Annotated in this window: 192 protein-coding genes, 2 pseudogenes and 1 riboswitch (2 of these 195 cut by a window edge); of the genes and pseudogenes, 99 read left to right on the forward strand and 95 right to left on the reverse strand. The window is 70.3% G+C overall.

Annotated features, from left to right (window positions below; genetic code table 11):
* The 5 genes from IB242_RS01015 to rph form a co-directional block, all read right to left on the reverse strand.
* A protein-coding gene (locus IB242_RS01015; RefSeq protein WP_192275336.1) for a DUF1631 domain-containing protein crosses the window boundary here: on the reverse strand, positions 1–645 show its 5' end (the start). It extends 1686 nt beyond the left edge of the window; 645 of the gene's 2331 nt are visible here — the first part of the coding sequence; the start codon lies at positions 643–645; its stop codon lies off the left edge, out of view.
* A gap of 92 nt (positions 646–737) precedes the next feature.
* Complete coding sequence (hemW, locus tag IB242_RS01020) at positions 738–1895, reverse strand: radical SAM family heme chaperone HemW (RefSeq protein ID WP_192275337.1); 1158 nt, start codon at positions 1893–1895, stop codon at positions 738–740.
* Positions 1896–1964: 69 nt separating this feature from the next.
* Complete coding sequence (rdgB, locus tag IB242_RS01025; RefSeq protein ID WP_192275338.1) at positions 1965–2576, reverse strand: RdgB/HAM1 family non-canonical purine NTP pyrophosphatase; 612 nt, start codon at positions 2574–2576, stop codon at positions 1965–1967.
* Positions 2576–2965, reverse strand: coding sequence for a VOC family protein (locus tag IB242_RS01030; protein ID WP_192275339.1), 390 nt, complete (start codon positions 2963–2965; stop codon positions 2576–2578). The genes rdgB and IB242_RS01030 overlap by 1 nt, the downstream gene beginning before the upstream one ends.
* Positions 2962–3690 (reverse strand): ribonuclease PH, encoded by a 729-nt coding sequence (gene rph, locus IB242_RS01035; RefSeq protein ID WP_192275340.1) that lies wholly within the window; start codon positions 3688–3690, stop codon positions 2962–2964. Before rph ends, IB242_RS01030 begins: the two co-directional genes overlap by 4 nt.
* Before the next feature lie 143 nt (positions 3691–3833).
* Between rph and IB242_RS01040 the strand changes: the two genes are divergently transcribed.
* The 4 genes from IB242_RS01040 to IB242_RS20725 all read left to right on the forward strand — a co-directional run bounded on the left by IB242_RS01040 (position 3834) and on the right by IB242_RS20725 (position 7406).
* Positions 3834–4694 (forward strand): YicC/YloC family endoribonuclease, encoded by an 861-nt coding sequence (locus tag IB242_RS01040; RefSeq protein ID WP_192275341.1) that lies wholly within the window; start codon positions 3834–3836, stop codon positions 4692–4694.
* Positions 4695–4696: 2 nt separating this feature from the next.
* On the forward strand, positions 4697–5311 hold the full coding sequence (gmk, locus tag IB242_RS01045; RefSeq protein ID WP_192275342.1) for a guanylate kinase: 615 nt from the start codon (positions 4697–4699) through the stop codon (positions 5309–5311).
* Positions 5312–5447: 136 nt separating this feature from the next.
* Positions 5448–5747, forward strand: a complete 300-nt coding sequence (rpoZ, locus tag IB242_RS01050) for a DNA-directed RNA polymerase subunit omega (protein ID WP_192275343.1) — start codon at positions 5448–5450, stop codon at positions 5745–5747.
* 141 nt (positions 5748–5888) lie between these two features.
* The gene (locus IB242_RS20725; protein ID WP_192275344.1) at positions 5889–7406 is read left to right on the forward strand and encodes a tetratricopeptide repeat protein; all 1518 of its coding nucleotides are present in this window, start codon (positions 5889–5891) and stop codon (positions 7404–7406) included.
* Positions 7407–7433: 27 nt separating this feature from the next.
* Here IB242_RS20725 and IB242_RS01060 read toward each other — a convergent pair whose 3' ends face one another.
* Complete coding sequence (locus tag IB242_RS01060; protein ID WP_192275345.1) at positions 7434–9545, reverse strand: glycosyltransferase; 2112 nt, start codon at positions 9543–9545, stop codon at positions 7434–7436.
* A gap of 96 nt (positions 9546–9641) precedes the next feature.
* On the opposite strand from IB242_RS01060, the gene mrcB reads away from it, so the two are divergent.
* The 6 genes from mrcB to IB242_RS01090 all read left to right on the forward strand — a co-directional run bounded on the left by mrcB (position 9642) and on the right by IB242_RS01090 (position 16895).
* On the forward strand, positions 9642–12053 hold the full coding sequence (gene mrcB, locus IB242_RS01065; protein ID WP_192275346.1) for a penicillin-binding protein 1B: 2412 nt from the start codon (positions 9642–9644) through the stop codon (positions 12051–12053).
* 7 nt (positions 12054–12060) lie between these two features.
* Entirely contained in the window at positions 12061–12585 is a 525-nt protein-coding gene (locus IB242_RS01070; RefSeq protein ID WP_192275347.1) for a hypothetical protein, read from the forward strand.
* 55 nt (positions 12586–12640) lie between these two features.
* The gene (locus tag IB242_RS01075; RefSeq protein WP_192275348.1) at positions 12641–14722 is read left to right on the forward strand and encodes an ATP-dependent DNA helicase; all 2082 of its coding nucleotides are present in this window, start codon (positions 12641–12643) and stop codon (positions 14720–14722) included.
* On the forward strand, positions 14719–15429 hold the full coding sequence (gene tsaB / locus IB242_RS01080) for a tRNA (adenosine(37)-N6)-threonylcarbamoyltransferase complex dimerization subunit type 1 TsaB (RefSeq protein ID WP_192275349.1): 711 nt from the start codon (positions 14719–14721) through the stop codon (positions 15427–15429). Before IB242_RS01075 ends, tsaB begins: the two co-directional genes overlap by 4 nt.
* A gap of 397 nt (positions 15430–15826) precedes the next feature.
* Positions 15827–16444 (forward strand): sigma factor, encoded by a 618-nt coding sequence (locus tag IB242_RS01085; RefSeq protein WP_192275350.1) that lies wholly within the window; start codon positions 15827–15829, stop codon positions 16442–16444.
* Positions 16445–16517: 73 nt separating this feature from the next.
* Positions 16518–16895, forward strand: a complete 378-nt coding sequence (locus IB242_RS01090; protein ID WP_192275351.1) for a VOC family protein — start codon at positions 16518–16520, stop codon at positions 16893–16895.
* 72 nt (positions 16896–16967) lie between these two features.
* Here the strand turns inward: IB242_RS01090 and IB242_RS01095 are convergent, their stop codons facing one another.
* Positions 16968–17690: an SGNH/GDSL hydrolase family protein gene (locus IB242_RS01095; RefSeq protein ID WP_192275352.1), complete on the reverse strand. Its 723-nt coding sequence runs from the start codon at positions 17688–17690 to the stop codon at positions 16968–16970.
* A gap of 228 nt (positions 17691–17918) precedes the next feature.
* Here IB242_RS01095 and IB242_RS01100 point away from each other — a divergent pair, with 228 nt between their 5' ends.
* The 6 genes from IB242_RS01100 to IB242_RS01125 all read left to right on the forward strand — a co-directional run bounded on the left by IB242_RS01100 (position 17919) and on the right by IB242_RS01125 (position 21949).
* The gene (locus IB242_RS01100; RefSeq protein ID WP_192275353.1) at positions 17919–18299 is read left to right on the forward strand and encodes a diacylglycerol kinase; all 381 of its coding nucleotides are present in this window, start codon (positions 17919–17921) and stop codon (positions 18297–18299) included.
* A gap of 25 nt (positions 18300–18324) precedes the next feature.
* Positions 18325–19074, forward strand: a complete 750-nt coding sequence (locus IB242_RS01105; protein ID WP_192275354.1) for a TerC family protein — start codon at positions 18325–18327, stop codon at positions 19072–19074.
* A 127-nt stretch (positions 19075–19201) separates the two neighbouring features.
* Positions 19202–20083, forward strand: a complete 882-nt coding sequence (gene lgt, locus IB242_RS01110) for a prolipoprotein diacylglyceryl transferase (protein WP_192275355.1) — start codon at positions 19202–19204, stop codon at positions 20081–20083.
* Entirely contained in the window at positions 20080–20874 is a 795-nt protein-coding gene (locus IB242_RS01115; protein ID WP_192275356.1) for a thymidylate synthase, read from the forward strand. The genes lgt and IB242_RS01115 overlap by 4 nt, the downstream gene beginning before the upstream one ends.
* Positions 20874–21449, forward strand: a complete 576-nt coding sequence (locus tag IB242_RS01120; protein ID WP_192275357.1) for a hypothetical protein — start codon at positions 20874–20876, stop codon at positions 21447–21449. The genes IB242_RS01115 and IB242_RS01120 overlap by 1 nt, the downstream gene beginning before the upstream one ends.
* The gene (locus IB242_RS01125; RefSeq protein ID WP_192275358.1) at positions 21446–21949 is read left to right on the forward strand and encodes a dihydrofolate reductase; all 504 of its coding nucleotides are present in this window, start codon (positions 21446–21448) and stop codon (positions 21947–21949) included. The genes IB242_RS01120 and IB242_RS01125 overlap by 4 nt, the downstream gene beginning before the upstream one ends.
* A gap of 67 nt (positions 21950–22016) precedes the next feature.
* On the opposite strand, the gene IB242_RS01130 is transcribed toward IB242_RS01125, so the two are convergent.
* From IB242_RS01130 to IB242_RS01155, 6 genes are all read right to left on the reverse strand, one after another.
* Positions 22017–22577 carry a DUF1287 domain-containing protein gene (locus tag IB242_RS01130; protein ID WP_225539938.1) on the reverse strand — a complete coding sequence of 187 codons (561 nt, stop codon included), beginning with the start codon at positions 22575–22577 and terminating at the stop codon, positions 22017–22019.
* Positions 22578–22612: 35 nt separating this feature from the next.
* Positions 22613–23464, reverse strand: coding sequence for a symmetrical bis(5'-nucleosyl)-tetraphosphatase (locus IB242_RS01135; RefSeq protein WP_192275359.1), 852 nt, complete (start codon positions 23462–23464; stop codon positions 22613–22615).
* A gap of 10 nt (positions 23465–23474) precedes the next feature.
* Positions 23475–23861 (reverse strand): Co2+/Mg2+ efflux protein ApaG, encoded by a 387-nt coding sequence (gene apaG, locus IB242_RS01140; RefSeq protein ID WP_192275360.1) that lies wholly within the window; start codon positions 23859–23861, stop codon positions 23475–23477.
* A gap of 99 nt (positions 23862–23960) precedes the next feature.
* Positions 23961–24743, reverse strand: a complete 783-nt coding sequence (gene rsmA / locus IB242_RS01145; RefSeq protein ID WP_192275361.1) for a 16S rRNA (adenine(1518)-N(6)/adenine(1519)-N(6))-dimethyltransferase RsmA — start codon at positions 24741–24743, stop codon at positions 23961–23963.
* Between the two features lie 85 nt (positions 24744–24828).
* Positions 24829–26241 (reverse strand): sigma-54 dependent transcriptional regulator, encoded by a 1413-nt coding sequence (locus IB242_RS01150; RefSeq protein WP_192275362.1) that lies wholly within the window; start codon positions 26239–26241, stop codon positions 24829–24831.
* A 58-nt stretch (positions 26242–26299) separates the two neighbouring features.
* On the reverse strand, positions 26300–27898 hold the full coding sequence (locus IB242_RS01155) for an ATP-binding protein (protein WP_192275363.1): 1599 nt from the start codon (positions 27896–27898) through the stop codon (positions 26300–26302).
* A 186-nt stretch (positions 27899–28084) separates the two neighbouring features.
* Between IB242_RS01155 and sucC the strand changes: the two genes are divergently transcribed.
* From sucC to IB242_RS01180, 5 genes are all read left to right on the forward strand, one after another.
* Positions 28085–29254: an ADP-forming succinate--CoA ligase subunit beta gene (gene sucC, locus IB242_RS01160; RefSeq protein WP_192275364.1), complete on the forward strand. Its 1170-nt coding sequence runs from the start codon at positions 28085–28087 to the stop codon at positions 29252–29254.
* Between the two features lie 177 nt (positions 29255–29431).
* Positions 29432–30307, forward strand: a complete 876-nt coding sequence (gene sucD / locus IB242_RS01165) for a succinate--CoA ligase subunit alpha (RefSeq protein ID WP_192275365.1) — start codon at positions 29432–29434, stop codon at positions 30305–30307.
* A gap of 268 nt (positions 30308–30575) precedes the next feature.
* Positions 30576–32213: an NAD+ synthase gene (locus IB242_RS01170; RefSeq protein ID WP_192275366.1), complete on the forward strand. Its 1638-nt coding sequence runs from the start codon at positions 30576–30578 to the stop codon at positions 32211–32213.
* A gap of 205 nt (positions 32214–32418) precedes the next feature.
* Positions 32419–33126 (forward strand): hypothetical protein, encoded by a 708-nt coding sequence (locus tag IB242_RS01175; protein ID WP_192275367.1) that lies wholly within the window; start codon positions 32419–32421, stop codon positions 33124–33126.
* A 116-nt stretch (positions 33127–33242) separates the two neighbouring features.
* Positions 33243–34265 (forward strand): hypothetical protein, encoded by a 1023-nt coding sequence (locus tag IB242_RS01180; RefSeq protein WP_192275368.1) that lies wholly within the window; start codon positions 33243–33245, stop codon positions 34263–34265.
* Between the two features lie 231 nt (positions 34266–34496).
* Here the strand turns inward: IB242_RS01180 and IB242_RS01185 are convergent, their stop codons facing one another.
* On the reverse strand, positions 34497–35375 hold the full coding sequence (locus IB242_RS01185) for an outer membrane protein assembly factor BamD (protein WP_192275369.1): 879 nt from the start codon (positions 35373–35375) through the stop codon (positions 34497–34499).
* 114 nt (positions 35376–35489) lie between these two features.
* On the opposite strand from IB242_RS01185, the gene rluD reads away from it, so the two are divergent.
* Positions 35490–36464: a 23S rRNA pseudouridine(1911/1915/1917) synthase RluD gene (rluD, locus tag IB242_RS01190; RefSeq protein ID WP_192275370.1), complete on the forward strand. Its 975-nt coding sequence runs from the start codon at positions 35490–35492 to the stop codon at positions 36462–36464.
* A gap of 60 nt (positions 36465–36524) precedes the next feature.
* Positions 36525–37331 (forward strand): peptidoglycan editing factor PgeF, encoded by an 807-nt coding sequence (gene pgeF / locus IB242_RS01195; RefSeq protein WP_192275371.1) that lies wholly within the window; start codon positions 36525–36527, stop codon positions 37329–37331.
* Here pgeF and IB242_RS01200 read toward each other — a convergent pair whose 3' ends face one another.
* Positions 37332–39380: a hypothetical protein gene (locus IB242_RS01200; protein WP_192275372.1), complete on the reverse strand. Its 2049-nt coding sequence runs from the start codon at positions 39378–39380 to the stop codon at positions 37332–37334.
* 141 nt (positions 39381–39521) lie between these two features.
* Between IB242_RS01200 and IB242_RS01205 the strand changes: the two genes are divergently transcribed.
* Complete coding sequence (locus tag IB242_RS01205) at positions 39522–40853, forward strand: DUF1343 domain-containing protein (protein WP_192275373.1); 1332 nt, start codon at positions 39522–39524, stop codon at positions 40851–40853.
* Between the two features lie 24 nt (positions 40854–40877).
* Here IB242_RS01205 and otsA read toward each other — a convergent pair whose 3' ends face one another.
* The 4 genes from otsA to IB242_RS01225 form a co-directional block, all read right to left on the reverse strand.
* Positions 40878–42245, reverse strand: a complete 1368-nt coding sequence (gene otsA, locus IB242_RS01210; RefSeq protein ID WP_192275374.1) for an alpha,alpha-trehalose-phosphate synthase (UDP-forming) — start codon at positions 42243–42245, stop codon at positions 40878–40880.
* Positions 42242–44029, reverse strand: a complete 1788-nt coding sequence (locus IB242_RS01215) for a glycoside hydrolase family 15 protein (protein WP_192275375.1) — start codon at positions 44027–44029, stop codon at positions 42242–42244. The genes otsA and IB242_RS01215 overlap by 4 nt, the downstream gene beginning before the upstream one ends.
* 39 nt (positions 44030–44068) lie before the next feature.
* Complete coding sequence (gene otsB / locus IB242_RS01220; RefSeq protein ID WP_192275376.1) at positions 44069–44842, reverse strand: trehalose-phosphatase; 774 nt, start codon at positions 44840–44842, stop codon at positions 44069–44071.
* A gap of 338 nt (positions 44843–45180) precedes the next feature.
* Positions 45181–47598, reverse strand: coding sequence for a TonB-dependent receptor (locus tag IB242_RS01225; RefSeq protein WP_192275377.1), 2418 nt, complete (start codon positions 47596–47598; stop codon positions 45181–45183).
* A 191-nt stretch (positions 47599–47789) separates the two neighbouring features.
* Here IB242_RS01225 and IB242_RS01230 point away from each other — a divergent pair, with 191 nt between their 5' ends.
* The 4 genes from IB242_RS01230 (at position 47790) to IB242_RS01245 (ending at position 54136) form a co-directional block, all read left to right on the forward strand.
* The gene (locus IB242_RS01230) at positions 47790–48275 is read left to right on the forward strand and encodes a DUF3574 domain-containing protein (RefSeq protein WP_192275378.1); all 486 of its coding nucleotides are present in this window, start codon (positions 47790–47792) and stop codon (positions 48273–48275) included.
* A gap of 84 nt (positions 48276–48359) precedes the next feature.
* A complete protein-coding gene (locus tag IB242_RS01235) occupies positions 48360–50612 on the forward strand; it encodes a TonB-dependent receptor (RefSeq protein WP_192275379.1) in 2253 nt (750 codons plus the stop codon).
* A gap of 240 nt (positions 50613–50852) precedes the next feature.
* Positions 50853–52457, forward strand: coding sequence for a hypothetical protein (locus IB242_RS01240; protein ID WP_192275380.1), 1605 nt, complete (start codon positions 50853–50855; stop codon positions 52455–52457).
* Positions 52458–53302: 845 nt separating this feature from the next.
* A complete protein-coding gene (locus tag IB242_RS01245) occupies positions 53303–54136 on the forward strand; it encodes a DUF3014 domain-containing protein (RefSeq protein WP_192275381.1) in 834 nt (277 codons plus the stop codon).
* 34 nt (positions 54137–54170) lie between these two features.
* Here IB242_RS01245 and IB242_RS01250 read toward each other — a convergent pair whose 3' ends face one another.
* Together IB242_RS01250 and IB242_RS01255 are read right to left on the reverse strand one after the other, a co-directional pair.
* On the reverse strand, positions 54171–54635 hold the full coding sequence (locus IB242_RS01250) for a hypothetical protein (protein ID WP_192275382.1): 465 nt from the start codon (positions 54633–54635) through the stop codon (positions 54171–54173).
* Between the two features lie 117 nt (positions 54636–54752).
* Entirely contained in the window at positions 54753–55037 is a 285-nt protein-coding gene (locus IB242_RS01255) for a GIY-YIG nuclease family protein (RefSeq protein ID WP_192275383.1), read from the reverse strand.
* Between the two features lie 95 nt (positions 55038–55132).
* Here IB242_RS01255 and IB242_RS01260 point away from each other — a divergent pair, with 95 nt between their 5' ends.
* From IB242_RS01260 to IB242_RS01290, 7 genes are all read left to right on the forward strand, one after another.
* Positions 55133–56407: a VCBS repeat-containing protein gene (locus IB242_RS01260; RefSeq protein ID WP_192275384.1), complete on the forward strand. Its 1275-nt coding sequence runs from the start codon at positions 55133–55135 to the stop codon at positions 56405–56407.
* Positions 56408–56509: 102 nt separating this feature from the next.
* Complete coding sequence (locus tag IB242_RS01265) at positions 56510–57055, forward strand: DUF4166 domain-containing protein (protein ID WP_192275385.1); 546 nt, start codon at positions 56510–56512, stop codon at positions 57053–57055.
* Positions 57042–57467: a DCC1-like thiol-disulfide oxidoreductase family protein gene (locus IB242_RS01270; RefSeq protein ID WP_192275386.1), complete on the forward strand. Its 426-nt coding sequence runs from the start codon at positions 57042–57044 to the stop codon at positions 57465–57467. The genes IB242_RS01265 and IB242_RS01270 overlap by 14 nt, the downstream gene beginning before the upstream one ends.
* Before the next feature lie 114 nt (positions 57468–57581).
* Positions 57582–58082, forward strand: a complete 501-nt coding sequence (locus tag IB242_RS01275; protein WP_192275387.1) for a sigma-70 family RNA polymerase sigma factor — start codon at positions 57582–57584, stop codon at positions 58080–58082.
* An 87-nt stretch (positions 58083–58169) separates the two neighbouring features.
* Positions 58170–59105, forward strand: coding sequence for a FecR domain-containing protein (locus IB242_RS01280; RefSeq protein WP_192275388.1), 936 nt, complete (start codon positions 58170–58172; stop codon positions 59103–59105).
* A gap of 126 nt (positions 59106–59231) precedes the next feature.
* Positions 59232–62159 carry a TonB-dependent receptor gene (locus IB242_RS01285; protein WP_192275389.1) on the forward strand — a complete coding sequence of 976 codons (2928 nt, stop codon included), beginning with the start codon at positions 59232–59234 and terminating at the stop codon, positions 62157–62159.
* Positions 62160–62492: 333 nt separating this feature from the next.
* Positions 62493–64664, forward strand: a complete 2172-nt coding sequence (locus IB242_RS01290; protein ID WP_192275390.1) for a TonB-dependent siderophore receptor — start codon at positions 62493–62495, stop codon at positions 64662–64664.
* Positions 64665–65017: 353 nt separating this feature from the next.
* Here IB242_RS01290 and IB242_RS01295 read toward each other — a convergent pair whose 3' ends face one another.
* The 4 genes from IB242_RS01295 to IB242_RS01310 form a co-directional block, all read right to left on the reverse strand.
* On the reverse strand, positions 65018–66196 hold the full coding sequence (locus IB242_RS01295; protein WP_192275391.1) for a cytochrome c peroxidase: 1179 nt from the start codon (positions 66194–66196) through the stop codon (positions 65018–65020).
* A gap of 109 nt (positions 66197–66305) precedes the next feature.
* Positions 66306–69098: a TonB-dependent receptor gene (locus tag IB242_RS01300; protein ID WP_192275392.1), complete on the reverse strand. Its 2793-nt coding sequence runs from the start codon at positions 69096–69098 to the stop codon at positions 66306–66308.
* A 140-nt stretch (positions 69099–69238) separates the two neighbouring features.
* Positions 69239–70231: a FecR domain-containing protein gene (locus IB242_RS01305; RefSeq protein ID WP_192275393.1), complete on the reverse strand. Its 993-nt coding sequence runs from the start codon at positions 70229–70231 to the stop codon at positions 69239–69241.
* Entirely contained in the window at positions 70221–70712 is a 492-nt protein-coding gene (locus tag IB242_RS01310; RefSeq protein WP_192275394.1) for a sigma-70 family RNA polymerase sigma factor, read from the reverse strand. Before IB242_RS01310 ends, IB242_RS01305 begins: the two co-directional genes overlap by 11 nt.
* Positions 70713–71011: 299 nt before the next feature.
* Between IB242_RS01310 and clpB the strand changes: the two genes are divergently transcribed.
* Positions 71012–73597: an ATP-dependent chaperone ClpB gene (clpB, locus tag IB242_RS01315; RefSeq protein ID WP_192275395.1), complete on the forward strand. Its 2586-nt coding sequence runs from the start codon at positions 71012–71014 to the stop codon at positions 73595–73597.
* A gap of 471 nt (positions 73598–74068) precedes the next feature.
* On the opposite strand, the gene IB242_RS01320 is transcribed toward clpB, so the two are convergent.
* The gene (locus tag IB242_RS01320) at positions 74069–75217 is read right to left on the reverse strand and encodes a YncE family protein (protein ID WP_192275396.1); all 1149 of its coding nucleotides are present in this window, start codon (positions 75215–75217) and stop codon (positions 74069–74071) included.
* Between the two features lie 345 nt (positions 75218–75562).
* Here IB242_RS01320 and IB242_RS01325 point away from each other — a divergent pair, with 345 nt between their 5' ends.
* Genes IB242_RS01325 through IB242_RS01340 form a run of 4 tightly spaced genes read left to right on the forward strand, consistent with a single transcriptional unit; the run spans position 75563 to position 78536 of the window.
* On the forward strand, positions 75563–75979 hold the full coding sequence (locus tag IB242_RS01325; RefSeq protein ID WP_192275397.1) for a DUF4189 domain-containing protein: 417 nt from the start codon (positions 75563–75565) through the stop codon (positions 75977–75979).
* The gene (locus IB242_RS01330; RefSeq protein ID WP_192275398.1) at positions 75963–77003 is read left to right on the forward strand and encodes a DUF4189 domain-containing protein; all 1041 of its coding nucleotides are present in this window, start codon (positions 75963–75965) and stop codon (positions 77001–77003) included. The genes IB242_RS01325 and IB242_RS01330 overlap by 17 nt, the downstream gene beginning before the upstream one ends.
* 44 nt (positions 77004–77047) lie before the next feature.
* On the forward strand, positions 77048–77515 hold the full coding sequence (locus IB242_RS01335) for a DUF4189 domain-containing protein (RefSeq protein ID WP_192275399.1): 468 nt from the start codon (positions 77048–77050) through the stop codon (positions 77513–77515).
* On the forward strand, positions 77499–78536 hold the full coding sequence (locus IB242_RS01340; RefSeq protein WP_192275400.1) for a DUF4189 domain-containing protein: 1038 nt from the start codon (positions 77499–77501) through the stop codon (positions 78534–78536). Before IB242_RS01335 ends, IB242_RS01340 begins: the two co-directional genes overlap by 17 nt.
* A gap of 297 nt (positions 78537–78833) precedes the next feature.
* Here the strand turns inward: IB242_RS01340 and IB242_RS01345 are convergent, their stop codons facing one another.
* The 3 genes from IB242_RS01345 to IB242_RS01355 form a co-directional block, all read right to left on the reverse strand.
* Entirely contained in the window at positions 78834–80270 is a 1437-nt protein-coding gene (locus IB242_RS01345) for an ATP-binding protein (protein ID WP_192275401.1), read from the reverse strand.
* Positions 80257–80991 (reverse strand): response regulator, encoded by a 735-nt coding sequence (locus IB242_RS01350; RefSeq protein ID WP_192275402.1) that lies wholly within the window; start codon positions 80989–80991, stop codon positions 80257–80259. Before IB242_RS01350 ends, IB242_RS01345 begins: the two co-directional genes overlap by 14 nt.
* Positions 80992–81214: 223 nt before the next feature.
* Positions 81215–83509 (reverse strand): TonB-dependent siderophore receptor, encoded by a 2295-nt coding sequence (locus IB242_RS01355; RefSeq protein ID WP_192275403.1) that lies wholly within the window; start codon positions 83507–83509, stop codon positions 81215–81217.
* Between the two features lie 207 nt (positions 83510–83716).
* On the opposite strand from IB242_RS01355, the gene IB242_RS01360 reads away from it, so the two are divergent.
* The gene (locus IB242_RS01360; RefSeq protein WP_192275404.1) at positions 83717–85003 is read left to right on the forward strand and encodes an aminotransferase class I/II-fold pyridoxal phosphate-dependent enzyme; all 1287 of its coding nucleotides are present in this window, start codon (positions 83717–83719) and stop codon (positions 85001–85003) included.
* Positions 85004–85254: 251 nt separating this feature from the next.
* Here IB242_RS01360 and IB242_RS01365 read toward each other — a convergent pair whose 3' ends face one another.
* The 3 genes from IB242_RS01365 to IB242_RS01375 all read right to left on the reverse strand — a co-directional run bounded on the left by IB242_RS01365 (position 85255) and on the right by IB242_RS01375 (position 90826).
* Positions 85255–86469, reverse strand: a complete 1215-nt coding sequence (locus IB242_RS01365; RefSeq protein WP_192275405.1) for an FAD-dependent oxidoreductase — start codon at positions 86467–86469, stop codon at positions 85255–85257.
* A 57-nt stretch (positions 86470–86526) separates the two neighbouring features.
* Entirely contained in the window at positions 86527–88239 is a 1713-nt protein-coding gene (gene ybaL, locus IB242_RS01370; RefSeq protein ID WP_192275406.1) for a YbaL family putative K(+) efflux transporter, read from the reverse strand.
* 211 nt (positions 88240–88450) lie between these two features.
* Positions 88451–90826, reverse strand: coding sequence for a TonB-dependent receptor (locus IB242_RS01375; RefSeq protein ID WP_192275407.1), 2376 nt, complete (start codon positions 90824–90826; stop codon positions 88451–88453).
* Positions 90827–91016: 190 nt separating this feature from the next.
* Between IB242_RS01375 and IB242_RS01380 the strand changes: the two genes are divergently transcribed.
* On the forward strand, positions 91017–92879 hold the full coding sequence (locus IB242_RS01380) for an ATP-binding cassette domain-containing protein (RefSeq protein ID WP_192275408.1): 1863 nt from the start codon (positions 91017–91019) through the stop codon (positions 92877–92879).
* Between the two features lie 45 nt (positions 92880–92924).
* Here the strand turns inward: IB242_RS01380 and IB242_RS01385 are convergent, their stop codons facing one another.
* Entirely contained in the window at positions 92925–93797 is an 873-nt protein-coding gene (locus tag IB242_RS01385) for a LysR substrate-binding domain-containing protein (RefSeq protein WP_192275409.1), read from the reverse strand.
* Positions 93798–93936: 139 nt separating this feature from the next.
* Between IB242_RS01385 and bla (IB242_RS01390) the strand changes: the two genes are divergently transcribed.
* Together bla (IB242_RS01390) and bla (IB242_RS01395) are read left to right on the forward strand one after the other, a co-directional pair.
* Complete coding sequence (gene bla / locus IB242_RS01390; RefSeq protein ID WP_225539940.1) at positions 93937–94794, forward strand: subclass B3 metallo-beta-lactamase; 858 nt, start codon at positions 93937–93939, stop codon at positions 94792–94794.
* A 77-nt stretch (positions 94795–94871) separates the two neighbouring features.
* Complete coding sequence (gene bla, locus IB242_RS01395; RefSeq protein ID WP_192277610.1) at positions 94872–95750, forward strand: class A beta-lactamase; 879 nt, start codon at positions 94872–94874, stop codon at positions 95748–95750.
* A 107-nt stretch (positions 95751–95857) separates the two neighbouring features.
* On the opposite strand, the gene betT is transcribed toward bla (IB242_RS01395), so the two are convergent.
* Positions 95858–97834 carry a choline BCCT transporter BetT gene (gene betT / locus IB242_RS01400; protein WP_192275411.1) on the reverse strand — a complete coding sequence of 659 codons (1977 nt, stop codon included), beginning with the start codon at positions 97832–97834 and terminating at the stop codon, positions 95858–95860.
* A 103-nt stretch (positions 97835–97937) separates the two neighbouring features.
* Entirely contained in the window at positions 97938–99032 is a 1095-nt protein-coding gene (locus IB242_RS01405; RefSeq protein WP_343237062.1) for a hypothetical protein, read from the reverse strand.
* Between the two features lie 366 nt (positions 99033–99398).
* Here IB242_RS01405 and IB242_RS01410 point away from each other — a divergent pair, with 366 nt between their 5' ends.
* Entirely contained in the window at positions 99399–99713 is a 315-nt protein-coding gene (locus IB242_RS01410) for a zinc ribbon domain-containing protein (protein ID WP_192275412.1), read from the forward strand.
* Between the two features lie 149 nt (positions 99714–99862).
* Positions 99863–100519: a hypothetical protein gene (locus IB242_RS01415; RefSeq protein WP_192275413.1), complete on the forward strand. Its 657-nt coding sequence runs from the start codon at positions 99863–99865 to the stop codon at positions 100517–100519.
* Positions 100520–100571: 52 nt separating this feature from the next.
* Here the strand turns inward: IB242_RS01415 and IB242_RS01420 are convergent, their stop codons facing one another.
* Positions 100572–101519 (reverse strand): DUF3011 domain-containing protein, encoded by a 948-nt coding sequence (locus IB242_RS01420; protein ID WP_192275414.1) that lies wholly within the window; start codon positions 101517–101519, stop codon positions 100572–100574.
* A gap of 164 nt (positions 101520–101683) precedes the next feature.
* Here IB242_RS01420 and aspS point away from each other — a divergent pair, with 164 nt between their 5' ends.
* The 3 genes from aspS (at position 101684) to IB242_RS01435 (ending at position 104475) form a co-directional block, all read left to right on the forward strand.
* Positions 101684–103441 (forward strand): aspartate--tRNA ligase, encoded by a 1758-nt coding sequence (gene aspS / locus IB242_RS01425; RefSeq protein ID WP_192275415.1) that lies wholly within the window; start codon positions 101684–101686, stop codon positions 103439–103441.
* Positions 103442–103621: 180 nt separating this feature from the next.
* On the forward strand, positions 103622–103939 hold the full coding sequence (locus IB242_RS01430; protein WP_192275416.1) for a DNA primase: 318 nt from the start codon (positions 103622–103624) through the stop codon (positions 103937–103939).
* A 2-nt stretch (positions 103940–103941) separates the two neighbouring features.
* Positions 103942–104475, forward strand: a complete 534-nt coding sequence (locus tag IB242_RS01435) for a GNAT family N-acetyltransferase (RefSeq protein ID WP_192275417.1) — start codon at positions 103942–103944, stop codon at positions 104473–104475.
* 284 nt (positions 104476–104759) lie between these two features.
* Here IB242_RS01435 and IB242_RS01440 read toward each other — a convergent pair.
* The 3 genes and pseudogenes from IB242_RS01440 to IB242_RS01450 form a co-directional block, all read right to left on the reverse strand.
* Positions 104760–104861, reverse strand: a pseudogene (locus IB242_RS01440) (recombination regulator RecX); the annotation flags it as partial.
* Between the two features lie 18 nt (positions 104862–104879).
* A complete protein-coding gene (locus IB242_RS01445) occupies positions 104880–106016 on the reverse strand; it encodes a metallophosphoesterase (protein ID WP_192275418.1) in 1137 nt (378 codons plus the stop codon).
* A gap of 337 nt (positions 106017–106353) precedes the next feature.
* Positions 106354–106782: an organic hydroperoxide resistance protein gene (locus IB242_RS01450; protein ID WP_192275419.1), complete on the reverse strand. Its 429-nt coding sequence runs from the start codon at positions 106780–106782 to the stop codon at positions 106354–106356.
* A 118-nt stretch (positions 106783–106900) separates the two neighbouring features.
* On the opposite strand from IB242_RS01450, the gene IB242_RS01455 reads away from it, so the two are divergent.
* The 9 genes from IB242_RS01455 to ruvB all read left to right on the forward strand — a co-directional run bounded on the left by IB242_RS01455 (position 106901) and on the right by ruvB (position 116578).
* The gene (locus IB242_RS01455) at positions 106901–107728 is read left to right on the forward strand and encodes an AraC family transcriptional regulator (protein WP_192275420.1); all 828 of its coding nucleotides are present in this window, start codon (positions 106901–106903) and stop codon (positions 107726–107728) included.
* Positions 107729–108030: 302 nt separating this feature from the next.
* The gene (locus IB242_RS01460) at positions 108031–108657 is read left to right on the forward strand and encodes an alpha/beta hydrolase (protein ID WP_192275421.1); all 627 of its coding nucleotides are present in this window, start codon (positions 108031–108033) and stop codon (positions 108655–108657) included.
* Between the two features lie 77 nt (positions 108658–108734).
* On the forward strand, positions 108735–109457 hold the full coding sequence (locus IB242_RS01465; RefSeq protein ID WP_192275422.1) for a YebC/PmpR family DNA-binding transcriptional regulator: 723 nt from the start codon (positions 108735–108737) through the stop codon (positions 109455–109457).
* A gap of 57 nt (positions 109458–109514) precedes the next feature.
* Entirely contained in the window at positions 109515–110075 is a 561-nt protein-coding gene (gene ruvC / locus IB242_RS01470; RefSeq protein WP_192275423.1) for a crossover junction endodeoxyribonuclease RuvC, read from the forward strand.
* 106 nt (positions 110076–110181) lie between these two features.
* Positions 110182–110769, forward strand: coding sequence for a Holliday junction branch migration protein RuvA (gene ruvA / locus IB242_RS01475; protein ID WP_192275424.1), 588 nt, complete (start codon positions 110182–110184; stop codon positions 110767–110769).
* 36 nt (positions 110770–110805) lie between these two features.
* Positions 110806–112731, forward strand: a complete 1926-nt coding sequence (locus IB242_RS01480; RefSeq protein ID WP_192275425.1) for a potassium transporter Kup — start codon at positions 110806–110808, stop codon at positions 112729–112731.
* 17 nt (positions 112732–112748) lie between these two features.
* On the forward strand, positions 112749–113879 hold the full coding sequence (locus IB242_RS20785) for a DUF418 domain-containing protein (RefSeq protein WP_343237063.1): 1131 nt from the start codon (positions 112749–112751) through the stop codon (positions 113877–113879).
* Positions 113880–114142: 263 nt separating this feature from the next.
* The gene (locus IB242_RS01490) at positions 114143–115267 is read left to right on the forward strand and encodes an SMI1/KNR4 family protein (RefSeq protein WP_192275426.1); all 1125 of its coding nucleotides are present in this window, start codon (positions 114143–114145) and stop codon (positions 115265–115267) included.
* A 288-nt stretch (positions 115268–115555) separates the two neighbouring features.
* A complete protein-coding gene (gene ruvB, locus IB242_RS01495; protein WP_192275427.1) occupies positions 115556–116578 on the forward strand; it encodes a Holliday junction branch migration DNA helicase RuvB in 1023 nt (340 codons plus the stop codon).
* Between the two features lie 340 nt (positions 116579–116918).
* Here the strand turns inward: ruvB and pdxA are convergent, their stop codons facing one another.
* From pdxA to IB242_RS01540, 9 genes are all read right to left on the reverse strand, one after another.
* Positions 116919–117896 carry a 4-hydroxythreonine-4-phosphate dehydrogenase PdxA gene (pdxA, locus tag IB242_RS01500; protein ID WP_192275428.1) on the reverse strand — a complete coding sequence of 326 codons (978 nt, stop codon included), beginning with the start codon at positions 117894–117896 and terminating at the stop codon, positions 116919–116921.
* A 1-nt stretch (position 117897) separates the two neighbouring features.
* The gene (locus tag IB242_RS01505) at positions 117898–119256 is read right to left on the reverse strand and encodes a peptidylprolyl isomerase (RefSeq protein ID WP_192275429.1); all 1359 of its coding nucleotides are present in this window, start codon (positions 119254–119256) and stop codon (positions 117898–117900) included.
* Entirely contained in the window at positions 119253–121565 is a 2313-nt protein-coding gene (lptD, locus tag IB242_RS01510) for an LPS assembly protein LptD (RefSeq protein WP_192275430.1), read from the reverse strand. Before lptD ends, IB242_RS01505 begins: the two co-directional genes overlap by 4 nt.
* A 114-nt stretch (positions 121566–121679) precedes the next feature.
* On the reverse strand, positions 121680–122591 hold the full coding sequence (locus IB242_RS01515) for a histone deacetylase family protein (protein WP_192275431.1): 912 nt from the start codon (positions 122589–122591) through the stop codon (positions 121680–121682).
* A 170-nt stretch (positions 122592–122761) separates the two neighbouring features.
* Complete coding sequence (locus tag IB242_RS01520) at positions 122762–124117, reverse strand: DUF2235 domain-containing protein (RefSeq protein ID WP_192275432.1); 1356 nt, start codon at positions 124115–124117, stop codon at positions 122762–122764.
* 23 nt (positions 124118–124140) lie between these two features.
* Positions 124141–124713: a hypothetical protein gene (locus tag IB242_RS01525; RefSeq protein ID WP_192275433.1), complete on the reverse strand. Its 573-nt coding sequence runs from the start codon at positions 124711–124713 to the stop codon at positions 124141–124143.
* A gap of 84 nt (positions 124714–124797) precedes the next feature.
* Positions 124798–125481, reverse strand: a complete 684-nt coding sequence (locus tag IB242_RS01530) for a hypothetical protein (RefSeq protein WP_192275434.1) — start codon at positions 125479–125481, stop codon at positions 124798–124800.
* Between the two features lie 204 nt (positions 125482–125685).
* Positions 125686–126243: a cob(I)yrinic acid a,c-diamide adenosyltransferase gene (locus IB242_RS01535; protein ID WP_192275435.1), complete on the reverse strand. Its 558-nt coding sequence runs from the start codon at positions 126241–126243 to the stop codon at positions 125686–125688.
* A 22-nt stretch (positions 126244–126265) separates the two neighbouring features.
* Positions 126266–126856, reverse strand: coding sequence for a hypothetical protein (locus IB242_RS01540; protein WP_192275436.1), 591 nt, complete (start codon positions 126854–126856; stop codon positions 126266–126268).
* A 212-nt stretch (positions 126857–127068) separates the two neighbouring features.
* On the opposite strand from IB242_RS01540, the gene ubiH reads away from it, so the two are divergent.
* Together ubiH and IB242_RS01550 are read left to right on the forward strand one after the other, a co-directional pair.
* Positions 127069–128268 carry a 2-octaprenyl-6-methoxyphenyl hydroxylase gene (gene ubiH / locus IB242_RS01545; protein WP_192275437.1) on the forward strand — a complete coding sequence of 400 codons (1200 nt, stop codon included), beginning with the start codon at positions 127069–127071 and terminating at the stop codon, positions 128266–128268.
* Positions 128265–129449 (forward strand): FAD-dependent oxidoreductase, encoded by a 1185-nt coding sequence (locus IB242_RS01550; protein WP_192275438.1) that lies wholly within the window; start codon positions 128265–128267, stop codon positions 129447–129449. The genes ubiH and IB242_RS01550 overlap by 4 nt, the downstream gene beginning before the upstream one ends.
* Before the next feature lie 225 nt (positions 129450–129674).
* On the opposite strand, the gene IB242_RS01555 is transcribed toward IB242_RS01550, so the two are convergent.
* The 3 genes from IB242_RS01555 to IB242_RS01565 form a co-directional block, all read right to left on the reverse strand.
* The gene (locus IB242_RS01555; protein WP_192275439.1) at positions 129675–130055 is read right to left on the reverse strand and encodes an EF-hand domain-containing protein; all 381 of its coding nucleotides are present in this window, start codon (positions 130053–130055) and stop codon (positions 129675–129677) included.
* A gap of 602 nt (positions 130056–130657) precedes the next feature.
* Positions 130658–131377 carry a hypothetical protein gene (locus IB242_RS01560; RefSeq protein WP_192275440.1) on the reverse strand — a complete coding sequence of 240 codons (720 nt, stop codon included), beginning with the start codon at positions 131375–131377 and terminating at the stop codon, positions 130658–130660.
* 67 nt (positions 131378–131444) lie between these two features.
* Entirely contained in the window at positions 131445–132332 is an 888-nt protein-coding gene (locus tag IB242_RS01565) for an SMP-30/gluconolactonase/LRE family protein (RefSeq protein ID WP_192275441.1), read from the reverse strand.
* Between the two features lie 201 nt (positions 132333–132533).
* Here IB242_RS01565 and IB242_RS01570 point away from each other — a divergent pair, with 201 nt between their 5' ends.
* On the forward strand, positions 132534–133649 hold the full coding sequence (locus IB242_RS01570; protein WP_192275442.1) for a Gfo/Idh/MocA family oxidoreductase: 1116 nt from the start codon (positions 132534–132536) through the stop codon (positions 133647–133649).
* 435 nt (positions 133650–134084) lie between these two features.
* On the opposite strand, the gene rlmM is transcribed toward IB242_RS01570, so the two are convergent.
* From rlmM to IB242_RS01590, 4 genes are all read right to left on the reverse strand, one after another.
* Entirely contained in the window at positions 134085–135143 is a 1059-nt protein-coding gene (rlmM, locus tag IB242_RS01575; protein WP_192275443.1) for a 23S rRNA (cytidine(2498)-2'-O)-methyltransferase RlmM, read from the reverse strand.
* A 37-nt stretch (positions 135144–135180) separates the two neighbouring features.
* Positions 135181–135741: a nucleoside deaminase gene (locus IB242_RS01580; protein ID WP_192275444.1), complete on the reverse strand. Its 561-nt coding sequence runs from the start codon at positions 135739–135741 to the stop codon at positions 135181–135183.
* A gap of 209 nt (positions 135742–135950) precedes the next feature.
* A complete protein-coding gene (locus IB242_RS01585) occupies positions 135951–136727 on the reverse strand; it encodes a DUF6624 domain-containing protein (RefSeq protein ID WP_192275445.1) in 777 nt (258 codons plus the stop codon).
* A 430-nt stretch (positions 136728–137157) separates the two neighbouring features.
* On the reverse strand, positions 137158–138915 hold the full coding sequence (locus tag IB242_RS01590; protein ID WP_192275446.1) for a glutamine--tRNA ligase/YqeY domain fusion protein: 1758 nt from the start codon (positions 138913–138915) through the stop codon (positions 137158–137160).
* Between the two features lie 127 nt (positions 138916–139042).
* Here IB242_RS01590 and IB242_RS01595 point away from each other — a divergent pair, with 127 nt between their 5' ends.
* Complete coding sequence (locus IB242_RS01595) at positions 139043–139303, forward strand: DUF2007 domain-containing protein (RefSeq protein ID WP_192275447.1); 261 nt, start codon at positions 139043–139045, stop codon at positions 139301–139303.
* 10 nt (positions 139304–139313) lie between these two features.
* Positions 139314–139976, forward strand: a complete 663-nt coding sequence (gene msrA / locus IB242_RS01600; protein ID WP_192275448.1) for a peptide-methionine (S)-S-oxide reductase MsrA — start codon at positions 139314–139316, stop codon at positions 139974–139976.
* A gap of 191 nt (positions 139977–140167) precedes the next feature.
* Here the strand turns inward: msrA and IB242_RS01605 are convergent, their stop codons facing one another.
* From IB242_RS01605 to IB242_RS01625, 5 genes are all read right to left on the reverse strand, one after another.
* A complete protein-coding gene (locus tag IB242_RS01605) occupies positions 140168–141337 on the reverse strand; it encodes a hypothetical protein (protein WP_192275449.1) in 1170 nt (389 codons plus the stop codon).
* Between the two features lie 228 nt (positions 141338–141565).
* Positions 141566–142033, reverse strand: a complete 468-nt coding sequence (locus IB242_RS01610) for a hypothetical protein (RefSeq protein ID WP_192275450.1) — start codon at positions 142031–142033, stop codon at positions 141566–141568.
* Complete coding sequence (locus tag IB242_RS01615; RefSeq protein WP_192275451.1) at positions 142030–142521, reverse strand: hypothetical protein; 492 nt, start codon at positions 142519–142521, stop codon at positions 142030–142032. The genes IB242_RS01610 and IB242_RS01615 overlap by 4 nt, the downstream gene beginning before the upstream one ends.
* A gap of 47 nt (positions 142522–142568) precedes the next feature.
* The gene (locus tag IB242_RS01620; protein WP_192275452.1) at positions 142569–143219 is read right to left on the reverse strand and encodes a hypothetical protein; all 651 of its coding nucleotides are present in this window, start codon (positions 143217–143219) and stop codon (positions 142569–142571) included.
* Positions 143216–144184: a transaldolase gene (locus IB242_RS01625; RefSeq protein ID WP_192275453.1), complete on the reverse strand. Its 969-nt coding sequence runs from the start codon at positions 144182–144184 to the stop codon at positions 143216–143218. Before IB242_RS01625 ends, IB242_RS01620 begins: the two co-directional genes overlap by 4 nt.
* Positions 144185–144410: 226 nt before the next feature.
* On the opposite strand from IB242_RS01625, the gene pyk reads away from it, so the two are divergent.
* The 4 genes from pyk to IB242_RS01645 all read left to right on the forward strand — a co-directional run bounded on the left by pyk (position 144411) and on the right by IB242_RS01645 (position 150899).
* Entirely contained in the window at positions 144411–145877 is a 1467-nt protein-coding gene (gene pyk, locus IB242_RS01630; RefSeq protein ID WP_192275454.1) for a pyruvate kinase, read from the forward strand.
* A 60-nt stretch (positions 145878–145937) separates the two neighbouring features.
* Positions 145938–147245: an HD domain-containing phosphohydrolase gene (locus tag IB242_RS01635; protein WP_192275455.1), complete on the forward strand. Its 1308-nt coding sequence runs from the start codon at positions 145938–145940 to the stop codon at positions 147243–147245.
* 157 nt (positions 147246–147402) lie between these two features.
* Positions 147403–148407, forward strand: coding sequence for a class I fructose-bisphosphate aldolase (locus IB242_RS01640; protein WP_192275456.1), 1005 nt, complete (start codon positions 147403–147405; stop codon positions 148405–148407).
* Positions 148408–148583: 176 nt separating this feature from the next.
* On the forward strand, positions 148584–150899 hold the full coding sequence (locus IB242_RS01645) for a hypothetical protein (protein WP_192275457.1): 2316 nt from the start codon (positions 148584–148586) through the stop codon (positions 150897–150899).
* 52 nt (positions 150900–150951) lie between these two features.
* Here the strand turns inward: IB242_RS01645 and IB242_RS01650 are convergent, their stop codons facing one another.
* Both IB242_RS01650 and gshB read right to left on the reverse strand, forming a co-directional pair.
* The gene (locus IB242_RS01650) at positions 150952–151830 is read right to left on the reverse strand and encodes an energy transducer TonB (RefSeq protein ID WP_192275458.1); all 879 of its coding nucleotides are present in this window, start codon (positions 151828–151830) and stop codon (positions 150952–150954) included.
* Entirely contained in the window at positions 151830–152777 is a 948-nt protein-coding gene (gene gshB, locus IB242_RS01655) for a glutathione synthase (RefSeq protein ID WP_192275459.1), read from the reverse strand. The genes IB242_RS01650 and gshB overlap by 1 nt, the downstream gene beginning before the upstream one ends.
* 223 nt (positions 152778–153000) lie before the next feature.
* Here gshB and pilG point away from each other — a divergent pair, with 223 nt between their 5' ends.
* The 7 genes from pilG (at position 153001) to IB242_RS01690 (ending at position 165642) form a co-directional block, all read left to right on the forward strand.
* A complete protein-coding gene (pilG, locus tag IB242_RS01660; RefSeq protein ID WP_192275460.1) occupies positions 153001–153402 on the forward strand; it encodes a twitching motility response regulator PilG in 402 nt (133 codons plus the stop codon).
* 19 nt (positions 153403–153421) lie between these two features.
* Positions 153422–153787, forward strand: coding sequence for a response regulator (locus tag IB242_RS01665; protein WP_192275461.1), 366 nt, complete (start codon positions 153422–153424; stop codon positions 153785–153787).
* The gene (locus IB242_RS01670; protein ID WP_192275462.1) at positions 153787–154317 is read left to right on the forward strand and encodes a chemotaxis protein CheW; all 531 of its coding nucleotides are present in this window, start codon (positions 153787–153789) and stop codon (positions 154315–154317) included. The genes IB242_RS01665 and IB242_RS01670 overlap by 1 nt, the downstream gene beginning before the upstream one ends.
* Positions 154318–154349: 32 nt before the next feature.
* Complete coding sequence (locus IB242_RS01675) at positions 154350–156386, forward strand: methyl-accepting chemotaxis protein (protein ID WP_192275463.1); 2037 nt, start codon at positions 154350–154352, stop codon at positions 156384–156386.
* Positions 156387–156471: 85 nt separating this feature from the next.
* On the forward strand, positions 156472–163974 hold the full coding sequence (locus IB242_RS01680; protein WP_192275464.1) for an Hpt domain-containing protein: 7503 nt from the start codon (positions 156472–156474) through the stop codon (positions 163972–163974).
* Positions 163961–165145: a chemotaxis protein CheB gene (locus IB242_RS01685; RefSeq protein ID WP_343237064.1), complete on the forward strand. Its 1185-nt coding sequence runs from the start codon at positions 163961–163963 to the stop codon at positions 165143–165145. The genes IB242_RS01680 and IB242_RS01685 overlap by 14 nt, the downstream gene beginning before the upstream one ends.
* 26 nt (positions 165146–165171) lie before the next feature.
* Positions 165172–165642 carry a chemotaxis protein CheW gene (locus tag IB242_RS01690; protein ID WP_192275465.1) on the forward strand — a complete coding sequence of 157 codons (471 nt, stop codon included), beginning with the start codon at positions 165172–165174 and terminating at the stop codon, positions 165640–165642.
* 92 nt (positions 165643–165734) lie between these two features.
* Here IB242_RS01690 and IB242_RS01695 read toward each other — a convergent pair whose 3' ends face one another.
* Together IB242_RS01695 and IB242_RS01700 are read right to left on the reverse strand one after the other, a co-directional pair.
* Positions 165735–165923 carry a hypothetical protein gene (locus tag IB242_RS01695; protein WP_192275466.1) on the reverse strand — a complete coding sequence of 63 codons (189 nt, stop codon included), beginning with the start codon at positions 165921–165923 and terminating at the stop codon, positions 165735–165737.
* Between the two features lie 100 nt (positions 165924–166023).
* Positions 166024–166752 (reverse strand): 16S rRNA (uracil(1498)-N(3))-methyltransferase, encoded by a 729-nt coding sequence (locus IB242_RS01700; RefSeq protein WP_192275467.1) that lies wholly within the window; start codon positions 166750–166752, stop codon positions 166024–166026.
* A 193-nt stretch (positions 166753–166945) separates the two neighbouring features.
* Here IB242_RS01700 and nudE point away from each other — a divergent pair, with 193 nt between their 5' ends.
* The 5 genes from nudE (at position 166946) to IB242_RS01725 (ending at position 169942) form a co-directional block, all read left to right on the forward strand.
* The gene (nudE, locus tag IB242_RS01705) at positions 166946–167491 is read left to right on the forward strand and encodes an ADP compounds hydrolase NudE (protein WP_192275468.1); all 546 of its coding nucleotides are present in this window, start codon (positions 166946–166948) and stop codon (positions 167489–167491) included.
* Entirely contained in the window at positions 167488–168309 is an 822-nt protein-coding gene (gene cysQ / locus IB242_RS01710) for a 3'(2'),5'-bisphosphate nucleotidase CysQ (protein WP_192275469.1), read from the forward strand. The genes nudE and cysQ overlap by 4 nt, the downstream gene beginning before the upstream one ends.
* A 32-nt stretch (positions 168310–168341) precedes the next feature.
* Positions 168342–169163 carry a nucleoside triphosphate pyrophosphohydrolase gene (gene mazG, locus IB242_RS01715; RefSeq protein WP_192275470.1) on the forward strand — a complete coding sequence of 274 codons (822 nt, stop codon included), beginning with the start codon at positions 168342–168344 and terminating at the stop codon, positions 169161–169163.
* On the forward strand, positions 169160–169483 hold the full coding sequence (locus IB242_RS01720) for a YnfA family protein (RefSeq protein WP_192275471.1): 324 nt from the start codon (positions 169160–169162) through the stop codon (positions 169481–169483). Before mazG ends, IB242_RS01720 begins: the two co-directional genes overlap by 4 nt.
* 156 nt (positions 169484–169639) lie before the next feature.
* The gene (locus tag IB242_RS01725; RefSeq protein ID WP_192275472.1) at positions 169640–169942 is read left to right on the forward strand and encodes a DUF962 domain-containing protein; all 303 of its coding nucleotides are present in this window, start codon (positions 169640–169642) and stop codon (positions 169940–169942) included.
* A gap of 15 nt (positions 169943–169957) precedes the next feature.
* Here IB242_RS01725 and IB242_RS01730 read toward each other — a convergent pair whose 3' ends face one another.
* From IB242_RS01730 to IB242_RS01740, 3 genes are all read right to left on the reverse strand, one after another.
* The gene (locus IB242_RS01730; RefSeq protein ID WP_192275473.1) at positions 169958–170323 is read right to left on the reverse strand and encodes a DMT family protein; all 366 of its coding nucleotides are present in this window, start codon (positions 170321–170323) and stop codon (positions 169958–169960) included.
* Between the two features lie 334 nt (positions 170324–170657).
* Complete coding sequence (locus IB242_RS01735; RefSeq protein WP_192275474.1) at positions 170658–173141, reverse strand: FtsX-like permease family protein; 2484 nt, start codon at positions 173139–173141, stop codon at positions 170658–170660.
* Positions 173138–173791 (reverse strand): ATP-binding cassette domain-containing protein, encoded by a 654-nt coding sequence (locus IB242_RS01740; protein WP_192277617.1) that lies wholly within the window; start codon positions 173789–173791, stop codon positions 173138–173140. The genes IB242_RS01735 and IB242_RS01740 overlap by 4 nt, the downstream gene beginning before the upstream one ends.
* 72 nt (positions 173792–173863) lie before the next feature.
* Between IB242_RS01740 and IB242_RS01745 the strand changes: the two genes are divergently transcribed.
* From IB242_RS01745 to IB242_RS01755, 3 genes are all read left to right on the forward strand, one after another.
* Positions 173864–174490: an arylesterase gene (locus tag IB242_RS01745; protein WP_192275475.1), complete on the forward strand. Its 627-nt coding sequence runs from the start codon at positions 173864–173866 to the stop codon at positions 174488–174490.
* A 120-nt stretch (positions 174491–174610) separates the two neighbouring features.
* Positions 174611–175327: a response regulator transcription factor gene (locus tag IB242_RS01750; RefSeq protein WP_192275476.1), complete on the forward strand. Its 717-nt coding sequence runs from the start codon at positions 174611–174613 to the stop codon at positions 175325–175327.
* A gap of 130 nt (positions 175328–175457) precedes the next feature.
* The gene (locus IB242_RS01755) at positions 175458–176774 is read left to right on the forward strand and encodes a HAMP domain-containing sensor histidine kinase (protein WP_192275477.1); all 1317 of its coding nucleotides are present in this window, start codon (positions 175458–175460) and stop codon (positions 176772–176774) included.
* Here IB242_RS01755 and IB242_RS01760 read toward each other — a convergent pair.
* Positions 176771–177719 (reverse strand): annotated as a pseudogene (locus tag IB242_RS01760) (IS481 family transposase). The gene IB242_RS01755 and the pseudogene IB242_RS01760 overlap by 4 nt on opposite strands.
* 170 nt (positions 177720–177889) lie before the next feature.
* Between IB242_RS01760 and IB242_RS01765 the strand changes: the two are divergent.
* Genes IB242_RS01765 through IB242_RS01775 form a run of 3 tightly spaced genes read left to right on the forward strand, consistent with a single transcriptional unit; the run spans position 177890 to position 181388 of the window.
* Entirely contained in the window at positions 177890–179437 is a 1548-nt protein-coding gene (locus IB242_RS01765; protein ID WP_192275478.1) for an efflux RND transporter periplasmic adaptor subunit, read from the forward strand.
* Positions 179438–179466: 29 nt separating this feature from the next.
* On the forward strand, positions 179467–180156 hold the full coding sequence (locus tag IB242_RS01770; protein ID WP_343237065.1) for an ABC transporter ATP-binding protein: 690 nt from the start codon (positions 179467–179469) through the stop codon (positions 180154–180156).
* On the forward strand, positions 180153–181388 hold the full coding sequence (locus IB242_RS01775) for an ABC transporter permease (RefSeq protein ID WP_192275480.1): 1236 nt from the start codon (positions 180153–180155) through the stop codon (positions 181386–181388). The genes IB242_RS01770 and IB242_RS01775 overlap by 4 nt, the downstream gene beginning before the upstream one ends.
* On the opposite strand, the gene IB242_RS01780 is transcribed toward IB242_RS01775, so the two are convergent.
* From IB242_RS01780 to IB242_RS01810, 7 genes are all read right to left on the reverse strand, one after another.
* Complete coding sequence (locus IB242_RS01780; RefSeq protein WP_192275481.1) at positions 181389–182777, reverse strand: putative 2OG-Fe(II) oxygenase; 1389 nt, start codon at positions 182775–182777, stop codon at positions 181389–181391.
* An 8-nt stretch (positions 182778–182785) separates the two neighbouring features.
* Positions 182786–184795: a tetratricopeptide repeat protein gene (locus IB242_RS01785; RefSeq protein ID WP_343237066.1), complete on the reverse strand. Its 2010-nt coding sequence runs from the start codon at positions 184793–184795 to the stop codon at positions 182786–182788.
* Positions 184686–185660, reverse strand: coding sequence for a class I SAM-dependent methyltransferase (locus IB242_RS01790; RefSeq protein ID WP_192275483.1), 975 nt, complete (start codon positions 185658–185660; stop codon positions 184686–184688). Before IB242_RS01790 ends, IB242_RS01785 begins: the two co-directional genes overlap by 110 nt.
* Positions 185661–185664: 4 nt before the next feature.
* Entirely contained in the window at positions 185665–186381 is a 717-nt protein-coding gene (locus IB242_RS01795) for a putative 2OG-Fe(II) oxygenase (RefSeq protein ID WP_192275484.1), read from the reverse strand.
* A 144-nt stretch (positions 186382–186525) separates the two neighbouring features.
* On the reverse strand, positions 186526–189171 hold the full coding sequence (locus IB242_RS01800; protein WP_192275485.1) for a TonB-dependent receptor: 2646 nt from the start codon (positions 189169–189171) through the stop codon (positions 186526–186528).
* Between the two features lie 237 nt (positions 189172–189408).
* Positions 189409–190299 carry a hypothetical protein gene (locus IB242_RS01805; protein WP_192275486.1) on the reverse strand — a complete coding sequence of 297 codons (891 nt, stop codon included), beginning with the start codon at positions 190297–190299 and terminating at the stop codon, positions 189409–189411.
* Between the two features lie 111 nt (positions 190300–190410).
* The gene (locus IB242_RS01810; RefSeq protein WP_343237067.1) at positions 190411–191304 is read right to left on the reverse strand and encodes an Hsp33 family molecular chaperone HslO; all 894 of its coding nucleotides are present in this window, start codon (positions 191302–191304) and stop codon (positions 190411–190413) included.
* 106 nt (positions 191305–191410) lie between these two features.
* On the opposite strand from IB242_RS01810, the gene mtgA reads away from it, so the two are divergent.
* The 3 genes from mtgA to IB242_RS01825 all read left to right on the forward strand — a co-directional run bounded on the left by mtgA (position 191411) and on the right by IB242_RS01825 (position 193623).
* A complete protein-coding gene (gene mtgA / locus IB242_RS01815) occupies positions 191411–192136 on the forward strand; it encodes a monofunctional biosynthetic peptidoglycan transglycosylase (protein WP_192275488.1) in 726 nt (241 codons plus the stop codon).
* A 76-nt stretch (positions 192137–192212) separates the two neighbouring features.
* Positions 192213–193235 carry a glycosyltransferase family 2 protein gene (locus tag IB242_RS01820; protein WP_192275489.1) on the forward strand — a complete coding sequence of 341 codons (1023 nt, stop codon included), beginning with the start codon at positions 192213–192215 and terminating at the stop codon, positions 193233–193235.
* Positions 193195–193623: a CBS domain-containing protein gene (locus IB242_RS01825; RefSeq protein ID WP_192275490.1), complete on the forward strand. Its 429-nt coding sequence runs from the start codon at positions 193195–193197 to the stop codon at positions 193621–193623. The genes IB242_RS01820 and IB242_RS01825 overlap by 41 nt, the downstream gene beginning before the upstream one ends.
* A gap of 161 nt (positions 193624–193784) precedes the next feature.
* Here the strand turns inward: IB242_RS01825 and IB242_RS01830 are convergent, their stop codons facing one another.
* The 8 genes from IB242_RS01830 to IB242_RS01865 all read right to left on the reverse strand — a co-directional run bounded on the left by IB242_RS01830 (position 193785) and on the right by IB242_RS01865 (position 203411).
* Positions 193785–195761 carry an AsmA family protein gene (locus tag IB242_RS01830; protein WP_192275491.1) on the reverse strand — a complete coding sequence of 659 codons (1977 nt, stop codon included), beginning with the start codon at positions 195759–195761 and terminating at the stop codon, positions 193785–193787.
* Between the two features lie 65 nt (positions 195762–195826).
* Positions 195827–196501: a hemolysin III family protein gene (locus IB242_RS01835; protein WP_192275492.1), complete on the reverse strand. Its 675-nt coding sequence runs from the start codon at positions 196499–196501 to the stop codon at positions 195827–195829.
* A 93-nt stretch (positions 196502–196594) separates the two neighbouring features.
* Positions 196595–198199: a peptide chain release factor 3 gene (locus IB242_RS01840; protein ID WP_192275493.1), complete on the reverse strand. Its 1605-nt coding sequence runs from the start codon at positions 198197–198199 to the stop codon at positions 196595–196597.
* A gap of 91 nt (positions 198200–198290) precedes the next feature.
* Positions 198291–199673 carry a hypothetical protein gene (locus IB242_RS01845; protein WP_192275494.1) on the reverse strand — a complete coding sequence of 461 codons (1383 nt, stop codon included), beginning with the start codon at positions 199671–199673 and terminating at the stop codon, positions 198291–198293.
* The gene (locus IB242_RS01850) at positions 199670–200578 is read right to left on the reverse strand and encodes an ABC transporter ATP-binding protein (RefSeq protein ID WP_192275495.1); all 909 of its coding nucleotides are present in this window, start codon (positions 200576–200578) and stop codon (positions 199670–199672) included. Before IB242_RS01850 ends, IB242_RS01845 begins: the two co-directional genes overlap by 4 nt.
* Positions 200575–200967, reverse strand: coding sequence for a GntR family transcriptional regulator (locus IB242_RS01855; protein ID WP_192275496.1), 393 nt, complete (start codon positions 200965–200967; stop codon positions 200575–200577). Before IB242_RS01855 ends, IB242_RS01850 begins: the two co-directional genes overlap by 4 nt.
* A gap of 411 nt (positions 200968–201378) precedes the next feature.
* Positions 201379–202326: a M23 family metallopeptidase gene (locus tag IB242_RS01860; protein ID WP_192275497.1), complete on the reverse strand. Its 948-nt coding sequence runs from the start codon at positions 202324–202326 to the stop codon at positions 201379–201381.
* The gene (locus IB242_RS01865; protein ID WP_192275498.1) at positions 202323–203411 is read right to left on the reverse strand and encodes a phytase; all 1089 of its coding nucleotides are present in this window, start codon (positions 203409–203411) and stop codon (positions 202323–202325) included. Before IB242_RS01865 ends, IB242_RS01860 begins: the two co-directional genes overlap by 4 nt.
* 109 nt (positions 203412–203520) lie before the next feature.
* Positions 203521–203639: riboswitch (SAM riboswitch) on the forward strand.
* Between the two features lie 74 nt (positions 203640–203713).
* Between IB242_RS01865 and IB242_RS01870 the strand changes: the two genes are divergently transcribed.
* The 3 genes from IB242_RS01870 (at position 203714) to IB242_RS01880 (ending at position 207065) form a co-directional block, all read left to right on the forward strand.
* The gene (locus tag IB242_RS01870; RefSeq protein WP_192275499.1) at positions 203714–204748 is read left to right on the forward strand and encodes a homoserine O-succinyltransferase; all 1035 of its coding nucleotides are present in this window, start codon (positions 203714–203716) and stop codon (positions 204746–204748) included.
* Positions 204745–205968, forward strand: coding sequence for an O-succinylhomoserine (thiol)-lyase (locus IB242_RS01875; protein ID WP_192275500.1), 1224 nt, complete (start codon positions 204745–204747; stop codon positions 205966–205968). The genes IB242_RS01870 and IB242_RS01875 overlap by 4 nt, the downstream gene beginning before the upstream one ends.
* Positions 205969–206042: 74 nt before the next feature.
* Positions 206043–207065 (forward strand): homoserine dehydrogenase, encoded by a 1023-nt coding sequence (locus IB242_RS01880; protein ID WP_192277619.1) that lies wholly within the window; start codon positions 206043–206045, stop codon positions 207063–207065.
* Positions 207066–207112: 47 nt separating this feature from the next.
* On the opposite strand, the gene IB242_RS01885 is transcribed toward IB242_RS01880, so the two are convergent.
* The 3 genes from IB242_RS01885 to IB242_RS01900 all read right to left on the reverse strand — a co-directional run bounded on the left by IB242_RS01885 (position 207113) and on the right by IB242_RS01900 (position 213283).
* Positions 207113–208111 carry an alpha/beta hydrolase gene (locus IB242_RS01885; protein WP_192275501.1) on the reverse strand — a complete coding sequence of 333 codons (999 nt, stop codon included), beginning with the start codon at positions 208109–208111 and terminating at the stop codon, positions 207113–207115.
* A gap of 37 nt (positions 208112–208148) precedes the next feature.
* Positions 208149–211229 carry a ligand-binding sensor domain-containing diguanylate cyclase gene (locus IB242_RS01890; RefSeq protein WP_192275502.1) on the reverse strand — a complete coding sequence of 1027 codons (3081 nt, stop codon included), beginning with the start codon at positions 211227–211229 and terminating at the stop codon, positions 208149–208151.
* A 671-nt stretch (positions 211230–211900) separates the two neighbouring features.
* Entirely contained in the window at positions 211901–213283 is a 1383-nt protein-coding gene (locus IB242_RS01900; protein WP_192275503.1) for an L-serine ammonia-lyase, read from the reverse strand.
* A gap of 126 nt (positions 213284–213409) precedes the next feature.
* On the opposite strand from IB242_RS01900, the gene IB242_RS01905 reads away from it, so the two are divergent.
* Positions 213410–213637, forward strand: a complete 228-nt coding sequence (locus IB242_RS01905; protein WP_192275504.1) for a glutaredoxin family protein — start codon at positions 213410–213412, stop codon at positions 213635–213637.
* Entirely contained in the window at positions 213634–214068 is a 435-nt protein-coding gene (locus IB242_RS01910) for a hypothetical protein (RefSeq protein ID WP_192275505.1), read from the forward strand. Before IB242_RS01905 ends, IB242_RS01910 begins: the two co-directional genes overlap by 4 nt.
* A gap of 130 nt (positions 214069–214198) precedes the next feature.
* Here IB242_RS01910 and IB242_RS01915 read toward each other — a convergent pair whose 3' ends face one another.
* From IB242_RS01915 to IB242_RS01925, 3 genes are read right to left on the reverse strand one after another with little or no spacing between them, the layout of a single operon-like run.
* Positions 214199–214765, reverse strand: a complete 567-nt coding sequence (locus IB242_RS01915) for a YceI family protein (RefSeq protein WP_192275506.1) — start codon at positions 214763–214765, stop codon at positions 214199–214201.
* Between the two features lie 5 nt (positions 214766–214770).
* Positions 214771–215346 carry a cytochrome b gene (locus tag IB242_RS01920; protein ID WP_192275507.1) on the reverse strand — a complete coding sequence of 192 codons (576 nt, stop codon included), beginning with the start codon at positions 215344–215346 and terminating at the stop codon, positions 214771–214773.
* Entirely contained in the window at positions 215343–215996 is a 654-nt protein-coding gene (locus IB242_RS01925; protein WP_225539944.1) for a YceI family protein, read from the reverse strand. Before IB242_RS01925 ends, IB242_RS01920 begins: the two co-directional genes overlap by 4 nt.
* A 148-nt stretch (positions 215997–216144) precedes the next feature.
* Here IB242_RS01925 and IB242_RS01930 point away from each other — a divergent pair, with 148 nt between their 5' ends.
* On the forward strand, positions 216145–219702 hold the full coding sequence (locus IB242_RS01930) for an ATP-binding protein (protein WP_225539946.1): 3558 nt from the start codon (positions 216145–216147) through the stop codon (positions 219700–219702).
* Entirely contained in the window at positions 219699–220652 is a 954-nt protein-coding gene (locus tag IB242_RS01935) for a hypothetical protein (RefSeq protein ID WP_192275509.1), read from the forward strand. Before IB242_RS01930 ends, IB242_RS01935 begins: the two co-directional genes overlap by 4 nt.
* Before the next feature lie 25 nt (positions 220653–220677).
* On the opposite strand, the gene hemE is transcribed toward IB242_RS01935, so the two are convergent.
* The 5 genes from hemE to IB242_RS01960 all read right to left on the reverse strand — a co-directional run bounded on the left by hemE (position 220678) and on the right by IB242_RS01960 (position 224957).
* Positions 220678–221763 (reverse strand): uroporphyrinogen decarboxylase, encoded by a 1086-nt coding sequence (gene hemE / locus IB242_RS01940; RefSeq protein WP_192275510.1) that lies wholly within the window; start codon positions 221761–221763, stop codon positions 220678–220680.
* A gap of 44 nt (positions 221764–221807) precedes the next feature.
* Positions 221808–222062, reverse strand: coding sequence for a WGR domain-containing protein (locus IB242_RS01945; protein WP_192275511.1), 255 nt, complete (start codon positions 222060–222062; stop codon positions 221808–221810).
* A 106-nt stretch (positions 222063–222168) separates the two neighbouring features.
* Entirely contained in the window at positions 222169–223272 is a 1104-nt protein-coding gene (aroB, locus tag IB242_RS01950; RefSeq protein WP_192275512.1) for a 3-dehydroquinate synthase, read from the reverse strand.
* A complete protein-coding gene (locus tag IB242_RS01955; protein ID WP_192275513.1) occupies positions 223269–223811 on the reverse strand; it encodes a shikimate kinase in 543 nt (180 codons plus the stop codon). Before IB242_RS01955 ends, aroB begins: the two co-directional genes overlap by 4 nt.
* Before the next feature lie 312 nt (positions 223812–224123).
* On the reverse strand, positions 224124–224957 hold the full coding sequence (locus IB242_RS01960; RefSeq protein ID WP_225540126.1) for a kinase: 834 nt from the start codon (positions 224955–224957) through the stop codon (positions 224124–224126).
* 103 nt (positions 224958–225060) lie between these two features.
* On the opposite strand from IB242_RS01960, the gene pdxH reads away from it, so the two are divergent.
* Genes pdxH through IB242_RS01975 form a run of 3 tightly spaced genes read left to right on the forward strand, consistent with a single transcriptional unit; the run spans position 225061 to position 226912 of the window.
* Complete coding sequence (pdxH, locus tag IB242_RS01965; protein WP_192275514.1) at positions 225061–225660, forward strand: pyridoxamine 5'-phosphate oxidase; 600 nt, start codon at positions 225061–225063, stop codon at positions 225658–225660.
* Positions 225657–226112, forward strand: a complete 456-nt coding sequence (gene aac(6'), locus IB242_RS01970; protein WP_343237068.1) for an aminoglycoside 6'-N-acetyltransferase — start codon at positions 225657–225659, stop codon at positions 226110–226112. The genes pdxH and aac(6') overlap by 4 nt, the downstream gene beginning before the upstream one ends.
* 2 nt (positions 226113–226114) lie before the next feature.
* A complete protein-coding gene (locus IB242_RS01975; RefSeq protein WP_192275515.1) occupies positions 226115–226912 on the forward strand; it encodes an ABC transporter substrate-binding protein in 798 nt (265 codons plus the stop codon).
* A 913-nt stretch (positions 226913–227825) separates the two neighbouring features.
* Here IB242_RS01975 and IB242_RS01980 read toward each other — a convergent pair.
* On the reverse strand, positions 227826–228446 hold the full coding sequence (locus IB242_RS01980) for a class I SAM-dependent methyltransferase (RefSeq protein ID WP_225539948.1): 621 nt from the start codon (positions 228444–228446) through the stop codon (positions 227826–227828).
* 98 nt (positions 228447–228544) lie between these two features.
* Here IB242_RS01980 and IB242_RS01985 point away from each other — a divergent pair, with 98 nt between their 5' ends.
* On the forward strand, positions 228545–228898 hold the 5' portion of the coding sequence (locus tag IB242_RS01985) for a CopD family protein (protein WP_192275516.1). It continues 69 nt past the right edge of the window; 354 of the gene's 423 nt are visible here — the first part of the coding sequence; the start codon lies at positions 228545–228547; the stop codon falls past the right edge of the window.

Genomic DNA, 228898 nt, shown 5'->3' on the forward strand with positions numbered 1-228898 from the left:
GCCGTAGCGCTCCATCACCTGCAGCTCGAAGGCGCGATAGAGCTGCAACTGCGCGTCCAGGTTCAGCTGCAGCGTCTCGCCGGCATCGCGCATGATCCTGCACAGGGTGTAGGGGCCGAGCGGGAGCGTGGCCGCGTCGAAGGCGGGTCGCGCGGCGAGCACGCCGAAACGCTGGCCGAGCAGCAGCAGCGAGGTGCCGCCGCGCTGGGTCTCGCGCCGCGCGATCTCGCGCAGCACGATGTCGCGGTCCAGGTCGGTGTCCTCGACCAGGGTCAGGCGCTGGTACTCGAGCGGGCCGAGTGGCGGGGCGGGATCGTCGACCTCGACCGGCGGCGGTTCGCGCAGGCCTGCAAGCGCTGCTTCGACGCCGGCCATGAAGCGCGGCGCCAGCGCCGGTCCGTGCTGTTCCAGCAGCCTGAGCTGGGCGAACCAGTCGGCCTGCTGCTGGTTGTTGCGGGACTGTTCGGCCAGTTTGAACAGCTGCCGCTCGAAGCTGTTCAACGTCAGGGTCAGTGCGGTCCCCAGGCTGGATCCGACCAGCGCATTGAGTCCCTGCAGGATCTGCCGCACGCGGGCGGGCAGGACCGCCAACGCAAGCGTCGGCAGCGCGGCACCCGTGGCGGTGGGCGGGCTGGTGGCGGACATCCAGTGTCTTGCATCCGGTTTTTGTGACGTATTTAGCACGTTTGGCCAGGCCGGCCAAACGGCCCGGAGGCGGACGCGGGAGCGCCGGGCGGTCAGTCCAGGAACAGCTCGATCACGTCGTTGGCGAAGCGCCGGCCGAGCTCGGCCGGCATCACGTGCGTGGCCGAAACGGCCAGCCATCCACGTTCCGCGGCCATCGCCAGTCCGTCGGCGATGGTGGCGCGCGGCAGACCGGTGCGGACCTCGAAATCGGCCAAGGCGAAGCCCTCGTGCAGGCGCAATGCATTGAGCATGTACTCGAACGGCCGCCGGCCGGCGTCGATGCGGTCGTCGCCGCCGATCGAGGCGGGCGTGCCGGCGCTGTCCATCCAGGTCGTCGGGTGCTTGTGCTTCCAGCGGCGCAGGATCTCCTGGCTGGCGCCCAGGGTGATCTTGCCGTGCGCGCCGGCGCCGATGCCCAGGTAGTCGCCGTAGCGCCAGTAGTTGAGGTTGTGCGCGCACTGGCGGCCCGGGCGGGCGTAGGCGCTGGTCTCATAATGCGCGTAGCCGGCCTGTGCGAGCAGCGCCTGGCAGCGTTCCTGGATGTCCCAGGCGCGGTCGTCGTCGGGCAGGTCGCGCGGCGGACGCGCGTGGAAGACGGTGTTCGGCTCCAGCGTCAGCTGGTAATGGCTGATGTGCGCCGGCTGCAGCGCGAACGCGCGCTCCAGGTCGGCCTCGGCCATCGCCAGGTCCTGGCCGGGCAGGGCGTACATCAGGTCCAGGTTGAGGTTGTCGTAGCCGGCGTCCTGGGCCAGCTTGACCGCACGTTCGGCCTCGCCGCTGTCGTGGATCCGGCCCAGCCGCTGCAGGCAGCCGTCATCGAAGCTCTGGATGCCGAAGCTGATCCGGTTCACGCCGGCGGCACGGTAGCCGTCGAAACGGCCGTGCTCGGCGGTGCCGGGGTTCGCTTCCAGCGTGATCTCCGCATCGGGCGCGAAGCGCAGCCGTGCGCTCGCGGCCTGCAGGATCCGGTCGATCGCCTCGGGCGGGAACAGGCTGGGCGTGCCGCCGCCGAAGAACACGCTGTGCACGGTGCGGCCCCAGACCAGCGGCAGGTCGTGCTCCAGGTCGCGCACCAGCGCGTCGACATACGCCTCGAACGGCAGCGCGCCCCTGGCTCCGTGCGAATTGAAATCGCAGTACGGGCATTTGCGCACGCACCAGGGCAGGTGCACGTACAGCGACAGTGGTGGCGGGATCAGGCTGGGCATCGCGATGACGGGGTCGGTGGGCAGGCCGGACCGGGGCGCCCGTGCGTGGCCGTGGCGGGTGTCGGTGGCTCAGGCCAGCGTGTGCAGGCGCTGCGCCAGCTGCTCCAGCGCACGGGCACGGTGGCTGAGCCGGTTCTTGGTGGCAGCGTCCATCTCGGCCGCGGTCAGGCCGTACGCGGGATCGAGGAACACCGGGTTGTAGCCGAAGCCGCCGGTGCCGCGTGGTGCGAAGGTGATTTCGCCTTCCCAGCGGCCTTCCGCGATCAGCGGCTGCGGATCCTCCGGGTGGCGCAGCAGCACGATCACCGCGTAGAAGCGGGCGCCGCGCTGGCCGGCGGGGATGTCGCGCATCGCTTCGAGCAGCTTGGCGTTGTTGGCCGCGGCATCGGTCGGCGTGCCGGCATAGCGCGCGCTGTACAGGCCGGGCGCGCCGCCGAGCGCGTCGACGATCAGGCCGGAGTCGTCTGCCAGTGCCGGCAGGCCGGTGACGGCGCTGGCGTGGCGGGCCTTGATCAATGCGTTCTCGACGAAGGTCAGGCCGGTCTCGGGCACGTCCTGCACACCGAGCTCGCTCTGGGCGACGATCCTCAGCGGCAGCTGCGCAAGCATCGCGCGCAGTTCATCGAGCTTGCCGGCATTGCCGCTGGCCAGGACCAGGGTGCGCGTGGTGGCGTTGGACATCACTTCAGCTCCAGCAGATCCCACAGGTTGCCGTACAGGTCGCGGAACACCGCGACGATGGCGTAGGGCTCGTCGCGCGGCGCTTCGAGGAATTCCACGCCGTTGGCGAGCATCGCCGTGTGATCGCGATGGAAATCGCCGGTATGCAGGAAGAAGCCGACCCGGCCGCCGGTCTGGTTGCCGATGCTGGCGCGCTGCGCGTCGTTGGCCGCCTTGGCCAGCAGCAGCGCGGGCGCGCCGTCGGCGGCCGGCGCGACCACGACCCAGCGCTTGCCGTTGCCGCGGTCAGTGTCCTCGATCAGGACGAAGCCCAGCGCCTGCGTGTACCAGGCGATGGCTTCGTCGTAATCGGCCACGACCAGCGTGACCAGGGCGATCTGCCGGCTCACGGCTGCGCCAGTGCCGCCTGCTGCGCGTCGAACAGCGTGCGGATGCCGCTTTCGGCCAGTGCCAGCAGCGCGTCGAGTTCATCGCGGCGGAAGGCGTGGCCCTCGGCGGTGCCCTGCAGCTCGATGAAGCCGCCGCCGTCGTTCATCACCACGTTCATGTCGGTGTCGCAGTCGCTGTCCTCGGCATAGTCCAGGTCCAGCACCGGCACGCCCTTGTAGATGCCGACAGAGACCGCGGCGACAGCGCCGAACACCGGATTGCGCTTGATCTCGCCGCGCTTGAGCAGCCAGTTCGCCGCATCGACCAGGGCCACGTAGGCGCCGGTGATCGCGGCGGTGCGGGTGCCGCCGTCGGCCTGCAGCACGTCGCAGTCCAGGGTGATGGTGCGTTCGCCGAGCGCGCCACGGTCGACGCACGCACGCAGGGTGCGGCCGATCAGGCGCTGGATCTCCAGCGTGCGGCCGCCCTGCTTGCCGCGTGACGCTTCGCGGTCGGAACGGGTGTGGGTGGAGCGCGGCAGCATGCCGTACTCGGCGGTGACCCAGCCTTCGCCCTTGCCGCGCAGGAAACCCGGCACGCGGTTTTCGACGCTGGCGGTGCACAGCACACGGGTCTCGCCGAAGCTGACCAGCACCGAGCCTTCGGCGTGGCGGGTGAAGGCGCGTTCGATGCGCACGGCGCGCAGCTGATCGGGGGTGCGGCCGCTGGGACGGGTGATGCTCATGGGTGCTGTACCGGAAAGGCGGGGGAGGGTGCCGGAATGGCAGGCACGTGCGCTGGCCGCGGCAGGCGGCGAGGGGCGTGCGGGGTGCCCTCGAAAGGCCGGCTAGATTACCATTCGCGCCTTACTCCCGACCGGATGTCGGCATGATCCGTAGCATGACCGCCTTCGCCAGCGGCGAACGCGTCACTCCCTGGGGCACGCTCGGCTGCGAGCTGCGTTCGGTCAACCACCGCTTCCTCGAGCTGGGCCTGCGCCTGGCAGACGACCTGCGCGCGCTCGAACCGCTGCTGCGCGAGCGCGTCTCTGCGCGCATCCAGCGTGGCAAGCTCGATCTGGTGCTGCGCCTGCGTGCGCCGGACAGCGCGGCCGGCGTCACCGTCAACCAGGCGCTGCTCGATGAGCTGAGCGAGCTTGCGCTGAAGCTGGATCCGCGCTTCCCGCGGCTGCAGGTCGAGTTCACCCAGCTGCTGCAGGTGCCGGGCGTGCTGCAGGCGCCGGTCGCCGATGCCGAGGCGCTGCAGGCCCAGGCGCTGGCGCTGCTGGACGAGGTGCTCGACGAGTTCGTCGCCGCGCGCGGTCGCGAAGGTGGCAAGCTGGCCGCCGCGATCGCCGAGCGCGTCGATGGCGTCGAGCGCATCGCCGGCGAGGTCCGTACCCTGATCCCGGCGATCCGCGACGGTCAGCGCGCCAAGCTGGCCGCGCGTCTGGCCGACCTGCCGCATCCGGTCGATCCGGGCCGCGCCGAGCAGGAGCTGGTGCTGTGGCTGCAGAAGCTGGACGTGGACGAGGAGCTGGACCGGCTGTCCAGCCACATCGTCGAGATCCGCCGCATCCTCGGCCAGGCCCAGCCGGCCGGGCGGCGCCTGGATTTCCTGCTGCAGGAATTCAACCGCGAGGCCAACACGCTGGGCTCGAAGTCGGTCGACGCGCGCACCTCCAATGCCGCGGTCGAGCTGAAGGTGTTGATCGACCAGATCCGCGAACAGGTGCAGAACATCGAATGAACATGCGCGGCACGCTTTTCATCGTCGCGGCGCCGTCGGGCGCCGGCAAGAGCAGCATCGTCAACGCGGTGCTCAAGCGCGACCCGCAGGTGGCGCTGTCGATCTCGTTCACCTCGCGCGCGCCGCGCCCGGGCGAGCGCCATGCCGAGCATTACCACTTCGTCAGCGAGGCCGAGTTCCTGCGCATGATCGATGCAGGCGACTTCTTCGAGTACGCCCGCGTGCACGGCGACTGGAAGGGCACCGCGCGGCAGTCGGTGGAGCCGCAGCTGGCCGCCGGCCGCGATGTGCTGCTGGAGATCGACTGGCAGGGCGCCGCCCAGGTCCGGGCCAAGGTGCCGGACGCGGTCAGCATCTTCATCCTGCCACCGTCGCGCGAGGCGCTGGAGCAGCGCATGCAGGCGCGCGGGCAGGACAGCGCCGAGGTCATCGCCAGGCGTCTGGCCGCCGCGCGCGAGGAGATGTCCAACTACCCGGCGTTCGACTACGTGATCGTCAACGAGGTGTTCGACACCGCGGTCGACGAGATGTGCGCGATCTTCGTCGCCAGCCGCCTGCGCCGCGGCCAGCAGGAACAGCGCCACGCCGGCCTGGTGAAGGCGCTGCTTGCCGGCTGAGTGCGGCCGCCGGCAGCTAAGCGATTGATCCCAAAGGGCTGTTCAGCCGGGTTGCTTGCTGCTGCGGCACGGGGCAGGTACACTCCGCGCCCATTCCCCTCCGAACGCGTGGCGACCTGGTCGCCCTGGAATCCATATGGCCCGTATTACCGTTGAAGATTGCCTGGAAGTGGTCAACAACCGCTTCGAACTGGTCATGATGGCGTCCAAGCGCGCCCGCCAGCTCGCCAATGGCGTGAACGCCACGCTGGACAACAGCGAGAGCGAGGACAAGCCGACCGTCCTGGCCCTGCGCGAGATCGCCGCCCGCACCATCGACAATGCCCTGATCGACGAAGTCGAGAAGGCCGAGCGCGAGCGCGCCGAGCGCGAGGCGCTGGAATGGGCGGCCGCCGAGGTCGTCGCCGACGACGACCTGTCCAAGGGCGACGACTGATCGCCAGCCCGGTTCCGGCCGGCACTGCAGCATCCGACGGCCCGCCCAGTGCGGGCCGTTCGCGTTTGAGCGGGCACGCGACGTGCACGGTGGTTGCACGGCCGCGGGCTATGCTGCGCCGATGCTGACGGCTGGCCTGCAGTGAACATCCAGGAGCGCGTGCGACGGCTGCGGGCCCACGTGGTCGCGCTGCCCTGGCCGCAGTGGCTGCGCACGCGTGGCATCTGGCTGCTGTGCGGGGTATTGGTGACGCTGCTGGTGCTGTTGGCAGTCCGTCGCCCGCTGGCCGAACTGGTCTGGCCGGACAGCCGCATCCAGCTGCTGCTGGACGAGGGCGAGCGGGCGCTTGCTGCCGGCCGCCTGGACGTGGCCGACGGCAATGGCGCCAGGCAGAAGTTCGAGGCCGCCCAGGCGCTCGACAACGATCGCAGCGAAGCCCGCGACGGATTGTCGCGGGTGGCCGCCGCCGCGCTGGCCGGGGCCGAGCGTGGGCTGGAGGCCGGCCGTCTGGACGAGGCGCGCCGACAACTGCGGCTGGCCCGCGAGCTCGAGCTGCCACGCGACCGGATCGAGCCGGTCGAGCGTCGTCTGCACCGGCTGGCGCGTGCGCGGATCGATCCGGCAGACGCGATGCGGCGCGCCGACGCTGCGCTCGCCGCAGGCGACCCGGATACGGCATTGCCGCTGTATGCCGAGGTGCTCGAGGTCGAACCGCACGCGATCGCAGCGCTCGAGGGCAGGGAGGATGCGCTGAGCCTGCAGCTGGAGCGGGTCGATGCCGCGTTGCGGGTCGGCCAGCTGGACGATGCGGTGCGCTGGCTGCAGGCCGTGCGCCGGCAGGACCCCGGCCATGTCGGCCTGCCGGACGCGCAGGCCCGGTTCGCCCAGGCGCTCGAGCAGGCATTGCGCGCGGCCGGCGACGCGCTGCGGCAGGGACACGCCGAGGTCGCCGCCCGCCAGTACTTGGCGCTGCAGGTGGTGGCGCCCGACGAGGCCGGCGTGCGACAGGGCGCGCAGCGGACCGCGGTCGTGCTGGTTGCCGACGCGCTGGGGCAGGTGCAGGCCTCGCGCTTCGAGCAGGCCGAGCAGACGCTGCAGCTGGCAAACGCGCTGGCGCCGGGCACCGAGGGCGTCGCGCGGGTCGGACATGCGCTCGAGGAGGCGCGCAGGCTGCAGGGCGCCGCTGCGCCGACGGCGCTGGACGGGCCGGCGCGTGCGCGGTTGCGCGGCGCGCTGGACGCATTCGCCCGGGCAATGGCGCGCGACGCGCTGGTGACGCCTCCGGGAGACAGCGGCTACGACCACCTGAAGACGGCACAGGCGCTGGCGCCGGCCGACGCGGAGGTGCGCGCGGCGGCGCTGGCGCTGAAGGCCGCGGCGCGCGGCTGCGTGGAGACGGCGCTGCGCGACAACCGGCTGCGGCATGCGCAGGCGTGCCTGGATGCGTGGCGGCTGGCGGCCCCCACCGATCCGGCGCTGCTGCAGGCACGCTCGCGCATCGCCCAGCGCTGGCTGGCGATCGGCGAGGAGCGGCTGCGTGCCGGCGAGATCGAGGTGGCCCGGCAGACCCTGGACGCGGCCCGGGCGATGGACCCGCACGCGCAGGGCCTGGAGCCGTTCGCCGAACGCATCGCGCGGGCGCACAGCGGCGTGCGCTGATCGGGCGGCGTCAGCCGCGACGCCGCTTCATTCCAGGAACACGCGCTGGACGACCGCACGGGCCGCATCGAGCGAGAAATGGCGCGCCACGTTGTCCAGACCCGCCCGGGCCTGCCGCTCCCACCGTCCACGGTCGCCGTACAGCGCGACGACCGCGGCCGCGAATCCCTCGGCGCTGTCGGCCACCACCACGTCCACGCCATCGCGCAGGTGCATGCCCTCCACCGCGCAGGTGGTGGCAACCACCGGCTGGCCGTGCGCCATGCTCAGGTTGACCTTGCCCTTGACCCCGGCACCGAAGCGCAGCGGGGCGACGGCGATCCGGGCGCCGTCCATGTAGGGCGTCAGGTCCGGGACGTGGCCATGCACGACGATGCCGGGCTCGGCGGAGAGGGCGCGGACCGCCTCCGGTGGTTCGGCGCCGATGCAGTGGAAGCGCACGCCGGGCAACTGCGCGTGGACGTGCGGGAAAACCTCGCGTGCGAACCACAGCACCGCATCGACGTTGGGCGGATGCCGGAATCCACCCACGAACACCAGGTCGTGACGCGCCTCGAACGCACCGCCGCTGCCCGCGATCTCGTGCAGGTTCGACAGCACCTCCACCCTGAGTGCGGGCGCATCCATGCCCAGCTGCGTACGCTCGTCGTCGCTGACCACCAGGGTCAGGTCGGCCGCGGCCATCGCCGCCAGTTCGCGCTCGCGGGTTGCATCGGCCGCGCGCAGGGCCGCCGCGTCGCCCGCGAGGCGGGCGCCACGCTGTTCGCGCAGGTAGTGCAGGTCCACACTGTCGAGCACCAGGCGCGCCTGCGGGGCGAGGCGGCGCAGCAACGGCTGATAGACACCGGCGACATGGTGGCGGCTGAGCACGATCACATCGAAACGCGCCGCATGCCGCTTGAGCCAGTCGGCCGCGCTGGTGGCGAACGGCGCGTACCAGGTCTCCACGCCGAGCGCCTGCAGCGCACGCGTGGCATCGCCGGCATGGGCGAGGTCGGTCGGCAGGAAGGCGACCTGCGCGCCGGCACCGGTGAGCATCCGCAGCAGGTTGACCTGGCGCAGCGAGGCCGAGTCGCGGTCCGGGCGCGGGATGGATTCGTCGATCAGCAGGATCCGGCGCCGCCCCGCGCCGAGCGAGGCCGGGTCGGGAATCGTGGCCGGCGACGGGTGGCGCCGCAGCGCTTCTGCCCGGTGCGCTGCGAACACGCCGCGGTTGCGTACCTGGTAGGCCTTGATGCCGCTGCCCGGGTCGGTGCCGGCGGTCGTGCCTTCGTCATGGACCACGCGGCTGCCGGGTTGGTACAGCACGCGGTGCCCGGCCGCCCGGACCGCGAATGCCAGGTCGGTGTCCTCGTAATACGCAGGGGCGTAGCGCGCGTCGAAACCGCCGACCCGCGCGAACAGTGCGCGCGGGATCGCCAGCGCGGCACCCGAGCAGTAATCGGCGTCGCGCAGGAACGCGTAGCGCGGATCGTCGGGCGACTCGAAGCGGCCGTAGCTCCAGGCGCTGCCGTCGTTGAAGACCACGCCGCCGGCTTCCTGAAGGCGGCCATCGGGATACAGCAGCTGGGCGCCGACCAGGCCGGCACCGGGAACGGTGTCGAAGGTGTCGAGCAGCGCATCGAGCCAGCCGGGCTGGGGGAGCGTGTCGTTGTTGAGGAACACCAGGATGTCGCCGCGCGCCAGCGACGCGCCATCGTTGCAGGCGGCGATGAAGCCGCCGTTGGCGGAGCGGCGGTGGTAGCGCAGACCGCCGATCGCCGTCATCCAGTCGGCGGTCGCGTCGCTGCCGCCGTCGTCGACGACGATCACCTCGCACCGCGCTGCAGGCGCATGGGCGGCCAGTACGCGCAGGCAGGCCAGGGTCGCCTCGCAGTGGTTGTAGACCGGGATCACGATGCTTGCCCGTGCTGCGTCATCGCTCAGCTGGGCTGGCAGTGCGAACGCGGCGAACGGCGTCGCCCGGGGCAGGAACAGCGCGCTGCGCGGCAGGGTCGGCGGCGGTCGCAGCTGCAGCAGGGCCCGCTGCCAGGTCGCGCGCCAGCCCCGCGCGCGCAGGCTGGACAGGCCGCGACGGAGGAGGCTGCGGATGCGCGCCAGCCAGAAACGGGCGTCGGCCAGCGGTGATGGGGCATGCATCCGGGGTCACAACTCCGACTGAAGGGGAAACCGGCCGCGACGCTGGCAGCGACAGGGCTGCGCTAGACTCGGCCGACCGCCCATTCTTGCATTGCCGTGCCACGACGTTACGAACCGGAACACAACGACGACCTCGACGACGAGGTCGCAACCCCCGGCTGGCGACGCTGGCTGTGGACGGGCGCGCTGGCGGTGGGCGGCATGGCGGCGGGATTCCTGATCCCGTACATGCTCTACCTCAACCATGAGGTCAGCGAGCGCTTCGGCGCGCTGCAGTGGCAGATCCCGACCCGTGTCTACGCGCGCCCGCTGCAGCTGGCGCCGGGTGTGGCGATGGATGCCCGCACGTTGAAGACCGAGCTGGACGCGGCGGGCTATCTGGAGGACGAGGCCGGGCAGCGCCAGGGCAGCTATCACGCCGATGGTGGCCGCTTCACGATTTCCAGCCGCGGCTACGTGGACGTGGATGGCCAGGTGCCGGCGCGGCGGATCGAGGTGAGCCTCTCCGGCGGCCGGGTCGCGGGCCTGCGCGACGCGGAGAGCCGCAAGGCAATCAAGGCGGCACGGCTGGATCCGGCCCGCATCGCCACCCTCTACGGCCAGCGCCAGGAAGAGCGCCGGCTGGTGCGCGTCGAGGAAGTGCCGGAGCTTCTTGTCACCGGCCTGCAGGCGGTGGAGGACGGCGATTTCGCCCACCACCACGGCATCGACATCCAGGGCATCGCGCGCGCGATGTGGGTCAACCTGCGCGCCGGCGAGGCGCGCCAGGGCGCCAGCACGCTGACCCAGCAGCTGGCCCGCAGCGGCCTGCTCGGCATCGGCAAGGAACAGACCTTCAGCCGCAAGTTCAACGAGGTGCTGTACGCGCTGATCCTGGAGATCCGCTACGACAAGCCGACGATCCTGGAGACCTACCTCAACCAGGTCTACCTGGGGCAGCGCGGCGGCCAGGCGATCCACGGCGTGGCTTCCGGTGCGGAGTTCTGGTTCGGGCGCGACCTGGACACGTTGAGCACCGAGCAGGTCGCGCTGCTGATCGGCCTGGTCAAGGGGCCGTCCTACTACGATCCGCGCCGGCATCCGGAGCGGGCGCTGGAGCGCCGCAACATCGCGCTGATGGTGCTGCACGGCAATGGCCTGATCGACGCGGCCGAGTACGAGCGCGCGCGCAACGCGCCGCTGGGCGTGACCAGGCAGCCGGGCGTGGCCGCGGCCAACCGCTTCCCGGCCTACATCGACCTGGTCCGCCGGCAGCTGGCCAACGACTACCCGGAAAGTGCGCTGCAGGGCGCCGGCCTGAGCGTGCTGACCGGCATGTCGCCTTCCGCCCAGGCCTATGCCGAGGGCGCGGTGGTGCGCACCATCGAAACCCTGCAGACCGGCAAGCGGCCGCCGCTGCAGGCCGGCGTGGTGGTCACCGATACCCATGCCGGCGACGTGGTGGCCGTGGTCGGCGGGCGCGATGTGACCGTGCACGGCTTCAACCGCGCGGTCGAGGCCGAGCGCCCGGTCGGCTCGCTGCTCAAGCCGTTCGTCTACCTGCTGGCGCTGGCCCAGCCGCAGCGCTGGTCGCTGGCGAGCTTCGTCGAGGACACCCCGGTCACGGTGCAGCTCAGCCGCGGCAAGACCTGGTCGCCCGGCAATGCCGACAACCGCAGCCACGGCACGGTGCGGATGGTCGATGCCCTGGCCCATTCCTACAACCAGGCCACGGTGCGGATCGGCATGCAGGTCGGGCCGGAGCGCCTGGCGCAGCTGGTGCGGGTGCTGGCCGGCCTGCAGGCCGAGCCGAATCCGGCGCTGATCCTGGGCTCGACCGACCAGAGCCCGTATGCGATGGCGCAGCTGTACCAGTACCTTGCGTCCGGCGGCGAGATCCAGCCGCTGCGCAGCGTGCGTGGCGTGCTCGATCCCGAAGGCCGCCTGCTCAAGCGCTACGACACCACCCCGCCACCCGCGCAGGAGGGCGACATGATCGCCGCCAACCTGATCAGCGTGGCCCTGCAGCAGACCGTCACCAGCGGCACCGCCGCCCAGCTGCAGCGCGACGGCCTGGGTCGGCTGTCGGCCGCCGGCAAGACCGGCACCAGCAACGACAGCCGCGACAGCTGGTATGCCGGCTACACCGGCGACCATCTGGCGGTGATCTGGATGGGCAACGACCAGAACGAGCAGACCGGCCTGTATGGCGGCACCGGTGCGATGCGGGTCTGGTCCGGCCTGTTCTCGCGCTTGCCGAGCGCGCCGCTGCGGGTGCCGGAGAAGGGGCTGGACTGGCAGTGGGTGGAAGCGCAGGGCACCTATCTCACCGATGCCGACTGCCCGGGCGCGCGCCGCTTCGCATTCGTCGCCGGCAACGCACCGCCCTACGCGCCCTGCACGCCGCCGGCACCGCCCGAAGGCGAGGATGCCGGGCAGGGCGAGGGTTTCTGGCAGCGGCTGTTCGGACGCGGACGCGATGCTGCGCAGGATGCTCCGCCGCCGGCTCCGCAACCGACTGGTCCATAATGCCGCCATGACGCCGTTCTCCCGTTCCCTTTCCCTCGTCCTCATCGTGGCGTGCCTGGGGCTGGCCGCCTGCCAGACCCCCGTGCCGCCGGCCCCGACCAAGCCGCACGTCAGCCCGCAGCAGCGGCTGGCCGCGGTCGCCGCCGCCGCCGGCGTGGACGACACCGAGCTCGATGTGCAGCCGCTGCGCGACCCGCAGGTCGAGGATCTGCGCGCGCGTGCGCAGCAGGCCCAGGCCGCCGGCGATTACGCCAGGGCCGCGGCCGATCTCGACCTGGCCATCGGCCATGTCGCCGACGACCCGGCCGTGCTGCAGGAGCGGGCCGAGGTGGCGCTGGCCCTGGGCGACTACGCCAAGGCCGAGACGCTGGCGCGGAAGGCGTTCGACCTGGGCTCCAGGGTCGGCCCGTTGTGCCGCCGCCACTGGGCGACGATCGAGCAGTCGCGGCTGGCCCGCGAGCAGCCCGAGAACGCCGCCTCGGCGCAGGCGCAGATCGCCTCCTGCACCGTGCCCGGCCTGATCCGCATGTAAGTGCCCGCGGCGGGCGTCGCTCCCGGGCGATGCAGCCGCAGGCGCGTGCCGTGTCATGTCCCGCCTCGCCCAAGCCAGCCGCGATGCCCTCAGCGAGGGCGGGATGCTCGCGTCCCGGCTCGACGGCTTCGTCCCGCGGCCGGCGCAGCAGCGGCTGACCGCGGCGATCGCCGAGGCGGTCGAGCACGCCGACGTGCTGCTGGCCGAAGCCGGCACCGGTACCGGCAAGACCTACGCCTACCTGGTGCCGGCCCTGCTGTCGGGCCAGAAGACGATCATCTCCACCGGCACCCGCGCGCTGCAGGACCAGCTGTACCACCGCGACCTGCCGCGGGTGCGCGAGGCGCTGGGCGTGGGGTTGCGCAGCGCGCTGCTGAAAGGCCGTGCGAACTATCTGTGCCACTACCGGCTGGAACAGGCGAAGGGGGTCGAGGCGACGCTGCCGTCGCAGCGCGGCGAGGCGCGTTTTTCCAGCACCGAGCAGGCCAGCCAGTTCCAGCGCATCATCGCCTGGAGCGGGCGCACCCGCTTCGGCGACATGGCCGAGCTGGACGGCATTCCCGACGATTCGCCGCTGCTGCCGCTGGTCACCTCCACCGTCGACAACTGCCTGGGCGGCGAGTGCCCGTTCTTCGGCGAGTGCTTCGTCGTGCAGGCCCGCCAGCGCGCACAGGGCGCCGACCTGGTGGTGGTCAACCACCACCTGCTGCTGGCCGACCTGGCGCTGAAACAGGAAGGCTTCGGCGAGATCCTGCCCGGCGCGCAGGCCTTCATCATCGACGAGGCCCACCAGCTGCCCGAGCTGGCCGCGACCTTCTTCGGCGAAGCCTTCGGCATGCGCCAGCTGCAGGAACTGGGTCGCGACTGCCTGTCCGAATGCCGGCAGACCACCGGCGCGCTGGCGCTGCTGCAGCCGCCGGTGCGCGCGCTGGATCAGGTGCTGCGCGAGCTGCGCGAGGCGATGGAGGCGCTGCCGCCGCGTGGGACCCGCTACCGCGCGCTGACCCTGCCGGCGGTGCACGACGGCTTCGAGGCGCTGGCCGCGGCGCTGGCGACGCTGCAGGACGCGCTGCAGCCACTGGTCGAGGCGTCGCCCGGCTTCGAGGTCTGCATGGTGCGCGCCCGCGACCTGCGCGAGCGGCTGGAGCGCTGGCTGGATGGCGAGGTCGCCAGCACCCTGTTCGACGATGTGCTGCCGGACGATGCTGGGCTGTTCGCTGCGCCTGCCGGCGATGCCGCGGCGCCGACCGATGCCGCAGCGCCGGTGCGCGAGGGCGAAGTGCTCTGGTACGAACTCAGCCCGCGTGGTTTCCGCTGCCAGCGCACGCCGCTGGATGTGTCGGCGCCGCTGCGCGCGCACCGCGAGGCCTCGCGCGCGGCCTGGGTGTTCACCTCGGCCACGCTGGCGATCAAGGGCGGTTTCAGCCATGTCGCGCAGCGGCTGGGCCTTGTCGATCCGGACACCCTGCTCGAGCCCAGCCCGTTCGACTGGCCGCAGCAGGCGCTGTGCTATCTGCCACCGCGGCTGCCCGATCCGAACAGCCGCGAGTTCAGCACGGCGATGCTGGACGCGGTGCGGCCGGTGCTGGAGGCCTCCAACGGCCGCGCCTTCCTGCTGTTCGCCTCGCACCGTGCACTGCGCGAGGCGGCTGCGGCGCTGCGCGGTGGTCCGTGGCCGCTGTTCGTGCAGGGCGAGGCGCCGCGTGCGACCCTGCTGCAGCGCTTCCGCGCGTCCGGCAACGGCGTGCTGCTCGGCGCGGCCAGTTTCCGCGAAGGCGTGGACGTGGCCGGCGATGCGCTCAGCGTGGTGGTGATCGACAAGCTGCCGTTCGCCGCGCCGGACGATCCGGTGTTCGAGGCGCGGCTGGAGGCGATCCGCCGCCAGGGCGGCAATCCGTTCCGCGACGAGCAGTTGCCGCAGGCGGTGATCGCACTGAAGCAGGCGGTTGGCCGGCTGATCCGCAGCGAACGCGACCGCGGCGTGCTGGTGCTGTGCGACCCGCGCCTGACCGGCAAGCCCTACGGCCGCACCTTCATGGACTCGCTGCCGCCGTTCGCCCGCACCCGCGAGCTGGCGGACGTGCAGGCCTTCTTTGCGGGACAATCCGCCATCGTTGAAGAGGATGTCCCCGGATGAAGCTGCTCGCCTTCGAAACCGCCACCGAGGCCTGTTCGGTCGCGCTGTACCTGGATGGCGAGGTCCACGAGCGCTTCGAGCTGGCGCCGCGCCGCCATGCCGAGCTGTCGCTGCCCTGGGCCGAGGCGCTGCTGGCCGAGGTCGGGATCGCGCGGACGCAACTGGATGCGATCGCGGTCGGGCGTGGCCCCGGCGCATTCACCGGCGTGCGTCTGGCGATCGCGCTGGCGCAGGGCATCGCACTGGCGCTGGACCGGCCGGTGGTGCCGGTGTCGACGCTGGCGGTGCTGGCGGCCGCTGCGGCGCAGGACGGCCCGGCGCGGATCCTCGGCGCGATCGATGCGCGGATGGGCGAGGTCTATGTCGGCGCGTTCCTGCGCGATGGCGATGCGTTGACCGCGCTCGGCGCCGAACGCGTGCTGGCCCCCGATGCGGTCGAGCCGCTGGAGGCCGTGCAGGGCGGCTGGCAGGGCGTGGGCACCGGTTTCGGCGCCGCCGACGGCCTGCTGCTGCAGCGCCTGCAACCGGCGCTGGTGCGGGCCGATGCGACCGCGTTGCCGCGCGCCGGCGTGCTCGCCCGGCTGGCGGCAGCGGCCTTCGCCCGTGGCGAGGCGGTCGCTCCCGAACGGGCCGAACCGGCGTACCTGCGCGACAACGTCGCCCTGACCCTGGTCGAACAGCAGGCGCTGCGCGATTCGAAGCGCTGAGTGCCAGGGCGCCATCCGCCATGGCGCCGTCGCGGCACCGCATCCGCTCCGGTGCGGGCACGTTCGGCGATCGGTTCGGCTGCCGCGGTCGGCGTGAGCGGTTGATCGCCGCGCCTCTGGATCGCCACGGGCCCACCCGGAAGGCACGGCCTGCCCGGGAACTCCCGCGCTTACTCCCGCTGGGGGAACGTCCTCGCACCGGTGACCTTGCCTGCGCAGGCATGAACGGCGAACCCGCACACCGCACCACGGACCGGCGATGGCAGCGAGTGCCTCGCCCGCGTCCCATCGTCGACATCGCCGCACCGCGGACGCCGCCGATGCCGGGGACGTCTCCGGTCGGGGCGTTCGTCGCATCCGCTTGCCGCCGCCGGCGCCGCGCCGCAGGATCGGCGGCATGGACCGACACGGTTACCAGGCATTGCTGGCGCAGGCGCGGCGCGTGAGCCGCAACGTCGACGATGCACACGATCTCGTCCAGGACACGCTGCTGGTGGCGCTCGACCAGGGGCGCGAGGATCCGGCGTGGCTGGCCGGCGTGCTGCGGCGGCAGGCGGCGCTGCGGATCCGCGGCGAGGTCAGGCGCCGGCGTCGCGAACACGCCGTTGCCGTGGCCGATTCCGTGCCGCCCGCGGCGGACGACAACGAGGCATCCGGGCCGCCCAGCGAGCTGATCCAGCGTCTGCCACCGGCGGCGCGGCGGGTGGCGGTGCTGGCCCTGCATGGGCTGGGTGCCGAGGAGATCCGCTGGATCCTGCGGATCTCGCCGACCGCGTTCCGGCAGCGGCTGACCGGCATCCGACGCGCGCTGGGGGCACTGCCGCCGGCGCAGCGCGCACACGCGGTGGCCCTGGCCCGGCTGCGCGACCCGCAGCGCAGCGTCGATCTGCAGTTCGGCCTGGTCCGGCGCGCGCTGAAGGCGGCGTTGCGCGGGCAGGCGATGGGCACGCACGATCCCGATGGCCATCTGCTGGTCGTGCGCGGTGCTCACACTGCGTCGGCCGGCGGCAACTAGAAGGACGTGCCGGCCCGTCCGCCGGCGCCCGGGCCGATGGCCCGGCCATCCGTTCCACCCGAGGAGTCCGTCCATGCTGACAGGTTGCAAACTCGAGACCGTCGTCTTCTTCGTCGCCAGCCTTGCCCGCAGTGTCCCCTTCTACCGCGACACCCTCGGCCTGGAGGTGCAGGCCGTGGATGGCCACGACGGCCCGTTCGCCACGGCCCAGGCCGGGCCGGTGGCGCTGGTGTTCATCGAACGGGCCGCGCGGGCCGGCGAGAGCCCGGTCGTGGTGTTCAGTCTGGAGGGCGGCATCGACGACTGCGCCGACGCGCTTGCCGCCAAGGGCGTCGAGATCGTCGTCCCGGTCAGCGAGGCGCCCGACGGTGGCCTGACCCTGGATTTCCTCGACCCGGACGGCGCCGTGCTGAGCCTGTACCAGCCGGCGGACGCCCCGCGCCGACGCTGAGCCGGCATGATCGGCCGCCCCGGCCGCGTGCCGCGGGCGGCCGGAACCGCCGCATGGATCGCCGGCCGATGCCTACCTGGCCAGATACGGCGCGACGATGCCGCGCCACAGGGCGTAGCCGTCGGCGTTGAGGTGCAGCTGGTCCTCCAGGAACAGCTCGGCGCGCGGCTGGCCGTTGCCGTCGAGCATCGGCGTGTAGATGTCGATGAAGTCGACCCCGTGCCAGCGTGCGGCCTCGGCACGGATCTGCGCATTGGCCGCGTGCGCCGCCGGCATCAGCCCGGCCCGCGCCGGGCTCGGCTTGATCGCGATGTAGGCGATCCGCACGCCGGGCAGGCCGCGGCGCACCCGTTCGACGAAGGCGGCGAAGTCGGCGCGCAGCTGCTGCGGGGTCCGGCCGCTGTTGAGGTCGTTGTCACCGGCATAGAGCACGATCAGGCGTGGTGCGTACGGGATCACGATGCGGTCGGCATACCAGGTGCTGTCACGGATCTCCGAACCGCCGAAGCCGCGGTTGATCACCGCGGTGTCCGGGAAGTCGGCGGCCAGCGTGTCCCACATCCGGATCGACGAGCTGCCGACGAACAGCACCGCGCCGCGCGGCGGCGGTTGGGCGGCGTCTTCGGCAGCGAAGCGGCGCATGTCCTGTTCCCAGTCGGGCGAGGACACCACGCCGGCGGGCGGGACCGGCGGCGCCGGCGCATCGGGCGGGGGCGTCGCGGCGAGCGGGGCGGCGACGCAGGCCAGCAGGCCAAGCAGCCCGCAGCGGAGGCGGAAAGAACGGAGACCGGGCATGACGCCCCTTCTGTTGCGGAACGGCAGGGCAGGGTGGCCCAGCCGGACGTGAAGGCGCAATCGCGTCATCGGATGCGGCAGGGGCGGGGTTCAGCGGGCGGGTGTGGCAAAATTGTCGCTTCGTACCCGGTTCCAGACCCCGCCATGTCCCCGTGCCCAGCCCGGCCCTGCGTCGCAGCGGTCCCGTTCCGCCATTCCGCCTGCGCGGCGGGGATCTGATCGATCTCCATGGCCGACGAAACCGGACACCTGCCACGCCGTCCCGGACGGATCCTCAAGGCGACGCAGTGGTCGCTGCAGGGGCTGCACGCGGCCTGGCTGCATGAATCCTCGTTCCGCCTCGAGGTGTACCTGTTCGTGGTGCTGGCCCCGCTGGGGCTGTGGCTCGGGCAGGGCGGCGTCGAGCGCGCGCTGCTGGTCGGCTCGCTGCTGCTGGTGCTGGCGGTGGAACTGCTGAATTCGGCGATCGAGGCGGTGATCGAGCGCTATGGCCCCGAACACCACGAGCTGGCCGGGCGTGCCAAGGACATGGGCTCGGCCGCGGTGTTCGTGATGATGGTCAACGTGGTGATGTGCTGGGGCCTGATTCTCGGCCCGCGGCTGCTCTGACTCTTGTTTGTGAAGGATTGAAGCGATGAATCTGGAATTCCTGGCCGACCCGAACGTCTGGCTGACCCTGGTCACACTGAGCGCGCTCGAGATCGTGCTGGGCATCGACAACCTGGTGTTCATCTCGATCGCGGTCGGCCGCCTGCCCGAGCACCAGCGTGCGTTCGCCCGCAAGTTCGGCATCGCGGTGGCCTGCATCACCCGCATCGCGCTGCTGGTGTCGCTGGCGTTCCTGGCGCGGATGGAACGCGACCTGTTCCACCTGTTCGGGATGGGCATCTCGATCCGCGACCTGATCCTGATCATGGGCGGCGCATTCCTGCTGATCAAGGGCGCGATGGAGATCCGCGAGCTGATCACCGGCGGCCACGATGACGACCCGCGCACCACCAAGAGCTCGCAGGTGTTCTGGGTGGTGATCGCGCAGATCGCGGTGATCGACATCGTGTTCTCGCTGGACTCGGTGATCACCGCGGTCGGCATGGCCGACCACATCCCGGTGATGGTCGCGGCGATCCTGCTGGCGGTGGCGGTGATGCTGCTGGCGGCCAACCCGCTGGGCCGCTTCATCGACAACAACCCGACCATCAAGATGCTGGCTCTGGCCTTCATCCTGCTGATCGGCACCGTGCTGATCCTGGACGGCTTCGACGTGCATGTGCCCAAGCCGTACATCTATTTCGCGATGGCGTTCTCGGTCATGGTCGAGGTGTTCAACCTGCTGATGCGCCGCGCCGCCGCGCGCAAGCACGTGGAAGGCGCGGGCGAGTGGTGAACCCGGCCGCGGACGCCGCCTTCATCGCGTCCGCACCGGCATGGGGCCGGGTCCCGGAGGACGGGGCCCGGTGCGATCGCAACCAGGCCGGCGCGCGCGCCGGCCGTTTCGTGGGAAGCGCTGCACGATGATCCTGCACCAGATCGATCCGATCGCACTGTCGCTGGGGCCGGTGCAGGTGCACTGGTACGGCCTGATGTATCTGCTGGCCTTCCTGGCCGCCTGGTGGCTGGGCCAGCGCCGGATCCGCCAGGGCCGGCTGCCGGGGGTGAACGCCGAGGCGTTCTCCGACCTGCTGTTCTACGGGATGATCGGCGTGGTGGTCGGCGGCCGCCTGGGCTCGATCCTGTTCTACGACCTGGACACCTACCTGCGGCATCCGCTGCAGGTGTTCATGGTCTGGAAGGGCGGCATGAGCTTCCACGGCGGCCTGCTCGGCGTGCTCGCCGCAGCCTGGTGGTGGTCGCGCAAGCATGGGCACCATTTCTTCGACACGATGGATTTCGTGGCACCGCTGGTGCCGCCGGGACTGGGCTTCGGCCGCCTGGGCAACTACATCGGCGGCGAATTGTGGGGCAAGTACACGCAGGCCGGCTGGGGCGTGGTGTTCCCGACCGGCGTGCCCGAGCCGTTCGCCAGCATGGACCCGGCGACGCTGAAGGCGCAATTCGACGCCGGCGCGCTGGACACATTCGCCCGCCATCCGTCGCAGCTCTACCAGGCCGCGCTGGAAGGCCTGGCGATGTTCGTGGTGCTGTGGCTGTTCTCGCGCACGCCGCGTGCCCGCTACGCGGTGTCTGGCATGTTCGCGCTGCTGTACGGCGTGTTCCGCTTCATCGTCGAGTTCGTACGCGTGCCCGATGCGCAGCTGGGCTATCTGGCGTTCGGCTGGCTGACCATGGGCCAGGTGCTGAGCCTGCCGCTGATCGCACTCGGCCTGTTCCTGCTGTGGCGCTCGCGCAGCGCTCCGGTGCTGCAGCCGCAGCCGCTGGCGGAGGGCAGGGCATGAAGCAGTACCTGGACCTGCTGCGGCACGTGCTCGAGCATGGCGCCGAGAAATCCGACCGCACCGGCACCGGCACGCGCAGCGTGTTCGGCTGGCAGATGCGCTTCGACCTCAATGCCGGCTTCCCGCTGGTCACGACGAAGAAGCTGCACCTGCGCTCGATCATCCACGAGCTGCTGTGGTTCCTGCAGGGCGATACCAACATCGGCTACCTGAAGGACAACAAGGTCGGCATCTGGGACGAATGGGCCGATGCCAACGGCGACCTCGGCCCGGTCTACGGCAAGCAGTGGCGCAGCTGGGAAGGCGCCGACGGCCAGACCATCGACCAGATGCAGTGGCTGGTGGACGAGATCAGGCGCAATCCCGATTCGCGCCGGCTGGTGATCAGCGCCTGGAACGTGGCGCAGCTGCCGCAGATGGCGCTGATGCCCTGCCACAGCCTGTTCCAGTTCTACGTGGTCGATGGAAAGCTCAGCTGCCAGCTGTACCAGCGCAGCGGCGACATCTTCCTCGGCGTGCCGTTCAACATCGCCAGCTATGCGCTGCTGACCCACATGGTCGCGCAGGCGACGGGGCTGGGCGTGGGCGACTTCGTGCACACGCTGGGCGATGCGCACCTGTATTCGAACCACTACGAACAGGCGCGCGAGCAGCTCGCGCGCGAGCCGAGGCCGCTGCCGCGGCTGGCGCTGAATCCCGAAGTGACCGACCTGTTCGGCTTCCGCTTCGAGGACATCGTGATCGAGGGGTACGACCCGCACCCGGCGATCAAGGCGCCGGTGGCGGTGTGATGATCCGCCGCGCGCTGGTGGCTGCCGCGTTGATGATGCCGGGCGCGGTGGCCGCCATGGCGCCGGACAGGGACGCCGGTGCGCTCGCTGCGGAGCTGTACGACCAGGCCTTCGCCCGGGCGCTGCACCGGCAGTTCGTCGTCGACGTCGCCGATCAGCTGGAGGCGCAGACGCGGCATCAGGTCGAGGTGGCGCTGGGAAGCCAGGCGCGGATCCAGGCCTGCGAGGGACTGGAACAGGCCCTCGAAGCGCTGGTGCAGGACGGGATCCGGCCTGCGCTGGAGCAGGCGCATGCGCACCCGGCGACGCGCGACGCGATGATCGCGTTCCTGGCCGGGAGCGTGCCGGTTGCGCGGCTCCGTGCGCTGCTCGTACAGGCGCGCGTCGGCACCGGGCAGGATCTGCTGTGGCTGCAGGTGTTCCAGGACGAGGCGACGCGGCAGCGCTTCGATGAGACCATCGCTGCCTCGCCCCTGAACATGCGGACCAACGAGGAAGCGCATGCGCGTCTCCTGACGGCCTCGGTTCCGCTGGCGCCTACCGTCCAGCGATGCGTCGACGCGGGGGCGCAATGAGGTCGCCGCGTCTGGTGCTGGTTGCCGCGCTCGACCGCAACCGCGGGATCGGGCGCGGCAATGCGATGCCCTGGCACCTGCCCGACGATTTCCGGCATTTCAAAGCGCTGACCCTCGGCCACCCGATCCTGATGGGCCGGCGCACCGCCGAGTCGCTGGGCCGCGCGCTGCCGGGCCGCCTGAATCTGGTGCTGACCCGCAGCGGCCAGGTGCCGTTCGATGGCATGCAGGCGGTGGCCTCGCTGGAGGCCGCGATCGCTGCCGCCACGGCGCAGGGCGGCGAGACGTTGTGCGTGATCGGTGGCGGCGAGGTCTACGCGCTGACGCTGCCGCTGGCCGACGTGCTGCAGCTGACCCACGTCGACACCGTGGTCGAGCGCGCCGACGCGTTCTTCCCGGAATGGGATCCGGCGCAGTGGCGTGCCGTGTCGCGCGAGACGCACCCGGCCGATGCGCGGCATGCGCATGCGTTCGAGTTCGTCGAGTACCGGCGGGTCTGATCGATCCTGCCGCGACGCGACGCGACGCGACGCGACGCGACGGACCACGCTGCGCGGCCGGCGTCGCTCAGTGCTGGACGGGGCGGAGCTGCGGCCGGTAGTGGCCGATGATCGTGTGATCGAACAGCAGATCTTCTTCGCGGGTGCCGCGGGCGATGTTGTGCAGGATCAGCGGTGTACCGGCCGCGCTGCGCCGGTCGGAGACGATGCCGATGTGCAGCGGGCCGCTGCGCAGGCGCCAGGCGACGATGTCGCCCGGTTTGAAATCGGCGGCGACCGTGCCGCTGCGCAGCTTCCAGCCCTGGCGTTCGAACCAGCGCATCTGGTTGGGCACGCGCCGGTGGTCGATGTTGCGGTCCGGCGCGCTGGCGCCCCAGTCGCGTGGATACGCGCTGAAATGCGCGCGCATGTCCTCGTGGATCGTGCGCTGCAGGTCCACGCCCTGCACGCGCAGGGCGCGTACGACCACGTCGGTGCAGACGCCGCGGTCATCGGGCACATCGCCGTCCGGATACGCCAGGCGGACATAGGCCGGGTCGTAGCGCACCGTGACGCCCACCTGGCTGCGCGCGGCCTCGACCAGCGCCGGCGCCGCGGATGCCGACAGCGCCGCCGCGGCCAGCAGCAATGCCAGGAGCGGACGCAGCCGCCGCGCCGCGCGCTTCAATCGTGCCCCGGGCGTGCCGGCAGGCCGGACACGTCGCGGCCCGGCGACTGCACCAGCTGCAGGTCCTCGCTGTCCAGCCGCAGCGCGGTGAGCTTGCCGCCCCAGACCGCGCCTGTATCGATCGCGTGCACGCCCTGGGTGATGGTCAGGCCGAGCGTGGACCAGTGGCCGCAGACGATCTTCAGGTCGCGTTCGACCCGTCCGGGCGCCTCGAACCACGGGTACAGGCCGGGCGCCTGGGTGCCGGGCGTGCCCTTCTCTTCGATCGCGATGCGTCCGCGCGGCGTGCAGTAGCGCGCGCGGGTGAACCAGTTGATCGTCGCGCGCCAGCGGTCATGGCCGCGCAGGCCCGGCGACCAGTTGGGCTTGTCGCCGTACATCGAGCGCAGCAGGCCGCGATAGCCGTCGCCGCGCAGCTGCTGCTCGACCTCGCCGGCGTACTTCTCCGCCTGCTGGGTGGTCCACTGCGGGGCGAGACCGGCGTGGATCATCATCCAGCCCAGATCGCGGTCGACATGCGCCAGCTTCTGCCGGCGCAGCCAGCCCAGCAGCTCGTCGCGGTCGTCGGCGAACACCACCCGCTGCAGGTCCGGGTTGACCTTGCGGCGCTCGGCCGGCGCGCGCTCGCCGATCGCTAGCAGCGACAGGTCGTGGTTGCCCAGCACCACCACGCTGCAGTCGCGCAGCGAGTGGACCAGGCGCAGCGTCTCCAGCGACTGGCCGCCACGGTTGACCAGGTCGCCGCAGAACCACAGCCGGTCCTGCGCAGGATCGAAGCGGATCTTCTCGAGCAGGCGCTGGGTCGCGTCGTAGCATCCCTGCAAGTCGCCGATGGCCCATGTACTCATCCGGCGGCCCTCAATGCAGCGTCCGCGGGACGGTCAGCAGGAACGGCGCGACCTGCGCGTCGAACCGCGTGCCGTCGGCGGCGAGCATGTGGTAACGGCCGTGCATCGCGCCGTCGCCGGTCTCCAGCACCACGCCGGAGGTGTATTCGTAGTCCTCGCCCGGATCCAGCCACGGCTGTTCGCCGACCACGCCATCGCCGTGCACTTCCTCGGTGCGGCCATTGCCGTCGGTGATGATCCAGTGCCGTGCCAGCAGCTGCGCGGCGACGCGTCCGCGGTTGTGGATGCGGATCGTATAGGCGAACACGAAGCGGTCCTGCTCCGGTTCGGACTGGTTTTCCAGAAAGCGCGGCGTGACGTGCACGTCGATCGCGTAAGGGGCGGGGGCCTCGTCCATGGCGACAGTGTAAGCAAAAGGTGGGAAAGACTGGTGTGCGCGCGCTTCACGTTGCTGCGCGGATGTCGCCGCCGTCGCAGGAGCGGCGGCCGCGCCGCGTCACGCCTGCGGCGCGTTGGCCAGGGCGACGAAGCCGGCGACCTCGATCTGTTCGGCGCGCGCATCCGGGCTGACCCCGGCGGCCTCGAACTGGGCCGGGCCGCACACGCCGTTCAACGCATTGCGCAGCGTCTTGCGGCGCTGGCCGAACGCGGCGCGCACCACATCGGCGAAGCGGCGGCGATCGACGATGCCGACCGTGGCCGGATCGCCCGGGATCAGCCGCACCACGGCCGAATCCACCTTCGGTGCAGGCCGGAACGCGCCCGGCGGCACCACGAACAGCGGCTGCACCTGGCAGTAGGCCTGCAGCATCACGCTCAGGCGGCCATAGACCTTGCTGCCCGGGCCGGCGCCCATCCGGTCGACCACTTCCTTCTGCAGCATGAAGACCATGTCGCGGATCGCCGCGGCGTGCTCCAGCGCATGGAACAGGATCGGCGAGGAGATGTTGTAGGGCAGGTTGCCGGCCAGCTTGATCGGCGTGCCGGCGGCGAGTCCGGAGAAGTCGACCTGCAGGACGTCGCGGTGGATGATGGTCAGCTCGCCGACGCCCTCGGCCATCCGGGTCAGCGGCGCGATCAGGTCGCGGTCGAACTCGATCACGGTCAGGGCGCCGTGCCTGCGCAGCAGCGGCAGGCTGATCGCGCCCTGGCCGGGGCCGATCTCGACCAGCCGGTCGCCGGGTTTCGGGTCCACCGCCTGGACGATGCGCTCGATGTAGACGCGTTCGTGCAGGAAGTTCTGGCCCAGGGATTTCTTGGCCTGATGATGCGTGCTCATGCGCCATTATCGCCGGATCGGGCACGCCGTGCCGACCGCGCGGCCTGCCCGTGGGGCTGCATCGAACGGCCCGCCGGCGACGGGATCAGTCCATCCCCAGCTTCTTGAGCTTGTAGCGCAGCGCCCGGAAGGTGATGCCGAGCTGGGCCGCGGTCCGGGTCTTGTTCCAGCGGTTCTCCTCCAGCGCCTTCTGGATCGCGGCCCGCTCGAGCTGCTCGATGTAGGACGGCAGCGCGCCGCCGGCCGGGTCGATGTCGATCACCGCCTCGCCGCCGGCGGTGTGCAGCACCGGCGCGCCGGCATGCGTGACCGGCGGGGCGGCCGGGCTGCGCACCAGCGTCTGCGGCAGGTGCAGGTCGGAGGCGTCGATGCGCTCGTCCTCGGACAGCGCCAGCGCACGTTCGAGGATGTTCTCCAGCTCGCGCACGTTGCCCGGAAAGGCATAGTCGGCCAGGGTGGCGAGCGCCGATGCGGTCAGTTCCGGCGCGGGGCGGCCCTGCGCCTGGGACAGCCGCGCCAGGATGGCGCCGGCCAGCTGCGGCAGGTCGCCGGTGCGCTCGCGCAGCGGCGGCACGCGCAGCTCGATCACGTTGATGCGGTAGTACAGGTCGTGGCGGAAGCGGCCGTCGGCGACCAGCTGGCCCAGGTCCTTGTGGGTGGCCGACAGGATCCGCACGTCCACCGCCACCTCGCCGGGCGCGCCGACCGGCCGGACCGATTTCTCCTGGATCGCACGCAGCAGCTTGACCTGCATCGGCAGCGGCAGTTCGGCGACCTCGTCCAGGAACAGGGTGCCGCCGCTGGCGGCCTGGAACAGGCCGGGCTTGTCGGCATGGGCGCCGGTGAAGCTGCCCTTGCGGTGGCCGAAGAACTCGCTCTCCATCAGCTCGGCGGGGATCGCGCCGCAGTTGACCGGCACGAACGGCCCGGACGCGCGCGCGCCCTGCTCGTGGATGGTGCGCGCGACCAGCTCCTTGCCCACGCCGGACTCGCCCAGGATGTAGACCGGGGCCTGGCTGCGCGCGACCTTGCCGATCGTGGCGCGCAGGGTCGCCATCGCCGGCGAATCGCCGAGCAGCCGGCTGGCCTGTTCCGGCGGCGGGCCGGCCGGTTTCGGGCGCTCGCTGTTGTTGAGCTCCAGCGCGTGCTTGACCAGGCCGCGCAGCACGCTCAGGTCGACCGGCTTGCTGACGAAGTCGAAGGCGCCGGCCTTCAGTGCCTCCACCGCCAGGTCCATGCTGCCGAAGGCGGTGATCATCGCCACCGGCGTGCGCGGGTACTGGCGCGCGATCTCGCCGACCAGCTCGATGCCGTTGCCGTCGGGCAGGCGCATGTCGGTGAAGCACAGGTCGTACGGCGTGCGCGCCAGCTGCTCGCGCGCCTCGGCGAGGTTGGCCGCGGTATCCACGCGCAGCCCCATCCGGCCGAGGGTCAGCACGAGCAGCTCGCGGATGTCGCGCTCGTCGTCGACGATCAGTGCACTACGGTTCGCATTCATGAAACGAACGATAAACGGTGTCGATGAAAGGGCCAAGTCGGTGGCCCGCCGGTTCCGCTCAGACCGGCAGCATCCCGTGAGGCCCCGGCATCGACACGCGGAAGCAGGCGCCACCGCCGGGGACCGGCACGTACTCGAGCCGGGCCTGGTTGGCCCGGCACAGCTCGCGGGCGATGTACAGGCCCAGGCCGGTGCCGTGCTCGGAGGTGGTGAAGAACGGCCGGAACAGCTGCGCCACCACCGCGTCGGGAATGCCCGGGCCACGGTCGAGGACGTCGACCATCGCGTTGCGCTCGGTCTGGAACACCCGCAGCCGGACCCGGGCCGGCTCGTCGAGGATGCGTCCGTACTTCAGCGCGTTGTGGACCAGCGCGGTCAGGATCTGCTGCAGGTGGCGCGGGTCGACCAGGGCCTGGATCGGCTGCCCAGGCACCGCCGCCTCCAGGCTGTCGGTCTCGATCGACAGGGTCAGCCGGTAATCGTCGACGAAGCGCCGCACGAAGGCGCACAGGTCGGTGTTCTCGGGGTTGGCCCGCTCGCGCCGGGCCAGGCCGAGCACGCTCTCGACGATGCCGTTGGTGCGCTGGCACTGCTGGTGGATGATCTGCAGCAGGCGCCGGTCGGCGTCGTCCAGCCCGCGCGATTCCTCCAGCAGCTGCACCGCATAGTTGATCGCCGCCAGCGGGTTGCGGATCTCGTGGGCCAGGCTGGCCGAGAACCGGCCGAGCGCGGCCAGGGTCAGCGACTCGGCGCGGCGCGAGACCACGGTGGCGTCGTCCAGGAACACCAGGGTCAGGTCGCTGTCGGCCAGCAGCCGGGCGAAGCGGGGCTGCACCTCGGGCTGGTCGGGCAGCAGCTGCAGCGGGCTGTCGTCGATCTCCCAGCCGTTGCGCCAGCGCGCCAGTCGCCGCCCCAGCTCGGGCGCCACGCCGTGCAGCGGCACGCTGCCGGCCGCGCCATCGCCCAGCAGCAGCGAGGCGGCCTCGTTGGCCAGGGTGATGCGGCCCTCCACGTCGACCACCAGTACCCCGGTGCGCATGCGTCGGATGATCAGCTCGTTGATCTCGACCAGGTTGGCGACCTCGGCGCTGCGCCGGTCGGCCAGCCGCTGGCTGCTGCGCGCCCGCAGTCCGATCTGGTGCGCCAGCCAGGCCAGGGCCAGGTAGCTGATGACGAACATGCACAGCTCGGCCAGCGAGCGCGGCTGCTGGCCGAATTCCAGCACGGACCACACGTACTCCAGGCCCATCGACACGCTCGCCAGGCCGGCCACCACCAGCGCGTAACGCAGCGGCAGCAGCATCGCGGCGGCGGCGACGTTGAACAGCAGCATCATCGCGATGCCGGACGCCACGCCGGGCAGGGCATGGGTGGCCAGGGTGGCGGCGATGATGTCGATGCAGGTGCCGCCGAACACGATCGGCACCAGCCAGCGCTCGCTGCGGCCGAGCACCAGCAGGCCCAGCGCGGCGACCAGGTAGGCCACCGCGACGGTGCCGCCGAGCACGGGGCTGCGGGCCTCGGCGACCAGGTCCGTCAGCGGGCTGTAGACCAGCGCGGCGACCAGCCCGGCCTCCAGCACCCGGTACAGGGCGAAGAAGTAGAGCTCGCGCTTGGGGATGGATTCGATGCGGTCGATCAGCGAAGCGTGGCGCACGTCCGGCTTCCGGTCGCAGGGCCGGCCAAGTATAGGCGCGGCCGGTCGCCAGGCCCCCGTCCGGTGGGCGTTTTGCACCGCCCCCCGCTTGTCGGCGAGAATATCGGCCCCGCCCCGCCTGCCCGCGGCCGTCCCAGGACGGATCCACGGCCTGCCCGGCGGCCGTTCCCCACATACTGGTGAAGCATGAATTTCCACGAATACCAGGCAAAACAGCTGCTTGCCGAGTACGGCATTCCCGTTCCGGCCGGCAAGGTCGCCGCCACCCCGGACGAGGCGGTCGCTGTCGCCCAGTCGCTGGGCCAGGGCCCCTGGATGGTCAAGGCGCAGATCCACGCGGGCGGCCGCGGCAAGGCCGGCGGCGTCAAGTTCTGCAAGACCGTCGACGACGTGAAGGCCGCTGCGGCCAAGATGCTCGGCACCAAGATGGCCACCTACCAGACCGCCGGCGTCGAGCTGCCGATCAACCTGGTGCTGGTGACCACCGCCGGCGAGATCGTCAAGGAACTGTACCTGTCGGTCCTGGTCGACCGTGGCACCCGTACCATCAGCTTCATCGCCTCGTCCGAAGGCGGCATGGAGATCGAGCAGGTCGCCGCCGAAACCCCGGACAAGATCCACACCCTGAACGTGGACTTCGTCGAGGGCGTGCAGGGTTACCACGGCCGCGACATCGGCTTCAAGATGGGCCTGACCGCCAAGCAGGCCGGCCAGTTCGCCAGCATCATGGTGAACCTGTACCGGATCTTCAACGAGAAGGATCTGGCGCTGGTCGAGATCAACCCGCTGGCGATCCTGGACGACGGCAACCTGTACGCGCTGGACGGCAAGTTCAACAGCGACGACAACGCGAGCTTCCGCCACAAGGCGCTGGTCGCGATGCGCGACAAGTCGCAGGAAGACGAGACCGAAGTGACCGCTTCGGAGCTGGACATCAACTACGTGACCATGGACGGCAACATCGGCTGCATGGTCAACGGCGCCGGTCTGGCCATGGCCACAATGGACGTGATCAAGCTCAACGGCGGCGAGCCGGCGAACTTCCTGGACGTCGGCGGCGGTGCGAACAAGCAGCGCGTCATCGAGGCGTTCAAGCTGATCCTGTCCTCGGACAAGGTCGAAGGCATCTTCGTCAACATCTTCGGCGGCATCGTCCGCTGCGACATGATCGCCGAGGGCATCATCGCCGCGGTCAAGGAAGTGGGCGTCAAGGTGCCGGTCGTGGTGCGCCTGGAAGGCACCAACGTGGAAGAAGGCAAGCAGCTGCTGCGCGACAGCGGCATGGCCATCATCCCGGCCGACAACATCAACGACGGCGCCAAGAAGGTCGTTGAAGCCGTCAAGGCCGCCGCCTGATTCCTTCGGGTTTCGGGGCAGCCAGCGCTCTTTCCAGCCCCCTTGAGTCAAGGGGGCGACGCGGCCGCAAAGCGGCGGCGTGGGGGTTCTGGAGGCAGCGTCCGGGCATGTCCGCGCAGCGGGCATGCCGATGTCCCCGAAGCCTGAAAACCACCAGTATTCCGAGGAATTGAACGCATGAGCGTTTTGATCAACAAGAACACGAAGGTGATCGTGCAGGGCTTCACCGGCCAGCAGGGCACCTTCCACGCCACCCAGATGATCGAGTACGGCACCCAGGTCGTCGGCGGCGTCACCCCGGGCAAGGGCGGCACCACCCACATCGACCTGCCGGTGTTCAACACCGTGGCCGATGCCGTGCAGAGCACCGGCGCCGACGCGTCGGTCATCTACGTGCCGCCGCCGTTCGCGGCCGACGCGATCCTGGAAGCCGCTGCAGCCGGCATCAAGGTCATCGTCTGCATCACCGAAGGCATCCCGGTGCTGGACATGCTGCGCGTGGACAACGTGCTGAAGAAGTCGCACCCGGACACCGTGCTGGTCGGCCCGAACTGCCCCGGCGTGATCACCCCAGGCGAGTGCAAGATCGGCATCATGCCGGGCCACATCCACAAGCCGGGCAAGATCGGCATCGTGTCGCGTTCGGGCACGCTGACCTATGAAGCGGTCAAGCAGACCACCGAAGTCGGCCTGGGCCAGTCCACCTGCATCGGCATCGGTGGTGACCCGATCAACGGCCTGAACTTCGTCGACTGCCTCAAGCTGTTCAACGAAGACCCGCAGACCGAAGGCATCATCATGGTCGGCGAGATCGGCGGCGACGCCGAGGAAGCCGGCGCCGAGTACATCAAGAACCACGTGAAGAAGCCGGTCGTCGGTTTCATCGCCGGTGCGTCGGCTCCGGCCGGCAAGCGCATGGGCCACGCCGGTGCGATCGCCTCGGGCGGCAAGGGCACTGCCGAAGGCAAGTTCGCCGCGATGGAAGCGGCCGGTGTCGTCACCGTCCGCTCGCCGGGCGACCTGGGCGCCGCCATCGCCAAGCTGGTGAAGTAAACCAACCGCGACGACCTCCGGGTCGCGTGGTCCGGGAAAGGCCGCCTTCGGGCGGCCTTTTTCGTTGAGGCCGGTGGGCATCGCGACGCCAGCCCCGCACGACACGCCGTCGACCAGCGCAGGGACACGCGCGGACGTCGCCGTCATGCGCATCTGGAATAATGCGCAGCTGTGGGACCGACGAGGTCCGTGATGCGGTCGCCTGCGATCGCGGCGCATCCCATAGTCCGTCAGGCCGCGCAGCGGCATCAGTGAAAGGTCGACCGTCATGTCCAAGCAGCTCCGCATCGCCCTGGCCCAGTTCGACTTCCCGGTGGGCGCGGTGGCGCGCAACGCCGAGCGCATCGCGGCGCTGATCGCCGAGGCGCGCGACGAGTTCGAGGCCGACGTGGTGGTGTTCCCGGAACTGGCGATCAGCGGCTATCCGCCGGAAGACCTGCTGATGCGGCCCTCGTTCCTGGCCGAGTGCGACGCGGCCCTGAAGCGGGTGGCCGAGGCCGCGACGGGCATCGTCGCCGTGGTCGGCTGGCCGGAGTCGGCCGGTGCGGTGCTGTACAACGCGGCCAGCGTGCTGCGCGACGGCCGCATCGAGGCCACCTACCGCAAGCGCGAGCTGCCCAACTACGCGGTGTTCGACGAGCGCCGCTACTTCGTGGTCGATCCCGACGGCGGCCCGTGCGTGTTCGAGGTCGAGGGCGTCCAGGTCGGCGTGGTGATCTGCGAGGACCTGTGGTTCTCCGAACCGCTGGCCGGCACCGTCGCCGCCGGCGCGCAGCTGGTGGTGGTGCCCAATGCCTCGCCGTACGAGCGTGGGAAGCACGCGCAGCGCGACGCGCTGCTGGCCGAGCGCACCCGTGAATCGGGCGTCGCGCTGGCCTATCTCAACGTCGTCGGCGGACAGGATGCGCTGGTGTTCGACGGCGCCTCGGTCGTGGCCGACGCCGACGGTACCGTGCACCCGGCCGCGGCCGCGTTCACCGAGCAGTGGCTGGTGGTCGACCACGACGTGGACGCGCGCCGCTTCACCCCGGTGCAGTGGATGGACGACGGCGACGAGAGCATGGATGCGCTGGCCTGGCGCTCGGTCACCCGCGGCATCCAGGATTACTGCGCGAAGAACGGCTTCCGCAAGGTCTGGGTCGGCCTGTCCGGCGGCATCGACTCGGCCCTGGTGCTGGCGCTGGCGGTCGACGCGCTGGGCGCGGACAACGTCACCGCGGTGCGGTTGCCGTCGCGCTACACCGCCGATCTTTCCAACGACCTGGCCGCCGAGCAGTGCGCGGTGCTGGGCGTGCGCATGGAGACGGTGCCGATCGAGCCGGCGTTCAAGGGCTTTCTCGAAGGCCTGGCGCCGCTGTTCGAAGGGCAGGCGCCGGACGTCACCGAAGAGAACCTGCAGTCGCGCTGCCGCGGCGCGATCCTGATGGCGCTGGCCAACAGGTTCGGCGGGCTGCTGCTGACCACCGGCAACAAGAGCGAGTACGCGGTCGGCTACGCGACCATCTACGGCGACATGTGCGGCGGCTACGCGCCGCTGAAGGACCTGTACAAAACGGAGGTGTTCGGGCTGTCCAAGTGGCGCAACACGGTCGGCGGCGCGCCGGTGATCCCGCCGGCGGTGATCGCCCGCCCGCCGTCGGCCGAACTGCGCGACAACCAGCTCGACCAGGATTCGCTGCCGCCCTACGACGTGCTCGACGGCATCCTCTACCGGTTCGTCGACAACGAGCAGTCGCGCGACGAGATCGTCGCCGCCGGCTATGCGGCCGAGGTGGTCGACCGGGTGCTGCGCCTGGTCTGGACCAGCGAGTGGAAGCGCCACCAGGCCGCGCCGGGGCCGAAGGTGTCGCGGCGCGCATTCGGGCGCGAGCGGCGCTATCCGATCAGCAACGGCTTTCGCGGCTGAGCCAAGGGCGCCGCGTACAGTCCGACGCCTGCGCGGTGCTTCACGGGCGCGATGGCATGATCCGGACTGGAGTTCCATCCATCCGGGTGGGCCCGCCAGCATCGGCAGCCCTGTGCCAGGGAGGCTGACGACGATGTGCGGAATGCCCGCGTGCCCACCTGCTGCATCGCGGCAGCAGCGTGCGTCGTCCACGGCTTGCCGCCGGATGCTTGCGGTTCTGCTGCCTGCGCTGCCGCTGCTGGCGTCCTGCCAGACGGCCGAGCCGCTGGGGCGTGTGGTCACCCCTGCCCAGGTGCTTCCGACCGATCCGCCGTTGAATCCCGATCCGAAGCACGTCATCCGCCTGTACGGGCGCGCACCGGCGTCGCTGGATTTCCGCTTCCGTGTGGTGTTCACCACGACCAACCAGGAAGGCGACTGCTGGAATCACGCCGGCTTCTGGGACGGTGGGGGGGCGCTGGGATGGGCATACGAGTTCCATCCCGTGCGCAACGGTGATGCGTGGGAAGCCGATTTTGTCGTGGATCGCTACCTGCCGGGGGAGTGCGGATGGGATATCAGTGCCTCGGCCCACATCATTGTGCAGCCCAAAGAGGCCGGCGACGCTTCAGCCTTTGTGCGTGAGATGGATGCTGTTGTCGCCGATGGGCGTGACTTCGATGAGCGTGCGCCTCGTTGTCGATCAGAGTATCCGCGTTGTTCCGAGTCCAGAATGCGGATTCTTTCGAACGCTGATCCTGACGTTCCTGTGCAGGTGCGTTGCAGGCGTCTTTCCCTTGGTCAGCGCATAGGGAACTCAAGCTTCAGGTGCAATCATATGCCGCAGCACAAAACGATGCATTGGATTATCTCGGGCACAGAGAGTGTTCGAATCGATATCTATGATATTGAAATCGAAGAGCCGATGAGTTGATGGATTTTATTTTCTTGGGGAAAACTCATGGGAGGAGGTGGGCTGCCCTCTGCTCCTCAAGAGTGGATGCGAGATGTTGACTGCTGGCAGGAGCTTGACGCAGCGCGCTTCTCGCGGTGTGGCTATTTGAACGCGTCCAGCAGGCGCTGTTGCCCGGCGATGCCTGGCATCCGCAGTTTGGGCATGCGCTGGACTTCGCGCGTGAGGTCCGCGACACCTATGCGACACAGGGGTATCGCATCGAGGTGGTCGGACACGGTACCGGTGGCGCGCACGCGCAGGTGATCGCGCAGACCTTCGGCTGGGGCGGGCGCTCGTTCGATGCGCCAGGTGCGGCCAACATCATCGACTCCAACGGTTATCGCGGCTGGCTGGCGGAGAACGGGGTGACGCCGGCCGGCATGGCCGGGTTCCGGCCGGACCCGCTGGACAGCGGATTCCTGAACTACAAGGTCAACAACAGCGCGATCTCGCAGAAGAGTGGTCCGCATCTGGGCGATGCCCAGTCGATTTCCAGCCTGGAAGGGCGGACCACACCTGAGTCGCGTGCGCGTTATGTGGCCGGGCTGGCAGGTGGCGCCGTCGACGGCACGCCGCTGCTCGGTGAGACGCTGCGGGCAGCAAAGGCGGGAAGGGTGCTCCAGGCCGTCGAGGGTCCGGCACCGCTGGTCCATCACGGACTGGACGCTGCTGACCGGCACGACAAGGACCGGATCGTGTCGGTGTTCGAGGAGGCGGTGCGGCGGCAGGAGCGTGACGATGCGCGGCCGCTGCCGATGTTCGGCGAGCATGGTCGGCGCGAGGCACCTCCTCCGCTGGCGCAGCAGCCACCGGAGGCCGGCCGGGCACCGGATGCCGATGCATCGCAGTGCGAGCGCGACGCCGTGCGTTCCCTGCTGGAGGGCGGGCCGGAGAGTGGTGTGCAGCGCCTGCTGGATGCGGCCCGGCAGGGTGATGCCGGTGCCGTCGACCGGGCGCTGCGTGAGATGACTGGCGGCGCGGCCGGGCAGGCCTGGCTGCAGTCAGGCCTAGACAGGTTGCCGGATGAGCCGCAGCGCGAGGGGCCGGCCAGCGGACAGGAGCGGCAGGCGCAGCAGCATGCCGTGCTGGAACGTGCCGATCCGGCGCAGCTGCGCTAGGTGCCGCAGCGCTGCTGCAACGGTCCGGCCGCGTGCCTGGCCGTCTGCGGGAATCCGCGCACGGTGTGTGCGGCCGCGTCTCCAGCCGCTGGCGCTTGAAGGATGCGTTTCAGCCGTTGTGCCGCAGGGGGCAGTCATGGCGCCGTTGTGTCATGAACGAAAAACCCCGCAACACGGCGTGATGCGGGGTCTTTGCGGTGACGCTGTGCGGCGCCGAGGCGCCAATGCAACTCAGCGGCTGATCGTGGCGTTGCGCTCGCCGGTCGGGGACTTCTCGCCCGCGAACGGGTTCAGGCGACGGATCGCCCAGGGATACTTCGGCCAGTCGCCCGACAGATAGGGGTGCTGCGGGTCGTTGAGCTTGAGCACGCGCTCTGCATCGGCGGCCAGGGTCTCGTTGCCGATCTGCTTGTAGGACTCGGCCAGCGCGGCCACCGCATCGCTCTGGTACAGGCTCTGCGGATAGGTTTCCAGCACGTACTGGGCGCGGCCGACGGCCGACAGCCAGGCGCCGCGGCGCATGTAGTACAGCGCGTTGTCCATCTCGTGGCGGGCGAAGATGTTGCGCAGGGCCAGCATGCGCTCGCGTGCGTCGACCGCGTAACGGCTGTTCGGGTAGCGCTGCACCACGCGGGTGAAATCGTCGTAGGCCTGCTGCGGCGAGGACAGGTCGCGGCGGCTGGGGTCCAGCGACCAGACCCGCTTCATGAAGACCGCATCGCGGTTGGAATTGGACAGGCCGCGCAGGTAGTAGAAGTAGGCGATGTTGCGATGGGTCGGGTAGGTGCGGATGAAGCGGTCGATGGTCGACACCGCCTCGTCGTGCTTGCCCGACTTGTACTGGGCGTAGGCGGTTTCCATCAGCGCCTGCTCGGTATGCGGGCCGAACGGATACTGCGCCACCAGGCGCCGGAAGGTCAGTTCGGCCCCGCTCCAGTTGCCGCGGGTCATCTGCTCGTGGCCCTTGTCGTACAGCTGCTGGACCGGCATGCCTTCCTCGGCATCCTTCTTGCTGTTGCGTCCGCAGCCCGTGGCGAGGACCACGACGGCAAGCAGCAGGGCGGCCAGGCGCAGGGGCGAGGAGAGGGCGGAGCGGGAGCGGTGGGCCATCTTGGTGACTGCGGCGGCGGAAACGGAATGGCCGATGATAGCCTAGTGTCCTGTCCGGCGACTGACTGTTGCCGCCGGAATCCCCGCCGTCGCGCGTTTCCCCGAATCTCCCAGATGCCGCAGACCCCCTCCCGAGAAGCCCTCGTCCCCGACGAGGCCGCCGGCCGCCGTTTCGACGCGGTGCTGGCCGAGCTGTTCCCCGAATACTCCCGCTCCCGCCTGGCGGCCTGGATCAAGTCGGGCGACGTCCTGCTCGACGGCCAGACCGTCCGCCCGCGCGACCCGCTCAGGGGCGGCGAGCGGGTGACCCTGGCGGCGGTCCAGGAGATCCAGACCGAAGCAGCGCCGGAGGACATCCCGCTGGACATCCTGTACGAGGACGACGATGTCTTCGTGCTGGACAAGCCGGCCGGCCTGGTGGTCCATCCCGGCGCCGGCAACCACACCGGCACGCTGGTCAACGCGCTGCTGTTCCGCGACCCGGAGCTGGCCGCGCTGCCGCGCGCCGGCATCGTCCACCGCCTGGACAAGGACACCAGCGGCGTGATGGTCGTGGCCCGCACCCTGCCGGCGCATACCGGCCTGGTGGCGCAGCTGTCGGCGCGCGAGGTCCATCGCCAGTACCTGGCCGTCGTGGTCGGCGCGCTGGTGTCCGGCGGCACCGCCAATGCGCCGATCGACCGGCATCCGCGCGACCGCCTGCGCATGGCGGTGCGCGACGATGGCAAGGATGCCGTGACCCACTACCGGCTGCGCGAGCGCTTCCGTGCGCACACCGCACTCGAATGCAGGCTGGAAACCGGCCGCACCCACCAGATCCGCGTGCACATGCAGCACCAGCGGCACCCGATCGTCGGCGACCCGCTGTACGGTGGCCCGCTGAAGCTGCCCAAGGGCGCAAGCGAGACGCTGACCACCACCCTGCGCGGGTTCGGCCGGCAGGCGCTGCACGCCGAGACGCTGGAGTTCGCGCACCCGGTCGGCGGTCAGCCGGTGCGGGCCTCGGCGCCGGTGCCGGCCGACATGATCGACCTGCTGCGCGCGCTGCGCGAGGACACCCGCGACTGGGAAGAGAACCAGCGGCGCTGAGTGGCCGTTGCTTCTCCGCGTCCGCGGCCCCATCCCGCCGCCTGCCTTCGAGCGTCCGCCATGTCCGCCTCCCGCATCGCCTGCCTGCCCGCCGCCTGGCCTGCGCCGCCAGGCGTGGTCGCATTCACCACCCTGCGCCATGGCGCGGGCGTGTCGCAGCCGCCGCGGGACAGCTTCAATCTGGGCGGACGCTGCGGCGACGCGCCGGACGCGGTGCGCGCCAACCGCCAGGCGCTGCAGCGCGACCTCGGCCTGCCGTCCGCGCCGCACTGGCTGCGCCAGGTGCACGGCACCGGGGTGCTGCGGGTCGATGGCCCTCCTGCCGGCGACGACGAGGAGCCCGAAGCGGACGCGGCGGTGACCTCCACGGCCGGGACGGTGCTGGCGATCCTCACGGCCGACTGCCTGCCCGTGGTGTTGGCCGCGGCCGACGGCAGCGAGGTCGGCGCGGCCCATGCCGGCTGGCGTGGGCTGGCGGCCGGCATGCTGGAGGCCACGGTCGCGGCGATGCGCACACCGCCAGTACAGCTGCTGGCCTGGCTGGGCCCCGCTGCAGGTCCGCAGGCCTACGAAATCGGCGAGGAGGTGCATGCGGCCTTCGTCGACCGCGATCCCGATGCGGCAGCGGCGTTCGTCGCCACCCGGCCCGGGCACTGGCGGGTGGATCTGTATGCGCTGGCGCGCCGGCGCCTGGTCGCGGCCGGGCTGGTGCCGTCGGCGATCCACGGCGGCGACCTATGCACGATCAGCGACCCGTCGCGTTTCTTCTCGCATCGCCGCGATCAGGTCACCGGTCGCATCGCGACACTGGCCTGGATCGAGCCCGCACCATCGGCTCGCCAGCGCGCGACCCGTCATCCGTCGTGATCAGGAAGCCGTAGTCGCCTCGCCAGGATACGTCGCCAGGTAGCGGTTCAGGCCCTGCGACCGCAGCAGCCGGGCGGCGGCGCGCCAGTCGACGGGGCGGCCCGACTTCAGCGCTTCCAGGATCGCCACCACCGACAGCTCGACCTCGGGCAGGCCTGCGGCGTCGGCCAGCGTGCGCCGCTGCTCGATCGCCTCGAACAGCACCGCGTTGGCCTCGGCATAGCCGAGCGGCGCGGTGTCGCCATGCGCCTGCTTCCACGCGGGGCTGGCGAGCACCGCTTCCACGTGCGACTGGATCAGCCAGGTCGCGCGCCCGACCAGTTTCAGGTTGCCCGGCTGCACGCTGGTCATCGTGTTGCCGACCACGCGTCCCAGCCCGGCCATCACGCCGGTGGAGTGCGCGTTGAGCAGCATCTTCAATGCGATGGTCTGGTTCAGTGCGAACGCATCGCGCTGCGGGATCGTCAGTGCGACCACCGGCACCGGCCGCGGCAGCGCGGCCAGCGCCTGCAGCAGCGCCGGCTGCACCGGGCGCGCCGACACCGACACCAGCACCAGCGAGGTGTCGGCGGCGGCGAAGGTCTGCAGCCACTCCAGGTGGCGGGCGTCGGGCGTTTCGTCGCCGAGCACGATCAGCGCGCCATGGTCGCCGGCCTGGGGGCCGGAGCGCGCGAGGTTCGGTGCGGAGAACGACAGGTCGTAACGCGCCTGCTGCTCGCTGCCGGCGTCGCGCAGGCTGCGCAGCGCAGCCTCGCGCAGGTAGGGGTCGGTGACTTCCTGCTCGAACGGGGCCAGATAGCGTTCGCGCGACAGCCCATGAAAGGGCCGCTGCAGCAGGGCCTGCCAGGCCTGCTGCGGCGACCCGGCCGGCGTCCAGACCTGGATCCAGGAGCGGCGTTCGGGGGCGTCGACCGGGTCCAGCGGCGCCAGACGGAAGGTCGGCGCGCGCTCGGTGACGTCGACGAACACCGGCATCAGCGCGCGCGTAGCCAGATAGGTGGCGTGGCGGCCGTTCCCGTACGCTGCGGTTTCGCGGTCGGTCCAGGCGGCCAGCCGCGGCGCGGTCGCCGCGACGCTGCGCTGGATGTCGGCGAAGCCGCGCAGGCGCTCGCCGATGCCGGCATCGGCGAAGCCCAGCGCGGCCAGCTCGTCGGCCGGCAGCAGCTCCTGCAGCAGGCGCCGGGCGGCGTCCTCCAGCACCACGCCGAGCACGTACAGGCTGGTGGTGGTGGCCTGCATCCGGGTCGAGCCGGTGATCGCCTGCGGGCCGGTCGGCAGCGCGATCTTGGCGATGCGCGCATCGTCCAGCACCCGGCGGCTGCGCTCGAACGGGCGCAGCACGTCGTCGGGGTTGTTGTAGACGAACCAGGTGCGGCCGGCGCCGCCCTGGTCGGCCGCGGCCAGCGCGGTGCCGATCACCGCCGAGGTCTCGCCGCCTTCGGTGACCGCGAACACCAGGTCCTGCGGACCGATGCCGTTGTCCTCCAGCTGCAGCCTGCCGATCGAAGGCAGGTCCTCGAAGCCTTCCAGCGAGCTGATCAGGGCGCGGTCGCCGCCGGTGATCTCGCCGCGCACGCGTTCGCCCAGGTCCGGGTGGCGCGCGGCGATCGCCGGCCATGACGGGGACTGCGCCGCGCGCTGCCAGAACGGGCGCCACAGGCCGCTTTCGATGGTCTCGGCCAGGCGCCCTGTCGAGCCGGTGCCGTAGAAGTACAGCCGGTGGCCGTCGCGCAGCGCGCCGGTCATCGCCTGCGACGCCTGTTCCAGCGCGGCCAGCCGCTGCGGGTCGTCGGCGACCTGCTGCAGGGCCAGGGCGATGTCCTCGTCCACCGACAGCAGCGCGGCCAGACCGGCGGCGGTGTCGCCGGCGATGCGCTGGCTCAGGTCGAAGGTGCGCGGGTGGCGCTGCTCGGTCAGCAGCGTATGCAGCTGGAACTGCTGCTTGCCTCCCACGAAATCCTGCGACTGGGCCGAGGGGGTGACGCCGAGGCGACCGGCGTCGGCGGACGCTGCGGGGGCCAGGACACCGGCCATGACAAGGAAGGACATGCTGCGCATCAATCGGCTCGCCGTTCTGGGCATCGGGGGTACCTGGCCAGGAAGGAAAACGCGCGGAATGCCGTCTCCACCCGGCATGCCGCCAGCCTGCTATCGTCGATGACAACGATAGCAAAGCCCGTCGGAGCGACCATGCCCGAACTTCATCGTCCGGTCCATTGCCATCCGTGCGGCGCGGCACCGGTCGCGAGCCCGGTGGTCCTGGCCTCGCTGTCGCTGCTGCTGGCGCTCGGTCTGTCGCTGCCGGTGGCCGCGAAGACGCCGCCCGCCCCGCCGCTGTCCACCGAGGCCCTGTCCGCGCCACGGCTGGGGATCGAGATCCTGCTGACCGAGCGCATCGACCTGCTGCGCGGCAGGCGCGTCGGCCTGGTCACCAATGCCACCGGCGTCGACCGTCAGCTGCGCAGCACGGTCGACCTGCTGGCCGCGCACCCGCAGGTGGAACTGGTCGCCCTGTTCGGGCCGGAGCACGGCGTACGCGGCGACGTGCAAGCGGGCGACCACGTCGCCGACATCCGCGATGCGGCCACCGGCCTGCCGGTGCACAGCCTGTACGGCGAGCATCGCGCGCCGACGCCGGCGATGCTGGCCGGCATCGAGGTACTCGTATTCGACATCCAGGACGTCGGCACGCGCTTCTACACCTACCCGTACACGCTGGCCGGGGTGATGCGCGCGGCCGCGGCCGCGGGGATTCCGGTCGTGGTGCCGGACCGTCCGGATCCCATCGGCGGCGTGCTGGTCGAAGGGCCGGTGCTGGACCCGGCGCTCGCATCCTTCGTCGGGATGTTCCCGATCCCGCTGCGGCATGGCATGACCATCGGCGAGCTGGCACGGCTGTTCAACGCCGAGTACGGCATCGGCGCGGAGCTGCACGTGGTGCCCATGCAGGGCTGGGCGCGTGGCGACGAGCCGCTGCGAACCGCGCTGCCCTGGGTGCCGCCGTCACCGAACATGCCCACGCCGGACACCGCCCTTGTCTACCCCGGCACCGGCCTGCTCGAAGGCACGAATGTGTCGGAAGGGCGCGGCACCACGCGTCCGTTCGAGATCGTCGGTGCGCCGTTCGTCGATGCGCCGGCGCTGGCCGCGCGCCTGAACGCGCAGGCCCTGCCGGGCGTGCTGTTCCGCCCGGTCTGGTTCACCCCCAGCTTCTCCAAGCATGCCGGCCAGCCCAGCGCCGGGGTGCAGCTGCATGTGACCGACCGCACCGCGTTCCGGCCCGTGCGCACCGGCATCGCCGTGCTCAAGGCGCTGCATGACCAGCATCCGGAGGCCTTCGCCTTCCTGCCGGGCGATCCTCCGTTCTTCGACCGGCTCGCCGGCATCGGCTGGCTGCGCGATGCGATCGACCGCGGGATGCCGCTGGACGCGATCGAGGCGCGCTGGCAGCCCGGACTCGAAGCGTTCGCGCCGGTACGGCGCCGTTACCTGCTGTACCCGGAGCCCGTGCCGCCGCGGTGAGCGCCCTGCGGCGCGCGACCGGCGTCAGACCGCTTCCAGCGCGTCCAGGTAATCGCGGCGCCAGGCATGGATGTCGTGGCGCTGCAGGTACTCCATCATCGTGTGCCAGCGCTCGCGGCGGCGTGCCAGCGGCATCGTCGCCGCAGTGGCGATCGCATCTGCCACGCCGTCCAGGTCGTGCGGGTTGACCTGCAGCGCCTCCTTCAGCTCGTGGGCCGCGCCGGCCAGCAGCGACAGCACCAGCACGCCGGGGTTCTCCGGATCCTGCGAGGCCACGTACTCCTTGGCGACGAGGTTCATGCCGTCGCGCAGCGGGGTGACCAGGCCGACCCGCGCGCAGCGGTAGAAGCCGGTCAGGGTGGCGTGCGGGAAGTTGCGGTTGACGTAGCGCAGCGGCGTCCATTCCGGCTCGGCGTGCGCGCCGTTGATGTGGCCGGCGATCTGTTCCAGTTCGCCGCGCAGGCGCTGGTACTCGTTGACGTCGCCGCGCGACACCGGCGCGATCTGCAGATAGGTCAGGCTGCCCTTCTGGTCCGGATGCCGTTCCAGGTAACGCTCGAAACCGTGGAAGCGCTCGGGCAGTCCCTTGGAGTAGTCGAGCCGGTCCACGCCGATCGCCAGCTGGCGCCGCTCCAGGCTGGCGCGCAGGTCGCGCAGCGCCGGCTTGTTGACCGCGGCGGCGGCCTGGCGGGCGATGTGCGCGGTGTCGATGCTGATCGGGAACGTGCCGGTGCGGAATGCGCGTCCACCCGGCGCTTCGAGCAGGTTGGGCGCGAGGATGCGGCCGCCGCCGTACAGGCGCACGTAGGACTGGAAGCGGTCGTTGTCGCGCTGGGTCTGGAAGCCGATCAGGTCGTAGGCGTACAGCGTGGAGAACAGCCGCTGGTGGTCGGGCATCGCCATCAGCAGATCGGCCGACGGCACCGGCACGTGCAGGAAGAAGCCGATCTTGCAGCCGACGCCGCGCTCGCGCAGCAGCGCCGCCAGCGGGATCAGGTGGTAATCGTGGATCCAGACGGTGTCGTCGTCGCGCAGCATCGGCGCGAGCCGGTCGGCGAACAGCGCGTTGACCCGGCGGTAGCCTTCGCGGGTGGCGCGGTCGTAGTCGACCAGGTCCAGCCGGAAGTGCAGCAGCGGCCACAGCGCGCGGTTGGAGAAACCGTTGTAGTAGGCGTCGATGTCGGCCTTGTTGAGGTCGACCGTGGCGTAGCGGATGTCGCCATCCTGCTGCTCGTGCAGTTCGCCGCTGTTGCCGCGCACGGTCTTGCCGCTCCAGCCGAACCACAATCCGCCGCGCTCGCGCAGCGCGCCCTGCAGGGCGACCGCAAGACCGCCGGCGCGGTTCTCACCGGGCAGGGCGACGCGGTTGGAGACGACGACCAGGCGGCTCATGACGCCTCCTGCCAGGACCGCGACAGCCGCATCGCGGCGATGATCAGGCCCACGTGCGAGTAGGTCTGCGGGAAGTTGCCCCAGCCTTCGCCATCCTCGAACGCCATGTCCTCCGACAGCAGGCCCAGGTGGTTGCGGTGCGAGAGCACGCGCTCGAACAGTTCGCGCGCCTCGTCGATCCGGCCGATCGCGGCCAGCGCGTCGATGTACCAGAATGTGCAGATGGTGAAGCTGGTTTCCGGCGCGCCGAAGTCGTCCGGCGCGATGTAGCGGTAGATTCCGTCGCCATGGCGCAGGTCGCGGCCGATCGCCTCGACCGTGGCCACGTAGCGCGGATCGTCGGCGGCAACGAAGCCGATGTCGACCAGCAGCAGCAGCGAGGCATCCAGGTAGTCGCTCTGGAACGACGCGCTGAAATGGCCGGCTTCCTCGCGCCAGGCGCGCTCCAGCGTGGTCGCGCGGATGGTGTCGGCGCGGCCGCGCCAGTACTCGGCGCGTTCGTGCAGCTGCAGGCGCTGGGCGATCTTGGCCAGGCGGTCGCAGGCGGCCCAGCACATCGCCGCGGTGTAGGTGTGGACCTCGGCGCGGCCGCGGAACTCCCACAGGCCGGCGTCGGGCACGTCGTGCAGGGCGAAGGCGCGCTCGCCCAGCGGCTCGAGCCGGGCGAAGGTACCCGCATCGCCGGGATCGACCAGGCGCTGGTCGAAGAACAGCTGGGTCGAGGCCAGCACGACCGAGCCGTAGACGTCGTGCTGCTTCTGGATCCAGGCCAGGTTGCCGCGCCGCACCGGGCCCATGCCGCGGTAGCCGGCCAGCGAATCGACCTCGTGCTCGTCCAGCCTGTCCTCGAAGCCGATGCCGTACAGCGGCTGCAGGCTGCCATCGCTGGTGGCGATGTTGAAGATGTAGCGCAGGAACTCCTCCATGCTGCGGGTCGCGCCCAGGCGGTTGAGCGCGCGCACCACGAAGGCCGCATCGCGCAGCCAGCAGTAGCGGTAGTCCCAGTTGCGGATCGAGCCGGGGGCCTCGGGAATCGAGGAGGTCATCGCGGCGATGATCGCGCCGCTGTCCTCGTACTGGCACAGCTTGAGCGTGATCGCGCTGCGGATCACCGCTTCCTGCCACTCCAGCGGCACCGACAGGTAGCGGACCCATTCGCGCCAGTAGTCGGTGGTCCGGTTCAGCGCTTCTTCGACATACCCGGAGATCGAGCGCTGCAGCGATTCGTCCGGACCCAGGATCAGGTGCAGCGGATGGCTGAGCACGAACGGCAGGCCGTCGCGGATGAAGCGGACCGGTACGTCGGTGGTCAGGCGCAGGGTGAAGTCGGGCAGCAGCCAGCGCATGTGGTTGCTGCCCCAGGTGTGCTCGGGCACGCGTGCGCCCCAGTCGGCCAGCGGCCGCGCCAGCACGCGGATGCGCGGATTGCCCGACAGCGGCGTGATCCGGCGGATGATCGAGACCGGCCGGTAGAAGCGGCCGTTGTTGCGCCAGCGCGGGGCGAAATCCAGGATTTCCACCGAGGCGCCATGCGCATCGTGCAGCACGGTACGCAGCACGGCGGTGTTGGGGATGTAGGCCTGCTCGCTGCGGGCGAAGTCTTCCAGCTCGATCGCGAAATCGCCACCTTCATGCTCGCGCGGCGAGAGCAGGGCGCAGAACGCGGGGTCGCCGTCGAAGGCCGGCAGGCAGCCCCAGACCACGCGACCGTGTTCGTTCACCAGCGCGCCGAAACTGCCGTTGCCGATCACGCCAAGCTGCAGGTTGGCTTCGTGTACTTGCATTCCAGTCCCCATCGGATCGGGGCGGCGGCGCGGGATGCGCTACCGCGTGGTGGTCTCCAGTGCCGCGGCGTTCGTCGCCAGCCAGGCGTGCACGGCGGCGGTGCCCGGCAGTCCGTAGGTCGCCGCGCTTCCGGCGCGGTCGCCGACCAGCACCGCCCAGCCGCCGAGGCGCTGGGCGGCGGCGAAGCCGAACTCGTCGGTCAGGTCGTCGCCGATGAACACCGGCGTGCGTCCGGCAAAGGCCGGCTGCCGCATCATCCGGGCGACCGCGCCGCCCTTGTCGGTGCCTTCAGGCACGAATTCGACGACATGGTTGCCCGGCTGAAGGCGATAGCCCGGCAGCGCCGGCAGCCAGGCGAGCGCGAAGGCCTGCACGGTTTCGCCGGCCTCCGGTGCCGCGCGCCAGTGCAGGGCGATGCTCACGCCCTTGTCCTCGACCAGCACGCCGGGATGGGCTGCCGCCATCCTGGCGGCGTCGTGATGCAGCGCGTGCAGGAACGCCGAGGTGTCATCGGGCAGCGCGTCGCGGGCGTCGGCGCTGCTGCGGAACTCGTGCCCGTGCAGGCCGGCGGATGGCAGGCGCAGCGGAGCGAACAGCGTGTCCAGCTGCGCCAGCGGGCGGCCGCTGACCAGGGCCACCGCGCCATGCAGGCGGTCGCTGATGCGGCCGATCGCGTCCAGCACGCCGGGCAGGACGTGGACGCTGGACGGATCGTCGCTGAAGTCGATCAGGGTGCCGTCGACATCGAGGAACAACGCGCAGGCGTCGTCCAGCAACGGCGGCGATGGTCGTGGGGGGGGTGCATCGGCCATGCCGCCCATTGTGCCGGGACGGATGTGATGTTCAGGTTATGCGGCTGGCCAGGATCGTCGCCGAACGACGGCAATCGGAGTGCAACGACGCGATTCGTGCGTACCTGCGCAGGTCGGCGTCGGCTGTCGGTGAATGATCGGCCGCCATGCTGTGCCAGCGGCCGTGTCGGGCAGGTGAGGTCCGGGACCGGCGCTCGCGGATGGGCAGCTGGCCTGCGCGTCGGCCTGATCGCGGTCGGGGCCGGTGCCCCATCCCGACCAGCGGCTCATGGCGGATCGGGTGGGGACATGCCAACGGCATCATGACCCCGCCGCCATCGGCGGCGGGGCCGGCGTGCTCAGAAGCTGTAGCGGACGCGGCTGTAGTAGTACGCGCCGTTGCTGCCGATCGGCGACAGCACGTCGTAGGGCAGGTTGCCGAAGTAGTGGATGTCCTCGTTGGAGAGGTCGGCGTACTCGTCGGTCAGGTTCTGCCCGCCCAGGGCCACGCTCCAGCGCTCGTTGAAGCGGTACTCGACCTCTGCGTCGAGCTGCCACTTGGCGCTGTAGACCTGTTCGGGCTCGAAGCCGCCGCCGAAGTTGAAGATGCGCCTGGCGCTGCCATGCCGCTGCACGCGGGTCAGCAGGTTCCAGTGGTCGTTGCTCCAGGTGGCGCTGAACTGGGCGCGGGTGCGCGGTGCGGCGTCGGTCAGGGTGTTGCTCTCCTCGACGCCGAACAGCAAGTAGGACGGATCCAGCGCGGTCAGCTGCGCCGGCGTGGCGACGATGTTCTCCAGCTCGGTCTTGGCGTAGCTCCAGGTGCCGGTCAGCAGCAGACGGCCGCCGGCCAGTTCATCGCGCCAGTTGGCCACCAGCTCGGCGCCGCGGGTGCGGGTGTCGGCGGCGTTGACGAAGAACTGCGCGCTCTCGATGGTGGCTACGTCGAAATTGGCGTCGACGAAACCGGTCAGCGCGTCGCCGGTGATCGCCTCGGACAGCGCGACGCGGTCGTCGATCTCGATCTGGAACAGGTCGAACGACAGGTCGAAGTGCTCGCCGATGCGGCTGGTGAAGCCCAGGCTGAGGTTGAGCGACGTCTCCGGCTTCAGCTCGGTCGCGCCGAGCGCACGCGCGATCGGGTTGTTCACCGACAGCAGGCGGCCCTGCACGATCTGGCCGGCGGCGTTGTAGCCGGTGCTGGTGGATTCGTAGCCGATCTGGGCCAGCGAGGGCGCACGGAAGTTGTTGGACACCGCGCCGCGCAGCGCGAACGCCGGGGCGAACTCGTAGCGGGCGGCCAGCTTGCCGGTGAACTCGCCACCGAAATCCTCGTCATGCTCATAGCGTGCGCTGAGGTCGGTGCTGAACTTCTCGCCGAAACGGCTGGACAGGCCGGCGTAGAGGCTGGCGACATCGCGATCGAGGTCGGCCTCGTCCTGCGGGGTCAGGCCGCCACCGGCCTGCGAGCCGGCCGGGCGGTCGGTGAAGGGGCCGACCGCGTAGCTGGCCGGGTCGCCGGCACCGGTTTCGTAGTGTTCGGTGCGGAACTCGGCACCGACCGCGACGGTATGGAAGTTGGCGCCGGCGTCGAACCCGCGGCTCAGGTCGATGTTGGCCAAGGTCTGGTCGAAGGCGTAGTCGCCGGTACGGAAGCGGGTCGGGCTGGACGGGCCGAGCGAGGCGTTGATCGAGTCGACCAGGCGATAGGTGAATTCATTGCGCCCGTGGTTGAGGCTGGCGTCGTAGTCCCACTCGCCCAGGCGGCCGCGCACGCCGGCCACGGCCGACACGTCGAGGTTCTCGCCGAGCGAGACCGGGCGGAAGCCGTTCGGATAGACCTGCGGCCAGTTGGCCGCGCCGTCCGGATAGCGGAAGTAGTTGGCGCCGCGCGTGTCGCGCTGGTTCCAGGTGCCGAAGGCGTAGGCGGTGGCGTCCTCGCCCAGCGGCAGCTCGGCGTTCAACCAAGCGTTGATGTCCTTGGACTGGCCATCGCCCAGGTGGTAATTGCGCTGGCCCTGCACGGCCAGGTTGGCGGGGGTCTGGTCCCACGGCGGCACCTGGTCGAAGCCGGCGCGGTTGGTCGCGTTGCGGTGCTTGTACTCCAGGCCGACGCGCAGGAAGCCGCCCTCTCCCAGGCCGGTGCCGACCTTGCCGCTGAGGAAGGTGGTCTGGCCGTCGGTCAGGGTGCGGTCGATCGGCTCGACGTCGGTGTGGTGCGCGCCGTAGCTGGCTTCAAGCTCGCCGCCTTCGGCGCGGCTGTCGAGGATCACGTTGATCACGCCGGCCACGGCATCGGAGCCGTACTGGGCGCCGGCGCCGTCGCGCAGCACCTCGATGCGCTGGATCGCGCTGACCGGGATCGCGTTGAAATCCACCGGCGTGGTGCCGCGGCCGATCTTGCTGCCGGTGCTGACCAGGGCGCTGGTGTGGCGGCGCTTGCCGTTGACCAGCACGAGGACCTGGTCGGGCGAGAGGCCGCGCAGCTGCGCGGCACGCACGTGGTCGGCGCCGCCGGAGTTGGACTGGCGCGGGAAGTTGAACGAGGGCAGCAGGGTCTGCAGTGCGCTGCCCAGTTCGCCGTTGAGCACGCCCGCCTTGCGGATGTCCTCAGCGGTCAGCACGTCGACCGGCGAGGTCGACTCGAGCACGGTGCGGTCGCTGGCGCGCGTGCCGGTGACGATGACCTGGTCGAGGGTGGTGGTGGCCTGCGCAAAGGCGGTGGAGGGCAGGGCGAGCGCCAGGGCGATGGCGAGGGGCGTGCGGGGCAGCAGCTGCATGGGGACTTCCGGTGCGGGGGCGGGGGTCCGGATGGCTCTTCATATTCATCCGGATGGAGCGATATGATAGCGGCCCCGCCGCGCCTGCGGCATCCCCTCCGGCACCCCGACCGGGCATCAGCTCATTGCCTTTGGTTATTTGCCCGGATTTCCTCACGCCCCACACGCTGCCCCGCCCTGGAGTCCCGCCGATGTCCCTGCGTCTGCCTGCCCTCGTCCTGCTGCTTGCCGGTCTGTCCGGCCTCGGCGCCTGCGCCACCACCGCACCCGCCGCCGCCCCGCAGGCGACCACGTCCAGCTTCCACGGCGATGCCGCCCGCCCGGCCGCGGCCCAGGGCTGGGTGCGCAGCGAGCTGTACTTCGGTGTAGGCCGCGAGGATGGGCCGTCGGAACGGGCGCAGACCGACGCCATCGGCGAGGAGCGCTGGCGCGCCTTCCTGGACAAGGAGGTCACCGCGCGCTTCCCGGACGGGCTGACCGTGTTCGACGCCTACGGCCAATGGCTGTTCCGCGGCGCGCCCGAGCCGAACCGGCTGCGCTCCAAAGTGCTGGTGATCCTGCACGAGGACACCCCGCAGCGCCGCGCCGACATCGAGGCGATCCGCCTGGCCTGGAAGGAGGCCACCGGCCACCAGTCGGTGCTGTGGGCGCGGCAGCCGGTCGAGGTCTCGTTCTGAGCCCCGACGGCCGGCACTTCCGCCGTTCGCTGCATTGCATCATCGTGACATCCCCGTGACCCCCACCACCGAGGCCCCACCGCCATGAGCCGACCGATCCGCGTCCGCCTGCCGCGCCGTTCCGTTCTCGCCACCGCACTGCTTGCCGCCGCCGTCACCCCGTCGCTGTCGTTCGCACAGGACGCCGCCACCCTGGACGCGGTGCAGGTCACCGCGCAGCGCAAGGTCGAGAACATCCGCGACGTGCCGGTCTCGCTGACCAGCATCGATGCCGAGAAGCTGGACGTGTACGGCTCTGGCGGCGCCGACATCCGCTTCCTGTCCGCGCGCGTGCCCAGCCTGAACATCGAGTCGTCCTACGGCCGCGCGTTCCCGCGCTTCTACATCCGCGGCCTGGGCAACACCGACTTCGACCTCAACGCCTCGCAGCCGGTGTCGCTGGTGTACGACGACGTGGTCCAGGAAAGCCCGCTGCTGAAGGGCTTCCCGCTGTTCGATCTGGAACGTGTTGAAGTGCTGCGCGGCCCGCAGGGCACGCTGTTCGGCCGCAACACCCCGGCTGGTGTGGTCAAGTTCGATTCGGTGCGGCCGTCGCAGGAATTCGGCGGCTATGCGCAGATCGGCTACGGCAGCGACGACCTGACCACCTTCGAAGGCGCGGTCGGCGGTGCGTTGAGCGCGCGCTGGTCGGCCCGCGTGTCCGCGCTGTACCAGCGCCGCGACGACTGGGTCGACAACACCTACGCGGCCGGCAGCAGCGACGGGTTCGAGGGTTACGACGAGTCCGCCGCGCGCCTGCAGTTCCTGTACGAGGGCGACGATTTCGAGGCGCTGCTGAACCTGCACAAGCGCCACCTCAACGGCACCGCGCGGCTGTTCCGGGCCAACATCATCCAGCCCGGGACCAACGACTTCGTGCCCGGCTTCGACAAGGACAAGGTGGCCGTCGACGGCCAGAACTTCTCCTGGCTCGACACCTGGGGCGCGAGCGCGCGCCTGCGCTGGGATTTCGGCGACCTGAGCCTGCACTCGATCACCGGCTACGAGACCGCCGAATCGCTGAACCGCGGCGACATCGATGGTGGCTACGGTGCGGTGTTCCTGCCCGTTTCCGGCCCAGGGGTGATTCCGTTCGCCTCCGAGTCGGCCGACGGCCTGCCCGACCACAAGCAGATCAGCCAGGAATTCCGCCTGGAATCGGCGCTGGACGGCCCGTTCAACTGGCAGGCCGGCCTGTTCTGGTACCGCGAAGAAATCACCATCGACAGCTTCAACTACGACTCGCTGGCGCCCGGCAATCCGCTGGCCGGCCGCGCCGTGCAGCAGCAGGAGAACACCGCCTGGGCGGTGTTCGGTTCCGGCGAGTACGCGGTCAGCGACAAGCTGAAGCTGCGCGCCGGCCTGCGCTACACGCAGGACAAGAAGGATTTCTCGGCCAGCGTGCTGGAGGCCGCGCCGTTCGGTGCGCCGGTCGGCGGGCCTTACCTGGTGTCCACCGACGTCGACGACGTCAGCTGGGACCTGAGCGCGGTCTATGCGCTCAGCGACACGGTCAACCTGTATGGCCGCGTGGCGAAGGGTTTCCGTGCGCCGTCGGTGCAGGGCCGGCTGCTGTTCGCCGATCCGACCGCGCCCAACGGCGGCGTGTCCACCGCCGATTCGGAAGAGGTGATCTCCTATGAGGTCGGCGTCAAGGCCGACCTGTGGGACCGCCGCGCACGCCTGGGCTTCAACGTGTTCCGCTACACCGTCGACGACCAGCAGATCATCGCGGTCGGTGGCAGCAGCAACATCGCGACCCTGCTCAATGCCGACCGCAGCGTCGGCCAGGGCTTCGAACTGGACCTGGAGGCCTACCTGACCGACAACCTGCTGGTCACCCTGGGCAGCAGCTACAACGACACCGAGATCCAGGACGGTACGCTGGCGGTGGCGCCGTGCGCGGCCTGCACCGTGACCGATCCGCGCGATGGTTCGGGCCGTGCGCTGATCGACGGCAACCCGCTGCCGCAGGCGCCGGAGTGGGTGCACAACCTGAGCGCGCGCTATGCGTTCACGCTGGGCGAGGGCAGCGAACTGTACGTGCTGACCGACTGGGCCTACCGCAGCGAGGTCAACTTCTTCCTGTACGAATCGGCCGAGTTCCGTGGCAGGTCCACGCTGGAAGGCGGCCTGCGGGTCGGCTATTCGTGGGGCCATGGCGATCGCGAGGTCGCGCTGTTCGGTCGCAACATCACCGACCAGACCCGCATCGTCGGCGCGATCGACTTCAACAACCTCACCGGCTTCATCAACGAGCCGCGCACCTGGGGCGTGGAGTTCCGCACCCGCTTCTGAGCGTGGTGTCCTCGCGGGAGCGGGCTTTGCTTGCACCCCCTTTTCGGGGGGCCGCGACCACCACGCCCGACGATGCATTGATGCATCCGATGGCGGAGGATTGCCGGCTTGCCCGCTCCCGCAGCCGCCATGCGGGCCACGCGGTCGGCGCAGCCGCCAGTCAACATCGGCGGTTCGCCGGCCGCTGATCGATGACGGTCGCGGCTGCGGCCGCTCCTACCCCCTTCTTCTGGAAATCCGATGTCGCAGGTCCCGCAGCAGCGCCGTCCGTCCTGGTTCGTCCCGGGCGATCTGAACGGTTTCTTCGGCCTCGTGGTCGACAACCTGTCGATCCTCGGCTTCATCGCCGCCGCACTGATCGGGATCTTCCAGTTCCCGGCCGATGTGGTGTTCCAGAAGATGTTTCCCGGCACCGCGCTGGGCGTGCTGGTCGGCAACCTGATCTACACGGTGATGGCGCGCCGGCTGGCGCAGCGCAGCGGGCGCGACGATGTCACCGCGATGCCGCTGGGCCTGGATGCGCCGACCAGCATCGGCATGGCGCTGCTGGTGCTGGGCCCGGCCTTCATCGCCTACAGGCAGGCCGGCCTGGACGAACAGGCGGCCGCGCTGGCGACCTGGCAGCTGGGCATGGCGGCGCTGGTGGTGATGGGCCTGCTGAAGCTGGTGCTGTCCTTCGCCGGCGACTGGATCACCCGGGTGCTGCCGCGTGCGGCGCTGCTGGGCTCCATCGGGGGCGCGGCGCTGGCGCTGCTGGGCTTCCTGCCGCTGATCGAGACGCTGCGCAATCCGGTGGTCGGCCTGGCCACGTTCGGTGTGCTGCTGTACGTGCTGGTCGGCAAGGGCCGGCTGCCGCTGCGTCTGCCGGGCGTGTTCGTCGCCTTCCTGATCGGCACCGCGCTGTACTACGGGCTGGGCCTGGCCGGGCTGGGCCTGCCGGGCTTCACCGTGCCGGAGGCGCAGCCGCTGCGCTTCGTGCTGCCGTTGCCGACGCTGGGCTTCGTCGACGGCCTGGCCGACACCGTGCCGTATCTGCCGCTGCTGCTGCCGTTCGGCCTGCTGATGGTGGTCGGCGGCATCAACGTGGCCGAGAGCGCGCGTGCCGCCGGCGACGACTACCGCACCCGCGACGTGCTGCTGGCCGAAGCGGTGTCGACGCTGGTCGCCGGCGTCTGCGGCGGCGTCGCCCAGACCACGCCGTACATCGGCCAGCCGGCCTACAAGCACATGGGTGCGCGCAGCGGCTACACGCTGCTGACCGGCCTGTTCATCGGCCTGGGCGGCATCTTCGGCTACGTGTCGGGTCTGGTGCAGTGGCTGCCGGTGGCGGTGCTGGCGCCGATCATCGTCTACGTCGGCATGGACATCACCCTGCAGGCCTTCCACGAAACGCCGCGCAGGCATGCGCCGGCGGTGGCGCTGGCGTTCCTGCCGGCCGTGGCCTACCTGCTGGTGATCAAGCTGGGAAATCCGGCGCTGGTCGCGCCGGAGACGTTCGCCGCGCTGTACAACGGCATCGACAGCCACGGGCTGCCGGACCTGGCGACGATCTTCACCCTGGGCAACGGCTTCATCATCACCGCGATGCTGTGGAGCGCGGCGCTGGTCGATCTGATCGAGCAGCGGCCGCGCCGCGCCGCGGGCGTGCTGCTGATCGCCGGCGTGCTGACCCTGTTCGGCTTCATCCATTCGGTCGATCCGCGTGGCGGCATCTATCTGCCGTGGACGCTGGAGGGCCTGCGTGCGGTGATCGCGTGGCAGTTCGCGGCGGCGTATGCGGTGCTGGCGGTGCTGCTGGGGCTGTTGTCGCTGCAGCGGGCGGAGGAGCCGGTCGTGCGGGGATGATGCGGGCTGTGCGGTCGTTGCTGCGGCGATGTGTGCGCTGCGGCTGATAGGGTGCATGCGGCAGCCGGTCCGGTTCTGGGCCGGCTGTTCCGTTGTTCGGTGTGCGGTATGTCCGATGTGTGGAGGGTGGGTGGTTGCCGGGACTGACGCGGGGGTCTGAGGGCGAGGGCAACGGCAACGGCCAAAGCCAGGCCACGGATTGAGGGCGACAGCTTCCGCGCTGGTGCGCGGCTTACTTTTGTCCTGTCAAAGGCAAGCAGAACCGCCGTCGCCTGCCCCGAAAAGGGGGTCCGTAGAACGCGATCCGGTCGGCTGCGCCGACCGGTTCCCTGCGCTTCTCGCGTCGATGGAGGATTCATCCCCTTTTCGGGACGGCCCACAACTCGCTGCGCTCAGACACGTGGGCCTCTTCGCCCCCATCGCCGCTGCGATGCTCGGCTCGCTTTACGGCTCGGGTGGGTCGACATCTGAAGCCAGAGCCAGAGCCAGAGCCAGAGCCAAAACCAAAGCCAAAGCCAAAGCCGAAGGCAAGGGGCAAAGGCAGAAGGAAAAGGCAAAGCAAGCGTGCCCCAAAAAAAGCCGAAGAGAATCACAGCAACAGCAACCGCAACAGCAACAACGAAGAAAAGTGTTGAGAGCGAAATGCGCAGTCATCCATCAGTGCTGGAGCAACTGCGGGGTCGATGGCGACAGGGTAGTTGGGGGGGCATCGTTGAAACGCCTCACCGGAGGCATGGATGCGCGTGCCTGCGTCGAATGACGGATGAAGCCAGTGGCCGCGCCGCGGAACCTGCGTGGGATGGGATGGTCAGACCTCGCATGTCCGTTGAACGTGTGGGGTGAACATGCAGACGCCGAAGACCAGGCAGGCGCGCTGGCCGTGGGTGCTGGTGGTGGTTGCGATCGCAGGTGCCGGCTGGTGGCTACTGCGGCCGCAGGAGGCGCCACGGCAGGAGGCGATCGCGGCATTGCCGTCTACGCAGGATGCGGGGTCTTCGCCGGTGGCGGCGGGCGATCCGAGCGTGCCGGACGATCCGCCGGGCATCCAGCATCCCATCGAGCCGGACGCCGCGGCCGCCGACGCCGCGATTCCCGCACTGGCCGACAGCGACGCGACGGCGTGGGAAGCGCTCTCCGACCTGGTGGCCGATCCGTCGGTGCTGGGCATCGTGCTGCGCGAGCACCTGGTGCAGCGGCTGGTGGTGATGGTCGACAATCTGACCGAACCGCGCGTCACCCCGCAGACGCTGGCGTTGCGGGTGGTGCCGGGGCCGTTCGCCACCCTCGACGAAGGCGAGGTGCAGGTCGTCGATGTCGCGGGAAATGCCGGGCGTTACGCGCCGTATGTGGCCGCGTTCACCCAGGCCGATGCGGCCCGGATGTCTGCGCTGTATCGCCGCTTCTATCCGCTGTTCCAGCAGTCCTATGCGGAGCTGGGGCGGCCGGATGCCTACTTCAACGACCGGCTCGTGCAGGTGATCGACCATCTGCTGCAGGCGCCCGAGCCCGCAGGGCCGCTGGAGGTGGCGCCGGACCCGTTCGGCAAGCTGCGTTTCGTCGATCCGTCGCTGGAATCGCTGTCGGTCGGACACAAGGCGCTGCTGCGGCTTTCGCCCGAGCAGCGTGCCGCGGTGAAACAGCAGCTGCGTGCTCTGCGCGCCGCGCTGGCGCAGGGCTGACCGCTGGCGGGTCCCGCTGTCGCGCCGTTGCCGGTCAGGAATCGACCAGCGCCACCAGCGACAGCTGCCGCCCGTCTTCGGCTTCCACGTGCAGCACATGCGGGCCGCGCCGGTAGCGGAGCCAGGCCGGCAGGCGCTGCCTGCCATGCTCATCGAGGCCGTCGTCGCGGGCGTTGGGCGCTCCGAGCACGCTGGCCGCCAGCGCAAGATCGCTGCCGGCCGCGAGCGGGCCGATCAGCGGGCCGGAGAATGCCGCATACGGTGCGCTCGGCCGCAGGTGGAACGATGCCTGTGCGAGCGCTCCGTCGCCGATGACCAGCTGCACGCCCTCGGCATGCCAGGCGAGGTAATGCCGCTCGCCGCGCGGCAAGGTGCTTCTGGCAGGCGCGCCTGGCAGCGCTTCGATGACGGCCTGCACCTGCGGGCTGGTGTGCGGGTGGCCGATGGCCGCTTCGCACAGTGCGAACAGCGGATGCGGACGGGCGTCGTTGGTGGACATGGATCGTCGGGAAGGTGCGGCGAGTGGAAGAACGTCATCATGCGACAGCTTTGATGCATGGCGATGCAGGCAATGCCGACCTTTCCTGGTGCGCGGCCCCACTCGCGTCGCCGGTGCTCAGCCGCCGACGGTGGGGTCGGCCGGCGCATCTGCCAGCAGGAAGTCCAGCTTGCGATCGCGCGGGAGCTGCTTGATCGTCCATTCGGCGCGCGAGGCGCTGGCCCGGTCCGGATAGACACGGCTGCCGAGCAGTTGCAGCGGTGGGTTGGCGCGGGTGTAGCGTGCGCCGGTGCCGCGTTCGTGCGCGCGGTAGCGCGCGTCCAGGTCGTTGGTGATGCCGGCGTAATAGCTGCCGTTGCGGCACAGCAGCAGGTACAGATACCAGGGCGAGGGCGCATCCATGGCGTCATTGTGGCGCGGACAGGCGGGCGTGGTCACCCCGGCACGACCGCGGCGATGGTAGACAGCAGCATCCGTCATGCCGTCGAGGAGTTCCGATGCCGCACCGCCTGTCCGTCACCGCCGCCGCCGCCGCCGTGCTGGCTGTCCTGTCCGCGCCGGTGGCCGCGCAGACCACGCCCGCGCCGTATGTCGACGTGACCACCAGCCACGTGCCGCATGGCCCGGCGATGCATGCCGTCGATGCGGTGATGATCGACGTGGACGGCGATGGCGACCTCGACGTGGTGGTCGCGGTCGAGCACGGGCCGAATGCGCTGTATCTCAATGAGGGCGGCGGCCGCCTGCGCTGGCAGCCGGGCGTGTTCGACGCCACGCCGCGCGACAACGAGCATGTGCGTGCCGCCGACTTCAATGGCGACGGCCACATGGACGTGGTGTTCGTGACCGAGGCCGACGAAGTGCACGCGCTGTACTTCGGCGATGGCAAGGGCGGCTTCACCGACATGAGCGCGCGCCTGCCCGGTGGCAGCCAGGGCAATGGCCTGGCGGTGGGCGACGTCGACGGCGACGGCCTGCCGGACATCGTGGTCGGCAGCACGCCCGAGGGCAAGGACGGCCCGGCGCGCAACCTGCTGTGGCTCAACGACCCGCAGCGGCCAGGCCACTTCATCGATGCCAGCGACACCCATCTGCCGCGCACCGACGACCACACCCAGGGCATCGCGCTGGCCGACATCGATGGCGACGGCGACCTGGACATGGTGATCGCCAACCAGTCGCCGCCGAACCGGCTGCTGATCAACGACGGCCGGGGCCGCTTCCGCGATGCCAGCGAGCGGCTGGACTTGGCTACCCCGCTGGAAACGCGCGAGGTGCACGTGTTCGACGCCGATGGCGACGGGCACCTGGACATCCTGTTCTTCAACCTGACCAGCAACAACGGCGACTGGGACAAGGATCCGCAGACGCGCCTGCTGCGCAACGACGGCCAGGGCCGCTTCCGCGACGAGACCGCCACGCGCCTGCCGGCGCATCGCTTCTCCAGCTGGGGTGGCAGCATCGTCGACTTCGATGGCGACGGCGCGCCCGACATCCTGGTCAGTGCGATCCAGGTGCCCGGCTTCGTGCCGCTGCAGGTACGCGCCTGGCGCAACGACGGGCAGGGCCGGTTCGAGGACGTGACCCTGCAGGTGGTGCCGCGCGACACCGTCGGCCGCAGCTGGAGCATGGCCCAGGGCGACCTGGACGGCGACGGCCGGGCCGATGTCTTCATCGGTGGCTGGCGCTCGCAGGCGCGGCTGCTGCTGACCGACCGCACGGCGCTGGAGCGCCAGCGCCCGGCGCCGACACCGCACGTGCTGGCCGAGTAGGGCGCCGTGGTGTGCCGCCAGGCGGGCCATGCGGCGGCAGGGCAGGGCAGCGCAGAAGCAGGGCAGGCGCTATCCTGTCGCCCGCCCACTCCCGCGTGCCGCATGTTTCCAACCGTGTTCCAGCAGGTGCTGCGTGCGCCGTTCTTCAACCTGCCGGACACGTTGCGTGCGCTGCATTCGATCCGTGGTCAGGGCGCGTATGCCGGCCGGGTCGACGTGGAGCGCGGTCGCAACCCGCTGGCACGGCTGTGCGGCTGGGTCGCCCGGTTGCCGCCGGCGATGCGCGATGCACCGTTGACGGTGCGTTTCAGCGCCGACGAGAAGCGCGAGACCTGGCAGCGCAGCTTCGACGGCCACCCGATGACCAGCCGCCTGCGCTGCCGCGACAAGCACCTGTGCGAACGCCTGGGGCCGCTGTTCTTCCGTTTCATGCTGCACACCGCCGACGGCGCGATCTACTGGAACGTCGCCCGCGTGCGCCTGCTCGGGATCCTGCCGTTGCCGGCGCGTCTGTTCGCCGGCGTGCAGTGCCGGGAATACGAGGAGGACGGACGCTACCGGTTCGAGGTGCGTGCGGCGCTGCCCGTGGCCGGGTGCGTGATCCGCTACGCGGGCTGGCTCGAGCCTGCCGGCCATGCGCCGGACTGAGCCATCGGCCGACGCCGGCGCCATCGTCGTGTTCGATGGCGTCTGCGTGCTGTGCAATGGCTGGGTCGATTTCCTGCTCCGCCGCGACCGGCGCGGCCGGTTCCGCTTCGCCGCGATGCAGTCGCCGGCCGGGCGCCGGCTGCTGGCCGGCCATGGACTCGACCCGGACGATCCCGCCTCGTTCCTGCTGCTCGACGCACAGGGGGCGCACACCGACAGCGAGGCGATCCTGCGCCTGCTGGTGCGGCTGGGCGGCCCCTGGAAGGCCGCGGCGGCGGGATGGCTGCTGCCGCGCGCCTGGCGCGATGCGCTGTACCGGCAGGTGGCGCGCAACCGGTACCGCTGGTTCGGCCGGCGGCCAGCCTGCAGGCTGCCGGACCCGGCGCACGCGGACCGGTTCATCGACGACTGAGCGCCAGGGAACGTCGAGTCCCTCGATGAGAATGCGATCAGTTCTCATCAATCGTTATACTGTCCGGCCTGTCCCCGCAGATGCGCGGCGCTCCCCCGGCGCGGCGCCCGTGCCATGCCATCCAATGCCATCGTCCTGACCGAACTGCTGATCCGCGAGCGTCCCGCCCTGCTGCGCCTGGTGCGCGGCATCCTCGGCGGCGACGCCGGCGCCGAGGACGTGATCCAGTCGATCTGGCTGCGCGTGCGCGGTGTCGCCGGCGAGCAGGGCATCGACAACCCCCGCGCCTATCTGTACCGGCTGGCCAGCAACCTGGCCACCGACCACGGCCGCGAGAAGACCCGCCGCAGCCGCCTGCTGGCCGAGCACTACCTGTGGGGGCCCGACGAGGTGCTGTCGACCGAAGAGCAGGTGATGGCGCGCGACGAACTGGAGCGCGTGCTCGACGCGGCCGGCCACCTGCCCGAGCCGACCCGCACCATGTTCCGGCTCAATCGCCTGCAGGGCCTGACCCAGCCCGAGGTCGCCCGGCGCATGGGCGTGTCGGTCACCACGGTGGAGAACCATCTGCGGCAGGCGCTGCAGCGCCTGGCATGGGCGCGCGCGCCGCGATGAGCGCGATCGGGTTGGGGATGGCCGGTCCTCGTTCGTCACCTGCATAGTCGCGCCTTCCCGTTCGCTCCATCGACGCCCGCCAGCCTGATGCGCCCGCACCCCGACCTCGACATGGACGACCACGCCGGCCAGGCGCGCGACTGGGTGCTGGCGCTCGCCTCGGGAACGCTGGACGACGCCGGCATGCAGGCATTCGAACGCTGGCTGGCGCAGCCCGGGCATCGCCTGGCGTTCGAACGCGAGCGCGTGCTCTGGCGCAGCCTGGGTCCGGCGCCGGCAGCGGGGCGCCCGCGGCGACGCAGGCGGACCGCCCTGCTGGCCGCCGCCGCGGTGGCCGTGCTCGCCTGCGTGGCGGCCATGCCCGGACTGCTGCTGCAGCTGCGCGCCGACCACCGCAGCGGCAACACGATCGCGCATCTGCAACTGCCCGACGGCAGCCGCGCGGTGCTGGATGCCGACAGCGCGATCGCGCTGCATTTCGACGCAGGCCAACGTCGGGTGGAGCTGCTGCGCGGGCGCGCCTGGTTCGAGGTCGTGCCCGGGCAGGCGGCGCCGTTCCGGGTGAGCGTCGGCGACGGTGTGGTCGAGGACATCGCGACCGCGTTCGTCGTCGCCCGCGCCGCTGGCCGGGTCGAGACGGCGGTCGAGCATGGCCGGATCCGCGCCGCGTCCACACCGGGCCGGCCCTGGACCTATCTGGCGACCGGGCAGGGCGCCGGCTGGCACGACGGCGGAGCGCTGCAGCGGCTGCCCGACCGCCGCGCCGAGGACATCGCCGCCTGGCGGCACGGGGAACTGCTGCTCGATGCGGTGCCGGTGGACGAGGCGATCGCCCGGCTGCAGCCCTATCGCGCCGGGCGCATCGTCGTGCAGGGCGATCTTTCGGCGCTGCCCAGCGTCAATGCCGCGCTGCGGACCGACCATCCGGAAGCCGCACTGGACGCGCTGGCCGCCGGCAGCGGCCTGGTGGTCACGCGGCTGCCGTTCGGCGTGGCCCTCGTGCGCCGCCAGCCCGCGGACTGAGCGCGACCGCACATCCGGTCTTGGGGAACGCGCATCGCTGTACGTCTCATCGGCGACCGTACCCGCCCTTCGCCACGTAGGTCGAACCTCCGCCGCTGCATCGCGGCTTCGACAACAGGAACTGCCATGTCCCCCTTCTTCCGCGCCGGCCCGCGCCTGCGCCCGTCCCGCCTGCATGCGGCACTGCTGGCCACCGGCCTGCTCGCGCTCGCTCCCGCCGTTCCAGCCCTGGCCCAGGAGCCGGGCGCGCGCGTCGCCGCGCAGCGCTTCGACATCCCGGCCCAGCCGCTGGCCGACGCGCTGCGCCAGTACATGCGCCAGTCCGGCGTGCAGGTGGCCTACGCCGCCGACCTGGCCAGGGACCAGCGCTCGGCACCGGTGTCGGGCGAGTTCGATACCCGGACCGCGCTGACCCGGCTGCTGCAGGGCAGCGGCCTGGTGGCACGCCCGACCGGTCCCACCGCGATGACGCTGGAGCGCGCTGCGGGCGATGACGCCGGCCTGATCGTCACCGATGCGCTGAGCGTGGCGGGCGAACGCCGGACGGCGTCCGGTGGCGCGGTCGGGATGGACGCCGCGCTCGATGTCTATCGGAGCGCCGGCTCCAGCGCCTACATCCCGCAGGAGACCATCGAGCGCTTCCGCGGCACCTCCACCGCCGACATCGTCAAGGGCGTGGCCGGCGTCACCGCCGGCGATCCGCGCACCGCCAACGCGCTGGACGTGAACATCCGCGGCATCCAGGGCCAGAGCCGGGTGCCGGTGATCATCGACGGCGGCCAGTCGACGATGGACACCTACCGCGGCTACGCGGGCCAGTCGCAGCGCAGCTATCTCGACCCGGACCTGATCTCGAGCATCGCGATCAGCAAGGGCCCGAGCCTGGCGGTGAACGCCTCCGGCGGCATCGGCGGCGTGGTGACGATGGAAACGCTGAAGGTCGACGACGTGCTGCGCGACGGCCAGACCAGCGGCTTCCGCCTGCGCGCCGGCCTGTCCGACGGCACCGCGCGTGGGCTGCCTGCCTACAGCGACCTGCCGCGCACCGACCGCGACAACCTCACCCACCCGGGCGGCCAGTTCGGCAATCTCGCGCTCGCCCATCGCGGCGAGCGCTTCGATGGCCTGCTCGCCTATGCCTGGCGCAACACCGGCAACTACTTCTCCGGCAAGCGCGGCCATGAGGACTTCCCGCAGGGCCGGCGCGTGCTGGCCACGCTGAATCCGCCGAACACCGAGGTCACCAACACCTCGTCCGAATCCGAATCGGTGCTGCTCAAGGGCACCTGGCGCATCGACGACAAGCAGACGCTGGAAGCCGGCTACCGCCGCTACGACGGGACGGCCGGCGAGATCATGGCCTCGCAGATCATCCGGGTGAACCGCGATGTCGTGCCGCAATGGGATCCGGGCCGTGTGGATCTGGATGCCTACACCGTGCGCTACCGCTTCAATCCCGACAGCGACCTGCTCGACCTGAAGGCCAATGCCAGCTACACCGATTCGGTCAGCCTGATGTACAACGGCCTGACCGGCATCACTCCGTGGTACTTCGACCGGCGCACCGAGTGGTACGACGGCCCGACCTTCAACACCGATCCGGGCTACAAGGCCGCCTACCGCAACGAGCTGGCGCAGCAGCGGCTCGGCCTGGACGTGGGCAACACCTCGCAGCTGTTCACCGGTGCCGGCGTGCTCACCTTCGACTACGGCCTGTCCTTCAGCGACGAGGACGTGGCGCCCGGCCCGCACTCGCCGCGCAAGCACGACGACCTGGTCAACAACCGTTTCCTGCGCGATGCCGAACGGCAGGAGTACAGCGCGGTGTTCTCCGCGAAGTGGGCGCCGGACGAACACTGGGAACTGCTGCTCGGCGGCCGCTACAACCGGGTCAAGGTGCGCGACCGCAACCGCCTGGCGACCGTGGCCGAAGAAAGCGTGATCGGCCAGTACCGCTACACCGAGCTGCTCAATGGCGATCCGACCCTGCCGTCGTGGCGGGCCACCCGCATCGCGCTGCTGAACTGGTATCCGGATGCGAACGGGCAGTTCACCCAGGCCTCGCTGCTGGCCTCCCCGTACAAGCAGGGCACGGTGGCCGACCTGGGCGGCTGGAACTTCTACGACGCCGATGCGGCGGAAGACCTGATCGTGCCGACCGCCTGGACCTGGTCCGACCCGATCCGGCGCAGCGACAGCGCGTTCATGCCCACCGCCAGCGTCGCTTACCGGTTCAACCACGACACCCTGGTGTACGTGAAGTACGCCGAAGGCGCGAAGCTGCCCAGCCTGTTCGAGACCACGCTGGGCCTGTTCACCGCCGCGCGCCCGACCGACGGCCTCAAGCCCGAACGCGCCGGCACCTGGGAAGCGGGCGCCAGCACGGTGCAGCGCGACCTGTTCGCCGCCGGCGACAGCGCGGCGCTGAAGCTGGCCTACTTCAACACCCGCGTCGACGACCTGATCACCCGCGACTACCGCACGCTGTCGGCCGGCCTGATCCGCAATGTCGACCGGTTCAAGGTGTCCGGCCTCGAGCTGCAGGCCAGCTACGACAGTGAGCACGTGTTCGGCGACCTGTCGGCGCACTACTACTTCGAGGCCAGGACCTGCGCACCGGACATCGCCGCCGAGCGCCGCGCCTACGGCATCGCGCGCAACATCGAGGCGCTGAAGCACACGCCGGACTGCGTCGATGGCGGTTTCGAGGGCGCGTACACCAATACCCAGAACCCGCCGCGCTTCAACGCCAACCTGACCCTGGGCACGCACCTGTTCGACCGGCGCTTCACTATCGGCGCGCGCGCCGTGCACAACTCCGGTCCGATCAGCGAACTGGACGACCGCTGGAACGTGGGCCTGTCGGCGATCCAGCAGCTGTACCGTCCGGCGACCGTGTACGACCTATTCGCGACCTGGCGGGTCAGCGGACAGCTGTCGGTGGACCTCAACGTCGACAACGTCCGCGACCAGTACTACCTGGACCCGCTGGCGCTGGGCGTGATGCCCGCGCCGGGCCGGATCGTGCGGATGGCGGTGACCTGGCGCCATTGAGGATGACGCAGGCGACCGACGTCCTGGCGTCGGTCGCCGTCAGGCGCCGGGCTTGCTTGCCCCGTCCGTGCGGCCGTGTCGGTGACGCCCGCGCGCTTGAAGGATGACCGTCGGTGCTGGTTGTTGCGTGGCGCGTGGATCGCGTTCTGCTGCAACGGGGAGCGGCCGTTCCTCCGATGCGTCGCGGCCCCGGGGCGCATCCGGCCGGTTCCGGCGGCAGGGGAGGCCAGGCCGATCACACTGGCGCTGATTCAAAATGAGAATCATTTTCATTAGAATGCGGTGGCGTGGTGCGCGGATCGCCGCCACCTTCATCCCCAGGAGAGTCCGTTCGTGTTCATCCCTCACCGCAAGGCGCTCATCCCGAGCCGCCTGTCCTTCAGCGTGGGCGCCCTGTGCGCCGCGCTGGCCGCGAGCCCCGCATCGGCCCAGCAGCAGGCCGGCGATGCCAGCACGCTGAGCACCGTCGAAGTCACCGCCGACGCGCTCGACCGCGACGATGCCCGCCAGAAGACCGTGTCCACCGCGACCAAGGTGGCGATGGACCCGCGTGACGTGCCGCAGACCATCAACACGCTGGACATGAGCAAGTCCAAGGTCTACGGCCTCAACGATCTCAGCGTGCTGCTGGACGGCACGCCGGGCGTGGACACCGCCTACGACACCCGTGGCGACGGCATCACCATCCGCGGTTTCGCCGCCGACTCCAACGACATCTACCGCGACGGGATCCGCAACGCCGGCCAGATCCGGCGCAGCACCGCCAACGTCGAGCGCATCGAGATCGTCAAGGGCCCGGCCTCGGTGCTGTATGGGCGCGGGCTCGGCGGCGGCGTGGTCAACCTGATCAGCAAGCAGGCCAGCTTCGATGCGGTCAGCAGCGTCAACCTGCGTGCCGGCTCCTGGGACAACCGCGGCGCGACCGTCGACGTGAACCAGGTGCTCAGTCCGACCATCGCGGTGCGCCTGACCGCCGATTACGAGGAAGCCGACAGCTTCCGCCGCGGCATCGCCAACCGCAACCGCATGGTCTCGCCGAGCCTGCTGTTCGACAACGGCAGCGGCCTGACCTGGCTCGGCCAGGTGACCTACGACAACGTCTGGCGGCGCCCCGACCGCGCACCCGCGTTCGATGCGCTGCCTGCCGGCGTGTCGATCCGCACTGCCTACGCGCACCCGGACGACTTCATCGAGGACGAGATGACCAGCGTGCGTTCGGTGCTGGGCTACCAGTTCAACGAGGACTGGTCGGTGAAGTGGACCTCGGCATGGAACGAGTCCAGCCAGGACTTCGATCATCTCTACGCCGGCAGTTACTGCCGGCCCGACGGCACCCTGCTCAGCAACGGCCGCCGCTGCACGACGCCGGGCCTGATGACCTTCACCCGCGCCTGGCAGGAAACCACCAACACCACCCTGAGCAGCACGGTGGACGTGGCCGGCCGCCTGGTCACCGGTGTGGTCACCCACGATCTGCTGGTCGGCGTCGAGTACAGCCGCGAGGAGCGCAATCCCGACCTGTCCACCTCGGCCCAGACCTCCGACCCGGGCCTGCTCTATCCCTACGGCATCGATCCCTACAACCCGGTGTGGACCGAGCCGAAGACGCCGCGCGGTACCGCACGCACCTCCAACCGCCACCGCGCCGATGCACAGGCGCTGTACCTGCAGGACCTGATCGGCCTGTCCGAGCAGTGGAAGGTGCTGGCCGGCCTGCGCCTGGACCGGTTCGACTTCCGCACGCTCAACCGCATCAGCGGCCTGCAGCGCAGCTACGACGGCACCACCGTCAGCCCGCGCGTGGGCGTGATCTGGCAGCCCTCGCAGGCGCACAGCGTGTACGCCTCGTACAGCAAGAACTTCGCGCCGTACGGCGGTCGTGGCCTGATGAGCGTGGATGTCTCCAGCACCGCCGTGTACGACGAGGAGCCGCAGTACTCGCGCCAGTACGAGACCGGCGTCAAGAGCGACTGGCTGGACGGGCGCCTGTCCACCCAGTTCTCGGTCTACGAGCTGGAGCTGTACAACATCCGCTACCGCCCCGACCCGGAGAACGACCCGTTCACCTGGGCGGTGCGTGGCAGCGAGCGCTCGCGCGGCGTCGAGGCCAGCGTGACCGGCAGGCTGGTCGAGCACCTATACGTGCGTGGCGGCCTGGGCCTGCTCGAGGCCAAGGTAGTCGAGGACAAGAGCACGCCCGCCAATGAAGGCCTGTACAAGCAGGGCGTGGCACGCCGCACCGGCAACCTGTTCCTGCGCTACGCGCCGGAAGGCCCGTGGTACGGCGAAGTCGGCGTGACCTACCGGGGGCCGATCTACAACAACGCCGCCAACACCAGCGAGCGTGCCGGCTACACCCGCTGGGACGCCTCGGTCGGCTGGCGCGCGATGCCGTGGACCGTCACCCTGGCGGTCACCAACCTCACGGACACCGAGTACTGGCGTTCGACCAGCATGCCCGGCGCGCCGCGCGGCGTCCTGCTGAGCGCCAACTACGTGTTCTGACCGCAGGACGCGACACGACGGCCACGTGCAGGCACGTGGCCGTCGTCGTTGGACGGGGTGCGGCCGGGAGAGCATGGCTGTGGACGGCGTGCGCAGGCAGCTGCGATCCCCCTGCCCAGCGGTGCGGACGGATGGCATGTCGGCCAGGCGCTGCAGCATCCGGCGTCGCCTGTCGTGTCCGGGCGTGGACGCCGCACTGCCTTCCACGACGGTAGCGGAACACCCGCGGATCTGGATCTGCGCGTGGCTGGCACCCGCCTGCGCCAGCGGCAACAGGGCGATGGATGGCGGCTGCCCTTGTCATCGAACGTCCTTGTCGCGTGCATGCAGCGGAAAGACGGAATGGGGTGGGCTCACAGCGTCTGCAGGAACTCGGTGATCGCCTCCAGCTCCGTGCGGTGCAGGTCCAGCGGCTGCAGCAACGGGTCGGTCTTCGGGAACAGCGGGTCGTCCACTTCGTGGGCGCGCGGCTTCGGGCGCGGCATGCCGACGTTGTAGAGATTGACCACCCCACGCAGGTCCATGAAGCCGCCGGTGTGCATCCACGGGCCGGTGTTGCGGACATTGCGCAGCGATGGCGTACGGAAGCGGCCGACGTCCGCGGGATCCCCGGTGACCTTGTAGCGGCCCAGGTCCTCGCGCGCACGGCCGTAGAAGTGCAGGCCGAGATTGTGGAAGCCGTTGTCGGTCAGCGCGGCGCCACTGTGGCAGTTCATGCAGCCGGCATGCGTGCGGAACAGGTGCAGGCCCCACAGCTGGCGGTCGCTGAGCAGGTCGCGCCTGCCTTCCAGAAAACGGTCGAAGCGGTTGAAACGTGGCACCAGCGTGCGCTGGAACGCGGCCAGCGCCTGGCCGACCCGCTGCGAGGTGATCCGGCGGTCGCCGAAGACCCGGGCGAACTCGGCGGGATAGTCGTCGCTGCGGTTGAGCCGGCGTTCCAGCTGCTTCAGCGTGAACGCCATCTCGCGCATGTCCTCGATCGGGTGCAGCGCCTGCTCCTCCAGCGTGGCCGCGCGGCCATCCCAGAACAGCGGCGACGCATACGCGCTCATCCCCACACTCATCGCATTGCGGGTGCCGGGTGCGCGGTCGTGGCCGAACGGCACGCTGCGTCCATCGCCCCAGCCCAGCTGGCGGTCGTGGCAGTTCGCACAGGCGATCTGGCCGGACGCAGACAGCCGTGGATCCTCGAACAACCTGCGGCCCAGCGCGATCTTCTCCGGTGTGCCCGGATTGTCCGCCGGCTCCGGCGGCTTTTCGGGCAGGGGTGCGAGCTCGCTCCAGACGGCACCTTCGGAAATGTGCGGCCTGGGCCACTCGGAGATCGGCAGCGCATAGATCCTGCGCAGGCAGGCCTGGTCGATCGATGGCGCGCTGACCGCGATGCGTGCCCGGCAGGCGGCGATCTGCGCGTCTTCGGCGGTCTCCGCAGGCACGGCCCCCGGCGCCGCCCCCAACGAGGCGGCGCCCAGGACCGGCAGCAGGGCGAGCAGCGGGAGCCAGCCGTAGCGCAGCAGGCGGGCGGCAGCCATGCCGGCTGCATGCGCCGTCGATGCGGCGCCGGGCGTGGTCCGGGCGGGTGCTGCGCACGCCGATGACGCCGGCGTGCGCTTGCCATGGGGTGGACTCCTGCGGGCCATCTCAGAAGCGGTATCCCATTTCCAGCCAGTAGCTGCGGCCGGGCTCGTAGTACGTGGCCGACGTGCCGGTACCCTGGATCCTGTTGCTGCGGTTGGTCAGGTTGGTCGCTTCCACGCGGATGTAGGTCTGCTGGTCACGTGGAAGATCCAGCGTGTACTCCAGCACCCCGTCCCAGGTCAGGCTCCTGGGGTTGTCGCGGTCCGCATAGACATCGATGGTCACGCCCTCGTGCTCCTCGGCGCCATCGAGCACGACATCCCGATACCCTGCCCGGTAGCGCAGGAAGTTGCTCCACATCAGCTCGCCACGCCCGACGGCGATGCGCGTCTGCGTCGAGAGCCGGGCAGTCCACGGGCGGTTGTAGTCGCCTGCGGGAAGATCGTAAAGCCAGGCCAGATGCCCTCGATACTTCACCAGTTCATTGCCGAGATCCTCGTCCCAGCTGGACTCGTACGTGGTGTAGTTGCGGCGCACATCGGTGTAATCGAATGCGAACTGCATCTGGGTGACGGAGCTCCGCCAGCGCAACGGTTCCTGCAGCCCGATGGTCAGCGTGTACACGTCGCTGCTGCTGCGGCCAGTGTTCACGTACTCGTAGACACGGGTGGAGTACACGCCGTCAGCGTCCTGGCTTGGGACCTGCTGGCGCAGAACCTCGTCGCGGTTCTCGCGATTGACGTACTTGAGGGTGAAGTCGAGGCCGGCCCAGCGCTGGTCGAGGCCGACCGTCCATTCGTCGGTGTGCGGGATGTCCACGTCCCTGATGCGGTTGGTCGATGCGCTGATGACGCCTTCCACGGTGTCCCACGAGACGTCGCTGCCGGTTCTGTCCTTGGTGACACGCAACCGCTCGCGTCCTTCGCGCAGGAGATAGCTGAAGAAGTTGCGCGCGTAGTAGCGGTTGACGCCGGCGGTCAGTACCGAATCGTCCTTTCCAAGGATGTTCCACGACACCGCCAGTCGCGGCGAGACCGTCGTCTCCCCCCAGATGTCGTCGCCATCCAGGCGCAGGCCCGGACGGACGCTCCAGTCGCCTGCACGGATGTCGTCCTGGACCCATGTGCTCCATTCATCGCCGCGCACGCTGAACTCGCCGGCACGATAGAAGAACAGCCGGCTGAAGTACTGGCCAAGCCCCGTGGCCAGGACCGGCGAGAGCGAGCAGCTTTCGCTGTCGACGCTCCCGTCCGTGAGCGTGCAACTCGTCGTCGGGGTGGGCTGCTGATAGTTGTAGTGGTCGCTGACCCGCGCGTAGTTGGCCTTGCGGCTCTGCCACGCCAGGCCGAACTGGAGGTTGTGACGCGTGCCGCCCCACTCGAGTGTGTCGCGGTCCGCGGTCGCACGCAGGCCGAGCTTGCGGTCGTGCTGATCGACATCGCCCCAGCTTCCTTCGATGCTGCTGGCTGTGCTGCCGGTGCCGATACCCCAGTCGAACTGCTCGGATTTCCTCCAGTTCCTGAAGTATTCGGCCTCGCCGCGCCGTGAACTTTCCACATTGCTGTAGCTCACGGTGTTGCGGAAGGTCCAGGCGCCGCGCTCGAACGCGGCCCGCAGGCCGACCACCGGTCCTCCCGATTTCAGGTCGTACCAGGCGTTCTCGTTGTTCTGGATGAAGTAGCGGTCGTCGGTGGGGGCGTAGGTGATGTTCGCCCCGAGTTCGAACGATTCGCCGGCCCAGTCGATGGCCAGGCTGGCGGAGGTGTTCTCACGCGTCTGGATCTTCTGGTTCTGTCCGGTGTCGCTGACATTGCCGGCGGTGTAGCCGCGGAGTGGAATCTCCGAGCGCGTACGGGCCACGCTGGCGATCATGCCGATGCCGCCGCTGGTGCGTCCCTCCAGGCGGGCACCAAGCCGGGACTTGTCGTACCGCGGCTGATACGCATAGGTGGCCGATTCCTCGAAACTGCGTTCCTGCCCCTCGGGGACGATGATCTCGTCCCAAGCCGAGCGCGCGATGCGGAACGAGATCTTGCCTCCGAACGCGTCGCCGGCCTTGCGGCTCTTCGCATCCACCACACCGCCGCTGAAGCCGCCATACGAGGCAGGCACGTTGCTGTCGTAGACGGTCAGGCTCTCCAGCAGGTCGGTATCCAGCGCAATGCCCTGGGACTGGCTTGGGACATCGGAAAAGTGGCTCGGAATCACGGTCCCCCTTCTGTAGATGCTGTTGCCGGGGTCGATGTCGTTGTTGAAGCCGACGCCGTCGAGCAGGAACAGGTTCTGGTAGAACGGGGCGCCATTGATGCTGAAATCGGTCGGCCTGATCTCGCCCATGTTGCGTGAGGTCTGCGCGGTGTCCGCGAACTGGACCGCCGGATTGATCCGCAGCAGGGTGGCGATGTCGCCGTTGCCCTTGTTCGTCTGCTCGATGTAGTCCTGCTCCAGGACGATGCCTTCCGAGTAGGGAAACGTGCGCTGTCCTCCGATCTTCAGTGGGCTCAGCGCGATCACGCCTTCCTCGGCGACCGGCGGCCTCTCCAGCCCGTAGCTGCCATCGGCGCGTTCGACCAGACGCAGGCCGGAGCCTGCGAGCAGGTGTTCCAGTCCGTCGCGGTTGCCATGGCGGCCGCGCAGCGCCGGTGCGCGCAGGCCGCTGGTCAGGGCAGGGTCGAAGGACAGCGCGATGCCGCGCTGGCTGGCGAAGGTGCCGAGCGAGCGGCCGAGCGGGCCGGCAGGCAGCTGGATCTCGGTCGCGGACGATGCGGCCGTCGTATCGGCGAGGGCCGGCAGCGGGGCGGCGGCCAGGGCGAGGGCCAGCAGGCTGGCGCGGACAGGGGGCTGGAGTCGGGGCATCGGGGTCTTGGGTGGAAGGGGTTCATCTGCCTTGCCACGCGAGATCGGAAAAAGTGTCACCGCCCCGCGACCGGCCATCGCCGGCCATGGCGTCACACCGCCTCGCCCTGCCTGGCTGGACGCGAACGGGGTGGTGGGCGTCAGGATCCTGCGGCCCGCGCATGCACCGTGGTCCACCAGCCGCCGGCGCGCTGCTCGATGGCGATGGGGTAAGTGGCCATCAGCATCGCCAGGCTGCGGTCGATGTCGTCCAGGGGAAACGCGCCGGAGACGCGCAGCCGGGCGACGGCGGGTGTGCAGCGCAGGACGCCGGGCCGGTAGCGGCCCAGTTCGGCCAGCACCGCCGACAGCGGCCAGGCGTCGACGGCGAGCATGCCGCCGGTCCAGGCGGTGGCCGCGGGATCGAGCGCGTGTACGTCCGCACTGGCGCTGCTGGCGGAGAACGCCAGTTGCTGGCCGGCATCGACGCGGATCGCCGTGCTCGGCTGTCCGGCCGGTTCGGTCCGGACCGCCCCCTCCAGCACCGCCAGCACGGTGCGGTCGGCGTCGACCCGGACGTTGAAGCGCGTGCCGAGCGCCTGCATCCGGCCGTGCGGGCTGACCACCCGGAACGGCCGTGCGGGGCGCTGCGGATCGGGGGCGGTGTCGATCAGGATCTGGCCCTCGCGCAGGCGCAGCAGGCGCTGCCGCGGGCTGAAGGCCGCATCCAGTGCGGTGGCGGTATCCAGCTCGACCTGGCTGCCGTCGTCCAGTCGCAGCGGCCGGCGCTCGCCGGTGGCGGTGCGCCACTGCGCGTCCCAGTGCGCACGCTCCCACAGCGACCACAGCAGCCAGCCACCGGGTGCGAGGGCGAAGGCGCCGGCCAAGCTGCGCATCGCCGCGCGGCGCGACGGCGAGGCCGGCCGGCCGAGTACCGGCCCTGCGATCGCGGCCGGGACGCTGGCCAGCAGCCCACGCAGGCGCTCGGCACGTTCCCAGGCGCGCGCGTGCTCGGGGTCCTGCGCGCGCCAGCGGGCGCAGGCGGCATGGTCGGCATCGCTGGCGTCGTGCCCGCCCAGCCGGACCAGCCAGTCCGCGGCCTGTTCCAGCGCGTGCGGATCCAGCGGGCGGTCACCGGCCGGTTCAGGGCGCATGCGCGAGGCAGCCGACGAAGGCGCGCTTCATGTGCCGCTTGACCGTACTCAGCGAGATGCCCAGCTGGCCGGCGATCTGCGCGTAGCCCAGGCCATCGAACTGGGACAGCAGGAACACCGTGCGTGCCTGCGATGGCAGCCCGTCGAGCATCGCGTCGATCAGCTGCAGCGCCTCGCGCACGATCGCCTGCTGTTCCAGCGAGGGCAGGACCGGTTCGGGGGCGGCGGCCAGGCTGTCCAGGTAGGCGCGCTCCAGCGACTGTCGGCGGAACCAGTGGGCCATCAGGCCCTTGGCCACCGTGGTCAGGAACGCGCGTGGCTCGTGCAGGCCGGCGAGGTCGCGGGCCATGATCCGGGCGAAGGTGTCCTGGGCCAGGTCGGCGGCGGTCTCGCGGCAGCCCACCCGTCCGCTCAGCCAGCGCTGCAGCCAGGGCTGGTGGTCCCGGTAAAGCGTGTCCAGCAGAGGGTGCGAAGCCTGCATCGGCGAACAATCATGCCGGGCGCCCGGCTCTGGTGAATGATAATTGTTCTCAATTATGCGCCTGCCGGCGGACCATGCCAAGCGAGTCGTCGGCGCCATCGCGTCACGCCGCGGTGCATTGTCGAACCCGCACCGCACGCGTTGCCCAGCGCGGACTGCCCGGCCGCCCGGGCCGGCAGCGGCGCGCGCGGGATGCGGCGTCGAACGCACGCGCCTGTCTTGAATCGATTGGACGTGGCCGCATCTGTGCAGCATCGGTCGCCATCGCGGCCCACATCTTTCGAAGAGGAGTCTCCACGATGCGGATGGACAAGCTCACCTCGCGCTTCCAGCAGGCACTGGCCGACGCGCAGTCGCTGGCCGTGGGCCGCGACCACACCATCATCGAGCCGGCGCATGTGTTCGCCGCGCTGCTCGACCAGCAGGGCGGCAGCACCCGGCCCCTGCTGGCCCAGGCCGGGGTCAACGTGCCGCTGCTGCGCGAGCGTCTGGGCGAAACCCTGGAGGCGCTGCCCAAGGTCACCGGCCAGGCCGGCAACGTGTCGGTGGGCAACGACCTGTCGCGGCTGCTGAACCAGACCGACAAGCTGGCCCAGCAGCATGGCGACGCCTTCATCGCCAGCGAGTGGTTCGTGCTGGCCGCGGCCGACGACGGCGGCCCGCTGGGCATGGCGCTGCGCGCGGCCGGTGCCGACAAGAAGAAGCTGGAAGCGGCGATCGACAAGGTCCGCGGCGGCGAGACCGTGCAGAGCGAGAACGCCGAGGAACAGCGGCAGGCGCTGGAGAAGTACACGATCGACCTGACCGCGCGCGCCGAGAGCGGCAAGCTCGACCCGGTGATCGGCCGCGACGAGGAGATCCGCCGCGCGATCCAGGTGCTGCAGCGCCGGACCAAGAACAATCCGGTGCTGATCGGTGAGCCGGGCGTGGGCAAGACCGCGATCGTCGAGGGTCTGGCCCAGCGCATCGTCAACGACGAGGTGCCCGAAGGCCTGCGCGGCAAGCGCGTGCTGTCGCTGGACATGGGCGCGCTGATCGCCGGCGCCAAGTTCCGCGGCGAGTTCGAGGAGCGCCTCAAGGGCGTGCTCAACGACCTGGCCAAGAACGAAGGCCAGATCATCCTGTTCATCGATGAGCTGCACACGATGGTCGGCGCGGGCAAGGCCGACGGCGCGATGGACGCCGGCAACATGCTCAAGCCGGCGCTGGCGCGCGGCGAGCTGCACTGCATCGGCGCGACCACGCTGGACGAGTACCGCCAGTACATCGAGAAGGACGCCGCGCTGGAGCGCCGCTTCCAGAAGGTGTTCGTCGGCGAGCCCAGTGTCGAGGACACCATCGCGATCCTGCGCGGGCTCAAGGAGCGCTACGCGGTGCACCACGGCGTGGAGATCACCGATCCGGCGATCGTCGCCGCGGCCACGCTGTCCAACCGTTACATCACCGACCGCCAGCTGCCGGACAAGGCCATCGACCTGATGGACGAGGCGGCCAGCCGCATCCGCATGGAGATCGACTCCAAGCCGGAGGAACTGGACCGGCTCGAGCGTCGCCTGATCCAGCTCAAGATCCAGCGCGAGATGCTGAAGAAGGAGAAGGACGAGGCGAGCCGCCAGCGCCTTGCCGACCTGGAACGCGACATCGACGCGCTGGAGCGCGAGTTCTCCGACCTGGACGAGGTCTGGAAGTCGGAGAAGGCCGCGCTGCAGGGTGCGACCAGGATCAAGGAGCAGATCGAGCAGGCCAAGCTCGACCTGGAGGCCGCGCAGCGGCGCCAGGACTACACGAAGATGAGCGAGATCCAGTACGGCCTGCTGCCGCAGCTGGACAAGCAGCTGGCCGCCGCCAGCGAGGTCGACCAGCACGCGTTCCGGCTGGTCCAGGACCGGGTCACCGACGAGGAGATCGCCGAGGTGGTCTCGCGCTGGACCGGCATTCCGGTCAACCGGATGCTGGAAGGCGAGCGCGACAAGCTGCTGCGCATGGAGGCCGATCTCGGCCGCCGCGTGGTCGGCCAGTCCGAGGCGATCAAGGTCGTCTCCGACGCGGTGCGCCGCTCGCGCGCCGGCCTGTCCGATCCCAACCGGCCGATCGGCTCGTTCCTGTTCCTCGGCCCGACCGGCGTCGGCAAGACAGAGCTGTGCAAGTCGCTGGCCGAGTTCCTGTTCGACAGCAGCGAGGCGATGGTGCGCATCGATATGAGCGAGTTCATGGAGAAGCATTCCGTGGCCCGCCTGATCGGCGCGCCTCCGGGCTACGTCGGCTACGAGGAAGGCGGCTACCTGACCGAGGCCGTGCGCCGCCGTCCGTACTCGCTGATCCTGCTGGACGAGGTCGAGAAGGCGCATCCGGATGTGTTCAACATCCTGCTGCAGGTGCTCGACGACGGCCGCCTGACCGATGGCCAGGGCCGCACCGTGGACTTCCGCAACACCGTCATCGTGATGACCTCCAACCTGGGCTCGCACCAGATCCAGGAGCTGTCCGGCGACGGCAGCGCCGAGGCCTACACGCAGATGAAGGCGGCGGTGATGGGCGTGGTCCAGGCGCATTTCCGCCCGGAGTTCATCAACCGGCTCGACGACATCGTCGTGTTCCATCCGCTGGACAAGGCGCAGATCACCTCGATCGCACGGATCCAGCTGCGCGGGCTGGAAAAGCGGCTGGGCGAGCGCGGCCTGAAGCTGGAGCTGGGCGCGCGCGCGCTGGAGCTGCTGGGCAACGTCGGCTTCGATCCCGTCTATGGCGCGCGTCCGCTGAAGCGCGCGATCCAGGCGCAGATCGAGAACCCGCTGGCGCAGAAGATCCTCGGCGGCGAGTTCACTGCCGGCGACACGATCAAGGTCGAGGCCGAAGGCGGGCATCTGGTGTTCGCGCGCGGCTGATCACCCTGGTGGCCGCTTCCTGCGGTGCGCACGAGGTGGCCGCAGCGTCCGCGTACCAATCCTGATGCCGTGTCGGGGCAGTGGCGGGCCGGCGATGCGGAACCGGCGCCGGAACAGGATTCCGGCATCGACAGCCGTCCAGCGCGGCGGCAGACGGATCGCACACGGGCCGGTATCGGTGCCGTCAGAGACACGGGAGACCGTTCTGGTCTCCCGCTTCTTTGGGGCCGGGAGACATGGGGTCTTGCCTTCCGTGCACGCACAAGACGGTTCTGCGGCCGCGTCCCGTGTCGATGGCATCGCAGGTTCGATGTGACTCCGGTGCGCGCGGGAGTCCGCGTCCGGCGTCCTTGCCCCGCAAACGGTATCGCGTTCCCGTGGCGGATGACGGGATGGAAGGCGGGGAGCGCCGCACCCGAGGCGGGCCGCTGCAGGAGCCGCATCCAGCAGCTCCCGCAGCGTCGCCGCGGCTCAGTACCCCAGCCGCACCACGCTCTCCGCCGCGCCTTTTTCGGCTTCGCGTGCGTTCTTGACCGACACGTAGACCGTACCGCTGGCCGCATCCAGCGCCAGGCTGTTCGGATGCGCGGCCATCGCGATGGTCTCCAGCAGCGCCTTGCTGGTGCTGTCGAACACGCTGACCGAGCCGCCGCCGCGGTTGGTGACGTACAGGCGCGCGCGCGGCGCGTCGAACAGCACCGCGATGGGGCCTTCGCCGGTGGCCAGGCTGTCGCTGACCGTGCCGGTTTCCGGGTCGATGATCGCCAGGCGATTGCCCGGATGCTGCGACTGGTAGCCGGGCTGGCGCTCGGCCAGCATCTTGCGCACCTGTTCCAGCCCCTGGTCGGTGGCGAACAGGCGCTTGCCCGCCGCGTCCCAGGCCAGGTTCAGCGGCTGCTCGACGCCGGTGGTCAGGCGCTTGCCGATCTCCAGCGTGCCGGTGTCGACGCTGATCGCCTCGCCGGCGAAGTTGGACACGAACACGCGCTTGCCTTCGGCATCCAGCGCAATGCCGGTGGCGACCGGACCGAAGCCCTCGATGGTCTTCTCGAGGCTGAAGTCCGCGGTGTCGACGACGAACAGCACGCTGCCCTCGAAGCCCAGGCCGGGTGCGAACAGGCGGTGGTTGTCGCGGTCCAGCACCAGCTCGCGCAGGTGGTGGGCGGCGCTGGCCTTGCCGTCCTCGCCGACGGTCTTCTCTTCCAGCTGCAGCGTGTCGAGCAGCTGGTTGCTGGCGGTATCGATCACCGAGATCGACGCGTCCATGCCATGCCCAACGTACAGGCGGTCGGCCGCGTCGTCCAGCACCACACCGAAGCCCTTGTGCGGCAGCCCGATCTCCTGCTGCACGGCCAGCGTGGCCGGATCCAGGCGCAGGATCTTCGACGCTGCGGCGGTATCGCCGAAGCCCCCCGACGAGGCGACGAACACCGCGTTCTGGCGTGCGCTGTAGGCCAGTTCGTACAGGCCGGGCGCGACCTCGGCGCGGGTGATCGTGGCGGGAACGTAGGCCGCTGGCGGTGCGGCGTCGGCCGGGGGTTCGGTGGATGGGCCGGCACAACCGGCGAGGCCGGCCAGGGTCAGCAGCGTGGCCGCGACGGCGGAAAGGGAATGGTGCATGGATGACGCCCTCGAAGGATCGGGTTGCTCGGTCGGGTGCCGTGGAAGGCGGCCCGGTGGTCCGGCTGGCGTCATGCGATCCGGCACGCCCGTGCGGGGCGGCGGCGGTGTGCTGGCTGTGCGGGGAGTGTACCCGCCTGCAGCGGGACGCGGCGGGCGATGGCGCATGCCTGCGCAGGAGCGCCGGCAACGATGCCGCGTGAATGTGTGACATCGCGGGCGATTCGGTATTCCCGCTGAGGGGTATCGCGCCGGGGCTTGCTAAGCTCCGCGACGGATTTTTTCAGAGCAAGGGACATGCACCGTATGCGACGTCGCGTTTCCGCCTGTGTGCTGGCCATGTCGATGGCGGCGCTCCCCGCCCTGGCGCAGACGCCGCAGGGCCAGGCGCAACTGCCGCCTCCGGGTACCCTCAGCGCCAACATGCCGCCCGGGGTGGAGATCCACATGGGCATCTTCGTCAGCGACTCGACCCAGGAATTCAGCCGCGAGCAGGGCTCGACCGCGGTGGAGGCCCGGCTGCGCGCACGCAGGGCCTGCGCCGAACTCGCCCCCGACTGCGAGGAAGTGCTCAACTTCCCGATGCGCGACCACTGCCTGGCGGTGGCGGTGAACCCGACCATCGGCAAGGGCGCGCGCGCGTTGTTCGCCAATGCCGCGCAGAAGGATGCGCCGCAGGCCGGCACCCTGCGCGAGCAGACCGTGGCCCAGTGCCAGCAGGGCGGCGGTACCTGCCAGGTGTTCTTTGACTACTGTTTCTGAGCGCCTGATGGCGCGGCTGCTGGCCGTGGCCCTGCTGCTGGCGCCTGCGCTGTCGACCGCGCAGCCGATGGCGCAGCAGATGCAGCGGCAGGCCCAGTTCCAGCAGCAGAACCACTACTGGCACCAGTACTACCAGAACCAGCAGCAGGCCTCGGCATCCGAGCTCGCTGCGCAGCGCGAGGCGGCCGCACGCCTGGCCGCGCAGGACGCGGCGGTGCGTGCCGATGCCGAGCGCGACTGGTGGGGCGCGGTGGCGGTCGACGTCGACAGCGGGCAGTGGTTCACCCAGCTGCACGCGCACGACGAAGCGCAGGCGCAGCGCGCCGCGATGGAAGCATGCACCGGCAACTGCTTTCCGGTGCTGAGCTTCGCCAATACCTGCATCGCGCCTGCCTACAGCGGCCAGGGCGGCATGTTCCTGGCCGATGGCGGCAGCAAGAAGGCCGCTGGCGAGGCCGCGGTGGCGGCCTGCAGGGCCGCCGGTGGCGAGGGCTGCAGCGCCGAGCCGGGGCAGAGCTACTGCACCGGCTGGAAGCATGCGTACTCGATGCTGGAGCGCTTCAACTACCGCACCTCGCTGGTCGTCCTGAGCCGGGTCAAGGCGCCACGGCTGGCGTGGTTTCCCGGCAGCGCGACGTTCCTTGCGGCTCCGCCGGGGCAGCGCGGTGCGGGCGAGCGCCAGGCGCTGGGCACCGACGGCGCGCGCCCGGTCGGCATGGCGCGCGCGTCGTTCGCCTTCGCCTCCAGTGCCGACGGCGAGGCCACCGGCCTGCAGATGGCGCCGACCGCGAAGGTCGCCGCCGACGCGGCCCTGAAGGAGTGCGGGAAGGCCGACTGCACGCTGGTGCTGGAGTGGGGTGCCGGCGCTTGCGCGACCGTGGTGCGTGGCTACACCCCGGGCAGGCCCGCCTTCCATTTCGGTGCCGAAGCCGATACCGAGGCCGCGTCCGAAGAGGCCGCGGTGCTCGAATGCATGGACAGCGACTACGATCGCTGCCCCGTGATGCTCAGGAAGTGTTTCTGACGCCGCCGGTCCGGGGCGCCCCTCTTTTCTCTGAAGGACCAGTCATGACGCGATATCCGATTCTCGCCGCCGGCCTGCTGTTGGGCCTGTCCGTTGCCGTTCCGGCGGCCGCCCAGTCCGCAGGCTCCATGATGGAGGGCCTGCCGCCGCCGGGCACCATGTCCAGGAGCCTGCCCGAGGGCATGGAGCTCTACATGAGCCTGTGGGTCAGCGACAGCGCGCAGGAAGTCACCAACGGCGTCGGCGGCACCGCGGTCGAAGCCAAGGTCCGGACCCGCATGGACTGCCAGAAGAAGGCCCAGGACTGCGCCGAGCTGGTGACGATGCCGGTCCGCAACCACTGCATGGCCATCGCCGGCGACCGCGGCGCGACGCCGGGCAAGCGCGCCATCTTCGCCGCCACCGGCGAAGCCGGCAAACAGGCCGACGGCGTACTGGGCCAGAAGGTGCTGGCCGAGTGCAAGGCGTCCGGCGCCCAGCAATGCGAGGTGCAGATTGAATACTGTTTCTAAGGCCGCGCTGGCTGTCGCCGCCGCCGCACTGCTGCTTGCCGGTGGCAGCGCGCCGGCGCAGAACGGCGCGCAGGCGCGCATGCAGGCGCACGCGGCGCAGATGAACTTCCTCGGCTGGCAGCAGAGCCAGCAGGCGGCGAACTACATCAGCGCCGAGGAGGCCGCCGCGCAGCAGGCCGCCGCGGCCGCTGCCCGGGCCGCCGCGCAGCGCGTCCGCGACGACGCCAAGCGCGACTGGTGGGGCGGCGTGGTGGTCAACACCGACGATGGCAGCTGGAACGTGCGCCTCAACATGCACAGCCACGAAGAAGCCCTGCGCCTGGCCCTGGAAGAATGCAAGGGCACCTGCTGGCCGGTGCTGAGCTTCGCCAACAGCTGCGTCGCGCCGGCCTACAGCCAGCAGGGCGGCATGTACTTCAACAACGGCGAGAGCAAGGACAAGGCGCGCGATGCGGCGCTGGCCACCTGCACGACCGCCGGCGGCGAGCAGTGCCACAGTCCGGCCGAGCAGAGCTTCTGCACCGGCTGGAAGTTCGCCTACTCGGCGATCGACCGGCTCTCGTACCGGCTGGAGCTGATCGCGATCAACCGGGTGGCCAAGCCGAAGCTGGACTTCTTCCCGGGCGCGGCGGAGTTCGTCGCCAAGCCGCCGGCGGCCCGCGGCACCAGCACCGCGATGCCGACCAACGCGGTGCACGGCGACCGCGGCAAGGTCGCGCGCTTCTGGACCGCGGTCGCGGTCGAGCGCGAGGGCGACGCCATCGGCATGCACCTGGGCGTGAACGAGACCGATGCCAGCGATACCGCGCGCAGCAAGTGCGGACAGCGCAGCTGCGAGGTGGTGCTGGCGTGGCCGGCCGGCGAATGCGGCGCGCTGGTGCAGCTGCGCGGCGCGGACCGGCGCACCGTGACCTACACCGCGACCGGCAAGACCGCCGACGAGGCCGAGGAAACGGCGGTGACCGAGTGCATCGAGAACGGCGAGAAGATCTGCCCGGTGATGTTCAAGCAGTGCGCGTGAGCACCAGCGGCTGAGCGGCGGGCGTCACCGGCCGCCGGCAGTGGGCCGGCGCCGCTGGTGCACGGGAGCAGGGGCCGGGTCGGCTCCTGAAGCGTCAGTGCGGGCGAGCGTGTCGATCGGTGCGCCGGGGGCGCTTCCGTGTGCATGACCGGCGCGCGCGTCCTCTCGTCCCGTCCGCATCGTGGCGTGCGCCGCGGCGAGGCTGCCGTGCGTCCTGCCGGCCGGGTCCGTCCCCGTGCGGGATCGCAATGCCGTGTCGCGTTCGCGGCGGCGACGGTGCAGCGAACGCCGCGTGGGTCAGGGGCGGGCATCCTGCAGCGGCAGCCACAGCTCGGCCTGCAGGCCCTGGAGGCCGCCGCTGGCGTCGCGGCGGTTGCGCAGCTGCAGGCGGCCGCCATGCGCACGCACGATACCGTCGGCGATGCTCAGCCCCAGGCCGATGCCGCCGGTATGGCGGTTGCGCGAACGCTCCAGCCGCACGAACGGCTGCAGCACCTGTTCCAGCGCGTCGTCGGGGATGCCGGGGCCGTCGTCGTCGATGCGCAGCCGCACGCCGCGACCATCGGCGTCCAGCGACAGCGCCACGCGCGCGCGCTGCCCGTAGCGGACCGCGTTCTCCAGCAGGTTGCCGATCGCGCGCCGCAGGCTGCCGGCATAGCCGCGCACCAGCAGCCCGGTCTGGCCGGCGATCGCGACCTCGGCGCCGGTCTCGCGCAGGTCTTCGGCCAGGGCGTCCAGCAGGGTGTCCAGGTCGACCTGCTGCATCGGCGCGTCCTCGTGCCGGCCTGCGTAGTAGTCCAGGATCGAGTCGACCAGCTCCTGCATGTGCGCCAGGTCGGCGCGCAGGCGTTCGCGGGCGAGCGGATCCTCCAGCAGTTCCACCCGCAGCCGCAGCCGGGTGATCGGCGAACGCAGGTCGTGCGACACCGCGGCAAGCAGCTGCTCGCGGGCCTGCAGGGATTCCAGCACGCGTGCCTGCATGCGGTTGAACGCCTCGGCGGCCTGGCGCACCTCGCGTGGGCCGGTCACCGGCAACGGCGGGCTGTTGACGTCGTCGCCCAGCGCCTGCGCGGCCTGCGCCAGCCGGGTCAGCGGCCGCGTGATCCAGTGCACCGCCGCCCACGCCAGCAGCACGATCACCAGTGCGCGCACACCGTAGATGCGCAGCAGGTAGTCGCCGAACGCGTAGGTCGGGCGCAGCTCCAGGCCTGCCTGGCCGGCGCGCACGTCGAAGCGCAGCCAGTCGCCGTCGCGCGTCTGCACGTCCAGCACCAGCCGCCCCTCCGGCGCATGGCTGCCGAACACGGCGGCGTTCGCGTGCGGATGCCCGTGGTCGTCGTAGAGCGTGGCATGGCGCAGATGCAGCGGTCGCGGCCCGTCCAGGCGCAGGGCGACCGCCTCGCGCAGCAGGCGCTCGAGCTCGCGGTCGCGCGGCTCCAGTGCGGCCGGCGCTTCCGGCGCGATGGCGGAGATGCGCAGCGCGTCGTCCTGGAACGCGTCGATCGCCTGCCGGCGCGGCACCTGCGCCGATTCCAGCAGGCGCAGTGCGTGCGCCACCTCGCTGGCCGCCAGCCGGGTCGGGATCTCCATGACCCGCTCGTAGCGGGCATCGAACCAGATCGTGCCGGTCAGCAGCTGCGCCAGCAGCATGCCGCCGAGCAGCAGCACCACCAGGCGCCCGTACAGCGTGCGCGGCCAGGTCAGGCGCCGCGCGGGCGCGTCAGTCGTGGCCATCGACGTCGGCCGAGAGCTGGTAGCCCTCGTTGCGCAGCGTGCGGATCAGCACCGGCCGGCGCGGATCCGCCTCCAGCCGGTTGCGCAGGCGGCTGACGCAGACATCGATGGCGCGGTCCTCGGGCCCGCGCTCGCGGCCGTAGACCTCCTCCTGCAGCAGGTCGCGGCCCAGCGGCTGGTGCGGGTGGCGCAGCAGCACCCGCAGCAGCCGGTAGTCGGCGCCGCCGAGGCTGACCACGCGCCCGTCCGGCGCCTGCACCTGGCGGTCGCGCGTATCCAGCTGCCAGCCGGCGAAGCGCAGCCAGCGCGGCTCGCGCGGGCCAGTGCCGGCCGTGACCGCCGCGCTGCGGCGCAGGACCGCGCGGATCCGGGCCAGCAGCTCGCGCGGATCGAACGGCTTGGCCATGTAGTCGTCCGCGCCCATCTCCAGGCCGACCACGCGGTCCACCGCCTGTCCGCGCGCGGTCAGCATGATCACCGGCAGGTCGCTGCGGCTGCGCAGCGCGCGGCACAGGGCGAGGCCATCGTCGCCGGGCAGCATCAGGTCCAGCACCACCACGTCGACCGGCTCGCGCTCGAGCGCGGCCCACATCGCATCGCCGTCGCCGGCCAGCGAGGTCGGCAGTCCCGCCTGGCCGAGGTAATGGGCCAGCAGGCTGCGGATCTCCGGGTCGTCGTCGACGATCAGGACGTGCGGCGTGGTGATGGGAGGAGTGGCCATGGGCGCGTCATCTTACCGGGCGGCGCCGCGCTCCCGGATGCGCGATGCGTCCGCTCATCGACGCACCGCGCTGCGACGGCCGGGCGGCCGCCGATGCCCGGTGCGGCGGCGATGTGCGCTCGCGCGGCGGTTGCGGATGGAGCGGCGCCGTCTCCGCGCCGCGGGCGGGCGCGGGAAGGCCGGGACACGATGGCGGTGCGCGGGCCACCGTGTCCGGCATGGCTCAGAACCGGGCGCGCAGGGTCAGGGTGGTGTTGCGCGGCTCGGCGTAGATCAGCCCGTCGTAGAACCCGTACTGCGCGTAGTGGGTCTTGTCGGTGACGTTGCTGACGTTGAGGGCCAGCTCGAGCCGTTCGCTCAGGGCATAGCGCGCCATCAGGTTGAGCCGGGTGTGGCCGCCGACGAGCAGGTTGGCGGCATCCCATGCCGCCGGGTCGTTCGGGTTGAGCGATCCGCCCGGCAGCGGCCGGCCCGGATAGGTGCTCCACTCGGTCCGGCTCTGCACGCTCACGCCGCCGCCGAGGGTCAGGTGGTCGAACGCGCCGGGCAGGGTGTAGGCGGTGTTGAGCCGCAGCTGGTGGCGCGGGTCGCGCTGGTAGCCCAGCCCGTCCACGTCCAGCCAGGTGTAGCCGCCGCTGATGTTCCAGCGCGGGGTGATGCTGCCGTTGACCTCGAGTTCGGCGCCGCGCGACTTCACGCCGTCGACCGCGCGGTAGATGGTCAGGCCGGTGTCCGGATGCAGCCGGTTGGTGCTTTCGGCCAGACCGTCCTGCAGGTTGCGGTACAGCGCGAAGGAGGCGTTGACGCGGCCGTCGGCGAACTCGCCCTTGATGCCGATCTCCGCGCTCTGGCCGGTCAGCGGATCCAGGCGCCGGTCGCTGGCGTCGCGCACGTCGCCCTGCGGGGTGAACACGTCGGTGTAGCTCGCATACAGCGAGTAGTGCGCCGACAGCGTGTAGACGATGCCGGCGTACGGGGTGAGCACGTCGCGCTCGCGGGTGACCGCGCCGCGGCTGCGCGCATTGGTCGCGGTGTAGGTGTCGCGCCAGGTTTCGTAGCGGCTCAGGCGCGCGCCGATGATCAGGTCCAGCGGGTCGGCCAGGTCGAAGCGGCCGGCCAGGTAGCCGCCATGCACACGGGTGGTGTCGATGGTGCGCGCGCTGGTGCGGAAGGTGCGCAGCTCCGGTGCGCTGCCGTCCCAGCCGCGCCAGTCGCCGATCACGATCGCGCCGGCGCGGAACTGGCAGGCGTTGGCGGTGTAGGTGGCGGCGCTGCCCATCACGCAGTTGCCCAGCGCACGGTTGAAGGTGTAGCTGGTGGCGCGGTCCTCGTAACCGTTGAAGCCGAGCATCAGCTCGTGGCTGCGGCCGCCGAGCTGCAGCGGGCCGCGCAGGCTGACGTCGAGGTTGTCGCGGGTGCCGTCGCCCTCGCTGTGGAAGGCGTTGAGGTGGGCGCCGCTGCCGTCCTGGTTCCAGAAGCCGCCGAAGCGGCTGCCGGACAGGTTGTTGGGCTTGGCGATGCCGTAGTTGCCGTAGGCATCGGACTCGGTGCGCGAAGCGCCGGCACGCAGCGTCCAGCCGTTCTCCCAGGCATGTTCGAGCGCGGCGAACACGGTGGAGGCCTCGCGCTTGGCCACGCTCCAGTCGGCGACCGGGTTGGTGCTGCGCGGCAGGTTGGCCAGGCTGCCATCGGCGAACCAGATCGGCACGTTGGCGCCCCAGGACGCGCCGCCGATGCGGGTGGCCTCGTACTGGTAGCCGGCATTGACCAGGGTGCTGGCACCGAGATCGGCTTCGAGGTTGAGCAGGGCCGCGCGGCGGTCGCTGGTCTCGCGGTCGCGGAAGCTGTCGCCGGACTCGCCGCTGGCGACCACGCGTGCGCGCACCGAGCCGCTGGCGGTGACCGGCACGCTGAGGTCGCCGCTCAGGCGCTGCGTGTCCCAGCTGCCGGCGCTCAGCGCCACGCTGCCGCCGAACTCCTTCGTCGGCCGCTTGCGCTGCAGGTAGACGGTCGCCGACGGATCGCCGGTGCCGCCGAGCAGACCGTTGGCGCCGCGCACGATCTGCACGTTTTCGTACAGGTCCAGGTTGAATGCCTGGCCGGCACCGGTGAAACCGCTGGTGCCGTCGACCTGCATGCCGTCGATCCGGTAGTTGCCGATGGCGAAGCCGCGGGCGCGGTAGCTGGTGCGTCCGCCCAGGTCGGAGGACGCGGAGGTGATGCCCGGCGCGGCGGCCAGCACGTCGTCCAGGGTCTGGATCTGCTGGTCGTCCAGCTGCTGTCGGGTCAGCACCGACACCGTCTGCGGCGTCTGCCGCAGGCTCAGCGACAGGCCGGTGGCGGCGCGGCTGGCGGGCACGGTGTAGCTGTTCTGGCGTTCGCCATGGACCTCGAGCGCGTCCAGGTCGGTCGGCGAGCGCGCATCCAGCGCCTCGGCATGGACCTGGCCGGTGAGCGCCACCGCGATGGCGAGGCCCAGCCAGGACGGCCGGGGCAGGGAGGACGAGGGGGAGGACATGGCGCGCCTTTGGCAATGAGAGTTATTCGCAACGGCGCGCATTCTATTTTTCCGGCACGGTCCGTCACGAAACCGCAGGTGTCGGTATGTAACGGAGTGTTGTTCCCTCATGCCGGCGCGTGGCGACCGTCATTCCCGCAGGTCATGAGGACCCGATGGCATGTCCGCGTAAGGTGGCCGCTCCATCCCGAGACGGAGTCCGACGACGTGGCCGAACCGACCTGGAAACCCGAGACCATCGCCGTGCATGGCGGCTATCGCCCCGATCCGACCACGCGCGCGGTCGCGGTGCCGATCTACCAGACCGTGGCCTACGCCTTCGACGACACCCAGCACGGCGCGGACCTGTTCGACCTGAAGGTGCAGGGCAACATCTACAGCCGGATCATGAATCCGACCAACGACGTGCTCGAGCAGCGCGTGGCCGCGCTGGAAGGCGGCATCGGCGCGCTGGCGCTGGCGTCGGGCCAGGCCGCGGTGACCTACGCGATCCAGACCATCGCCGAGGCCGGCGACAACATCGTCTCCTCCAGCGCGCTGTACGGCGGCACCTACAACCTGTTCGCGCATACGCTGCCGCAGTTCGGCATCCAGACCCGCTTCGCCGACTACCGCGACCCCGATGCCTTCGCCGCGCTGATCGATGAACGCACCAAGGCCGTGTTCGTCGAGTCGATCGGCAACCCGCGCGGCAACATCACCGACATCCGCCGCGTCGCCGACATCGCCCACGCGCATGGCGTGCCGCTGATCGTCGACAACACGGTGGCCACCCCGTACCTGCTGCGTCCGTTCGACCACGGCGCCGACATCGTCGTGCACTCGCTGACCAAGTACCTGGGCGGGCACGGCAACAGCATCGGTGGCGCGATCGTCGACTCCGGCCGCTTCCCGTGGGCGCAGCACAAGGCGCGGTTCCCGCGGCTCAACGAGCCCGATGTCAGCTACCACGGCGTGGTCTACACCGAGGCGCTGGGCGAGGCGGCCTACATCGGACGCGCGCGGGTGGTGCCGCTGCGCAACACCGGTGCGGCGCTGTCGCCGTTCAACGCCTTCCTGATCCTGCAGGGCATCGAAACCCTGGCGCTGCGGCTGGACCGGATCAACGCCAACACGCTGGCCATCGCCAGCTGGCTGCAGCAGCACCCGAAGGTGGCCTGGGTGAACTACGCGGCGCTGCCGGACCACCCCGAACACGCGCTGGCCCAGCGCTACCTGCGCGGGCACGGCTCGGGCGTGCTGACCTTCGGCCTGCCCGGCGGGCGCGCCGCCGGCGCGCGCTTCCTCGACGCGCTGCAGCTGTTCACCCGCCTGGTCAACATCGGCGACGCCAAGTCGCTGGCCACGCATCCGGCCTCGACCACGCACCGCCAGCTCTCACCCGAGGAACTGGCCGCCACCGGCGTCAGCGAGGACACGGTGCGGCTGTCGGTCGGCATCGAGCACATCGACGACCTGATCGCCGATCTGGAACAGGCACTGGCCGGCGCCTGAGCGGGCGATGACAGCCGCCGGCGCGTGGCCGGGTCCACCACGCGCAGGCGGCTCGACCGCCATCGCAGTTACGCGGGTGTCCGGTCATCCGCGGCCGCTGCCGGTGCGAGGTGTCCGGACCTGCGTATCGGCGCGCAGGCCGTGGCGCCACCAGCGTGGCGATCGGCGGACCCTGCCGGCTCCACGCGGCGCCGGAGCGTGCCGGACGCCGGTGGCAGCCGGTGCGCGGGCGAGGCGGCGCCCCTTCGAGGTCAGGCCTTGCGGCCGAAGCCGAACAGGTCCTTCAGCGGGTGCGGGCGGCGTTCGATCGTCGCCCGCAGCAGCTGCGCGCCGATCGCCGAGTAGGTGATGCCGTTGCCGCCATAGGCCATCGCGAACAGCACCCGCGGTCCCCACTGCGGGTGCGCACCGAACCACGGCAGGCCGTCGGCGGTTTCGGCGAAGGTGCCGGCCCAGGCGAAGTCCGGTTCCAGCGGCAGCTCCGGGAACAGCCCGTTCGCCCGGCGGGCCAGCGTCTTCGCCTTGTCCATCACCTTGCGGTCGCGGCGTGCGGGGATGTCGATCGCGTCGTCCTCGCCACCGACCAGCAGCCGGCCTTCGTCGGTGCTGCGGATGTACAGGTACGGGCGCGCGGTTTCCCACAGCAGCGTGCGCGTCATCCAGGCGGGCATCGCGTCGTGCAGCGGCCGGGTCACGAAGGCGTAGCTGCTGCGGTTGCGCGCGACCGGCCTGGCCAGCCAGCGCTGGGTCTCGTAGCCGCAGGCCATGACCACATGGCGGGCGCGGATCCGGGTGCCGCCGGCCAGGCGCACCTGCACATCGCGCGTGCGCGGTTCCAGATACTCGACTTCGACGTGGTCGGCCACCTGGCTGCCACCGCGGTGCAGTTGCAGCGCCAGCTGCTGGGCCAGCCGGTAGGGATCGACCCGCGCGCCGAGCCGGCTCAGCAGCGCGGCCGGCGCATGGAAGCCGAAGCGCGTCTGGAGCTCGGCCGCGTCGAGCAGGTCGACCTCGATCCCGTGCCTGCGCCGCATCGCGCCCTCGCGGCGCAGGCGGCCCACATGCCAGCGGCGGCTGGCGTAGTACAGGCTGGAGCACGACCGGTGGCCGACCTTCCGGCCCAGTGCGCCGATGCGCTCGTGCAGCCACGGCAGGGCGTCGGCGCAGGCGCGGTAGGCCAGGACCGCGGCGTCCTCGCCGTGGCGCCTGGCCAGCTCGGTCATGTGGGTGTCGATCTCGTACTGCAGCAGCGCGGTGCTGGCGGCGGTGCTGCCCCAGCCGATGTCGCGCTGCTCCACCAGCAGCACGTCGTGACCATGCCGGGCCAGTTCGTCGGCGATGAGGGTGCCGGTGATGCCTCCGCCGACGACGAGCACGTCGCAGGTGCGGTCCGAGGTCAGGGGCGGCAGCGGCGGCAGCAGGCCGTCGCACAACGCCCAGTAGGGGTATCCGCTCTTGAGATCCATGGCGGGGGAAGGTGCCGGTGCACGGGCGAGGCCGCCGTGAAGACCTTCCGGCCGCGGTCAGACCGGCGGGATCGCGAAGTCCTTGCCCGGGTAGCGGAACGCCGGCGCCGACATGACCATCTCGGCCAGCGAATAGGCCAGCTCGCGCTCGGCCATCACCGCGCCGTCGGCGCCGTGCGACAGCAGGTGCCGCACTTCGGCATCGCTGTGCGCCCGCGCCAGCACCGTCAGCGACGGGTTGAGCGCGCGCAGCTTGGCGATCGCCTCGCCGGCTTCCAGCGGCTGCGGGATCGCCAGTACCGCGATGCTCGCCGATTCGGGCTGCGCCTCGATCAGCACCTTGTCCGAGGCCGCGTTGCCGCGGATGCCGGCGATGCCGGCCGCGTGCGCGCGCTCGATGTGTTCCTTGGTGCTGTCGATCACCACCACCTGCAGGCCGCGCTCGCGCAGCACGCCGGCCAGCTCGCTGCCGACCCGGCCGTAGCCGACGATGATCGCGTGGTTGCCCGGCACCAGCGCCGGGCCCGGCGGCGGCTCCGGCTCGGCGGCCACCGGATGCGCGGCCTCCTGCCTGGCCTGCCAGCGGTCCAGCCAGCCGAACAGGAACGGGTTGGCGATGATCGAGATCAGCGCGCCGGCCAGGATCAGGTCGCGTCCTTCCGGCGGCAGGATCAGCAGGTCCACGCCCAGGCCGGCCAGGATGAAGGAGAACTCGCCGATCTGCGCCAGGCTCATCGAGATCGTCAGCGCGGTGCCGGTGGCATGCCGGAACGCGCGCACGATGAAGAACGCGGCCACCGACTTGCCCAGCACGATGATCAGCACCGTCACCAGCACCTGCCACGGGTGGGTCAGCAGGATGTGCGGATCGAACAGCATGCCGACCGAGACGAAGAACAGCACCGCGAACGCGTCGCGCAGCGGCAGCGAATCGTTGGCCGCCTTGTGGCTGAGCTCGGATTCGTTGAGCAGCATGCCGGCGAAGAACGCGCCCAGCGCGAACGAGACGCCGAACAGCGCGGCCGAGCCGAATGCCACGCCCAGCGCGATCGCCAGCACCGACAGCGTGAACAGCTCGCGCGACCCCATGCCGGCGACCTTCTCCAGCGTCCACGGGATCACCCGGCGGCCGACGATCAGCATCACCGCCACGAACAGGCTCACCTGCAGCAGGGTCCAGCCCAGCGTGGCGAGGATGCCGGCCAGGCTGCTGTCGCCGGTGCTGCCATCGGCCGCGCCGTCGCCCAGCACCGAGGCCAGCGCCGGCAGCAGCACCAGCGCCAGCACCATCACCAGGTCCTCGACGATCAGCCAGCCGACCGCGATCTTGCCGCGCTGGGTGTCGAGCAGGCGCCGCTCCTCCATCGCCCGCAGCAGCACCACGGTACTTGCCACCGACAGCGCCAGGCCGAACACGAAGCCATGCAGCATCGGCCAGTCCATCGCCCAGGCCAGGCCCATGCCCATCAGCGTGGCCACGGTGATCTGGGTGATCGCGCCGGGGATGGCGATCGCCTTGACCTTGAGCAGGTCCTCCAGCGAGAAGTGCAGGCCGACGCCGAACATCAGCAGCATCACGCCGATCTCGGCCAGCTGGTTGGCCAGTTCCTGGTCGGCGACGAAGCCGGGCGTGAACGGGCCGACGCAGATGCCTGCAAGCAGATAGCCCACCAGCGGCGACAGACGCAGCTTGTTGGCCAGGGCACCCAGCACGAAGGCCAGGGCCAGGCCGACTGCGACGATGTCGATCAGGCTGGTGTCATGATGCATCTGCGATCGCGGTTCCCTTGCGTGAAGACGGCAGTTTCGCCGATCGGGCGTGCCGGCGGCAAACCCGATCCGGCCCGATGCGCCGCGCACGGGCGCCTGCGCGGCGTGGCTGTCCCGTGCTGTCGCAGGGACATCCCGCCGCTGGCAGGGCGGATGGAAAGACACCCCGCAGCGCGGGGTGTCCGGGAGGTCGGCGTGACGGCGGCCGCGCTTACCAGGTGTAGGCGATGCGGCCGTACACGTAGGCGCCGTTGAAGCCGGCCGGCGAGTAGTTGCTGTACGGGAACACGCCGAACGTGGAGTTGCTCAGGTTGACGGTGCGGTCCGGATACTCGTCCAGCACGTTGTCCGCGCCCAGGGTCAGCTTCCAGTTCTCGCTCGGCTTGAAGCTGGCCGAGGCGTCCAGCACCCACTGCGCGGCGTAGGTCTGGTCGCGGTCGGCCCCGGCCGAGTTGCGCACGGTGAAGTCGCCGTAGCGGGTCGCCGCCAGCGCCAGTTCCCAGCGGTCCGCACGCCAGGTGCCGCTCAGCACGCCCTTGTTCTTGGGATAGCTGTCCTCGATCCGGCCCAGCTCGTCGCGGCCGATCAGCGACGCGCTGATGCCCAGCCCGGCGAACGCCGCCGGCGAACGGATGAAGTCCTTCACCTCGGTGTCGTTGTAGCTGTAGCTGGCGGTCAGCTCCAGCGCGCTGGCCGCGAACGGGATGTTGTAGCTGGCCACCGCGTCGACGCCGCGGGTGCGGGTGTCCACGCCATTGGTGAAGTACGAGAACGCGGTGACCTGGTTCAGCCCCAGCCCCTGCAGCAGCGCCTGCGCGGCCGGCGTGCTGGTGATGTTGGAGGACAGCACGATGCGGTCGTCGATCTCGATCTGGTAGGCGTCGATCGTCAGGTACAGGCGATCGGTCGGCTGCAGCACCAGGCCGAGGCTGTAGGAGGTCGAGGTCTCGGCCTGCAGCGGGGCCGAGCCCAGCGCCTGGGCGGCGTCGCTGGCGGCCGGGAAGGTGCCGCGCTCGAAGAACACGCCGTTGATGATCGTGCTGGTCACCGCCTGGTAGCTCTGCTGGGCCAGCGACGGCGCGCGGAAGCCGGTGGAGGCGGTCGCGCGCAGGGCGACCGCGTCGCTGAACGCGTAGCGCGCCGACAGCTTGCCCGAGCCCTCGCTGCCGAAGTCCGAGTAGTCCTCGTAGCGGCCGGTGATACCGGCGGAGAAGCGCTCGGTCAGATCCGCTTCCAGCCCGGCGTAGACCGCGACATTGTGGCGGTCGGCGTTGACCGCGTTGGCCGGCGTGAAGCCGGCGAAGCCCTGCGCGCCGCTGCCGGCGTAGGAGTTCGGCTCGCCCGGCGCCTGGTTCCACTTCTCCTCGCGGTACTCGGCACCGAAGGACAGGGTGACCGGATAGGCCAGGCCCCAGTCCAGCGGCTGGGTGAAATCGGCGTTGAGGATGTTCTGGGTGTACTCCAGCGAGCCGTCGTGGAACGCGCGCGGGCTGGTCGCGCCCAGGCTGTAGTTGATCGAGTTGCGGGTGTGGAAATCGATCTTGTTGTAGCCGTAGTTGTAGCTGATGTCCCAGCCCAGGCCGCCGTCGGTGCCGCCGCGCACGCCGGCCACCAGCGAGCGGTCCTTGGAGTACTGGTGGATCTCGGGCACGAAGCCGTCCGGATAGACCTGCGCCAGCAGCGCGCCCTGGCCGCTGTGGTTGCGCGAGCGGTAGAACGCGAACGAGGCGATGTCGCGGTTGCTGGCCAGCGCCGTCGCGTAGCCGGTGACCGCGTCGGAGAACTGGAACTCGCCGTTGGCCGAGACCGCGGTGGCGTCCACGCGCGGGTCGCCGATGATGAAGGTCTTCTCGCCAACGCCCGGGAAATTGCCGGTGTTGGGCGTGGTGCCCGCATAGGGGCCGCTGCGGTTGGTCTCGTCCTGCTGGCTGATCTGGCCGGCCACATGCAGCGTGCCGCGACCGTTGCCGAAGCCGATGCCGGCGTCGCCGGACAGCTGGCTCTTGGCGCCGTCGCCGGCCGAATAGCGGCCGTGGTCGACGGCCAGGCTGCCGCCGCTGCCGGCGCCCTTCAGCACGATGTTGACCACGCCGGCGATCGCGTCGGAGCCGTACTGGGCCGAGGCGCCGTCGCGCAGCACTTCCACCCGCTCGATCGCCGCGATCGGAATCGCGTTGATGTCCACCGCCGAGCTGCCGCGGCCGATGGTGCCGTTGACGTTGATCTGGGCCGAGGTGTGGCGGCGCTTGCCGTTGACCAGCACCAGCACCTGGTCCGGGGACAGGCCGCGCAGCTGCGCCGGGCGGATGCCGCTGGTGCCGTCGGTCATCGCCGGGCGCGGGAAGTTCAGCGAGGGCAGGGCGCGCGCCAGCGCGGTGGCCAGTTCGTTGGTGCCGGTGGAGAGCAGGTTCTCCGCGGTGATGATGTCGATCGGCGACTGCGACTCGGCCACGGTGCGGTCGGACACGTGGGTACCGGTGACGATGACGGTATCGAGCGTGCGGGTCTCGTTCGAGGCCGCCTGCTGGGCGGCGGCCGGGGCGGCCAGCGACGCCAGGATGGCGGCGGCGAGGAGGGAACGGGTCATGCGGATCTCCATGGAACGGGGGACGTCCGGGCGCGGCGGGCCGGACGGACAGGCTGCCGACGGTCTGCCTGCAGCGGAAGCTTGGGCCGCGGCGTCGTGGGCACCCTGTCAATTATTCGTTAACCGCTACAATGGCGTCGCAGGACGCCTCCGCATCTGCATATTCCCGAACGTCATAAGCCCGGTCCCGATGATCTCCCTGCGCAATTTCGCCCTCCGCCGCGGCGAGCGGCTCCTGCTGTCCAACGTCGACCTGGCCCTGCATGCCGGTTACCGGGTGGGCGTGGTCGGCCGCAACGGCACCGGCAAGTCCAGCCTGTTCGCCGCGATCAAGGGCGAACTGGAAGCCGACAAGGGCGATGTCGACCTGCCGGGCAAGGTCCGGATCGCCAGCGTCGCCCAGGAAACCCCGTCGCTGCCGGATCCGGCGCTGAGCTTCGTGCTGGGCGGCGACACTCAGGTGGCCGCGGTGCTGGCCGCCGAAGCCGACGCCACAGCCCGCGAGGACTGGGAGGCCGTGGCCGAGGCGCACACGAAGATGGCCGAGATGGGCGCGTACGACGCCGAAGCCCGCGCCGGCAAGCTGCTGCACGGCCTGGGCTTCCCGGCCGAGACGCACCAGCGCGCGGTGTCCTCGTTCTCCGGTGGCTGGCGCGTGCGCCTGAACCTGGCCCGCGCGCTGATGATGCCGTCGGACCTGCTGCTGCTCGACGAACCGACCAACCACCTCGACCTGGACGCGGTCTACTGGCTGGAGCAGTGGCTGCTGAAGTACCCGGGCACCCTGCTGCTGATCTCGCACGACCGCGAGTTCCTGGACAACGTCGCCACTCACACCCTGCACCTGCACGGCGGCGGCGCCAAGCTGTACGTGGGCGGCTACACCGACTTCGAGCGCCAGCGCGCCGAGCAGCTGCGCCAGCAGCAGATCGCGCACGAGAAGGAACAGGCCGAGCGCGCCCACCTGCAGAGCTTCATCGACCGCTTCAAGGCGCAGGCCTCCAAGGCCTCGCAGGCGCAGAGCCGCATGAAGCGCCTGGCCAAGATGACCGGCACCGAGGCGGTGCGCGCCGAGCGCGAGTTCCGGATCCAGTTCGCCGAACCGCCCAAGCTGCCGTTCTCGCTGATCCGGCTCAACCACGTGCAGGCCGGCTATGCGCCGGATGCGGTGATCCTGGACGAGGTCGGCTTCGGCCTGGAGGCCGGCGACCGGATCGGCCTGCTCGGCCCCAACGGCGCCGGCAAGACCACGCTGGTGCGCACGCTGGTCGGCGACCTGGCGCCGGTGGCCGGCGAACGCAGCGCGCATCCGGACCTGCGGATCGGCTACTTCGCCCAGCACACGGTCGAATCGCTGCACGAAGGCCAGTCGCCGATCGACCACTTCCGCGAGATCTCGCCGGACGCGCCGACCCAGGCGTTCCGCGACTTCCTCGGCAAGTGGAACTTCGCCGGCGACCGCGCCTTCGAGGTGGTCGATGGTTTCTCCGGCGGCGAGCGCGCGCGCCTGGCGCTGGCGCTGATCGCCTGGCAGCAGCCGAACGTGCTGCTGCTGGACGAGCCGACCAACCACCTCGATCTGGAAATGCGCGAGGCGCTGGCCGAGGCGCTGAGCGATTTCGAGGGCGCGATCGTGATGGTCTCGCACGACCGCCACCTGATCGGCCTGGTCTGCGACACGTTCTGGCGCGTGGCCGACGGCGTGGTCGAACCGTTCTCCGGCGACCTCGACGACTACGCGGCCTGGCTGCGCACGCGGCCGACCGCGCAGGGCGCCAAGAAGATGCCGACGGCGGTGGTGCCGAAGGTGGAGGCCCAGCCGCTGCCGCCGGCACCGGCGAAGAAGCCGGCCAATCCGCACAAGCTGGCGGCCGCGGAAAAGCGCGTGGAAGAACTGGGCGCGGCGCTGGCCGAGCTGGACCGGCAGCTGGCGGACCCGAAGAATTACGGCGACAGCGGCCGCATGGCCACCCTCACCCGGGACCGGGAGGCCACCGCCGAGCAGCTGACCAACGCCGAGCAGGCCTGGATGGAATTGCTGGAAAGCGCCTGATCGCCGCTGTTTCAGCTTCCAGATGTGTCTGACGAGTCCGGCTGCTCAACCTTCGCCACAACGCTCCACCAGCCAGCTGCGGAAACTGCGCATCGCTGCGGTTTCCGCCCGTGAGCGCAGCCGCGTGAGCCAGTAGCGGCCGACATCGACCTGGGCGTCGAACGGGCGCAGCAGGCGGCCGCTGGCCAGGTCGCGCTCGAACATCGCCAGCGGCAGCAGCGCCACGCCGACCCCCGCCGCGGCGGCATCGGCCAGGGCAAGCGATGAGTCGAACACATGGCCACGCGCGTTCAAGGCGGGAATGCCGGCCGCCGCGGACCAGCGCACCCATTCGTCCTGCCGGAACGAGCGCAGCAGCACCGCACCGGTGAGGTCGCGCGGATGCTGCAGGCGTGCGGCAAGCGCGGGCGCGCAGGCGGGCGAGAGCGGTGCGGCTGCCAGCTCGGTCGCCTCCAGCCCGGCCCATTGGCCATCGCCGAAGCGGATGGCCAGCTCCATGCCATCGCCGGCCTGCTCGATGCGGTTGTTGTGGGTCTGCACGCGCAGATCGATGCCCGGGTGCGACTGCGCGAAATCCTGCAGCCGCGGCAGCAGGAAACCCGTGGCGAAGGTGCCGACCACGCCGACCGTGAGCGCTTCGCGGAAACGCCCGCCTTCCACGCGATCCAGCGCCGCGCTGATGCGGTCGAAGGCCGCGCTCAGCTCCGGCGCCAGCGCTGCGCCTTCCTCGGTCAGGGCCACACCGCGCGGCAGGCGGTGGAACAGGGTCAGACCCAGGCGCTCCTCCAGCTGGCGGATCTGGTGGCTCAGCGCGGCCTGGCTGACATGCAGCTCCAGCGCCGCGCGGGTCAGGTTCTGGTGGCGCGCGGCGGCCTCGAAGGCACGCAGGGCATTGAGCGGGAGCTGGGTGCGAAGCATGTCGAACCATAAGTTCTTCTCATGGCTCGGATCAAATCTCCGCGATGGTGGCGGGCGTCGCTGCTTGGGAGCATGTGGCTCCCCGGAAGACTGAAAAGGACTGCATATGCCAGCACGGCGTCTTGGAAGGTGGATGGCGATGCTCGTGGCCAGCTGCGTGTCGGCCTGCGGCGTGGTACCGGCCGACGCGGCCCAGCCGTTGCCGCAGTTGAAGGCCTATACGGTCGATCCCGAATGGCTGACCCCGGTGGCGCCGGTGCGGATCAGCGACCATGTCTGGCAGATCGGCACCCACAGCCTGACCGCGCTGCTGGTCAGGACCGACGAAGGCGCGGTGCTGATCGATGGCGGCATGCCGCAGAGCGCCCGTCTGCTGCTGGACAACATGGCGCGCGTGGGCGTGCGCCCGCAGGACCTGCGCCTGATCCTGCACAGCCACGCCCATGCCGATCACGCCGGGCCGCTGGCCGAGCTGCGTCGCGCCACCGGCGCGCGCCTGGTCAGCAACGCCGAATCGGCCGTGCTGCTGCAGCGCGGGGGCAGTGATGATCTGCACTACGGTGATCGCTTCCTGTTTCCGCCGGTATCAGTGGATCGCCTGGTGCAGGACGGCGAGACCGTGATGCTGGGCGACATGGTCTTCACCGTGCATTTCACCCCCGGGCACACGCCGGGCAGCATGAGCTGGACATGGACGGACACGCATCAGGGCCGGCCATTGCGGATGGCCTATGTCGACAGCCTCGGCGCGCCGGGCTACCAACTGCAAGGAAATCCCCGTGTACCGAACCTGCTGCAGATGTTCCGTACCAGTTTCGCCACCGTGCGCGCCTTGCCCTGCGACCTGCTGCTGACGCCGCACGCGGACAACAGCGGCTGGGATTACGCCGATGCCGCGCATCCGCAGCCCAGGCCCACCTCATGCGTGGCCTACGCCGATGCCGCCGAGCGCGCGCTGGAGACGCAGTTGCGTGCCGGGCAGAAGGCCGCGCCTTGATCGACCATCACGCTGCGACGCCGACCAATCGGAAATGCAGCACATCTTGGGAGGATGCAGTGAAACGACGTGACTTCATGCGGATCGGTGGCCTGGCGCTTGCGGCGCTTGGTCATGGCGCTGCCTGGTCAAGATCGCTGTCCGCGCAAGGCCGGTTCGACCAGGCCGGCCTGCGCCATGGACTGAAGCAGATCGAGGCACAAAGCCAGGGACGCCTGGGTGTGACCCTGCTGGACACCGGCAGCGGGCAACGCGCGGGCTGGCGCCAGGACGAACGCTTCCCGATGTGCAGCACCTTCAAGGCGGTGCTGTCGGCGACGGTGCTGGGGCACGCTGCGCGCGGTGCGCTGTCGCTGGACCAGCGCGTGCCCGTGCGTGCCGGCGACCTGCTGGCGCATGCGCCGGTGACGCGGCGCCATGCCGGCAAGGACATGACCGTGCGCGACCTGTGCCACGCCACGATGACCACCAGCGACAACACCGCCGCCAACCTGCTCCTCGGCGTGCTGGGAGGGCCGCCGGCGGTGACCGCGTTCCTGCGTGCGCATGGCGACCCGGTGACCCGCAACGACCGCACCGAGCCGGAGATGAACCGGTTCGCACCCGGCGACGCGCGCGATACCACCAGCCCCGCGGCGATGGCCGACAGCCTGCAGCGCTTCGTGCTCGGCGACGCGCTGCCTCCGGCAGCGCGCCAGCAGCTCGCGGACTGGATGATCGACAACCAGACCGGCGATGCCTGCCTGCGCGCCGGGCTGGGCCCGCGCTGGCGGGTGGGCGACAAGACCGGCAGCAACGGCGTGGACACCCGCAACGACATCGCGGTGCTGTGGCCGCTGGACGGTGGCGCACCGTGGGTGCTGACCGCCTACCTGCAGGGTGCGGGCGGCGACAGCGCGCAGCGCGATGCGGTGCTGGCCCGGGTGGGCGCGCTGGCCGAGCGGATGATCGGCTGAGCGCGCCCGCCGCATCGGCCGCCGCGCACGCCCGTGCAGCACCGGACCCGGTTCCAGGCACTGCCGCGCGCGCCAGCTGGCATGCGGGCAAGCGGCCGGTTCGCGGCTCAGCGCACCGCGTCGAGGAAGTGGCGGTGGCGCTGGTACTGGTCGAGCACGTCGTGGATCAGCTCCTCGCGACGCCAGCCCATCACGTCGTAGTCCTGGCCGCCCTCGCGCAGGTAGACCTCGGCGCGGTAGTAGCTGTCGTCGTCGCGCTTGCGCCGGCGCGGGTCGTCGAGCATGAAGCTCGGCGGCGCATAGGGCTTGGGATGCACGGCGTAGAAGAAATCCATTTCCTCGCCATGGCCGACCTGCAGCCAGACCCGGCCGTCCTCGCCGCCTTCGACCTCGACCTCCAGCCCCTGCCGGCGCAGCTCGATCGCGACATCCTCCAGCGCCGGCCGCACCTGCTGCTCCAGGTAGGCCAGCACTTCGGTGCGCAGCGGGTGGTGGGCCAGCGCACGCAGCCGCAGGCGCCAGTCGCCGGCGCCCGGCGGGAGCATCCGCGCCTGGCGCAGCAGCGAGCGTTTCACCGCGTCCAGCCGCATCGCCTTCAGCAGGCCCCAGCACATCAGGATCATGATGAAGGTGAAGGGCAGGGCACTGGCGATGGTCGCTGCCTGCAGCGCGGCCAGGCCACCGGCCAGCAGCAGCGCGATCGCGACCGCACCGGTCAGCAGCGCCCAGAACACGCGCTGCCAGGTCGGCGACTCCTCGCCGTCCTTCGAGGTCAGCATGTCCACCACCAGCGCGCCGGAGTCGGCCGAGGTGACGAAGAAGATCGCGACCAGCGCGGTGGCCACGATCGAGGTCACCGCCGACAGCGGCAGGTGTTCGAGGAAGTGGAACAGCGCGACCGAACTGTCCTCGGCCACCGCCGTGACCATGTCCTGCGCGCCCTGGATCATCACCATGTGCAGCGCGGTGTTGCCGTAGATGGTCATCCACAGGAAGGTGAAGCCCAGCGGCACCAGCAGCACGCCGACCACGAATTCGCGCACCGTGCGGCCGCGCGAGATCCGGGCGATGAACATGCCCACGAACGGCGACCAGGCGATCCACCAGCCCCAGTAGAACAGGGTCCAGCCGCCGATCCAGCCCGAGGGCTCGTAGGCGTACAGGTTGAAGGTCATCGAGAACAGGTTGGACACGTACATGCCCGTGTTCTGCACGAAGGCCTGCAGCAGGTAGACCGTGGGTCCGGACAGCAGCACGAAGGCCAGCAGCGCCACCGCGATGATCATGTTGAGCTCGGACAGGCGGCGCACGCCGCGGTCCAGGCCGCTGATCACCGAGCCGGTGGCGATGACGGTGATGCCGACGATCAGCGCGACCTGGGTGCCGACCCCGACCTGGACGCCGAACAGATAGTTCAGGCCGGCGTTGACCTGCATCACGCCCAGGCCCAGCGAGGTGGCCAGGCCGAAGATCGTGCCCAGCGCGGCGAAGGTGTCCACCGTGTGCCCGATCGGGCCGTGGATGCGCTCGCCGATCAGCGGATACAGGGCCGAGCGGATCCGCAGCGGCAGGTTGTGCCGGTAGGCGAAGTAGGCCAGCGACAGCGCCACCACCGCATAGATCGCCCAGGCGTGGATGCCCCAGTGGAAGAAGGTGATGCGCATCGCCTGGCGCGCGGCGGCCACGGTCTCGGCATCGCCGGCCGGCGGGTCGGCGTAGTGCATGATCGGCTCGGCCACGCCGAAGAACATCAGGCCGATGCCCATGCCCGCGGCGAACAGCATCGCGAACCAGGTCGCGTAGCTGTAGTCGGGCTGGCTGTGGTCCGGGCCGAGCTTGAGCTGGCCGAAGCCGCTGGCGGCGATGCCGACCACGAACACCAGGAAACCGGCGACGGCCAGCACGGTGAACCAGCCGGCGTCGTTGGCGACCCACAGCTTGGCCGCGCCGAACCAGCTTTCGGCCTGGCCGGGGGCGACGAACGAGATCGCGACCATCGCCAGCGCGATCGCGGCGGTGGGGTAGAAGACCTGCGGCATGATGCTGGCGCGGGGCGGTCTGGAGTCGGGAACGGAGTCCGACATGGGGGTGTCCTCCATGGAGCGGGATGTGGCAGTTGCGTGCGGGCTTTATCCGCCGAACGCCGGACGATGGCGTGAAGCCGCCCGCCGCAGCGGGTGGCACGCGTCAGAAATAGAAGCCGATGTTGACGTTCAGCCGCGAGTGCCAGCGCTGCGCGCCCGGGGCGTCGATGCCGATCCCGTCGCCGCCGGCGAACCACATGTTGCGGCCGGCGATCCAGTCCACGTAGGTCAGCATCGGACCTTTGCCGACGCTGCAGCCGGTGACGTTCTGGATCGACTTGCCCAGCGTGGGCGCATCGTCCACCGGCAGCGTCGCGCTGAGGTTGTTGTAGCAGGTGATGCCGTCGAACCAGCCGGTGCGCGGCGCGGCCCAGGCCACGTTGAGGCTCGGGACGTCGGCTTCGGCGGCGATCTCGAATGGCGCCTGGAAAGCGGACATCGCGATCCGGTCGCCCGGCACCGCATAGCGGTAGCGCGCCCACTGCAGCTGCCAGGTCAGCGCGTCGCGTCGCCACTGCACGTGCGCGGCCATGCCGGTGTGCGCGTGGTGTCGGCGGCTGCGCACATCCTGCACGTGCCCGGCGAACCCGGACACGCCCCAGGCGAGCGCATCGCCCGCGGCGGTCGTCGTGCTGCGCTCGTAGTGCGCGTGCAGCCGCCCGCGTTCGCGGTAGGGCAGGGTGTCGGTGGTGGCCACGTCGAACGAGTAGCGGTCGTAGTTCCAGCCGGTGCCGTACTCGTCGCCGGCGAAATACGCCAGCTGCCAGGCATGTTCGCCTGCGCTGCCGTGCCAGGCCACGCCGAGGTCGTAATCGTCCTCGATGCCGAGGTAGTAGCCGGAGCCGAACCAGAAGCTGTGCGAGACGGTCGGTAGCAGGCCGAACGGCACCTGCTGGATGCCCACGCGCAGGCCGCTGTCCTCATCCAGCGCCCAGTCGGCCCAGGCGTGGTGCACGGCATGGAAGCCGTCGTACCAGCGGTACTGCAGCGAGAACGAGGCCGGGCCGGCGGCGCCCGTCGCATCGATGCGGACCAGCTCGGGGCGCAGGTCGGTGCCGGTGCCGTCATCGCGCCAGCCGTGGTTGAAGCGGAGCGCGCCGCCAAGATCGAGGTGGTTGGCGCCATCGGCACTGGCGCGCGTATCGCCGGCGAACAGTACGCCGGCACCCAGAACAGTCAGAAACACGGGGGTCTTCACGCCCGGTCTTTCCTCCCCCGGTCAGCGCCGGTATCAGCAAGACAAGCGTGCGATTGTAGGCATGTCGCGCTACGCGCCTCAAATTGCGAGCGTGGCGAAGCTGCGCTATCCGCATGCGCGTGGCGCGCGCGGAAAGCACGGCTGTGGCGCACTGTGGCAGTGCACGCACCGGCGGATGCGAACAGCCTCGGAGCGCGCGCAGGGTGCATGGCGATGGGTGCCCGGAGGGTGTCCGCCGGCATGCGCCCCGGACGCCGATGCCCATCGGCCCGGGCCGGCGTGGCGACCGCCACGCGGATCAGGAGTTGAATCCGGCCGCGGCAGCCCCAGAATAGGCGCCTGCAATCCACCCTCATCGTGTCCGTCATGCCGATCTATGCTTTCCAGTGCGCCGAGTGCGGCCACAGTTTCGACCGCCTGCAGAAGCTGTCCGATGCCGACCCCGACACCTGCCCGTCCTGCGAGACCCAGGGCAATGTGCGGCGCCAGCTGACCGCGCCGTCGTTCCGCCTGGCCGGTGGCGGCTGGTACGAAACCGACTTCAAGAAGGACGGCGACAAGAAGCGCAACCTGGCCGATGGCGGCGAAGGCGCAGCCAAGTCCAGCGCACCGGCGCCGGCGGCTACGGACAACAAGCCGAGCACGCCGAGCACACCCGGCACGCCCGCAGCCGGGACCTGATCGCCGCGCCCGATCGCTTCTGGTGCGGCGCCGGCCGGCATTCGCGCGTTGCCGGAGGCCGCGCGCATGCGGCAACGCCGCTGCGTACGGCACCGGCTGACCGGCCGCCGGGGTTGCCCCGCATGTGAAGGACCGCGTACGGTCGGGGCATGAACCTTCTTCGACCCACCGCCCTGTCCCTCGCTCTCGTCCTCGGCGCCTGCTCGCCGACCGAGCCCGCCGCCACCACCGCGCCGAGCGGCGCCGATGCCGATGCCGCCGCGCCGGCACAGGCTGCCGACGCCTTCCTGGCGGCCATCGCCGCGCACTGCGGCAAGGCCTATGCCGGACGCATCGTCGCCAACACGCCGGCCAGCGATGCGCCCGATCCGTTCGAGGGCAAGGCGCTGGTGATGCATGTGCGTGGCTGCGACCAGCCCACCCAGGAATTGCGCGTGCCGTTCCACGTCGGCGACGACCATTCGCGGACCTGGGTGCTGACCCGCACCGCCGACGGCCTGCGCCTGAAGCACGACCACCGGCACGAGGACGGCAGCGACGACGCCGTCACCATGTACGGCGGCGACACCGTCGCCGACGGCACCGCGCAGCGCCAGGCATTCCCGGTCGATGCCGAATCGATCGCCATGTTCGAGCGCGAGGGCCTCAACGCTTCGGTCAGCAACACCTGGGCGATGGAGATCGGCCCGGGCGACCGCTTCCTCTACGAGCTGAGCCGCCCGGAAGGCCGGATGTTCCAGGTCGAATTCGACCTGTCCACGCCGGTCGAGACCCCGCCGGCCCCGTGGGGCTTCGGTCAGGGCTGAGGGGCGATGCGTCGCGCCGGAGGTCCGGCGCGACGTCGTACCGGTCCGCCGCTCAGCGTGAACCGAACCGGGCGCGGCAGCCGCGGTCGACCCAGATCGCGTTGCCGTCCCAGTTCCAGTTGCCGCCTTCCTCGCAGCGGGTCCGCGACAGGTTCTCGATCACGACCGGCCGGCCCTGGCGGCGATCCCAGGCGCAGCTGCGCCGGCGGTTGTCGTCGCTGTTGCAGGTGACCGTGTAGCCGCTGTTGCCGATGCCGCCGTGGCCGGGCCGGCCACGGCCTTCGACGAACTCCGCGCGGCAGCCCTGGTCGACCCAGACGCTGTCGCCGCGCTGGCCCCAGGTGCGACCCTCGACGCAGGCGCTGCCGGAGAGCTGGCGGGCCAGTTCGGCGCGACCACGGAACCCGGTGCGGCATTCGCTCAGCCGGCGGTCGCGGCTCTCGCAGCGCACGACCTGGCCGTTGCCGCCGCCCCAGCCACCCCCGCCCCAGCCGCCACCGCGACCTTCGGCGAAGCGGCCGCGGCACCCGCCCTCGACCCACATCGCACCGCCGCCGCCGCCGAAGTTCTGGCCCTCGATGCAGCGCGTGCCGGAGATGTTCTCGATCAGGACCGGACGGCCGTTGAACGGCGTACGGCAGTCGCGCCGGCGCCGGTCGTCGCTGGAGCAGATCAGGGTCTGGCCCCCCGGGCCGGCGCCGGACCAGCCCTGGCCGGGCCGACCGCCGCCACCGCGGAGGGAGGTCGCGATGTCCTGGCGGATCCGGTTGAAGCCCCAGCCGGAGTCGATCTGGTCCAGGTAGAACTCCAGCTGGTCGTCCGGGATCGCGCGGCCGCGCGACTGGTCGGCGTACTCGCGTTCGATCACCCGCACCCGGTCCGGCACGGACAGCTGGCGCAGGTTCTCCGGCGCATAGGCCTGGACGGACTGGGCGAGGACAGGGGCGGACAGCAGCGACAGGCACAGCACGAGCAATGCGGCGGATGCGGCACGGAACATGGGTCTCTCCCCTTGACACCGGCTGGCGTTGAGCGGATTCAGCCATCCGCCGGCTTAATCCTGCCCCACCGGGCCGGGCCGCGTCAGGATTTGCCGGCACGGGGGGCTGGGCCGCAAAATGCCGGGTTTCGCGGCGCGTTCGCGCCCGGCTTCCGGAGCCTTCCATGCGTACCCATTTCTGCGGCCTGGTCGATGAGACCCTGATCGGCCAGACCGTCACCCTCGCCGGCTGGACCGACGTCGCCCGCAACCTCGGCGGTGTCTGCTTCATCGACCTGCGCGACCACGAAGGCATCGTCCAGGTGACGGTCGAGCCGGAGAACGCGGAGGTGTTCGCCGTCGCCGCCAGCCTCGGCTACGAGGACGTGCTGCAGGTCGAGGGCGTGGTGCGTGCGCGCCATGCGGTCAACGACAAGATCCGTACCGGCAAGGTCGAGGTGATCGCCACCCGCATTACCGTCCTCAACAAGGCCGAGCCGCTGCCGTTCCACGCCCACGAGAACCCGGGCGAAGAGACGCGCCTGAAGTACCGCTACCTGGACCTGCGCCGTCCGGAGATGCAGCGCATGCAGCGCACCCGGATCAAGCTGGTGCAGGCGCTGCGCCGCCACCTGGACGCCAAGGGCTTCCAGGACATCGAGACCCCGATCCTGACCAAGGCCACCCCGGAAGGCGCGCGCGACTTCCTGGTGCCGGCGCGCATGCATCCGGGCGAGTTCTACGCGCTGCCGCAGAGCCCGCAGCTGTTCAAGCAGATCCTGATGGTGGCCGGCTTCGACCGTTACTACCAGATCGCGCGCTGCTTCCGCGACGAGGCCCTGCGTGCCGACCGCCAGCTGGAATTCACCCAGCTGGACATGGAGTTCGCCTTCGTGCGCGAGCGCGACGTGCAGGACTTCGTCGAGGCGATGATCCGCGCGATCTTCAAGGAAGTGGTCGACGTCGAACTGGCGGCCGAATTCCCGCGCATGACCTGGGCCGAGGCGATGCGCCGCTACGGCTCGGACAAGCCGGACCTGCGCATCGCGCTGGAGCTGGTCGACGTGGCCGAGCTGGTCAAGGACAGCGGCTTCGCCGTGTTCACCGGCCCGGCCAACGATGCCGACGGCCGCGTCGCCGCGCTGCGCATCCCCGGCGGTGCGTCGCTGTCGCGCAAGCAGATCGACGAGTACGCCGCGCACGCCGCCAAGTACGGCAGCAAGGGCCTGGCCTACATCAAGATCGACGAGGCCGGCGCGGTCAGCTCGCCGATCCAGAAGTTCTTCAGCGAAGAACAGTTCGCCGCGCTCATCGCCCACGTCGGCGCCGGCAACGGCGACATCGTGTTCTTCGGCGCCGGCGGCTACAACAAGGTGTCCGACTTCATGGGCGCGGTGCGGTTGAAGGCCGGCAAGGACTTCGGTCTGGTCGCCGACGGCTGGGCGCCGCTGTGGGTCACCGACTTCCCGATGTTCGAGTACGACGACGAGGCGCAGCGCTACGTCGCCCTGCATCACCCGTTCACCGCGCCGGCGGTGGACGACATCGCCGACCTGCGCGCGAACGCGAAGACCGCGGTGTCGCGCGGCTACGACATGGTGTTGAACGGCAACGAGATCGGCGGTGGTTCGATCCGTATCCACCGCCCGGACATGCAGAGCGCGGTGTTCGAGCTGCTCGGCATCGGCGCCGAGGAGGCCGAGGCCAAGTTCGGCTTCCTGCTCGACGCGCTGCGCTACGGCGCGCCGCCGCACGGCGGCATCGCGTTCGGCATCGACCGCATCGCCGCGCTGATGGCCGGTACCGAGTCGATCCGCGACGTGATCCCGTTCCCGAAGACCACCGGCGCGCAGTGCCTGATGACCGGCGCGCCGTCGCCGATCCCGGACGAGCAGCTGGCGGAAATCCACGTCCAGGTCCGCCCGCAGCCGCAGAAGGGCTGATCGGTGGCCTGCTCCCCGCCATCGCCGGCAGGGGGCGAAGACGCTTCGCCGCAACAGCGGTGAAGCCCCGCGATGCCGCCAGACGGCATCGCGGGCCCCGTTCGCATCAGATCCACATCCCCCCGCGGCTGTCGCCGCGCCCCCCTGGCTCAAGGGCCTTCTTCCAGACGGAGTATTGAGATGACCGAGTTCGCGTTCTCGCTGCAGTGGGAAAAGCTGGGCAACGAAGGGTCCGAGGCGGGACTGGTGACCGAGCGCGCGCGCGTGTTCGGCGGCTGGCTGGTGCGGGTCGGCAGCTCGCCGGCGGCGATGGCGGTGACCTTCGTCGCCGATGGCCAGGGCCGCTGGGACGGTGAGGACTTCGGCGAGGACGACTACGAGGAAGAGGAGTACGACGAGGACGAGGAAGACGAGGACGGCGACGAAGAGGAAGACGAGGACGAGGACGGCGACGAGGAAGAAGAGGACGACGCCGAAGACGACCAGGACGCGCGCTGAGCATGCGCATCCGGCGCGCCACCGTGGCCGACGCGACGACGCTGTCGACCCTGGCGGCGCGCACCTTCATCGAGACCTTCGGTCATCTGTATCCGCCGGACGATCTCGACGCCTTCCTGGCCGAGTCCTATGCGGTCGCGCGCCAGGAAGTGATCCTCGGCCACCCCGATTACGCGGTGTGGCTGCTGGAGGATGACGGCGTGGGCGTCGGCCATGCCGCCGCGGGCCCCTGCGGCCTGCCGCATCCGGATGTGGCCGCCGGCGATGGCGAACTCAAGCGCCTGTACGTGCTGGCCTCGCACCAGAACGGCGGCTGGGGCGGTCGTCTGTTCGCCGAGGCGATGGCCTGGCTGGAGCGCGACGGCCCACGTCGGCTCTGGATCGGCGTGTGGTCGGAGAACCACGGCGCGCAGCGGTTCTATGCGCGGCATGGCTTCCACCAGGTCGGTACCTATGAGTTCCCGGTCGGACGCGTGCGCGACCTGGAATTCATCCTGCGTCGCGACGCGGTCGATGCGTTGCATCCGCCGGCCTGAGTCCTGGCGGCGGGCGCATGCCTGCATCCGGCCGCGGTTGCATCATGGTGCGGCCCGTTGAGCCCGCTGCTTTGGCTGAAGCCTTCCAGCATGACGGAGCGCAGCGGGGGGACCCCGCAGGCCGTGCGCACCGTGTCCGATCACGTGAGTCCTGGCGTCCGGCGTTGCCTCCGGTGCAGGTCCGGCTGGATCTGATCCTCCGCCGTCCCTGAAGGCGGGCGCAGCGGGAGGCCGTCACGGCGTCGAGCCCGCGCGGACAGGTGGTGCGTGTCAGGCCGCGCCGGTGCTCCCGCGGCCGTGGCGGCCTCGACCTCGACTCCACGCGCGGTCAGCCTGCGCGTCAGTGCGCGGCGCGAATGCGCTCGCCGCACCAGCAGCCCCGGCGACGCCGCGCCCGGGGCTGCTCACTCCTTCGTGCGCGGTGTTGCTTCCACCAGCGGCACCCGTGAGCCGTCGAGCAGGCCGCGGCTGAGTGCGTCGCCCTCGATGAACAGCAGTTCGCCCGATTCACCGTTCTTGATGCTGCTGTCGATCGCGATCACGCGGCCGTCGTGGAAGCGGCTGACGTGCGGCATCGAGGTATGGCCGACGACGATCCGGGCCACGCCGAGCTGCGCGGCCAGGGCGTCGACCTGGGCGGTGTCCATGCGCCCGTCGAAATAGCCGCGGTACCAGATCGGGCTGGTCTTGCCGTCGTACAGCGGTGCCACGGCGGGATCGGCCTTGAGCTGCGCACGCGGCGTGCCCAGCGAGGCGCGGTAGCCGGCATTGGTGGTCTCCGCATCCAGCGCCAGCCGCACCGCCTCGGGTGCGATGCCGCCGTGCAGGAACAGGGTGTCGCCGATGCGCAGCAGCGCCGGCCGGGTGCGCAGCCACTGGCCGATCACCGAGTCGGGGCCGTACAGCGCCGGGTACGTGGTCTGCAGCAGTTCGGCGCTGCGCAGGTACTTCGGGTGCACGTAGCGCAGGTCGTCGTACAGCACCATCGTCTCGTGGTTGCCGAGCACGAAGTGCACCGCGCCGCCGGCCTGCGCCGCCTGCTGCTGCAGCGCGTACAGCAGCCAGAACGCCTCGGTGACGCGCTCGCCGCGGTCGAAGATGTCGCCGGCCACCACCAGGGTGTCGCGGCCCAGCGCCCAGCGGTCGTCGGCATCGATCACGCCGTTGGCGCGCAGCAGCCGCACCATCAGGTCGTACTGGCCGTGGATGTCGGACAAAGCGACGATGCGGCCGCTGGTCGGCGCGGCCGTGGCGGCTGCCGCTTCGGCCGGCGCGACGATGTCCAGCGCATGCGGATAGCCGCAGACCGCCGGGACCGGGGCATGCTCGTCGTTGCCGGCTGCGACCTCGCGCCGGATGACGGTGTCGTCGCAGACCCAGGCCGCCTGCAGTGCGCCGGACTGGCGGAACACGTACGGGCCGTCCGCTGCCACGGATGCCGGTCCGGCGGCGGGCAGCGCCGGGGATACGGCCAGGAGAAGCGCGGCCGGCAGCAGATCGCGGAGCAGCGCACGGAAACGGGAGAGACGGCGACGGCGCATGCGGGCCTGGCTGGAAGCGGAACGTGGCCGTGGACCATACGGAGCGCGCGTCGTTGCTGACAAGCCGCGGACACGATGTGAGAACCGGTCTGTGCGCCCTGCCGGGCGGGAACGCGTCGCAGCGCATCGACCGCTGGCAGGGCACGCGCACCGCGACGATGGCGATCCACCTGCATGCGTTGCCTGCTGCAGAGTGCGGGGTGCCAAGCGCCTTCCGCCAGCGACAGGTCGGGATGAGCCGCCGTGCGGCGCCGGTCGGCGCCGCACGGAATCCCGCCTGGCGCAATGCGCCGCGCCTGCCGCCGGAAGACGCCGGCGGCGGGCGCGCAGGCCGGGATCAGTCGGCCAGCACCAGGGTCACGTCGATGTTGCCGCGCGTGGCGTTGGAGTACGGGCAGACGATGTGGGCGGCATCCACCAGGGCCTGCAGCTGCTCGCGCGGCACGCCCGGGGCGGCGATGGTCAGCTCGGCCTGGATGCCGAAGCCGGTCGGGATCGGGCCGATGCCGACCTTGCCGGTCACGCGGGTGTCGGCGGGCAGGGCGACCTTTTCCTTGCCGGCGACGAACTTCAGCGCTCCGAGGAAGCAGGCCGAATAGCCGGCGGCGAACAGCTGTTCGGGGTTGGTGCCGTCGCCGCCGGCGCCGCCGAGCTCGCGCGGGGTGGACAGCTTGACGTCCAGGGCGCCGTCGGAGGACGCGGCCTGGCCTTCGCGGCCGCCGGTTGCGGAGGCGGTGGCGGTGTAGAGGATCTTCTCGATGGACATGGCAATGCTCCTTGGCTGTCGGTGGGCAGGACCGGTGTGGTCCGGTGAGAGGTACTTTGCCTGCATCGACGGTACGATTGGGTGCGCATCGTCCTGATAACTTGATCTGGAGTACGAGATGGTGGATCGCCTGGCCGTGCTGCTCGACCGCTTCCCGGTCAATGCCCGGATGTTCCATGCCGGCGCGCTGTGCGGGGTCACGACGCTGGCTGGCGACGACGACCTGGGGCAACTGCACCTGGTCCGGCGTGGCCCGCTGGAGGTGTCCCACGGCGACCGGACCCTGCGGATCGATGCGCCCAGCCTGCTGCTGTATCCGCGGCCCACCCCGCACCGCTTCGTCAGCGACCCGGTGCGGGGCGCGGACATGGCCTGCGCAAATCTGCATTTCGAAGGCGGCGCACGCAATCCGGTCCGGGCCGCGTTGCCGGAGGTGGTGTGCCTGCCGCTCGAGGGCGTCCACGGCGCGGCCGAGGTGCTGGCACTGCTGTTCGAGGAGGCGTTCGGCCAGCGCTGCGGGCGCGCCGCCCTGGTCGACCGCCTGTTCGAGGTGGTGATGATCCAGGTGCTGCGCCAGCTGATGGAAACCGGCGGGCTGCGCGGCGGTCTGCTGGCCGGCCTGTCGCATCCGCGCCTGCGCAACGCGATCGTGGCGATGCACGAGGCGCCTGCCCGGGACTGGACGCTGGACGAACTTGCCGGCGTGGCCGGAATGTCGCGCAGCGTGTTCGCCGGCCAGTTCCGGGAGGCGATCGGCCTCACCCCCGGCCAGTACCTGCAGGGCTGGCGTGTCGGACTGGCGCAGCAGGCGCTTAAGCGCGGTCGTCCATTGAAGGTGGTGGCCGGCGAGGTCGGCTATGGCAGCGAGGCGGCGTTGTCGCGCGCGTTCAAGGCCCATGTCGGGCTGTCGCCGCGTGCCTGGCGGCTGCAGGACGGCAAGGACTGAGCCGCGCGCACGACACGATGCGCCGCTCGTCCGTCCGCGGCGCCCGGCTGGGCATGACGCGGGACCGGTCGCAGCCGTGCACGCGCAGGCTGCAGCGCGGCGATCGCGGCATGGCACCGCGTGTCAGCGCGCCGGGCGTACCGGACGATGCAGTGGCGACGCCTGCGTGGGCGATGCCACGCGGACGGCCCGTGCCGCGCGGGCCGGAGATGACGGCGGCGAAGTGAACGGATCCCCGTCGGGTACCTGCGACCCGCCCGGCCGGTCTTGGCGGCCATGCCGGCATCGCCGAGACTGGCTGCATGCGCGATGAAACGTCCCAGCGGGTCCTGCTCGTCCACGGCATCTGGAATGCGAAGTCCTGGCTGTCGCCGCTGGCCCGGCGGCTGCGGCAGGACGGATTCGAGGTCGATACGTTCGGCTACGCCAGCATCCTCGGCGGCACCGAACCGGCGATCGCCGCGCTGACCAGGCGCCTGCGCGACGGGCCGCCGGTGCATCTGGTCGGGCACAGCCTGGGCGGCCTGGTCGGGCTGGAAACGCTGCGCCGCACACCGGGCTTGCCGGTGCGGCGTCTGGTCTGCCTGGGCTCGCCGCTGCGCGGCAGCCTGGCCGCGCGTGCGCTCGGCCGGCGCGGCTGGTCGGCGGCAGTGCTCGGGCGCAGCGGCACCCTGCTGCAGTCCGGCTGCGCGGCGTGGGAAGGCGGGGTGGAGGTGGGCATGGTCGCCGGCGACGTACCGCGCGGCCTCGGCCGGCTGCTGGCGCGCTTCGACGGCCCGTCCGACGGCACGGTCGGGGTCGAGGAAACCCGGCTGCCGGGGCTGGCCGCGCACTGCACCGTCCATTCCAGCCATACCGGTCTGGTGTTCTCGGCCGACGCGGCCCGCCAGGCGGCGGCCTTCCTGCGCACCGGCACGTTCCTGCCCTGACCTGATCCAGATCGGCAGCCGGCGCCGCGCGGCCCGGTATAATCGCCGGCCTCATTCGCAGCTCAACGTGACGCACCATGGGTAGAGGCCCGTCGATCGAAGCCCGCAAGAACGCCACCGATGCCAAGCGCGGGAAGATCTTCACCAAGCTGATCCGCGAGATCGGCGTGGCGGCGCGCGCCGGTGGCGGCGATGCGGCCAACAACCCGCGCCTGCGTGCGGCGATGGACAAGGCGCTGACCGCCAACATGTCCAAGGACGTGATCGAGCGCGCCATCAAGAAGGCCACCGGCGAGCTGGAAGGCGTCGAGTACGAGGAGATCCGCTACGAGGGCTACGCGCCCGGCGGCGTCGCGGTGATCGTCGACTGCCTGACCGACAACCGCGTGCGCACCGTGGCCGATGTGCGCCACGCCTTCAGCAAGTGCGGCGGCAACATGGGCACCGAAGGCTCGGTGGCCTTCATGTTCAAGCGCCTGGGCGTGCTCAGCTACGCGGCCGGCGCCGACGAGGACGCGGTGACCGAGGCGGCGATCGAGGCCGGTGCCGACGACGTGGCCGTCTACGACGACGGCGCGATCGACGTGCTGACCGCGCCCGAGCAGTACCAGGCGGTCAAGGACGCGATGGAAGCCGCCGGCCTGGTGCCGGACCTGGCCGAGATCGGCTTCCGTGCCGACAACGACATCGCCGTCGCCGGCGAGACCGCGCAGCAGGTGACCAAACTGCTGGGCATGCTCGAGGACCTGGACGACGTCCAGAACGTCTACTCCAACGCCGACCTCGGCGAGGACGGCTGAGCGCGCGAGCGCCGGCTGCAGCATGATGCCCGCTGGAACCCGGCACGGAGTGCGTGGATGAACGTGGGACGCGTGCCCGTCGTCGTGCGTGGCGAGACGGTGCGGATCCTGGGCATCGACCCGGGCTCGCAGCGTACCGGCGTGGGCATCATCGATGTCCTGCCCGACGGACGCGCGCGGCACGTGCATCACCAGCCGCTGGTGCTGCTGGGCGAGGGCGACTTCGCCGACCGCCTCAAGCGGCTGCTGCACGGGCTGGGCGCGCTGATCGAGGAACACCGGCCGCAGGAAGTCGCCATCGAGCAGGTGTTCGTCGGCAAGAGCGCGCCGTCCGCGCTGAAGCTGGGCCAGGCCCGCGGCGCGGCGATCAGCGCGGTGGTGCTGCGCGACCTGCCGGTGGCCGAGTACGCAGCGAGCGAGGTCAAGCTGGCCGTGGTCGGACGCGGTTCGGCCGAGAAGCAGCAGGTGCAGCACATGGTCGGGATGATGCTCGGCCTCAGTGGCAAGCTGCAGGCCGATGCCGCCGATGCGCTGGCCGTGGCCCTGACCCATGCGCATGTGCGCGCCACGGCGCGCCGGCTGGGCGTCAGCGCCGCGATGGCCTGGAGCCGCAAGTGAGCACGGCCTTGCACCGTGGTGAGGGACGGGTGGACCGCGTTGTGGTTCGGCGCGCTGCCCGGTTCCCGTTCGTCGTTTCCCATTTCCGCGCCCGGAGGGTGCACCCATGATCGGACGCCTGCGTGGTCTCCTGGCGATGAAGCAGCCGCCGTGGCTGGTGGTCGACGTCAATGGCGTCGGCTACGAGTTGGAGGCGCCGATGAGCACCTTCTACGACCTGCCCGAGCTCGGCCGCGAGGTCAGCCTGTTCGTGCATTACGCGCAGAAGGAGGACAGCGTCTCGCTGTACGGCTTCCTGCGCGAGTCCGAGCGGCGCCTGTTCCGCGACGTGCAGAAGGTCAGCGGCATCGGCGCGAAGATCGCGCTGGCGGTGCTGTCCGGGGTCAGCGTCGAGGAGTTCGCGCGGCTGGTGCAGACCGGCGACGTGACCGCGCTGACCCGGATCCCCGGGATCGGCAAGAAGACCGCCGAGCGCATGGTGGTCGAACTGCGCGACCGCGCCGCCGACCTGGCCGGTGCCGGCGCGACCGGGATCGGCGCCGCGCCGGGCGATCCGCTGGGCGATGCCACCACCGCGCTGCAGCAGCTGGGCTACAAGCCGGCCGAGGCCGCGAAGATGGCCCGCGACGCCATGGCCTCCGGCGACGACACCGCCACCATCATCCGCAAGGCGCTGCAGTCCGCGCTGCGCTGACGCCGGCTCCACACCCACCTCTCCAGGCTGCCCCCAATGGCCACCCCGCATTCCCCGACGCCGGCTTCCGGTGCGCACGGTCCGTCCTCCCATGGCAGCGGCGCCGGGCATCTCGCGCTGGTGGTGGGGGCGATCGGCGTGGTCTTCGGCGACATCGGCACCAGTCCGCTGTACACGCTGAAGGAGGCGTTCTCGCCGCACTACGGCCTGGACAGCGACCACGACACGGTGCTGGGCGTGCTGTCGCTGGCGTTCTGGGCGCTGATGATCGTGGTCACGCTGAAGTACGTGACCATCATCATGCGCGCCGACAACGAGGGCGAGGGCGGGATCATGGCGCTGATGGCGCTGGCCCAGCGCACCCTGAAGAACGGGTCGCGCTCGGCCTACGTGGTCGGCATCCTCGGCATCTTCGGCGCCTCGCTGTTCTTCGGCGACGGCGTGATCACCCCGGCGATCTCGGTGCTCGGCGCGATCGAGGGCCTGGAGATCGCCGCCCCCGGGCTGCACAACTTCATCGTGCCGATCACCCTGGTGGTGCTGGCGATCGTGTTCGCCGCGCAGCGCTTCGGCACCGAGAAGGTCGGCAAGGTGTTCGGCCCGATCACCTGCCTGTGGTTCCTGGCGCTGGCGGCGATCGGCATCTGGAACATCGTGCAGGCGCCGGAGGTGCTGAAGGCCTTCAACCCGTGGTGGGCCGCGCTGTTCTTCATGGAGCACAGCTGGCACGGGGTGTTCATCCTCGGCGCGGTGGTGCTGGCGGTGACCGGCGGCGAAGCGCTGTACGCGGACATGGGCCACTTCGGCGCGCCGCCGATCCGCCATGCCTGGTACTTCTTCGTGCTGCCGTGCCTGGTGCTCAACTACCTGGGGCAGGGCGCGCTGGTGCTCGAGCATCCGGAGCTGGTCAAGAACCCGTTCTACGAATCGGTGCCCGGCTGGGCGCTGTACCCGATGATCATCCTGGCCACGCTGGCGGCGGTGATCGCCTCGCAGGCGGTGATCACCGGCGCGTTCTCGGTCTCGCGTGCGGCGATGCAGCTTGGCTACATCCCGCGCATGCGGATCAAGCACACCTCGCGCGACACCATCGGCCAGATCTACATCCCCGGCATCAACTGGCTGCTGGCGGTGATGGTGATCGGCCTGGTGCTGACCTTCCGCAGCTCCAGCAACCTGGCCGTGGCCTACGGCATCTCGGTGTCGGCGACGATGCTGATCGACACCCTGCTGCTGGCGCTGGTCGCGCGCGCGCTGTGGCCGAAGTCGCGCGGGCTGGTCCTGCCGCTGTGCGTGGTGTTCTTCGTGATCGACCTGGGCTTCGTCGTCGCCAACGGCGCCAAGCTGCTGCAGGGCGCGTGGTTCCCGGTGGTGCTGGGCATCGTGCTGTTCACCCTGATGCGCACCTGGCGCCGCGGCCGTGAGCTGCTGCGCGAGGAGATCCGCAAGGACGGCATCCGCGTCGACACCTTCCTGCCCGGGCTGATGCTGGCGCCGCCGGCGCGCGTGCCGGGCACCGCGGTGTTCCTGACCGCCGACACCACGGTGGTGCCGCACGCGCTGCTGCACAACCTCAAGCACAACAAGGTACTGCACGAGCAGAACGTGTTCCTGACCGTGGAGACGCTGCCGGTGCCGCATGCGCCGGCCGACAAGCGCCTGCAGCTGGACGAGATAGGCGACGACTTCTACCGGATCATCGTGCGTTTCGGCTTCATGGAAACGCCCGATGTGCCGCTGGCGATGATGCGCGCCTGCGACCAGGGTGGCGTGTCGTTCGATCCGATGGACACCACGTACTTCGCCAGCCGCGAGACCATCGTCGCCAACGCCCGGCGCGGCATGCCGATCTGGCGCGACAAGCTGTTCGCGGTGATGCACCGCAATGCGGCGCCGGCCACGGGCTTCTTCCGGATCCCCGGCAACCGCCTGGTGGAGCTGGGATCGCAGGTGGAAATCTGAGGTCCGGGCCGCCGCCGGTGCCGGCGACCCGCCTGCCGGCGCTGGACGTGCTGCGCGGCATCGCGATCCTCGGCACGCTGGGGACCAACATCTGGATCTTCATGTATCCCGGTGGGCTGCTGCAGTACATCCAGGATGGCTGGGGTGGGGCGGCGCAGGCCGGCTGGGGTGTGCTGGCATTGCAGCAGCTCACCCAGGGCAAGTTCCTCGGCCTGCTGGCGATCCTGTTCGGCATCGGCATCGCGCTCCAGCAGCGCACCGCGCTGACGGCAGGCCGGCGCTGGCCGGGCAGCTATCCACTGCGCGCGGCGCTGCTGTTCGTCGATGGCGTGCTGCACTACCTGTTCGTGGTCGAGTTCGACGTGCTGATGGGCTATGCGCTGACCTCGATCGTGGTCGCGGCGATCCTGTGTTGCGGTGCGCGTGGACGCATGGCCTGGCTGGTCGCGGCCGCACTTGCGCATCTGGCGCTGCTGGCCCTGGCGGTGCTCGCCACGGCGTTCGACCCGACGGCTGGTGGTGGCCCGGCCGCGATGACGCAGGTCGTTACCGCCGGCTGGTGGGACATGGTCGGGCTGCGGATCGAGCACGTGGTGCTGTTCCGCATCGAGATGCTGTTCATCGGCGCGCTGAGCGTCGCCCTGTTCCTGGCCGGTGCACTGCTGCTCGACGCCGGCGTATTCGATGCGCATGGCGCGCGCCTGCGGCGCGTGCTGATGATCGCCGGCCTCGGCATCGCCTGGCCGCTGGACATGGCCTGCGGCGTGTTCGGCGGCGACGCGGGCATCCTCGCCGCGCGCTACGGCAGTGCGCCGGTGGTCGCGCTGGGCCTGCTGGCACTGGTGGCCGAATGCTACGTGCGGCGCCCGCAGTCCGGCCCCATCGGCCGGCGACTGTCCGAGGTCGGCCGGGTCGCGCTGAGCGGTTACGTGCTGCAGAACCTGATCGCATCGGCGCTGTGCTACGACTGGGGTCTGGGACTGGCCCGCTCGGTCGATGCCGCCTGGCGTCCGCCGGCGACCGTGGCGATCTATCTGTGCGTCGCCGCCGGCGTCCTGCTCTTCGCCCATCTGTGGCTGCGGCGCTTCGCACGTGGTCCGCTGGAGTGGATCTGGCACGCGCTGTACCGGCGCCTGTCCTCCGTGTGAAAAGCGTCGTGCATGCTGGCTGGCGATAATGCCCGCATGATCGATCACCGTCGGCATCCCGCCGCTGGTCCACATCGCGTGAGGCGTGCAGCGGGCATGGCCGCTGGACTGCGCAGCGACGCGCGCGCGCGCATCGGCCCGCCGCCACGCCGGCCGCCGGCGATCCGCGTCCCAGCCTGCCGGTGCGTCGCGGTGCCGACGTACCCGCCGCACGGCGGGCCAGGCGATCGGTCCCACGTCGTAGTACAGAGAGGCATTCGGGCATGGCTGGACTGGAATGGAAACTCTATGGACGTGCCCCGACGCTGGACACGTTCTGGGACGAGCGGCTCAACCTGGCCCGGCACCCGGCCGATGCCGCCGCGATCGCGGCAGCCGAGGCCAGGCTCGGCGTGCGCCTGCCGGACTGGCTGCGCACGCTCTACGCGCGCTACGACGGCGGCGCGGTACGGATGGCGCGCTGCGCGTCGCCGGAGCACCCGGGCGACTGGCTGGAGGCATGGTGGCTGCTGCCGCGGGCACGGTTGCTGGGCACGGCCGACCTGTTCTCCTTCGCGCAGGTGCGTGCACGCGAGGATTTTCGTGATGACGCCTACGCAGGGCTGGCCGCAGATGGCGACGACAGCCGCCTGGTCGTGATCGCCACGGACGACCGCGTGCCCGGGCGCGCGCTGTGCCTGGACTACGTGGCATCCGCGGACGTGCCGACCCTGGTCTACGTCGATGCCGGCAGCAACCGCCGGTTGCTGGTGTTCGCCGACATCGACGCGCTGCTGGCGGCGATGGTCGACGTGCAGTACTGGTCGCCTGCGCTGCAGGCCCGGCATGACGACGACGCACGCATCCGCTGGCTTCCCGAACCGCCCTCGCTGCAGAACTTCTGGATGCCGGGCGAGGACGGCGATGCCGCCGTCGCAGCGGCCAGCGATGCGCTGATCGCAGCCGCCGAGGCGCGTCTGGGCGTGACCCTGCCTGCGCTGCTCAAGCGCCTGTACCGGGAGCGCAACGGCGGCGATACGGCCTGGTGCTGGGTGCCGCGGGTCCGGTTCCCGTCGGACCGCTATGTCGACTGGGAATGCGTGCTGATCGACGGCTGGCTGGTGTCGCTGGATGCGATCGGCAGCGTCGCCGACTTCGCACGCGCCTTCGAGGACGAGGACGACTTCGCCGCCGCCGCGCAGCTGCATGCCGGCCTGGACCAGGTCGTCGTGCTGTCCTCGCACAACGTGGACTGCCTGCTGTGCCTGGACTACCGCGCGCGCGGCCCGCACGCCGAGCCCGAGGTGGTCTTCTTCGAACGCTGGGAAGGCCTGGTGCCGGAGTGGCGCGCGCCGGATTTCGACACCTTCTTCGCCGAGCTGCGCCGGGCCGGGATGGAACTGGGCTAGGCGGGCAACGCCGGGGGCGCATCGCACACCGCCGCCTGGCAGCGCCACGTGGCGCACGGATCGGCGGGGCAGCGGCTCGTTCCAGCTGGCAGGCACCGGAAGATCGGCGTGATCCATTGCTGCAGAGGGGTACAGCGACGCCACGCGCGGCATGGCCCGCGCGTGCACGCGGTCGCGCCTGTCCTCCCCGCACGACTTGGCGTGATGCAGCAGCGATCCCCCGTGCCGGCGGAACATCGGAAAAAATCGACGCTGTGCCGCTCCGACACGGCATGCGAAGATGACGGCATGAACGACCCACGCATCGTCGGTGGCGGCGCGAGCCGAGAAGACGAGGCCGCCGACGCCTCGATCCGTCCCCAGCGCCTGGCCGACTACCTCGGCCAGCAGCCGGTGCGCGAGCAGATGGACATCTACATCCAGGCCGCGAAGGCGCGTGGCGAGGCGATGGACCATGTGCTGATCTTCGGCCCGCCCGGGCTGGGCAAGACCACGCTCAGCCACGTGATCGCCAACGAGCTGGGCGTCAGCCTGCGAACGACCTCGGGCCCGGTGATCGAGAAGGCCGGCGACCTCGCCGCGCTGCTGACCAACCTGCAGCCGCACGACGTGCTCTTCATCGACGAGATCCACCGCATGTCGCCGGTGGTCGAGGAAGTGCTGTACCCGGCGATGGAAGATTTCCAGATCGACATCATGATCGGCGAGGGCCCCGCTGCGCGCTCGATCAAGCTCGACCTGCCGCCGTTCACCCTGATCGGTGCGACCACCCGCGCCGGCCTGCTGACCGCGCCGCTGCGCGACCGCTTCGGCATCGTCCAGCGGCTGGAGTTCTACAGCGCCGAGGAACTGACCCGGATCGTGCGCCGCTCGGCGCAGATCCTCGGCATCGCTTGCGAGGCCGAAGGCGCCGGCGAGATCGCGCGGCGTTCGCGCGGCACGCCGCGCATCGCCAACCGCCTGCTGCGGCGGGTGCGCGACTATGCCCAGGTCAAGGCCGGCGGGCACATCGATGCGGCGGTGGCCGATGCGGCGATGAAGATGCTCAAGGTCGATCCGGAAGGTTTCGACGAGCTGGACCGTCGCATGCTGCGCACGATCATCGACCACTTCGATGGCGGTCCGGTCGGCGTCGAGTCGCTGGCCGCCTCGCTGTCGGAGGAGCGCGGCACGCTCGAGGACGTGATCGAGCCCTACCTGATCCAGCAGGGATTCCTGGTGCGCAGCGCGCGCGGTCGCATGGCCACGCAGAAGGCCTACCAGCATCTGGGTCTGAAAGCGCCATCGCGCCAGGCCGGCGACCTGTTCTGACGCTGGTGCGACCGCGAGTCCGCGGGTCTGGCAACGGCGGGTGCCCCGCGGCCTGATGATGCGACGCCGCTGAGGCCGGTCGCGGGCACACCCGCTCCGGCTGGGTGGACGGTGTCGACGTCCGTGGGCGCGCGCCGGCTTTCCGCAGACATCCGTCCTGGCGGCGCCCTTCACGCCCGATGGTGCCTGGAGAAAGCGGGACGTACGGCGGTCGTACCCCGCGGGCGTCTCTGCACATGACGGATGTGCTTGTCGGCGGATGCAGACGGATTTTCGCTGCCGCATGCGCCCGTCTCGATGGGCCATCCGTGGACGACGAGGGCTACGCCCGGGGGTGCGGCTAACGTGCAGCGCGTCCCGCTGCCATGCGGGCGCAGGTGGCGACGGCCGCTTCGAGGCTGGACGGATCGGCCAGACCCTGGCCGGCCAGATCCAGCGCAGTGCCATGGTCGACCGCCACGCGCGGGTAGGGCAGGCCCAGGGTCAGGTTCACCGCACGCTCGAAGCCGCTGTACTTGAGCACCGGCAGCCCCTGGTCGTGGTACATCGCCAGGACCGCATCGAATCCACGCAGCTTCTGCGGCAGGAAGGCGGTGTCGGCCGGCAGCGGACCAGCCAGGCGCATGCCGTCAGCGCGCAGCGCGTCCAGCACCGGAGCGATCACGTCCAGTTCCTCGCGCCCCAGGTGGCCATCCTCGCCGGCGTGCGGGTTCAGGCCGAGCACGGCGATCAGGGGCTGGGCGATGCCGAAATCCTCGCGCAGCGCCTTCCAGGTGATCTGCAGGCAGCGCCGCAGCAGCGGCGCATCGATCGCATCGGCGACCGCGCGCAGCGGCAGGTGGGTGGTGGCCAGGGCGACGCGGACGATGTCGTTGGCCAGCATCATCACCACGTCGCGGCCGGCATGCTCGGCCAGCAGCTCCGTGGTGCCGGTGTAGGCGATGCCGCCATCGTTGATCGTCGCCTTGTGCACCGGGCCGGTGACCATGCCGGCGAACTCCCCGGACAGGCAGGCCGCGGCCGCGCCGAGCAACGCGCCGGTCACCGCACCGGCGTTGCGCGGGTCGGGTCGGCCGAAGGCGACGGCATTGTCGTTGGGGAACATCCGCAACGGCAGATCGCCCGGCTGGCGGGCGATCTGGTCTTCATGCAGCAGGGTGAGCGGCAGCCCGAGCGCCTCGGCTGCGGACTGCAGGGTCAGCGGATCGCCGAAGGCGACCAGGTGACAGTCCTCGCGCAGCGTCTGCGCGAGGCGCACGCAGAGTTCGGGGCCGACCCCGGCCGGTTCGCCTGGAACCAGCGCGAGGCGCGGCGGCATCTCAGCCGCCGCTGGCCGGCGTGGCCTGCTCGGTGGTGTTGCCGTCCACGTCCTCGCCACGATCGCCGGTGCGGAAGACGACGTAGGCTTCGCCACGCATTTCCTGCAGGTAGCGGTCGTACTCTTCTTCCATCTTGCGCCGACCGATGGTGTCCCGGACCTGGGCGCGCTGGTTGGCGTCGGTGACGTCGGTTTCGCGCTGGGCGACACGCTGGATCACGTGCCAGCCGGCGTCGGAACGGAACGGCTGCGAGATGCCGCCATCGTTCAGCGCGGTGACCTGCTGGCCGAAATCCGGACCGTAGGCATCGGCCGGGAACCAGCCCAGATCGCCGCCCTGGCCGCGCGAGCTGGTGTCTTCGGAAGATTCGCGGGCGACTTCCTGGAAGTCGGCGCCGCCGACCACGCGGGCGCGCAGCGTTTCGATCTTGGCGCGCGCCGCCGCTTCGTCCTGGCGGTCGTTGATGCGGACCAGGATGTGGCGGACGTGGTACTCGGACAGGGTACGGGCGGGACCGGCGTCGGCCGCGTCGCGGGTCCCGACCAGCTTCAGCAGCTGGAACCCGCTGGGGCCGCGGATCGGGCCGATGACCTCGCCGTTCGGCATGCCGGAGATCACCTGGGCGAAGGCCGAGGGGATCTCGTCCAGGCTGCGCCAGCCCAGATCGCCGCCTTCCAGCGCGTTGGGGCTGTCCGAATAGCGGACCGCAGCGGCCTGGAAATCCAGCTCGCCCTTGTCGATCACGCTCTTGATGCCGTCGATCTTGCGCTGGCCGGTCGCGATCTGGTCGGCGGTGGCGCCTTCCGGCAGCGCGACCAGGATGTGCGCCAGGTGGTACTGCTTGCCGCCGGCGGCCTGCTGCGCGAGCGCGGCATCGACCTCGCCCTCGCTGACATTGACCCGGTTGGCGTGGCTCTGGCGCAGGCGCTGGACGGTGATCTCGTCGCGGATCGAATGGCGGAATTCCTCCATCGACAGGCCGTCCTGGGCCAGGCGCTGGCGAAGACCGTCGACGCTCAGCCCGTTCTGCTGCGCGATGCCGGCGATGGCCTGGTTGATCTCCTGGTCGCCGATGCGGATGCCGTTGCCCTGGGCCTTAGCGACCTGCAGCTTGACCAGCACCAGGCGCTCGAGCACCTGACGCTCCAGCACCGCCTGCGGCGGCAGCTGGTTCTCGCGGCCGGCGTACTGGGAGACCACGTTGCGGACCGCCAGATCCAGCTCGCTCTGCAGCACGACGTCCTCGTCGACGATCGCGGCGATGCGCTCGATCGGCTGCAGCTGCTGGGCAGGAGAGGCGAACGGGAGGGACAGCAGCGCGGACGCCGCCAGAAGGATCGCAGGAAGGCGTTGGCTCATGGAATCAGGTTCGGATCGTAATCGTCCGCAGACGGCGTGGTGTTGCTGGGCGGGACCAGATAGAGGTCGTCGCGGTGGTAACCGAGGATAGCACGGCGCAAAGTACGCTCCGTGTCCTGGCCGGCCGACCCTAGGCCCTTCAGAACGAACTCGACCTGAATGGCGTTGTCCAGCTCGCCCTCGCGATTGCGCACGTAGCGGCGTGCCATCGCGCGGACCGCCAGGCAGCAGCTGTCCCACTGCACGCCGGCGATCGCTTCCAGCAGCTTGTCGTCCTGGATCGAGTGGTAATAGCGCCCCACGACGCTCCAGGTCTGGTTGATCGGATACAGGAACGAGAAGTCGGCCTGTTCGAGCAGGTCGCGCCGGTAGCGGTAGGCGATGTTGACCACGCCGTCCTGCGGCATCAGGTAGCGGGCGCGGATGCTGGCCAGGTCCTCGCGCCGGAACTTCGGGTCCCACTGGTAGGACGCGCCCAGCGTCCAGCGGTCGTTGATCACGTAGTTGCCGTCGGCGACCCAGGCCGACTTGCCTTTCTCGACCGGCGTTTCGCCCGGCGCGACCACCCGCGAGTCCTCGAAATAGCGGATCTGGCCGATGCTGGCCGACAGCTTCTCGCGGCCGTCGGCCTGGCGGATCAGGCGGGTGCTCAGCGCCAGGGTCAGCTGGTTGGCATCGGTCTGGCGGTCGGCACCGGAATAGCGGTTGTCGCGGAACAGCTGGCCCCAGCTGAAAGTGAAGGGGCGGGTGTCGAACAGCGGCAGGTCGTCCTGGTCGCGGTAGGGCGCGTTGAGGTAGAACAGGCGCGGTTCGAGCGTATGCAGGTAGGCCTGGTCGCCGATCTCGGTCTCGCGGTCGAAGTACACGCCTGCATCGAACGAGGTCACCGGCAGGCTGCGGGTCGGCGACCTGTCGCCACTGAACTGCTGGGCCAGGTCGTTCTCGAGCTGGTAGGCGGTATAGCGCCAGGCCAGGGTCGGTGTCAGGTACCAGGCCGGACCACCCAGGCGCATCGAGACGTAGGGCTTGAGGTCGAGACGGCTGCCGCCGGCCTTCTCCGTGTGGGTGAAGTGCACCGCCTCGGCCCACAGGCCGGCATCGAACCAGCGGCCGAACGGCTGCTCCCAGTTCAGGTAGACACGTGGCAGGCGGCTGTAGGGCAGATTGTCGTCGGTCAGCGTGTAGTCGGTGAGCTGGAAATGCTCGGCCATCGCGCCGGCGTTCCAGTACTGGCCGGTGCCGAACACGCCGGCCGTGCTCTGCAGGTAGGACATCGACGACACACCCGACAGGCGGTTGCTGAAATCCTCGACGAAGCGGTCGTCGCTGACCCAGCCCAGGTTCGCGCGCGCCTGCCAGTGGCTGTCGATGTTGTGGTAGCCGTTGAACAGGAACCGGCCACGATCCTTGCCCTCGCGCAGGTCGTCGTTGGGCAGCCAGCCGACATCGACCTGGCCGCGGCCGCCCTCGTACAGGTAGCGGAACTCGGTATCGAGCATCACGCCGCGCTTGGACATGATCCGCGGCTTGAGGGTCATGTCGTAGTTCGGCGCCAGATTCAGGTAGATCGGCTGGCGGTAATCGAAGCCGTTGCGTCCGGACATGCTGACCGACGGGTACAGCAGGCCGGTCTGGCGGCGGTCGTCGACCGGGAACTTGAACCACGGCACGTACAGCACCGGGAAACGGCCCAGCCGCAGCACCGCGTTGCGGGCCACGCCGAAGCCGTCGTCGCTGTCGACGTCGATCCGCTGCGCACGCAGCTCCCAGGCCTTCTGCGACGGGTCGCAGGTGGTGTAGGTCGAGTGCTGCATCTGGCCCAGCGGCCCGTCCAGCCTGATCGAGTCGGCGCCGCCGTTGCCGCGCCGGTCGACCAGCTGGTACTGGATGTTGGTGATCGTATGGGTATCCGCTTCCTGGTTGCCTTCGGCGCGCTCGGCGACGATGCGCAGGCCCGAATCCTGGTAGCGGACGTTGCCCTCGGCCACGTAGTTGCCGGTCTCGGTATCGAAGCGCAGTTCGTCGGTGCCGAGGAACTGGTCGCCGCGGACCAGGGCGACGTTGCCGCTGTACTCGGGGTTGGTCTCGGTGCCGACCAGCTGATCGCCTTCGATGTCGGTCGGCTGGGTGGTGCGGTCCGGGGCGCCGGGCGCGGCGCTGGGCGGGGCGCCGTCGAAGGCCGGGAGCGCGTCGCCGACGGGGCACAGGCCCCAGTTCAGCGGTTTTTCGTCGGCCATGGCCGGCAGGCACACGGCAATGGCCAGCGACAGGGGAAGCAGGCGCAGGGGAGCACGCACGTTGGGAGACATCCGGGTCAAAAACGTCCGTAGCTTGCCGGATCAAGGTGCATGCGGGCAATGAAAGCCGCCGATCCGTTCACCCGGCCTTGGGTCGGCGGGGCGGGACGCCAGCACAGGCCGTGCTCAGCGGCGCAGGACCCCGACATGGGCGACGCTGCATTCGGCCAGCGCATCCAGGTTGTAGCCGCCCTCGAGCATGGACAGCAGGCGGCCGGATGCATGGCGCAGGGCGATGGCGCGCAGCTCTGTGGTCAGCCAAGCGAAGTCGTCGGCGTCCAGCATCAGGTCGGCCAGCGGGTCGGACAGGTGCGCATCGAAGCCGGCCGAGACCAGCACCAGCTGCGGCCGGAAGGCGTCCAGCTCGGGCAGAAGGTCGTCCAGCCAGGTATTGCGGAACCGGAACCCGCCGCTGCCGGGCGGCAGCAGGGCGTTGTGGATGTTGCCCACCCCGTGCTCGTGCAGGCTGCCGGTATGCGGATACAGCCCGGACTGGTGGCTGCTGAAGTAGGCCACCCTGGGGTCGCGCTGGAAGATGGCCTGGGTGCCGTTGCCATGGTGGACGTCGAAATCCACGATCGCCACCCGTTCCAGGCCATGCCGGTCGCGGGCATGGGCCGCGGCGACCGCAATGTTGTTGAACAGGCAGAAGCCCATCGCCGTGTCCGGCGTGGCGTGGTGGCCGGGCGGGCGCACCGCGCAGAACGCGGTCTCGTCCTCACCAGCCATCAGTGCGTCGACCGCGGCCAGCCCGGCCCCGGCCGCCCGCAGCGCGGCCTGGCCGGAGCCCGGACCGATCGCGGTGTCCTGGTCGAGCTGGCGCAGCACGCCGCCGTCCGGGGCCAGCACCTCGTCGAGCAGGCCGGCGGTATGCACCCGCAGCAGGTCGCCGCGCGGCGCCAGCGGCGCCTCGCGCCAGCCCAGGTCGCCATAGGCGTCACGCAGCGCATCGAGCACCGCACGCAGACGTGCGGGACGTTCGGCGTGCTGGTTGCCGGGGTCGTGGACCAGGCAGGAAGGGTGTGTATAGGCGAGCATGGCGCGGAGCGTGGGCGCGGGGAGTGTCCGCCACGCTAGCGCGCCGGCGGATCGGGCGCCATCGGCATTTGGTCTGGGCCGCGGCGCGAGACGAGGCCGATGCCGGCTGGCAGCTGTTGGGCGGTGTTTGTGGGGACGTACCCGCGGAAGGCGGCTGCGGACGATGCGGCTCAGCGTGCCGGTTCGGGCAATGAGGTGGGTGCGGACTCCCGCGCCGGCGGCGCCTGCCGAGCGTCCGTGCGCTGCCCTTCATCGCGCTGCAGCTGCTCCTGTCCGGCCCGCAGCCAGGCCTGTCCTGCCTCGCTGTCCAGATGCTTCGCGGTGACCTGCCTGATCGCCGCATCGTCGCCCTGCATCGCCGCATGCAGCAGCCGTTCGACCAGGGCGGTGTTGTCCAGCACCTCGGTCGGGCCAACCGGCCGCCACTCCAGACGTGCGGCCATCGCCTCGTTGCGCGGCATCGCATCGCGGCAGTCGAGTCTGCACAGCGCCGGCGGCGCCAGCTCTTCGACGCGTCCACGCGTCTGCTCCTGGTCGTAGACGTTGGTGCGGTAGAAGAACCGATGATCCTCGGAGCGATGGTTCACGAACAGAGCGGGATCGGTCGGCACCTCGCGTTCCTTCAGGAGATCCTCGCCGCTGAGGGAGTTGATGTAGCGGATCATCAGGTTGCCGCTGAGGATCGCCACGCCATTCTGCGAATAGCCACCGCCGATGCCGCTGTGGACGCCACCGACACCGACGTTCAATGCGCGTCCATCCGCGGACAGTCCCGGGTCGGCGATCGGGGTGCTCTGGAACAGGTTGCGACGTTCGTCGTTGGCGGTGATCTGGAAGGCGGACATCACCGATGAGGCGAGGCGCCGGTCATGGTCACGGGGCGCACCGGTGCCGACCGGGTCGAACAGGCCCGCCGCCTGGATCACCGTGCCCGGTTCGCGCAGCGGCGGCTGGGTGAACGTGATCGGCGGTTCGACCAGGCCGTTGCGGTCGCGGTTGACCTTCGCTCCCTCAGGGTTCTGGATGCCCCGCTCCTCGACCATGCGGGTGAAGCCGGCGGCCTGTTCCGCACCGCGGCTGAAGCCGATCGCGGCCAGGCGGATGTCGGCGTCGGGGTTCTCCCGGATCCAGCGACTGGCCTGAGTCACGAACTGGAGGTACATCTCTTCCACGCGCGCCTCGTACGAGTGGCCGGAGACCAGGTCACGGACTCCAGCGAGGCCGCCCTGGGTGCCGGGACCTTCGACATACCCTCCTCCGATGTGATCGATACCCTTTTTGCTCAGGTCTTCGATCTGTTGATAGATCTGAGCGACGTTCGTGTGATTCTCGGGCGCATCCCGGTACATGCTGTTGCCTGTGCCATCGAACGCGGCCACGAACAGTCGCTCATCCGGGCGGGAACTGTCGACGAGGACCGGGGTATGGAACGCAGCGAGCTGCTCGCTCGCTCGTGTATACGTGGCCTGCTGCTCGGCAGTGAACGGGTCGGTCGCCACGCCATCGGGATGCTTTCCACTGCCCATCTTCCACCTCCATGTCGGTGCGCTCAGTACGTCTGGCTCCAAGCCAGAATGAGGTCGTCACGATGGCTGCTATGAGGATTCCCGGGAATCTGCGGTTCCTTCGTCGGGATGAATGCACGCATATAGACATTGATCGTCCGGTCGTTGACCTCCAGCACGATGCCAGGGTTGAGGATCGATACACCCTCCGGAATGTCCTCGCGCGGAACCCTGTGCAGGATCAGGCGGTCCTTGAAGATCGTGCCGATGTCGACTTCGGCCTCGTGCTGCACGCCGTCACGCGAGCGCCAGCGGACCGTGGCGGGTGGCGGAAATTCAAGGATGCCGAGATAACCTGCGTCAAGATTTCCGGGGTATTTCGCTCCTATCGATTCGGACGAAATCTGCAGCTCGTCATCCGGTTCGGACCTGGAGTAGCCTCCGTAGCGGATCGTGCATCCATACGTCGAATAACAGAACGCCCCGAAGTTGTGCTGCACGAACTTCAGTGGCCAGTCGGCCACCGTATTGTCGGCCGGTCGCGAGCGGCCGGCCGCTGGATCCTGTGTAGTCGTCGCCATGCCCTGGCACCCCGTCATCGAAATCGCGGCGGTCATCGTGGCCACCATCCATCTGCTCAGCCCTGTGCGTGCTGTCGGGCGTCGTCGATCATCCATATCGATTGTCCTCACCGTGCCGGGTCACCCTACATCGGAGGACGAGCTGCGGTGTGAATGTCGATTGGATAATGTGAATTCAGTGCGTTCTGCTCCAGGCCAGAATGAGGTCGTCACGATGGCTGCTATGAGTGTTCCCGGGAATCTGCGGTTCTTTTGTGGGATGAATGCACGCATGTAGACATTGATCGTACGGTCGTTGACCTCCAGCACGATGTCCGGGTTGAGGATCGACACACCCTCCGGAATGTCCTCGCGTGGAACCCTGTGCAGGATCAGGTGGTCCTTGAAGATCGCGCCGATGTCGACCTCGGTCTCGTGCTGCACACCGTCGCGCGAGCGCCAGCGGACCGTGGCGGGTGGCGGAAAACCGAGAACGCCGAGATAGCCTGCGTCGAGATTTCCCGGGTATTTCGCTCCTATCGATTCGGACGAAATCTGCAGCTCCTCATCCGGTTCGGACCTGGAATAGCCTCCGTAGCGGATCGTGCATCCATATGTCGAATAACAGAACGCCCCGAAGTTGTGCTGCACGAACTTCGGTGGCCAGTCGGCCACGGTGTTGTCGGCCGGTCGCGAGTCGGCGGCAGGCTGCATGTGGAGGGTCTTTGGCGGGATGGCGCCACATCCGGCCAGCAGCATCGCCGCGGCGATGGCCACACAGGTCCGGAAGCTGTGGCGTATGGCGGCGGCATGTCGATCGTCCATCGTTGCGCTCCGTTGCGATGCTGGTAATGCCAGCGCATGCGTGCTTTCAGGATGGTGATGCCCGGTCCTCGTCCGCTACTCCGGTCATCGTCCGACGTTGCCACGCGCGTCTGCACAGCCCGCTCGCGCCGATCCGTGGACGCTGCACCTCGGGCGGAGCACCGCATCAGGGACGGCTGCGGTGCCCTTGGCGCTGGAGCGCGGTCAGGCCTTGCGGCGTTCGTGCCGCCACAGCACTTCACCGTGGCCGTCGGCGCGGGCCAGCACCCGGGCCAGGACGAACAGCAGGTCGGACAGCCGGTTCAGGTACTGCAGCGCTTCACCGCGCACCGGCTCGACGCGCGCCAGTGCGACGGTTTCGCGTTCGGCGCGGCGCACGATGGTGCGGGCCAGATGGCAGCGGGCCGCGGCCTCGCCACCGGCCGGCAGGATGAAATCCTTCAGAGGTGGCAGGTCGGCGTTGTGCAGGTCCAGGTGGTGTTCCAGCGCGTCGACGTCGTCGCTGGAGATTGCGGCGTGGCCGGGGATGCACAGCTCGCCGCCGAGGTCGAACAGCTGGTGCTGGACCGCGGTCAGCAGGTCGCGGACCGGCGCCGGCACCGAGGGTGCGGCCAGGACCACGCCGATCGCGGAGTTGGCCTCGTCGACCGTGCCGTAGGCGGCCACGCGCAGGGCGTCCTTGCCGGTGCGGCTGCCATCGCCGAGCCCCGTGCTGCCATCGTCGCCGGTGCGGGTGTAGATCTTCGAGAGGCGGTTGCCCATGGCGTCGCTCCGCGCTGGGCGCTCAGTGTGCGGTGCGGTCGCCGCCGTGCAGCAGCGGCGCCATGCGTTCGGCGGCTACCTGCAGCAGCGCGGCCACGGTCACGTAGCCGGCCGCGGTGACCAGGTAGGGCGGCAGCCAGTCGGTGTAGTTCTTCCACCAGCCGCCCGCGGTCGGCTGGGTGACGCTGTCGCTGATCCAGTAGAAGCTGCCCTGGGCGATGAAATGGCAGGCCACCACCGACACCGTCAGCGCGGCGGCCAGCCGACCCAGCGCTTCCCAGCTGGCGCCGTGGTAATGGCGCCGCAGCCAGGCGCCGCCCAGCCACAGCACGCCGTAGGCCGCGGCCAGGCACCAGTAGGCCGGCGAGACGCAGTAGTGGCTCCAGAAGTCGATGCCCTGGCTGGTGATCGCATACCAGTCCACCGCCACCGCCAGCGCCAACAGCAGCGGGAACGCCCAGCGCCCCCAGCCGCGCAGCTGGAAGCCGGCGACGAAGAACGCCGCCCACGACGCGTCCGGGATCGAGAAGTGATCGAACAGGTGCACGCGGGTGGCGCAGATCAGCAGCATCAGCACCAGCAGCAGGAAGACGCGTTGGGTGGTGGCGGTCATGGCGGCCATCGCAGGAAGCAGGGTGCGGCCATTCTAGGCGTTCATGGTCCGGACCGCAGGAGGGAGGGCGCGGGTCGGGCGGCGGCGAGGTTCCGCGACCGCACGCGCTCGCTCGCGGGAGGTCGGGCTTGCCGGTCCGTGGCATGTCCAGCGACGCGGCCCGGCGGGATGGCGGCGCACGGAACCGCAGGGCGGGCGCGTATCATGGCGCGATGATCCGACAACACGACGTGCTCATCGTCGGCGGCGGCCTGGTCGGCGCCAGCCTGGCGATCGCCCTGGACGCGCTGGACCTGGACGTGGCCCTGGTCGAGGCGACGCCGCCCGGCGAGCTGCCGGCCGTGTTCGACCAGCGCAACCTCAGCCTGGCCGCGGCCTCGATCAACGCACTCGACGCATTGGGCGTGACCGCGCTGCTGCGCGCGCCGACCGGACCGATCCAGCGCATCCACGTCAGCCGCGCCGGCGATTTCGGCAGCGTGCGGCTGGAGGCGTCCGACTACGGACGCGAGGCCTTCGGCCGGGTGGTGGTCGCACGCGATTTCGGCGAGGCGCTGGAAGCGCGGCTGGCGCAGCTGCCGCGACTGGCCCGCTACCGCCCGGCCCGCTTCACCGGGCTGGGTGAGCAGAGCGATGGTGCGCGCGAGGTGCTGCTCGACACCGTCGAGGGACCGCTGCGACTGCGCAGCCGCCTGCTGGTCGCGGCCGATGGCACCCGCAGCGCCCTGCGCGACGCGCTGGACATCGGCGCGCGCAGCCATGATTACGGCCAGACCCTGTTCGTCGCGCGTGTGCGCGGCGAACGCGCGCCGGATGGCACCGCCTGGGAGCGCTTCACCGACAGCGGCCCGACCGCGCTGCTGCCGCGTGGCGACCGCCATTACGGCGTCGTGCATGGCGTGCCGACCGAGCAGGCCGCACAGGTGGCCGCGCTCGATGAAGCCGGCTGGCTGGCCCGCCTGCAGCAGGTGTTCGGCTGGCGCGCCGGCCGCTTCCTCGCCTCGGGCGAGCGCAGCGCGTATCCACTGGCGTCCTGCATCGCCGACGCGACCATCGCGCCGCGCGCGGTGCTGCTGGGCAATGCGGCGCAGACGATCCATCCGGTCGGTGCGCAGGGCTTCAACCTGGGCCTGCGCGATGCGCTGACCCTGGCCGAGCTGCTGCGCGGACACGCGGCCGATCCTGGCGACACTGCGCTGCTGCAGCGCCATGCCGAGCGCCGCCGCGAAGACCGCGAGCGCACGCTGGCCTTTTCCGATGGCCTGGCAAGGATCACCGGCAATCGGTCGCCGCTGCTGCGGCCGCTGCGCAGCCTGGGCCTGGTCGCGGCCGACCGCGCCGGCTGGGTGCAGTCGATGCTGGTCGGCGGCGCGATGGGTTTCCGCGGCGACGTGCCGGAGCTGTGCCGATGAGCCGCCAGCGTCTGGACGCGGTGATCGTCGGCGGTGGTGTGGTCGGCGCGGCCACCGCGCTCGGCCTGGCCCGCGCCGGTCTGCAGGTCGCGCTGGTCGAAGCACGCGCGCCGCGCGCGTGGTCGCTGCAGCAGCCGGACCTGCGCGTGTACGCGCTGGCGCCGGACAACGCGGCGCTGCTGCAGGCACTGGGCGTGTGGCCGGCGATCCTGTCCGCACGCGCGCAGCCGTACCGGCGGATGCGGGTCTGGGATGCCGCCTGCGACCGCGCCGAGGGCGAGCTGGTGTTCGACGCCGACCGTTTCGGCCGCGGCGAACTGGGCTGGATCGTCGAGAACGACCTGCTGGTCGACCGGCTGTGGGCCGCGCTGCCGGGCGCTGGCGTGCAGCTGCATTGCCCGGCGACGGTCGAGGCGCTGGAACAGGACGCCGGCGGCGTGCGCCTGCGCCTGGACGATGGGCGCCGGCTGGAAGCGCGCGTCGCGGTCGCGGCTGATGGCGGCGCCTCGGCGCTGCGCCGATTGGCCGGGTTCGACCTGGATGCGCAGGCCTATGGGCAGCGCGGCGTGGTCGCCTTCGTCCAGACCGGCGCCCCGCATGCCGACACCGCGTGGCAGCGTTTCCTGCCGACCGGGCCGCTGGCCGTGCTGCCGTTCACCGAAGCCCGCAGCTCGATCGTCTGGACCCTGCCGGAGGACGAGGCCCAGCGCATCGCCGCGCTGGACGACGACGCGTTCGCGCGCGAGCTGACCAATGCGTTCGCCGCGCGGCTGGGACCGATCCGGCCGCTGTCGCCGCGGGTCGGTTTTCCGCTGCGGCTGCAGTTCGCCCACGGCTTCGTGCGTGGCCGGGTGCTGCTGGTCGGCGATGCGGCGCATGTGGTGCATCCGCTGGCCGGGCAGGGCGTGAATCTGGGGCTGCGCGACGTGGCCGCCCTGTTGGAGCAGGTCCGCGATGCGCAGGCGCGTCGCGCCGACTGGACCGCGCCGCACCGGCTGCGGCGCTGGGCGCAGGCCCGGCGCAGCGATGCGGTGGTGTCGGGTCGCGCCTTCGATGGGATCAACCGGCTGTACTCGAACGCGGCGCTGCCGGCGACCCTGCTGCGCGGCCCGCTGCTCGGCCTTGCAGGCCGGCTGCCGCCGCTGGCGCGCGCGCTGTGGGGGCATGCGGCCGGGGTGTGAGGCTGGACGCGGCCGGTCGGAGCCGGCTTTCCCAGGGGCGCATCCCTCGGGCGCAGCGTGGGGCGTCGGCCCACCGCTGTCGCGGTGCAGGCGATTCAGCGTCGTTGCGTCGTGTGGGATGCCGATGCCATCGCAGTCGGCAGGACCAGCGTGATGCGTCGCACCAGAGGCCGGTCGCGGCGTGATGCCAGGGGCATCACGGGCGGACGCCCTCCACGCCGCACCTCAGCGGATCCAGCCGGACAGTTCCTCGCGGCTCAGACGGCCGTCGTTGTCGGCATCCACCGCGCGGAACTCGGCCGACAAGGTCGGATGATCGGCGACCTCGGTGCGGCTCAGGTAACCGTCGCCGTTCGCGTCCAGCGCGTCGAAGTCGATCCGGTACTCGCCCTGCACGCTGTCGGGCTCGAACGAACGCACGATGTACTTCTGGTCGTGGCCGGCGTCGATCACCTGCATCCCGGTCTGGCGCTGGATCGGCTGGCTGGACGGCGCTGGATCCAGCGCCGGCGGCAGCGGCAGGGTGCTGGCCTGGGCCAGCGCGGCGTCGCCGGCCACCAACAGCAGGACGCCGGTCAGCAGGCAGGGCAGAGCGGTCGGTCGCATGCATTCACCATCATGAAAACGTGACGCCAGCGTAGGGGCGCTGCGGTGAAGAGTGCTTGAACCGCCGCTTTCGGCGTCGTGCGTGGCGTGGTGGATGGATGGCGGGCGGCGTCGGAGCGCAGATGCGTCACCGCCAGCCGGGAAGCTCCGTGCTCGTGCGCCGGACGCGCGTGCGCCGGGTGGACGCCGCTGTCCTCGACCACGACTGCAGGCCGAGTCCCAGCGGTTGTCGTGATCCAGGTTGCTCGAGCCTTCCGGGTACACGGAGTCAGGCGCGTCTCGTTCGATCATGCTCATCGCCACGAAGGGCGCGCAGTCGCGGCGCAACGTTGAAGAGCGCACGCGATCGCATCCCCGATGCCCCGCCTGTTCCCGCTTCGGTGGCCGATCTGCGGCTCTGGCGAGGTCCCGACGTCGCGTACCTTCGGAAGCTGCAGCCCGCGTGCTCGCGTTGGATGAAGAAACGACGTGGCCGAGCCAGCCGGCGCGCACCGCGTCGCGCATCCGCGGGCGTAGCGGCGTGAACGCATGCCGCCGCATCACTTCACGACTGGTGGCGGCATCTCATTCCGCGTGCCGACACCGCGGCGGACCGCGTCGGATCAGGGCAGGAACGGAAACACCACCTTCAGCAGTCCGCGCAGCGCGGATTCGGCGCTACCGGCCACCGCCCGGGCGCCGAGGCCGTTGAGCGCGGCACGCACGTCGGTCCAGCCGATCGCGGTCACGTCCTTGCGCAGCAGCTCGGCCAGTTCCTGCGAGGCCGGCGCCAGCGGCTTCAGCGATGCGATCACCGCCTGCGTATCGGGCTGCAGGAAGCCGCCGCGCTCGGCCAGGGCGACCAGCGTGTCGAAATGCACCGCCAGCACTTCGCGGTTGCGCTCGTACACCGGCAGGGCGCCGACATCGAGGATGGCCTGTTCGAACTGCTGGCGGTCGTCGGGATGCTCGATCCGCACGGCGAGGAAGCCCTCCTTGCGGCTGCGCTCGCTGACGTGGCGGGTGCCGGCGCGCAGGTTCTCGGCGGACAGGACGTAGGCGAGGATCCGCTGCAGCGCGACGTCGGCCGGTTCGGCCACCAGCTGCCGCCAGCGCGCATAGCCATCGCGGCGCAACGCGCGCAGCCTGGCCGGGGTCACCCGCAGGCGTGCGGCGGCGGCATGGTTGGTCGAGCCGCGGTCGATCGCGCCGTCGCGTTCGAGCAGCACGAACACCAGCAGCTCCAGGTCGCGCTTGCTCAGCGAGCCGAAGCCCTGCAGCTGGGTCTGGCGCAGGAATTCGCTGGCGAAGGCCGCGGGGTCGTTCAGTTCGATGGTCTGCATGAGGAGTCTCTTTCCCTGGACGACAGCATGCGCCCATGCGGTTGCACGGGACGAGACGGAGCGGCGCCTAAGGTGTGATCGGCCGCCCGTATTCGCGTCCGGGACGGTCGCTGCGGAAGGATTCGATCGCGCCGCGGTCCTGCAGGGGCACGTAGACCGTGCGTCCGTCGGCGCCTCCGAAGGCGACGTTGGTCGGCCTGGTACCGCGCAGGCGCACCTCGCGCAGCAGCGCGCCGCGCGGCGACACGACGGCGACCGTGCCGGCACCGTAGCGGGCGATGTACAGGGCGCCGCCGGCATCGCAGCGCATCCCGTCCAGGCCGTGATCGTCGAAGGCGATCAGCAGGCGCTTGCCGGAAAGGCCGCCGTCGGCGCCGATGTCGTAGGCCCAGATGCGGCGCTGCACGCTCTCGTTGACGTAGAGATGGCGTCCGTCCGGGCTGACCTCGATGCCGTTGGTCGTGCCCATGCCGGTTTCCAGCAGGTGGGCGGCGCCATCGCGGTCGATCCGCCACAACTGGCCGCTGTCGCTGGACCAGTCCGGGTCGCTGGCGTAGAGCGTGCCGTCCGGGGCCAGGGCGATGTCGTTGGGCTGGTGCGCGCCAGGCAACCGCGCGTGATGGCTTACCAGGCGCGTGGCCGGGTCGATCCGCAGCACCGCGTGGCCGGTGTAATCGGCCACGTAAAGGGTGCCGTCGGTTGCGACGCGGATGCCGTTGCCGGTGCTGCCCTCCGGCAGCGCCACGAACAGGCGGGCCCGGCCGCTACCGTCGGTGGCGAAGTCGACCGCGCCGATCGTGCCTTCGCGTTCGATGTTGACCGCGTACAGCACGCCGCCGGGGCCGGTGGCCGGTCCTTCGATGCCGGGGGTGAACACGCCGTCGCCGACGACGTCGCGGGCGACGAACACCGCCTCGCCGTCGTTGTCGGCAAGAGCCGGCGTCGGCGCCAGCATCGCGGCGATCAGGCACAGGTGGGCAGGGCGGATGGCAGCGTCCTCGCGGAGCGTGATCGCCGGCCAGTGTGCCAGAGCGTGGCGGCCGCATCGCGGCCCGCTATGCGCTGGCGGCATGGATCGATGACGCAATGCGGGATTGTCCGCACCGGGCATGCGGGCTAAGGTCGGCGGCGGTCCGTTTCCGTCGGGAGGTCGCAGATGGCACCGTTGCACACGTTGACACGACGCCATGTGCTGGCCGGCCTGGCCGGCGCCGCGGCAGGTCTGGCCCTGCCGGTGCGCGGCGCAGGGCCGCAATCCAGACGCGCCCGCGACAGCATCGGCGTAGCCCTGGTCGGCCTCGGCGGGTATGCCGGCGGACGGCTGGCGCCCGGCCTGCAGCTGACCCGGCACTGTCACCTGGCCGGCATCGTCACCGGGACGCCGTCCAAGATCCCCGAGTGGCAGCAGCGCTATGGCATCGCCGACCGGCACGTGTACGACTACGACGGCTTCGACCGGATCGCCGACGATCCGGCGATCGACGTCGTCTACATCGCCACCCCGAACGACCTGCACATGCCGCTCGCCCTGCGGGCCGCCGCCGCGGGCAAGCATGTCTGGGTAGAGAAGCCGATGGCGATGGATGCCGCGGAGGCCCAGCGGATGATCGACGCCTGCGCGCGCAACAAGGTGCAGCTGGCGGTCGGCTACCGGCTGCAGCACGAGCCGAACACGCAGCGGCTGATGGCGATGGCCAGGGAGCGACCGTTCGGCGCGATCCGGCGGGTGACGGCCGATGCCGGATTCGATGCGTTCGACGATGTGGGCGCGGAGCGGCCATGGCGGATGGTCGCCAGGCACGGCGGTGGCGCGATGTACGACATGGGCGTGTATGCGCTGCAGGGCGCGCGCTACACCACCGGACTGGAGCCGGTGGCGGTCAGCGCGCAGCGCTGGACGCGGCGGCCGCAGCTGTTCGACGAGGTCGACGAGGGCATGCGCTTCACCCTGGAATTCCCCGACGGCAGCACCGCGGCCTGCTCGACCAGTTTCGGCGCCAACCTCAACACCCTGCGCGCGGACTGCGCGGATGGCTGGTACGAACTTTCGCCGTTCCAGACCTACGACGGCATCCGTGGGCGGGCCAGCGATGGCCGCGTCTTCGATGCGGTGGTCGAGCACCAGCAGGCGCTGCAGATGGACAACGATGCGCTGGCGATCCTGCGCGGCACGCCGCCACGGGTGCCGGGCGAGGAAGGCCTGCGTGACATGCGCGTGGTCGACGCGGTGTTCGCCTCGGAGCGCGACGGCGGGCGCCGGATCGCGCTGTAGGCGAGGTGCTGCCGGGACCATCGTCCTTGCATCGGAGATCGGCCTCGCGTGGCATGTATCGATTGCGGAGCCGGATGGCGGTCGCGGCTGCGGCCGCGCCTGCAGAAGCCGCGTGCCGACGAGACGCCGCACCTGTGCAGGGGGCCGCTCTGCTTGTCCCCTTTTCGGAGGCCGACCGCCGTGCATGGGCCGCAACTGCGCCGGACACCGGCATGGCGATCGCATTTGCGGCCGCTCCCGGGCCGGAGTCACGCCTTGCGCCACCGCGCTTCCCATCGCGCGCCGTGATGGCGGTAACCGAACCCTGGCATCGAGGCTCTTCGACGGAGCCCGGGTGGTGGCGGTCGATTGCGGCTGGCGCAGACGACTGCCGACGTTCCGGCATGGGCCGGGGCGGGAACGCGCGCGCCCTGATGCCCCGAGCTGCGACGTGTCTTACAGGTCCGGCGACGCCAGCACCGTGATCTCCTCACGGTCGTGGTAGAGCTGGCGCGCGCGCACGGTCAGCCTGCGGCCGGCCTCGCGTTCGAACAGGTCCAGGCACAGCCGGGTTTCCTGCCAGCGCTTCTTCATCGGCAGCTTCAGGTTGAAGATCGCATGCCGGCACCAGCCTTCGCGGAACCATTCGGCCATGCGCGAGGCCACCCGCACCGGTTGTTCGACCATGTCGCAGACCATCCAGTCCAGCGGGCTGGCGGGCCTCCAGCGGAAGCCGTCGGCGCGCAGGTGTTCGACCAGGCCGGTGTCGAGCACGTGCTGGCGCAGCGGGCCGTTGTCGATCGAGGACACGCGCAGGTGCTGGCGGGTCAGCACCCAGGTCCAGCCGCCGGGCGCGGCACCGAGGTCGGCGGCGGTCATGCCGGCGCGCATCAGGCGCTCGCGTTCGCCGGGCTCCAGCATCGTCATCAGCGCCTCTTCCAACTTCAGCGCCGAGCGCGACGGCGCCTCGGGCAGCAGCTTCAGGCGCGGGATGCCCTGCGGCAGCGGTGAGGCGTCGTGGGTGTCGGCCAGCGCCAGCAGCGCATGGTCGCCATCGAGGAAGCAGATGTGCAGGCGCGGCAGACGCGCGTCCTGGGCCAGATGTCCGGCCTTGCGCAGCGCGGGCCGCAGCGCGTTGCCGAAGCTGCGGGCCAGCCCGGACAGCGGCTTGCCGGCATCCGAATCGGGATGCTCGACCCAGACATCGGACACGCGCAGGCCGGCCGGCAACGCGGCCAGCAGCGGGGTGATGCGGTCCTTGGGATCCAGCCCCTGCAGCTCGGCCAGCAGCTGCAGCTTCTGCCGGGCGAACACCAGGTCGCGGAACGCCAGCGAACGCGCCAGCGCCGCGCCGTCGGCCGCATCGCCGCACAGGAACAGCACGTGGCCGTCATCGCGCCGGGTGCGCGCATAGCCGGCGACGCCCGCCAGCGCGGCGCGTTCGGTCAGTTCGGCGGCCAGCTCCGGTTCGAAACCGGCGCGGCAGTAGCACAGCAGTCCATGGGCGGGCGACATGCGGATCCTCGTTGCGTTGCGCGCGTGCGTCGGGCGCTCAGTAGTGGTCGCCGGCGCCTTCGCCGTAGGCGCGCAGCACCGTGCGGGCCTGCTCGCGCTGGATGTCGCGGACGACCTCGATGTTGCGCTTGCGCAGCTCGCCGACCCAGTCCGCCGGCAGCGGGCCTTCGTCGAAGCTGGTCAGCTCCATCACGTCCTCGGCGCGGGCGCCGATCAGCAGCCGGTCGATGCCGGCCCAGATGGTCGCGCCGAAGCACTGGCAGCATGGCTGCGACGAGGTCGCCAGGGTAATCGGCGACAGCTGCTCGTTCAGGCGCGGGGTCTGCAGGCGCTGCTGGGCCAGCATGTAGGCCATGTTCTCGGCATGCGCCAGCGAGGTGTTCTGCGGCACCACGCGGTTGACGCCGGCGGCGATCACGCGATGGTCCGGGCCGAACACCACCGCACCGAACGGGCCGCCGCTGCGCGCCTCGACGTTGCGCCGCGACAGTTCGATCGCCAGCGCGACCTTGGCGTCGTCGTCGGGAAAGACCGCGGACGGATCCAGTGCGTCGTGGATCCAGGCGGGCAGGGTGAGGTGGACTTGCGCGTAGAGCATTGCGATCGTGGACCGGTGGGGCGAAAGACGGCGCGCAGTGTACGCGCTGCCGATGCACGCTGCCGTGCCGGCAGCGCGGCAGCGTCTTTCGAAGGCCGCTCAGGCAGATGGCTCCGGTCGCGTGGATGCGGTGCGGGCGGCGCCGGGGGGGGGGGCTCGCCATGCTCACGGGCGAGATACAGGGGTCGCCGCGCATGAAGCGCGCCGGCTCAGGGCGCGGCGTGCCGGGCGCGCAGCAGCTCCAGATAGGCCTCGGCCGTCCCCATCGCCATGTCGCGCCGACGGGCATCGAGTCCGGCCGCATCCTCGACAGGCGCCAGCACGAGCGTGCCTGTCTCGCCGGTCACGGTCTGCGTGCCATAGCGTTGCGGCAGTCCCTGCGCCAGCAGGACCCGGTCGGTCAGCATCGCGAACTGCTGGCGCGACATGCGGCGCTCGCGCATCAGCGGTTCGGCCAGCGCCAGGGCCCGCTGCTGCAGGGCCGGGTCGTCATCGGCGTGCTGCACGAGCAGGAAGAAGGTGGACACGCCGTCCCGGCCGACCATCTCGGGGCCGGGAAAACCGACGGTGTCGAGGATCTGCGCGACGCGCGCGTGGTTGTCCGCATCGGCACGGGCGACGGCTTCCTGCAATGCAGGATCGGGGGTGCCGGCGCGGACGCTCTGCGCGTAGGCATGACGGGCGTCCTGGTCGGCGGCCACCATCCTGCCCAGTTCCCGGCGCAGTTCGGTGTGGGTCAGGGGCGTGTATGGCGCTGCCAGCGAGCGTGGCGGATCGAGCTCGGCCAGCGACCTGCCGGCATCGATCCCGGCCTGGAGCGTGTCGATCACGTCGTCCATGGATGGCAGGCCGTAGAAATCGCGGTAGAACAGATGGCCCCTGACTGGAACCGCCGGCACCACGCGTCCGTGCTCGAGCGCGAACAGCGTGCCGAACTGCTGGGTTCCGCGGTGATCGCGCTCGATCCTGTCGTTGAGGTGGGCCACGGCCAGCGCATCCACATCGATGCCTACGCGGCTGGAAACCAGGTCGATGACCTCCTGCTGGTAGCCGTAGTCGGCGGAGGCGCGCGAGCAGGTCGCCGGCCGCGTCGATCGCGGCGGCGCCGGCGACCGGCGCAGTCGGCCAGCCGGTGTCGGTGAGAAGCCGCCGGAACTCAGCCAGGTCGCCGTCCGAGAGTGGCGCCTGTGCCCGGCCGTGCAACCGCAGCCAGGCGTCCGCGATGTCCTGGCGGAAGACCGTGCCGCTGGCGATGCGCGGCACGCTGGAGGCGACGTCGGGAGAGCCCGCCGCCGGCATGGGCAGCAGACCGGTGGCGATGGCGACCAGCAGTGAAAGCGCGGCGGGCAATCGGTTCATGGCGATCCTGCATCCTTGCAAGAGCCGGTCGGAATGCCCGACCGGCAGGGGGCGGCGCTACTGCGACCAGGTGTCGCGCAGGGTCACGCTGCGGTTGAACACCGGCGTTGCGGCGCTGTGGTCGTAGCGGTCGGCGACGAAGTAGCCGGTGCGCTCGAACTGGAATGCCTGTTCCGGCGCGGCCTGGGCGGCGGCCGGCTCGATCCAGCCACGCACGCTGCGCTTCGAGTCCGGATTCAGGTGGTCGCGGTAGGTCTTGCCGTCGGACTCGTCGTCCGGCTTCTCCACCGAGAACAGGCGGTCGTACAGGCGGATCTCGGCGGCCACGGCGTGCACGGCGCTGACCCAGTGGATCGTGCCCTTGACCTTGCGGTTGGCGCCTTCCATGCCCGGACGCGATTCCGGATCCAGCCAGCCGCGCAGCTCGACGATCTCGCCGGCGTCGTTCTTCACCACCTCGTCGACGCGGGCGATGCCGGCACCGCGCAGGCGCACTTCGCCGCCCGGCACCAGCCGCTTCCAGCCCTTCGGCGGGACTTCGGCGAAATCCTCGCGCTCGATCCACAGCTCGCGTGCGAACGGCACCTGGCGCTCGCCGAAGCTGGCGTCCTTCGGATGGTTGGAGAAGGTCAGCTGTTCCTCATGGCCTTCCGGCAGGTTGGTCAGCACCAGCTTGATCGGGTCGATGACGGCCATGCGGCGCGCCGCGGCGCCGTCCAGGTCCTCGCGCAGGCAGCCTTCCAGCACCGAGAAATCGATCACCGAGTTCTGCTTGCTGATGCCGACGCGGTCGACCAGCAGGCGCAGCGCGGCCGGCGTGTAGCCACGGCGGCGCAGGCCCTGCAGGGTGTACATGCGCGGGTCGTCCCAGCCGTCGACCAGCTTCTCGGCCACCAGCTGGGTCAGCTTGCGCTTGCTCATCACCGTGTAGTTGATGTTCAGGCGCGAGAACTCGATCTGGCGCGGCTTGGCCGCTTCCAGCGGCAGCCCCTTGGCCTGCAGCGACTGCAGCAGCTCCGGGTGGCCGGCCAGATCGACGTTGTCCACGCACCAGTCGTACAGCGGACGGTGGTCCTCGAACTCCAGCGTGCACAGCGAGTGGGTGATGCCCTCGATCGCGTCGCCCAGCGCGTGGGCGAAGTCGTACATCGGGTAGATCGGCCAGTCGTTGCCGGTGTTCTGGTGCTCGACGTGCTTGATCCGGTACAGGGCCGGGTCGCGCAGGTTGATGTTGCCGCTGGCCATGTCGATCTTGGCGCGCACGGTGCGCGCGCCGTCCGGGAACTCGCCGGCGCGCATGCGCGCGAACAGGTCCAGGTTCTCCTCGACGCTGCGCTCGCGGAACGGCGAGTTGCGGCCCGGCTCGGTCAGGCTGCCGCGGTAGGCGCGGACCTGCTCGGCGTCCAGGTCGCAGACGAAGGCCTTGCCGTCGGCGATCAGCTTGCGCGCGGCCTGGTAATAGACCTCGAAGTAGTCCGAGGCATGGCGCAGGCTGGCCCAGTCGAAGCCCAGCCAGCGCACGTCGTCCTGGATCGCGCGCACGAATTCGGGGTCTTCCTTGGCCGGATTGGTATCGTCGAAGCGCAGGTTGCAGCGGCCGCCGAACTCGCCGGCGATGCCGAAGTCCAGACAGATCGCCTTGGCGTGGCCGATGTGCAGGTAGCCGTTGGGCTCGGGCGGGAAGCGGGTGCGGATGGCCTGGTGCTTGCCGCTGGCGAGGTCGTCGCGGACGATCTGGCGGATGAAATCCTTCTTCTCCGCAGGAGCGGTGTCCGGGGTCGGACCGGGGACGACGGGGGAGGCGGGCTCGGACATGTGGGCGGCAGCTTGGACAAAGGCGGAAGTCTAGCCGGTCCAGGCACCGGGCGCCGGCCCGGCGGCGTTCATCCGGGCAGGAAGGCGCGGCGTATGCTGGCTGCGCTCCCACCCGCCAAGGACCGCCATGCAGGTCGCCTACCGCGCCAACAACCTGATCGACGCCCATCTGGCCCGGCACGTGCTCGAGGACGCTGGCATTCCGGCCTTCGTGTTCGGCGAGAACCTGCTGGGCGCGGGCGGCGAGCTGCCGCTGTTCGGGGTGCTGCGGGTATGCGTGCCCGACAGCGCGCTGGACGAAGCGGACGCAGCGTTGCGTGCGGCGGGCTTGGGCGAAGAGGGCGACGCCCCCATCGAAGCGGACGACCCCGGCATGCTGCCGGCCTGAGGACACGACCATGCTGGGTATCGGTGCCTGGAAACAACGTCTGCCGCGCGCGGAGGATGCGCTGCCTGGCCGCGACACGCCGATGCCGCTGCGCGACGTGCACCACGTGCATGGCCGACCGCTGCGGATCGATGCGCCCGGACTGGAGACGCTGGACGTCGGCATGGGCTGCTTCTGGGGCGCCGAACGCAAATTCTGGAGCCTGGACGGCGTGGTCACCACCGCGGTCGGTTACGCCGGTGGATCGACTCCGAACCCGACCTACGAGGAAGTGTGTTCCGGCCTGACCGGGCACACCGAGGTGGTGCGCGTCGTCTACGACCCGGCCACGGTCGGCATCGAGCGGCTGCTGCAGGTGTTCTGGGAGAACCACGACCCGACCCAGGGCATGCGCCAGGGCAACGACGTCGGCACCCAGTACCGCTCGGCGATCTACAGCGCCACGCCGCAGCAGCATGCGGCCGCGCTGGCCAGCCGCGACGCGTTCCAGAAAGGACTGGACGCCGCCGGCTTCGGCGCGATCACCACGGAGATCCTGTCGCCGCCGCCGGCGTTCTACTTCGCCGAGGACGCGCACCAGCAGTACCTGTCCAAGCATCCGAACGGCTACTGCGGGCTGGGCGGCACCGGCGTCAGCTGCCCGGTCGGGCTGGCGTCGCCGATAGGGGGCTGACGGCAGGGGCGGTTCCGGTCGCGAGCGGAGTCGATCCGCCGCGGCATGCCGCGCTGGATGCGGGCAACCGACCGCGAACGGGACGGAGGCTGGGGCTGTTCGCCCGTCTGGCCAGCGCCCCATGCTCAAGCCGGCGGCAGCTGCCGACGCGCCGTGCGCAGCGGGCGTCGGCACTGCTTCCGGAGCGATGCTTAGCCTTCGGCAGTCGCCAGCCCGGGACGCGTGCGCTCGCATGCCGCGTCGCTCTCCCCGGCCTTGACCCAGTCGATCCGCTGGTGGTCCAGATCCAGCACCGGCAGTTCACGGCACCAGCGGCGTGCGTGCTCCGGCCCACGGTCGTACCAGCGTGTCGAGATCGTTTCGGCTCTTGGCGGACGACCGGGCGTGTGGCGCCAGACCAGCAGCCCATCGCCCTGCGGCTGGTCCGCGTCCTGGCAGTCTTGGTCCGGTTCCAGCCGCAGGCGCCCATCAGCGCCGTCGATGATGCGCGGCGTCTCGACGATGCGACCGTCGCGGTATTCGGGCAACACATAGCAGCTGCGCAGGCGGCCATTGCGGCGCACATCGAGGAACCAGCTCCCGCGGGTCTCGACTTCCTGCAGGCGGCCATCGACCCAGCGCCAGACGCTGACGCCGTGCGAGGCGGCGCCGCCGCGCGAGAAGGTGTGGATCAGCTGGCGGGCGGGGTCGAACTCCGGCGAAGTCACCGCGCCCAACAGGTCGCTGATGTCCTCGAACAGTCCGGTCCGCGGATCCTGGCGCCAGTACTGGTAGGGGATGTTCGGCCCGGCGGGCAGGAACTGGGCCAGCATCAGGTCGGCATGCCCGTCGAAATCCAGGTCGACCACTTCCGGCAGATATGGATCGCAGCTGCCCTGCGACTCCGCCGGCAGTACCTGCACGCGGTGGCCGTCGCGATGGATGCCGATGGCGACCACGCCGGGCGTGTTCATGCAGGCATCGTCCTGTGCGGGCAGCGGGCCATCGAGGAACACGCTGAGCTGCCAGGGCCGGCGCGGGCCGTCTGCACGCAGGTCCACCGGCAGCCGGCGCCGGCCATCCGGGCTGAGCCAGTCGCCCCGCCAGCCATCGGCCGTGCGCCGCAGCGTCCAGCGACCGCTGGCGACGCCATCGACGGTTTCATCGATCAGCGCCTGGCCCTGCGCGTTCACGCGGCCGTCCAGCCGCAGGCGCGGTACGCCCCCGGTCTGGCAGTCGCGCGCATGGCAGTAGAAGCCGTCGATGCGTCCATCGACGATGCGGAAGCTGTCGAGCAGGATCGGCTGGGTGCCGATCGTGCCGTGCAGGCTGCCGCTCTCGACCATCACCTCGATGCTGCCCGGCGGCCCGGCCGGCGTCACCGGCGATGCAGGTGCGACAAGCGGCAGCAGCAGTGCCAGCAGCAGGGCGGGGAGCCGGGAGGGGATGCGGACGTCCTGGGCGCGGCGTGCGGCGTCAACGTGGATCGACGAAGGTGACGGTGGTGCGGGCGGCGATGCGTGGGCTGTGGACGCCGCCGGTGATCGACGCGGCCCGTTGGGAGCGGGGCATCGCCGGTACCGGACCGGCCTGGCAGAGCGGCGCACGACTCAGTCGTCGCCGCAGGGGGTGAGCATACGTGCAACGCCCTCGGGTGCGAGCTCGAACACGCAGCGCACCTCGATGCCGGATTCGTAGGTGCGGTGTCCGGCAAGTGCCAGCCGCAGGTGCGGACCGGCGCTGCTCCAGTGCGTGCTGTCGATGTGATGCAGGCCGGCCGCCACCAGCATGCGGCTGGACGCGACCTGCCAGCCGGGAACGCCGGCGGCATCGTCCGGCTGCAGCCATTGCACGTGGACTTCGCTGGACACATGTTCGTAGCCGCGATCGACGACGATCGCCCTGACGGCTCCGGGCGTATCGCCGGGCCAGCGTGCGCTGGATACCGTGGTGACACCGGCATCGATCGTCGGTGCGGCATCGCCGGCGAGCGCGGCCGGGCGTGGCGCCAGCAGCGCGAGCAGTATCGGCAGCAGGGTGCGCAGTGTCGGGCTGCGGCGGGTCGCGGCGGGCTTCATCGGCCGGGCGCCTCCGGCGTCGCATACAGCGTCGCCAGCGAGTCGCCGCGCGGGGTGACCAGATCGTCCAGCTGCCAGCAGCGCGCCGCGTCGCGCACCAGCACTAGGCGGACCTCGTGCGGCGTGCGCGGGCCCTGATCATCCAGCGCGAACGGATAGCGCATCGCCACGCTGACGCCATGGCCGTCGTCGGCGATCAGCGTGAACGACGGCGGGGCGGCCATCTCCCCGTCCTGCGCGCCCAGCCACGGGTCATGGTCCAGGTGGCCGACCTCGCCGTTTGCGTAGGCCCATTCGCGCTGCAGCAACTGCGCGAACCGCGGCGTGAGCCGGGACAGGTCTCCGATGCGCGCCGCGGAGTGGAAATCGGCGTGGTCACGATGGAACGCCTGCGCCCAGGCCTCCGCCGACGGGCACCGGCCGTGGGCGCCCGGGGAGAACGACAGGGCAAGCAGGGCGGGGGCGAGCAGACGGGACAGCGTGTTCATCGGGGTGTCGTTCCTTCGACTTCGATGCGGCGTGCGGCCGTGGCGGCTCAGAGCCGGCTGACCGAGCAGACGTAGATCACTTCGCAGGCGCCGGCGCCGCTGTCGTCGCGGCGGGTGGAACTGCGCCAGCGCCAGCCATCCTGCGCCTGGATCTCGACCAGCCAGCCATCGATCCGCACCCGGTCGTCCTGCGCGACGGCCTGCAGCGCCTCGGCGACGGCCAGGTCGGACGGAATCATGTGCATGTTGGCGCTGGAGCGGACGATCTCCGCCAGCGGCAGCGGCAGCGGCGGCTGGTCGCTCCAGCGGTAGCTGTAGAAGCGGCCGCCCTGGCGGATGTCGAGCTGGTCCAGGACCTCGTCGCGGGTCATGCCGTTCCAGCCCAGGGCCAGATCGAGCGGCGAGTAATCGGCCTCGCGGCCCTGGTGGTAGTCCCGACGCGACAGCACCCGCGCATCGACGCTGAACCCGGCCAGCGGCTTCGCGCTGGCATCGGCCAACGCGAAGCCGCCCAGGCCGGGCGGCACCGGCGTCTGCAGCGGCTCGGCGCCCGCGCGCACGACCGGCGGCGGCGGGCAACCGGCGGTTCCCGCCCCCAGCCCCGACGGCAGCGACACGCCGCGCGGCGAGGAGGGCGAGAACCACCAGCCGGCCAGCCCCAGCAGCAGGGCGGCCAGCAGCAGCCGGTTGAGGGTCACGCCAGGCGCGTGGCGATGTCGGCGCGCAGCGCCTGCAGATCCTTGTCGAACGCGGCGATGCCGTCGCGCAGCTTTTCGGTGGCCATCGCGTCGGCCGCCAGATCGGCGGCGAACGAGGCCTCGGTCACCGGCGCGATGGTGCGCTGCTCGCGCGCCACCGGCGCCAGCTTCCGTTCGACGGTGCCGCTGTCGGCATCGAGCTGCTCGAGCAGGTCCGGCGAGATGGTCAGGCGGTCGCAGCCGGCCAGGGCCAGCACCTGCTCGGTCGAGCGGAACGAGGCGCCCATCACCACCGTGGCCGCACCGCGGCGCTTGAACTCGTCGTAGACGCCGCGCACGAACACCACGCCCGGATCCTCGTCGATGCTCGCCGGCACCTGGCCCTGGGCCTTGTACCAGTCCAAGATGCGGCCGACGAACGGCGAGATCAGGAACGCGCCGGCCTCGGCGCAGGCGATGGCCTGGCTCTGGTTGAAGATCAGGGTCAGGTTGCAGTCGATGCCCTCGGCCTGCAGCGCCCGCGCGGCCTCGACGCCCTCCCAGGTCGCGGCGATCTTGATCAGCACGCGGTCCTTCGGGACCCCGCGCTCGGCATACATGGCGATGAACTTGTGCGCCTTGGCGACGGTGGCGGCGGTGTCGTGGGCCAGGTCGGCATCGACCTCGGTCGAGATCCGGCCCGGGATCAGCGCGCTCAGGCGCGCGCCCACGCCCACGGTCAGGCGGTCGGCCACTTCGTCGACCACGGCCTTGTCCGCCTGCGGCCGGGTCCGGGCCCAGGCCAGCTCCTGGTCGATCAGGTCGGCGTAGACCGGCAGGTCCAGCGCCTTCTTCACCAGGGTCGGATTGGTCGTGCAGTCCACCGGCTTCAGGCGCCGGATCGCGTCGTAGTCGCCGGTATCGGCCACCACGACCGACAGGTCGCGCAGTTGCTGGAGCTTGGAAGCGGTGGAGGCGGCGGTCATCGTGGTCGGGTCCATGGCGTTGGGTGGGCCGCCATCCTACCGCGCGCGTTGTGCCTTGGCCGTACACCGTGGCGGCGATGCTGCGCGTGATCGGCAGGCCGGCCTGTCGCGCGGCCCGCCGGCAGCTGTCTCCATGCTGTCGCGCATGGTGTCCGGGCGACAATGACAGCGCTGCCGACAGCGCCGCCGGATCATGGTAATTTCACCGGTTTTCCGGGGAGCCCTCATGACCGACCACCTGCGCCGCACCAAGATCCTTGCCACCCTCGGGCCGGCCACCGACGCACCGGGCGTGCTCGATGCGCTGTTCCGTGCCGGCGTCAACGTGGTCCGCCTGAACTTCTCCCACGGCGACCCGTCCGGCCAGGCCAAGCGCGCCGCGGACGTCCGTGCCGCCGCGCAGCGGGTCGGCGCCGAGGTCGGCATCCTGGCCGACCTGCCGGGCCCGAAGATCCGCATCGAGCGTTTCGCCGAGGGCAAGATCAAGCTGAAGGCGGGCGACCGCTTCGACCTGGTCGCCTCGCCCGACGCGCCGGCCGGCGACACCACCCAGGTCGGCGTCAGCTACCTCGGCCTGCCGGGCGACGTGAAGGCCGGCGACGTGCTGCTGCTGGACGATGGCCTGATGCAGCTCAAGGTCGAGGACGTGCAGGGCGAGCGCATCGTCAACACCGTGCTCAACGACGGCGTGCTGTCCGACCGCAAGGGTCTGAACAAGCAGGGCGGCGGCCTGTCGCTGGGTGCGCTGACCGAGCGCGACAAGGAGCTGATCGGCATCGTCGCCAAGATCGGCGTGGACTTCATCGCCGTCTCGTTCTGCCGCAACGCGCAGGACATGAACGACGCCCGCGAGATCGCCCGTTCGCACGGCTGCGATGCCGCGCTGGTGTCCAAGATCGAACGCACCGAGGCGATCGACAACCTGGTCGAGATCGTCGAGGCCTCCGACGTGGTCATGGTCGCCCGTGGCGACCTGGGCGTGGAGATCGGCGACGCCGAGCTGCCGGGCCTGCAGAAGAAGATCATTCGCGAGTCGCTGGCGCAGAACAAGGTGGTGATCACCGCCACCCAGATGCTGCAGTCGATGGTCGAAAGCCCGATCCCGACGCGCGCCGAGGTGCTGGACGTGGCCAACTCGGTCATCGACGGCACCGACGCGGTGATGCTGTCGGCCGAGACGGCAGCCGGCGCGTATCCGGTCAAGGCGGTCGAGGCGATGGCCCGCATCTGCCTGGGCGCCGAGCGCCAGTTCCAGACCGACACCGACTTCGGCAAGGCCGCCCGTGGGCTGGAGCGCGCCGACCAGGCGATCGCGATGGGCACCATGTTCCTGTCCCAGCACATCGGCGTGCGCGCGATCGTGGCGATGACCGAGTCCGGTGGCACCGCCCGTTACCTGTCGCGGTTCCGCGCCAAGGCACCGATCTACGCGATCACCCGCCACGACGGCGCGCGCCGACAGATGGCCCTGATGCGCGACGTGTTCCCGATCAACTTCGACAGCCGCGGCCTGACCCCGCGCGAAGCCGCCCGCGGCAGTATCCGGGTGCTGGTCGATGCCGGTATGCTGTCCGGCGGCGATCGTGTCGTGTTCACCAGCGGCGAGCACATGGAGACGCACGGCGCCACCAACACGCTGCGCCTGCTCGAGGTGGGCCCCGACGGACGCGCGTCCGGCCTGGGCGAGCTCTGACGGTCCCGCCGGAGCCCGGATCCACCCGCCGCAGGCCTTGGCCTGCCATGGGATGGAGCCGTGCTCTGGAGTCTGACGGACCAGGAAATTCCGGGGAGTGAGGACCTCCTCCCCGAACGTCCCAACCCGCATTGCCTGGATCGCCTGATCCAGGCAGCGCCGGTACGCGAACTCATCGCCTGCGAAGACATCCGCGACCAGCGCGGAGTGCTGCTGTGGGCGCGCGGGCAGGCGGTCGATTCCGGCATCCGCGAACGCCTGATCGCGCGGCGCCTGCTGCGCCCGCTCGAATCCTCCCTGACGTTCCGCGACACGCTCGGCGCGATGGAGGTGCTGGCGTGCGCGCGCCGGGTGCTGGACGAGCATCCGGCCGTGGCCCGCCTGCTCGGCCCCGATTCCCAGCAGGTGCTGGCGATCCTGGGCCAGGCGCGGCTGCTGAAGGGGCCTGGCATGCTGCTGACCGCGCTTGCGCAGGAGCGTCCGGCCGCGCTGGCGCACGCCGCACTGGTCGCGATGATCAACATCTGGCTGGCGATCGGCCTGGGACGCGGCGAAGGCGGGCTGCTCGATGCCGCCGAGTCGGGCCTGATGCACGACCTGGGCGAGTTCTACCTCGCCCCCGAGGTACTGCACCCGCCGGCCGGGCGCATGTCGTTCGACGCCTGGCGCGCGCTGTCGGTGCATCCGGTGGTCGGCTGCGCACTGGTGCGCGAAGCCGGCGGCGTCTATGACGAGGCGCTGGCGGTGGCCATCCGCGAGCATCACGAACGGGTCGATGGTTCCGGCTATCCGGCCGCCAGCGGCGCGATCTCGCCGCTCGGCCGGCTGCTGCTGTGCGCTGAGGTGCTGGCCACGCTGCTGGCCGGCAGCGATCACGTGCTGGTGCGGGCGCGGATCGCGCTGCAGATGATTCCCGGCCAGTTTCCACGCGAGGTGGTCGGCCTGGTCGCTGCGCGGCTGCGACTGCTGCCCCACGATCCGCCGGGCGAGGTCGATCCCGCAGCGCTGCAGATCACCGTGTCGGACGTCCTGTACCGGCTCGAACGAGTGTCCGCGGCGGCCGACGCATTGAGTGCCGGCGATCTGGAGCCGTCCGACAGGCAACTGCTCGGGCGTCTGAGCGAACAGGTCGCGCGCTACACCATGGCGATGCACGACTGCGGCGCGCATGCGCTGGTCGGCAAACACGACTGGCTGCAGGCCGACCCGCAGGCCGCGGACGAGGTGTTCCGGGTCGCGCGCGAGATGGCATGGCAGCTGCCAGGGCTGCATCGGCATGTGGAGTTGATGGTGCGCTCGCGCGCGACGCAGCCCGGGCGCTGGCAGCCCCTGCTCGATGCGTTCGATGCTGGCGCCGGAGCCGGCTGAAGCGGCGACTTCGCGCGGTGACGCGCGTTGCGATGACCGCGCCGGACGCCGGTATTTCAAGTCTGGATTGAACCGGCCGCAGCCATTCCCTGACGGAATGGTCATGCGCGGGACGGCTATACTTCACGTTTCCCCCGCCGCTGCCATCAGGACTTCCATGAGCATCGAACAGCTTGCAGACACCGCCCAGGCCATGGTCGCGCCGGGCAAGGGCATCATCGCGATCGACGAGTCCACCAGCACGATCGGCAAGCGCTTCGCCGGCGTCGGCATCGAGAACACCGAAGAGAACCGTCGCGCCTACCGCGAGCTGCTGCTGACCACGCCGAAGCTGGGCGACTACATCTCCGGCGCGATCCTGTTCGACGAGACCATCCGCCAGTCGACCAGGTCGGGCATCGCATTCCCGAAGTACATGGCCGAGCACGGCATCATCCCGGGCATCAAGGTCGACAAGGGCGCGCAGGCGCTGGCCGGCTTCCCCGGCGAGCTGGTGACCGAAGGCCTGGATGGCCTGCGTGCGCGGCTGGAGGAGTATTACAAGCTGGGCGCGCGCTTCGCCAAGTGGCGTGCGGTGATCAACATCGGCGAGGACATCCCGACCGGTACCTGCCTGGAGGTCAATGCCCACGCGCTGGCCCGCTATGCGGCGCTGTGCCAGGAGCAGGGCCTGGTGCCGATGGTCGAGCCGGAAGTGATCATGGACGGCGAGCACGACATCGAGACCTGCTACGAGGTCACCGAGGCGACGCTGCGCGCGCTGTTCGGCTCGCTGTACGAGCAGAACGTGCTGCTGGAAGGCACCATCCTGAAGGCCTCGATGGTCATCTCCGGCAAGGGCTGCGAGGAGCAGGCCGACGTGCAGGAAGTGGCCGAGTCGACCCTGATGTGCCTGAAGAGCACCGTGCCGGCGATCCTGCCGGGCATCGTGTTCCTGTCCGGCGGGCAGAGCGACGAGCAGTCGACCGCGCACCTGGACGCGATGAACCGCCTGGGCCCCAATCCGTGGCCGCTGAGCTTCTCCTATGGCCGCGCGATGCAGGCCGCCGCGCTGCAGCTGTGGTCGAAGGACCCGGCCGGCAACTTCGCCAAGGCCCAGCAGATCGTCTACGAGCGCGCCAAGGCGAACGGCCTGGCCGCCCTCGGCAAGTGGGAAGGCTGATCCACCTGCGCTGATCGATGCAGCCGCGGGCGTGACCGCGGCGATACGACGCCGGCCCCGTGCCGGCGTTCGTCTGTCCGGCCTCCAGGCTGGACGCCACTGCGCGGCGGCAGGGGTCATCCGCCGACACGGCTGCGCGCTGCGCAGCGCATCACCCGCAACCAGGAGCATCATCGATGAGGATCATCCGCGGCGGCCTGTTCGCCATCGCCATCTCGCTGCCGGCGCTGTCGGCCTTTGCCGCCCCGTCGACGGCCGCTGCATCGCAGGAGCGCGTCTATTTCGTCGGTCACCGCGTCAGCGTCGAAGGCTACGGCGGCACGACGCTGCGCAGCTTCATCGGCCTCACCCTGGACCGGCACCGCGACGGCAGCCAGGCGCTGCTGACCCGCGTGCTGTGGGGAGGGCAGTCCGGTAGCGGCCGGTCCGTCGGCCTGCTGCAGCTCGATCCCGAGGATCCGCAGCTGAGCGACTACCTGGATGTGATGAGGAGCGGCTTCCGCATCGACATCGATGCCAAGGGGGCGATCAGCGGCATGGCCGCGGCCGACCAGGGGGCCTGGGAGGCGGTGATCAAGGATGAGCCGCGGATGGCGAAGATGTTGATGCCGCAGGACCAGCTCCTGGGCATGCGGCCGATGGCGCTGCCCGCCTGCCTGCAAGTGGGGCAGACGATCGTGACCAGCGACGACAGCCCGCAGTTCGGTCCGGTCGCGCGGCATGCGCAGGTCCGGCAGCTGGACGATACGCACGCGCTGCTGGATCTGGAGCTGAAGGGCGAGCGGATCAGCGGATACGGCCGCCAGGTGGTCAGCCGCGCCGATGGCATGCCGCTGGAAGCCTGGCTGCATCTGGAAATGCCGGAGCACGATGACGGCACGCCGGCGACCCACACGCTCATCTACCTGGTCGACATCGCAGTCGCGCGCGATCCGGTGGCGATGCTGGAGGACGATGGCCTGTTCTCCCGCGAGGACCATGTTGCCGGGCTGCTGGCGGAGGCGCCGTTCTCGGTGCCGTCCGACGACCCTGCGATGTTCGCGCTGGAGGCGGTGGCCGACGGACAGCTGCAGGCGTGGATGCCCGATCCTGCCCTGCTCGAACGCTTCGATCGCAGCGCCGGCTTCGTCGCCGAGCAGGAAGGCGATGCGTACCGCCCGCTGCTGCACCTCGGTGGCCAGCTCGCGCCCAAGCGACGCTACGCCCCGGAGTCCGACGCGAGGCCGGCCTGGCAGATCGTGCGCCTGCGCGGTGTCGAGCTGCTCGATGCCGATGGCAGGCCGATCCCGGGACTGGATGCGCTGCCCACCGTGCGCGACTGGACCCTGGTCGACACCTTCGGCGTGCAGGAGCCGGAGGCCGGTTTTCCGTTCCGGCTGCCGATCGGCGCGACCGTGGCCCAGGTCGAGGCCGTGGAGCGCATCGTGCTGGACGCGCAGGTCGAAACATATCGCTGGGATGGCGTCGAGCAGGTCGATGCCGGCGCACAGCCGAAGCACACCGACGTCCTGCTCGAATGGGGCGCACCGCACCGGGTGACCGTCGTGATCGCCGACGACGCGGACGGCCAGGCAGGCACCTGGGCCGGCGTGGTGCCCTACGATGCCGCCGGGCGCCAGATCGCGTCGACGCAGGTGGATCATCGTCCGCCGCAGGTCGGTGCCGGCGCCGATGGCACCCCCCCGGTGCTGGACTGGCAGCGCCGGCGCGCACCGATGCGTCTTGAACTGGCCGCGGCCGCGCCGATCGCCAGCGTGCGGCTGCAGCGCTACCGTTGGGAGTGGCAGGACCGTGCCCTGGTGTTCCGCAATGCCGGCGGCGTGGCGCAGGGCGGGCCGCTGGTCGGCAGCATGCAGATCGACGAGCCCGATCCGCGCGATCTGCCGCCGTCCCCGCTGCGTGGCGAGGCGCTGCTGGACGGGCTGCGTGCCGACGGCAGCGGCTATCCGTACTGGTCGCTGCGGCTGCACGCGCCGTCGGAGCTGGTGGTCTGGGCATCGCGGCTGTGCCGGGTGGAGTCGGCCGCCGGCGGGCGACTGCAGGGGCGTGCATCGATCGAAATGCGCGCGCCGGGGCTCGGCTACGGTGGTGCCTGGGCGCTGGAACCGGGTGCGGCCGCCAACGAACGTGGCACCTGGCATCTGCTGCCGGACGATGCGTTGCTGGCCGACGATGCGCTGCCTGCGCGCTGGCCGGTCCGGGCCGAGTGCCCGGCATCGGTGGAACGTGTGCGCGAGCCGGTGGCGGGCTCGGCGTGCTTCGCCGCCGAAGGCGATGGCTGGCTGCGGCTGCAGGCGGCCTGCCGCACGCGCGTGCTGCAGCACGACGACCTGCTGATCGGCCGCGACGCCGACGGCGTGCGTCTGGCATCGATTCCGGCCGATGCGCGCGAAGACCGCGTGCGCTTCTGGGGCGAGGTGGCCGAGATCGACTACATGCTGACCGGCGAGCGCCAGGTGCAGCGCACGATCGAGCTGCCGCAGGCGGAATGAAGCTGGCGTGGCCGGCCGCACCGCGCAGGCGGGTGGCCGGCCAGGACCGCCGTCACTCGTCGCGCATCGAACCGCCCGGCAGGAACGACCAGGTCCGGGTCACGTGCAGCACGTCGATGTTGTCCGAGGTGTCGGGCAGGGGCGGGAACGGAGCGGCCAGCTGCACGATCCGCAGCGCGCCCTCGTCGAGCAGCGGCGTGCCGGACGAGCGCAGGATGCGGGCGCTTTCGACGCTGCCGTCGCGACGCACGCCGACGCTGATCACCACCTGGCCGCCGAGCCGGCGCCTGCGAGCCTCGTCGGGATAGTTCAGGTTGCCGATCCGCTCGGCCCGGTCGACCCAGCCGCGCAGGTAGTTGGCGTAGGCGTACTCGCGGGTGCTGGCCGACACGAACTTGCGGGTCGGGCGCTTGGCGTACAGCTCCGAACGCAGGTAGACCTCGGCCGCCAGCCGCGCCATTTCCGCGTCGCGCTGGGCGCGGGCGCCGACCGCGCGCGGTGCCGGTTGCGGATCGGGCTCGCGCGGCTGTGCCTGGGCCACCGGCTCCTCGCCACGCCGGCTCGCCACCACCCGCGCCTGCGGTGCGGGGGCCTCGGGGGCCTGCTGCTGGACGGCCGGCACCGGCATCTGCCCGGGATCGGTCATCGGCGCGATACCGGCCTGCAGCTCGCGCGGGCGCTGCGCCTGCTCATGCTCGCCGCCGCCACGGTTGTTGGCCTGGGCCAGGAAGTCGGCCTGCTCGGGCGTCAGCGCGGTCCGGGTCTGGCTGAAGATCACGTCCAGCGTCGGCACCAGCGGCGCATCGTCGTCGAACGCGAATCCCAGCCCCAGCACGAGGATGCCGTGGACCAGCAGCGACAAGGCGAGGGTGGCGTTCAGCCGCTGCTGCTCGCCGATCCTCGGGGCGGTGACGGCCGGGGTCCCGCTCATCAGGCCGGATCGGCCTCGAGCGCGTCGAACAGCGTGCCGGCGATGTTCAGGCCGAACTGGGCATCGAGTTCGCGCACGCAGGTCGGACTGGTGACGTTGACCTCGGTCAGATAGTCGCCGATCACGTCCAGGCCGACGAAACGCATGCCGCGGCGCCTCATCTCCGGACCGACCTGGGCGGCGATCCAGCGGTCGCGCTCGCTCAGCGGGCGGCCTTCGCCGCGGCCGCCGGCGGCGAGGTTGCCGCGGAACTCGTCGCCCTGCGGAATCCGCGCCAGGCAGTAGTCGACCGGCTCGCCGTCGACCAGCAGGATGCGCTTGTCGCCGTCGACGATCTCCGGCAGGTAGCGCTGGGCCAGCGCCAGCCGGCGGCCGCCATCGGTCAGCGTTTCCAGAATCACGTTCAGGTTCGGGTCGCCGGCCTGGCTGAGGAAGATCGAGCGCCCGCCCATGCCGTCCAGCGGCTTCAGCACGACCCGGCCCTGTTCGGCCGCGAACGCCTTCAGCTCGGCCGGGGCGCGGCTGATCCGGGTCGGCGGGCAGCACTGCGGGAACAGCAGCGCCGCCAACTTCTCGTTGAAGTCGCGCAGGCCCTGCGGGTCGTTGACCACGCGCGCGCCGGCCGCCTTGGCGATGTCGAGGATGTGGGTGTCGTACAGGTACTCGCCATCGAACGGCGGGTCCTTGCGCATCAGCACCAGCTGGCCGGGGCCGAAGGCCAGGTCGGCGTACTCGCCAAGGGTGTACCAGCCGGACGGGTCGTCGCGGACCTGCAGCGGCGCGACCCGCGCCAGGGCGCGGCCGTCCTTCAGCGACAGGCCGCCGGGGCGCACGTAGTGCAGCCGGTGGCCGCGGCGCTGCGCCTCGAGCAGCATCGCGAAGGTGGTGTCCTTGACGATCTTGATCGACCCGATCGGGTCCATCACCACGATGACGTCCAATGGCATGACGGCGCTGGCGGAAGGGGGGGAGGCCGCAGATGGTAGCCGATCGTCCGGTGCGCCCGCCGGGCAGGCGCATGCGCGCAACTGAGACGGGAGTCGCACTGGCGTCGCCGGGAGCGGCGGGCGCCGCGGTGCCGGTCTTGACAGTCCTCGGCCGGACTGGGATATAGGTGGCTTCGCAGCGGTGCCGGAAGGCATGAGCGCCGCGCATGGGGGAATGAGGGTAATGACTGACAACACGGCCCCTGCGGGGGCACTCGGCGGTTTGCGGGTCATGGTGATCGACGATTCCAAGACCATCCGCCGGACGGCCGAGACGCTGCTCAAGCGCGAAGGCTGCGAGGTGGTCACCGCCAGCGACGGGTTCGAGGCGCTGGCCAAGATCGCCGACCAGCAGCCGCAGATCATCTTCGTCGACATCATGATGCCGCGGCTGGACGGCTATCAGACCTGTGCGCTGATCAAGGCCAACCAGAAGTTCAAGTCGACGCCGGTGATCATGCTGTCCTCCAAGGACGGCCTGTTCGACAAGGCCCGTGGCCGCATCGTCGGTTCCGAGCAGTACCTGACCAAGCCTTTCACCCGCGAAGAACTGCTGGGCGCAATCCGCACGTACGTCAACGCCTGACCGGGGGGCAGGCAACAACATGGCTCGAATCCTGCTGATCGAAGACTCGCCGACAGATCGGGCGGTCTTCACCCAGTGGCTGCAGCGCGGCGGGCACCAGGTGATCCTGGCGACCAATGCCGAGGACGGCATCGCCATCGCCCGCAAGGAGCGTCCGGACCTGGTCCTGATGGACGTGGTGCTGCCCGGCATGAGCGGCTTCCAGGCCACCCGCGCGCTGACCCGCGACGAGGCCACCAGCGACATCCCGGTGCTGATCGTCAGCACCAAGAGCATGGAGACCGACCGCGCCTGGGGTATGCGCCAGGGGGCGGTCGACTATGTGGTCAAGCCACCGCGCGAGGATGAGCTGATGCACCGGATCAACCAGCTGGTGTCGCGCTGATGCGGACGCCGTTCGACATCCTGTCCGACTACGAACGCCGCAGCCTGGCCCACGTGGTGCAGCTGCCGGCGCGCGAGCTCGGGCCGGACACCTGGCGTGGCGTGGGGTTTCGCGTCGGGCGCAGGCGCCTGGTCTCGCAGTTCGGCGAGGTGGTGGAGATCCTGCCGATGCCGCCGGTCACCCCGGTTCCGGGCGCGCAGCCCTGGCTGCTGGGCATCGGCAACCTGCGCGGCAACCTGTTCCCGGTCGTCGACCTCAAGCTGTTCCTCGAAGGCGAGCGCACCGTGCTCCAGGAAGGGCAGCGCGTGCTGGTGATGCGCCAGCAGGGCGGCGATGTCGCGCTGACGATCGACGAACTGTTCGGCCAGCGCAGCTTCGACGACGCTCAGGCGATCGACCACGCGCCGCTGGCGCAGGGCCGCTACGCGCACTTCGTCGATCGCGCCTTCCGCAGCGACGACATCGACTGGGCCGTGTTCTCACTGTCGCGGCTGGCCCGCACTCCCGAATTCAGGCAGGCCGCCGCCTGAGCGGCGTTCTGCATCCAGATCGAGGCTGACCCATGAGTACTGCAGCGGATTCCCCCAAGACCAGCCGCATCGGAGGCGTGAGCACCGGCTTCTGGCTGGTCGTGCTCGCCGTGTCGGTGATCGTGTTCGGCGCCAACACCGGCGTCGCCACCTGGCAGGGCAACCGCCTGGCCGGCGCGGGCACCGGCGCGGCCGACCTGCAGGTGCTGTCGCAGCAGCTGGCCAACCAGGGCCGCGACGCGGTCTCGGGCAACGCCGCGGCGTTCAAGGAATTCGGCGCGACTAAGGGCCGGATCGACACCACCGTCGCCGACCTGCAGTCGCGCTTCTCGGCCGAGCCCGGCGTGTCCGGGCCGCTGCAGACCCTGGGCACGACCTGGGCGCCGCTGGCGCAGAGCGCCGAGCAGATTTCGGCCAGCGAACCGGCGGTGCTGGCGCTGGCCGGCAACGCCGACCGCTTCGTCGGCCGCGTGCCGCAGCTGCAGGCGCAGCTCAACGAGGTCGTGCGGGCGATGACCGCCGGCGGCCTGCCCGCCTCGCAGGTGTTCAGCGCGCTGCAGCAGGTCGTGCTCGCCGGCACCATGTCGCGCCGCGTGACCGAGATCCGGGCCGGTGGCCCGGGTGCCGCGGGCGCCGGCGACGCGCTGGTGCGCGACGCGCTGGTGTTCGGGCAGGTGCTCGACGGCCTGCGCGACGGCAATACCGACCTCGGCATCGCGCCGCTGCGCAACCCCGCCGCGCTCGCCGCCCTGGAGCAGTCGCAGGCGCAGTGGGAGGAGATGCGCCGCGACCTGGATGCGATCCTGGGCAGCTCCGGCAATCTGTTCGCCGCGCAGGCCGCGGCGGCCAGCCTGACCGCCGGTTCGGGCGCGATGCTGCGCGACAGCAAGCGGCTGTTCGAGGCGTTCTCCGCGTTCGGTTCGATCCGCGACACGCGCCTGTTCCCGAACATGTGGCTGGGCATCGCCTCCGGTGTGCTGGCCCTGATCGCCCTGGCCGGCTTCATCTGGAGCTCGGTGCGCGGCCGCCAGCGCGAGCAGGAAGTGCGCTACCAGGCGCAGGTCGAGTTCAACAGCCGCAACCAGCAGGCGATCATGCGGCTGCTGGACGAAATCAGCTCGCTCGGTGAGGGCGACCTGACGGTGAAGGCCTCGGTGACCGAAGACATGACCGGCGCGATCGCGGACGCGATCAACTACGCGGTCGACGAGCTGCGCAACCTGGTGACCACCATCAACGACACCTCGGTGCAGGTCGCGGCGTCCTCGCAGGAAACCCAGGCCACCGCGCTGCAGCTGGCCGAGGCGGCCAACCACCAGGCCGAGCAGATCGGTGCGGCCTCCGAGCGCATCACCGAAATCGCATCGAGCATCGAGCAGGTGTCGCGCAACTCCACCGAGTCGGCCGAAGTGGCGCAGCGCTCGGTGTTCATCGCGGCCGAGGGCGCCGGCGTGGTCCGCGAGACCATCCAGGGCATGGACCAGATCCGCGACCAGATCCAGGAAACCTCCAAGCGCATCAAGCGCCTGGGCGAGTCCTCGCAGGAGATCGGCTCGATCGTGGAACTGATCAACGACATTTCCGAGCAGACCAACATCCTGGCGCTCAACGCCGCGGTGCAGGCGGCGGCGGCCGGCGAAACCGGTCGTGGCTTCGCGGTCGTGGCCGACGAAGTGCAGCGCCTGGCCGAACGCACCTCGGGTGCGACCCGGCGCATCGAAAGCCTGGTCCAGGCCATTCAGGCCGACACCAACGAGGCGGTCAGCTCGATGGAGCAGACCACCGCCGAGGTGGTGTCCGGTGCGCGCCTGGCCGAGGACGCCGGCACCGCGCTGACCGAGATCGAGCGCGTGTCCAACGACCTCAACGACCTCATCAAGCGCATTTCCGGTGCTGCGCAGCAGCAGGCCGGCGCCGCCTCGGACATCACCCGCACGATGGACGTGGTCCGCCAGATCACCGGCCAGACCTCGCGTGGCGCGGGGCATACCGCCGAGTCGATCGGACACCTGGCACAGCTGGCGGCCGACCTGCGCCGCTCCGTCGCCGACTTCAAGCTGCCGGCCTGAGGGGGCATGCGATGGGGGATGGCAGCATGACGAACTCGCACGATCTGTCCGTGGCGCGATGCCTCCGGCACGAGCGGAGGTGGGAATGAACGCATTGCGTGACGCGATGAGCCATGCCGTGCTCGGCTGGGTCAAGCCCGAGCTGGACGAGACCCTGCGCCAGGCGCGGACCGAGGTCGAGGCGTTCGTCGACTATCCGGCAGACACCAGCCGCATGCGCTTCTGCGCCGGCTATCTGCACCAGGTGCAGGGCACGCTGCGGATGGTCGAGCTGTACGCGCCGGCCATGGTCGCCGAGGAGATGGAACTGCTGGCGCAGGCGCTGCAGGAAGGCGCGGTGACCGACCGCGACGAAGCCTGCGCGACGCTGATGCGCGGCACCGTGCTGCTGCCCGATTACCTGGAGCGGCTGCAGAACGGCCACCGCGACATCCCGATCGTGCTGCTGCCGCTGCTCAACGAGATCCGCGCGGCGCGCGGCGCCGCCGGCCTGAGCGAGAGCGTGCTGTTCGCCCCGGACCTGAGCCGGCCGCTGCCCGAGCAGGTCGCCGAGGCCTCGGCGCTGCCGGCGCCGCAGCGGCTGGATCGCGCGGCCGATGCGCTGGAAACGTTCGAATCGGCGCTGCTGTCCTGGCCGGCAGGCGGTGCGCCCGAGCAGCCCGAAGCGCTGGCTTCCGCGGCAGACGCGCTGCTGGAGCATGCCGAGCAGGAATCGACCCGGCGCATGCTGTGGGTGCTGTCCTCGGTCGCCACTGCGCTGCGCGATGGCGCGCTGGAGGCCGACGAGCGTCTGCACGCGGCGTTCGCCGGCATCGCGCGCGCGATGCATCAGATCCGCGACGCCGGCTCCGGTGCCGCCCAGGGCGTCGCCAGCCAGGAACCGACCCGGCAGCTGCTCTATCTGGTCGCCCAGTCGAGCGCCCGGCATCCGGCGATCGATGCGCTGCGCCAGGCCTTCGAGCTCGATGCGCATGCGCCGAGCCAGGCCGAGATCGACCACGCCCGCGGCAGTCTTGCCGGCCGCAACCGCTCGCTGCTCGATACCGTCGGCGGCGTGGTCAAGGAAGAACTCCTGCGGGTCAAGGATGCGCTGGACCTGCACCTGCGGATGGGTGGTGATGCCGCGGCCCTGCAGCCGCAGGCCGCCGAGCTGTCCAAGGTCGCCGACACGCTCGGCATGCTCGGCCTGGGCGTCGCGCGCGACGTCGTGCTGCAGCAGCGCGACACGCTCGACGCGATCGCGCAGGGCCAGCAGCCCGCCAGCGAAAGCGCGCTGCTCGACATCGCCGGCGCGCTGCTTTACGTGGACGCCTCGCTGGACGACCAGGTCGCCCGCCTCGGCGCACCCGAGCAGGATGGGGCGGAAGACACCGCCGCGGTCGAAGCGCGCCGCACCATCGAGGTGCTGGCGCATGAGGCGATCGCGAATTTCGCCGCCGCGCGCGAGCAGTTCGTCGCGTTCATCGAGACCAACTGGGACCATGCGCGGCTGCACGACGTGCCGCGTCTGCTCGACGAAGTGGCCGGCGCGCTGCGGATCCTCGATCTGCCGCAGCCGGCCGAGTATCTGGCCGCCGTGCGGCGCTATGTGGCGACCGAGCTGATCGGGCGCCTGCGCGTGCCCAGCGGCCGCCAGCTCGACACCCTGGCCGATGCGATGGCCAGCCTCGAGTACTACCTGGAAGCCCTGCGCGACCGCCGGCCCAACCGCGACGAGATCCTGGAGATCGCGCACAGCAGCCTGGAGGCGCTCGGCTACTGGCCGCCGGTGGACGAGTCCGCCGTTGCCGACGTGGCGCCTGTCGAGCCGGCGTTCGCCGCGCAGCCGTCCGCATCCGGACTGGACGCCGCCGTGGCGCCGGTCGTGTCCGCCGCCGCCCCCGGCATGCCGACGGACAGCGCGTTCATCGCGCCCAGCGAGCACCTGACCGTATCCGCGGAACCCCCGGCCTTCGGCTGGGACACGGTCGAGATCGAGACGCCGCAGACCTTCGCCAGCGTCGAGGAAGACGACAGCTGGACCCTGCAGCCGGTGGCACTGGATGGCCCCGAGCGCGAGCCGATCGCGCTGCCCGCGCTGGATATCGAGCTCGCTCCGGTGACGCCGGTGACGCCGGCGATCCCGGCGGTCGTCGATACCCTGCATTACACCTTCGACCCGGTCGATGCCGAGCAGTCCGGGCCCACCATCGAGACCACGGCGACGTGGGACCCGCCGGCGTTCGATCCGGTGGCCGCCGAGTACGACGCCGAACCGGCAACGCCGGTTGCAGGCTGGCCGGACACGATCGCTCCGGTCGCGCTCGAATCCGGGCTGGAACCGACCCCGGCGCTGGAGCAGGATGCGCCGGCCTTCGGGTCCATACCGCCGGAAGAGGCCGTCGCCTCCGCGGCGCCGTCGCTGGACAGCGACCCCGGCATCGCCGCGTCGGTCGACGTCGACGATGTCGCCGGCACGGTGCAGCCTGCGCCGAAGCCGTTCGAAGCCGCGTCGTCGGGCCAGTGGCTCGACCTGACCATCCGCATGCAGCCGGCATCGCGGCCGGCGCGCGTATTCGAAAGCCACGACAGCCATGTCGAGGTCGACGCCGATTCGAGTTCGCTGGTGGCCAGCATCGCGCCGGCGGCCGACGTGCTCCCCGAGGCTGGCTTCGAGTCCGCCGCTGCCGTCGACGACGATGCCGGCAGCGACGCCACGATCGAATCGGTGGATCCGACGCTGCTGCCGCCTGCGCGAGCCGATGCGCAGGCGCCTGCGCACACCGAGGACGCCGAGGACGCCGATGCCGGCGCCCTGCTGGCCGAGATCGATTCGGCTGCATCGCAGCTGCCGGTGTCCGGCACGGTCGAGTCGGTGCAGGTGCCCGGATTCGACCAATCCGTCGAGGCTGTCCAGCCGGCGCATCCGGTTGCCGGAGGCTTCGACCAGAGCGGGGAGATGGACGCCGAGATCCGAGAGGTCTTCCTCGAGGAGTTCGACGAGGAACTGGCCAACCTGGCGCGGCTGATGCCGGCATGGCGTGCGCTGCCGAACGACATGGAGCGGCTGCGTCCGATCCGGCGCGTGTTCCACACGCTCAAGGGCAGCGGCCGCCTGGTCGGCGCGCGCGCGCTGGGCGAGTTCAGCTGGAAGATCGAGAGCATGCTCAACCGCGTGCTCGACGGGACCCGCCCGGCGAGCCCGGCGGTACTGGACCTGGTCCAGAAGGCCTGCGACGTGCTGCCGCAGTTCAATGCGGCGCTGCGTGGGCAGGACGCGCTGGTGGCGGACATCGCCGCGCTGGAAGCCGTGGCCGACCGCGTCGCCGCGGGCGAGGACGTCTTCGCCGACGCCCCGGCCGACGCGCCTGCCGCCAGTCCCGACGAACCGGCCGCAACGCTCGACGCCACGGCGGCGTCCGCACCGGCGGCGGATGACGCCGGAACCGCGGCGTCGGTCGACAGCGTGCTGCGCGAAATCCTCGAAGCCGAGGTCGCCGCGCACCTGGAAACCGTCGACGCCTGGGTGGCCGAGGCGGGCGAGGCGCCGATTCTGGTCAGCGACGCCCTGCTGCGCGCGATGCACACGATGAACGGCGCGTTCGCGATGACCGACGTGCCCGAGATCACGCTGGTCACCGATCCGGCCGAAACCTACATCAAGCGCTCGCTGGCGACCGCGCAGGCACCGGCAGCCGATGGCGTGGCCGCACTGGGCGATACGGCCGAGGCGATCCGCGCCTGCATCGCCGCGCTGCGCGAACCGGCGCCGCGCATCGCGCGCCGGCCGGAACTGGTGGCACGCCTGCATGCGCTCGCCGCCACGCTGCCGGACGTGCGCTGGCCGCGCGATCTGCACGAAGAGGACATCGATCTGCTCGACGGCGGGGACGAAGTCCTGCATGCCGCGGACGATCTCAGCGCCTATCTCTCGGTCGACGCGCTCGCCGCGGCGCCGGGTGGGCTGTCGATCCCGGCAGGCGCGCTGGATGCACCGCAGCCGGCCGGGGATACCGTGCCGCTGTCCACGGGCGATGCCTGGCATCGCGACGAGGATCGTACCGACACCGACACCGACACCGACACCGACACCGGCGAAGCGATGCAGGATCGTCCGGACGATGCGGTGCAGGCCGATGCCACCGAGCCGTCGTCGCCGTTCGCGATGTCGGACGAGGCGGATGCGACCGCGGTCGACGGCTGGAGCGCCGATCTGGACGATGCGTGGCAGGAACGCGCCGTCGAAGCCGAGGTATACAGCCCCGCCTGGGATCTGGATCCGGCGCCGACGAACGAGGCGAGGCTGGCCGACGCGGTGACGACGCCGGAGCAGGACGAGCCGGCGCTGCAGGACGCCGAGGCTGATCCGGCGCCGACGCTGGAGCCGGCGCCTGCCGATGCGGAACCAACCGTCGGCAGCGACTGGGCCGCCGAACTGGATGGCACGCCGGAGACCGTCGGCGCGGCCCCGGACATGCCGGTCGATGCGTGGCGCCAGGAACCGCAGTCTGCCGATGCACAGGCTGACGATGCGCCGCTGGCACCGCTGGACGCCGTTGAACCGGCGCAGGCATCCGATGATGCCGGGCTTTCGCTGGCCGCACCGGACCAGGACGTCGCCGCGACGTCGCCCGCCAGCGACTGGGGTTCCGAACTCGACGCCGCGCCCGCGGCGCCGCCCGCCGTCGACGTGGTCGACCTGGAGACTGATGACGCCGCCGTTGGCGAACCTGTCGATGCCGTCCCGGCAGACGCCGCGACCGGCGTGGACAGCGTGCTGCATGACGACGTCGCGCTGCCGCCCGTAGCGGACGATGCCGATGCCCTCGACCTGGAGGTCGCCGAGGCGACCGCCGACCTGTCGGAGCCGGTGGCGGAGTCCGATGGCGTGTTCGAGTGGAACGACGATCTGGATGACGCGCCGGGCGCCGAGCCCGAGTCGCCGTCGGCGGCCGCCACCGCAGACACGATCGACGACATCGCCATCGATGACGCCGCGTTGCAGGTCTCCGCAGCGTCCGCCCAGGCCCAGGGCGACGATGCGCAGGAGCACGTCGCTGCGCAGGATGCATCGACGCCGCCTGTCGCCGATGGAGCGGTCGAGGCCACCGTGCCGTCGCCGGTGGTGGCCGCGCCCGTACGCGACACCGCCGACCAGATGCTGGACTTCAGCGAGCTGGACCGCGAGCTGGTCGACATCTTCGTCGAGGAAGGTGGCGACCTGCTCGATCACATCGACCATCAGCTGCACGCGCTGCGCGAAGATCCCGCGGCCCGCGAGCCGGTGGTGGAGCTGCAGCGCGACCTGCACACGCTCAAGGGCGGTGCGCGCATGGCCGGCATCGCCACGCTCGGCGACCTGGGTCACGTGATCGAGTCGCTGCTCGAAGCGATCGCGGGCAACCGGACCGAACTGCAGCGCGATGACATCGTGCTGCTCGAGCGCGGGTTCGACACCCTGCACGAACTGCTGGTCAAGACCCGTGCGCATCGCACGACCGAGATGCCGGCGGCGCTGATCGCCGCGTTCGAAGCGCGCATCCGCGGCGAGTCGCCGACGCTGGACCTGGCTGCATCCGCCGCGGCGCCCGACGGCGTCCCGGTTCCGGCGACCGACACGGTGGAGACCGCATCCCCGGTCGCCACGCAGCCGCCTGTGGCGGCGACGATCGAGTCGCCCGCGTCTGCGCCCGCACCGGCAGTGGTCGAGACGGCCATCTCCACGCTGGCGCCGCTGTCCGCACCGATCGAGGACGACCTTGCCCAGGTCGCCCATGACGAGGCCGCGTCGCGTTCGCCGCAGGAGCAGGTGCGCGTGCGCGCGGATCTGCTCGACAACCTGGTCAACCACGCCGGCGAGGTCGCGATCTACCGGTCGCGCCTGGAACAGCAGCTCGGTGCGTTCCGCAGCGCGATGGGCGAGCTTGACCGCACCAACGCGCGTCTGCGCGACCAGCTGCGCCGCCTGGATCTGGAAACCGAGGCGCAGATCGTCGCCCGTTACCAGCGCGAACAGGACAGCGCGGAAGCCGCGTTCGATCCGCTCGAACTCGACCGCTTCTCGACGCTGCAGCAGCTCAGCCGCGCATTGAACGAGTCGGCGGCCGACTTGACCGGCCTGCAGGGCGTCCTCGACGACCTGTCGCGCCAGTACGACGTGCTGCTGCAGCAGCAGTCGCGGGTCAGTTCCGACCTGCAGGACGGGCTGATGAGCGCGCGCATGGTGCCGTTCGACAGCATCGTGCCGCGGTTGCGCCGGGTGGTGCGCCAGGCCGGCCACGACACCGGCAAGCAGGTCCAGCTCAAGCTCGACGGCACCCACGGCGAACTCGACCGCAACGTGCTCGACCGCATGGCGGCGCCGCTGGAACACATGCTGCGCAACTCGGTCGCGCACGGCCTGGAGCTGGCCGACGAGCGCCGCGCCAACGGCAAGGACGAGGAAGGCACGATCACGATCGCGCTGCGCCATGAAGGCTCGGAAATCGTGCTGCAGGTGGCCGACGACGGCCGCGGCCTGGACCGCGCCGCGATCCGTCGCCGCGCCGAGCAGCGTGGCCTGGTCCGCGCCGACGCGGTGCTCACCGATGCCGAACTGGACTCGGTGATCTTCGAGTCCGGCTTCAGCACCTCCGAACAGGTCAGCCAGCTGGCGGGCCGCGGCGTCGGCATGGACGTGGTCCGCAACGAAGTGCGCCAGCTGGGCGGCTCGGTCGAGATCGCATCCATGCCGGGCAGGGGGGCCGTGTTCACGCTGCGCCTGCCGCAGACGCTGGCAGTCACCCAGGCGGTGTTCGTGCAGATCGGCGAAACCACCTACGCGGTGCCGGTCGCCTCGGTCAGCGGTATCGGCCGCATCGCGCGCGAGCGCTTCGACAGCCGCTCCGGTGGCTACCGCTACGCGGGCGAGGAGTACGCGCTGCACGACCTCGGCGTACTGGTCGGCCAGGCATCGGCCAAGGCCGAAGGCCAGGAGCAGATGCCGCTGCTGCTGGTGCGCGCCGGCGACCTGCGTGCGGCGGTGGCGATCGACCAGGTGCTGGGCAACCGCGAAATCGTGGTCAAGCCGGTCGGCCTGCAGATCTCGTCGGTGCCGGGCATCTACGGCGCGACCATCACCGGCGATGGCCGGGTGATCGTGATCCTCGACGTCGCACCGCTGGTGCGCCGCCACCTCGCGCAGCCGGCCCGGCCGGTGGTCGAGTCGGCGCCGTCGCCGCAGCGGCACGTGCCGCTGGTGATGGTGGTCGACGATTCGCTGACCATGCGCAAGGTCACCGGCCGCGTGCTCGAACGCCACAACTTCGAGGTGGTCGTGGCGCGCGATGGCGTCGAGGCACTGGAGAAGCTCGAGGAGCGCGTGCCCGACCTGATGCTGCTGGACATCGAGATGCCGCGCATGGACGGCTACGAGCTGGCCACCGCGATGCGTGCCGACGACCGCTACCGCGGCGTGCCGATCGTGATGATCACGTCGCGTACCGGCGAGAAGCATCGCCAGCGCGCGTTCGAGATCGGCGTGCAGCGTTACCTGGGCAAGCCGTACCAGGAGCTGGACCTGATGCGCAACGTCTACGACCTGCTGGGGATCGCCCGTGTCCGCGAGTGAAGCACGCAAGCCGGTGGCACTGCTGGCGCGGCCCGGCCAGGCGCGGGAACGGCTGCGCCTTGCGCTGGACGCGGTCGGGGCGGACGTCGTGCTCGAGGAGGATCCGTGCGCGATCGACGCCGCGCTCCTCGCCGGTGCCGCACCGCAGGCGGCGCTGATCGCGCTGGAGCCGGCGGTCGAGGACGCGCTGATCGCGCTGGAACCCGCGCTGGAGGCCCCCGGGCTGCTGGTGATCTTCGACGAGGCGGATCTGGCGGCCCGGCGCGAGGGCTGGGAGGCGCAGCGCTGGATCCGTCATCTGGCGGCCAAGCTGTACGGCCACGACAACGTGCTGCCGCCCGGACACGAGCAGGACGTCCAGCTCGAACCGGGACGGCCGCCGACACCGCAGCAGGCGCATGCCGACGCGGTCCTCGAGCCGCACCTGGTCGAGGCCGCCGCGCTGGCGGCCGATCTGCCCGAAGACCGCCCGGGCGAGACTGCGGGCGCGTTGCCTGCCACCGCCTGGGCCCTGGTCGACGACGCGCCGGCCGTGGTGGCCGAGCGCCCGCGCGCGGTGCCGCCGCCGTTGCCCGTGTTCTCCCATCTCGAGCTGGTCGCGCTGGAAGAGCCGGCCGCACAGACCGGGGCGGGTGAGCCTGCTGCCGCGGCGCCGGGCGCGATCCTGGTCATCGCCGGCATCGGCGGCCCGGATGCGGTGCGCCGCTTCCTGGTGGCGCTGCCGGCTGGTTTCCAGCGGCCGGTGCTGATCCAGCTGCGTCTGGATGGCGGCCGCTACGACAACCTGGTCAAGCAGATGGCGCGCGTGTCGGAGATCCCGGTGGCGATGGCGATGCCGGGCGATCCGGTCAGCGCCGGCGCGGTGCATGTGCTGCCCGACGGTGTCGGTGTCGCCGCGGCCGGCGATGGACTGCGCTTCATCGATACGCCGGCCGGCGACGAGCCGATCCTGGCGCTGCCGCCTGCCGAAAGCGCGGTGCTGCTGCTCAGCGGCGCCGGCGCGCACCGCGTCGATGCCGCACTGGCGTTGGCGACCCGCGGCGCGCTGGTCGCCGGGCAGGCGCTGGATGGCTGCTACGACGCCGAGGCGGTGAGGCTGCTCGCTGCAGGGGGCATGGACCTGGCGACACCCGCACAGCTGGCCGAGCAGGTCTCGGCGCGCTGGCCCTGAGATCGCTGGTCGAGCAAGGAACAAGCATGGGATACAACACCGAGGAAGTGCGCGGCGTCCTGATCCAGAGCGGTCAGGAACGGCTGCTGCTGCCCAACGCGACCGTCGCCGAGGTGCTGGCCAAGGTGCCGGTCGAACCGATTGCCGACGCACCGGACTGGCTGGCCGGGCAGATCGCCTGGCATGGCTGGAACGTGCCGCTGGTGTCGTTCTCCAGGCTGGCCGACCTGGGCGTGGACCCGCCGACGCGCAACAACCGCGTGGTGGTGCTCAAAGGCCTGGGCAACGACGAGACCCTGCCGTACTTCGCGCTGCAGACCTCGCTGTTCCCGCAGCTGGTTTCGGTGCCGCGCGACGGACTGCTGGCCGATGCGGCCGAAGAGGACCTGCCGCGCGGCATCCAGATGCGCGTGCTGCTCGGCGAGCAGAGCGCGCTGCTTCCCGACCTGGAAGGCGTGGAGCGGATGATCGGCGAGGCGCTGGCCGACAAGGCCTGAGCCACCGGCTGGCGCGTCGGCGCCTGCCTGGTCGCGGACGACGCGCGGGGGATGGCCGCGGCCATCCTGCATGCGGCAGGCGATGCGACGCGTCACCCGCCGGACGCGGCGCGCAGCAGGGCCTGCACGCCGATCACGCCGCCGATGAGGCACGCGATGGTCGAGCTGCGCCGGAAACGTACGCCATTGTTGCCGGCCGATCCGGCGAGCGGTGCGCGCTGCCCGACCCCGGTCATCGGCACCTGATCGACCGCCACGCGCAACGCCGGCAGCGTCCGCATCGCCATCGGGCGGGCCACCACGACCCGGCATCGCTCGGCGCGCGTGCATCACGTGGATGGCGCGTCGCGGCAGGCGACCGTGCGTGTGCGTCCGTTGCCTTCAGAGATCGCCGAACCGCGCCTGCAGCGCGGCGATCGCAGCCAGGCCGGCCGTCTCGGTGCGCAGGATGCGCGGGCCCAGCGCCAGGCCTTCGAAGCCTGCGGCCTGCAGCGTGTCGCGGTCGCGCGGCGACCAGCCGCCTTCCGGGCCGATGGCCACCCAGACCGTCGATGCGGCATCGCCATCCAGCGAACGCAGCGTGTGCCGGCCGCCGGGGTCCAGAGTCAGGCGCAGGCCGGTGCTGGCCGCAGCGGCGGTGGCCAGCGGGGCGGGGGCTGCCAGCGCAGGGACCGACGCGCGTCCGGACTGTTCGCAGGCCGATTCGATCACGCTGCGCCAGTGCGCCATCCGCTTGTCGGTGCGTTCGGCGTCGAGCTTGACCTCGGTCCGTTCGGCCACCACCGGCACGACGGCCGCCACACCCAGTTCGGTCGCCTTCTGCAGGATCAGGTCCATCTTCTCGCCGCGGGCAATGCCTTGCAGCAGGGTGATGCGCAGCGGCGATTCGTTGTCCACCGCACTGGCCGACAGCACGTCCACCAGCACCTCGCGCTTGCCGGCCACGGCCACCCGCGCCGCATAGTCGTGGCCGTCACCGTTGAACAGCACGCAGGGATCGCCCTCGCGCAGGCGCAGCACCCGCACCAGGTGGTTGGCGGCGCGCTCGGGCAGGGCGATACGGTTGCCTGCCTGCAGGGGCAGATCGATGCAGCAGCGGGTCAGGCGCATGTGGTGGTGCCCCCGGGCACGCAGCAGGTGGTGGATGCAGCAGTGGGAGTGCGGTACGGACGCGCATGGTGCGGCGGCCGGATGCGCAGCGTCCCCGCCGCCGGCCGGTCTGCTAGGATGCGCCGCTGATGAGTACGCTCGTGCATCCCGCCATGATATCGGCCGCAACGCGGTCGCGCCGCGGGGCGTTGCGATGAGCAGGCGCCTGCCCGTGATCCACGGCACCAGCGAGCACGATGCCGGGCCTTACCGGCTTCAGCAGCTCGATCTGGAGTTCTCCAACGGCGAGCGCCGCCGTTTCGAACGGATGCTGGGTCGCGGCCATGGCGCGGTCGTCGTCGTACCGATGCTGGACGAGGACACCGTGCTGCTGGTGCGCGAGTACGCGGCCGGCGTGCACCGCTACGAACTGGGCCTGGTCAAGGGCAGGATCGACGCGGGCGAGACGCCGGAACAGGCGGCCGACCGCGAACTCAAGGAAGAGGCCGGCTTCGGTGCGCGACGGATCGACGTGCTGCGCCAGCTTACCCTCGCGCCGACCTACATGGGCCACGTGTCGTGGCTGGTGGTCGCGCGCGGGCTCTATCCCGAACGGCTTCCCGGCGACGAACCGGAGGAGCTCGAGGTCATTCCCTGGAAACTGCAGGACCTGGACACACTGATGTTGCGTGAAGATTTTTCCGAGGGACGTTCGCTGGCCGCGCTGTTCATCGCCCGCGAATGGTTGTCCGCCCGATGATCCGGATCACCGGTGACCTGCGCGAAACCGTCATCGCCATCGCCCGTGAAGCCGGCGCGGCGATCATGGACGTCTACAACGGCAGCTTCGACGTCGCCCACAAGGCCGATGCCAGCCCGCTGACCGCCGCCGACCTGGCCGCCCACCGGGTGATCGTCGAGGCGCTGGAGCGGCTGACGCCCGACCTGCCGGTCCTGTCCGAGGAGTCGGCGCATGTCCCGTGGGAGACGCGCCGGCACTGGTCGGCCTACTGGCTGGTCGATCCGCTGGATGGCACCCGCGAATTCATCCGGCGCAATGGCGAGTTCAGCGTCAACATCGCGCTGATCGACCAGGGCGCGCCGGCGCTCGGCGTGGTCCAGGCGCCGGTCAGCGGGCTGGTCTGGCACGCGGTACGCGGCGAGCACGCCTATCGTCGGGACGGCTACCGCGACGACCCGCTGCGCGTACGCGCGCCGGCGACCGCGCCGTTGCGGGTCGCCGCCAGCCGTTCGCATCGCGACGCGCGCACCACGCAGGTGCTCGAGCGGATGGGGGCGATCGACGAAGTCGCGCTCGGTTCCTCGCTGAAGTTCTGCCGGATCGCCGAAGGCGGGCTGGACGTCTACCCCCGCTTCGGACCGACCTCGGAGTGGGACACGGCGGCCGCCCAGTGCGTGCTGCAGGCCGCCGGCGGTGCGGTGCTGTCGGCCGATACCGGCAAGGCCTTCCGCTACAACCGCCGCGAATCGCTGCTCAACGGCGACTTCATCGCGCTCGGAGACACCGAGCTGCCGTGGCGCGCCTGGCTGGACGGCACCTCATCGTCGGAGCAATGAGTGCGCGTCCCGTTCCTGACCGGAGTGGATGCATGAGCGACGATCCGCGTTCCATCGACCGGCTGCTGGCGATCATGGCGCGGCTGCGTGATCGCGTGCATGGCTGCCCGTGGGACATCGAGCAGGATTTTTCCAGCATCGCGCCCTATACGATCGAGGAGGCCTACGAGGTCGCCGATGCGATTGACCGCCATGATCTGGCTGCACTGAAGGATGAGCTCGGCGACCTGCTGCTGCAGGTCGTCTTCCATGCGCAGATGGCCGACGAGCAGGGTGCGTTCGGATTCGGCGACGTGGTCGCCGCGATCAGCGACAAGATGCTGCGCCGGCATCCGCACGTGTTCGGCCAGGCGCAGGTCGCCGACGCGGATGCGCAGACCCTGAACTGGGAGGCGATCAAACGGGCCGAGCGCGCTGCCGCCGGCGACACCGACACGTCGGCGCTGGCCGGCATCGGCCGCGGCATGCCCGAGTGGCAACGTGCGGTGAAGCTGCAGTCGCGCGCCGCGCGGACCGGCTTCGACTGGCCGGACCCGGCGCCGGTGATCGCCAAGCTGCAGGAAGAGATCGAGGAAGTCCGGGCCGAGTTCGCGCGCGGCGCGGTGGCCGACAACCACGCGCGCCTGCAGGACGAGATCGGCGACGTGCTGTTCGTCTGCGCCAACCTCGCCCGGCACGCGAAGGTCGATGTCGGGGCGGCGCTGCGCCAGGCCAACCTCAAGTTCGAGCGCCGTTTCCGCGCGATGGAACAGCAGGCCCTGGACGAGGGCACGCCGCTGTCGTCGCTGACGCTGGAGCAGCAGGAAGCCTGCTGGAACCGGGTCAAGCGGCGCGAGCGCGGCGAAGACGCGTGACCACGTTCCTGCTGTTCGCGCTTACGGCGCTTGCCGAGATCGGTGGCTGCTGGCTGGTCTGGTCGTGGCTGCGCAATGCCGGCAGCGCCTGGCTGCTGCTGCCGGCGGTCGCCTGCCTGGCGCTGTTCGCCTGGCTGCTGACCCTGCACCCGACCGCGACCGGCCGGGTCTACGCGGCCTACGGCGGGGTCTACGTGGCGCTGGCGATCATCTGGCTGTGGGCGGTCGACGGCGTGCGTCCCAGCCGCTGGGATCTTTTCGGCGCGGGTCTGTGCCTGGCCGGCATGGCGGTGATCATGTTCGCGCCACGGCAGGCCTGACCGGCGCGTCGCGACCGCGGACCGCGGTCCGGCGCCAGTGCATCGCGCACTGGCGTTCCAGCCAGTTCCTGAAGCGGGCAGGATGCGTGCTGCGCTGCACCCGCATGCACGCGGCCCGATTGTTATCGTGCGTACGGGCCGGACCGGGAGCGCACGATGCGACGCTTCGCCAGTTTCAGCGAGTTCTATCCGTTCTACCTGCAGGAACACGCCAACCGCACCTCGCGGCGGCTGCACTTCATCGGCAGTTGCGGCGTGCTGGCGCTGGTCGGTGTCGCCGCGTTCACCTGCAGGCCCTGGTGGCTGCTGGCGGCGCTGGTCTGCGGGTACGGTTTCGCCTGGGTCGGGCACTTCTTCTTCGAGAAGAACCGCCCGGCGACCTTCCGCCATCCGTTTTACTCGTTCGCCGGCGACTGGGTGATGTTCAAGGACATCCTGAGCGGCCGGATCCGCTTCTGAGCGCGCCGGACGCGCTCACGCCCCCCCGTCGTAGAACATCAGGAAGGCCGCGCCGACGATCAGCGCGAACGCCGCGTAATGGTTCCACTTCAGCGGCTGGCCCAGATACCAGGCTGAGAAGCCCGCGAACACGACCAGGGTCAGGATCTCCTGGATGGTCTTGAGCTGGACCACCGAGTACACCGAACTGCCCATCCGGTTGGCCGGCACCATCAGGCTGTACTCGAAGAAGGCGATGCACCAGCTGACCACGATCGCGGCCAGCAGGGGCGCGCTCTTGTACTTCAGGTGCCCGTACCAGGCGAAGGTCATGAACACGTTGCTGGCCAGCAGCAGGCCGACTGGAATCAGGTAGGACGACAGCGGCAGGGAGGTCGGCATGGCGGCAGGGGCGAGGGGAGACCGGCGCAGCATACGGCAGCGCGGCCGAGGTCCCATCGTGTGTCGATCATCGCCCCGGGCGCAGTGCCTCCGCAGGCCTCCCGCGCCCGGCAGCCATGGGCCACGGAGCGCGCCGTGGTGGATCGGAAACGCGCGGATGCGCTCCGGCGCATGGAGGCGGCCCACGTTCCCGTGCACGCGTCGGCGCAGGCTTCTGGCATCTGCATCGACGCACCTTCGTCGAAGTGAGCCGATGCCGGCGCTGGTCGAACGCAGGAAACCATGCCCACGCGCGGGATGGGGCCGCCCCTAGCATGGGCGGCTATCCGTTGCCTCAGGCCTGCCGCAATGCCAGCGCCGGTGGCGTGCGCAGGATCGGGCGCGTGCCCCACCAGCCGGCCAGTAGACTCAACACCACGCCGATCGCCGCGCCGCCGAGCAGCGGCGCCCACGGTGGCGCCAGCGCCAGTTCGAAGGCCTGCTGCGACACGGTCACCCCGATCACCGCGGCCGCACCGCCGGCCAGCACCGCGGCCAGCAGGCCGAGCGCACCGAACTCGACCAGCACGGCATTGCGCAGCTGGTCGCGGCGCGCGCCCAGCGTGCGCAGCACCGCGCTGTCGTAGCGGCGCTCGCCGGCGGTGGCCTGCAGCGCGGCCAGCAGCACCAGCACGCCGGCGGCCAGGCTGAAGCCCATCACCACCTGCACCGCCTGCGCGACCCGCTCGATCACCTCGCGTACCCGTTCCAGCACCGCATCGATGTCCAGCACCGATACGTTCGGGAACGCGCGGGCGATGCCGGCCAGGCGGCCGGTCTCGCCGGAGGGCAGATGGAAGCTGGAGATCAGGTTGTACGGCGCATCGCCAACCGCGCCGGCGTTGACCAGCAGGAAGAAGTTGACCTGGAACGAATCCCAGTCGGCCTTGCGGATGCTGGTGACGGTGAAGCTGCGCTCCTGTTCGCCCATCAGCACGCTGACGCTGTCGCCGAGCGCCAGCCCGTAGCGCTGCGCCCAGCCCTCCTCGATGGAGGCTTCCGCCGCGGTGCTGCCTGCGTCCCAGAAGCGCCCTTCGACCAGCGTGTTGGCCGGAGGGAAGGTGCTGCGCCATGAGAAGTTGACCGGCCGGTTCGCGTCGTCTTCGTCGTCGCCCGGATCGCGCTGCAGCCGCTGCGGCGGCTGGCCGTTGATCGCGACCAGGCGGCCGGTGCTGAACGGCTGCAGGTCCGGCTCGGCCACGCCGGCCTCGCGCAGCAGCCGCTCGACGTCCTCGGTCTGTTCCCGCTGGATGTTGAGCAGGAAGTAGTTCGGCGTGTCCTCGGGCAGGCGGTCGCGCCACTGGCCGAGCAGGCCCGGGCCGATCACCGCCAACAGCAGCAGCGCGCACAGCGACAGCGACAACCCCACCAGCTGCACGACGGCCAGGCCGCGGCGGCGGGTGAGGGCGGCCAGGCCGAGTTTCCACGGCCCGTGCAGGCGGCCCTGGATCCGGCGCAGCAGCCACAGCGCGGTCGCACCAGCTGCGCCGGCCAGCAGCGCCAGCACGGCCAGGCCGCCGAGCACCCAGGCGGCGAGCAGGGCGTCGCCGGTCGCGTACACCGCCAGCGCGACGGTCGCCGCAAGGGCGGCCAGATACACCAGCAGCGAGGCCGGCGGCAGCGTGCCGAAACTGCGGTTGAGCACCCGCATCGGGGGTACCCCGCGCAGCCGCAGCAGCGGCGGCAGGCCGAAGCCGAGCAGCAGCACCAGGCCGATGCCGGCACCGCTGAGCACGGGGCCGGCCTGCGGCAGCGGCAGGCGTGCCGGCACCAGGCTGCCGAGGATCTCGACCAGGACGGTCTGCGCCAGCATGCCGAGGCCGATGCCGAGCGCGCAGGCCGGGATCGCCAGCAGCAGCAACTGCAGGGCGAGTGCGGACAGGATGTCGCGCTGGCGCGCGCCCAGGCAGCGCAGCACGGCGACGCTGTCGATCCGGCGCAGGGCGAAGCGGTTCGCGGCCAGCGCGGTGGCCACGCCGGCCAGCAGCACCGCCAGCAGCGCAGACAGCGACAGGAAGCGGCCAGCCCGGTCGAAGGTGTCGCGCAGACCCTGCTGCGCGTCTTCCAGCCCGACCAGGCGCAGGCCGTTCAGACGCGGCTGCAGCCATTCGCGCAGCGCGGCGATGTCGTCGGCCTCGCCAACGAACATCCGCCGGTACGAGGCCCGGCTGCCCGGGCCGAGGAAACCGCCGGCGTCGATGTCGGCGCGGTTGACCATCAGCGGCGGCGCCATCTGCAGCAGCTCACCGGAGGCGTCGGGTTCGGACACCAGCATCCGCGTGATCCGTACCTCGCCTGCGCCGAACTCCAGCCTGTCGCCGATGCCGAGCCCGAGCGCGTCCAGCAGCCGCGCATCGGCATAGGCCTCGCCGGGCGCGGGCGCGCCGGCGCTTTCCTGCTGCAGGCCGGCACGGTCGCGGGCGACGGTCAGCGTGCCGCGCAGCGGATAGCCCTCGCCAACGCCGCGCACACTGGCCATCTGGCTGGCCTCGCCATGGAAGAGCACGCTGGGGAAGCCGACCATGTAGGTGCCGCGCAGGCCGCGCCGCGCGGCTTCGTCGGCGAATTCCTGCGGGATCTCCTCGCGGCCGCGTACGCCGAGGTCGCCGCCGATCACCTCGGCCGCGCTGCTGGTCAGCGCCAGCATCACCCGGTCGACCAGGGTGCCGACCGCGGTCATCACCGCCACGCCCAGCACCAGCGCGGCGAACACGGTCAGAAGGTCGCCGGCGAGGAACTCGCGCCGCAGCGAGCGCGTTGCATGGCGCAACGGATTCATGCGGCGCCGTCCACGCGGTGCAGGCGGCCGCCGTCCAGGCGGTACACGTGCCGGCAGCGGCGGGCCAGTACCGGGTCGTGGGTCACCAGCACCAGGGTGGTGCCGGTCTGCCGGTTCAGGTCGAACAACAGCGCGCTGATGTGCTGGCCGGTGGTCTGGTCGAGGTTGCCGGTGGGTTCGTCGGCGAACAGGATCCGCGGCCGCGCGACGAAGGCGCGGGCCAGCGCGACGCGCTGCTGCTCGCCGCCGGACATCTGCCGCGGATAGTGGCGGCCCCGGTGGCCGAGCCCGACCGCTTCCAGCACCTCGCGCACGCGCTGCGGATCGTCCTGTCCGGCCAGTTCCAGCGGCAGTGCGACGTTCTCCTCCGCGGTGAGCGAGGGCAGCAGATGGAAGCTCTGGAACACGAAGCCGACCAGACGCGCACGCAGTGCGGCGCGGGCCTCCTCGTCCAGCCCGCCCAGGCGTTCGCCGGCAAGCGTGATCTCGCCCTCGCTGGCCAGATCCAGTCCGGCCAGCAGGCCGAGCAGGGTGGTCTTGCCGGAGCCGGATGCACCGATGATGGCGATGCTGTCGCCTTCATCGACCGTCAAGTCGACCCCGTCGAGAATGCGGACGGTCCCCTCCGGGCCGGTGACCGATTTGCCGATACCGCGTACGTCGATCGCGTGGACGGTACTGCTGGTGCGGGGGGGCAGACTGTCGATGGGACGCTCCGGGAGATGCGGATGGACAAGGCGCGCGTGCTGCGCTGGTGGATGCTTGCATGGTTGCTGCTGGTACCGGCGCTGGCCTGTGCCAAAGGTCCGGTGCTCGTCGTCGGAGACAGCCTCAGTGCAGCCCACAACATACCGGTGCAGTCCGGCTGGGTCAGCCTGATGGAGCAGCGGATCAGGCGCGAGATCAAACCGCCGCCTGCCGTGGTCAATGCCAGCATCAGCGGCGAGACCACCTCCGGCGCGTTGACCCGCCTGCCGGGCCTGCTGCAGAAGCACCGGCCATCGGTGGTGGTGATCGAACTGGGCGGCAACGACGCGCTGCGCGGACTCACTCCGGTACAGCTGCGCGGCAATCTGGAGAAGATGATCGTGCTCAGCCGTGACGCCGGGGCGAAGGTGCTGTTGCTGGGCATCGACGTACCGCCCAACTATGGGCCGGCCTACCGCGAGCGGCTGCGCCGCAGCTACAGCGAGCTGTCGAGCCAGTACGGCACCGGACTGGTGCCGTTCCTGCTGGAGGGCGTGGCGCTGCAGCCCGGACTGATGCAGTCCGATGGTCTGCACCCGACTGCCGCTGCCCAGCCCAAGGTGCTGGAGACGGTCTGGCCGGCCCTCGAACCGCTGCTTTGACACATGCCACGGGTCTGATTCTCAAGGGGTTTTTCCGGTGCGTGCTGGGTCGTGTTCTCCTTCACGCCGCATCCACCGGCTCTCCTGCATGTTTCACAAAGCTGAAGACATGGAGGCGACATGCGTCAGGGTAAAGAAACGTCCGGTCTGGTCCTGGTCGTCGAGGACAACCGCAACATCTCAGAGATGATTGGCGAGTACCTGGAAGGCCGTGGATTCGAGGTCGATTACGCCTCGGACGGACTCGACGGATACCGTCTGGCTGCCGAGAACAGCTACGACGCGGTGATCTTGGACCTGATGCTGCCGCGGCTGGATGGCATCGAAGTCTGCCGCCGCCTGCGCAGCGACGCCCGCAAGTCCACGCCGGTCCTGATGCTGACCGCGCGCGACACGCTGGACGACAAGCTCACCGGCCTCGGCCACGGCGCCGACGACTACCTGACCAAGCCGTTCGCGATCCAGGAGCTGGAGGCGCGGCTGCGCGCCCTGATCCGTCGCGAGCGCCGCCAGGTGGGCTCGGAAGTGCTGACCGTCGCCGATCTGGTTCTTGACCCGGTCAGCATGCGGGTCACCCGTGGCGGCAGCGAACTGCAGCTCTCGCCGATCGGCCTGAAGCTGCTGACGATCCTGATGCGCGAGTCGCCGCGCGTGGTCAGCCGCCAGGAAATCGAGCGCGAGATCTGGGGCAACAGCCTGCCGGACTCGGACACGCTGCGCAGCCACCTCTACAACCTGCGCAAGGTGATCGACAAGCCGTTCGACCGCCCGCTGCTGCACACCGTGCAGAGCGCCGGCTATCGCGTGGCCGACATCGCGCAGCCCGTCGCGTCCTGAGGCGCGCACATTGAACCAGGGGGAAGCGGACATGCGCCGGGAGCCGGCGCACGGGCATGACGGGCGGGTCCTCACGGATCCACGATCCCGCCTCGCCTAGACTTCGCGCTCCCGCCACGTCCCCGCCCCGATGCCGCACGGTCTGCCCCGCAAGATCCGGATCGCTTTCATCCTGCAAATGGTGATTGCGAGTTTCGCGATCCTTGTCGCGTTCTACATCGTGGCGATGCTGTTCAAGTACAGCTTCATCCAGACCACGCTGAAGGACGAGGCTGCCCATTACTGGGAGCTGCACGACGCGTCCAGCGTGCAGCCGCCACCGAACACGCACACCCTGCGCGGCTACCTGGTGGAGGCCGGGTATTCCGATCTTTCGCTGCCGCAGAACCTGCGCGGGCTGGCTCCCGGTTTCCACGACCTTGCCTCGGACGATCAGCTCGTGTGGGTCGACCGGCAGCCCACCGGCACGCTGTATCTGGTGTTCCTGCGCTCGCAGGCGGTGCAGGCGGCGCTGTGGTTCGCGGTGGTGCCGGCGATGCTGACGCTGTTCGCGATCTACGGTGCGACCTGGCTGACCTATCGCTCCTCGAAACGGCTGGTCTCGCCGGTGGCGTGGCTGGCCCGGCAGGTGTCGCGCTGGGACCCCCGCCAGCCCGACGTCCGTGCGCTGGCTCCCGACCGGCTTCCCGCCGATGTCCAGGGCGAAGCGCGCCAGCTGGCCGGCGCGCTGCATGCGCTCGGCGAGCGGGTCGAGGCCCAGGTCGCACGAGAGCGCAACTTCACCCGCGACGCCAGCCACGAACTGCGCACGCCGCTGACCGTGATCCGTGTCGCCAGCGACATGGCCCTGTCCGATCCCGACCTGGAAGCCCGCACCGCGCGCAGCCTGCAGCGGATCCAGCGTGCGGGGCGCGACATGGAGGCGGTGGTCGATGCGTTCCTGATCCTGGCCCGCGAATCCGACGTCGAGCCGCAGCGCGAATGGTTCAACGTCTGCGACGTGGTCGAGGAGGAGGCCGCCAACGCGCGCATCCTGCTCGGCGACAAGCCGGTGATGCTGCGGGTGGAGTGCGACGGGCAGCCGCGGCTGTACGCGCCGCCTCGGGTACTGCACGTGGTGATCGGCAACCTGCTGCGCAACGCATGCAGCTACACCGACCGGGGCGAAGTGGTCGTGCGCGTGGAGAAGGAAGGCGTCTGCGTGTCCGATACCGGCATCGGCATGTCCAGCGAGGCGCTGTCGCGCGCGTTCGAACCGTTCTACCGCGCCAACCCGGACAACCCGCAGGGCACGGGGCTGGGCCTGTCGATCGTGCGACGGCTGTGCGAGCGCTTCGACTGGACGATCGGCCTGGAAAGCGCGCTGGATACAGGTACCACGGCCAGGATCGGCTTCCGGCGCGCGGATGCGCCGGCGTCGGCGCCCGCGCCCGCGTCGACCGGCTAGCTGTGTAAAGCCACCACGTTGTTCACCGGGATCGTGATTCTGGAGATTGGCGGCCTGTAGTCGAGGCTGGCATGCGGACGGTGCCAGTTGTAGACGTGCAGCCACGTTGTCAGTTCTGCGGCTCGCTGATCGGAAGTGTCGTAGACGCGGGCGTAGGCCCACTCGCGCATGCTGGTCTGGATGAAGCGTTCGGCCTTGCCGTTGGTGCGCGGCGTATAGGGCCGCGTGCGGCGATGCTTCAGGCCAAGCCGCCGCATCGCGCGGGCGAACAGAGCCGATCGATAGCAGGCGCCGTTGTCGGTCAGCACCTGGCGGAAGGACACGCCCAGCGTCCGGTAGTAGCGCAGGGCGGCGATCAGCGCATGCACGGCACTGATCGCGCGCTCGTCCTTGTGAATGCAGGAAAAGCCGATGCGCGAGTGGTCATCGATCGCGATATGGACATAGTCCCAGCCTGCGCCATCGCTGGCCTGGGTGCGATCACCGGTAACCCGGTGGCCGGGTCGCCAGAAGCGGCCCAGCTTCTTGATGTCCAGATGCAGCATGTCGCCGGGGTTGGGGTGCTCGTAGCGATTCTGCGCACGGGGCGGCTCCAACGACGAAAGCCGGTTCAGGCCGGCGCGCCGAACGATCCGGGCTACGGTGCTGTGGCCCAGTTCCAGCATCGCCGATCTGCCGATAGGTCTGGCGCTGCCGCCGTCGTTCCAGGACCTGCTCGACGACTGATCCGACTGTGGCGTTGGAAGAGGACTCGGGACGAGAACTGCGATCGGCCAGTCCGGCCAGGCCTTCGCAGCGAAAGCGCTCCAGCCACTTGTAGGCGGTTCGGGCGCTGACGCCACTGGCCTGTGCGGCTTCCTCCACCCGGAGTCCTTCGTCCAGGATCCTGCGCACGAGCAGCGCTCGACCGTGGGGTGTCAATCGGGCATGTTTATGCAGGTTCATCCGGGGCTCCTGGGGGCTGGTTGGCTTCGCAACCTCCATCTTCCAGAGATGCCCCGGATGAACAACCTACTGAGAGATCACAGCTAGCTCCCGCGTCTTCTGGCTGGTCGTGTCAACGGCGCTGCGCCGCGTGCGTTAATGATGGCGTTCACCCATCCGTCGCGAGCCGCATGAGCCAGTCCCCACGTCAGAACACCACCGGCAAGCGCCGGCTGCTGTCCCGCATCGTCACCGTCGTCGTCGTGCTGGCCATACTCGGTGGCGGCCTGTGGTACTGGCAGCAGCGCAAGGCGGCCGGCAGCGAGGGCGCTTACCGGACCACCCCGGTCGAACGCGGCAACATCCGGGTCGCGATCTCCTCCACCGGTACGCTGAGCGCGACCTCGACCGTCACCGTGGGCAGCCAGATCTCCGGCCAGGTGCTGGAGATCCTGGTCGACTACAACTCGACGGTGACCAAGGGGCAGGTGCTGGCGCGGATCGACCCGAAGACCTACGAGGCGCAGATCGAGCAGGGCAACGCGCAGATCGCCAGCGCCCGGGCCTCGCTCAACCAGGCCAGGGCCACCCAGCGCAATGCCGAACTCGATTACCGGCGCAAGAGCGAGCTGGTCGGGCAGCAGCTGGTCGCCCGCAGCGACGTCGACCTGGCGCGTGCGGCGCTGGACCAGGCCAATGCGCAGGTCGCATCGGCCGAGGCCCAGATCCGCCAGCAGAGCGCCTCGACCGAGACCACCCGGGTCAACCTGGACCGGACCGTGATCCGCTCGCCGGTCGATGGCGTGGTCCTGACCCGCAGCATCGAGCCGGGCCAGACCGTGGCAGCCAGCCTGCAGGCGCCGGAACTGTTCACAATCGCCGAAGACCTCGGAAAGATGAAGATCGAACTGGCGGTGGACGAGGCCGACATCGGCCAGGTCAAGCCGGGGCAGGGCGTCTCCTTCACGGTCGATGCCTTCCCCGACCGCCAGTTCCGCGGCAGCGTCGAACAGGTGCGTCTGGCTGCGACCACGACCAACAACGTGGTTACCTATCCGGTGGTGGTCACCGTCGACAACAGCGACGGCACGCTGCTGCCGGGACTGACGGTCAATGCGGAAATCGAGGTCAGCCGGCGCGACGACGTGCTCAAGGTCGCCAATGCCGCGTTGCGCTACAAGCCCACCGGACAGGCCGCGCAGGCCGGCCCTGCGGCTGGTCCCGGCGCAGGCCCGCGTGGCGGCGGCATGCTCGACGACCTGCAGGCGTTCGCCGCCACGCTGGACCTGACGCCGGCGCAGCAGGCGGCGTTCGATGCCGACGCCAAGGCCTCGCGTGAACGCCAGGAGGCAGCGCGCAAGGCGATGGAAGGTGCGGTCCAGGGCGCGGCGCGTGCCGCGGGCGGTGGGGCCGGTCCGGGCGGGATGCCTCCGGGCGTCACTGTCGTCCGTGCCGGGCAGGGCGGGGGCATGGACGGCCAGATCCGCCAGCGCATGCTCGAGCGCTTCCAGGAGAACTTCGCCGGCTTCCGCGCCAGCCTTGACGACGCGAAGCGGCAGGCCTTCGACCGCCAGCTCGGCAGCCTGATGAGCGCGCGCCGCGCCACCGTGTACCGGCTGCAGGACGGAAGCCCCGTCGCTGTGCAGGTACGGCTGGGCGCCAGCGACGGCTCCAGCACCGAGGTGTCGGGCCTGAAGGACGGCGACGTGCTGGTGGTCGGCGAGCGGGCCGCGCAGTGAGCGCGGCCGGGGCAGACGCAGTGACGCCGGTGATCCGCACCATCGACCTGGGCAAGATCTATTCGGCGGGCACCGAAGCGGAGGTCGTGGCGCTGAAGGGCGTGGATCTCAGCATCGCCGCCGGCGAGTTCATCGCGATCATGGGGCCGTCCGGGTCGGGCAAGTCGACCCTGATGAACCTGATCGGGTGCCTGGATACGCCCAGCCATGGGCAGTACCTGTGCAACGGCGTCGACGTGGCCACGCTCGATGCCGAGGCGCTGGCGGTCCTGCGCCGCGACACCATCGGCTTCGTGTTCCAAGGCTTCAACCTGCTGCCGCGGATGAGCGCGCTGGACAACGTGGCGATGCCGCTGGGCTACACCGGCGTGCCGCCGCAGCAGCGCCGGGAACGTGCGCGCGCGGCGCTGGAGTCGGTTGGTCTGGGCGCGCGGGTCGACCACCGGCCCAGCGAGCTGTCCGGCGGCCAGCAGCAGCGTGTGGCGATCGCGCGCGCGCTGATCAACCGCCCGCCGGTGCTGCTGGCCGACGAGCCGACCGGTGCGCTCGACAGCCGCACCGGCGAGGAGATCCTGGCCCTGTTCAAGCAATTGCGCACCGATGGCCACACCGTGGTCCTGATCACCCATGACGCCGAAGTGGCCATGCATGCCGACCGCATCTGCGTGATGCGTGACGGCGAATTGCACGAGGCCACGCACGAGGAGCTGGCCCGATGAGTTTTCTGGACATCCTGCGCACGGCGATGTTCGCCCTGCGCGGCAACTGGATGCGCAGTGCGCTGACCTCGCTGGGCGTGATCATCGGCATTGCCGCGGTGATCGTGATGGTGTCGGTCGGGCAGGGCACGCAGGCCGAGATCGAGCGCCAGCTCTCCGGCCTGGGCGCGCAGAAGCTCGACATCGGCCCGAGCATGAGCCGCGGCATGGGCGGCGTGCGCCAGGCCGCGGGCAGCTTCTTCACCCTGACCGAGGGCGACGTCGACGCGATCCGCGACGAGATCCCGGAGGTGCAGTACGTATCCGGCTCGCTGCGCGGCAGCAGCCAGGTGGTGTACGCGGAGACCAACTGGTCCAGCAGCTGGCAGGGCATCCAGCCGGACTTCCTCCAGATCAACGGCTGGCAGATCGCCGCCGGCGAGGCGTTCCAGCCGCAGCACTACAGCGGCGACAAGGTGGTGATCCTGGGCGAGACCACGCGCCGCGAGCTGTTCGGCGGCGAGAGCGGCATCGGCGAGACCGTGCGCATCGGTCGTACCAATTTCACCGTGGTCGGCACACTGGCGCCGAAGGGCATGAGCGGCTTCGGCCGCGACCAGGACGACATCATGATGGTGCCGCTGGATACCGCGCGCCGGCGCCTGCTCGGCGCGATCGGACTGCCGCCTTCGACGGTGATGGACATCTCGCTGACCGTCGCCGACGCCCGCGACCTGACCTACGTGCAGGGCGAGGTCGAATCGCTGCTGCGCCAGCGGCACCGCATCGATCCCGGCGCCAACGACGACTTCCAGGTCCGCAACGTTTCGCAGATCGTCGCCACCCGCAACCAGACCACGCAGCAGATGTCCTGGCTGCTCGGTGCCGTGGCGACGATCTCGCTGATCGTCGGCGGCATCGGCATCATGAACATCATGCTGGTCTCGGTGACCGAGCGGATCCGCGAGATCGGCCTGCGTCTGGCGGTGGGTGCGGGCCCGTCGGATGTGCGCCGGCAGTTCCTCGCCGAGGCGATGCTGCTGTCGCTGGGGGGCGGCCTGCTCGGCATCCTGTTCGGCATCGCCGGTGCATTGCTGGTCGGCCAGTACAACACCGAACTGCCGATCCAGCTCAACGGCAAGGTGATCGCCCTGGCCGCGGGCTTCTCGGTCGCCACCGGCCTCTTCTTCGGCTACTACCCGGCACGCAAGGCGTCGCAGCTGGATCCGATCGAAGCGTTGCGGCAGCAGTGATCAGCGCAGGGGGATCACATCGAAGGCAATGCTGATCCGGGGCGTGTCCCGATGCTGATATGGCGTGGTGTGGTGAAGGAAGTACGACGGGAACAGGACAAGCAGACCGGGTTCGGGGGTGATGCAGCGGGTGTTCCAGCCATCGCCCGCCAAGCCTGTTTCGGCGGGGGGATATCCGAAAACGAGCGCCCCGTCGCGTGCATCGCTCCGGCCCGGGTCCAGATAGATCACGCCGCTCAGCCATCCGGACGGGTGGATGTGGGGTGATTGGTGGCCCCCGGCATGAAGGGCCGTGATCCATGCCTGGAGCGTCCAGCGCCTTGGAAGGGTGGCGAGCCATGGATGGTTTCGAGGGGGCATTGCCTGACTGCCAAGGCGCCGCATGTGCGCGCCAATGGCCTGCACCAGCACCTGTTGAAGCGGAGCGAGCACCGGGCTTCTGTCGAACTCCAGCATGGCCGATTGCTGCCCGCCCACGGTCGAGCGGCCCGCGGGTTCCCAGATCAGGCCAGGATGATCGCGAGCGGCCTGTGCCAGGGCGGTGAGCTCCAGCATGTCGGAGGCCGAACAAACATGCATCAGCTCGTCATAGGCCATGAGGTGACATTCCGATGCACGATCTCCCAGCGCGTGTGACGTCATGTACAGCCCCGCCAGTGCAGTCTGGTCTGAGGGGGCCCGCCTCAACGCCTCGGCGTACCTGAGGCGGGCCTCTGCGGGCCTTCCGGCGACAAGCAGCGCAAGGGCGTGGTCGTTCGATGCATCCGCGCCTGTTGCGCCCGCCCCCACCAGTGCTTCGAAGACCTGTAGAGCTTCGTCGGTTCTGCCCAGTGCGCGCAGTGCGTTCGCAATCCCCCTACGGACCTCGACCGCGCCTGGAGATAGATGATCCGCCTCGACATACTGCTCGAGTGCCTGCTGATGGAACCCCTGGCGGGAGCTCACGAGGGCTGCGTTCGCCCGAGCATCATGATGCGTCGGTTCAAGCAGAATGACGCGGGAAAAATCGGTATGCGCCTCCGCGAGCCGGTCGACCCTAAAAAGCGTCTCCGCTCGCTGGATGAGCACGTCCACATCGTCCGGGTCATCGACAATCAGGCGGTCGAGGTCTTCCAGCGCGTCAGTGAATCTGCCCACTGCACTGCGTACGATCGCGCGCAGTAACGTCGCATTGCTGTCGCCTTGGGCCTGTGAAAGGTATTCGTCCAACAGTGCTAGGGCCTTGTCCGCTCGCCCGGTAGTTGCCAGCAGCGCTGCATGCCGTATCGGCGCGGCGTCATCGCTGCGAGCGAGGCTTCGAAGCCTGGATTCTTCCGCCTCGATCGCTGCTGGACCGCTCCTGGCGATGGCCTTCGCGTGCTGGATGATGCCTGCAACCCGATTGGACATGGCGGATCTCAAACGGCCAGGATTCGGAAAACGGATTCCAGCGTCGACGCGGTGCGCCTGATATCGAAACACCGGGACGAACGGCGCTGCGCATCCAGACGGAGACGGATGGCATTCAAGCTGGAAGGGGCGTTGCCCAGTGCCACCGCAGTGCGAACATAATCTTCAGCATCGGAACAGACAAGTTCGGACAGGCCCAGATCCAGATTCAGGCTGGCGCTCATTCTGGACAAAGGCGTACTCCCTTGCACCGAGAGGAGAGGAAGGCCTGCCGACAGCACGGAAACCGCAGTTGCACCCGCGTTGTACCTGAAAGCGTCAAGGAAAAGATCGCAGCTGGCGGCCCGATCCTGTTGGGCATCGAACGGGAGCCGGTCAAGAAGGTGGAGACGCACCGGGTCTCCGCCGTGTTCGGCCCATGCACGAAGAAAGCCGGCCCTCGCATGGGGCTCGAGAAGGAGCGCGAGAACGCTGTTCTCCACACCATCCAAGATCGATACCCAGGCGCTGAGCAGGGGATGATCGATCTTGTAGGCGTTGTTGAAGCTAGCGAAGACAATGGCGTCATCCGGGAAGCCGAATCTGTTCCTGTCAGGAACGGGCTGCGAAGGGGTGGCGAGGGGAAGCAGTGGGCAATCCAGCTGGATGATCCGATCCGAGTACGGCCAGTCGATCATGGTGGAGGCATTCCGATCCAGCAGGATTCCGTCCAGCCATGGGGCATTCTGGCCATGGATGAAGCCCAGCCAGCCGAGCTGGAGGGGGGCTGGCCTCCCTGCGAGCACCTTGGGACGCGCGCCCGCGGTGTAGCCGCCCAGATCGACCAGAACATCCAGGTCCGCCGAGGCGATGATGCGGGTCGCCTCCGGGTCGTTCGCCGTCGAAAGGTCGACGAAGACATCGAAGCCGGCCTTGATCTCCATGCCGACCTCGTCGGCGTGATCGAGCAGCCCATAGCCATAAACCTCGAACGCCGTACGGTCGTGGGCGCGGAACAGGCTCCTCACCAGCTGACCCACTGCATGTTCGCCGAAATCCGCGGAGAGATAGCCGACGCGGATTCTGCTACGTGATTCGCGCCTGCGCGGGGGCACGGCGGGTACGGCGCTCTCGATGAGCGCCGCGTGGCGTTGCAGGAGATGATGCTTGTGGCGCTCCGTGAGTCCGGATGATGCAAGCGCGAACGGATCCGGCAGATCCCCTTCGGTTGGCGGGCCTTCCTGCAGGCGAACCAGCAACCGCTCCAGTGTTGTTGCCTGATCCGTCAAAAGGCAGCTCACTGCCTGGGCGTGGGCAAGCCTGACGCGTGCATCGACCCTGCGCGGATGGAGGGCGCACATGCGTTCAAAACAGGCAAGGGCCAAGGGCTGGTCGCCAAGCTGGGTCGCGCACTGGCCGATGTTGGTGATCTCGCCCGGGTGTTTCGCCTCGACCATCCGATAGCAGTCGATGGCCTCACGCCAGCGCCCCTGCGCCTGGCAGGCCTCGCCCAGATAATGCCAGGCCTCCAGACAACGGTCGTCGATCGAAAGACACTGCCTCAGTGCGTGCTCCGCTCGGGACAGGTCATGAATCCTGAGCAGGGACGTCCCTCTGACAAGCCAGGGGGCCACCTCATCCGGTAGATGCGTGATGGCCAGCCCTGCGGCGTGGGCGGCCTCGACAAGATTACCCGTCGCCCGCAGACACACGGCCAGCGCCAGGGCAGTGTCCGCCGGCGCGCCGCTCAACGAGACCGCGTGTCGAAGCACCGGTACCGCATCGGCGTGGCGCCCGAGCTGCATCAGCAGTGCCGCGTAGTCACGATGAAGTACCGGATCGTCGGGGGAGGTCAGCATCGCACGCTCGTAAAGGCCTGCCGCCTCGGACAGGTCGCCGCGGACGTGCGCGAGGTGTGCGGCCGCCGCGTCACCCACGGCGCGCGACCAGCGTCCAGCCCATGCAGCGATCCGGGCGTTCGAACAGTGGCGACGCCTCCGTGCTGAAACCGGCATCCCGGAGCACGGCCCGGAGTTCATCCATTTGTGCTGTCGACAACGCGGCCCGAGTCATCTGCCGGAGTCTGAGTTCCTCGTCTTCCAGTGATTTCCTGCGCGCGAGCAGCTGCTCCTGCGCCTCCTGCCAGTGGCCACGTTCCGCATGCATCAGGGCTGTACGTACCGCCCGGATCACCGTCTCGAACATCCGCTTGGAGCTGGCGGTGCTGGCACGCTCGATCAGATCGCTTCCGGCGGCGTTGAACCGGCGACGCACGGCTTCCTGTTCGGGCGTCGGCATCGGGCTCGTGCGGGTGCCGATGACCCTGGCCATTTCCAGCGCCAGTTCCCAGAGCGGCGTCTGGCGTAGCAGATAGTCCGTGCTTTCCAGCTGCCGCTCGCTCGTTTCGGCCACGATCGAATCCCGGGTGTGCATCATCAGGGCGATCCTGCTTCGCACGGCGGCGACACGGAACGCTTCCCTGATGGCGGCGGTCTGCTCTGCATACTCGAAACCGAACTGGGAGACCAGCAGATGGACGCTTCCGTCGGCGAACGGAAGGCACTCGGCAGGCGTAGATGGGTGAAACGTGATGCCGTCATACTGCGATTCAAGTGACGTCATGCGTGCGGGCGGATCAATGTCGGCCAGGTCGACCCCGTGGATTTCCGCATGTATCCCCCTCCGCTCGCATTCCGCCTTGCAGAGCAGCGCCAGCGGGCCGTTGCCGGTGCCGATATCCACCACCCTGTCACCGTGTTCCAGTGTGGCGAACTGTGCGCGCCAGAAGTCCGCGATCGCGCCAGCATAATTACCATCGAGGCCGGTCGCACACGAATGCAGTACGCCGCTGCGCCAGAGGCCACTCCACGGGGAGGAAGCGTCAGACGAATGGGCAGGAGCCATGGGCTCAGTTCCCGGAAGACTGCGTGGCCGGCCTGCACCACGCATTCAAGGCGACCACGATGCGAGGGCGCTCTCCATCGTAGGGATAGATCTCATGAACCAGATAGGAAGGAAACACGATCAATTGCCCCGGCTTGTGATTCAGAAGCCATGCTCCTTCGCGATAAGGATGCTGCATGTTTTCGTTGGCTGGATCCCGGTACATGCCCAGTCCCTGGCGTGGGTCGTGGAAACGGACGGCGCCACCTTGGGAGGATCTTGGGTCGCCTGGGTCCACGCAGTAGATGGCCGACCAGCTGGCATTGGGATGATTGTGCGAGGTCTGAAATCCCCCGGTGCGCGTGACATGGAACCAGGAGTGCATGTCCAGCGCGAAGCGCGCCATCTGCTGCTCATCGTACTGGTTGATGCCCTGGATGAAGTTCAGAAGCGTGGCCTGGATGAAGCCGAACAGGTGGCGGATGGCAGCTTCCGGGCGGGCATGCAGGAAGAAATTGCTTTCGAAGATGCCGAACTGCGTATCCCGGGCGGTCGCGTCGCGGTGCAGGTCTCCCTGGCTTTCCATGCCAAGGAAAAGTGCGGCGAGCTGCGCGTTGAGTGTGGATGCGCCGGGCATGTGTGCCTGCATCATCGGTACCGCATAGAGCGGAAACACGGTGGCCTGGATCTGGTCCGAATGGGTCATTGCTGGATCTGCCGACGAAGCATCAATGATCAGCATCTGCCGATGCCGTCTGTCAAGCATGCCAGAGACGGGCTCTGGTCGAGAGTTGATAGCCGCTTCTCCGCCACGCATCTACCCGATGCCCCCCCAAAAAAAGACGGCCCGCACTGGGCGGGCCGTCTTCCATCATTCACCGAGTGATCAGAAATTCTGCTCGTACCGGATGTAAGGCGTGCGGCCCCAGATGTTGTACAGCGTGTTGTCGTAGTACGGGAAGCCATTCAGCGAATCGTTGAACGGCGGATCCTTGTCACCGATGTTGCGGACGCCCAGAGTGATCTTGCCGTTCCACGGGGCGTTGTAGCTGAGCTGCGCGTCGAAGGTGGTCCACGACGGCAGGCTCTCGTCGGTACCCGCTTCGCCGCTGTCGCCGATGTAATTGGCGATCAGCGCGGCGCTCCAGTCACTCAGTCCCCAACTCAGGTAGAGCTGGCCGCGGTCTTCCGGATAGCCCGCGGTACCCGCGCGTTCGATCAGGCCCGAGGCGATCGGAGTGAAGTCGTACTCAAGCTGGTGCGACCAGGTCAGGCGGGCGCCGAAGTTGCCGGCGGTGGTGTCGATCGAATAGCTGCCTTCGAAGTCGATACCACGAGCGGTCTGCAGCGCGCCGTTGTCGGTCGGCAACAGGATCAGGTCGGGACTGCCTGGCAGCACGGCACCATTGGGTGCGGTGATCGGATTGCCGCGGATCACGCCGTAACCAGGAACACCCTGGTCGCCGTACTGGAAAGCCAGCGCGCGCGGCACGGTCGAGATCACGTTTTCGAGCTCGATGTCGTAGTAATCCAGCGCCAGCGAGATGCTGGAAGTCGGACTCCAGACGACGCCAACACCCCAGTTCTTGGACTCTTCAGGACGCAGGAACTGGTTGGAGACGACGCTCCAGGTGTACTGGCCGCTCGTGGTGCACGGGTTGACCGGGTACGGCTGATAGCTCGCGTTGCCGGGGGTCGCCTGGACAGCCTGCAGGGCCGCACATGCCAGCGCGTCGCCACCGGCGAGGCCAGCGGTCGGGACCGGCGGACTGTTCAGGTTGGTGCTCGATGCCGCGCCATACATGTCCATCAGGGTCGGCGCGCGGAAGCCCTTGCCCCACGAACCGCGAACCAGCAGCTCATCGGTCGGACGGAACTCCAGGGCGACGCGCGGCGAGAACTTGCTGCCGACGTCGTTGTAGGAGTCGTAGCGGCCGGCTGCGGTCAGGCTCAGGGAGTCCAGCAGCGGGAACAGAGCTTCGAAATAGCCTGCGTAGTAGGCGCGCTCGCCGTTGCCACCTGCACCCGCGGAGCCGAATACGTTGCCGGCCGCGCTCTGTGCGTCGTAAACCTGCTCCAGCCGGTCGTCCCGGTACTCGAAACCGGTCACGAAGCTGACGGCGCCTGCCGGCATGTTGAACAGGTCGAACGCGATGTTGCCATCGGCGCTGACGGTGCGCTGCGCCGATTCGACGTAGACGGTATGGCCAACCCTCGGCGCAGCCGCGAGCACGCTGGGGTGGGTGGGGTCGAACGGGTTGTACTGGCCGGAATCGATCAGCTGCTGCAGCGTGCTGCCGATGCCGTAGTTGTAGTTCACGCTGCTCTGCGCGACGCGACCGTGGCCGACGCCCAGTTCCCAGTCAGCGCCGCCGAACCAGTCGTTGCTGCCCTGCAGGCCGAACGACACATCGCGATAGGTGTCCTTGCGGACTGCATCACGCGTACCCAGCGGAGTGAAGCGGTAGTACAGCGTACCGGCTTCGCCGAACGGGTTGAACGGGTTGTCCGCAGCGATGGTCGGCAGAAAGCCCGGACCACGGCCACCATTGTCGACCGGGGCGGACGCGTAGATGCCCAGGCTCTCGGTGTCGGACACGATGCCCCGGAAGAAGAACGAGGTGTTGTCGGTCAGCTGGTAGCTGCCGTTCACCAGCAGCGAGTCGCGAGACAGCGAGGCCTCGTTGGCCGAGGTGGCGCCATGATCGAAGCCGCAGAAGCCGTCTTCAGTGTAGTAACTGTTCTGGAACCGGTCGCAGTTGGCGACGGATTCAAGGCCGTTCGAGCCAAGGAAGTTGGCGCTGGCATTGTAGGGGCTCAGGCCCCACGTCAGCCCCGCACCAACGATCTTGTCCTTGATGGCGCGGTTGTACATCAGGTCGCGTTCCTGATGATCGATCACGAACGTCACGTTGCCGCGATCGGAGCTGATGCCGCCGGCAATGCTGGCGGTCCGGCCGGTCGGGCCGGTCTTCGGATCTTCGTAGCTGCCGGTAACGGTGAGGCCTTCGTAGTTCTTGCGCAGGATGACGTTGACCACGCCGCCGATCGCGTCCGAACCGTACACCGCGCCGGCGCCTTCACGCAGGATCTCGATACGCTCGACCGCCGCGGTCGGGATCAGGTTGATGTTGGCTGCGCCGCCGTCGAGGGTCGGCGAGTTGGTCATGCGACGGCCGTCCAGCAGGACCAGCGTGTAGTTGGCGCCCAGGCCGCGCAGGCTGATCGTCGCAGCGGAGCCGGTTGCCGAGCCCGACGACTCGCGATCGGAACCGAAGGAGTTGTAGACCGTGTTGCGCAGGAAATCGGCGACGGAAATCTCACCCGCTGCTTCGATGTCCTGGCGGGAGATGACGGTTACCGGGCTCGGGCCTTCGATCTCGGCGCGCTTCAGGCGCGAACCGGTGACTTCGACGCGATCCAGGGTCTGCGTGCCTTCACTGTCCTGCGCGAACGCAACACCGCTCGTCGCGGCACTGGCAATCAGCGCAAGCGAGATCGCTTCACGCAGCTTGTGGGACTTGTATGCCATTCGAACTCTCTCCGAAATGAAAATCCTGAGGGACCATACGGCGTCCCCTCGTGGTTTTGCCCGCATTCCTCAAGAAAGAGTCAAGGAAGACAGGGTGCCCCGATAGTAGCTCGGGCCATCCGGAAATTAAAGTGGCGTTAAAATTCAGGGAAGAATGTGTGCACGGCACGCAGCAGCGACCGGCCCGGGCGAACCGGACAAGTCAGGGGCGTGGGCAGCACACGAGCAACTGGGGGCTCAAAGCCCCTGCTCGTACCGGACGTACGGGATCGTGCCTTCGTCGGTGCTCTCGTTCGTCGGTGCGAACGGGTTCTTGCCGCGGGTGACGACGTTCTCGGCGCCGACCGTGAGCTGGCCGCTCCACGGAGTGCGCCAGGTCAGGCCCAGGCCCAGCCCTTCCCATTTGCCGGGCTGGCCCTGCACGTCGACCACGCGGCCGACGATGCTTGCGCTGAAAGCGCCATAGCCGCCTTCCACGGACAGGCTCTTGCTGTCCCAGCGGTCGGCAAGGCCGGGAGCCGCCTCGGCGACGGGCACGAGGCGGGCACGTGCGTAGGTGCCTGCGATCGAGACGAAGCCCTCGGCACCGAGTTCCTTCTGGCCGAAGACCTGCAGGTCGTTCTGTTCGATCCTGCCGGCAGCCAGGGGCGAGCTGCCATCGGCCGCCAGCCACGCCGGCAGCCGGGTATCGCGGGTGACGCCGGTCGCCAGGCCGAACCGGCCACCCGGGCGATTGATGCCGGCGGTCGCGCTCAGGCGGTGGCCGTTGGCTGCATCGCGCTCATCGCTGCCGAGGCTGGCGAGCAGGCACTTGCTGGCCAGGCTGTTGATGCTGGCGCCACTGGTGCTGCTGCAGAGCAGGCCCAGCGAATCGCCGGTCCCCAGCCCGAACGCGGCATCCAGAGAACTGCTGCCGAAGTTCCAGCGGGCGGCCGGACCGGTCTGGCCGGTGGGCTCGAGCAGCAGCACGGCCTCGACCTTGCCGCTGCCCTTGTTCCAGACGGGCAGCACGGTCTGCTTGCCGCTGGACGCACTGGTCCGCGCTGGTGCCTGCGCATGCACGGCCGACGCCGCGAACAGGGTCGCGGTCAGGACGGTGGCGAGCAATGACAGGCGGCGCAGGATCATGTGCTTTCTCGGACCTTGCAGGACGAGACGAGTTCCCGGACGGACAGGAATTCGATCCTAGGCGATTTACGTTTAGTTAACAAGCGCCGCCCTCCCCGGAACAGCGGCCGGCTACTGCAGCCGGTCAGGCGCCGGCGCGTTCGCCGGCGGCTGCTGGAACAGTACGCCGATCTCGGTCAATGGGAAGTGATACCGGCGGCCGCAGAAGCCGCACTGGATCTCGGCCTGGCCGGTCTCCGCCGCTGCCGCGCGGGCTTCGTCCTCGCCCAGCGACTGCAGCATGGCCGACACACGCTCGCGTGAGCAGGAACAACCGAACGCCAGCGCCGTGCCGGCCAGCAGTTCCGGCGCTTCCTCATGGAACAGACGGTGCAGCAGGGTCGGGCCGTCGGCTGCGAGCAGTTCGTCCTGGCCGAGGGTGGCGAACAGGGCACCGGCGCGATCCCAGCCGTCTTGGTCGCCTTCGTCGCCGGGCAGCTTCTGCAGCATCAGGCCGCAGGCGCGCTCGCCGTCCGCGGCCAGCAGCAGGCGCGTGGGCAACTGCTCGGACTGGCGGAAGTAATCCTCCAGGACGCCGCTGAGCGAAGGCGAGGACAGCTCGACAAGGCTCTGGTAACGCAACGGTTCGCGCGGGTCCAGGCCCGGATTCTCGATGGTGATGGCCAGCAGTGGGGACGCGAGCTGATCCAGCGCTTCCGGTGCGTCGTGGCCACCATCCTCCAGCTGCACGATGCCGCGGATCTGGCCGGCGGCGGTGCATTCGGCAAACAGCAGTCGGACCGCGGACTCCGCGCGCAGCTGCAGCGACAGGCGTCCCTCGACCTTGACGTGCGAGGTCAGCATCGCGGTGGCCGCGCAGGCCTCGCCCAGCAGGCGGCGTGCGACGGGGGGGTAATCGGCATGGGCCAGCAGCGCATGCCAGCTGTCCTGCAGGCGGACATGGACGCCGCGGACGCCGGCGTGCGGCAGCAGGAAGCGGATCAGGTGGTCTTGTTCGGCGGACACGTGGCACCTCGAGACGGGACGGCGGGGGCGCAGCGTGAGGAGGGAGTGTGCGCGCGTGGTGATGCGGCCATTATCATTCGGCATCGCAGCGACAGATAGGGGCGGAATGGGCGCGATCAAGGGCGAACGGCGGCGTGGCCGCCGCATCTGGCGGTTGGTGCTGTGGGCGCCGGTGGCCTTTGTGGTGATCACCGTGCTGCAGGTGGCGGCGCTGCGTTTCATCGATCCGCCAACGTCGGCGTTCATGATCGGCCGGCAGATGCAGGCCTGGGGCGAGGGCGAGTGGCGCTTCCGCGTCGCCTACGACTGGCGCGACCTGGATGCGATCTCCCGGCACATGCCACTGGCGGTGATCGCGGCCGAGGACCAACGGTTCGCGGAACATTCCGGCTTCGACATGGAGGCGATCGAAAAGGCGCTCGACCACAACGCGCGCGGCAAGCGCGTCCGCGGCGGCAGCACGATCAGCCAGCAGGTGGCCAAGAACCTCTTCCTCTGGCAGGGGCGCAGCTGGCTGCGCAAGGGACTGGAGGCCTGGTACACGGTGCTGATCGAAGCGATGTGGCCAAAGCAGCGCATCGTCGAGGTCTACGTGAACGTGGCCGAGTTCGGCGACGGCATCTACGGGGCGCAGGCTGCCGCACGCAGCTACTGGCGCAAGGATGCCGCGGCGCTGTCGGCCGGCGAGGCCGCGCGGCTGGCGGCGGTGCTGCCATCGCCCAAGCGCTACAGCGCGGCGCGGCCGGGGCCGTACGTGCAGCGGCGCGCGGCGTGGATCCAGCGGCAGATGCGGCAGATCGGCGGCGAATCCTACCTGCGTGAGCTCGAGTGATGCGCCCGCATGCGGTGCGCGCCGTGGACGATGCCCCACGCTGGTCGATTACGAGCCGGCTGTCCGGGATCGCGCCATGAGCAACGCTGCGAACGAGATGCTGACGGTGGTGGTGGCGGCCTGCAACGAGGCCGACGCCCTGCCGCTGCTGCACCCGCGCATCCAGCAGGCGCTGGACCGGTGCGACGTGCAGGCGCGCATCCTGTATGTCGATGACGGCAGCCAGGACCGCACCTGGCAGGTCCTGCAGGAACTCGCCGCGGGCGACGCACGCGTCGCCCTGCTGCGGCTGTCGCGCAACTTCGGCAAGGAGGCGGCGCTGACCGCGGGCCTGGACCGGGTCGAGCAGGGGGCGGCGATGCTGCTCGATGCCGACGGCCAGGACCCGCCGGAACTGATCCCCGAGTTCGTCGCGCGCTGGCGCGAAGGCTATGACGACATCTATGGCACCCGCGTGGCCCGCGATGGCGAATCGTGGGTGCGCCGCAGCGCCGCGTCGCTGTTCTACCGGGTGATCGGCCAGCTGTCGCGCACGCCGATTCCCGCCGACACGGGCGACTACCGGCTGCTGTCGGCGCGTGCGCTGGCCGCGCTCTCGCAGCTGCGCGAGCGCCATCGGTTCATGAAGGGCCTGTTCGGCTGGGTCGGTTTCCGCCGCATCGCCCTGCCGTATCGCCGCTCGCCCCGGCTGGCCGGCGACAGCAAGTTCAACCTGTGGCGCCTGTGGAACTTCGCGATCGAGGGCATCACCGGTTTCTCCACCGCGCCGCTGCGGCTGGCGACCTACGTCGGCCTGCTGACCGCGATGGTGGCCTTCGTCGGCGGCGTCGGCATCGTCGGCAAGACGCTGCTGTGGGGCGACCGCGTCGCCGGCTGGCCGACGATGATGGTCGCGATCCTGTTCCTGGGCGGCGTGCAGCTGATCGCGCTGGGCATGATCGGCGAGTACCTGGGGCGCCTGTACGAGGAAGCCAAGCAGCGGCCGCTGTACCTCGTCGACACCTGGCATGCGGCCGCGGGAGTATCCTGCCCGCAGGATCCTGCAGACGGAGGCACCGATGCATACGGTACGTCAACTGCTGGCCGACAAGCCGGCTGAAGTCTTCTCGATCGCGCCGGAAGCGCCGGTGATCGAGGCGATCCGGACCATGGCGATCCATTCCATCGGCGCGGTGCTGGTGCTCGAGGACGGACGCCTGGCCGGGATCCTCTCCGAGCGCGACTACGCGCGCAAGATCGTCCTGCAGGGCCGCTCCTCGTCCGATACACCGGTCAGCGCGATCATGACCGCGCAGGTGATCACGGTGGATCCCGATGCATCGGTGGACGCCTGCATGCGGCTGATGACCCGGCACCGCATCCGCCATCTTCCGGTGGTCGATGCGCAGGGCGTGGTGGGCGTGATCTCGATCGGCGACCTGGTCGGCGCGGTGATCGCCGGGCAGCAGGTCGAGCTCGAGCAGCTGCAGCGCTACATCGCAGGCTGACTGCCAGCCCGACGACCCGTCTGCACTGGAGTGGGGCGAGGCGGGTGTCCGTGCCTGCGCTCACGGCCGAAACAGGCGAGGTCTACGGGTCGCGCGATGCGTTCCATCGCGGCTGCGCATCATGTTCGGCCAAGGGCCAGTCGGCGTGGTCCGCGGTCCGGTCAGCGTGCGTACGCGCCACCGCAGTCGCTGTCCTTGCCCGGGCCGGTTTCGAAGGTGGCCAGCAGTGCCGCGGGCGGGGTGATGCTGCCCAGGGCGAGTGCGACCGCGCCGCGCAGGCCGAGCGCGGCGAAATCCGGCCGGAATGCCGGATCCTTGAAGGTGCCGGCCACGCGCAGCGGCGAACGCAGCGACAGGATGCTGCGGTCCTTGGGCCGCGGCCGCAGCAGCAGGTCCAGCTCTTCATCCTTCAGGCTCACCGTGCCTTCGCCGACGATGATCGTGTCGGTGCTGTCGAAAGCGAGGGCGCGCGTCTGCATCAGGCCGTCCTGCACCGAGAAGTCGGCGAACGCACAGCGGATCGGCACCTGCCGGTCCTTGGTGATCAGGAAGCGCAGCGACTCGGCGACATCCAGGCCGGCCAGCTCCATGATCAGGTTGCTGATCCGGCCAGGTCCCATGCCGACCGCGACATCGCCGTCGGCACTGCCGAAGATCGCGGCGATGGAGTCGCCGCGTCCTTCGATGCGGATGTCGCCACCGATCCGGCCGACCGCATCGCGGGCCAGCTCGCCGGTCGGGAACAGCTTCGGCAGGTCGAGCCCGCGCAGGGCGATCTGCGCCGAGGTGGCGATCGGCTGGTCGCGCGCGTTCATCCTGATCGTCGCGCGGATGTCGCCGCCGGCAACGCCGAAATTGAGCGGATCCAGGCGCAGCAGGCCGTCTTCCAGCAGCAGGTGCGCGTCCATGTCGTCCAGTGGCCAGCCAGGCGCGTTGATCCGCTGCGCGCGCCAGCGCACGTCGGCGTCCATCGCGCGCAGCTTGTCCAGGTCGTAAGGCGTGTCTGGCAGCAGGCGCGGGCTGGCGGCGCGTTCGGCCGCCTGCGCCTGCTGCCGGGTATTGGCGGTTTCGCCGTCGCCGGTCCTCGGCGGCGCGCCGACGAAGCCTGCGAGGTCGTCGAAATCGAGGCGACGCGAAGTCAGCTCGGCCTTGAAGTGGGGGCGGTCGCCGGACACGTCGACCTGCACGTCGCCGGCCAGATCGCTGTCGCCCACCCGGCCGTTGAAGCCGGTGTAGCGCCAGCGGTCGCCGGTGCGGCCGAGGCGGCCGTCGAGCGCATAGGGCGGCGATGGCGGCAGCGCCAGGCCGAGCAGCGGGTAGAGGTCCTCGAGGTCCTGGCCACTGAGCGCCATCTGCAGATCGAACTGGCGGAACTGGAACGGATGGGTCAGGGTGCCGCTCGCGCGCGCCCGCGTGGCGCCGGCGCTGGCCTTCAGGTCGATCCGGTAAGGCGTCTGCGTATCGACGAGATCCAGCGGCGAAGCGACATGGCCGTCGAGCTTGAAGGCAGCGCCGCGCCACCGGCCGGTGCCATCGACCGCGACCGGCGACCCCTCGGCTTTCCCGGGGGCGACGCTCTGCAGCGCGATGTCGATGTCGGTCTTCTCCGGGGCGTCGACGAAGCGCAGGCGACCGTTCTCCAGCCACAGGCGATCCAGTCTCCAGCGCGGTGGGCCATCGTCGGGCTCCTGCGTCGTGCCGAATCCTTCGAACGTCCAGTTGCCCGGCTCACCGTCCGTGCCCGTTTCGAGCCGGATGTCGGCCCGGCGCGCGCGCAGGTCGCGCACGTGCAGGCGGAAGGCGAGCAGCGGCAGGGCGGCGACGTCGACTTCCAGGCGTTCGACCGTCGCCATCTCGGCCTGTTGCGACCAGGCCGGATTTGCGAGACGCAGGCCATCGGCGCTGACGGTGATCGTCCTGCCGAGATCGACGTCCAGATCGCCGTCGATGTGGAAGGCGCGGCCGGTGGCCGAACTCACGGCGCGCTCGGCCGGACCCTTGAACCAGTTCCAGTCCCAGAGCGCGATCAGCAGCAACAGCAGTGCCGCGCACAGGGCGACGATCTCGAGCGTCCGGCGTCCGGGGCGCCAGCGACGACGGGCAGGAGCGGCTTCGGTGTCGGGCGTGGACGTCGACATGCAGCCAAGTATCGGCAGGCCGCGTGGAGGTCGTGCGAACGACGCGTCGCGTCGTTCAGTCGTGCTCAACCGTGCAGGCGCGGCGCCAGGACCTGGGCGCTGACCGCGACGAAATGGCACACGCTGCCGCCGATCACGAACAGGTGCCAGATCGCGTGCGAGTAGCGGATCGACTCGCGGTGGTAGAAGAACGTGCCCAGCGTGTAGAAGATGCCGCCGGAGAACAGCCAGCCCAGGGTCCAGCCGTCGAGCGAATCCAGCATCGGCTCCAGCGCGACGATCACCAGCCAGCCCATCGCGATGTAGATCGCGGTCGACAGGCGCGGGAAGCGGCCGGTGTAGAACAGTTTGAAGATCACCCCGGCTACCGCCAGGGTCCAGATCGCCGCGAACAGTCCCCAGCCCCAAGGGCCGCGCAGGCCGATCAGGGTGAACGGCGTGTAGGTGCCGGCGATCAGCAGGTAGATCGCGCAGTGGTCGAAGACCTTGAGCCGGCCCTTGGCGACCGGATGCTGGATCGCGTGGTACAGGGTCGAGGCGGTGTACAGCAGCAGCAGGGCCACGCCGAACACGATGGCGCCCGCCAGCTGCCAGCCATCGCCGTAGATCGCGGCGAGCGTGATGAGCACCGCGCCGCCGCCGAGCGCGGCCGCCGCGCCGAGCCCATGGGTCAGTGCGTTGGCGATCTCGTCACGGATGTGGTGCGCGACGTTGTCCGCGGGGGTCGGTCCGGCCTGCATGCCGGGCACGTTACTGCAAGCTGGGCGCATTCGCATCCATACGGCGTCGGTGCATTCAGGATGGCGCCGGTCGTGGGACAGGCGCCGTCCCGATCAGTCCACGGCCACGCTGTAGGCGTGCTCGCGGGTGGCCGAGAAGCGCACGTCCGGCGCGCGTTCCTGGGCCAGCTGCAGGTTGACCCGGGTCGGCGCCAGATAGACCAGCTCGCCGGCCGCGTCGATCGCCAGATTGGTGGCGTTCTTCTCGCGGAACTCCTCGAGCTTCTTCGCATCGCCGCAGTGCACCCAGCGGGCCGTGGCCACGCTGACCGGCTCGAAGGTGGCGTCCACGCCGTACTCGTCCTTGAGCCGGTAGGCGACGACGTCGAACTGCAGCACGCCGACCGCGCCCAGGATCAGGTCGTTGCTCATCAGCGGGCGGAAGAACTGGGTGGCGCCCTCCTCGGACAGCTGGGCCAAGCCCTTCTGCAACTGCTTGAGCTTGAGTGGATCGCGCAGGCGTGCACGGCGGAACAGTTCCGGCGCGAAGTTCGGGATGCCGGTGAACGACAGCGCCTCGCCCTCGGTGAAGGTGTCGCCGATCGAGATCGTGCCGTGGTTGTGGATGCCGATCACGTCGCCCGGCCAGGCTTCGGCCGCGATCTCGCGGTCGGAGGCCATGAAGGTCAGTGCGTTGGCCAGCTTGTGCTCCTTGCCGCTGCGCACGTGGAAGGCCTTCATGCCGGCGACGAAGCGGCCCGAGCATACGCGCATGAACGCGACGCGGTCGCGGTGCTGCGGGTCCATGTTGGCCTGGATCTTGAACACGAAGCCGGTCAGCTTGTTCTCGACCGGCGCCACGTCGCGGCCGGTGGTGGCGCGGGTCTGCGGCGACGGCGCGTGCTCGACGAAGAAGTCCAGCAGCGGCTGCACGCCGAAGTTGTTGACGCCCGAGCCGAAGAAGACCGGCGTCTGCCTGCCGGCGCGGTAGGCGTCCAGGTCGAACGGATGGCTGGCGCCCTGTACGAGTTCCAGTTCGTCGCGCAGGTCGGCCAGCATCTGCGCACCGATCTTCTCGGCCAGGCCGGGCGAATCCAGCGACGGGAAGATGGTCGAGTCCTGGCGGGTGAAGTTGCGGCCCTGCTCGTACAGGTGGACCTCGCCGCTGATCAGGTGGACCACGCCCTTCAGGCGCTGGCCCATGCCGATCGGCCAGGTCACCGGCGCGCACTGGATGCCGAGCACGGTCTCCACTTCATCCAGCAGCTCGATCGGGTCCTTGCCCTCGCGGTCGAGCTTGTTGATGAAGGTCATGATCGGCGTGTCGCGCAGCCGGCAGACCTCCATCAGCTTGATCGTGCGCTCCTCCACGCCCTTGGCCACGTCGATGACCATCAGCGCCGAGTCCACCGCGGTCAGCACGCGGTAGGTGTCCTCGCCGAAGTCGGCGTGGCCCGGCGTGTCGAGCAGGTTGACGATCTTGCCCTCGTACGGGAACTGCATCACCGACGAGGTCACCGAGATGCCGCGCTCCTTCTCCAGCGCCATCCAGTCGGACGTCGCGTGGCGGGCCGCCTTGCGGCCCTTGACCGAGCCGGCCATCTGGATCGCGCCTCCGAACAGCAGCAGCTTTTCGGTCAGCGTGGTCTTGCCGGCGTCGGGGTGTGAAATGATCGCGAAGGTGCGACGGCGCGCGGCTTCGGTGGAGACTTCGGACATGGGGGAGCTGCGCCGCGCGGCGCTGTTGGCAGATGGAGGCCGCGAAGTATACCGGGAGCGGCCGGGATGGCCGGCCGCGCCCGGTGCGGCGTCAGTTCTGCAGCCAGGGGTGCGCGCGGGCACGTAGCCGTGCCAGCGACAGCCACCACGGAAGCACCGCGAGCAGGCCGCCGGCCAGCCAGGCGGTCAGCAGCCAGGCGGGCGGCGTTCCGCGGACGGTCGGCAGCATGCTGGCGAATATGGACAGGGTGACGGCGATCATCGTCGTCACCAGCAGCGGGCGCAGCCGTGGCGCGCTGACGCTCAGCAGCGCGCAGCCGCCGATCAGGAGCAGGCTGCACAGGCTGGTGGTCAGCAGCATCGGGTAGTAAGCCGGCGCGGCGCCCACCGCCAGCGCGAATCCCGTCATCACCAGCAGGCCGCCAGCGGCGCGGCCGAGCAGCTGGCGCAGCAGCACCTGCATCAACGCCGGTGCCGCCGGTGACGGCAGGCCCGGGGTCAGCGCCAGTTCGTGCAGCCCCATCGCCGGGCGGCGGAACAGCGTTTCCAGGCGCAGCAGCGGTGCTAGCGCGGTGGCCAGGACCATCACCGGCGCGAACACCAGTCCGATGTGCTGCGCGCCGTTGGTGGCGTCGTCGTTGCCGTTGCCCAGCAGCAGCCAGAATGCGGCCACCGCGACGGTTGGTCCGTGCGTCGCCAGCAGGCTGCGCGGTGAGGCCAGTCCGAAGCCGGGGCCGAGCGCGACCGCCAGCGCCCGCATCGGCGCAGCGGTGAGACCGCTGAGGTTCTGCTTTCCGCCGAACAGCGGCATGCCGGTCGAGGTTCCGCCGGGGGGCGTGGCGAGGCTGCCCAGCGACTGGCCGACTGTCAGGGCCAGCGGCGTCGACCAGGGGCCGGCGGGGGCGCCACGGCGCAGCGCCATCCACCAGAAGAACGCGCTGAGCGCGACCACGACGATGCCGGCGGCGGCCATGCCCGGCGGCGTGACCAGCTTGTCGGCAAGCTGCCAGACCGGGGCCGGCAGCCAGCGCAGCACGGCGCTCAACACGATCGACGGCCAGATGAGCCAGGGCGGCATGCTGACCCAGAACAGCCCAAGCGCCGTCGCCAGCCACAGCACCGCCAGGGTCTGCGGCAGCGCGCTGCCGAGACTGGTGTGGACCAACGTCGGCGCTGCGACCGTCAACAGCAGGGTGCCGAGCGCCAGCATCGTCATCTGCCGGCCGAGGCCGGGCAGGCGCAACTGGCGCGCCTGCCACAGCAGCGCGGCGAGGCGGCCGGTGCCGAGCAGCGACCAGAGCAGGGTGCAGATCGCGGCCACGGCCAGTCCGAGCGTGATCGGTGTCGACGGGTCGGCCGGTCCGATGCCTGCGATCACGAACGGAACGCTGCCGAACGTGCCGACCAGCAACAGGACATTGGTCCAGCCGCCGCACTGCAGCGGCAGTCGAAGAAGCGCAGGCAGGCGGATCATCCGGCCACCTCCACGAACAGGTCCTCCAGGCCCAGCCGGTCGACGCGCACGCCTTCGACCTGCAGCAGCGACTGCCAGCCGTCGGCGCCGGCGATGACCAGGCCGATCGCACCGTCGCCGAGCTCGCGCCGCGACAGCTCGCCCGGCAGGCGTGCCGGCAGGCGCGACGCGGCATCGGCGGGTATCTGCACCCGGACCACGCTGTCCTTGACCGTGTCCAGCGCCTGGTCGAGCAAGACCCGGCCGTCATGCAGGAAGGCCACGCGCGAGGCGATCCGTTCCAGGTCGCTGACGATGTGGCTGGAGAACAGCACGGTGGTGCCGCTGTCGGCGGCCTGCGAGACGATCTCGCGCAGCAGTTCGCGGCGAGCGACCGGATCCAGTGCCGAGGCCGGCTCGTCCAGCACCAGCAGGGTTGGCCGCGGCGCGAGCGCACGGACCACCGCCAGGCGCTGCGCCTCGCCGGGCGAGAGCTTGCCGATGGCGCGGTCGGGCGTCAGCGCGAAGCGCTCGAGCAGGGCCGCGGCATGGGCCGGGTCCCAGTGCGGATACAACTGGGACAGGTAATCGAACAGCTGCCCGATCCGCATCCAGCCGAAGGCCTGCGGCTGCTGCGGCACGTAGCCCAGTTGCTGCTTGCGGGCATCGTCCAGTTGCAGCGCCGGCGCGCCCATCACGCGCGCCTGGCCGGACTGTGGTCGCAGCAGGCCGACCAGGCAGCCGATCAGGCTGCTCTTGCCGGCACCGTTGCGGCCGATCAGGCCGAGCACCTCGCCGGCGGGCAGGTCCAGGTCCACGCCGCGCAGCACCGCGCGCTGGCCGTAGGCCAGGTGCAGATCCTGCGCCTGCAATGGCATGGCCTGGCCGGGAAGGGTGGCCGGTGCGGCAAAGGCAATCGCATTCATGGGGTCTTCTCCTCGATCAGGTGACGGAGCCGCGCGAGCACACGGTCGGCAGGGAGCTCAAGTTCGCGGCAATGGCGGGCGGCCTCGCGCAGCACCGGGTCCAGCAGGCCCATGCGGGCATCGACGTCGCCGCCATCCGTGGCGCGGGCGGCTACGCTCATGCCCCTGCCACGCAGGCGTACCAGCACGCCTTCGGTTTCCAGCTGGCTGTAGGCGCGCGACACCGTCATCGGGTTGATCGCATGGGCGGCGGCCACATCGCGGACCGATGGCAGCGCGTCGCCCGGGCGCAGCTGGCCGGCGCTGGTCAGGCGGCGGATCTGCTCGACGATCTGGCGGTAGATCGGGTCGGGCAGAGTGGGGTCGATGTGCAGCAGGCTTGCATCCATGTGTATCAATACATCAATACACTCACCGATTGTCAAGCGCGCTGTGTCTGCCGTTGTGCCGCCGGCCATGGACGTGGAGACGGAAGGAGCGCGATGCGGATGCGCGCTTGGCGGATCCGCTTCCCGGACGTGCCGCCGCGCACCGGGTCGGGATGCTGGCGATCGTGCGGGATGGCCGCGCGGGTCACGGGCCCAACCAGGCGGGGGGCGATGTGTTCACCCGCGGTCCCGGCACGCGGGGGCTGATACGACACACCCCGCATCGGCCGGTGATCGCACGAAGCGATGCGGGTGCGCTCGTCCCGGCACCCCCGGATGAGGAGGCGGTTCCGCGGGCAGGAGGGGGACATCGACCGGGCCGGCGATCCTTGAGGCAGGTACTCCTGCACTGCGTGGCACGGGTCGCCCGGGTCAGCGCCCTCGGGCAGGAGCCGGCGAGGTCTCGTCGCGGGCGAACTTCAACTCGCCCAGCGCGCCGAACATGCGGAACGGAATCGCCTCCAGGCGCATGCCCCGGTTGACCTGCACCACGAAGTGCAGATGCGGCGCGGTGCTGAACCCGGTGTTGCCCGACAGCGCGATGCGCTGGCCCTGGCGGACCTGCTGGCCGACCCGCACCTGCACGCCGTTGGACTGCAGGTGCGCATACAGGGCCATGCTGCCGTCGTCGTGCAGGATCCGCACGAAGTTGGCGCGGCCGCCATAGCGCTCGCGGTCGAGGCCGGCCTTGGAAAAGTCGGACTCGACCTGGAGCACGATGCCGCCGCGCGATGCGAGGATCGGCGTTCCCTCCGGCACCGCGAAATCCACCGCGTAGCGGTTCTGCGCATCGGAGTGGCTGAAGCTGCCGCCGAAACCCTGGTCGACGCGGATCCGTGCGTACTCGAACGGCAGCCGGTACTCGAAATCCAGCGGGCGCGCCTCGGGGCTGCCGGGCAGGTTGTCGAGCAGGACGTTGAAGTTGCTCGCCAGGCGCGGATCGAGCGGATAGATGCGCGCGACCACGCCGCTGCCATTGGCCGGCACCGTGGTCCGCGCCGGCAGCGCCGGCACCGCCTTGACGTTGTCCGAGCGGCTGAAGGACAGCTGCACCTGGACCGGCCCCGGCATCGTGTTGTCGGCCCAGGCCTCGTAGTGGCTGCCGCGGTCCTGCAGGCGCAGGGTCACCGGGTTGGTGGTGCCCCGCTTGTAGGACAGGGTCTCGACCGGCTCGGCGATCTCGCCCGGCGGCGGGCGGTCGCCATAGTGGGTCACGCCCTGCGCGTCGCGCCAGCGCCACATCCTGGCGGCGTCCGCCTGCAGCGATGGCAGCAGCGCCGCGGCCAGCAGCAGGCAGAGCAGTGCGCGCGATCCGGTCATCGGGTACAGGACGCCGACAGGTCCAGCGCGCGCGCCACGTCGCCGAGGTCGAACGCGGCGACTGCATGGTCGTCATGCAGCGCGAACAGCGCGCCGTGCGGGAAGCGCGCGGTCGCCGTCGCATGCAGCGCGATGCCGTCGGTGAATCCCACCCGCTGCCCGCTGAAGCTGCCGGCCGGCGCCAGGGTGCGCCGGTCGAACAGCCGGAACAGGGTCGGCCGCAGCTGGTCGGCCGCGATCCAGTAGCCGTCGTCGACATCGCACTCCCACAGCGCGACGCCCTCGGCATCGCCCTGGAAGCGGGGCAGGCTGCGTCCGCGGAAGCGTCCGTCCAGCCCGTATTCGCGCAGCGTCGAACCGACCCGCTGGTCCTCCTCGGCGATCAGCAGACGGCCATGAGCCGGATCGCCGGCGATCGACTCGACCATCCGCAGCGCGCCGGCGTCGCCGGTATCGCCGAACGCACCGAGGAAGGTGACCTCCACCGCGCCGTCGTCCTCGTCACTGATGCGGAAGCGCTTGACCCGCTCGGCCAGCTGCTCGCGTGGCGGCAGGGTGCCGGCGCGGAAGTCGGCCATGAAGCTGTCGGTGACGTAGGCCACCAGCTCGCCGGGCGCGGTCTCCTCGATCCAGATGCCGTACGGCACCTTCAGTTCCGACGCGCCGAACTGCGCGCGCGGAACGAATCCCGGCAGCTCGAACACCTGGACGCGTGGACGGTCGCGCTCGACCACGAACAACAGGTCGCCGAAGACGGCCAGGCCGTTGGGCCGCCTGAACTGCCCGGCGTCCTCGCCCGGCTCCCCGAACATGCGCAGGTGCCGGCCGCTGTCGGCGTCGAACACGTGGAGGCGATCGCCGTGCTTGGCGCTGGCCAGCAGCTGCAGGCCGCCGTCCTCGTCCGGCCACACCGCGAGCGAGTCGAGTTCCTCTCCGGCGAGCGGATCGGACATCCACGCCTCGTCGATCACCGGCGTATCGGCGTGCAGGGCCGCGGCCGGCGGCGGTGGCGTCGGACGTGGGCTGCTGCAGGCGGCGACCAGCAGGCAGCAACTGGCGAGAAGGGCGGTGGTGAGCGGGCGCATCCGGCCGATTATCCGGAGACGCGACGACCGCCGGAAGAGGGAATGGGCTATTCATCTCTCCATCCGAATAAAGCGATTGACAGGCTGCCCGGGCGGTGGCACGCTGCGTCCACCATCGAGACCGGCGGAGGGACAGGCCCTTTGATGCCGGGGCAGCCCGCGGACGCGCAAGCGACCGCGTAGGTGCCAAATCCTGCGGTGACCTCCGCGTCCGCCGAAAGATGGTTCGTCCCGTGCCTTCCGCACGACGAACGCGAGCTCCGCGAAGGCTCGATGGTTGCCAGATCCTCCCGGACAGCGCCATGAGCCTCGTGAATACAGCCGCCATTTCCCTCGACGTTACACACGACCAGCAGGCCCCGGACTGTCGGACCACTGCTGATGCGGTCCGCGGCGAACTCCGCGTCTGCCTGCCGCTGCGCCACGCCGGCTCCCACGAGGTGCTGCTGCGCTACGAACTGCGCGGGCCGTCTACGGCGCCGGTGGTGTTCGTCGCCGGTGGCATCTCCGCGCACCGGCACGTGTCGGCCGGTGCCACCTTCGCCGAGCCGGGCTGGGCCAATGCGCTGGTCGCCGACGGACGCACGCTGGACCCTGCGGCGCAGCGGATCCTGGCGTTCGACTACGTCGGCGCCGACGGCCGTCTCGATGTGCCGATCGATACCGCCGACCAGGCCGATGCGGTCGCGCTGCTGCTGGACGCGCTGGGCATCGACCAGCTGCGCGCCTTCGTCGGTTACTCGTATGGCGCGATGGTCGGCCTGCAGTTCGCCGCCCGGCATCCGCAGCGGCTGGCACAGCTGGTGGCGGTCAGCGGCGCGCACCGCCCGCATCCGTATGCCTCGGCCTGGCGCGCGTTGCAGCGCCGCGCGGTCGCGCTGGGCCAGCTGCAGTGCGCCGATGCGCAGGGCCTGGCGCTGGCCCGCCAGTTCGCGATGCTCAGCTACCGCACGCCGGAAGAGTTCGGCGAGCGCTTCGATACCGCGCCGGAGATCGTCAACGGGCGCGTGCGCTGCGCGGCCGAGGACTATCTGGACGCTGCTGGCGCACAGTACGTCGCCCGCACCCCGCTCACCGCCTACCTGCGCCTGTCGGAATCGATCGACCTGCACCGGGTCGAGCCGGAGGCGGTGCAGGTGCCGGTCACCGTCGTGGCGGTGGAAGGCGACCGCCTGGTGCCGCTGGGTGATTCGGTGAACCTGGTCGAGGGCCTGGCCGGCCGCGGCCAGCTGCGCGTGCTGCGCTCGCCGTACGGCCATGACGCCTTCCTGAAAGAAACCGACCGCATCGACCTCATTCTCGCCGCCGTGCTGCGCGGCAACGGAGCCGCCGCATGAGCACCACCGAATCCAACGCCGCCCCGGGCGCCTGTCGTCCCGCCACCTCCGCCGTGCGTGCCGGCATCGACCGCGATACCGCGCATGGCGCGGTGGTCCCGCCGATCGTGCTGTCGAGCAATTTCAGCTTCGATGGCTTCGGCAACAAGCGGCAGTACGACTACACCCGCAGCGGCAACCCGACCCGCGACCTGCTCGGCGAGGCGCTGGCGGAACTGGAGGGCGGCGCCGGCGGCGTGGTCACCTCGACCGGCATGGGCGCGATCAACCTGGTGCTCAACGCGCTGCTGCAGCCGGGCGACCGGCTGGTGGTGCCGCACGACGCCTACGGCGGCAGCTGGCGGCTGTTCAACGCGCTGGCGGCCAAGGGCCATTTCGAACTGATCACCGCCGACCTGACCGACCCGCGCTCGCTGGCCGATGCGCTGGGGCAGTCGCCGAAGCTGGTGCTGGTGGAAACCCCGTCCAACCCGCTGCTGCGCATCACCGACCTGCGCTTCGTGATCGACGCCGCGCACCGGGCCGGCGCGCTGGTGGTGGTGGACAACACGTTCCTGTCGCCTGCGCTGCAGAAGCCGATCGCGTTCGGTGCAGACCTGGTGATCCACTCGACCACCAAGTACGTCAACGGCCACAGCGACGTGGTCGGCGGCGCGGTGGTCGCCCGCGACGCGGAGCTTCACCAGCAGTTGACCTGGTGGGCCAATGCACTGGGCCTGACAGGCTCGCCGTTCGATTCGTTCCTGACCCTGCGCGGGCTGCGCACGCTGGATGCGCGCATCCGCGTGCATCAGGAGAACGCCACCGCGGTCGCCGCCCTGCTCGACGGCCACGCAGCGGTGGAGAAGGTCTACTTCCCCGGCCTGGCCTCGCATCCGGGCCATGTCGTCGCCGCACGGCAGCAGAGCGGTTTCGGCGCGATGCTGAGTTTCGAGCTGCGCGGCGGCGAGCCCGCGGTGCGCGCCTTCGTCGATGCACTGCGGTACTTCACCCTGGCCGAATCGCTCGGCGGCGTGGAGAGCCTGGTCGCGCACCCGGCGTCGATGACGCATGCGGCGATGACCCCCGAGGCGCGTGCCAAGGCCGGCATCGGCGATGGCCTGCTGCGGCTGTCGATCGGCATCGAGGCGGGCGAGGACCTGCTGGCCGACCTCCGCAACGCGCTGGCCGCCGCCGAGCAGGCCGCCAGCGCGGCCGAGCGCAAACGGGTGGATGCGTGAGCGCGACCGCCGAGCCGCGTGCGCAGGCCGCCCGCCGCGGCCCGCGCGCCGCTCCCGGCGTGCGGCGGCTGGCATTGCTGGGCACCGGCACCGTCGGCAGCGCCTTCATCGCGCGTTACCGCAGGCTGATCGACAAGGGCCTCGCCCTGCCGCAGGTGGCCTGGATGGCCAACTCGCGCGCGACCCGGACCTGCGCCGGCACCGACCTGCTGGAGGCGCTGCAGCAGCTGAACATCGCGGCCCGGCGCGAACGCGCGGTGCAGGGCTGGGCCGAGGCCGAGGCCCTGCAGGCGGGCGACATCGTGGTCGACGCCACCGCCAGCGAACTGGTCGCCGACTGGCATGCCGAATGGCTGGCGCGTGGCGTCAGCGTGGTCACCGCCAACAAGCTCGGCCAGGGCGCCCTGCTCGGACGCGCGCAGGCGATCGGCGATGCGCAGTGCGACACCGGTGCGCACTACGGCGACAGCGCCACGGTCGGTGCCGGTCTGCCGCTGCTGCGCAGCGTGCGCGGGCTGGTCGCCGGGGGCGATCACATCCATGCGATCGAAGGCGTGCTGTCCGGCTCGCTGGCGTGGCTGTTCCACCGCTTCGATGGGGCCCGCCCGTTCTCAGCGCTGGCCCGCGACGCGGCGGCGGCCGGCTACACGGAACCGGATCCGCGCATCGACCTGTCCGGCGAGGACGTGCGGCGCAAGTTGCTGATCCTGGCCCGGGCGGCTGGCGTGCCGCTGCATGCCGACCAGGTGCAGATGGATTCGCTGGTGCCGGCGGCCCTGGCGGCCGTGCCGCTGGACGCGCTCGACGCCCGTCTGGACCTGCTGGACGCGCCGCTGGCAGAACGGCTGCAGGCCGCGCATGCGCAGGGCCACTGCCTGCGGTTCGTCGGCCGCTTCGATGCGGCCGGTGCCAGCGTGGGCCTGCGTGCGTTGCCGGTCGACCATCCGCTGGCCGGTGGCGGCGGCACCGACAACCGCGTGGCGATCAGCAGCGATCGTTACGACGTGCAGCCGCTGCTGATCCAGGGGCCGGGCGCCGGCGCCGACGTCACCGCCGCGGCGCTGCTCGACGACGTGCTGAGGATCAGCGTCGGCTGATGCGGTGATCGCGTGCCGGCCGCGCCGGCGTGCGGCGCCGGCCGGGGTCAGCCGCGCGGCTCGAGCGCCTCCAGCAGGGCCTGATGGAAGCGCGCCGGGTCCTCGACCTGCGGCGAGTGGCCGAGCCCGGCGAACTCCACCAGGCGCGCACCGGGGATCGCCGCCGCGGCGCGCCGACCCAGTGCCGGGTAGTCGCCGAGACGTTTGGCCAGCGCCGGTGGCGCCAGATCCTTGCCGATCGCGGTGCGGTCCTTCTGCCCGATCAGCAGGGTCGTCGGCACCGCCAGCTGCGGGAACTCGTGGACGACCGGCTGGTTGAACACCATGTCCGAGGTCAGCGCCTGGCTCCACGCCACCGCGCGTCCGCCATCGCCTGCGTACATGCCGGCGAGCATGTCGACCCAGCGCTGGTACTCCGGCTTCCACTGGCCGCCGTAATAGACGTCCAGCTGGTACTTGCGGATCGATTCGGCGGTGGTGGCCTGCTCGCGCGCGAACCACGCATCGACGCTGCGCCACGGCACGCCCTCGGCCTTCCAGTCCTCCAGGCCGATCGGGTTGACCAGCGACAGGCTGGCGGTGGACTGCGGATACATCAGCGCGTAGCGCGCGGCGAGCATGCCGCCCATCGAGTGGCCGACCACGTGGACCTTGCCGCCATCGATGCCCAGATGCGCGAGCAGGGCATGCGTGTTGGCCGCCAGCTGCCCGAACGAATACTGGTAGCGCTCGGGCTTGCTCGACTTGCAGAAGCCGATCTGGTCGGGTGCGACGACGCGGTAGCCGGCGGCGGTCAGCGCGTGGATCGTCCGCTCCCACGTGGCCGCGCAGAAGTTCTTGCCGTGCAGGAGCACCACGATGCCGGCCATCGCGGGGCCATCCGGCGGGACGTCCAGATAGGCCATCTCCAGTGGCTGCTGCTGCGATGCGAAGGCGAACGTCCGTACCGGTGCCGGGTAGTCGAAACCTTCAAGCCGCGGGCCGTAGGCCGGCGCGGCGAGGGCGCCACCGGAGCACAGGGCGAGAACGAGGGGCAACAGGCGCATGCGCGCGCTCCTTGCAGGTGCGGGGGAGCGCTGGATCCTAGCCGATCGGCCGTGAGTCGATGGTCGGGCCCTCGAGCAGCAGCAGTCCTTCGTCGATGATCCAGCACGGATCGCCGTCGCGGTGCAGCAGTTCCGCAGGCGCGACGGCGCCGGGGCGGGGCCGGTAGGCGGCCCAGCTGTTGCGACCGGCCGCCTTGACCGCATACAGCGCGCGGTCGGCCAGGGTCACCATCTGTTCCCAGCCCAGCAGGTCGGGCGAGTCGGCGAACAGCGGATGCTCGACCAGTCCGATCGAGACGGTGAGCCGATGCGCCTGCGCGGCGCCCAGGTCGAAGCGGTGGCTGCGCACGCGCTCGCAGATCCGTTCCCCAAGCAGGGGCAACTGCCCGCGTGGCTGCGGGCGGAACACCAGCAGGAACTCCTCGCCGCCCCAGCGGCAGACGTAGTCGCCGCCGCGGACCATCTCCGACAGCACCTGCGCCAGCTGCTCCAGCACGCGGTCGCCGGCGGCATGGCCGTGGACATCGTTGATCTGCTTGAAGTGGTCGACGTCGAGCAGCGCGAACACGGCGGCTTCCTCGCCACGGACGAAGCCGGGCTCGCGCTCGTAGAACGCCAGGTCCGAGGGAATCTGCCGGGCCAGATAGCGCCGGTTGCGCAGGCCGGTGAGCGGATCGGTGAAGCTGATCGCCTCCAGCCGGGCGTTGGCCGCCTGCAGGTCGCGGGTGCGCTCCTGCACCAGGTGCTCCAGGGCCGCGCGCTGGCGTGCATAGCGTCCGCGCAGCCAGCGGTAGCCCAGATACGGCAGGCCGGCCAGCAGCAGGCACAGGGAGATCCGGAACAGCAGGGTTTCGTGCAGGCGCGGCGCGATCCGCACGCCGAGCTGGGCGATGCCGCCCCCCGAATGCTGCCGGCGCAGGTCGGCCACCTCGAAGAGGTACTGACCCGGCGGCAGGTTGGTGTAGGTCGCCGTGCGCGCGCCCTGGTCGTCCGGCTCGCGCCAGTGCGCGTCGTAGCCGCGCAGGCGGTAGCGCAGCAGCGGCGGGCGCATCGGCTGGAAGGTCGGCGTGGTGAACTCGAACTTCAGGTCGCGCTCGTCGGCGCCGAGCGCCACGCTGCCATCCTGCGGGATCCGCCACTGGCCCTGGACCTGCAGTCGCTCGACCAGCACGTCGGCCGGTTCGCGCGCGAACGGCGCCGCGCCGGTGTCGACCACCAGCGCGCCGTCGCGCGAGGGCAGCCACAGCATGCGGCCGAGCAGCAGGCCGCGGCTGCTGCCGGCGCCATTGCAGCACTTGCCGCGCTGGCCGCCGGGGCGGTCCATGCCGGAGTTGATCACCGCTTCGGCATCGATCCGGTGGTTGGGATCGGCGGCTGCGCGCAGCAGGTCCGGCATCGGGATGCGGTACACGCCGCGCATGCCCGCCACCCACAGGTGGCCGGCGCTTTCGCCGATGAAGAACGGCTGGTTGGCCGGCACGCCGCGTTCGATCCCCAGTCGCGTCCAGGTCCGGCCGTCGTACAGGCGCAGTTCCTCGCCGACCGCGGCACCGATCAGCCAGCGGCCGTCGGGCAGTTCGTGGATCGCGCCGATCATCGCGCTCTCGCCCAGGCCGGTCAGCGCGCCGGTCGCGAGGATGCGCCCATCGCGCCACTCGTACAGCCCGTTCTGTGTGCCGAGCAGGATCCTGCCATCGCGCAGCTCATGCACGATGCGCACGCGCGGATCGCCCAGTCCCTCGGCCTCGCCGTAGTGCCGCAGCGCCTCGCCATCCTGCAGGAACAGGCCCTGCGAGGTGCCGAACCAGAGCCGCCCGGCACGGTCGCGCACGATGCTGTTCACCTGCGCGCCGTGCATCGACGCCAGCAGCGGCGGCGTCTGCAGGCGGCCCTCCTGGTACAGCGCCGCGCCGTTGCGGGTGCCGATCCACAGCCGCCCGGCCTCGGCCAGCAGCGAGTAGGCCTCCGGGTGCGGCAGCAGCGCACCGTCGATGCGCCTGCGGTACTGGCCGCTGGCCGGATCGACGCTGCCCACGCCGTCGCCGCCGCCCAGCCACAGCTGCCCGTCGGGCGCCTGCGCGACCGACCACAGCAGCAGGTTCTCCAGGCCTTCGCGCTCGCCGATCCGGCGGGTCCAGCCGCTCCAGACGCGGGTCACGCCCTGGACCATGCTGCCGATCCACAGGCTGCCGTCGCGGTCTTCGTGCAGGGCGCGCGGCGCGATCCCGCCCGGGGTGCCCTCGATCCGCTCGCGCGGCTGGCCGTCGGCGATGCGGTGCAGCGCATGCGGCGTGGCCACCCAGAGATTGCCGGCGCGATCGGCGTGCAGGGCCTCGACCGGCGTGCCGCCCAGACCATCGTCGCCGGCATCGCGCACCCAGCGCCCGCCTTCGAGCCGGAGCAGGCCCAGCGAGGTCCCGGCCCACAGCTGGCCGTGGGCATGGGCGAGCGCGACCACGCGCGCGTCGTGCGCGTCGTCGGGCAGCGCCAGGGGCTGCGTGCCGCCGCTTCCGATCCGGAACACCTGGCCCTGGCTGCCCACCCACAGCCCGTCGTCCCGCTGCAGCAGGCTCAGCGCCGGGCCGGTCAGCGGGTGGCGCAGGGTCAGTCGCCCGTCGGTGGCGGCATAGACGCCTTCCGGCGTGCCGACCAGCATCCCGTCGGTGGTCGCGGCGAATGCCCAGACCGAGGATGGCAAGGCGGCACCACCGGCCGTGTCGAACGTGCGCAGGCGGCCATTGGCGTGCACCGCCAGCCCTTGACTGGTGCCGATCCAGGTCCTGCCTGCGGCATCGGCCTGCAGCGCCTGCACCGGCCCTGCCAGGACCGCGGCGTCGCGCTGCGAGTAGCGGATGAAGCGCACGCCGTCGAAGCGGGCCAGGCCGCCCTGCGTGCCGAACCACAGGTAGCCGCGGCTGTCCTGGGTGATGGCCAGCACGCTGGTCTGCGGCAGGCCGTCGTTCATGTCCCAGCTGTCGCTGACGTAATCGCGGAAGGGCTTGCCGGGGTCCAGCGCCCACGCCTGCGGAAGCCCGACGCACAGCATCAGCCCGGCCAGCAGCCCGTGGACGGGCAGGCGCAGCCAGGCGACGAGGCGGCGACAAGACGTGCCGCGCATGACGGTGCGATGGTCGATCGGGTCCCCCTTCCGGCGCTGGTACGCCGGAACTCCCTGTCCCATGGCCCTAGCGGCACGGGTGCGGCCCTACTTTAAGGGGGCGCTTCCAGCGGAGAAGTAGGGAATCTCCCGACATGACGGCCGCTGTCGTGGCGGTGACGGGGCGGTGTCGTGTCGGCTGCCGCGCGGCAGGCCAGACTGGCGACCGGCAACGCCGCCTGCGGACCGGAGACGGATGTGACGATGCACGTCGATGGCGCTGCACTGCGCACGCTGCGTGAACGCCGCGGCTGGTCGCAGCAGCAGCGGTCCGAGGTCGCTGGTGTCAGTGTGCGGACGGTGCGGCGCCTGGAGAGCGGGGGGGGGGGGGCGGCCGGCGAAATCAGGATGGGGCTTGCCGCCGCGCTCGACATCCGACCGGAGGCGCTGGCGGCCGTTGCGACGGCCGCGGTGGTACCGGCACCGGCAACACGCGCGGGGCGCATGGATCCCGATCGCGCCTTGAAGCTGATCTGGACCGTGCTTGCCGTGATCGGCTTCCTGCTGGTGGCCGGCTGTCAGGTGGGAAGGACGCGGCCATCCGCGACGACCGCATCAGCGCGCGCGGGCCCGCGGCAGCGGAGTGAGTCAGGGGACGCGCGGCGGCACCCATCCGGCCGGCCGCGCAGGTCTCAGCACTCGATGACGTTGACCGCCAGTCCGCCGCGGCTGGTTTCCTTGTACTTGTCCTGCATGTCGCGGCCGGTGTCGCGCATGGTCTTGATGACCTTGTCCAGGCTGACCTTGTGCTGGCCGTCGCCGCGGAAGGCCATGCGCGAGGCGTTGATCGCCTTCACCGCGCCCATCGCGTTGCGCTCGATGCAGGGGATCTGGACCAGGCCGCCGATCGGGTCGCAGGTCAGGCCGAGGTTGTGCTCCATGCCGATCTCGGCCGCGTTCTCGATCTGGCTGGGCGTGCCGCCCAGCGCGGCGGTCAGGCCGGCGGCGGCCATCGAGCAGGCCACGCCGACTTCGCCCTGGCAGCCGACCTCGGCGCCGGAGATCGAGGCGTTCTGCTTGTACAGGATGCCGATGGCGGCGGCGGTCAACAGGAAGTCGAACACGCCCTGCTCGGTGCTGCCGGGGCAGAAACGGTCGTAGTAGTGCAGCACCGCCGGCAGGATCCCGGCCGCGCCATTGGTCGGCGCGGTGACCACGCGGCCGCCGGCGGCGTTCTCCTCGTTCACCGCCAGCGCGTACAGGTTGACCCAGTCCAGCGTGGTCAGCGGGTCGCGCATCGCCGCCTCGGGCTTGGACGACAGTTCCTGGTACAGCCCGGGCGCGCGGCGGGTCACGCGCAGGCCGCCGGGCAGGCTGCCTTCCTGGCGGATCCCGCGGGCCACGCAGGCCTGCATGGCGGCCCACAGTTCACGCAGGCCGGCCTTGATCTCCTCGGCGTCGCGCCAGCTCTGCTCGTTGGCGAACATCAGCTGGGCGATCGACAGGCCCGACTCCTGGCAGCGCATCAGCAGCTGGTCGCCGCTGTCGAACGGATGCGGCAGCGGCGTCTGGTCGGGGACGATGCGGTCGTCGGCGGCCTCGTCGGCATTGACCACGAAGCCACCGCCGACCGAGTAGTAGTCGCGCGCGGCGATCACGGTGCCGTCGGCGGTGAAGGCCGAGAAGCGCATGCCGTTGGTGTGGAACGGCAGCTTCTGGCGCTTGTTCATCAGCAGGTCGCGCTTCTCGTCGAAGGCGATGCTGTGCTGGCCCATCAGAGTGATCCGCTTCTCGCCGCGGATCCGCTCGAGCGTGGCCGGGATGATGTCCGGATCGATCAGGTTCGGGCGGTGGCCTTCCAGGCCCAGCAGCACGGCCTTGTCGGTGCCGTGGCCGCGGCCGGTCAGGGCCAGCGAGCCGAACACCTCGGCGCGGATCCGGGCGACGTCGGGCAGCTGGCCCGGGTCGAGCAGCCAGCGGTGGACGAAGCGCTCGGCGGCGCGCATCGGCCCGACGGTATGCGAGGAGCTCGGCCCGATGCCGATCTTGAACAGGTCGAAGGTGCTGACGGACATGGGCTGGGACTGCGTGCGGGGCGGCGGCTGCGGCAATCGCGCATTGTATTGGTTGCCGCAGAAACCGGCATGACGCGCTGCCGCGCATCGGCTACCGTACGGCGTCCCGACCGCCGTGAACCGCCGATGCCGTCCCTCGTCCTCTACCAGCGCGACGACTGCCACCTGTGCGACCAGGCGCTGGAGGTGCTGGCCGCGGCGCGTGTGCCCGAGTTCGACAGCGTGTTCATCGACGAGGACCCGGCACTGGAAGCCGCCTACGGGATCCGCGTGCCGGTGCTGCGCGATGCCGGTGACGGGCGCGAACTGGACTGGCCGTTCGAGGTCGACGGCGTCCGCGCCTGGCTGCGATGAACGTGTTGCTGGCGCCGCTGCTGGGGCTGGGCATGCTGGTGGGTGGCGGCACCGATGGCGCCCGCGGCGATGCCGATCTGGCCAAGGGCCGGCAGCAGACCGACGCCTGGACCGGCCTCACTGTCGGTGAGGTCCTGGCCGAGGATCAGGTGCAGCGCGTGATCCTGCTCAAGGCCGTGACCAGTGCCATGGCCGGACTGGACCTGGCCAACCTGCGTCGCCTGCTGCGCGAGGCCGCACCGCTGCGGTTCACCGCTGGCGAGCCGGGCTGGCCGTGGCGCAGCCCGGATCGTGACGCGACCTGGGAGGCGGTGCTGATCGCCCACGATGGCCGTGTGTTCGCCTTGGTCGTCGACGGCGACCGGGCCTGCCTGCGCGACCAGGACGGGCGCGCGGGATGCTTCCCGCGTCCGCCACGGCTGCCGGACTGAGGCGCGGCCGCCTGGCCGGGCAACGGGTCGAACGGCTGCCGCGCGCGCCCGGACTGCCTGCGACCCGTCCGGGCATCCCTGCGCCGCCGCCATGCGCCGGCTGGCGGCATGGCGGACCGGGAAGCGACGCTCAGCCGGCCGGCTTCAGCAGCACGCGGGTGCTGATGTTCACCTCGTTGGGGATGGTCTTGGTGTCCGCCCAGTCGCCGCCGCCGACGCCGAAGTCCAGCCGCTTGACCACCGCCTTGCCGGCCAGCACCGGCTGCGCGCCGGGCGTCCAGGTGAAGGTCAGCGTGACCGGCTTGCTGACCCCGCGCAGTTCCAGCGTGCCATCGGCGGCGTACTCGCCGTTGCCCAGGTCGCGGAAACCGCTCGCGGTGTAGCGCGCGGTGGCGAAGCGTCCGACGTCGAAGAAATCGGCGGTCTTCAGGGTCGAGTCGCGGTCGTTGTTGCCGGTCACCGCGCCTGCCAGTGGGATGCTGACATCGAGCTTGCCGGCCGCGGGGTTGGATGGATCGAAGCTGACCTTGCTGTCGAAGCCCGGGAAGCGGCCGGTGAACAGCTCGCCGTCGTAGCGGGTGGCGAAGGCCAGCGCCGAGCCGGACGCCTGCACGTAGTCGGCGGCCGAAGCCAGCGGGGCGGCCAGCAGCGCGACCAGCGAGGCGGCGACGGCGGCGGGGGAGGCGAACCTGGACATGGGGATCACGTTTCCTTGGAAGAGGCGGCCAGCCAGCCGCGGGGGAGCATGCGCGCGAGCGTGGCGTCGCGCTGGAAGAAGTGGTGGTAGAGCGCAGCGCCCGCATGGGCCAGTACGACCGCGACCAGCAGCCAGAACAGCCATTCGTGCGCCCCGCGCGAGACCTGCGCCAGCGCCTCGTCCGGTGCGGCCAGCTTGGGCACCTCGGCCAGGCCGAACCAGCGGAACGGGCGCAGCCCGCTGGTCGAGTCGTACAGCCAGCCCGACAGCGGCATCGCCAGGATCAGCAGGTAGATCAGGCCGTGGGTGAGCGAGGCCACGCGCGCCTGCCAGGTCGGCGTGCCCGGTACCGGCGCCGGCGCGCCGGCGTACAGGCGCCAGCCGATCCGGACCAGCACCAGCGCCAGCACGGTCAGCCCGACCGACTTGTGCATCGTGTACACCCAGAAGTACTTCGGCGTGCGCGGCAGCTCGCCCATCACCAGGCCGACCACGCCCAGCGACAGGATCAGCAGCGCGATCAGCCAGTGCAGCAGCTGGCTGACGCCGCCCCAGCGGTCGGCGGTGTTCTTCAGGGTCATGGCGTGTGCTCCGGCACTGGCTGCGGTGGATCGGGAAGGGCGGGGCACGGCGTCGTGGCATCGGGCGGTGCATCGTCGCCCGCGTCGATGGCATCGCCGCTGCGGCGGACGGCTTCGGCCTCGATCCTCAGCTGCACGGTGTCGCCGATCATCGACGGCCAGGCATCGATGCCGAACGCGCTGCGGCTCAGCTCAGCGGTAGCCGAGAAACCGACCGTGCGCCGGAACGGCGGCAGCGGATGACGTTTGACGGCGTTGAGCCGGACCTGCAGGGCGACGTCGCGGGTCACGCCGCGCAGGCTCAGCCGGCCATGCACGGTGGCGTTGTGCGCATCCACCGGCTCGATCCGGGTGGAGACGAAGTGCGCCTGCGGATGCTGTTCGGCATCGAGCAGGTTGCGCGCCAGGGTGGCCCGGTTCCATTTCTCGTCGCCCAGATCCAGCCGCTGCAGCGGCACGCGCACGTCCAGCCGCGCGCTGGACCAGTCGTCCGGATCGAATTCCAGCACACCTTCGCTGCCGGATACCGCGCCGAGCGCCTGCGAGAAGCCGGCATGCTCGACCGCGAACACCACCCGGGTGTGGACCGGGTCGAGTTCGTAGCGCGCCGGTGCGGCGGAGGCCGCCGTGGCCGCGAGCGCCAGCACCATGGCCGGCACCAGTCTGTATTGAAGGTATCGCCACGGTGTCTGGGGTGTCATGGGCGGCATTCTAGGCACAGCCGCAGGCATCGACGCGGCTTGCGCCTGCAACGAACCGTTGCGACGATTCAGCCTGGGGCGATTCAGGACGGAACCGATGAGGAGCGCGATCGCGCGGATGCTGGGAGTGCTGGTGGCCCTGCTGCTGGCCGGTGGGGCGATGGCCAGCGTGCCCGAGATGCCGCGGTTCCGGGTGCTCGGCCCCGCCCAGGGCCTGCCGGCGACGACGGTGCCGGCCCTGGCGCGCGACCACGACGGCTATGTCTGGGCCGCGACCTGGGATGGTCTGGCGCGCTACGACGGCGTCGGATTCCGGGTCTGGCAGCACGATCCGCAGGATCCCGCCTCGCTGCTGGGCAACGTCCTGCAGGTGCTGCACATCGATGCGCGCAACCGGATCTGGGTGGCGGCCGAAGGCGGCGGGCTGAGCGTGATGGACGGGGACCGCAAGGGGTTCCGGCATTTCCGCGCGGTCGATCATCCCGAACTGGAGAGCGACGAGGTGTTCGCCATCGCCGACCGCGGCGACGAGATCTGGTTCGGCACCTTCGGTGGCGGCCTCTACCGGATCGATGCGGAAGAGCGCGTCCATCGCGTCCGCGCCGACGAGCCCGAGGCGGATGCGGCGCTGGACCGCGCGATCCTTGCGCTGGTCTTCGACAGCAAGGGCCAGGCGGTGGTAGGTACCTTCAACGGCCTGCTGGTCGAGCGGAATGGCCGGCTGCAATCCCTGGCGCTGCCCGGCCCCCCGGGCCTTGCAAGAATCGTTTCTCTCTGGCGCGAAGGCGACAGCACCTGGATCGGCTCGACCAGTGGACTGCACCGCCTGGGCGATGACGGCCGCTGGCTGACGCCCGACTGGGCATTGTTCTTCAGGGGCTCCAACACGGTGGCAGGGATGGCCGGCGATGGCGATGCCTACTGGATGGCGACGCGTATCGGCCTCTGGCGCGTGGCGGGCGGGCAGGCGCCGGTGGCCGTGCTGCACGACGCCAAGGCGGTCGGCACCACCAATGTCGTCCAGGCCGTGTTGCTGCAGGAGGACGGCAGCCTCTGGGTCGGTCTGCCCTCCAAGGGTCTGGGCTATCTGCGCTCGGACTGGCAGCGCGCGGCCGTGCTCGGTGCGGCCCAGGGCCTGCGGGGGGGGCTGTACCGTGGGATGGGTGTCTCCGGTCAGGATCACGTGTGGCTGGCCAGCAGCGATGGCGTCATCGAGCGTGTGGACACCCGCACCGCGGAGGTGCGGTCCTTCCCCTTCGATCGGCCTCCCCAGGAAAAGTACCGTTGGCACGCGCTGATGGAAGACCGGCAACAGCGCCTCTGGGCAGGCAGCAACGATGGCCTGTATCTGTTCGATCGGGACGGACGGGTGCTGATGCAGGTGGGCAGGGGCTCGGTCGCGGGTGCGTTGTCGCGCACCGGCGTCATCGAGCGATTGCTGCAGGCGTCGGACGGGACGATCTGGATCACGCTCACTGGCTATGGGCTGCAGCGCCGTTCGCCCGAAGACGGGCGGTGGATCGACGATCTGACCATCGACAGCGGGCACGGACTCGCCAATGCGGACCTCACCCGGGTGGTGCTGGGGCCCGACGGACACCCCTGGATCGCCTCCCGCAGCGGCCTGCAGCGCTGGGACGCAACGGCCGGCCGGATGCTGTCGCTGTCCGAGTTCGGCGACCAGACCGTACTGGACATCGCCTTCGATGGCCCCCGCTGGCTGTGGCTGCATCGGCTGGGCGGCCTGGAAGCCTGGGAGCTGCGCGGGGATCGCTGGCAGCAGGCCCTGACGCTCGGCCCGGGCGATGGCATCCCCGCGATCGAATCGACCGGATTGGCGGTCGACGCGCAGCACAGGGTCTGGCTGGCCACCCGCCGCGGCCTGTTCCGGATCGAGGCGCCACGCGGCGGCGACAAGGCCCAAGTGCGGTCCTTCGGCGTGCGCGAGGGGCTGCCCAGCCAGGAGTTCGTCGATCGCGCGCTGGTGATCACGCCATCGGGGGTGCTGGTGGCCAGCACCAACGATGCGAACGTGCTGCTGCTCGACACGCACCGCCCCGATCCGATCCGTCGCGAGCCGCCGCTGGTGGTCGACATGGTGCATGTGCGGCGCGGCGAGACCCAGGTCGACCTGCCGGTCACCGGCGGTTTCTCGCTGCTGGCCGATGACCACGACCTGCACGTGACGGCGCGGCTGCTGGACTTCGAGGATCCCGACACCAACCGCTATCGCTTCAAGCTGCTGGGCTTCGACCAGGACTGGGTGGATGCCGAGAACCACGGCGAGCGTACGTTCTCGCAGCTGCCGCCGGGTGACTACCGGCTGCTGATGCAGGCCATGGCCGCCGGTCATGCGTGGTCGCCGGCCCAGGCGCTGGAGTTCACTGTGCCGCCGCCATGGTGGCGCACCGGCTGGGGACTGGCGCTGTTCGCGCTGGTTGCGCTGCTGGCCCTGGTCTGGGGGGCGTATGCGTACCGGCGCCGGGTGCGGCGCCGCAGCCAGTGGCAGCTGGCGATCCACAAGCGCGAGGTGGCCGAACAGGCCTCGCTGGCCAAGAGCCGTTTCCTGGCCACCCTGGGCCATGAGGTGCGCACGCCGATGACCGGCGTGCTCGGCATGAGCGAACTGCTGCTGGAGACGCGCCTGGATCCACGCCAGCGCGGCTACGTCGATGCGATCCGACGCGCCGGCGAGCATCTGATGCGGCTGGTCAACGATGCGCTCGACCTGGCCCGGATCGAGGCCGGCAAGCTGGAGCTGGACCTGCAGGATTTCGACCTGCGCGCGCTGGTCCACGACGTGGCCACGCTGATGGCGCCGGTCGCCGAACAGCGCGGGCTGGTGTTCGGCCTGGAGATCGACGCGGACGCGCCGCAGTCGGTGCATGGCGACCCGGTCCGCATCCGCCAGATCCTGCTCAATCTGCTCGGCAATGCGGTCAAGTTCACCGACCAGGGCGACGTGTCGCTGCGGGTCGGGCAGGCGCAGGACGGCGTCGTGCAGTTCGTGGTCCGTGATACCGGCCCGGGCCTGAGCGAGGAACAGCGGCTGCGGCTGTTCCGCCGGTTCGAGCAGGCCGACGGCGCACGCACCACCACCCGCTACGGCGGCAGTGGCCTGGGCCTGGCGATCTGCCAGGAACTGGCGGTGGCGATGGGCGGCCACATCGTGGTCGACAGCGCGCCCGGGCAGGGTGCGACCTTCACCGTCGGCCTGCCGCTGCCGGCCGGCGCCGCGATCCAGGAGGCGTCTCGCCAGTCCCTGCAGCGCCGCCGGCTCCGGCAGCTGGATCTGCTGCTGGTCGAGGACGACCCGACCGTGGCCGAGGTGATCGCCAGCCTGCTGCGCGGGCAGGGTCACCGGGTCGCGCATGCCGCGCACAGCCTGGCGGCACTGGGTGATGTCGCGGTGGCCCGGTTCGACCTGGCCCTGCTCGATCTGGACCTGCCCGGCATGGATGGCCTGTCGCTGGCCCGGCAGCTGCGGATGCAGGGCTTCGCCCAGCCGCTGGTCGCGGTGACCGCGCGTGCCGATGCCGATGCCGAGCAGCAGGCACGGGCGGCCGGCTTCGACGGGTTCCTGCGCAAGCCGGTGACGGGCGAGATGCTGGCCAACGCCATCGACGCGGTGCTGCCGGAAACCGCGGAGCCGTGACCGCACCACGGCTGGAGCGGGCCGGCCCGCGTCCGGGGCGTGGCTGGTGTCGCAGGCTGCCGTTGCTGGTGTGCGCGCTGGTGGCGTCCGTCGCCGCACCGGCGGCGGAGACGATGCCGCCGCTGCTGGGCGGTCTGCTCACGCAGTCGCGCGTGCTCTACCCGCTGCAGGTGGGGCGCTGGCAGGCGGCGGACGAGCAGCGCTACACACCACAGGCGGCAGGCGTATCGGTCCGCTATTACGACAACCGCAAAGGGCCCTGGCTGGATGTCTACGTCTACCCGGTCGGCCCGCTCGACGCAGATGGGCTGGCGCGCATCGCGCAGGACGAGCGGGAGGGCATCGGCCAGGCAGCGGTCGCTGGCGGGCGAGCGGTCGAGCTCGGCACGCTGTCGCCTGTCGCGCTTGACGCGCGCGGCGATGCCTGGCAGCTCGACCTGCGCTATCCCGATGACCGGACCGCGTCGGCGATGGTGCTGTTCGCGCAGCAACTCTATCTGGTGAAGATCCGTGCCAGCGCCTCGGGCACCGGCATGTCCACCGACCACCTGCTCGGCCAGGTGCGCGCGTTCGCCGCCGGTCTGGCGGCGCGGCTGCGGATCGCGCACACCGGAGGATGCTGGCTGGGCGAGCGGATCGCCTATGCGGACGCGCCCGGACACGATCCGGCCGCGCTGGCCACCGCGACTTCGCGCGATGGTCGCGTGCAGGCGCAGCTGCATCCGGACCGGATCCTGGTCGATGCGTCGCTGCAGGACGACGCGGCGGCATTGGCCGCCGCGCTCAACGAGGCGGTCTATCCGGGCTGCGTCGCGCCGGAGGCGATCGACCTGGCCGTGCCGCCGCAGATGCGCGAAATCCGCATCGAGTATCCGCCGGTGGAGCCAGCCGGTCGCGGCGGCCCGATGCCACGCCGGTCGCGTGGCGGCGTCCGTTCCCGCATCGGCTGATCCGGCCCGCGACCGGCCTGCGCGGTCAGCGTGCGCTGTGCCGGTGCACGGCTTCGACCAGCGCGGCGACGTGGTCGGGATTCATGTCCGGCGACATGCCGTGGCCGAGGTTGAACACGTGGCCGTCGCGCGAGCCGCCGTTGCCCTCGGCATAGCTGTCGAGCACGCGTGCGGCCTCGCGGGCGATCGCCTCGGGGCTGCCGTACAACGTCGCCGGATCCAGGTTGCCCTGCAGCGCGACGCGACCGCCGGTGCGGCGCGCGGCCTCGGACAGCTCGACCAGCCAGTCCACGCCGACCGCATCGGTGCCGGTGTCGGCCAGCGCTTCCAGGTGCGCGGCATTGCCCTTGCCGAACAGGATCAGCGGGGTGCGTGCATCGCCTTCGCCGCGGTCCAGTTCGCGCGCGATCCGCTGCATGTACGGCAGCGAGAACGTGCGGTACATCGCCGGCGACAGCACGCCGCCCCAGGTGTCGAATACCTGCAGCGCCTGTGCGCCGGCCGCGCGCTGCGCGGCCAGGTAGGCGATCACGGTATCGGTGACGACCGACAGCAGGGCGTGCAGCACCTCGGGCGCATTCAGCGCCATCGCCTTGATCCGCGCATAGTCCTTGCTGCCACCGCCTTCGACCATGTAGCAGGCCAGCGTCCACGGGCTGCCGGTGAAGCCGATCAGGGGCACCTTGCCGTCGAGTTCGCGGCGGATCACGCGCACCGCGTCCATCACGTAGCGCAGTTCGGTTTCCATGTCCGGGCGGACCAGGCGCGCGACGTCGTCGGCGCTGCGCACGGTGCGCTCGAACTTCGGGCCTTCGCCCTCGGCGAAGTACAGGCCCAGGCCCATCGCATCGGGCACGGTCAGGATGTCGGAGAACAGGATCGCCGCGTCCAGGTCGTAGCGGCGCAGCGGCTGCAGGGTGACCTCGCAGGCCAGCTCGGGGCTCTTGGCCATCGCCAGGAAACTGCCGGCGGCGGCGCGGCTGGCGCGATACTCCGGCAGGTAACGGCCGGCCTGGCGCATCAGCCAGATGGGGGTGCGGTCCACGGGCTGGCGGCGCAGTGCGCGCAGCAGGCGGTCGTTGGCGAGGGGAGTCGTCGGCGTCGAGGACACGGTGCCTACCTGGAGAAGTGGATCGGGAATGCGGATGGCGGGCGTCAGCCCGCGTCGCCGGCGTCGTCGGCCGGAACCGCGGCGAAGCCGCGCTTGAGATGGGTGTCGCGCGCCTTGTCGAACGCGGCCACCGCCTCGGTCTGCAGCAGGTACAGATCGCGGCGCAGCTGCTGCCGCCCGCCGACCTGGCCGCTTTCGCGCAGCAGTTCCCAGCCGCCGAACAGGTCGGGCTGCAGGGTCAGTCGCAGGTAACGGGGCGCTTCGCCGGGGGGCGGGCTTTGCTGCAGGAAAATGCGCATGCCCGCAATTGTAGCCGGCTGCGCGGGATGCGGCCCGTGGGCAGTTCGCCCCAGCTGCCGCCGCGACGTCCAGCGCCTGGCAGCGGCGGCCGCATGCAGGGCCCGCTCAGCCGCGGGCGAGGATCCCCAGCACTGCCGCTTCGTCCACGTCCGGCACCACCTCGGCGCGTCCGATGCCGCGCCACAGCACCAGCCGCAGCCGGCCGGCCAGGTTCTTCTTGTCCAGACGCATGCGTTCGAGCAGGGCCTGGGGCGCGAGCCCGGCCGGAATGCGCGTCGGCAACTCGAACGCCGCCAGCAGCGCTTCCAGCCGGTCCGCATCCTCGTCCGGCGCCATGCCCAGCGCCGCGGACATGCGGGCGGCCAGCACCATGCCGACCGCGACCGCTTCGCCGTGGTTGAGCGCCTCGCCGTCGGCGCTGGCGAAGCCCTGTTCGGCTTCGATCGCATGCCCGAAGGTGTGGCCCAGGTTCAGCAGCGCGCGTTCGCCCTTCTCCAGCGGGTCGCGCGCGACGATCGCCGCCTTGTGCGCGCAGCTGCGCGCGATCGCCTCGGCCAGGGCCCGGTCGTCGCCGGCGAGCAGCGCGTGGCGCTCGGCCTCCAGCCACTGGAAGAACAGCGGATCGCCGAGCGCGCCGTACTTGATGACTTCGGCCAGGCCGGCACGCAGCTCGCGCGGGGGCAGGGTGCGCAGGGCCGAGGTGTCGGCGATCACCGCACGCGGCGGGTGGAACGCGCCGACCAGGTTCTTGCCCTGCGGAATGTCCACCGCGGTCTTGCCGCCGACCGAGGAGTCGACCATCGCCAGCAGGGTGGTCGGCAGCTGCACGCAGTCCACGCCGCGCATCCAGCAGGCGGCGGCGAAGCCGGCCAGGTCGCCGACCACGCCGCCGCCGAGCGCGTAGACCGTGGCATCGCGGGTCGCGCCGAGCGCGGCCAGCGCCTCGATCACGCCGCCGAAACTGGCCAGGGTCTTGGAGGCTTCGCCTGCCGGCAGCACGTGGGTGGCGAGCTTGAGCTGCGGATGCGCGCTGCGCAGCGCCGACTCCACCGCCACCGCGTACAGCGGCGCGACGTGGCTGTCGCTGACCAGCAGCGCATGGCGCCCGCGCGCATGTCGTGCCGGGCCATCGCCCTGCAGCAGTCCCGGGCCGATGTCGATCAGATAGGGGGTGTCGCCGTCCACACGGACGGTGCGGGTCTCGCTCATGCGTTGATTCCGGTGATGTGCCAGTGCTGCGCCAGGCGCACGCCGAGGCGGCCGGCGGCTTCGCTGGCGGTGAGGCCGTCGGTGTCCATGACCAGATCGGCGACCTCGCGGTACAGCGGCGCGCGGTGCGCGGCCAGGTCGCGCAGCACCTGCTCGCGGTCGCCCTGCTGCAGCAGCGGGCGCGAGCGGTCGCGTGCCAGCCGGCGCAGCTGGGCCTCGATGCCGGCGGTCAGGTAGACGACGAAGCCGCGCTCGCGCATGACCTGCCGGTTCCCGGCATCGAGCACCGCGCCGCCGCCGGTGGCGACCAGCTGACCCTGTCTTGCGAGCAGCTCGACCAGCGCCTGTCGCTCGCGCTCGCGGAAGCCGGCTTCGCCGACGTGCTCGAAGATCACCGAGATCGGCGCACCGTACTGCTGTTCGATGTGGTGGTCGGCATCGACGAACTGCAGGCCGAAGCGGTCGGCGACACGGCGGCCGATGGAAGTCTTGCCGGCGCCCATCGGGCCAACCAGCACCAGATTGGGGGCGGGGTCCATCGCGCGATGCTAGCACGCAGCCGCGCGGCCCCGACCGTCGCAGAAGCGTGTTGCGAGGGCTTTCGCGGCACTCGACGCGCGGCGTTCGTTGCCCGCGAAAGCATCGCGACGGACCCGCACGTGATCGAGGCCCGCGGCGTTCCCGACCTCGTGCAGGCCGCGACGTATGACCGCTTGCGATCGCATGCACGCGCCGCGGGCCGTTGGCGGCTGGTGCGTTCCCGGTGTGGGCCCGCGTACACCCGCTGGTTCCCAGCGTGCGGCATCCGCCGTTCCTGCCACTCGGTCACCGCAGACCCGCGGGGCGCGAGGTCAGCTGCCGGTATCCGGCTCGATGGCGTGATCGCCGCGCGTCGTACCGGTGCTGCCCGCGGTATCGCCGCCGAGGCGGACCTCGCACACGCGGCGCGCCGCATCGAGGCGGACCACGCTGTCGGCGCGCTCCGGCAGGCAGGCGATGGCCTGCCGGCTGATCCGCTCGTAATGCTGGATGAAGCGCGCCAGCTGCTTGCGGTCCATCGACGTGCGCCGGGGCTCGAGTGCCTGCAACGCCTGCTCCTGCTGCCAGCGCCAGGCGTGGACGGTCTCGAAATCCGGCGGCTGCAGGAACACCAGATGGTCGATGCGCCGCCACAGTGCCGGGTAGTCGCGGGCCAGCGCGGCGTTGCACCAGTGGCGCCAGCGGCCATCGGGGTCTTCGTCGCGCTCCAGGGCATTCAGTGGCGTGGCCAGCGTGGCGACCTCCTGGGCCGGCGTGCCGATGCACCAGCCCTCGAATACCAGCAGGTCCAGGCCGGCCGGAACCTGCTGCCAGTGCGCGGCCGGCAGGCGATCGTCGCCGAGCTTGTCGAAGCGTGGCAGCCGCGCCGGTCCGCCCGCCGCCAGCGCATCGAACAAGGTCAGCGCCAGCGCCACGTCGTGGGTGCCGGGCGGGCCGCGCGTGGCCAGCAGCGGATGGACCTCGCGGGCGAGACGCTGGCGTTCGGCGCGGGTCAGGTAGACATCGTCGATCGACAGGGATGCCGCGTTCAGTCCGCGGGCACCGGCGGCAGCCACCAGTTGCGCTGCCAGGGTCGATTTGCCGCTGCCCTGCAGGCCGCTGATTCCCAGCACGCGCGGCGACGCGCCAGGCCGGTGACGGGCCATCGTCCGTGCCAGCAGTGCCTGGACCAGATCGGCGGGATACCCGTGCTGCGGCGAGGTGTGCATCGCGCGACAATAGCGGCCTTCTTCCGTCCGTGGAACGCACATGACCGACCTGTACGCCGAGGCGCTGGCGACCTTCGCCACGCTGTTTGAGGAAGCCTCCGCGGGGATCGACCCGGATCCGAACGCGATGACCGTCGCGACCGCCACAGCCGGCGGCGTTCCCTCGGCCCGGACGGTGCTGTTGAAGTCGTTCGATGCGCGCGGCTTCGTGTTCTACACCCACCTGGCCAGCCAGAAGGGCCGTGAGCTGGCGGAGAACCCGCATGCGGCGCTGCTGTTCCTGTGGCGCCGGCTGCGCGAGGCCGGTATCCAGGTGCGGGTCGAAGGCGCGGTCGAACAGGTCGATGCGGCCGAGGCCGACGCGTACTTCGCCAGCCGCCCGCGGATGAGCCAGATCGGTGCCTGGGCGTCGGCGCAGTCGACCCGGCTGGCATCGCGCGACGCCTTCGAGCAGCGCATCGCCGAGGTCGAGGCCGAATATGCCGGCCGCGACGTGCCACGTCCGCCGGGCTGGAGCGGCTACCGCGTGGTGCCGGCCGCGTTCGAGTTCTGGTACGGCGCGGGCTTCCGCCTGCACGAGCGCTGGCGCTACGAGCGCGATGCCGGCGGCACCTGGGTGAAGTGGATGCTGTATCCGTGACCCTGGCCTGGCGCATCGCGACGGCGACCCGGGCCGACCTCGACGCCCGGGCCACGCTGCGCGCTGCGCTCTGGCCGGATGCCACCGCCGCGGCGCATCGTGCCGAGCTCGATGCGCCCGATGGCGACGACGCTGTCGCCTTTCTCGCATTCGACGACACCGGCGCCGCGATCGGCCTGGCAGAGGCGACACTGCGGCACGGCTACGTCAACGGCACCGGCAGCTCGCCGGTCGGCTTTCTCGAGGGCTGGTACGTGGAGCCGGCCTGGCGCGGGCACGGGGTCGGCCGTGCGCTGGTCCAGGCGGTCGTGGACTGGTCGCGCGCGCGGGGCTGCAGCGAGCTCGCCTCGGACACCGCGCTGGACAACACCGGCAGCCAGGCCGCGCATGTGGCCTGCGGCTTCGAGGAAACCGAGCGCGTGGTCTACTTCCGTCGTCGCCTGGAGACCTGAGCATGGGCCCGCGCCGCATCGTCTGCCTGACCGAGGAACCGACCGAGACCCTGTATGCGCTCGGCGAACAGGACCGCATCGTCGGCATCTCCGGCTTCACTGTGCGGCCGCCGCAGGTGCGTCGCGAGAAGCCCAAGGTCAGCGCCTTCACCAGCGCCAAGATCGACGCGATCCTGGCGCTGCGCCCGGACATGGCGATCGGTTTCTCCGACATCCAGGCCGACATCGCCGCCGGGCTGGTCAGGCGTGGTGTCGAGGTCTGGATCGCCAACCATCGCAGCGTCGACGGCATCCTCGACTACATCCGCCGCCTCGGCGCGCTGGTCGGCGTGGCCGCGCGTGCCGAGGCGTATGCCGACAGCCTGCAGCGCAACCTCGACGCGATCGCCGCCGACGCGGCGACACTGGCCCGGCGACCCCGGGTGTACTTCGAGGAATGGGACACGCCGATCATCACCGGCATCCAGTGGGTGGCCGAGCTGGTGCGGATCGCCGGTGGCGACGATGTATTCCCCGAACTGTCGGCCGAACCCCTGGCGAAGGCGCGGATCCTGGCCGATGGCGACCCGGTGATCGCGCGCGCGCCGGACATCATCCTCGGCTCGTGGTGCGGCAAGAAGTTCCGCCCGGAGCAGGTGGCCGCACGGCCGGGCTGGGATGCGATCCCTGCGGTGCGCGATGGCGAGCTGCACGAGATCAAGTCGCCGTTGATCCTGCAGCCGGGGCCGGCGGCGTTGACCGATGGCGTGGCGGCGATCGCCGCCATCGTGCAGGAGTGGGCGCAGCGGCAGCCTCGCTGATCGATTGCGCCTTTCGTACCTGCGCCTTTTCCAGCTGCAGCCGTTGCGGCGGTTCTTCGCACGGAATATCGACAGGCACTGGCGGTGCCATTGTCGTGGGTGATGCCATCCTTTCCGCTTTCCGCTTTCCGCTTTCCGCTTTCCGCTTTCCGCCTTCCGCCTTCCGCCTTCGACTTTCGGCTGTTGCTGTTGCTGTTGCTGTTGCTTGCGCCTGGGCTCTTGTTCCGCTGTTTGCTCCTGACCCTCAGTGCCGTGAAGCGAGCCGAGCATCGCAGCGATGGCGGGGGCGAAGAGACCCACGTGTCTGAGCGCAGCGAGTTGTGGGCCGGCCCCGCCAGCGCGAGAGAGGCCCCCCTTTTCGGGGAGCGCAGGCACCGGCGTGGCACAGCCGCGCCGGCTCGCGGACCGGCTGTGCTTTCTTTTGGTTACTTTTCTTTGCACAAGCAAAGAAAAGTGACTCGCTCCCGCCCGCGCAGCGGGTAGAGCGAAAGCTCTGCTGTTGCTTCAGCTTCTGCCTCGCCTGTGACTGGCTGAACGGCAACGGCAACGGCAACGGCAACGGCCGAGGCCAGGCTTCAGGGCAACGGCTTCCGCGCTGTTGCGCGGCTTACTTTTGTCTTGGCAAAAGTAAGCAAAACCGCCGTCGCCGGACGCGATCCGATCCGGCTTCGCCGAATCGGTTCCCTGCGCTTCTCGCGTCGCTGGGGGACGGCCCACAACTCGCTGCGCTCAGACACGTGGGCCTCTTCGCCCCCATCGCCGCTGCGATGCTCGGCCCGCTTTACGGCTCGGGTAGATCAACAGCCAAAGCCAAGGTCAAAGCCAAAGCACAGGCAGAGCAGGATCGCAGCAACAGCAACAGCAACAGCAACAGCAACAGCAACGCGCCGCCCGCTGGTGCGAGAAGGCCGGCTCAGCCGCGCTCGAGCGCCGAGGCCGTGTCCGCCAGCGCCGGCGCCAGCCAGCAATGCGAGCCCACCGGGGTGAAACCTTCCGCCTGCAGTCGCCGCCGGTACCAGCGGGCCGGCCGTGCCTGGAAATCCACCGTGTCGCCTTCGAACTCGTCCTCGGCGGCGAAGGTCTCCAGGAAGGCGACGCCACCGCACAGCTCGGCCAGTCCACGCAGGCCGCGTCCGAGTTCGCGCGAGGGCAGATAGTGCAGCACGTCGGCACAGACCAGCAGGTCGACCGGGGCGCTGGGGCGCAGGTACTCGAAATCGCCGAAGCGGGCGTAGTGCAGGTTGCGGCGCGCACCATGGCGGGCGATCGCGTATTCGCTGCTGTCGAAGCCCATGTACTGCAGTTTCGGCCGCAGCTTCAGCAGTGGTGCGCGCCAGGCACCCTCGCCACAACCGATGTCCAGCACCGTGCGGACCGGGCGTTCCAGATGGTGCTCGGCCACCGATACCGCCAATGCGACCTTGCGTGCCAGCCGCTGCGGATCGTGCAGGGCCTGGTCGCGGTACCAGTGGTCGAAATAGTCGCGGTCGTAGGTCTTCATCGGCATGACGCGGGGTGTGGAGCGGGGCGCCATGCTCACATTCCGGGGCGCTGTGCGCCAGCGGTTGGACACGCGTAGCGGCCATGGCAGAAAATCCGGGAACGCCTCGCCAGCCGTGGAGCACGCCGCGCATGTATCTCTGGGTCAAGACCTTCCACCTGTTGTTCGTCATCGCCTGGATGGCGGCGGTGTTCTACCTGCCGCGGATCCTGGTCAACGTCGTCGAGGCCGGCGCGCATCCGGAGGTGCGGGCACGCCTGCTGCTGATGGGACGGCGTCTGTATGGCTTCGGCCACATGATGCTCGGGCTGGCGGTGCTGCTCGGGTTGGCGCTGTGGCTGCATTTCGGCATGGGCCAGGGCGCGGGCTGGGTCCACGCCAAGCTGACCCTGGTGGCGCTGATGCTCGCCCACTACATCGTGGCCGGGCGCTGGCTGAAAGGCATCGACAAGGGCCGCACGCTGCCGTCGGCGCGTGCGCTGCGC

This window comes from Xanthomonas sp. XNM01, assembly GCF_014851915.1.
Taxonomy (GTDB): Bacteria; Pseudomonadota; Gammaproteobacteria; order Xanthomonadales; family Xanthomonadaceae; genus Pseudoxanthomonas.

What these genes read in the sequence shown, in the direction of transcription:
- hemW (WP_192275337.1), bottom strand. Translation starts at nt 1,895, where the DNA reads ATGCCCAGCCTGATCCCGCCACCACTGTCGCTGTACGTGCACCTGCCC.
- rdgB (WP_192275338.1), bottom strand. Translation starts at nt 2,576, where the DNA reads ATGTCCAACGCCACCACGCGCACCCTGGTCCTGGCCAGCGGCAATGCC.
- rph (WP_192275340.1), bottom strand. Translation starts at nt 3,690, where the DNA reads ATGAGCATCACCCGTCCCAGCGGCCGCACCCCCGATCAGCTGCGCGCC.
- IB242_RS01040 (WP_192275341.1), top strand. Translation starts at nt 3,834, where the DNA reads ATGATCCGTAGCATGACCGCCTTCGCCAGCGGCGAACGCGTCACTCCC.
- gmk (WP_192275342.1), top strand. Translation starts at nt 4,697, where the DNA reads ATGCGCGGCACGCTTTTCATCGTCGCGGCGCCGTCGGGCGCCGGCAAG.
- rpoZ (WP_192275343.1), top strand. Translation starts at nt 5,448, where the DNA reads ATGGCCCGTATTACCGTTGAAGATTGCCTGGAAGTGGTCAACAACCGC.
- IB242_RS01060 (WP_192275345.1), bottom strand. Translation starts at nt 9,545, where the DNA reads ATGCATGCCCCATCACCGCTGGCCGACGCCCGTTTCTGGCTGGCGCGC.
- IB242_RS01070 (WP_192275347.1), top strand. Translation starts at nt 12,061, where the DNA reads ATGACGCCGTTCTCCCGTTCCCTTTCCCTCGTCCTCATCGTGGCGTGC.
- IB242_RS01075 (WP_192275348.1), top strand. Translation starts at nt 12,641, where the DNA reads ATGTCCCGCCTCGCCCAAGCCAGCCGCGATGCCCTCAGCGAGGGCGGG.
- tsaB (WP_192275349.1), top strand. Translation starts at nt 14,719, where the DNA reads ATGAAGCTGCTCGCCTTCGAAACCGCCACCGAGGCCTGTTCGGTCGCG.
- IB242_RS01085 (WP_192275350.1), top strand. Translation starts at nt 15,827, where the DNA reads ATGGACCGACACGGTTACCAGGCATTGCTGGCGCAGGCGCGGCGCGTG.
- IB242_RS01090 (WP_192275351.1), top strand. Translation starts at nt 16,518, where the DNA reads ATGCTGACAGGTTGCAAACTCGAGACCGTCGTCTTCTTCGTCGCCAGC.
- IB242_RS01095 (WP_192275352.1), bottom strand. Translation starts at nt 17,690, where the DNA reads ATGCCCGGTCTCCGTTCTTTCCGCCTCCGCTGCGGGCTGCTTGGCCTG.
- IB242_RS01100 (WP_192275353.1), top strand. Translation starts at nt 17,919, where the DNA reads ATGGCCGACGAAACCGGACACCTGCCACGCCGTCCCGGACGGATCCTC.
- IB242_RS01105 (WP_192275354.1), top strand. Translation starts at nt 18,325, where the DNA reads ATGAATCTGGAATTCCTGGCCGACCCGAACGTCTGGCTGACCCTGGTC.
- lgt (WP_192275355.1), top strand. Translation starts at nt 19,202, where the DNA reads ATGATCCTGCACCAGATCGATCCGATCGCACTGTCGCTGGGGCCGGTG.
- IB242_RS01115 (WP_192275356.1), top strand. Translation starts at nt 20,080, where the DNA reads ATGAAGCAGTACCTGGACCTGCTGCGGCACGTGCTCGAGCATGGCGCC.
- IB242_RS01120 (WP_192275357.1), top strand. Translation starts at nt 20,874, where the DNA reads ATGATCCGCCGCGCGCTGGTGGCTGCCGCGTTGATGATGCCGGGCGCG.
- IB242_RS01125 (WP_192275358.1), top strand. Translation starts at nt 21,446, where the DNA reads ATGAGGTCGCCGCGTCTGGTGCTGGTTGCCGCGCTCGACCGCAACCGC.
- IB242_RS01135 (WP_192275359.1), bottom strand. Translation starts at nt 23,464, where the DNA reads ATGAGTACATGGGCCATCGGCGACTTGCAGGGATGCTACGACGCGACC.
- apaG (WP_192275360.1), bottom strand. Translation starts at nt 23,861, where the DNA reads ATGGACGAGGCCCCCGCCCCTTACGCGATCGACGTGCACGTCACGCCG.
- rsmA (WP_192275361.1), bottom strand. Translation starts at nt 24,743, where the DNA reads ATGAGCACGCATCATCAGGCCAAGAAATCCCTGGGCCAGAACTTCCTG.
- IB242_RS01150 (WP_192275362.1), bottom strand. Translation starts at nt 26,241, where the DNA reads ATGAATGCGAACCGTAGTGCACTGATCGTCGACGACGAGCGCGACATC.
- sucC (WP_192275364.1), top strand. Translation starts at nt 28,085, where the DNA reads ATGAATTTCCACGAATACCAGGCAAAACAGCTGCTTGCCGAGTACGGC.
- sucD (WP_192275365.1), top strand. Translation starts at nt 29,432, where the DNA reads ATGAGCGTTTTGATCAACAAGAACACGAAGGTGATCGTGCAGGGCTTC.
- IB242_RS01170 (WP_192275366.1), top strand. Translation starts at nt 30,576, where the DNA reads ATGTCCAAGCAGCTCCGCATCGCCCTGGCCCAGTTCGACTTCCCGGTG.
- IB242_RS01175 (WP_192275367.1), top strand. Translation starts at nt 32,419, where the DNA reads ATGCTTGCGGTTCTGCTGCCTGCGCTGCCGCTGCTGGCGTCCTGCCAG.
- IB242_RS01185 (WP_192275369.1), bottom strand. Translation starts at nt 35,375, where the DNA reads ATGGCCCACCGCTCCCGCTCCGCCCTCTCCTCGCCCCTGCGCCTGGCC.
- rluD (WP_192275370.1), top strand. Translation starts at nt 35,490, where the DNA reads ATGCCGCAGACCCCCTCCCGAGAAGCCCTCGTCCCCGACGAGGCCGCC.
- pgeF (WP_192275371.1), top strand. Translation starts at nt 36,525, where the DNA reads ATGTCCGCCTCCCGCATCGCCTGCCTGCCCGCCGCCTGGCCTGCGCCG.
- IB242_RS01200 (WP_192275372.1), bottom strand. Translation starts at nt 39,380, where the DNA reads ATGTCCTTCCTTGTCATGGCCGGTGTCCTGGCCCCCGCAGCGTCCGCC.
- IB242_RS01205 (WP_192275373.1), top strand. Translation starts at nt 39,522, where the DNA reads ATGCCCGAACTTCATCGTCCGGTCCATTGCCATCCGTGCGGCGCGGCA.
- otsA (WP_192275374.1), bottom strand. Translation starts at nt 42,245, where the DNA reads ATGAGCCGCCTGGTCGTCGTCTCCAACCGCGTCGCCCTGCCCGGTGAG.
- IB242_RS01215 (WP_192275375.1), bottom strand. Translation starts at nt 44,029, where the DNA reads ATGCAAGTACACGAAGCCAACCTGCAGCTTGGCGTGATCGGCAACGGC.
- otsB (WP_192275376.1), bottom strand. Translation starts at nt 44,842, where the DNA reads ATGGCCGATGCACCCCCCCCACGACCATCGCCGCCGTTGCTGGACGAC.
- IB242_RS01225 (WP_192275377.1), bottom strand. Translation starts at nt 47,598, where the DNA reads ATGCAGCTGCTGCCCCGCACGCCCCTCGCCATCGCCCTGGCGCTCGCC.
- IB242_RS01230 (WP_192275378.1), top strand. Translation starts at nt 47,790, where the DNA reads ATGTCCCTGCGTCTGCCTGCCCTCGTCCTGCTGCTTGCCGGTCTGTCC.
- IB242_RS01235 (WP_192275379.1), top strand. Translation starts at nt 48,360, where the DNA reads ATGAGCCGACCGATCCGCGTCCGCCTGCCGCGCCGTTCCGTTCTCGCC.
- IB242_RS01240 (WP_192275380.1), top strand. Translation starts at nt 50,853, where the DNA reads ATGTCGCAGGTCCCGCAGCAGCGCCGTCCGTCCTGGTTCGTCCCGGGC.
- IB242_RS01245 (WP_192275381.1), top strand. Translation starts at nt 53,303, where the DNA reads ATGCAGACGCCGAAGACCAGGCAGGCGCGCTGGCCGTGGGTGCTGGTG.
- IB242_RS01250 (WP_192275382.1), bottom strand. Translation starts at nt 54,635, where the DNA reads ATGTCCACCAACGACGCCCGTCCGCATCCGCTGTTCGCACTGTGCGAA.
- IB242_RS01255 (WP_192275383.1), bottom strand. Translation starts at nt 55,037, where the DNA reads ATGGATGCGCCCTCGCCCTGGTATCTGTACCTGCTGCTGTGCCGCAAC.
- IB242_RS01260 (WP_192275384.1), top strand. Translation starts at nt 55,133, where the DNA reads ATGCCGCACCGCCTGTCCGTCACCGCCGCCGCCGCCGCCGTGCTGGCT.
- IB242_RS01265 (WP_192275385.1), top strand. Translation starts at nt 56,510, where the DNA reads ATGTTTCCAACCGTGTTCCAGCAGGTGCTGCGTGCGCCGTTCTTCAAC.
- IB242_RS01270 (WP_192275386.1), top strand. Translation starts at nt 57,042, where the DNA reads ATGCGCCGGACTGAGCCATCGGCCGACGCCGGCGCCATCGTCGTGTTC.
- IB242_RS01275 (WP_192275387.1), top strand. Translation starts at nt 57,582, where the DNA reads ATGCCATCCAATGCCATCGTCCTGACCGAACTGCTGATCCGCGAGCGT.
- IB242_RS01280 (WP_192275388.1), top strand. Translation starts at nt 58,170, where the DNA reads ATGCGCCCGCACCCCGACCTCGACATGGACGACCACGCCGGCCAGGCG.
- IB242_RS01285 (WP_192275389.1), top strand. Translation starts at nt 59,232, where the DNA reads ATGTCCCCCTTCTTCCGCGCCGGCCCGCGCCTGCGCCCGTCCCGCCTG.
- IB242_RS01295 (WP_192275391.1), bottom strand. Translation starts at nt 66,196, where the DNA reads ATGGCTGCCGCCCGCCTGCTGCGCTACGGCTGGCTCCCGCTGCTCGCC.
- IB242_RS01300 (WP_192275392.1), bottom strand. Translation starts at nt 69,098, where the DNA reads ATGCCCCGACTCCAGCCCCCTGTCCGCGCCAGCCTGCTGGCCCTCGCC.
- IB242_RS01305 (WP_192275393.1), bottom strand. Translation starts at nt 70,231, where the DNA reads ATGCGCCCTGAACCGGCCGGTGACCGCCCGCTGGATCCGCACGCGCTG.
- IB242_RS01310 (WP_192275394.1), bottom strand. Translation starts at nt 70,712, where the DNA reads ATGCAGGCTTCGCACCCTCTGCTGGACACGCTTTACCGGGACCACCAG.
- clpB (WP_192275395.1), top strand. Translation starts at nt 71,012, where the DNA reads ATGCGGATGGACAAGCTCACCTCGCGCTTCCAGCAGGCACTGGCCGAC.
- IB242_RS01320 (WP_192275396.1), bottom strand. Translation starts at nt 75,217, where the DNA reads ATGCACCATTCCCTTTCCGCCGTCGCGGCCACGCTGCTGACCCTGGCC.
- IB242_RS01325 (WP_192275397.1), top strand. Translation starts at nt 75,563, where the DNA reads ATGGCGGCGCTCCCCGCCCTGGCGCAGACGCCGCAGGGCCAGGCGCAA.
- IB242_RS01335 (WP_192275399.1), top strand. Translation starts at nt 77,048, where the DNA reads ATGACGCGATATCCGATTCTCGCCGCCGGCCTGCTGTTGGGCCTGTCC.
- IB242_RS01345 (WP_192275401.1), bottom strand. Translation starts at nt 80,270, where the DNA reads ATGGCCACGACTGACGCGCCCGCGCGGCGCCTGACCTGGCCGCGCACG.
- IB242_RS01350 (WP_192275402.1), bottom strand. Translation starts at nt 80,991, where the DNA reads ATGGCCACTCCTCCCATCACCACGCCGCACGTCCTGATCGTCGACGAC.
- IB242_RS01355 (WP_192275403.1), bottom strand. Translation starts at nt 83,509, where the DNA reads ATGTCCTCCCCCTCGTCCTCCCTGCCCCGGCCGTCCTGGCTGGGCCTC.
- IB242_RS01365 (WP_192275405.1), bottom strand. Translation starts at nt 86,469, where the DNA reads ATGGATCTCAAGAGCGGATACCCCTACTGGGCGTTGTGCGACGGCCTG.
- ybaL (WP_192275406.1), bottom strand. Translation starts at nt 88,239, where the DNA reads ATGCATCATGACACCAGCCTGATCGACATCGTCGCAGTCGGCCTGGCC.
- IB242_RS01375 (WP_192275407.1), bottom strand. Translation starts at nt 90,826, where the DNA reads ATGACCCGTTCCCTCCTCGCCGCCGCCATCCTGGCGTCGCTGGCCGCC.
- IB242_RS01380 (WP_192275408.1), top strand. Translation starts at nt 91,017, where the DNA reads ATGATCTCCCTGCGCAATTTCGCCCTCCGCCGCGGCGAGCGGCTCCTG.
- IB242_RS01385 (WP_192275409.1), bottom strand. Translation starts at nt 93,797, where the DNA reads ATGCTTCGCACCCAGCTCCCGCTCAATGCCCTGCGTGCCTTCGAGGCC.
- bla (WP_225539940.1), top strand. Translation starts at nt 93,937, where the DNA reads ATGCTCGTGGCCAGCTGCGTGTCGGCCTGCGGCGTGGTACCGGCCGAC.
- bla (WP_192277610.1), top strand. Translation starts at nt 94,872, where the DNA reads ATGCGGATCGGTGGCCTGGCGCTTGCGGCGCTTGGTCATGGCGCTGCC.
- betT (WP_192275411.1), bottom strand. Translation starts at nt 97,834, where the DNA reads ATGTCGGACTCCGTTCCCGACTCCAGACCGCCCCGCGCCAGCATCATG.
- IB242_RS01410 (WP_192275412.1), top strand. Translation starts at nt 99,399, where the DNA reads ATGCCGATCTATGCTTTCCAGTGCGCCGAGTGCGGCCACAGTTTCGAC.
- IB242_RS01415 (WP_192275413.1), top strand. Translation starts at nt 99,863, where the DNA reads ATGAACCTTCTTCGACCCACCGCCCTGTCCCTCGCTCTCGTCCTCGGC.
- IB242_RS01420 (WP_192275414.1), bottom strand. Translation starts at nt 101,519, where the DNA reads ATGTTCCGTGCCGCATCCGCCGCATTGCTCGTGCTGTGCCTGTCGCTG.
- aspS (WP_192275415.1), top strand. Translation starts at nt 101,684, where the DNA reads ATGCGTACCCATTTCTGCGGCCTGGTCGATGAGACCCTGATCGGCCAG.
- IB242_RS01430 (WP_192275416.1), top strand. Translation starts at nt 103,622, where the DNA reads ATGACCGAGTTCGCGTTCTCGCTGCAGTGGGAAAAGCTGGGCAACGAA.
- IB242_RS01435 (WP_192275417.1), top strand. Translation starts at nt 103,942, where the DNA reads ATGCGCATCCGGCGCGCCACCGTGGCCGACGCGACGACGCTGTCGACC.
- IB242_RS01445 (WP_192275418.1), bottom strand. Translation starts at nt 106,016, where the DNA reads ATGCGCCGTCGCCGTCTCTCCCGTTTCCGTGCGCTGCTCCGCGATCTG.
- IB242_RS01450 (WP_192275419.1), bottom strand. Translation starts at nt 106,782, where the DNA reads ATGTCCATCGAGAAGATCCTCTACACCGCCACCGCCTCCGCAACCGGC.
- IB242_RS01455 (WP_192275420.1), top strand. Translation starts at nt 106,901, where the DNA reads ATGGTGGATCGCCTGGCCGTGCTGCTCGACCGCTTCCCGGTCAATGCC.
- IB242_RS01460 (WP_192275421.1), top strand. Translation starts at nt 108,031, where the DNA reads ATGCGCGATGAAACGTCCCAGCGGGTCCTGCTCGTCCACGGCATCTGG.
- IB242_RS01465 (WP_192275422.1), top strand. Translation starts at nt 108,735, where the DNA reads ATGGGTAGAGGCCCGTCGATCGAAGCCCGCAAGAACGCCACCGATGCC.
- ruvC (WP_192275423.1), top strand. Translation starts at nt 109,515, where the DNA reads ATGAACGTGGGACGCGTGCCCGTCGTCGTGCGTGGCGAGACGGTGCGG.
- ruvA (WP_192275424.1), top strand. Translation starts at nt 110,182, where the DNA reads ATGATCGGACGCCTGCGTGGTCTCCTGGCGATGAAGCAGCCGCCGTGG.
- IB242_RS01480 (WP_192275425.1), top strand. Translation starts at nt 110,806, where the DNA reads ATGGCCACCCCGCATTCCCCGACGCCGGCTTCCGGTGCGCACGGTCCG.
- IB242_RS01490 (WP_192275426.1), top strand. Translation starts at nt 114,143, where the DNA reads ATGGCTGGACTGGAATGGAAACTCTATGGACGTGCCCCGACGCTGGAC.
- ruvB (WP_192275427.1), top strand. Translation starts at nt 115,556, where the DNA reads ATGAACGACCCACGCATCGTCGGTGGCGGCGCGAGCCGAGAAGACGAG.
- pdxA (WP_192275428.1), bottom strand. Translation starts at nt 117,896, where the DNA reads ATGCCGCCGCGCCTCGCGCTGGTTCCAGGCGAACCGGCCGGGGTCGGC.
- IB242_RS01505 (WP_192275429.1), bottom strand. Translation starts at nt 119,256, where the DNA reads ATGAGCCAACGCCTTCCTGCGATCCTTCTGGCGGCGTCCGCGCTGCTG.
- lptD (WP_192275430.1), bottom strand. Translation starts at nt 121,565, where the DNA reads ATGTCTCCCAACGTGCGTGCTCCCCTGCGCCTGCTTCCCCTGTCGCTG.
- IB242_RS01515 (WP_192275431.1), bottom strand. Translation starts at nt 122,591, where the DNA reads ATGCTCGCCTATACACACCCTTCCTGCCTGGTCCACGACCCCGGCAAC.
- IB242_RS01520 (WP_192275432.1), bottom strand. Translation starts at nt 124,117, where the DNA reads ATGGGCAGTGGAAAGCATCCCGATGGCGTGGCGACCGACCCGTTCACT.
- IB242_RS01525 (WP_192275433.1), bottom strand. Translation starts at nt 124,713, where the DNA reads ATGACCGCCGCGATTTCGATGACGGGGTGCCAGGGCATGGCGACGACT.
- IB242_RS01530 (WP_192275434.1), bottom strand. Translation starts at nt 125,481, where the DNA reads ATGGACGATCGACATGCCGCCGCCATACGCCACAGCTTCCGGACCTGT.
- IB242_RS01535 (WP_192275435.1), bottom strand. Translation starts at nt 126,243, where the DNA reads ATGGGCAACCGCCTCTCGAAGATCTACACCCGCACCGGCGACGATGGC.
- IB242_RS01540 (WP_192275436.1), bottom strand. Translation starts at nt 126,856, where the DNA reads ATGACCGCCACCACCCAACGCGTCTTCCTGCTGCTGGTGCTGATGCTG.
- ubiH (WP_192275437.1), top strand. Translation starts at nt 127,069, where the DNA reads ATGATCCGACAACACGACGTGCTCATCGTCGGCGGCGGCCTGGTCGGC.
- IB242_RS01550 (WP_192275438.1), top strand. Translation starts at nt 128,265, where the DNA reads ATGAGCCGCCAGCGTCTGGACGCGGTGATCGTCGGCGGTGGTGTGGTC.
- IB242_RS01555 (WP_192275439.1), bottom strand. Translation starts at nt 130,055, where the DNA reads ATGCGACCGACCGCTCTGCCCTGCCTGCTGACCGGCGTCCTGCTGTTG.
- IB242_RS01560 (WP_192275440.1), bottom strand. Translation starts at nt 131,377, where the DNA reads ATGCAGACCATCGAACTGAACGACCCCGCGGCCTTCGCCAGCGAATTC.
- IB242_RS01565 (WP_192275441.1), bottom strand. Translation starts at nt 132,332, where the DNA reads ATGCTGGCGCCGACGCCGGCTCTTGCCGACAACGACGGCGAGGCGGTG.
- IB242_RS01570 (WP_192275442.1), top strand. Translation starts at nt 132,534, where the DNA reads ATGGCACCGTTGCACACGTTGACACGACGCCATGTGCTGGCCGGCCTG.
- rlmM (WP_192275443.1), bottom strand. Translation starts at nt 135,143, where the DNA reads ATGTCGCCCGCCCATGGACTGCTGTGCTACTGCCGCGCCGGTTTCGAA.
- IB242_RS01580 (WP_192275444.1), bottom strand. Translation starts at nt 135,741, where the DNA reads ATGCTCTACGCGCAAGTCCACCTCACCCTGCCCGCCTGGATCCACGAC.
- IB242_RS01590 (WP_192275446.1), bottom strand. Translation starts at nt 138,915, where the DNA reads ATGTCCGAGCCCGCCTCCCCCGTCGTCCCCGGTCCGACCCCGGACACC.
- IB242_RS01595 (WP_192275447.1), top strand. Translation starts at nt 139,043, where the DNA reads ATGCAGGTCGCCTACCGCGCCAACAACCTGATCGACGCCCATCTGGCC.
- msrA (WP_192275448.1), top strand. Translation starts at nt 139,314, where the DNA reads ATGCTGGGTATCGGTGCCTGGAAACAACGTCTGCCGCGCGCGGAGGAT.
- IB242_RS01610 (WP_192275450.1), bottom strand. Translation starts at nt 142,033, where the DNA reads ATGAAGCCCGCCGCGACCCGCCGCAGCCCGACACTGCGCACCCTGCTG.
- IB242_RS01615 (WP_192275451.1), bottom strand. Translation starts at nt 142,521, where the DNA reads ATGAACACGCTGTCCCGTCTGCTCGCCCCCGCCCTGCTTGCCCTGTCG.
- IB242_RS01625 (WP_192275453.1), bottom strand. Translation starts at nt 144,184, where the DNA reads ATGACCGCCGCCTCCACCGCTTCCAAGCTCCAGCAACTGCGCGACCTG.
- pyk (WP_192275454.1), top strand. Translation starts at nt 144,411, where the DNA reads ATGACCGACCACCTGCGCCGCACCAAGATCCTTGCCACCCTCGGGCCG.
- IB242_RS01640 (WP_192275456.1), top strand. Translation starts at nt 147,403, where the DNA reads ATGAGCATCGAACAGCTTGCAGACACCGCCCAGGCCATGGTCGCGCCG.
- IB242_RS01645 (WP_192275457.1), top strand. Translation starts at nt 148,584, where the DNA reads ATGAGGATCATCCGCGGCGGCCTGTTCGCCATCGCCATCTCGCTGCCG.
- IB242_RS01650 (WP_192275458.1), bottom strand. Translation starts at nt 151,830, where the DNA reads ATGAGCGGGACCCCGGCCGTCACCGCCCCGAGGATCGGCGAGCAGCAG.
- gshB (WP_192275459.1), bottom strand. Translation starts at nt 152,777, where the DNA reads ATGCCATTGGACGTCATCGTGGTGATGGACCCGATCGGGTCGATCAAG.
- pilG (WP_192275460.1), top strand. Translation starts at nt 153,001, where the DNA reads ATGACTGACAACACGGCCCCTGCGGGGGCACTCGGCGGTTTGCGGGTC.
- IB242_RS01665 (WP_192275461.1), top strand. Translation starts at nt 153,422, where the DNA reads ATGGCTCGAATCCTGCTGATCGAAGACTCGCCGACAGATCGGGCGGTC.
- IB242_RS01670 (WP_192275462.1), top strand. Translation starts at nt 153,787, where the DNA reads ATGCGGACGCCGTTCGACATCCTGTCCGACTACGAACGCCGCAGCCTG.
- IB242_RS01675 (WP_192275463.1), top strand. Translation starts at nt 154,350, where the DNA reads ATGAGTACTGCAGCGGATTCCCCCAAGACCAGCCGCATCGGAGGCGTG.
- IB242_RS01680 (WP_192275464.1), top strand. Translation starts at nt 156,472, where the DNA reads ATGAACGCATTGCGTGACGCGATGAGCCATGCCGTGCTCGGCTGGGTC.
- IB242_RS01690 (WP_192275465.1), top strand. Translation starts at nt 165,172, where the DNA reads ATGGGATACAACACCGAGGAAGTGCGCGGCGTCCTGATCCAGAGCGGT.
- IB242_RS01695 (WP_192275466.1), bottom strand. Translation starts at nt 165,923, where the DNA reads ATGCGGACGCTGCCGGCGTTGCGCGTGGCGGTCGATCAGGTGCCGATG.
- IB242_RS01700 (WP_192275467.1), bottom strand. Translation starts at nt 166,752, where the DNA reads ATGCGCCTGACCCGCTGCTGCATCGATCTGCCCCTGCAGGCAGGCAAC.
- nudE (WP_192275468.1), top strand. Translation starts at nt 166,946, where the DNA reads ATGAGCAGGCGCCTGCCCGTGATCCACGGCACCAGCGAGCACGATGCC.
- cysQ (WP_192275469.1), top strand. Translation starts at nt 167,488, where the DNA reads ATGATCCGGATCACCGGTGACCTGCGCGAAACCGTCATCGCCATCGCC.
- mazG (WP_192275470.1), top strand. Translation starts at nt 168,342, where the DNA reads ATGAGCGACGATCCGCGTTCCATCGACCGGCTGCTGGCGATCATGGCG.
- IB242_RS01725 (WP_192275472.1), top strand. Translation starts at nt 169,640, where the DNA reads ATGCGACGCTTCGCCAGTTTCAGCGAGTTCTATCCGTTCTACCTGCAG.
- IB242_RS01730 (WP_192275473.1), bottom strand. Translation starts at nt 170,323, where the DNA reads ATGCCGACCTCCCTGCCGCTGTCGTCCTACCTGATTCCAGTCGGCCTG.
- IB242_RS01735 (WP_192275474.1), bottom strand. Translation starts at nt 173,141, where the DNA reads ATGAATCCGTTGCGCCATGCAACGCGCTCGCTGCGGCGCGAGTTCCTC.
- IB242_RS01745 (WP_192275475.1), top strand. Translation starts at nt 173,864, where the DNA reads ATGCGGATGGACAAGGCGCGCGTGCTGCGCTGGTGGATGCTTGCATGG.
- IB242_RS01750 (WP_192275476.1), top strand. Translation starts at nt 174,611, where the DNA reads ATGCGTCAGGGTAAAGAAACGTCCGGTCTGGTCCTGGTCGTCGAGGAC.
- IB242_RS01755 (WP_192275477.1), top strand. Translation starts at nt 175,458, where the DNA reads ATGCCGCACGGTCTGCCCCGCAAGATCCGGATCGCTTTCATCCTGCAA.
- IB242_RS01765 (WP_192275478.1), top strand. Translation starts at nt 177,890, where the DNA reads ATGAGCCAGTCCCCACGTCAGAACACCACCGGCAAGCGCCGGCTGCTG.
- IB242_RS01775 (WP_192275480.1), top strand. Translation starts at nt 180,153, where the DNA reads ATGAGTTTTCTGGACATCCTGCGCACGGCGATGTTCGCCCTGCGCGGC.
- IB242_RS01780 (WP_192275481.1), bottom strand. Translation starts at nt 182,777, where the DNA reads ATGTCCAATCGGGTTGCAGGCATCATCCAGCACGCGAAGGCCATCGCC.
- IB242_RS01785 (WP_343237066.1), bottom strand. Translation starts at nt 184,795, where the DNA reads ATGAACTCCGGGCCGTGCTCCGGGATGCCGGTTTCAGCACGGAGGCGT.
- IB242_RS01790 (WP_192275483.1), bottom strand. Translation starts at nt 185,660, where the DNA reads ATGGCTCCTGCCCATTCGTCTGACGCTTCCTCCCCGTGGAGTGGCCTC.
- IB242_RS01795 (WP_192275484.1), bottom strand. Translation starts at nt 186,381, where the DNA reads ATGCTGATCATTGATGCTTCGTCGGCAGATCCAGCAATGACCCATTCG.
- IB242_RS01800 (WP_192275485.1), bottom strand. Translation starts at nt 189,171, where the DNA reads ATGGCATACAAGTCCCACAAGCTGCGTGAAGCGATCTCGCTTGCGCTG.
- IB242_RS01805 (WP_192275486.1), bottom strand. Translation starts at nt 190,299, where the DNA reads ATGATCCTGCGCCGCCTGTCATTGCTCGCCACCGTCCTGACCGCGACC.
- mtgA (WP_192275488.1), top strand. Translation starts at nt 191,411, where the DNA reads ATGGGCGCGATCAAGGGCGAACGGCGGCGTGGCCGCCGCATCTGGCGG.
- IB242_RS01820 (WP_192275489.1), top strand. Translation starts at nt 192,213, where the DNA reads ATGAGCAACGCTGCGAACGAGATGCTGACGGTGGTGGTGGCGGCCTGC.
- IB242_RS01825 (WP_192275490.1), top strand. Translation starts at nt 193,195, where the DNA reads ATGCATACGGTACGTCAACTGCTGGCCGACAAGCCGGCTGAAGTCTTC.
- IB242_RS01830 (WP_192275491.1), bottom strand. Translation starts at nt 195,761, where the DNA reads ATGTCGACGTCCACGCCCGACACCGAAGCCGCTCCTGCCCGTCGTCGC.
- IB242_RS01835 (WP_192275492.1), bottom strand. Translation starts at nt 196,501, where the DNA reads ATGCAGGCCGGACCGACCCCCGCGGACAACGTCGCGCACCACATCCGT.
- IB242_RS01840 (WP_192275493.1), bottom strand. Translation starts at nt 198,199, where the DNA reads ATGTCCGAAGTCTCCACCGAAGCCGCGCGCCGTCGCACCTTCGCGATC.
- IB242_RS01845 (WP_192275494.1), bottom strand. Translation starts at nt 199,673, where the DNA reads ATGATCCGCCTGCCTGCGCTTCTTCGACTGCCGCTGCAGTGCGGCGGC.
- IB242_RS01850 (WP_192275495.1), bottom strand. Translation starts at nt 200,578, where the DNA reads ATGAATGCGATTGCCTTTGCCGCACCGGCCACCCTTCCCGGCCAGGCC.
- IB242_RS01855 (WP_192275496.1), bottom strand. Translation starts at nt 200,967, where the DNA reads ATGGATGCAAGCCTGCTGCACATCGACCCCACTCTGCCCGACCCGATC.
- IB242_RS01860 (WP_192275497.1), bottom strand. Translation starts at nt 202,326, where the DNA reads ATGACCGGATCGCGCGCACTGCTCTGCCTGCTGCTGGCCGCGGCGCTG.
- IB242_RS01865 (WP_192275498.1), bottom strand. Translation starts at nt 203,411, where the DNA reads ATGCGCCCGCTCACCACCGCCCTTCTCGCCAGTTGCTGCCTGCTGGTC.
- IB242_RS01870 (WP_192275499.1), top strand. Translation starts at nt 203,714, where the DNA reads ATGAGCCTCGTGAATACAGCCGCCATTTCCCTCGACGTTACACACGAC.
- IB242_RS01875 (WP_192275500.1), top strand. Translation starts at nt 204,745, where the DNA reads ATGAGCACCACCGAATCCAACGCCGCCCCGGGCGCCTGTCGTCCCGCC.
- IB242_RS01885 (WP_192275501.1), bottom strand. Translation starts at nt 208,111, where the DNA reads ATGCGCCTGTTGCCCCTCGTTCTCGCCCTGTGCTCCGGTGGCGCCCTC.
- IB242_RS01890 (WP_192275502.1), bottom strand. Translation starts at nt 211,229, where the DNA reads ATGCGCGGCACGTCTTGTCGCCGCCTCGTCGCCTGGCTGCGCCTGCCC.
- IB242_RS01900 (WP_192275503.1), bottom strand. Translation starts at nt 213,283, where the DNA reads ATGTCCGTCAGCACCTTCGACCTGTTCAAGATCGGCATCGGGCCGAGC.
- IB242_RS01905 (WP_192275504.1), top strand. Translation starts at nt 213,410, where the DNA reads ATGCCGTCCCTCGTCCTCTACCAGCGCGACGACTGCCACCTGTGCGAC.
- IB242_RS01910 (WP_192275505.1), top strand. Translation starts at nt 213,634, where the DNA reads ATGAACGTGTTGCTGGCGCCGCTGCTGGGGCTGGGCATGCTGGTGGGT.
- IB242_RS01915 (WP_192275506.1), bottom strand. Translation starts at nt 214,765, where the DNA reads ATGTCCAGGTTCGCCTCCCCCGCCGCCGTCGCCGCCTCGCTGGTCGCG.
- IB242_RS01920 (WP_192275507.1), bottom strand. Translation starts at nt 215,346, where the DNA reads ATGACCCTGAAGAACACCGCCGACCGCTGGGGCGGCGTCAGCCAGCTG.
- IB242_RS01925 (WP_225539944.1), bottom strand. Translation starts at nt 215,996, where the DNA reads ATGGTGCTGGCGCTCGCGGCCACGGCGGCCTCCGCCGCACCGGCGCGC.
- IB242_RS01930 (WP_225539946.1), top strand. Translation starts at nt 216,145, where the DNA reads ATGAGGAGCGCGATCGCGCGGATGCTGGGAGTGCTGGTGGCCCTGCTG.
- IB242_RS01945 (WP_192275511.1), bottom strand. Translation starts at nt 222,062, where the DNA reads ATGCGCATTTTCCTGCAGCAAAGCCCGCCCCCCGGCGAAGCGCCCCGT.
- aroB (WP_192275512.1), bottom strand. Translation starts at nt 223,272, where the DNA reads ATGAGCGAGACCCGCACCGTCCGTGTGGACGGCGACACCCCCTATCTG.
- IB242_RS01955 (WP_192275513.1), bottom strand. Translation starts at nt 223,811, where the DNA reads ATGGACCCCGCCCCCAATCTGGTGCTGGTTGGCCCGATGGGCGCCGGC.
- IB242_RS01960 (WP_225540126.1), bottom strand. Translation starts at nt 224,957, where the DNA reads ATGGCCCGTCACCGGCCTGGCGCGTCGCCGCGCGTGCTGGGAATCAGC.
- pdxH (WP_192275514.1), top strand. Translation starts at nt 225,061, where the DNA reads ATGACCGACCTGTACGCCGAGGCGCTGGCGACCTTCGCCACGCTGTTT.
- IB242_RS01975 (WP_192275515.1), top strand. Translation starts at nt 226,115, where the DNA reads ATGGGCCCGCGCCGCATCGTCTGCCTGACCGAGGAACCGACCGAGACC.
- IB242_RS01980 (WP_225539948.1), bottom strand. Translation starts at nt 228,446, where the DNA reads ATGGCGCCCCGCTCCACACCCCGCGTCATGCCGATGAAGACCTACGAC.